General features: G+C 40.3%; 221 protein-coding genes, 4 pseudogenes, 1 riboswitch and 1 other annotated feature (1 of these 227 cut by a window edge). Of the genes and pseudogenes, 212 read left to right on the top strand and 13 right to left on the bottom strand.

Annotated elements, in window-relative coordinates:
- The 23 genes from ftsZ to pyrE all read left to right on the top strand — a co-directional run.
- Positions 1-115 carry the 3' end of a cell division protein FtsZ gene (gene ftsZ, locus CEF22_RS12425; protein ID WP_095480783.1) on the top strand. 1040 nt of this gene lie to the left of the window's left edge, so only the last 115 of its 1155 coding nucleotides appear in the window; the start codon falls outside the window, past its left edge; the stop codon is at positions 113-115.
- Positions 116-375: 260 nt separating this feature from the next.
- The gene (spoIIGA, locus tag CEF22_RS12420) at positions 376-1302 is read left to right on the top strand and encodes a sigma-E processing peptidase SpoIIGA (protein WP_100403111.1); all 927 of its coding nucleotides are present in this window, start codon (positions 376-378) and stop codon (positions 1300-1302) included.
- Positions 1303-1350: 48 nt separating this feature from the next.
- Complete coding sequence (gene sigE / locus CEF22_RS12415; RefSeq protein ID WP_100403110.1) at positions 1351-2070, top strand: RNA polymerase sporulation sigma factor SigE; 720 nt, start codon at positions 1351-1353, stop codon at positions 2068-2070.
- Positions 2071-2388: 318 nt separating this feature from the next.
- A complete protein-coding gene (sigG, locus tag CEF22_RS12410) occupies positions 2389-3165 on the top strand; it encodes an RNA polymerase sporulation sigma factor SigG (RefSeq protein WP_100403109.1) in 777 nt (258 codons plus the stop codon).
- 102 nt (positions 3166-3267) lie between these two features.
- Complete coding sequence (locus CEF22_RS12405; RefSeq protein WP_100403108.1) at positions 3268-3540, top strand: YlmC/YmxH family sporulation protein; 273 nt, start codon at positions 3268-3270, stop codon at positions 3538-3540.
- A 71-nt stretch (positions 3541-3611) separates the two neighbouring features.
- A complete protein-coding gene (gene pgeF / locus CEF22_RS12400; RefSeq protein ID WP_100403107.1) occupies positions 3612-4436 on the top strand; it encodes a peptidoglycan editing factor PgeF in 825 nt (274 codons plus the stop codon).
- Positions 4437-4441: 5 nt separating this feature from the next.
- Positions 4442-5113: a YggS family pyridoxal phosphate-dependent enzyme gene (locus CEF22_RS12395; protein ID WP_100403106.1), complete on the top strand. Its 672-nt coding sequence runs from the start codon at positions 4442-4444 to the stop codon at positions 5111-5113.
- A gap of 18 nt (positions 5114-5131) precedes the next feature.
- On the top strand, positions 5132-5563 hold the full coding sequence (locus CEF22_RS12390; protein WP_095480789.1) for a cell division protein SepF: 432 nt from the start codon (positions 5132-5134) through the stop codon (positions 5561-5563).
- Between the two features lie 8 nt (positions 5564-5571).
- Complete coding sequence (locus tag CEF22_RS12385) at positions 5572-5835, top strand: YggT family protein (protein ID WP_100403105.1); 264 nt, start codon at positions 5572-5574, stop codon at positions 5833-5835.
- Between the two features lie 66 nt (positions 5836-5901).
- Positions 5902-6675 (top strand): YlmH family RNA-binding protein, encoded by a 774-nt coding sequence (locus CEF22_RS12380; protein ID WP_100403104.1) that lies wholly within the window; start codon positions 5902-5904, stop codon positions 6673-6675.
- Between the two features lie 104 nt (positions 6676-6779).
- Positions 6780-7289 (top strand): DivIVA domain-containing protein, encoded by a 510-nt coding sequence (locus CEF22_RS12375; protein WP_095480792.1) that lies wholly within the window; start codon positions 6780-6782, stop codon positions 7287-7289.
- A 51-nt stretch (positions 7290-7340) separates the two neighbouring features.
- Positions 7341-7567: a binding site (T-box leader), on the top strand.
- A gap of 61 nt (positions 7568-7628) precedes the next feature.
- Complete coding sequence (gene ileS / locus CEF22_RS12370) at positions 7629-10397, top strand: isoleucine--tRNA ligase (RefSeq protein ID WP_100403103.1); 2769 nt, start codon at positions 7629-7631, stop codon at positions 10395-10397.
- Positions 10398-10548: 151 nt separating this feature from the next.
- Positions 10549-11058 (top strand): signal peptidase II, encoded by a 510-nt coding sequence (gene lspA, locus CEF22_RS12365; protein ID WP_232726113.1) that lies wholly within the window; start codon positions 10549-10551, stop codon positions 11056-11058.
- Positions 11030-11941: an RluA family pseudouridine synthase gene (locus CEF22_RS12360; protein WP_100403101.1), complete on the top strand. Its 912-nt coding sequence runs from the start codon at positions 11030-11032 to the stop codon at positions 11939-11941. The genes lspA and CEF22_RS12360 overlap by 29 nt, the downstream gene beginning before the upstream one ends.
- Before the next feature lie 194 nt (positions 11942-12135).
- Positions 12136-12672, top strand: coding sequence for a bifunctional pyr operon transcriptional regulator/uracil phosphoribosyltransferase PyrR (gene pyrR, locus CEF22_RS12355; RefSeq protein ID WP_095480796.1), 537 nt, complete (start codon positions 12136-12138; stop codon positions 12670-12672).
- Between the two features lie 233 nt (positions 12673-12905).
- On the top strand, positions 12906-13835 hold the full coding sequence (locus CEF22_RS12350; RefSeq protein WP_095480819.1) for an aspartate carbamoyltransferase catalytic subunit: 930 nt from the start codon (positions 12906-12908) through the stop codon (positions 13833-13835).
- Positions 13798-15084 carry a dihydroorotase gene (locus CEF22_RS12345; RefSeq protein ID WP_100403100.1) on the top strand — a complete coding sequence of 429 codons (1287 nt, stop codon included), beginning with the start codon at positions 13798-13800 and terminating at the stop codon, positions 15082-15084. Before CEF22_RS12350 ends, CEF22_RS12345 begins: the two co-directional genes overlap by 38 nt.
- A complete protein-coding gene (locus CEF22_RS12340) occupies positions 15081-16172 on the top strand; it encodes a carbamoyl phosphate synthase small subunit (RefSeq protein ID WP_100403099.1) in 1092 nt (363 codons plus the stop codon). Before CEF22_RS12345 ends, CEF22_RS12340 begins: the two co-directional genes overlap by 4 nt.
- Positions 16165-19383 carry a carbamoyl-phosphate synthase large subunit gene (gene carB, locus CEF22_RS12335; protein ID WP_100403098.1) on the top strand — a complete coding sequence of 1073 codons (3219 nt, stop codon included), beginning with the start codon at positions 16165-16167 and terminating at the stop codon, positions 19381-19383. Before CEF22_RS12340 ends, carB begins: the two co-directional genes overlap by 8 nt.
- Positions 19380-20159, top strand: coding sequence for a dihydroorotate dehydrogenase electron transfer subunit (locus CEF22_RS12330; RefSeq protein ID WP_100403097.1), 780 nt, complete (start codon positions 19380-19382; stop codon positions 20157-20159). The genes carB and CEF22_RS12330 overlap by 4 nt, the downstream gene beginning before the upstream one ends.
- The gene (locus CEF22_RS12325; protein ID WP_100403096.1) at positions 20156-21097 is read left to right on the top strand and encodes a dihydroorotate dehydrogenase; all 942 of its coding nucleotides are present in this window, start codon (positions 20156-20158) and stop codon (positions 21095-21097) included. The genes CEF22_RS12330 and CEF22_RS12325 overlap by 4 nt, the downstream gene beginning before the upstream one ends.
- Positions 21069-21773 (top strand): orotidine-5'-phosphate decarboxylase, encoded by a 705-nt coding sequence (pyrF, locus tag CEF22_RS12320; protein ID WP_095480801.1) that lies wholly within the window; start codon positions 21069-21071, stop codon positions 21771-21773. Before CEF22_RS12325 ends, pyrF begins: the two co-directional genes overlap by 29 nt.
- 1 nt (position 21774) lies before the next feature.
- Complete coding sequence (pyrE, locus tag CEF22_RS12315; RefSeq protein ID WP_100403095.1) at positions 21775-22398, top strand: orotate phosphoribosyltransferase; 624 nt, start codon at positions 21775-21777, stop codon at positions 22396-22398.
- A gap of 141 nt (positions 22399-22539) precedes the next feature.
- On the opposite strand, the gene CEF22_RS12310 is transcribed toward pyrE, so the two are convergent.
- Positions 22540-24252: an Rqc2 family fibronectin-binding protein gene (locus tag CEF22_RS12310; protein WP_100403094.1), complete on the bottom strand. Its 1713-nt coding sequence runs from the start codon at positions 24250-24252 to the stop codon at positions 22540-22542.
- Between the two features lie 131 nt (positions 24253-24383).
- Between CEF22_RS12310 and CEF22_RS12305 the strand changes: the two genes are divergently transcribed.
- The 17 genes from CEF22_RS12305 (at position 24384) to spoVM (ending at position 41972) form a co-directional block, all read left to right on the top strand.
- A complete protein-coding gene (locus CEF22_RS12305) occupies positions 24384-27056 on the top strand; it encodes a cation-translocating P-type ATPase (protein ID WP_100403093.1) in 2673 nt (890 codons plus the stop codon).
- Positions 27057-27131: 75 nt separating this feature from the next.
- Entirely contained in the window at positions 27132-28007 is an 876-nt protein-coding gene (locus CEF22_RS12300; RefSeq protein ID WP_100403092.1) for a YicC/YloC family endoribonuclease, read from the top strand.
- Positions 28008-28047: 40 nt separating this feature from the next.
- On the top strand, positions 28048-28311 hold the full coding sequence (gene remA / locus CEF22_RS12295; RefSeq protein ID WP_094833866.1) for an extracellular matrix/biofilm regulator RemA: 264 nt from the start codon (positions 28048-28050) through the stop codon (positions 28309-28311).
- Positions 28312-28319: 8 nt separating this feature from the next.
- A complete protein-coding gene (gmk, locus tag CEF22_RS12290) occupies positions 28320-28934 on the top strand; it encodes a guanylate kinase (protein ID WP_095480806.1) in 615 nt (204 codons plus the stop codon).
- A gap of 1 nt (position 28935) precedes the next feature.
- Entirely contained in the window at positions 28936-29163 is a 228-nt protein-coding gene (gene rpoZ, locus CEF22_RS12285) for a DNA-directed RNA polymerase subunit omega (RefSeq protein ID WP_094833864.1), read from the top strand.
- Positions 29164-29340: 177 nt separating this feature from the next.
- Complete coding sequence (coaBC, locus tag CEF22_RS12280) at positions 29341-30561, top strand: bifunctional phosphopantothenoylcysteine decarboxylase/phosphopantothenate--cysteine ligase CoaBC (RefSeq protein ID WP_100403091.1); 1221 nt, start codon at positions 29341-29343, stop codon at positions 30559-30561.
- Positions 30552-32963, top strand: coding sequence for a primosomal protein N' (priA, locus tag CEF22_RS12275; RefSeq protein WP_100403090.1), 2412 nt, complete (start codon positions 30552-30554; stop codon positions 32961-32963). The genes coaBC and priA overlap by 10 nt, the downstream gene beginning before the upstream one ends.
- A gap of 36 nt (positions 32964-32999) precedes the next feature.
- Positions 33000-33485 (top strand): peptide deformylase, encoded by a 486-nt coding sequence (gene def / locus CEF22_RS12270; protein WP_100403089.1) that lies wholly within the window; start codon positions 33000-33002, stop codon positions 33483-33485.
- Positions 33482-34426: a methionyl-tRNA formyltransferase gene (gene fmt, locus CEF22_RS12265; RefSeq protein WP_100403088.1), complete on the top strand. Its 945-nt coding sequence runs from the start codon at positions 33482-33484 to the stop codon at positions 34424-34426. The genes def and fmt overlap by 4 nt, the downstream gene beginning before the upstream one ends.
- Before the next feature lies 1 nt (position 34427).
- Positions 34428-35765, top strand: a complete 1338-nt coding sequence (gene rsmB, locus CEF22_RS12260) for a 16S rRNA (cytosine(967)-C(5))-methyltransferase RsmB (protein WP_100403087.1) — start codon at positions 34428-34430, stop codon at positions 35763-35765.
- 2 nt (positions 35766-35767) lie between these two features.
- Positions 35768-36859 carry a dual-specificity RNA methyltransferase RlmN gene (gene rlmN / locus CEF22_RS12255; protein WP_100403086.1) on the top strand — a complete coding sequence of 364 codons (1092 nt, stop codon included), beginning with the start codon at positions 35768-35770 and terminating at the stop codon, positions 36857-36859.
- A 6-nt stretch (positions 36860-36865) separates the two neighbouring features.
- Entirely contained in the window at positions 36866-37615 is a 750-nt protein-coding gene (locus tag CEF22_RS12250; protein WP_100403085.1) for a Stp1/IreP family PP2C-type Ser/Thr phosphatase, read from the top strand.
- 8 nt (positions 37616-37623) lie between these two features.
- On the top strand, positions 37624-39603 hold the full coding sequence (gene pknB, locus CEF22_RS12245; protein ID WP_100403084.1) for a Stk1 family PASTA domain-containing Ser/Thr kinase: 1980 nt from the start codon (positions 37624-37626) through the stop codon (positions 39601-39603).
- The gene (gene rsgA, locus CEF22_RS12240) at positions 39603-40484 is read left to right on the top strand and encodes a ribosome small subunit-dependent GTPase A (RefSeq protein WP_100403083.1); all 882 of its coding nucleotides are present in this window, start codon (positions 39603-39605) and stop codon (positions 40482-40484) included. The genes pknB and rsgA overlap by 1 nt, the downstream gene beginning before the upstream one ends.
- A gap of 2 nt (positions 40485-40486) precedes the next feature.
- Entirely contained in the window at positions 40487-41140 is a 654-nt protein-coding gene (gene rpe / locus CEF22_RS12235) for a ribulose-phosphate 3-epimerase (protein WP_100403082.1), read from the top strand.
- Between the two features lie 71 nt (positions 41141-41211).
- On the top strand, positions 41212-41868 hold the full coding sequence (locus CEF22_RS12230; protein ID WP_100403081.1) for a thiamine diphosphokinase: 657 nt from the start codon (positions 41212-41214) through the stop codon (positions 41866-41868).
- Between the two features lie 26 nt (positions 41869-41894).
- Positions 41895-41972, top strand: coding sequence for a stage V sporulation protein SpoVM (gene spoVM, locus CEF22_RS12225; protein WP_094833887.1), 78 nt, complete (start codon positions 41895-41897; stop codon positions 41970-41972).
- Positions 41973-42056: 84 nt separating this feature from the next.
- On the opposite strand, the gene rpmB is transcribed toward spoVM, so the two are convergent.
- A complete protein-coding gene (rpmB, locus tag CEF22_RS12220; RefSeq protein WP_094833853.1) occupies positions 42057-42245 on the bottom strand; it encodes a 50S ribosomal protein L28 in 189 nt (62 codons plus the stop codon).
- Between the two features lie 252 nt (positions 42246-42497).
- Here rpmB and CEF22_RS12215 point away from each other — a divergent pair, with 252 nt between their 5' ends.
- The 130 genes and pseudogenes from CEF22_RS12215 to CEF22_RS11575 all read left to right on the top strand — a co-directional run bounded on the left by CEF22_RS12215 (position 42498) and on the right by CEF22_RS11575 (position 177636).
- Positions 42498-42860, top strand: coding sequence for an Asp23/Gls24 family envelope stress response protein (locus CEF22_RS12215; RefSeq protein WP_094835676.1), 363 nt, complete (start codon positions 42498-42500; stop codon positions 42858-42860).
- A gap of 18 nt (positions 42861-42878) precedes the next feature.
- Positions 42879-44555, top strand: a complete 1677-nt coding sequence (locus CEF22_RS12210) for a DAK2 domain-containing protein (RefSeq protein ID WP_100403080.1) — start codon at positions 42879-42881, stop codon at positions 44553-44555.
- A 111-nt stretch (positions 44556-44666) separates the two neighbouring features.
- On the top strand, positions 44667-45329 hold the full coding sequence (gene sdaAB, locus CEF22_RS12205; protein WP_100403079.1) for an L-serine ammonia-lyase, iron-sulfur-dependent subunit beta: 663 nt from the start codon (positions 44667-44669) through the stop codon (positions 45327-45329).
- A gap of 66 nt (positions 45330-45395) precedes the next feature.
- Positions 45396-46286 carry an L-serine ammonia-lyase, iron-sulfur-dependent, subunit alpha gene (gene sdaAA, locus CEF22_RS12200; protein ID WP_100403078.1) on the top strand — a complete coding sequence of 297 codons (891 nt, stop codon included), beginning with the start codon at positions 45396-45398 and terminating at the stop codon, positions 46284-46286.
- Positions 46255-48330: an ATP-dependent DNA helicase RecG gene (gene recG, locus CEF22_RS12195; protein ID WP_100403077.1), complete on the top strand. Its 2076-nt coding sequence runs from the start codon at positions 46255-46257 to the stop codon at positions 48328-48330. The genes sdaAA and recG overlap by 32 nt, the downstream gene beginning before the upstream one ends.
- A gap of 90 nt (positions 48331-48420) precedes the next feature.
- Positions 48421-48984, top strand: coding sequence for a transcription factor FapR (gene fapR / locus CEF22_RS12190; RefSeq protein ID WP_094835671.1), 564 nt, complete (start codon positions 48421-48423; stop codon positions 48982-48984).
- A 17-nt stretch (positions 48985-49001) separates the two neighbouring features.
- Positions 49002-50003 (top strand): phosphate acyltransferase PlsX, encoded by a 1002-nt coding sequence (plsX, locus tag CEF22_RS12185; protein WP_100403076.1) that lies wholly within the window; start codon positions 49002-49004, stop codon positions 50001-50003.
- Positions 50004-50015: 12 nt separating this feature from the next.
- Complete coding sequence (gene fabD, locus CEF22_RS12180) at positions 50016-50963, top strand: ACP S-malonyltransferase (protein ID WP_100403075.1); 948 nt, start codon at positions 50016-50018, stop codon at positions 50961-50963.
- Positions 50960-51703, top strand: a complete 744-nt coding sequence (gene fabG / locus CEF22_RS12175) for a 3-oxoacyl-[acyl-carrier-protein] reductase (protein ID WP_095478577.1) — start codon at positions 50960-50962, stop codon at positions 51701-51703. The genes fabD and fabG overlap by 4 nt, the downstream gene beginning before the upstream one ends.
- A 63-nt stretch (positions 51704-51766) precedes the next feature.
- Positions 51767-52000, top strand: a complete 234-nt coding sequence (gene acpP / locus CEF22_RS12170; protein WP_094835667.1) for an acyl carrier protein — start codon at positions 51767-51769, stop codon at positions 51998-52000.
- 117 nt (positions 52001-52117) lie between these two features.
- Positions 52118-52855, top strand: a complete 738-nt coding sequence (rnc, locus tag CEF22_RS12165) for a ribonuclease III (RefSeq protein ID WP_100403074.1) — start codon at positions 52118-52120, stop codon at positions 52853-52855.
- A 16-nt stretch (positions 52856-52871) separates the two neighbouring features.
- On the top strand, positions 52872-56447 hold the full coding sequence (smc, locus tag CEF22_RS12160; RefSeq protein WP_100403073.1) for a chromosome segregation protein SMC: 3576 nt from the start codon (positions 52872-52874) through the stop codon (positions 56445-56447).
- Positions 56444-57436, top strand: coding sequence for a signal recognition particle-docking protein FtsY (gene ftsY / locus CEF22_RS12155; RefSeq protein WP_095478580.1), 993 nt, complete (start codon positions 56444-56446; stop codon positions 57434-57436). The genes smc and ftsY overlap by 4 nt, the downstream gene beginning before the upstream one ends.
- Before the next feature lie 231 nt (positions 57437-57667).
- Positions 57668-57982, top strand: a complete 315-nt coding sequence (locus CEF22_RS12150) for a putative DNA-binding protein (RefSeq protein WP_095478581.1) — start codon at positions 57668-57670, stop codon at positions 57980-57982.
- 12 nt (positions 57983-57994) lie between these two features.
- Positions 57995-59344 (top strand): signal recognition particle protein, encoded by a 1350-nt coding sequence (gene ffh / locus CEF22_RS12145; protein ID WP_100403072.1) that lies wholly within the window; start codon positions 57995-57997, stop codon positions 59342-59344.
- A gap of 78 nt (positions 59345-59422) precedes the next feature.
- Positions 59423-59695, top strand: a complete 273-nt coding sequence (rpsP, locus tag CEF22_RS12140; RefSeq protein WP_094835661.1) for a 30S ribosomal protein S16 — start codon at positions 59423-59425, stop codon at positions 59693-59695.
- A gap of 102 nt (positions 59696-59797) precedes the next feature.
- Positions 59798-60184: a YlqD family protein gene (locus CEF22_RS12135; protein ID WP_100403071.1), complete on the top strand. Its 387-nt coding sequence runs from the start codon at positions 59798-59800 to the stop codon at positions 60182-60184.
- A gap of 14 nt (positions 60185-60198) precedes the next feature.
- The gene (gene rimM, locus CEF22_RS12130; protein WP_100403070.1) at positions 60199-60717 is read left to right on the top strand and encodes a ribosome maturation factor RimM; all 519 of its coding nucleotides are present in this window, start codon (positions 60199-60201) and stop codon (positions 60715-60717) included.
- The gene (gene trmD / locus CEF22_RS12125; RefSeq protein ID WP_141236815.1) at positions 60717-61460 is read left to right on the top strand and encodes a tRNA (guanosine(37)-N1)-methyltransferase TrmD; all 744 of its coding nucleotides are present in this window, start codon (positions 60717-60719) and stop codon (positions 61458-61460) included. Before rimM ends, trmD begins: the two co-directional genes overlap by 1 nt.
- 124 nt (positions 61461-61584) lie before the next feature.
- Positions 61585-61929 carry a 50S ribosomal protein L19 gene (rplS, locus tag CEF22_RS12120; protein WP_094835657.1) on the top strand — a complete coding sequence of 115 codons (345 nt, stop codon included), beginning with the start codon at positions 61585-61587 and terminating at the stop codon, positions 61927-61929.
- 110 nt (positions 61930-62039) lie between these two features.
- Complete coding sequence (lepB, locus tag CEF22_RS12115) at positions 62040-62576, top strand: signal peptidase I (protein WP_095478586.1); 537 nt, start codon at positions 62040-62042, stop codon at positions 62574-62576.
- Positions 62577-62610: 34 nt separating this feature from the next.
- Positions 62611-63480: a ribosome biogenesis GTPase YlqF gene (gene ylqF / locus CEF22_RS12110; protein ID WP_100403069.1), complete on the top strand. Its 870-nt coding sequence runs from the start codon at positions 62611-62613 to the stop codon at positions 63478-63480.
- A gap of 94 nt (positions 63481-63574) precedes the next feature.
- Complete coding sequence (locus tag CEF22_RS12105; RefSeq protein WP_100403068.1) at positions 63575-64351, top strand: ribonuclease HII; 777 nt, start codon at positions 63575-63577, stop codon at positions 64349-64351.
- A 12-nt stretch (positions 64352-64363) separates the two neighbouring features.
- Complete coding sequence (locus tag CEF22_RS12100; RefSeq protein ID WP_100403067.1) at positions 64364-66253, top strand: hypothetical protein; 1890 nt, start codon at positions 64364-64366, stop codon at positions 66251-66253.
- A complete protein-coding gene (locus tag CEF22_RS12095; RefSeq protein WP_100403066.1) occupies positions 66250-66519 on the top strand; it encodes an EscU/YscU/HrcU family type III secretion system export apparatus switch protein in 270 nt (89 codons plus the stop codon). The genes CEF22_RS12100 and CEF22_RS12095 overlap by 4 nt, the downstream gene beginning before the upstream one ends.
- A 220-nt stretch (positions 66520-66739) precedes the next feature.
- A complete protein-coding gene (sucC, locus tag CEF22_RS12090) occupies positions 66740-67903 on the top strand; it encodes an ADP-forming succinate--CoA ligase subunit beta (protein ID WP_095478591.1) in 1164 nt (387 codons plus the stop codon).
- A gap of 36 nt (positions 67904-67939) precedes the next feature.
- Positions 67940-68842: a succinate--CoA ligase subunit alpha gene (sucD, locus tag CEF22_RS12085; RefSeq protein WP_094835651.1), complete on the top strand. Its 903-nt coding sequence runs from the start codon at positions 67940-67942 to the stop codon at positions 68840-68842.
- A 153-nt stretch (positions 68843-68995) separates the two neighbouring features.
- Positions 68996-69874: a DNA-processing protein DprA gene (gene dprA, locus CEF22_RS12080; RefSeq protein ID WP_100403065.1), complete on the top strand. Its 879-nt coding sequence runs from the start codon at positions 68996-68998 to the stop codon at positions 69872-69874.
- A gap of 259 nt (positions 69875-70133) precedes the next feature.
- Complete coding sequence (gene topA, locus CEF22_RS12075; protein WP_100403064.1) at positions 70134-72212, top strand: type I DNA topoisomerase; 2079 nt, start codon at positions 70134-70136, stop codon at positions 72210-72212.
- Positions 72213-72343: 131 nt separating this feature from the next.
- Complete coding sequence (gene trmFO, locus CEF22_RS12070; RefSeq protein WP_100403063.1) at positions 72344-73648, top strand: FADH(2)-oxidizing methylenetetrahydrofolate--tRNA-(uracil(54)-C(5))-methyltransferase TrmFO; 1305 nt, start codon at positions 72344-72346, stop codon at positions 73646-73648.
- 60 nt (positions 73649-73708) lie between these two features.
- On the top strand, positions 73709-74611 hold the full coding sequence (xerC, locus tag CEF22_RS12065; RefSeq protein WP_100403062.1) for a tyrosine recombinase XerC: 903 nt from the start codon (positions 73709-73711) through the stop codon (positions 74609-74611).
- Between the two features lie 17 nt (positions 74612-74628).
- On the top strand, positions 74629-75174 hold the full coding sequence (hslV, locus tag CEF22_RS12060) for an ATP-dependent protease subunit HslV (RefSeq protein WP_100403061.1): 546 nt from the start codon (positions 74629-74631) through the stop codon (positions 75172-75174).
- A 13-nt stretch (positions 75175-75187) separates the two neighbouring features.
- Positions 75188-76600 (top strand): HslU--HslV peptidase ATPase subunit, encoded by a 1413-nt coding sequence (gene hslU, locus CEF22_RS12055; protein ID WP_095478597.1) that lies wholly within the window; start codon positions 75188-75190, stop codon positions 76598-76600.
- A gap of 102 nt (positions 76601-76702) precedes the next feature.
- Positions 76703-77482: a GTP-sensing pleiotropic transcriptional regulator CodY gene (gene codY, locus CEF22_RS12050; protein WP_095478598.1), complete on the top strand. Its 780-nt coding sequence runs from the start codon at positions 76703-76705 to the stop codon at positions 77480-77482.
- Between the two features lie 326 nt (positions 77483-77808).
- Positions 77809-78201, top strand: a complete 393-nt coding sequence (flgB, locus tag CEF22_RS12045) for a flagellar basal body rod protein FlgB (protein ID WP_095478599.1) — start codon at positions 77809-77811, stop codon at positions 78199-78201.
- Between the two features lies 1 nt (position 78202).
- On the top strand, positions 78203-78661 hold the full coding sequence (gene flgC, locus CEF22_RS12040) for a flagellar basal body rod protein FlgC (protein WP_198508065.1): 459 nt from the start codon (positions 78203-78205) through the stop codon (positions 78659-78661).
- A 14-nt stretch (positions 78662-78675) separates the two neighbouring features.
- Positions 78676-78984 (top strand): flagellar hook-basal body complex protein FliE, encoded by a 309-nt coding sequence (gene fliE, locus CEF22_RS12035; RefSeq protein ID WP_100403060.1) that lies wholly within the window; start codon positions 78676-78678, stop codon positions 78982-78984.
- 50 nt (positions 78985-79034) lie between these two features.
- Positions 79035-80624 (top strand): flagellar basal-body MS-ring/collar protein FliF, encoded by a 1590-nt coding sequence (fliF, locus tag CEF22_RS12030; protein WP_100403059.1) that lies wholly within the window; start codon positions 79035-79037, stop codon positions 80622-80624.
- Between the two features lie 12 nt (positions 80625-80636).
- Entirely contained in the window at positions 80637-81650 is a 1014-nt protein-coding gene (gene fliG, locus CEF22_RS12025; RefSeq protein ID WP_095478603.1) for a flagellar motor switch protein FliG, read from the top strand.
- Positions 81643-82428 carry a flagellar assembly protein FliH gene (gene fliH, locus CEF22_RS12020; RefSeq protein WP_157843230.1) on the top strand — a complete coding sequence of 262 codons (786 nt, stop codon included), beginning with the start codon at positions 81643-81645 and terminating at the stop codon, positions 82426-82428. The genes fliG and fliH overlap by 8 nt, the downstream gene beginning before the upstream one ends.
- Complete coding sequence (gene fliI, locus CEF22_RS12015; RefSeq protein ID WP_100403057.1) at positions 82425-83750, top strand: flagellar protein export ATPase FliI; 1326 nt, start codon at positions 82425-82427, stop codon at positions 83748-83750. The genes fliH and fliI overlap by 4 nt, the downstream gene beginning before the upstream one ends.
- On the top strand, positions 83750-84196 hold the full coding sequence (fliJ, locus tag CEF22_RS12010; protein WP_095478606.1) for a flagellar export protein FliJ: 447 nt from the start codon (positions 83750-83752) through the stop codon (positions 84194-84196). Before fliI ends, fliJ begins: the two co-directional genes overlap by 1 nt.
- Positions 84197-84208: 12 nt before the next feature.
- Positions 84209-84844 carry a MotE family protein gene (locus tag CEF22_RS12005; protein ID WP_100403056.1) on the top strand — a complete coding sequence of 212 codons (636 nt, stop codon included), beginning with the start codon at positions 84209-84211 and terminating at the stop codon, positions 84842-84844.
- A gap of 27 nt (positions 84845-84871) precedes the next feature.
- The gene (locus CEF22_RS12000; RefSeq protein WP_100403055.1) at positions 84872-86071 is read left to right on the top strand and encodes a flagellar hook-length control protein FliK; all 1200 of its coding nucleotides are present in this window, start codon (positions 84872-84874) and stop codon (positions 86069-86071) included.
- Positions 86072-86079: 8 nt separating this feature from the next.
- The gene (flgD, locus tag CEF22_RS11995) at positions 86080-86730 is read left to right on the top strand and encodes a flagellar hook assembly protein FlgD (protein WP_095478609.1); all 651 of its coding nucleotides are present in this window, start codon (positions 86080-86082) and stop codon (positions 86728-86730) included.
- A gap of 48 nt (positions 86731-86778) precedes the next feature.
- The gene (flgG, locus tag CEF22_RS11990) at positions 86779-87561 is read left to right on the top strand and encodes a flagellar basal body rod protein FlgG (RefSeq protein ID WP_100403054.1); all 783 of its coding nucleotides are present in this window, start codon (positions 86779-86781) and stop codon (positions 87559-87561) included.
- A 63-nt stretch (positions 87562-87624) separates the two neighbouring features.
- Positions 87625-87846: a flagellar FlbD family protein gene (locus CEF22_RS11985; RefSeq protein ID WP_095478611.1), complete on the top strand. Its 222-nt coding sequence runs from the start codon at positions 87625-87627 to the stop codon at positions 87844-87846.
- Entirely contained in the window at positions 87836-88288 is a 453-nt protein-coding gene (fliL, locus tag CEF22_RS11980; protein WP_095478612.1) for a flagellar basal body-associated protein FliL, read from the top strand. The genes CEF22_RS11985 and fliL overlap by 11 nt, the downstream gene beginning before the upstream one ends.
- Before the next feature lie 26 nt (positions 88289-88314).
- On the top strand, positions 88315-89316 hold the full coding sequence (gene fliM, locus CEF22_RS11975; RefSeq protein WP_100403053.1) for a flagellar motor switch protein FliM: 1002 nt from the start codon (positions 88315-88317) through the stop codon (positions 89314-89316).
- Positions 89309-90493 carry a flagellar motor switch phosphatase FliY gene (fliY, locus tag CEF22_RS11970; RefSeq protein ID WP_100404000.1) on the top strand — a complete coding sequence of 395 codons (1185 nt, stop codon included), beginning with the start codon at positions 89309-89311 and terminating at the stop codon, positions 90491-90493. Before fliM ends, fliY begins: the two co-directional genes overlap by 8 nt.
- Positions 90494-90506: 13 nt before the next feature.
- Positions 90507-90869, top strand: coding sequence for a response regulator (locus CEF22_RS11965; RefSeq protein ID WP_095478615.1), 363 nt, complete (start codon positions 90507-90509; stop codon positions 90867-90869).
- Between the two features lie 19 nt (positions 90870-90888).
- Entirely contained in the window at positions 90889-91566 is a 678-nt protein-coding gene (locus tag CEF22_RS11960; RefSeq protein ID WP_100403052.1) for a flagellar biosynthetic protein FliO, read from the top strand.
- Positions 91559-92224 carry a flagellar type III secretion system pore protein FliP gene (fliP, locus tag CEF22_RS11955; RefSeq protein WP_100403051.1) on the top strand — a complete coding sequence of 222 codons (666 nt, stop codon included), beginning with the start codon at positions 91559-91561 and terminating at the stop codon, positions 92222-92224. The genes CEF22_RS11960 and fliP overlap by 8 nt, the downstream gene beginning before the upstream one ends.
- A gap of 13 nt (positions 92225-92237) precedes the next feature.
- The gene (gene fliQ / locus CEF22_RS11950; protein WP_094835626.1) at positions 92238-92507 is read left to right on the top strand and encodes a flagellar biosynthesis protein FliQ; all 270 of its coding nucleotides are present in this window, start codon (positions 92238-92240) and stop codon (positions 92505-92507) included.
- A 4-nt stretch (positions 92508-92511) separates the two neighbouring features.
- The gene (gene fliR, locus CEF22_RS11945; RefSeq protein ID WP_100403050.1) at positions 92512-93288 is read left to right on the top strand and encodes a flagellar biosynthetic protein FliR; all 777 of its coding nucleotides are present in this window, start codon (positions 92512-92514) and stop codon (positions 93286-93288) included.
- 1 nt (position 93289) lies between these two features.
- Positions 93290-94372: a flagellar biosynthesis protein FlhB gene (gene flhB, locus CEF22_RS11940; RefSeq protein WP_100403049.1), complete on the top strand. Its 1083-nt coding sequence runs from the start codon at positions 93290-93292 to the stop codon at positions 94370-94372.
- A 24-nt stretch (positions 94373-94396) separates the two neighbouring features.
- Positions 94397-96433 (top strand): flagellar biosynthesis protein FlhA, encoded by a 2037-nt coding sequence (gene flhA, locus CEF22_RS11935; protein ID WP_100403048.1) that lies wholly within the window; start codon positions 94397-94399, stop codon positions 96431-96433.
- A complete protein-coding gene (gene flhF, locus CEF22_RS11930) occupies positions 96430-97554 on the top strand; it encodes a flagellar biosynthesis protein FlhF (RefSeq protein ID WP_100403047.1) in 1125 nt (374 codons plus the stop codon). The genes flhA and flhF overlap by 4 nt, the downstream gene beginning before the upstream one ends.
- Positions 97551-98435 carry a MinD/ParA family protein gene (locus CEF22_RS11925; protein ID WP_100403046.1) on the top strand — a complete coding sequence of 295 codons (885 nt, stop codon included), beginning with the start codon at positions 97551-97553 and terminating at the stop codon, positions 98433-98435. The genes flhF and CEF22_RS11925 overlap by 4 nt, the downstream gene beginning before the upstream one ends.
- Positions 98425-99510 (top strand): protein-glutamate methylesterase/protein-glutamine glutaminase, encoded by a 1086-nt coding sequence (locus CEF22_RS11920; protein WP_100403045.1) that lies wholly within the window; start codon positions 98425-98427, stop codon positions 99508-99510. The genes CEF22_RS11925 and CEF22_RS11920 overlap by 11 nt, the downstream gene beginning before the upstream one ends.
- Positions 99511-99527: 17 nt before the next feature.
- Entirely contained in the window at positions 99528-101549 is a 2022-nt protein-coding gene (locus tag CEF22_RS11915; RefSeq protein WP_100403044.1) for a chemotaxis protein CheA, read from the top strand.
- A 21-nt stretch (positions 101550-101570) separates the two neighbouring features.
- Positions 101571-102008, top strand: coding sequence for a chemotaxis protein CheW (locus CEF22_RS11910; protein ID WP_095478625.1), 438 nt, complete (start codon positions 101571-101573; stop codon positions 102006-102008).
- A gap of 12 nt (positions 102009-102020) precedes the next feature.
- Positions 102021-102662, top strand: coding sequence for a chemotaxis protein CheC (locus tag CEF22_RS11905; protein WP_095478626.1), 642 nt, complete (start codon positions 102021-102023; stop codon positions 102660-102662).
- Positions 102655-103152, top strand: coding sequence for a chemotaxis protein CheD (locus tag CEF22_RS11900; protein ID WP_100403043.1), 498 nt, complete (start codon positions 102655-102657; stop codon positions 103150-103152). Before CEF22_RS11905 ends, CEF22_RS11900 begins: the two co-directional genes overlap by 8 nt.
- Positions 103152-103511, top strand: a complete 360-nt coding sequence (locus CEF22_RS11895) for a hypothetical protein (protein ID WP_100403042.1) — start codon at positions 103152-103154, stop codon at positions 103509-103511. Before CEF22_RS11900 ends, CEF22_RS11895 begins: the two co-directional genes overlap by 1 nt.
- A gap of 154 nt (positions 103512-103665) precedes the next feature.
- Entirely contained in the window at positions 103666-104460 is a 795-nt protein-coding gene (locus CEF22_RS11890; RefSeq protein ID WP_095478629.1) for a FliA/WhiG family RNA polymerase sigma factor, read from the top strand.
- A 22-nt stretch (positions 104461-104482) separates the two neighbouring features.
- Positions 104483-104959, top strand: coding sequence for a DUF6115 domain-containing protein (locus CEF22_RS11885; RefSeq protein ID WP_100403041.1), 477 nt, complete (start codon positions 104483-104485; stop codon positions 104957-104959).
- A 141-nt stretch (positions 104960-105100) separates the two neighbouring features.
- The gene (rpsB, locus tag CEF22_RS11880; RefSeq protein ID WP_095478631.1) at positions 105101-105832 is read left to right on the top strand and encodes a 30S ribosomal protein S2; all 732 of its coding nucleotides are present in this window, start codon (positions 105101-105103) and stop codon (positions 105830-105832) included.
- A 142-nt stretch (positions 105833-105974) separates the two neighbouring features.
- On the top strand, positions 105975-106856 hold the full coding sequence (gene tsf / locus CEF22_RS11875; protein ID WP_095478632.1) for a translation elongation factor Ts: 882 nt from the start codon (positions 105975-105977) through the stop codon (positions 106854-106856).
- Between the two features lie 128 nt (positions 106857-106984).
- Positions 106985-107710 carry a UMP kinase gene (pyrH, locus tag CEF22_RS11870; RefSeq protein ID WP_094835611.1) on the top strand — a complete coding sequence of 242 codons (726 nt, stop codon included), beginning with the start codon at positions 106985-106987 and terminating at the stop codon, positions 107708-107710.
- Positions 107710-108267 (top strand): ribosome recycling factor, encoded by a 558-nt coding sequence (frr, locus tag CEF22_RS11865; RefSeq protein ID WP_100403040.1) that lies wholly within the window; start codon positions 107710-107712, stop codon positions 108265-108267. Before pyrH ends, frr begins: the two co-directional genes overlap by 1 nt.
- Before the next feature lie 157 nt (positions 108268-108424).
- A complete protein-coding gene (locus CEF22_RS11860; RefSeq protein WP_100403039.1) occupies positions 108425-109204 on the top strand; it encodes an isoprenyl transferase in 780 nt (259 codons plus the stop codon).
- A 34-nt stretch (positions 109205-109238) separates the two neighbouring features.
- Positions 109239-110030, top strand: a complete 792-nt coding sequence (locus CEF22_RS11855; protein ID WP_095478635.1) for a phosphatidate cytidylyltransferase — start codon at positions 109239-109241, stop codon at positions 110028-110030.
- Positions 110031-110055: 25 nt separating this feature from the next.
- Positions 110056-111198 carry a 1-deoxy-D-xylulose-5-phosphate reductoisomerase gene (dxr, locus tag CEF22_RS11850; RefSeq protein WP_100403999.1) on the top strand — a complete coding sequence of 381 codons (1143 nt, stop codon included), beginning with the start codon at positions 110056-110058 and terminating at the stop codon, positions 111196-111198.
- A gap of 18 nt (positions 111199-111216) precedes the next feature.
- Positions 111217-112476: an RIP metalloprotease RseP gene (rseP, locus tag CEF22_RS11845; RefSeq protein ID WP_100403038.1), complete on the top strand. Its 1260-nt coding sequence runs from the start codon at positions 111217-111219 to the stop codon at positions 112474-112476.
- Between the two features lie 20 nt (positions 112477-112496).
- On the top strand, positions 112497-114206 hold the full coding sequence (locus tag CEF22_RS11840; protein ID WP_100403037.1) for a proline--tRNA ligase: 1710 nt from the start codon (positions 112497-112499) through the stop codon (positions 114204-114206).
- A gap of 130 nt (positions 114207-114336) precedes the next feature.
- Positions 114337-118143, top strand: a pseudogene (locus CEF22_RS11835) (PolC-type DNA polymerase III); the annotation flags it as partial.
- A 748-nt stretch (positions 118144-118891) separates the two neighbouring features.
- Positions 118892-120832, top strand: a complete 1941-nt coding sequence (ltrA, locus tag CEF22_RS11830) for a group II intron reverse transcriptase/maturase (protein ID WP_100403036.1) — start codon at positions 118892-118894, stop codon at positions 120830-120832.
- A gap of 115 nt (positions 120833-120947) precedes the next feature.
- A pseudogene (locus CEF22_RS11825) lies at positions 120948-121463 on the top strand (helix-hairpin-helix domain-containing protein); the annotation flags it as partial.
- Positions 121464-121625: 162 nt separating this feature from the next.
- Complete coding sequence (rimP, locus tag CEF22_RS11820; protein ID WP_094835604.1) at positions 121626-122096, top strand: ribosome maturation factor RimP; 471 nt, start codon at positions 121626-121628, stop codon at positions 122094-122096.
- A 148-nt stretch (positions 122097-122244) separates the two neighbouring features.
- Complete coding sequence (gene nusA / locus CEF22_RS11815; RefSeq protein WP_095478639.1) at positions 122245-123363, top strand: transcription termination factor NusA; 1119 nt, start codon at positions 122245-122247, stop codon at positions 123361-123363.
- Between the two features lie 13 nt (positions 123364-123376).
- The gene (gene rnpM / locus CEF22_RS11810; protein ID WP_100403035.1) at positions 123377-123652 is read left to right on the top strand and encodes an RNase P modulator RnpM; all 276 of its coding nucleotides are present in this window, start codon (positions 123377-123379) and stop codon (positions 123650-123652) included.
- A 3-nt stretch (positions 123653-123655) separates the two neighbouring features.
- Complete coding sequence (locus CEF22_RS11805; protein WP_100403998.1) at positions 123656-123973, top strand: YlxQ family RNA-binding protein; 318 nt, start codon at positions 123656-123658, stop codon at positions 123971-123973.
- A gap of 142 nt (positions 123974-124115) precedes the next feature.
- On the top strand, positions 124116-126068 hold the full coding sequence (infB, locus tag CEF22_RS11800; protein ID WP_332849171.1) for a translation initiation factor IF-2: 1953 nt from the start codon (positions 124116-124118) through the stop codon (positions 126066-126068).
- Positions 126065-126343, top strand: coding sequence for a DUF503 domain-containing protein (locus CEF22_RS11795; protein ID WP_095478640.1), 279 nt, complete (start codon positions 126065-126067; stop codon positions 126341-126343). Before infB ends, CEF22_RS11795 begins: the two co-directional genes overlap by 4 nt.
- 14 nt (positions 126344-126357) lie before the next feature.
- Positions 126358-126702 (top strand): 30S ribosome-binding factor RbfA, encoded by a 345-nt coding sequence (gene rbfA, locus CEF22_RS11790; protein ID WP_095478641.1) that lies wholly within the window; start codon positions 126358-126360, stop codon positions 126700-126702.
- A gap of 116 nt (positions 126703-126818) precedes the next feature.
- Entirely contained in the window at positions 126819-127727 is a 909-nt protein-coding gene (truB, locus tag CEF22_RS11785) for a tRNA pseudouridine(55) synthase TruB (protein WP_100403034.1), read from the top strand.
- 21 nt (positions 127728-127748) lie between these two features.
- Entirely contained in the window at positions 127749-128696 is a 948-nt protein-coding gene (gene ribF / locus CEF22_RS11780) for a bifunctional riboflavin kinase/FAD synthetase (protein WP_100403997.1), read from the top strand.
- A gap of 175 nt (positions 128697-128871) precedes the next feature.
- Positions 128872-129141, top strand: coding sequence for a 30S ribosomal protein S15 (gene rpsO, locus CEF22_RS11775; RefSeq protein WP_041100058.1), 270 nt, complete (start codon positions 128872-128874; stop codon positions 129139-129141).
- A gap of 230 nt (positions 129142-129371) precedes the next feature.
- Positions 129372-131495 carry a polyribonucleotide nucleotidyltransferase gene (gene pnp, locus CEF22_RS11770; protein WP_100403033.1) on the top strand — a complete coding sequence of 708 codons (2124 nt, stop codon included), beginning with the start codon at positions 129372-129374 and terminating at the stop codon, positions 131493-131495.
- Positions 131496-131708: 213 nt separating this feature from the next.
- Positions 131709-132671 (top strand): polysaccharide deacetylase family protein, encoded by a 963-nt coding sequence (locus CEF22_RS11765; protein ID WP_100403032.1) that lies wholly within the window; start codon positions 131709-131711, stop codon positions 132669-132671.
- A 50-nt stretch (positions 132672-132721) separates the two neighbouring features.
- Positions 132722-133963, top strand: coding sequence for a M16 family metallopeptidase (locus tag CEF22_RS11760; protein WP_100403031.1), 1242 nt, complete (start codon positions 132722-132724; stop codon positions 133961-133963).
- A gap of 188 nt (positions 133964-134151) precedes the next feature.
- Positions 134152-135036 carry a dipicolinic acid synthetase subunit A gene (dpaA, locus tag CEF22_RS11755; RefSeq protein WP_100403030.1) on the top strand — a complete coding sequence of 295 codons (885 nt, stop codon included), beginning with the start codon at positions 134152-134154 and terminating at the stop codon, positions 135034-135036.
- A 15-nt stretch (positions 135037-135051) separates the two neighbouring features.
- Complete coding sequence (locus CEF22_RS11750; RefSeq protein WP_100403029.1) at positions 135052-135651, top strand: dipicolinate synthase subunit B; 600 nt, start codon at positions 135052-135054, stop codon at positions 135649-135651.
- A gap of 174 nt (positions 135652-135825) precedes the next feature.
- Positions 135826-136878 (top strand): aspartate-semialdehyde dehydrogenase, encoded by a 1053-nt coding sequence (gene asd, locus CEF22_RS11745; RefSeq protein WP_100403028.1) that lies wholly within the window; start codon positions 135826-135828, stop codon positions 136876-136878.
- Positions 136879-136922: 44 nt separating this feature from the next.
- Positions 136923-138164, top strand: coding sequence for an aspartate kinase (gene dapG, locus CEF22_RS11740; protein ID WP_100403027.1), 1242 nt, complete (start codon positions 136923-136925; stop codon positions 138162-138164).
- A gap of 22 nt (positions 138165-138186) precedes the next feature.
- On the top strand, positions 138187-139050 hold the full coding sequence (gene dapA, locus CEF22_RS11735; protein ID WP_100403026.1) for a 4-hydroxy-tetrahydrodipicolinate synthase: 864 nt from the start codon (positions 138187-138189) through the stop codon (positions 139048-139050).
- 207 nt (positions 139051-139257) lie between these two features.
- Complete coding sequence (locus CEF22_RS11730; protein WP_100403025.1) at positions 139258-140925, top strand: ribonuclease J; 1668 nt, start codon at positions 139258-139260, stop codon at positions 140923-140925.
- A gap of 191 nt (positions 140926-141116) precedes the next feature.
- Complete coding sequence (locus CEF22_RS11725; RefSeq protein ID WP_100403024.1) at positions 141117-141863, top strand: ClpP family protease; 747 nt, start codon at positions 141117-141119, stop codon at positions 141861-141863.
- Complete coding sequence (locus CEF22_RS11720; RefSeq protein WP_100403023.1) at positions 141860-142066, top strand: YlzJ-like family protein; 207 nt, start codon at positions 141860-141862, stop codon at positions 142064-142066. The genes CEF22_RS11725 and CEF22_RS11720 overlap by 4 nt, the downstream gene beginning before the upstream one ends.
- Before the next feature lie 86 nt (positions 142067-142152).
- On the top strand, positions 142153-144453 hold the full coding sequence (locus tag CEF22_RS11715; RefSeq protein ID WP_100403022.1) for a DNA translocase FtsK: 2301 nt from the start codon (positions 142153-142155) through the stop codon (positions 144451-144453).
- 260 nt (positions 144454-144713) lie between these two features.
- Entirely contained in the window at positions 144714-145439 is a 726-nt protein-coding gene (locus CEF22_RS11710; RefSeq protein ID WP_100403021.1) for a GntR family transcriptional regulator, read from the top strand.
- Positions 145440-145491: 52 nt separating this feature from the next.
- Positions 145492-146574 carry a BMP family lipoprotein gene (locus CEF22_RS11705; protein WP_100403020.1) on the top strand — a complete coding sequence of 361 codons (1083 nt, stop codon included), beginning with the start codon at positions 145492-145494 and terminating at the stop codon, positions 146572-146574.
- A gap of 219 nt (positions 146575-146793) precedes the next feature.
- Positions 146794-148326, top strand: coding sequence for an ABC transporter ATP-binding protein (locus CEF22_RS11700; protein WP_100403019.1), 1533 nt, complete (start codon positions 146794-146796; stop codon positions 148324-148326).
- Positions 148319-149362: an ABC transporter permease gene (locus tag CEF22_RS11695; RefSeq protein WP_100403018.1), complete on the top strand. Its 1044-nt coding sequence runs from the start codon at positions 148319-148321 to the stop codon at positions 149360-149362. Before CEF22_RS11700 ends, CEF22_RS11695 begins: the two co-directional genes overlap by 8 nt.
- Positions 149363-150322: an ABC transporter permease gene (locus CEF22_RS11690; RefSeq protein WP_095478659.1), complete on the top strand. Its 960-nt coding sequence runs from the start codon at positions 149363-149365 to the stop codon at positions 150320-150322. It begins immediately after the preceding gene.
- Positions 150323-150503: 181 nt separating this feature from the next.
- Positions 150504-151784 (top strand): EF-P 5-aminopentanol modification-associated protein YfmF, encoded by a 1281-nt coding sequence (yfmF, locus tag CEF22_RS11685; RefSeq protein ID WP_100403017.1) that lies wholly within the window; start codon positions 150504-150506, stop codon positions 151782-151784.
- Positions 151781-153070, top strand: coding sequence for an EF-P 5-aminopentanol modification-associated protein YfmH (gene yfmH, locus CEF22_RS11680; protein ID WP_100403016.1), 1290 nt, complete (start codon positions 151781-151783; stop codon positions 153068-153070). The genes yfmF and yfmH overlap by 4 nt, the downstream gene beginning before the upstream one ends.
- A gap of 73 nt (positions 153071-153143) precedes the next feature.
- Positions 153144-153866: an elongation factor P 5-aminopentanone reductase gene (ymfI, locus tag CEF22_RS11675; RefSeq protein WP_100403015.1), complete on the top strand. Its 723-nt coding sequence runs from the start codon at positions 153144-153146 to the stop codon at positions 153864-153866.
- Positions 153867-153935: 69 nt separating this feature from the next.
- Positions 153936-154193, top strand: a complete 258-nt coding sequence (locus CEF22_RS11670) for a DUF3243 domain-containing protein (RefSeq protein WP_095478663.1) — start codon at positions 153936-153938, stop codon at positions 154191-154193.
- A gap of 119 nt (positions 154194-154312) precedes the next feature.
- Entirely contained in the window at positions 154313-155104 is a 792-nt protein-coding gene (locus tag CEF22_RS11665; RefSeq protein WP_095478664.1) for a YmfK family protein, read from the top strand.
- Between the two features lie 9 nt (positions 155105-155113).
- Complete coding sequence (locus CEF22_RS11660; protein WP_232726112.1) at positions 155114-155977, top strand: helix-turn-helix domain-containing protein; 864 nt, start codon at positions 155114-155116, stop codon at positions 155975-155977.
- Between the two features lie 77 nt (positions 155978-156054).
- Complete coding sequence (pgsA, locus tag CEF22_RS11655) at positions 156055-156633, top strand: CDP-diacylglycerol--glycerol-3-phosphate 3-phosphatidyltransferase (protein ID WP_094835573.1); 579 nt, start codon at positions 156055-156057, stop codon at positions 156631-156633.
- Positions 156634-156767: 134 nt separating this feature from the next.
- Positions 156768-158012: a competence/damage-inducible protein A gene (locus CEF22_RS11650; RefSeq protein ID WP_100403013.1), complete on the top strand. Its 1245-nt coding sequence runs from the start codon at positions 156768-156770 to the stop codon at positions 158010-158012.
- Positions 158013-158100: 88 nt separating this feature from the next.
- Positions 158101-158212: riboswitch (SAM riboswitch) on the top strand.
- Between the two features lie 96 nt (positions 158213-158308).
- A complete protein-coding gene (locus tag CEF22_RS11645; RefSeq protein ID WP_100403012.1) occupies positions 158309-159607 on the top strand; it encodes an O-acetylhomoserine aminocarboxypropyltransferase/cysteine synthase family protein in 1299 nt (432 codons plus the stop codon).
- Between the two features lie 388 nt (positions 159608-159995).
- Positions 159996-161042: a recombinase RecA gene (gene recA, locus CEF22_RS11640; RefSeq protein WP_100403011.1), complete on the top strand. Its 1047-nt coding sequence runs from the start codon at positions 159996-159998 to the stop codon at positions 161040-161042.
- A gap of 239 nt (positions 161043-161281) precedes the next feature.
- Positions 161282-162841 carry a ribonuclease Y gene (gene rny / locus CEF22_RS11635; protein ID WP_100403010.1) on the top strand — a complete coding sequence of 520 codons (1560 nt, stop codon included), beginning with the start codon at positions 161282-161284 and terminating at the stop codon, positions 162839-162841.
- A gap of 65 nt (positions 162842-162906) precedes the next feature.
- Positions 162907-163707, top strand: coding sequence for a TIGR00282 family metallophosphoesterase (locus CEF22_RS11630; RefSeq protein WP_100403009.1), 801 nt, complete (start codon positions 162907-162909; stop codon positions 163705-163707).
- Between the two features lie 133 nt (positions 163708-163840).
- On the top strand, positions 163841-164101 hold the full coding sequence (spoVS, locus tag CEF22_RS11625; RefSeq protein ID WP_100403008.1) for a stage V sporulation protein SpoVS: 261 nt from the start codon (positions 163841-163843) through the stop codon (positions 164099-164101).
- A 171-nt stretch (positions 164102-164272) separates the two neighbouring features.
- On the top strand, positions 164273-165193 hold the full coding sequence (locus tag CEF22_RS11620; RefSeq protein ID WP_100403007.1) for a dipeptidase: 921 nt from the start codon (positions 164273-164275) through the stop codon (positions 165191-165193).
- 89 nt (positions 165194-165282) lie between these two features.
- Positions 165283-167019 carry a 2-oxoacid:acceptor oxidoreductase subunit alpha gene (locus tag CEF22_RS11615; RefSeq protein ID WP_100403006.1) on the top strand — a complete coding sequence of 579 codons (1737 nt, stop codon included), beginning with the start codon at positions 165283-165285 and terminating at the stop codon, positions 167017-167019.
- On the top strand, positions 167020-167886 hold the full coding sequence (locus CEF22_RS11610; protein ID WP_100403005.1) for a 2-oxoacid:ferredoxin oxidoreductase subunit beta: 867 nt from the start codon (positions 167020-167022) through the stop codon (positions 167884-167886). It begins immediately after the preceding gene.
- A 219-nt stretch (positions 167887-168105) separates the two neighbouring features.
- Positions 168106-169650 carry a tRNA (N6-isopentenyl adenosine(37)-C2)-methylthiotransferase MiaB gene (gene miaB, locus CEF22_RS11605; RefSeq protein ID WP_100403004.1) on the top strand — a complete coding sequence of 515 codons (1545 nt, stop codon included), beginning with the start codon at positions 168106-168108 and terminating at the stop codon, positions 169648-169650.
- Position 169651: 1 nt separating this feature from the next.
- Complete coding sequence (locus tag CEF22_RS11600; protein WP_100403003.1) at positions 169652-170083, top strand: YlbF/YmcA family competence regulator; 432 nt, start codon at positions 169652-169654, stop codon at positions 170081-170083.
- Positions 170084-170223: 140 nt separating this feature from the next.
- Complete coding sequence (locus tag CEF22_RS11595; RefSeq protein WP_094835561.1) at positions 170224-170763, top strand: outer spore coat protein CotE; 540 nt, start codon at positions 170224-170226, stop codon at positions 170761-170763.
- 114 nt (positions 170764-170877) lie between these two features.
- A complete protein-coding gene (gene mutS, locus CEF22_RS11590) occupies positions 170878-173481 on the top strand; it encodes a DNA mismatch repair protein MutS (RefSeq protein WP_100403002.1) in 2604 nt (867 codons plus the stop codon).
- 22 nt (positions 173482-173503) lie between these two features.
- The gene (mutL, locus tag CEF22_RS11585; RefSeq protein WP_100403001.1) at positions 173504-175366 is read left to right on the top strand and encodes a DNA mismatch repair endonuclease MutL; all 1863 of its coding nucleotides are present in this window, start codon (positions 173504-173506) and stop codon (positions 175364-175366) included.
- Positions 175367-175714: 348 nt separating this feature from the next.
- Entirely contained in the window at positions 175715-175966 is a 252-nt protein-coding gene (locus CEF22_RS19135) for a hemoblobin-interacting domain-containing protein (RefSeq protein ID WP_100403000.1), read from the top strand.
- 770 nt (positions 175967-176736) lie between these two features.
- Positions 176737-176901: a hypothetical protein gene (locus tag CEF22_RS18535; protein WP_157843229.1), complete on the top strand. Its 165-nt coding sequence runs from the start codon at positions 176737-176739 to the stop codon at positions 176899-176901.
- Positions 176902-177063: 162 nt separating this feature from the next.
- Entirely contained in the window at positions 177064-177636 is a 573-nt protein-coding gene (locus CEF22_RS11575; RefSeq protein ID WP_232726111.1) for a YdcF family protein, read from the top strand.
- 37 nt (positions 177637-177673) lie between these two features.
- On the opposite strand, the gene CEF22_RS11570 is transcribed toward CEF22_RS11575, so the two are convergent.
- The gene (locus tag CEF22_RS11570) at positions 177674-179410 is read right to left on the bottom strand and encodes an ABC transporter ATP-binding protein (RefSeq protein WP_100402999.1); all 1737 of its coding nucleotides are present in this window, start codon (positions 179408-179410) and stop codon (positions 177674-177676) included.
- Positions 179397-180152 carry a MerR family transcriptional regulator gene (locus CEF22_RS11565; protein ID WP_157843228.1) on the bottom strand — a complete coding sequence of 252 codons (756 nt, stop codon included), beginning with the start codon at positions 180150-180152 and terminating at the stop codon, positions 179397-179399. Before CEF22_RS11565 ends, CEF22_RS11570 begins: the two co-directional genes overlap by 14 nt.
- 160 nt (positions 180153-180312) lie before the next feature.
- Here CEF22_RS11565 and CEF22_RS11560 point away from each other — a divergent pair, with 160 nt between their 5' ends.
- Positions 180313-181500 carry an MFS transporter gene (locus tag CEF22_RS11560; protein ID WP_100402997.1) on the top strand — a complete coding sequence of 396 codons (1188 nt, stop codon included), beginning with the start codon at positions 180313-180315 and terminating at the stop codon, positions 181498-181500.
- A 13-nt stretch (positions 181501-181513) separates the two neighbouring features.
- The gene (locus CEF22_RS11555) at positions 181514-182068 is read left to right on the top strand and encodes a glycerol-3-phosphate responsive antiterminator (protein WP_095478682.1); all 555 of its coding nucleotides are present in this window, start codon (positions 181514-181516) and stop codon (positions 182066-182068) included.
- 46 nt (positions 182069-182114) lie between these two features.
- Here CEF22_RS11555 and CEF22_RS11550 read toward each other — a convergent pair whose 3' ends face one another.
- On the bottom strand, positions 182115-182873 hold the full coding sequence (locus tag CEF22_RS11550; RefSeq protein WP_100402996.1) for a polyphosphate kinase 2 family protein: 759 nt from the start codon (positions 182871-182873) through the stop codon (positions 182115-182117).
- A 235-nt stretch (positions 182874-183108) separates the two neighbouring features.
- Between CEF22_RS11550 and CEF22_RS11545 the strand changes: the two genes are divergently transcribed.
- The 17 genes from CEF22_RS11545 to CEF22_RS11465 all read left to right on the top strand — a co-directional run bounded on the left by CEF22_RS11545 (position 183109) and on the right by CEF22_RS11465 (position 201078).
- Complete coding sequence (locus tag CEF22_RS11545; protein WP_100402995.1) at positions 183109-183933, top strand: MIP/aquaporin family protein; 825 nt, start codon at positions 183109-183111, stop codon at positions 183931-183933.
- A 20-nt stretch (positions 183934-183953) separates the two neighbouring features.
- Entirely contained in the window at positions 183954-185447 is a 1494-nt protein-coding gene (gene glpK, locus CEF22_RS11540; protein ID WP_100402994.1) for a glycerol kinase GlpK, read from the top strand.
- Between the two features lie 137 nt (positions 185448-185584).
- Positions 185585-187237, top strand: a complete 1653-nt coding sequence (locus CEF22_RS11535) for a glycerol-3-phosphate dehydrogenase/oxidase (RefSeq protein ID WP_100402993.1) — start codon at positions 185585-185587, stop codon at positions 187235-187237.
- 165 nt (positions 187238-187402) lie between these two features.
- Positions 187403-188347 (top strand): tRNA (adenosine(37)-N6)-dimethylallyltransferase MiaA, encoded by a 945-nt coding sequence (gene miaA, locus CEF22_RS11530; protein ID WP_100402992.1) that lies wholly within the window; start codon positions 187403-187405, stop codon positions 188345-188347.
- 39 nt (positions 188348-188386) lie between these two features.
- Positions 188387-188620, top strand: a complete 234-nt coding sequence (hfq, locus tag CEF22_RS11525; RefSeq protein ID WP_094835547.1) for an RNA chaperone Hfq — start codon at positions 188387-188389, stop codon at positions 188618-188620.
- Between the two features lie 95 nt (positions 188621-188715).
- A complete protein-coding gene (locus CEF22_RS11520) occupies positions 188716-190041 on the top strand; it encodes an alanine/glycine:cation symporter family protein (RefSeq protein ID WP_100402991.1) in 1326 nt (441 codons plus the stop codon).
- 140 nt (positions 190042-190181) lie between these two features.
- Positions 190182-191117 carry a stage V sporulation protein K gene (gene spoVK / locus CEF22_RS11515; protein WP_100402990.1) on the top strand — a complete coding sequence of 312 codons (936 nt, stop codon included), beginning with the start codon at positions 190182-190184 and terminating at the stop codon, positions 191115-191117.
- A 210-nt stretch (positions 191118-191327) separates the two neighbouring features.
- Positions 191328-191963, top strand: a complete 636-nt coding sequence (locus CEF22_RS11510; protein ID WP_100402989.1) for a TetR/AcrR family transcriptional regulator — start codon at positions 191328-191330, stop codon at positions 191961-191963.
- 78 nt (positions 191964-192041) lie between these two features.
- On the top strand, positions 192042-193184 hold the full coding sequence (locus CEF22_RS11505; RefSeq protein WP_100402988.1) for an acyl-CoA dehydrogenase: 1143 nt from the start codon (positions 192042-192044) through the stop codon (positions 193182-193184).
- Between the two features lie 23 nt (positions 193185-193207).
- Positions 193208-194842 (top strand): AMP-binding protein, encoded by a 1635-nt coding sequence (locus CEF22_RS11500; protein WP_442857369.1) that lies wholly within the window; start codon positions 193208-193210, stop codon positions 194840-194842.
- Positions 194843-194859: 17 nt separating this feature from the next.
- The gene (locus tag CEF22_RS11495; RefSeq protein WP_100402987.1) at positions 194860-196218 is read left to right on the top strand and encodes an acetyl-CoA carboxylase biotin carboxylase subunit; all 1359 of its coding nucleotides are present in this window, start codon (positions 194860-194862) and stop codon (positions 196216-196218) included.
- Positions 196219-196231: 13 nt separating this feature from the next.
- The gene (locus CEF22_RS11490) at positions 196232-196444 is read left to right on the top strand and encodes an acetyl-CoA carboxylase biotin carboxyl carrier protein subunit (RefSeq protein ID WP_095478693.1); all 213 of its coding nucleotides are present in this window, start codon (positions 196232-196234) and stop codon (positions 196442-196444) included.
- Positions 196445-196456: 12 nt separating this feature from the next.
- Positions 196457-197356, top strand: coding sequence for a hydroxymethylglutaryl-CoA lyase (locus CEF22_RS11485; protein WP_100402986.1), 900 nt, complete (start codon positions 196457-196459; stop codon positions 197354-197356).
- 14 nt (positions 197357-197370) lie between these two features.
- On the top strand, positions 197371-198153 hold the full coding sequence (locus CEF22_RS11480; protein WP_100402985.1) for an enoyl-CoA hydratase: 783 nt from the start codon (positions 197371-197373) through the stop codon (positions 198151-198153).
- Between the two features lie 27 nt (positions 198154-198180).
- A complete protein-coding gene (locus CEF22_RS11475) occupies positions 198181-199704 on the top strand; it encodes an acyl-CoA carboxylase subunit beta (protein WP_198508106.1) in 1524 nt (507 codons plus the stop codon).
- 18 nt (positions 199705-199722) lie between these two features.
- The gene (locus CEF22_RS11470; RefSeq protein WP_100402983.1) at positions 199723-200412 is read left to right on the top strand and encodes a CoA transferase subunit A; all 690 of its coding nucleotides are present in this window, start codon (positions 199723-199725) and stop codon (positions 200410-200412) included.
- A gap of 12 nt (positions 200413-200424) precedes the next feature.
- Entirely contained in the window at positions 200425-201078 is a 654-nt protein-coding gene (locus tag CEF22_RS11465; protein ID WP_100402982.1) for a CoA transferase subunit B, read from the top strand.
- A 36-nt stretch (positions 201079-201114) separates the two neighbouring features.
- On the opposite strand, the gene CEF22_RS11460 is transcribed toward CEF22_RS11465, so the two are convergent.
- Complete coding sequence (locus CEF22_RS11460; protein WP_100403994.1) at positions 201115-201717, bottom strand: trimeric intracellular cation channel family protein; 603 nt, start codon at positions 201715-201717, stop codon at positions 201115-201117.
- A 173-nt stretch (positions 201718-201890) separates the two neighbouring features.
- Here CEF22_RS11460 and hflX point away from each other — a divergent pair, with 173 nt between their 5' ends.
- The 4 genes from hflX to glnA all read left to right on the top strand — a co-directional run bounded on the left by hflX (position 201891) and on the right by glnA (position 206355).
- Positions 201891-203153, top strand: coding sequence for a GTPase HflX (gene hflX / locus CEF22_RS11455; protein WP_232726110.1), 1263 nt, complete (start codon positions 201891-201893; stop codon positions 203151-203153).
- 11 nt (positions 203154-203164) lie between these two features.
- Positions 203165-204427 (top strand): methionine gamma-lyase family protein, encoded by a 1263-nt coding sequence (locus CEF22_RS11450; RefSeq protein WP_100402980.1) that lies wholly within the window; start codon positions 203165-203167, stop codon positions 204425-204427.
- Positions 204428-204568: 141 nt separating this feature from the next.
- Positions 204569-204973 (top strand): MerR family transcriptional regulator, encoded by a 405-nt coding sequence (locus CEF22_RS11445; protein WP_095478700.1) that lies wholly within the window; start codon positions 204569-204571, stop codon positions 204971-204973.
- A 47-nt stretch (positions 204974-205020) separates the two neighbouring features.
- Positions 205021-206355, top strand: a complete 1335-nt coding sequence (gene glnA, locus CEF22_RS11440) for a type I glutamate--ammonia ligase (RefSeq protein ID WP_095478701.1) — start codon at positions 205021-205023, stop codon at positions 206353-206355.
- Between the two features lie 72 nt (positions 206356-206427).
- Here the strand turns inward: glnA and asnB are convergent, their stop codons facing one another.
- On the bottom strand, positions 206428-208302 hold the full coding sequence (gene asnB, locus CEF22_RS11435) for an asparagine synthase (glutamine-hydrolyzing) (protein ID WP_100402979.1): 1875 nt from the start codon (positions 208300-208302) through the stop codon (positions 206428-206430).
- A gap of 195 nt (positions 208303-208497) precedes the next feature.
- Complete coding sequence (lexA, locus tag CEF22_RS11430) at positions 208498-209115, bottom strand: transcriptional repressor LexA (protein WP_100402978.1); 618 nt, start codon at positions 209113-209115, stop codon at positions 208498-208500.
- Between the two features lie 155 nt (positions 209116-209270).
- Here lexA and yneA point away from each other — a divergent pair, with 155 nt between their 5' ends.
- The 6 genes from yneA to CEF22_RS11400 all read left to right on the top strand — a co-directional run bounded on the left by yneA (position 209271) and on the right by CEF22_RS11400 (position 213605).
- Positions 209271-209594, top strand: a complete 324-nt coding sequence (gene yneA, locus CEF22_RS11425) for a cell division suppressor protein YneA (RefSeq protein ID WP_100402977.1) — start codon at positions 209271-209273, stop codon at positions 209592-209594.
- 6 nt (positions 209595-209600) lie between these two features.
- Positions 209601-210257, top strand: coding sequence for a YneB family resolvase-like protein (locus CEF22_RS11420; protein ID WP_100402976.1), 657 nt, complete (start codon positions 209601-209603; stop codon positions 210255-210257).
- Positions 210258-210328: 71 nt separating this feature from the next.
- Entirely contained in the window at positions 210329-210562 is a 234-nt protein-coding gene (locus CEF22_RS11415; RefSeq protein ID WP_094835530.1) for a DUF896 domain-containing protein, read from the top strand.
- 130 nt (positions 210563-210692) lie between these two features.
- Positions 210693-212702, top strand: a complete 2010-nt coding sequence (gene tkt, locus CEF22_RS11410) for a transketolase (RefSeq protein WP_100403993.1) — start codon at positions 210693-210695, stop codon at positions 212700-212702.
- 160 nt (positions 212703-212862) lie between these two features.
- Positions 212863-213309: a sporulation inhibitor of replication protein SirA gene (gene sirA, locus CEF22_RS11405; RefSeq protein WP_095479306.1), complete on the top strand. Its 447-nt coding sequence runs from the start codon at positions 212863-212865 to the stop codon at positions 213307-213309.
- Between the two features lie 80 nt (positions 213310-213389).
- Entirely contained in the window at positions 213390-213605 is a 216-nt protein-coding gene (locus CEF22_RS11400; protein ID WP_095479307.1) for a YneF family protein, read from the top strand.
- Between the two features lie 250 nt (positions 213606-213855).
- Here CEF22_RS11400 and CEF22_RS11395 read toward each other — a convergent pair whose 3' ends face one another.
- A complete protein-coding gene (locus CEF22_RS11395) occupies positions 213856-214041 on the bottom strand; it encodes an aspartyl-phosphate phosphatase Spo0E family protein (protein WP_095479326.1) in 186 nt (61 codons plus the stop codon).
- A gap of 437 nt (positions 214042-214478) precedes the next feature.
- Here CEF22_RS11395 and CEF22_RS11385 point away from each other — a divergent pair, with 437 nt between their 5' ends.
- From CEF22_RS11385 to CEF22_RS11375, 3 genes are all read left to right on the top strand, one after another.
- Entirely contained in the window at positions 214479-215186 is a 708-nt protein-coding gene (locus CEF22_RS11385; protein WP_100402975.1) for a cytochrome c biogenesis CcdA family protein, read from the top strand.
- A gap of 44 nt (positions 215187-215230) precedes the next feature.
- Positions 215231-215590 (top strand): response regulator, encoded by a 360-nt coding sequence (locus tag CEF22_RS11380; RefSeq protein WP_100402974.1) that lies wholly within the window; start codon positions 215231-215233, stop codon positions 215588-215590.
- A 70-nt stretch (positions 215591-215660) separates the two neighbouring features.
- On the top strand, positions 215661-216125 hold the full coding sequence (locus tag CEF22_RS11375) for a CcdC family protein (RefSeq protein WP_442857407.1): 465 nt from the start codon (positions 215661-215663) through the stop codon (positions 216123-216125).
- Between the two features lie 64 nt (positions 216126-216189).
- Here the strand turns inward: CEF22_RS11375 and CEF22_RS11370 are convergent, their stop codons facing one another.
- A complete protein-coding gene (locus CEF22_RS11370) occupies positions 216190-216615 on the bottom strand; it encodes a DUF2621 domain-containing protein (RefSeq protein WP_100402973.1) in 426 nt (141 codons plus the stop codon).
- A gap of 110 nt (positions 216616-216725) precedes the next feature.
- A complete protein-coding gene (locus tag CEF22_RS11365; RefSeq protein ID WP_198508064.1) occupies positions 216726-217784 on the bottom strand; it encodes a potassium channel family protein in 1059 nt (352 codons plus the stop codon).
- A 119-nt stretch (positions 217785-217903) separates the two neighbouring features.
- Here CEF22_RS11365 and CEF22_RS11360 point away from each other — a divergent pair, with 119 nt between their 5' ends.
- The 9 genes from CEF22_RS11360 (at position 217904) to CEF22_RS11320 (ending at position 229321) form a co-directional block, all read left to right on the top strand.
- Entirely contained in the window at positions 217904-219049 is a 1146-nt protein-coding gene (locus CEF22_RS11360; protein WP_100402971.1) for an exonuclease SbcCD subunit D, read from the top strand.
- Positions 219046-222162 carry an AAA family ATPase gene (locus CEF22_RS11355; protein ID WP_100402970.1) on the top strand — a complete coding sequence of 1039 codons (3117 nt, stop codon included), beginning with the start codon at positions 219046-219048 and terminating at the stop codon, positions 222160-222162. Before CEF22_RS11360 ends, CEF22_RS11355 begins: the two co-directional genes overlap by 4 nt.
- A gap of 145 nt (positions 222163-222307) precedes the next feature.
- The gene (locus tag CEF22_RS11350; protein ID WP_100402969.1) at positions 222308-224419 is read left to right on the top strand and encodes a heavy metal translocating P-type ATPase; all 2112 of its coding nucleotides are present in this window, start codon (positions 222308-222310) and stop codon (positions 224417-224419) included.
- A gap of 141 nt (positions 224420-224560) precedes the next feature.
- Positions 224561-225148, top strand: a complete 588-nt coding sequence (locus CEF22_RS11345; RefSeq protein WP_100402968.1) for an SCO family protein — start codon at positions 224561-224563, stop codon at positions 225146-225148.
- A gap of 182 nt (positions 225149-225330) precedes the next feature.
- Positions 225331-225510 (top strand): hypothetical protein, encoded by a 180-nt coding sequence (locus tag CEF22_RS11340; protein WP_095479334.1) that lies wholly within the window; start codon positions 225331-225333, stop codon positions 225508-225510.
- Positions 225511-225700: 190 nt separating this feature from the next.
- Positions 225701-226123 carry a DUF1284 domain-containing protein gene (locus CEF22_RS11335; RefSeq protein ID WP_442857368.1) on the top strand — a complete coding sequence of 141 codons (423 nt, stop codon included), beginning with the start codon at positions 225701-225703 and terminating at the stop codon, positions 226121-226123.
- Between the two features lie 60 nt (positions 226124-226183).
- A complete protein-coding gene (locus tag CEF22_RS11330; protein ID WP_100402966.1) occupies positions 226184-227422 on the top strand; it encodes a PucR family transcriptional regulator in 1239 nt (412 codons plus the stop codon).
- A 103-nt stretch (positions 227423-227525) separates the two neighbouring features.
- Positions 227526-228638, top strand: coding sequence for an alanine dehydrogenase (gene ald, locus CEF22_RS11325; RefSeq protein ID WP_100402965.1), 1113 nt, complete (start codon positions 227526-227528; stop codon positions 228636-228638).
- Between the two features lie 185 nt (positions 228639-228823).
- Complete coding sequence (locus tag CEF22_RS11320) at positions 228824-229321, top strand: hypothetical protein (protein WP_100402964.1); 498 nt, start codon at positions 228824-228826, stop codon at positions 229319-229321.
- A gap of 80 nt (positions 229322-229401) precedes the next feature.
- On the opposite strand, the pseudogene CEF22_RS11315 reads toward CEF22_RS11320, so the two are convergent.
- Both CEF22_RS11315 and CEF22_RS11310 read right to left on the bottom strand, forming a co-directional pair.
- Positions 229402-230148: pseudogene (locus CEF22_RS11315) on the bottom strand (solute symporter family protein); the annotation flags it as partial.
- Positions 230142-230276: a DUF485 domain-containing protein gene (locus CEF22_RS11310; protein ID WP_442857367.1), complete on the bottom strand. Its 135-nt coding sequence runs from the start codon at positions 230274-230276 to the stop codon at positions 230142-230144. The gene CEF22_RS11310 and the pseudogene CEF22_RS11315, both read right to left, overlap by 7 nt.
- Positions 230277-230482: 206 nt before the next feature.
- On the opposite strand from CEF22_RS11310, the pseudogene CEF22_RS18530 reads away from it, so the two are divergent.
- A pseudogene (locus CEF22_RS18530) lies at positions 230483-230686 on the top strand (RNA-guided endonuclease InsQ/TnpB family protein); the annotation flags it as partial.

Genomic DNA, 230686 nt, shown 5'->3' with positions numbered 1-230686 from the left:
AGTGAAGCGTGAAGAGCCTGTTCAACAAGATATGCCGCCAAGACAGCACTCTCAGCCGGTAGAAGATACACTCGATATACCAACTTTCCTTCGCAACCGTAATCGACGTCGATGATTCAAGGGGAGTGCTCTTAATAACTAAAATTGAAATTAATGGAAAAGAGTAGACTGAAAGGTGCTACTCTTTTCTTTTTAATTATAGGATAATAGTTCTACTTATGCAATTTATAACTAAAAACGTTTGACAAACTTCGAAAGCTTCCATGAAAAACTCTTCTTTTTTTCTTCCTAATTGTGACAGACTTCTATTGCAGTGTCCTCTATACTTAAATCAATTCAGCTGCTAACAATTTATTTTCCAGGAGGAGGGACGGCGTGATCCTTTATTTAGATGCCTTGTGGTTACTGAATTTCTTAGCGGATTGTTTATTACTTTGGATGAGTGCTATATTTTTGAAACGTTCAGTTAAAGGGTATCGTCTAGTGCTAGGTGGGCTAGTTGGATCTATGAGTGTGTTTTTTATTATCAGTCCCTGGATGGAATTGACTGGACATCCGATATCTAAGTTGGCTTTATCTATTAGTATGGTGCTTGTTGCGTATGGTTTTAAGCGCTGGAAATTTTTCTTTGCTAATTTAATGGCTCTGTATTTTTCTACTTTTTTAACGGGCGGGATGCTTTTAGGGGCCCATTATTTTATTCAATTTGATATGAATATTGAGTCTAACGTGTTTCTAGCAAGTTTACGTGGTGTTGGTGATCCGATTAGCTGGATCTTCGTGATGTTTGGTTTCCCATTAGCTTGGTACTTTGCTAAAAACAGAATGGACGACTTTCAAACGGCGCAAATACAGTATGATCAGTTGATGGACGTGACCATTGAAATGAACGGCTTAGTTTTACTCGTTAGAGGGTTAGTGGATACGGGTAACCAATTGCAAGATCCGATCTCGAAAACGCCGGTGATGTTAGTATCAACAAAAGGATTAGAAGAAAAACTCCCAAGCGAGATTATCGCCAACTCTGATCAACCAGAACGATTATTATTGGATGAAGGGTGTCTTCCGACTGATTGGCTGGAAAAAATGAGAATCATTCCCGCGAAATCTGTAGGGAAGGCCCAACAGTTGCTACTTGCTTTTAAACCGGACAAGGTACAGATCTGTAATGGGCACAAGCAAATTGATGTAAATAAGATATTAGTGAGTTTTACAGCTGTACAGTTGTCTTCAGATGATCAGTTTTCCTGTATTCTGCATCCTAAAATGGTTCTTCCTTTTTCTTATGAAGAAGTTTCTTAAAGCGGTTTCATTCTGTCTATATCAGTTTATTAAGAGGGAGGTTTCTTTATGAAAGGTCTACGAATAAAAATGGTGTATTACTGGTATAAACTTCTCATTAAACTAGGTTTGAAAACGGATGAAATATACTATATCGGCGGTAGTGAAGCTCTCCCGCCACCTCTTTCAAGAGATGAAGAAGAAAAGTTGTTATCCAAATTGCCAACCGGAGATCAAGCCGCTAGAGCGTTGTTGATTGAAAGGAATTTGCGATTAGTCGTTTATATCGCCAGAAAGTTTGAAAATACAGGTATCAATATTGAAGACTTAATTAGTATTGGGACGATTGGGTTAATTAAAGCAGTCAATACGTTTAATCCCGAAAAGAAAATTAAACTAGCTACTTACGCTTCTCGGTGTATTGAGAATGAAATATTAATGTATTTAAGAAGGAATAATAAAATTAGGTCAGAAGTTTCCTTTGATGAGCCATTAAATGTTGATTGGGATGGCAATGAGTTATTACTTTCAGATGTTTTAGGTACGGAGAACGACATCATTACGAAAGATATTGAAGCAGGGGTAGACCGAAGCTTGCTATTTAAAGCGATGGAGCAGCTATCAGATAGGGAAAAGCAAATCATGGAACTAAGATTTGGTTTAAGGGGGGGTGAGGAAAAAACTCAGAAAGATGTAGCGGACCTTCTGGGGATTTCGCAATCATATATTTCTAGACTAGAAAAACGAATCATTCATCGACTTCAAAAAGAATTCAATAAGATGGTGTAAGAGCGGGACTAGCTCCTTGCGATAAGTCAACATCGATTCACTATCGTTCATCGTGTTTCCTTTATCTCGATCGGCTCGTTCCAGTCCATACGTCGCTGAACAGCGCCTTCCGCTTTTCTAGGTGTCCAGCTCCGCCTCCTAGACACTCGAGTCAAATGCCAGCCTGACTGCATGGCTGAAGAACGCCATTCCGTCATTCTGTCATTTGCTTGTCGTGTCTGGACAGTCGGCTCTGCTTTTCTTTTTATGCATAGTTTTCTTTTTGCAGGGAGATACTGTGGTTGTACAGCAGTTCCTGCAAGGAGGGGATTTTTCATAATGGCGCGTAATAAGGTTGAGATTTGCGGTGTGGATACTTCGAAGCTCCCTGTGTTGAAAAATGAAGAGATGAAGGTGTTGTTTAAGTGTCTTCAGGCGGGTGAGTGGTCAGCGCGTGAGACACTTGTGAATGGGAATTTGCGACTTGTGCTAAGTGTGATCCAGCGCTTTAATAATCGCGGCGAGTATGTGGATGATTTGTTTCAAGTAGGCTGTATTGGTTTGATGAAATCTATAGATAATTTTGATTTAAGTCATAATGTACGATTTTCTACTTATGCGGTACCAATGATTATCGGTGAAATTAGAAGGTATTTACGGGATAACAACCCTATAAGGGTCTCTCGTTCTTTAAGGGACATTGCTTATAAGGCGTTACAGGTGCGAGAAAAGATTATGACAGAGACCTCTAAGGAGCCGACAGCAGAAGAAATTAGTAAGGAGCTTGGCTTGACAAAAGAAGAAGTTGTTTTTGCACTTGACGCGATTCAAGATCCGGTCTCATTATTTGAACCTATTTATAATGATGGTGGAGATCCGATATTTGTGATGGATCAATTAAGCGATGAAAGTCACAAGGATACGAATTGGGTAGAAGAAATAGCCTTGAAAGAAGGATTGAAAAGGTTAAATGAGCGCGAAAAAATGATTATTCGCAAACGGTTTTATCAAGGAAAAACGCAAATGGAAGTAGCCGATGAAATTGGCATTTCGCAAGCTCAAGTTTCTAGGCTTGAAAAAGCAGCTATTAAACAAATGAATAAAAATATTAACTAATATTCTCCGTTTGACTCTGAAGCGACCTACGCAAGAAGAGTCTTATTTTTTTATGTCCGCATATAATGAAAACAGTAAATATATGAGCGGGGGGACAAACAAGTGAGTAGAATATCAGAATTCCAACTAAAAGACATTGTGAACGTCGCCAACGGAAAGAAGCTTGGAAATATTACAGATATTCATTTGAATTTGACAGCCGGTACGATCGATTCTATTGTCATCAGTAGAGGAGGAAAGATGTTTGGTTTTTTTGGGAAAGAAGAAGAGATTGTGATTCCTTGGCCGCAAATTGTTAAAATTGGAGAGGACGTCATTCTAGTTCGCCACTCTGCTACTATTAATTCTATTGAAGCGACATCAAAAGAGGAATAATTTCTTTTTTCCTTGACATGTCGAACGTAATTTTATGTTAAACTAGAGGAAAATCATCGGGAGTATGAAAAATGAAGGAACCGTTTGTTTCTGTTCATAATAGTATATATGTCATTAAAGAATGGCAAGATCTAGCTCCAAACCTTGTCGCAGGCTTTACTACAAAAGAAGGTGGACTAAGTCAAGGAGCTTTTAAAAGCTTGAATGTCGGGTTTCATGTTCATGACTGTTTAGAAGACGTGTGTGGAAATCGCCAACTATTAGGTGAGGTTTTGGAATTTCCAGCATCCAATTGGGTAGGGGCTGTTCAGACGCACAATCATCGAATTGTTGAAGTCGGGAAAAAAGATAAAGGAAAAGGTGCACTCGATTACGACACAAGCTTCGAAGCAACAGATGGCTTTTTTACAGATGAAAAAGGAATACTGTTGACGTTATGCTATGCCGATTGTGTACCTCTTTACTTTTTTTCAAACAAGTCGAAGAGAATAGGAACGGCACACGCTGGTTGGAAAGGGACAGTGTTAGGAATTGGGTTTGAAATGGTGAAAAAATGGCAGGAAGACGGCATTCAACCAGAAGACATTGAGGTTGTCATCGGGCCATCGATATGTAAAGAGTGTTATGTCGTTGATGACCATGTAATAGAGAGAGTTCGTCAATGGGTGGATTCAGAAAAGGAAATACCTTATGCGTCAGTTGATGGACGAAAGGGTCAGTATCATTTATCGTTACAGTTACTCAATAAATTGATTGTTATGAAAGCTGGCATTCCGCAAGAAAATATTAAAATAACTCATTATTGTACAAGTTGTCATAATGAATTCTTTTCCCATCGCCGTGACCTTGGGAAGACAGGGAGAATGATGGGGTTCATTGGTTGGAAGGAGAAATAAGTACCATGAAAGTAATAGATAATTTAAAAGATATTCAAAAGAATATCGAAAAAGCTTGTCAAAAAGTAGACAGAGATCCCGCTGACATCAAATTGATCGCTGTTACAAAATATGTATCAACAGAGCGAGCACAAGAAGCTCTTGAAGCAGGCATTGTTCATCTTGGTGAAAATCGAGATGAAGGACTGTTGAAAAAATGGGAAGTGTTAAAGGATGAACCTGTTTGGCACTTCATAGGTAGTTTGCAAACGAGAAAAGTGAAAAATATTATTGACCATGCATCATACATACATTCTCTTGACCGTTTGTCGCTTGCTGAGGAAATTAATAAGCGGGCGACTCAATCGATGAATTGTTTGATTCAAGTCAATGTATCCGGAGAAGAGTCCAAACATGGCCTGCATCCGGAAGAGGTTATTCCTTTTGTTCAGCAATTAGCGCAATTGGAAAAAGTGAACGTGTGCGGCTTAATGACGATGGCACCTTTAACAGAGGATGAAGACTTGTTGCGCAACTGTTTTAAACAATTAAAGCAGCTACAAGAACAGGTGCAGAAACTGGGGTTAACGTATGCGCCGTGTCAAGAGTTATCAATGGGAATGAGTAATGACTATACAATTGCCGTTGAAGAAGGAGCAACAATGATTCGGATTGGTACGGCTCTTGTTGGGGAATAGAGTCCGGGAGGTGGAATGATGGGAATCAAGTCTAAATTTAAAGAATTGTTTTTTTTGGATGATGAGGACTATCAGCTAGAAGCAGCGACAGATGAAGTGGAGCAGGAAGAGGTTAAGCAGCCTAAGTCTGCTAAGAAAAATGTAGTGAGTTTGCAAAGTGTACAAAAGGCTTCAAAAGTGATTCTTTTTGAGCCGAGAGTATTTGCAGAAGCACAGGAAATTGCTGATCATTTAAAGAGTAGAAAAGCAGTGATTGTGAATTTGCAACGTATTCAGCATGATCAAGCGAAGCGAATAGTTGATTTTTTAAGCGGTACCGTCTACGCTATTGGTGGGGAAATTCAACAGTTAGGCCCGAAGATTGTTCTTTGTACACCTGATAATGTGGAAGTGTCAGGGAATATATCGCAATTTTTACCTGAAGAAGATACTGATAATTCGAGGTGGTAGTAAACAATATGCAAATTGTCTTTGAGCTTTTAATTAGAGCGATTGAACTTTATTCTTGGGCATTAATTATTTATATTTTAATGTCTTGGTTTCCGAATGCACGGGAAACGAGCATTGGGCGATTTTTAACGAAAATATGCGAGCCTTATTTAGAGCCGTTTAGAAAGATCGTTCCGCCACTGGGCATGCTTGATTTATCCCCACTTGTTGCTTTTTTAGTTCTGAACTTAGCGACAAAAGGGGTTTATCAATTAGGGATGTGGATCATTTAATCGTTATAACTGAGAAAGGGGGAGAAACTATCCCCCTTTTTTGCATCGATCAAAGGAGCAAAGATCATGTCTATTTACCAGCATTTTCGATCAGAAGAAAAAGAGTTTATTGACCAGGCGCTACAATGGAAAAGTGAAGTGGAACAAATGTATGCCCCTAAACTGACGGATTTTCTAGATCCTAGAGAGCAGGAGATCGTGCAGACGGTCATCGGTCGCCATAGCGAAGTCAAGGCTGTTTGTTTCGGTGGAGCAATGAATACAGAAAGAAAACGAGTGTTAATTACACCAGAATATTTTCAGCCTGAAGCGGAAGATTTTGATATTACACTATACGAAATTTCTTATCCAGAGAAATTTTCCTCGATCGAGCATTCACAAATTTTGGGGAGTTTAATGGGAATGGGATTACGTCGTGGGAAGTTTGGCGATATTTTAACAGATGGTCAGCGTTTTCAATTTCTAGCAGCGAAGGAAGTCGATAGCTATATTCAGTTAAACGTGAGCCATATCGGAAAGGTAGCTGTTCGTTTGCAGGAGAAAGTATTTGAAGAAGCGTTAACGAAAGTGGAAGAATGGAAAGAAATTAATACAACCGTTTCCTCCTTACGACTGGATGCGGTGATCGCCGCTCTGTCTCGTTTATCGCGACAAAAAGTGCAAACTTTAATTAAATCAGGTATGGTGAAGGTTAATTGGAAAAAGATTGAAGATCCTACTTTTGAATGTTCAGTAGGTGATGTGTTTTCTATTAGAGGAATAGGTAGAAGTAAATTTTTAGCAAATGAAGGGAAAACAAAGAAGGACAAATGGCGGATTATACTAGGTCTTTTGAAATGAATTATGAAAATTTCACGATTTTTACCACAAGCAATTAAAAAAGCATTATAATATGTAGCATGATGAAAAAAAGTCGGTTTTAGATCCGTAGTGGAGGTGGGCTAATGCCTTTAACGCCGTTAGATATACATAACAAAGAATTCAGTCGAGGCTTCCGTGGGTACGATGAAGATGAAGTCAATAGTTTTCTCAATCAAGTGATTAAAGATTACGAACTGATTATTCGTGAGAAGAAAGATTTAGAAGAGCAACTTGCCGCACAAACTGAAAGGCTTGATTATTTTTCCAATATTGAAGAGACATTGAATAAATCGATTGTCATTGCTCAGGAAACTGCGGAAGAAGTGAAAAGAAACGCTCATAAAGAAGCGAAGTTATTAATTCGTGAAGCTGAAAAAAATGCTGATCGCATTGTAGATGAATCTTTAGCTAAAGCGAGAAAGATTGCGATTGAAATTGAAGAGTTGAAAAAGCAGTCTAAAGTGTTTCGAATGCGCTTTAAAATGTTAATGGAAGCTCAGCTTGATTTATTAAGCAATGATGACTGGGATGCCTTGATGGAGTTTGAAGTGGATGCCGAAGAATTAGAAAAGTTAAGTGAAGAAGGCGTCTAAGCTTGACGAGAGAGCGTTCAATTTCTATAATTGAAGCATTATCAACTATATATTTATGCGATGACAGGGAAAGTACATGTCTATAGCTTTTGCAAGCGAACTAGGGATGGTGGAAGCCTAGTAAAAGCGGGAAATGGAAGATCACCCTGGAGCTCTCAACTCGAACGGTCGTATCTTAGTAGAGAAGAGCGAGTCATTCACGATACGAATGTTCAAGTGAACAAGTCTAACAGCTTGTTAAGCAGGGTGGTAACGCGGGAAACCTTCTCGTCCCTTTTTAGGGGACGAGAAGGTTTTTTTGTATATTTAATAGTAATGTGTACACGAAGGAGGATAAAAATGGAATATAAAAATACGTTATTAATGCCAAAAACGGAATTTCCGATGAGAGGGAATTTACCAAAGCGTGAGCCTGATATGCAGCAAAAATGGGATGAGATGGACATTTATAAAAAAGTACAAGAGCGGACACAAGGACGCCCGATGTTCATTCTTCATGATGGCCCTCCATATGCCAATGGAGATATCCATATGGGGCATGCGCTCAACAAAATTTTAAAGGACTTTATCGTTCGTTATAAATCGATGAGCGGGTTCCATTCTCCGTATGTTCCAGGGTGGGATACGCACGGCTTACCGATTGAACAGGCGCTAACAAACAAAGGTGTAAAACGTAAAGAAATGACGGTTGCCGAATTCCGTAAACTTTGTGAAGAATATGCGTATGAGCAAGTTGAGCGTCAAAGACAGCAATTCAAGCAGTTAGGTGTGCGTGGAGATTGGGAAAACCCATATATTACATTAAAGCCAGAATACGAAGCGCAACAAATTAAAGTATTCGGTGACATGGCGAAAAAAGGCTATATTTATAAAGGAATGAAGCCGGTTTATTGGTCTCCGTCCAGTGAATCAGCGTTAGCGGAAGCTGAAATTGAGTACAAAGATAAGCGTTCCCCTTCGATTTATGTTGCCTTTGCGGTTCGTGATGGAAAAGGCGTTCTTGAGGAAGGAACAAACATCATCATCTGGACAACGACACCATGGACAATTCCAGCAAACCTTGGTATTTCTGTTCACCCTGATTTAACGTATGTTGTGGCGGAAGAAGCAGGCAAAAAATATGTCGTCGTTGAAGAGCTGTTAGAAGAAGTAACGACAAAGCTTGGATGGGAAAATCCAACTGTAACGAAAAAGGTAAAAGGGGCAGAGCTTGAGCATATTTTAACGAAGCATCCTCTTTACGATCGTGATTCATTAGTAATGTTAGGTGAACACGTGACAACTGATTCAGGTACAGGCTGTGTTCATACGGCACCTGGTCATGGGGAAGACGATTTCCTTGTTGGAAAGAAATACGGTTTAGACGTCCTTTGTCCAGTGAATGATCGCGGTGTAATGACAGCTGAAGCTCCTGGATTTGAAGGATTGTTCTACGATGAAGCAAACAAGCCAATTGCAGAAAAGCTAGAAGAAGTTGGAGCACTATTAAAGTTAGAATTCTTCACTCACTCATACCCGCATGATTGGCGTACGAAGAAGCCAGTTATTTTCAGAGCAACGGCTCAATGGTTTGCGTCGATCGATAAATTCCGTGAAGAGTTACTTGAAGCGGTAAAAGAAACAAAATGGGTGCCAACATGGGGCGAAACTCGCTTATTTAATATGGTTCGTGACCGTGGCGATTGGTGTATTTCGCGTCAACGTGCATGGGGTGTGCCAATCCCAGTCTTTTATGCGGAAAATAATGAGCCGATTATTACAGATGAAACAATTGCACATGTATCAGATTTATTCCGTGAGCATGGATCAAATATTTGGTTTGAAAAAGAAGCAAAAGAATTACTTCCTGAAGGCTTTACGCATCCAGGAAGTCCGAACGGTGAATTTACAAAAGAAAACGATATTATGGATGTGTGGTTCGATTCTGGCTCCTCCCATCAAGCCGTACTAGAAGAGCGCGATGACCTTGTTCGCCAAGCAGATCTTTATTTAGAAGGATCTGACCAGTATCGTGGTTGGTTTAACTCTTCTTTAACAACAGGTGTCGCTGTAACAGGCAAAGCACCGTATAAAGGCGTATTAAGCCACGGGTTTGCTCTTGACGGTGAAGGGCGTAAAATGAGTAAATCACTAGGTAATGTCGTTGTTCCTGCGAAAGTGATGCAGCAGTTAGGAGCCGATATTTTACGTTTATGGGTCGCATCTGTTGACTTCCAAGCGGACGTTCGCGTATCGGATGCCATTTTAAAACAAGTAGCTGAAGTATACCGCAAAATCCGTAATACATTCCGCTTCTTACTAGGTAACTTAGCTGACTTTAACCCGGCGGAGCATAAAGTTTCTTATAATGACTTGCGTGAAGTCGATCAATTTATGCTTGTGAAGCTAAATGATTTAATTAAAGAAGTACATCATCATTATGAGAATTATGAGTTCGCAGCGATTTATCATGCGATCAATAATTTCTGTACGGTTGATTTAAGCTCATTCTATCTAGACTTCGCGAAAGATATTCTTTATATTGAAGCGGAGAATCACGAGGATCGTCGCGCGATTCAATCGGTGTTATATGATACGCTGTTAGCTTTAACGAAAATGCTTTCGCCAATCTTGTCACATACAGCGGATGAAGTATGGGCATATATTCCGAATGTGGAAGAGGAAAGCGTGCAGCTAACAGATATGCCGACATATGAAGAGCTAGAGCGAGCGGAAGAGTTAAAAGCAAAATGGACGACATTTATGTCTGTTCGCGATGATATTTTAAAAGCGCTAGAAGAAGCTCGAAATGCAAAGGTGATCGGAAAATCGTTAACAGCGAAAGTCACTTTATTTGCGAATGAGGAAACGAAAACGTTGCTTGATTCTATTCAAGAAGACTTAAAGCAGTTATTTATCGTTTCTGCCTTTGAAATGGCTAGCTCTCTCGAAGATGCTCCAGAAGCGGCGATGAAGCTTGAACATGGAGCGGTTGTCGTAGAAAAAGCGGAAGGTGAAACGTGTGAACGTTGTTGGATTGTGACACCGACAGTTGGTCAAAGCAACGCTCATTCGACGTTATGCCCACGCTGTGCAAATGTAGTAGAAGAGAATTATTCTCAGGCTTAATCTGATAAGCATACCTAGAATGGATGGTTAAAAAGGTTGTCCTGCTCGTGTTTGTTTTCTGATATATTAGACCAGTTTGGAATAATCATCGGAAGCAGACCTCACTGCAGGACAGCTTTTTTGTTGAAAAGGTAAGGGAGCGTGACTCATCTTGAAGAATAGAGGAAATCTCTTGTATTATTTACTAGCACTATTTGTCATACTGTTAGATCAATGGACGAAGTGGCTAATTGTAAAAGGAATGAGCATTGGAGAAAGTGTGGAAGTGATCAAAGATTTTCTTTATATTACTTCTCATCGAAACCGTGGAGCTGCATGGGGAATGCTTGAAGGTCAAATGTGGTTGTTTTACATTATCACGGTTGTTGTTGTTATTGGAATCGTTTATTACATGCAAACTGAAGCGAAAAATAAACCTCTCATGCAAGGAGCACTCGCTTTTTTATTAGGAGGAGCAATCGGCAATTTTATCGACCGTATTTTTCGTCAAGAAGTGGTCGATTTTATTAATACGTATATTTTTAGTTATGATTTTCCGATTTTCAATATTGCCGATGCATCGTTAACAATGGGGGTTATCCTGTTGATGATTGCGATGTTGATTGAAGACCGGAAAGAAAAGGAGAGGTCAAATGGAAAAGATGGAGCACATCGTTCTTGAAGAGGAAAAAAATGCAAGAATAGATAAAGTAGTAGCTGGGTTGAATGAAGAATGGTCGCGTACACAGGTGCAAGATTGGATTAAAGCAGGACATGTTCAAGTGAATCAACAAGCGGTGAAAGCCAATTATAAATGTGTGCCTGGCGATCAGCTAACGATTGAGATTCCTGCACCAGAGCCGCTCGATATTGAAGCGGAGGAAATGGATTTAGATGTTTATTATGAAGATGCGGACGTCCTTGTTGTTAACAAACCTCGAGGCATGGTCGTTCACCCGGCACCTGGACATGTAACGGGAACGTTAGTGAATGGCTTGATGGCCCATTGTAAAGATTTATCGGGTATTAACGGTGTGATGCGCCCTGGGATTGTTCATCGAATTGATAAAGACACATCTGGGTTATTAATGGTCGCTAAAAATGATTTAGCCCATGAAAAGCTTGTTCAACAACTCGTTGATAAGTCTGTGACAAGAAAATATAAAGCGATTGTGCATGGAATCATTCCTCATGATCATGGAACGATTGATGCACCAATTGGACGTGATCAAAAGGATCGACAAAGCATGGCGGTCGTTGATGGAGGAAAGCACGCTGTTACTCACTTTCAAGTGCTTGAGCGATTTAAAGATTTTACGTTAGTGGAATGTGAGCTAGAAACAGGTCGAACGCATCAAATTCGTGTGCATATGAAATACATCGGCTATCCGCTAGCAGGTGATCCAAAATATGGGCCGAAAAAAACGTTAGATATTGAAGGGCAAGCTCTTCATGCAGGTATTCTTGGCTTCGTTCATCCTCGAACGGAGGAATATTTGCAGTTCGAAGCGCCGTTACCTCAGGAATTTGTAAATCTTCTCGAGTTTTTAGCGAAAAATAATTGACAAACTCGAAAAGAAACGGTAAGCTGTTAACAGTTGAATATGACCTTTAAAAACAGTCCCGTGAGGCTGAGAAGGTATCGGATTGTAAGAATAGACATAAGGGCAATGCTGTGTCTTTCTTATGCAAAATTTGACCTCTCACCTGCGCGGCGAGAGGTTTTTTGTTTGATGAAATGCTCGAGAGGTGAGATCAAATGGAAAAAGCAGTAGTTATGGACCAACAGGCCATTCGTCGTGCTTTAACTAGAGTAGCTCATGAAATATTGGAAAAAAATAAAGGAATCGAAAATTGCATTCTCGTCGGTATTCGAACGAGAGGGATCTTTTTAGCGAAGCGTTTAGCTGATCGGATTAAGCAAATCGAAGGAGAAGAAATTCCTGTCGGTGATTTAGACATCACCCTTTACAGAGATGACTTGTCCGTTAAAACAGAGAGTAAAGACCCTGAGGTAAGAGGTTCTGACATTCCGATAGATATTACAAATAAAACGGTCATCTTAGTAGATGATGTTCTTTATACAGGTAGAACGGTGAGAGCGGCTTTAGATGCTTTAATGGACATCGGTCGTCCATCACACATTCAAATGGCGGTATTAGTCGATCGAGGGCATCGTGAACTGCCAATTCGGGCAGACTTTATAGGAAAGAATATTCCTTCTGCTAGTAGCGAAAGAATTGTTGTGACATTAGAAGAAGTAGATAATATAGATAAAGTAGCGATCCACGAATAAGTGACCTCTTTAATAGCTGTCCAGAGAGACTGACAAAGAGAAACGAATGATCGAAACATTTGATGGGAAATATACAAAAAAATGAATAAAGACCTTTTAATAATGTCCAGAGAGGCATTCAAGGGTAGAGAGACAAGAGGTGGTATAGAACTGCGCACTTTTTGTCTCTATGCAAAACACCCTTGGGAAAAAAGGGTGTTTTTTTTCATAAAAATGGAGGCGAATCGACAATGATGCAAAATTTAGTTTCAATTAAAGATATGCATAAAGATGAGATTCTGTTAATATTAATGCAAGCGAAACAATTTGCTCAAGGAGAAAATTGGCATCCTGGAGAACAAACTTTTATCGCTAACTTGTTTTTTGAAGCAAGCACGCGGACAAAAACAAGCTTTGAAGTAGCAGAAAGAAAGCTTGGTCTTGATGTGGTTCCATTTGAAGCAGGAAGCTCAAGTGTGCTGAAAGGGGAAACGTTATATGATACCGTTCGCACGCTTGAATCAATTGGTGTCAATGCGGTGGTAATCCGCCACGAAGAAGAGGCATACTATGAGCAATTAATAAATAAAGTGAACATCCCAGTCGTGAATGCTGGTGATGGCTGCGGACAACATCCGACTCAATGTCTACTCGATTTATTCACGATCCAACAAGAATTTGGCCGCTTTGAAGGCTTGAAAGTAGGGATTGTTGGAGACGTTCGTCATAGTCGAGTGGCGAGATCGAATGCAGAGGCATTAAGAAAGCTAGGAGCTGAAGTCCGCTTCTCTGGCCCATTAGAATGGTTTGAACAGGAGTATTTAGAGGCAGGACAATTTACAGAATTAGATCAACTTGTCGAAGAAGTAGATGTACTTATGTTGCTTAGAATTCAACATGAGCGTCATGGAAGTGAATCGGTGATGACAAAAGAGCAATATCATCAAATGTACGGATTAACGGTTGAGCGTGAGCAAAGAATGAAGCCAGGAAGTATTATTATGCATCCAGCTCCGGTTAATCGTGATGTAGAAATTGCAGATTGTCTCGTCGAGTGTGAACGCTCCAGGATTTTCAAACAAATGGAAAATGGCGTGTACGTCAGAATGGCTGTGTTAAAACAAGTATTGGAAGGGAGAATGTCAAATGAACTGGCTAATCAAAAATGGAAATATTCTTGCTGATAATGGAGAAATGATCCAACAAGATATTCGTATTCAAGAGGGAAAAATCGTGGAGATGGGTGATCAACTCTCAGCAAATGATGAGGCTGTATTTGAAGCAGATGGTCAATTAGTTGTTCCAGGATTAATCGACTTACATGTTCATTTGCGTGAACCAGGCGGCGAGCATAAAGAGACGATTGAAACCGGCACACTAGCCGCAGCAAAAGGTGGATTTACAACGATTGCACCGATGCCCAATACTCGTCCAGTACCCGATACAGTGGAGCATTTAACCGCTTTAAATAAGCGAATTGAAGAAACAGCCCATGTTCGAGTTCTTCCGTACGCATCGATTACGATTCGAGAAGCAGGTAAAGAACTAACTGATTTTAGCGGTTTAAAACAAGCAGGTGCCTTCGCTTTTACCGACGATGGTGTTGGTGTACAAGAAGCAGGTATGATGTATGAAGCGATGAAACAAGCAGCCGCACTTGATGCAGCGGTTGTAGCCCATTGTGAAGACAATTCACTGATCTATGGTGGGGCCGTTCATGAAGGAACATTTGCTGAGAAGCATAACATTCCTGGTATCCCATCTATATGTGAATCAGTACATATTGCAAGGGATGTCTTACTAGCAGAAGCAGCTGACTGTCATTATCACGTTTGTCATATTAGTACAAAGGAATCGGTAAGAACGGTGAGAGATGCGAAAAAAGCAGGCATTAAAGTCACAGCAGAAGTAACACCGCATCACTTATTGCTGTGCGATGAAGATATTCCTGAAATTGATACAAACTATAAAATGAATCCACCGCTAAGAGGAAAAGCGGATCAACAAGCTTTACTAGAAGGGTTATTCGACGGCACGATCGATTTTATCGCGACGGATCATGCGCCTCACACAGCGGAAGAAAAAGCAGCGAAAATTCAATCTGCTCCATTCGGGATTGTTGGTCTAGAAACAGCGTTCCCGCTATTATATACAAATTTAGTAAAAAAAGAGGTCATCACTTTAAAGCAGTTAGTCGATTGGATGACGATCAAGCCAGCAGAAGCATTCGATCTGTCATATGGCAAGTTAGAAGTTGGAGCTGTAGCTGACTTAGCGGTTATTGATTTAACAACTGAAAAAGAAATTAACCCAGATGAATTTGCATCAAAGGGAAAAAACACACCATTTGCTGGCTGGGCATGTAAAGGTTGGCCGACAGCGACATTTTTAGAAGGAAAAATGGTTTGGCAGGAAGGAAAGGTGCAAGCATGAAAAAACAATTAATCTTAGAAGATGGAACCATTTTTATAGGGAAAGGTTTCGGAAGCGATCAAGATACGACTGGAGAAATTGTCTTTACAACAGGAATGACTGGCTATCAAGAAGTGCTTTCTGATCCTTCTTACTGTGGACAAATTGTCACATTCACTTACCCTTTAGTTGGAAATTATGGAATTAATCGCGATGATTTTGAAACGATTCATCCAGCTGTGAAAGGGTTAATTGTGAAAGAAGCAGCGGATTCTCCATCTAATTTCCGCAGTGAAATCACGCTAGATGCATACTTGAAAATGAAAGATATCCCGGCTATTGCTGGTATCGATACAAGAAAACTGACAAGAATTATTCGTCAATACGGTACATTAAAAGGTGCGATCGTTTCAATAGAAGAAAATGCACAAGACGTCATTCACCAATTACAGGCAACTGTGTTCCCGACGAATCAAGTCGCTCAAGTGTCAACGAAATCAGCTTATCCTAGCCCAGGACGTGGCTACCGCGTAGTGTTGATGGATTTTGGTATGAAGCACGGCATTTTACGCGAGCTCAATAAGCGCGATTGCGATGTGATCGTTGTGCCACATGATACAACAGCAGAAGAGATCCTTCAATTTAACCCAGATGGAATTATGCTTTCTAACGGACCTGGGGACCCAAAAGACGTTCCACATGCAATTGAAACAATTAAAGTGTTAATCGGAAAAGTACCAATCTTCGGAATCTGCTTAGGTCATCAGCTGTTCGCTCTAGCGTCAGGTGCAGATACATTCAAACTAAAGTTCGGTCACCGCGGATCGAACCATCCAGTGAAGGACTTAGAAACAGGAAAAACAGCGTTAACTTCTCAAAATCATGGCTATGCCGTAAGCGAAGAGTCGATTGCTCAAACCGCATTAAAAGTCACTCATATTGCGTTAAATGATGGAACAATTGAAGGGGTAGCTCATAAAGAATTCCCAGCCTTCTCTGTTCAGTATCATCCAGAAGCGTCTCCGGGACCAGAAGATGATAACCAACTATTTGACCGATTTATCAACATGATGAAAGCAAACGCAGGAAAGGAGCTTCAAAATGCCTAAACGTACAGATATTAAAAGCATTTTAGTTATCGGATCTGGCCCGATTGTTATCGGCCAAGCAGCAGAATTTGATTATGCCGGCACACAAGCGTGTCTTGCTCTTAAAGAGGAAGGATATCGAGTCATTTTAGTTAACTCCAATCCAGCGACGATCATGACGGATACGGAAATTGCAGATGCCGTTTATATTGAACCAATCACACTTGAATTTGTAAGCCGCATCATTCAAAAAGAGCGTCCAGATGCTGTTTTACCAACATTAGGTGGGCAAACAGGCTTAAATATGGCGGTTGAACTGGCGAAAGCTGGCGTGCTTGAAGAGTATGGAGTGGAAGTGTTAGGAACGAAATTATCAGCGATTGAGCAAGCGGAGGATCGTGACTTGTTCCGCCAGCTGATGAACGAGCTGAGTGAACCAGTTCCTGAAAGTGAGATCATTCATACACTTGAAGAAGCGTATGCGTTTGTTGAAGAAATTGGCTATCCGGTTATTGTTCGTCCGGCTTATACGCTTGGAGGAACGGGCGGAGGTATTTGTACGAACGAAGAAGAGCTGATCGAAATCGTAACGAGCGGATTGAAATACAGCCCAGTAACGCAGTGCTTACTAGAAAAAAGTATCGCTGGTTATAAAGAAATCGAATATGAAGTAATGCGTGACTCGAACGATAACGCAATCGTCGTTTGTAACATGGAAAATATCGATCCAGTTGGTATCCATACGGGAGACTCGATCGTTGTGGCACCTAGCCAAACGTTAAGTGATCGTGAATATCAAATGCTTCGAAATTGCTCATTGAAAATTATCCGTGCCCTTGGGATCGAAGGTGGATGTAACGTTCAGTTAGCGCTTGATCCACATAGCTTCCAATACTATATTATCGAGGTTAACCCACGTGTAAGCCGTTCATCTGCTTTAGCATCGAAAGCAACAGGCTATCCAATCGCGAAGCTTGCAGCTAAGATTGCAGTTGGTTTAACACTAGATGAAATGAAAAACCCGGTTACTGGAAAAACTTACGCTTGCTTTGAACCAGCACTTGACTATATCGTCTCTAAAATTCCAAGATGGCCATTTGACAAGTTTGAATCAGCTAACCGTACACTCGGTACGCAAATGAAAGCGACTGGAGAAGTTATGGCGATTGGCCGTACGCTTGAAGAATCTTTACTAAAAGCGGTTCGTTCACTTGAAAGTGGCGTCTATCATCTTGAGCTTGATGAAATTAAAGAGATGGATGTTGCGATCATCGAAAAACGCATTAGAAAAGCAGGGGATGAGCGTCTTTTCTATATCGGTGAAGCGCTACGTCGCGGAATAACAATCGAAACGATTCATGAATGGAGCGAAATCGACCTCTTCTTCTTACAGAAGTTCGCTAATATTGTCGCGTTTGAAAAAGACGTGCAAGCACAGCCATTTAACGCAGAAGTAGCAAAAACAGCGAAAGAAATGGGCTTTGCAGATTGTACAATTGCGAAACTGTGGGCGACTAGCGAGAAGGAAGTGTATGACTGGCGCAAAGAAAATGGCATCGTACCAGTCTTCAAAATGGTTGACACTTGTGCAGCAGAATTTGAATCTGCTACACCATATTATTACGGGACGTATGAAGAAGAAAATGAATCGATTGTCACTGATCGTAAAAGTATCATCGTTCTAGGGTCTGGACCAATTCGTATCGGTCAAGGGGTAGAGTTCGATTATGCAACGGTACACTCGGTTTGGGCGATTAAAGAAGCAGGCTATGAAGCGATCATCGTCAATAATAACCCAGAAACTGTTTCAACTGATTTCAGTATCTCTGACAAATTATACTTTGAGCCGCTGACAGTGGAAGACGTGATGCACATCATCGATTTAGAGAAACCAGAAGGTGTAGTCGTACAATTCGGTGGTCAAACGGCGATTAACTTGGCAGAAAAATTAGTAGAGCACGGCGTGAAAATTTTAGGCACAAGCCTTGAAGACTTAGATCGTGCGGAAAACCGTGATAAATTTGAGCAAACGTTGCAAACGCTTGGCATTCCACAACCGCTTGGAAAAACAGCCTTTTCAGTAGAAGCAGCAGTGAAAATTGCTGACAAAATTGGTTATCCGGTGCTTGTTCGTCCATCTTACGTACTAGGTGGACGCGCGATGGAAATCGTCTATAAAGAAGCGGAACTATTGCAATACATGGAGAACGCAGTAAAAATAAATCCAGATCATCCAGTGCTCATTGACCGCTACTTAACAGGAAAAGAAATCGAAGTAGATGCGATTTCTGATGGAACAGATGTTGTCATCCCGGGAATTATGGAGCATATCGAACGTGCGGGAGTTCACTCAGGTGACTCAATCGCTGTCTATCCTCCACAGCAATTGACGCAAGATCAAAAGGATAAAATCATTGATTATACGATCAAGTTAGCAAAAGGCTTGAACATTATCGGGTTATTAAATATCCAGTATGTTGTATCAAAAGGCGATGTGTTCGTTCTTGAGGTGAATCCACGTTCAAGCCGTACCGTTCCATTCTTAAGTAAAATTACGAATGTGCCAATGGCGAACTTAGCAACGAAAGCGATCCTTGGCCATTCATTGAAAGAAATGGGTTACTCGACTGGACTCGTGAAAGAAGAAAAAGGCGTATTCGTAAAAGTACCTGTCTTCTCATTCGCGAAGCTACGTCGTGTTGACACAACACTCGGCCCTGAAATGAAATCAACGGGTGAAGTTATGGGGAAAGATGCTACTTTAGCGAAGGCTCTTTATAAAGGGTTAGTTGCTTCAGGTATTAAAATCCCGACAAAAGGAGCTGTCTTAATGACAGTAGCCGATAAGGATAAAGAAGAAGCGTTAGCACTAGCGAAAAGATTCCATAATATTGGCTACCGACTATTAGCAACACAAGGAACAGCCCAATCGTTAAGCGAAGCAAACATTCCTGTTGAAGTGGTATCGAAAATTGGAGCTAAAGGACCAGATATGCTCGACATTATCCGCTCTGGTCAAGCGCAATTCGTCATCAATACATTAACAAAAGGAAAGCAGCCAGCTCGTGATGGCTTCCGTATTCGCCGAGAAACAGTAGAGAACGGAATTCCTTGCTTAACTTCATTAGATACAGCTGAAGCGATCTTGCTTGTGCTTGAATCGATGATCTTCTCTGCTGAGGCAATGCCAAAACCTGAAACTTCACCTGAAACTGAGGCGGTGCTTTCATGATCAAGAAAGAACTAATGACGGTTTTGTCCCAAGAAAAGATTGCTAAAAATATTTACGAGCTCACTCTTCAAGGTGAGCTTGTGAAGGAGATGAACGAACCAGGTCGGTTCGTTCATCTTAAAGTAAATAGCCAAATGATGCCGCTATTAAGACGTCCAATCTCGATTGCTAACATCGATCAAGAGAAACAACAGTTTACGATGATTTATCGTGCAGAAGGAGACGGGACGAAATTATTAGCGGAGAAAACAGCAGGAGATGCGGTTGATGTGCTCGGTCCGCTTGGACATGGATTTCCGTTAGAAGAAGCGACAGCCGGTGAAACAGCTATTTTAGTCGGAGGCGGTATCGGAGTACCACCTTTGTACGAACTATCTAAACGATTAAACGCTCGCGGAGTCAAAACGATTCATGTACTTGGCTTCCAAGATAAAGATACAGCTTTTTACATGGATAAGTTTTCTCAACTAGGCGACACGTATGCAGCGACAGTTGATGGCTCGCTCGGTACGAAAGGCTTTGTTACAGATGTGATTAAGCAACACGATTTGAAGGCAGATATTTTATATTCTTGCGGTCCGATTCCGATGTTAAAAGCATTAGAAGCCTTGCAGCTAACGAGAAAAGGGTTCATCTCATTGGAAGAACGGATGGGTTGCGGAATTGGTGCTTGTTTTGCCTGCGTTTGCCATACACAAAATGATCCAACAGGTGCCGAATATCGCAAAGTATGTAGCGATGGTCCAGTATTTCCTATCGGGGAGGTGGCTTTATGAGTCGATTGAATATAGAACTTCCAGGATTAACATTAAAAAATCCAGTCATGCCAGCTTCAGGTTGCTTCGGTTTCGGTCGTGAATATAGCCAGCTTTATGATTTAAGTGAGCTAGGAGCGATCATGATTAAAGCGACGACAGAGGAGCCGCGTTTTGGAAACCCGACACCGAGAGTGGCTGAAACACCAGCGGGTATGCTGAATGCCATTGGTTTACAAAATCCAGGGTTAGAAAAGGTTATTGAGAATGAACTTGCTTGGTTATCTCAATACGATGTGCCAATTATTGCGAACGTAGCGGGCTCCCAAGTAAATGACTATGTCGAGGTAGCGAAAAATATTTCGAAAGTGGACAATGTCCATGCATTAGAGTTAAACATCTCTTGCCCGAACGTAAAAACAGGCGGCATCGCTTTCGGAACAGTTCCTGAAACAGCGAAAGAACTAACGAAAAAAGTGAAAGAAGTGTCAGAGGTTCCTGTTTATGTGAAGTTATCTCCAAATGTAACAAACATTGTCGAAATGGCGAAAGCGGTAGAAGACGGTGGAGCCGATGGATTAACAATGATTAACACATTAATCGGTATGCGAATTGATATTAAAACAGGCAAGCCAATTATCGCGAACCGAACAGGTGGATTATCAGGTCCAGCGATTAAACCAGTAGCGATTCGCATGGTCTATGAAGTAAGCCAGCAGACGAATCTCCCAATCATTGGAATGGGTGGCATTTCAACGGTAGAAGATATCATCGAATTTTTCTATGCAGGTGCGGATGCAGTAGCGATCGGAACAGCCAACTTTGTGGATCCATTTATCTGTCCAAATTTAATTGCAGAGCTAGATCAATTTTTACAAGCAAACAACATCGATCATATTAGTGAATTAACGGGAAGGAGCTGGAGTGAAGATGGAAAAAGAACCTATTATTGCTCTTGATTTCCCAACTTGGGGAGAAACTGAAGCCTTTTTACAGCCGTTTGAAGGAGAATCGTTATTTGTCAAAGTAGGAATGGAGCTTTACTTACAAAATGGACCTTCAATCGTTGAGCAGTTAAAAAAGATGAATCATCGTATCTTTTTAGACTTGAAGCTTCATGACATTCCTAACACGGTTCAGCACGCGATGAAAGGGTTAGCTAGTCTTGGAGTGGACATGATTAATGTTCATGCAGCAGGCGGTCAAAAAATGATGGCAGCGGCTCGTGAAGGCTTAGAACAAGGAACGAACGGCAAACGCCCAATCTTACTCGCAGTGACTCAGTTGACGTCAACGTCAGAAGAACAAATGCAAACAGAACAACTGATACCGGTTTCTTTAGAAGAATCGGTGCTTCATTATGCCAAATTAACGAAAGCTGCTGGTTGTGACGGAGTGGTTTGCTCTGTTCATGAAGCGGCCAAAATTAGTGAAGTGTGCGGTGCGGAGTTTTTAAAAGTGACACCAGGTATTCGCATGAAAGATGATGACGCGAATGATCAAAAGCGAGTGGCCGATCCGCAAATGGCGAGAACACTCGGTTCATCAATGATCGTCGTTGGTCGCTCGATTACGAAGGCAGACCAACCGCTTGAAGCCTATCAAAAAGTAAAGCAGCTATGGGGAGGAATGTAACATGTTAAATAAACAAATTGCAGAACAATTATTAGAAATTAAGGCGGTCTTTTTACAGCCTAATGAGCCTTTTACATGGTCTTCAGGCATTCAATCTCCCATTTACTGCGATAACCGTTTAACGCTATCTTACCCAGAAGTGAGAAAGACGATCGCTAAGGGACTTGTGTCATTGATTCAAGAGCATTATCCAGAAGCCCAATTGATTGCAGGAACGGCGACAGCTGGTATTCCTCATGCGGCTTGGGTGAGTGACGTAATGGATCTACCAATGTGCTATGTGCGCTCTAAAGCAAAAGGACACGGAAAAGGAAACCAAATCGAAGGAAAAGCAGAGCCAGGAACGAAAGTCGTCGTAGTTGAAGACTTAATCTCTACTGGTGGAAGTGCGGTAACGGCTGTTGAGGCTTTGCGTGAAGCAGGTTGTGAAGTACTTGGAATCGTGTCAATCTTTACATATGAATTAGAAGCTGGCAAAGAAAAGTTAGTAGCTACTAATGTTTCTTCTCACAGTTTAAGTGAATACTCTACTTTAATCAAAGTAGCGGCAGAGAAACAATATGTACAAGAAAGCGATCTTGAAACATTGCGCAAATGGCAGGAAAACCCTGGCGAATGGCGTTAATAGTGAATAAAAAAGTGTCTTCTTTTTAGCTAGACAAGAGGCTGCCCAGAAAGTCAGTTTTCATGACTTTTTAGGCAGCCTCATTTCTTTAGCATTAAGTTATATAATATTCTTTTCTTTCATGTAGCCCCAATTATTAACCTATTTCGCACCTTTCATTTTCAACACTAAGTCTTCATTCGGTGTGACGTAGACAGTTTGTTGATTATCGTAAATAACAAAACCTGGTTTGGCGCCGTTCGGTTTTTTGACATGTCTCACTTTTGTGAAGTCAACTGGGACGGAGCTTGAAGCTTTTGCTTTACTAAAATAGGCAGCGAGGTTTGCCGCTTCTAAAATCGTTTGCTCAGATGGCTCTTCACTACGGATGACGACATGGGAACCCGGGATGTCTTTCGTGTGCAACCAAATTTCATCGCGGCGAGCGAATTTATTCGTTAAATAATCATTTTGTTTATTATTTTTGCCGACAAATAGCAGAGTACCGTCACTGGCAGTAAACGTTTCAATGTCAGGTTTTTTATTGGCGTTTTTTTTCTTTTTTGTCGCTTTTAATTTAATATATCCTTCTTCAGCTAGTTCTTCTCGTATTTCTTCAATGTCTTTTGGTGAAGCGGATTCAAGTTGTTGGAGCAAGTTATCAAAATAAAGGATTTCCTCGTTCGTTTTGTCGATTTGTTCCTTTACAACTAAGATGGCATTTTTCGCTTTTTGATATTTAGAGAAATATTTCTGCGCATTTTCCGAAGGTGTTTTTCTCGGATCGAGTGCAATCGTTATTTTTCCGCCTTCTTCATCGTAGTAGTTAACGACTTCAATTTCTGTCATTCCTTTTTCCACCGCATATAAATGAGCAGTTAGCAGCTCTCCCATCAGCTGAAACTGATCGGCATTTTCGGCTTCTTGAAGCGTACGTTGTAGCTTCCCTAATTTTGTTTCGTTTTTCTCTTTTTCATTTTTGATGAATCGTTCGAGATCATTCGCTTGCTGTTTCACTCGATCGCGTGCCGCTTTGCCGACATAATAACGGTCAAGTAGTTCACTTAAGGTGGCAAATGTTTTTCTTTCGCCTTCTAAATGACTCAAATCCTTCATATAAAAAAATGACTTTTGCTCCTGCTCAATGAACGTTGGCGTATATTGATGTTGCTTGATCGTGCTCATTTCATTCACAAATGCACTCGGAAGCGTGTCACGATTCGCCATTCCACATGTCGAAATAATTTCTTTCGCTATCAGAGGAGAGAGTCCAGCAAAGCTAGACACAAGCTGTCGATCGAGACGGCCACTATTAAAGTCCATTTTCCGCAACACTTCTTCTGTATCTGCTTCTAATGGATCAGCTTTATGTTGTTCAGGAGGAGCGATGTACTCATATCCAGGCAAAATCGAACGATAGCTATTCACAGCTGCTGATATATGTTTAATGCTATCGATAATCGTTCCTTTTTGCTTGTCGACAAGGACAATGTTGCTGTGTCGTCCCATAATTTCGACAAATAGCTGTTTGTAAGATACGTCTCCAATCTCATTTTTACCTTTGAATTCAAAAATGAGCAATCGATCTAGCCCTACTTGTTGAATATTCTCTAGTACCGCTCCTTCTAAATGTTTCCTCATCATCATACAAAAAAGTGGAGGCTCTTGTGGGTTCTCATAGGCTTCGCTTGTAAGTTGAACGCGCGCATAGCTAGGATGGGCAGATAATAATAGCTTATGGTTGCCTCCTTTAGCACGAATCACTAATACCGTTTCATTTTTGTATGGCTGATGAATTTTATTCACACGGCCGCCTTGTAGCTGTTCTAGTAATTCTTTTGTAATTGCTCTTGTAAATAAACCGTCAAATGACATAGGCTGTCTTCCTTTTCTTCATATAAATTTCCTGCTTTCAAAAACTTATTCAAATCATATCATGTTTTTGCGTTTCACTGAATAATCTTGCTATGAGAAGGACAAGTTTGTTCGCTAAGGGGAGTGAGTAGATGAATTTTCATCAGTTGAAACAAGAGGAGGTTGAAAGCCAGCTTCAAACGAGCGTTCAGCGTGGATTAACAAAGGAAGAGGTGTCAAAAAGGAGGAAGCATTCTGGGTTTAATGAATTACAAGAGGCCAAGCTCCCTTCTGCTTGGCTTGTTTTCTTCCAGCAATTTAATGACTTTATGGTGTTTGTATTAGTGGCGGCAACGGTGATATCAGCGATAATGGGCGAATATATTGATTCGATCGCGATTCTTGCGATTATTTTTATTAATGGGGTATTAGGTTTTTTACAAGAAAGAAAAGCAGAAAAGTCACTCCAAGCGCTAAAGGAATTATCTGCTCCACAAGCGCTTGTATTGAGAGATGACGAGTGGACGAAAATCCTTTCTAAAGAAATTGTTCCAGGTGATATTTTGAAATTTTCTGCTGGCGATCGGATTGGAGCCGATGTGAGGCTTTTAGAAGCGGTCAATTTAGAAATTGAAGAATCGTCGATGACAGGAGAGTCTGTACCTGTGGAAAAGCATGCATCACCAATGAAAGGGGAAGCGCTCGCCCTTGCTGATTTGAAAAACATGGCGTTTATGGGGACGTTGATCACACGTGGAAATGGAGTCGGTGTGGTCACAGCCATTGGGATGAAAACAGCGATGGGTAATATTGCAGCGATGCTACAGCAAACCGGAAAAACAGAAACGCCATTGCAGCGCCGATTAGAACAGCTTGGGAAGTATTTAATTGTCGCCGCCCTCTTATTAACGATGCTAGTTGTTATTCTCGGAGTTTGGCAAGGACATGAATTATATACGATGCTACTCGCAGGTGTGTCTTTAGCAGTCGCAGCGATTCCTGAAGGGTTACCGGCCATTGTGACGGTTGCGTTGTCATTAGGTGTTCAACGGATGATTAAACAAAAAGCGATCGTCAGAAAGTTATCTGCTGTTGAAACGTTAGGGTGTACAACGATTATTTGTTCCGATAAAACAGGGACGATGACGCAAAATCAAATGACGGTTACCGATGTATGGAGTGGGGGAAGACACTGGCTCATCAGTGGCAAGGGCTATGAACCTAAAGGGAAGTTTTTTGAGGATCAGCGGGAGGTACCACCTTCCTCTGAAAAGAGCTTATATCAGCTGCTGACATTTGGGCTGTTATGTAATCACGCGGAAATCAAGGAGAAGGAGAAAGAGTATATTGTTCAAGGAGATCCAACGGAAGGAGCGTTAGTGACGGCCGCCTTAAAAGCGGGGTTAAGCCGAGAGCATCTTTTTTCTCAGTTCGTCATTGAAGAGGAGATGCCCTTCGATTCCACGAGAAAAATGATGACAGTCATTGTGAGAGATACAAAAGGACAACGGTTTGCGGTAACGAAGGGAGCACCAGATGTATTAATGCGCCGTAGTCATTATATTTTATGGGAGGATCAAAAGCAGTTGTTGACAAAGGATTATCGCGAGCAAACGGAAGCTGCGATGGATTCATTGGCATCTCGAGCCCTTCGAATGATTGCGATTGCCTATAAACCACTTTCTTCTATAAACGGCAAAGGGAAAGGGGTAGAAGATGGTCTAACATTTATCGGGCTGCAAGGGATGATCGATCCTCCGCGTAAAGAAGTAAAGCAAGCGATTGCCGAATGTAAGCAAGCTGGAATTAAAACAGTGATGATTACAGGCGATCATGCTCAAACGGCTGCTGCGATTGCGTCTGATTTAGGAATCACAAAAGATGCATCGAAAATATTGGATGGACAGGCGTTAAGTCAAATGACAGATGTCGAGCTAGCCAATGCAGCGGAAACGACGACCGTCTATGCAAGGGTTTCCCCAGAAGATAAACTGAAAATCGTAAAGGCGCTACAGAAAAATGGTCATATCGTGGCGATGACTGGTGACGGTGTCAATGATGCGCCAGCCATTAAAACGGCTGATATTGGAATATCCATGGGGATCACTGGCACAGATGTGGCAAAAGAGGCATCTTCTTTAGTATTAGCAGATGACCACTTTGCTACGATTAAAGCAGCGGTCGAGGAAGGAAGAAGTATATATGAAAACATTCGTAAGTTTATTCGTTATCTTTTAGCTTCGAATGTCGGGGAAATATTAGTGATGCTATTTGCGATGCTCTTAGCCCTTCCACTCCCATTAGTCCCGATTCAAATACTATGGGTTAATTTAGTGACCGATGGCTTACCTGCGTTAGCGCTAGGGATGGATCGATCAGAAGAAGATGTGATGAAACGACCACCAAGGCATCCGAAAGAAGGCGTGTTTGCTAGAGGATTAGGATGGAAAATCATTTCTCGAGGATTTTTGATCGGTGCTGTGACATTAGCGGCGTTTATGATCACGTTAAACGAGCACCCTAACCATCTCGCTTATGCTCAAACAGTCGCTTTTGCTACGTTAGTGACGGCTCAGCTCATACATGTATTTGATTGCAGAAGCGAGCATTCCGTGTTAGCTAGAAATCCGTTTGGGAATGTACATTTAATCGTCGCTGTTCTTTCGTCTTTTTTATTAATGGTTGCTGTGATCTATATGCCAAGCTTACAGCCTATTTTCCATACGGTGCCGTTACAAATGAGAGAATGGCTACTGATCGTAGGAATGTCAGCAATCCCAACATTTTTGTTAGCTGGTTCATTTTTTGCAAGAAAAAGCCGATGAAATATGATACAATGAAAAAGGTAGTAGAGCAACCTCTATTGCCTTTTATTTTTTTGAATGGGAAGTGAGTGGCTGATGGTTAAAAGTATGACGGGGTTTGGCAGAAGTAAACTTAAATCAGCCGATCACGTAATAACGGTCGAAATGAAGTCAGTGAACCACCGTTTCAGTGAATTTCAAATACGAATGCCCAGACAATTAATGAAAATAGAAGATAAAATAAAGAAGAAATTGGCACAATATATACATAGAGGTCGAGTGGAGCTGTTTATTAGTATCGACGGTGAGGGATTCATTCATCGAACGCTCCAAGCCGATTGGACGCTTATTGAAGAATACATCCAATTGATGGAAGTGATTTCGGATAAATATCAACTCGCAGGTCAACCAGAATTAAAAGATTTGCTACAGCGTCCGGATTTCATTACAATCGAGGAGAATGAAGAAGAGAACATTGTGGTGGAACAGCTTGTTCTTGAAGCGGTTGAGCAGGCGGTTGAACATCTTCATGAAATGAGGCTAGTTGAGGGTGCTGAGCTAAAGAAAGATCTAGTACGTTTACTGAACAGTCTTGAACAAAGGCTCAGCGAAGTGAAGCAATTCGCACCGTTGGTCATACAATCATATCGTCATCGACTTGAACGAAGATTAACAGAACTGACAGCCACTCCGTTTGATCAAGATCGAATTTTAACAGAGATAGCGATCTTTGCTGAGAAATCAGATATTCATGAGGAGTGTATTCGGCTTGATAGTCATATGCAACAATTTCAGCAGACGCTGGAATTGCCGGAGCCCATTGGTCGTAAGCTCGACTTTATGATTCAGGAGATGAATCGAGAAGTGAACACAATAGGTTCGAAAGCGAATGATTCAAAGATTAGTTCCGCTGTTGTTGAACTGAAAACCACTCTTGAAAAAATGAGGGAGCAAATTCAAAATATCGAATAACGTCAGAGCAAGCTGTTAAGCTATAGTTTGGGGGGAATTTATGTCCATTCGATTGATCAATATAGGTTTTGGAAACATTGTTTCTGCCAATCGAATTATTTCTATTGTTAGCCCGGAATCCGCGCCAATTAAACGGCTCGTACAAGATGCAAGGGATCGCGGAACATTAATAGATGCTACGTATGGAAGAAGAACGCGAGCGGTAATCATGACGGATAGTGATCATGTGATTTTATCCGCTGTTCAGCCAGAAACGGTCGCTCAGCGAATCGTTTCGAAAGAGGAAGAGACAGAAGAAGGGTAGGGAACGTTATGAAAGAAAAAGGGTTACTGATTGTCTTATCAGGACCTTCAGGTGTGGGGAAAGGCACCGTCAGAAAAGAGATTTTTTCACAGTCTAATTTAAACTTTGAATATTCTATCTCGATGACCACTCGTGCTCCCCGCGAAGGAGAAGTAGACGGAGTGGATTATTTCTTTAAGTCGAGAGAAGAGTTTGAACAGCTAATCTCTGAAGGCAAGCTGCTTGAATATGCTGAGTTTGTTGGCAATTATTATGGAACGCCAGTTGATTATGTGCGTGAAACATTAGATGCTGGGAAAGATATTTTCTTAGAAATTGAAGTGCAAGGAGCTAAACAAGTTCGTGAAAAGTTTCCGGAAGGCTTGTTTATTTTCTTAGCGCCTCCAAGCCTTTCAGTACTTCATAGCCGAATCACAAATCGCGGAACAGAAAGCGATGAAGTCATTCAAGGGCGAATGGAAAAAGCTCGCAAGGAAATTGAAATGATGGAGCTTTATGATTACGTCGTTGAAAATGATGAAGTGGAAAAGGCTTGTAGCCGTATTCAATCAATCATTGTGGCGGAACATTGTCGCCTAGAGCGAGTGCAGCACCGTTATCAAAAAATGTTGGAGAGTGAATAATATGTTATACCCATCAATCGATAATCTTTTAACTAAAATTGATTCAAAATACTCATTAGTTAGTGTGGCAGCTAAGCGTGCTCGCAGCTTACAAGAAAACAGCACGACTCAAATGCTTGATTCTTATGTTTCTCACAAATTTGTGGGGAGAGCGCTAGAAGAAATTTATGCCGATAAATTGTCTATGAAAGAAAAGGATGTAAACGAAACATACTCTGACGAAGTGTAATGTAAACCGAACGAAGAGGGTGTCCCTTAAGTGCCTGGCTTCTCCACTTTAAAGCTAAACATATAGTGATTTCATCAACTATATATGGCGGTGGAGGTGCCTGGCTCTTTGCTTTAGGGACACCTTATTTTTTCATTCAAATGAGACCGATTCTTTCGATAATTGGAGGTTTTTTCTATGTTAAATGGAAAGAAAATACTATTGTGTGTAACTGGTGGAATTGCTGTTTACAAAGCAGCTGCTTTAACGAGCAAATTGACTCAAGGTGGAGCTTTAGTGAAGGTGATTATGTCTTCTTCTGCTCAAAAATTTGTGACACCTCTTACATTTCAAGCATTGTCTCGATACGACGTTTATACAGACACATTTGATGAAAAGCATCCGGAAGTAATTGCTCACATTGATTTAGCTGACTGGGCAGATTTGATTTTAGTGGCACCGGCTACAGCGAATATGATTGGGAAGCTAGCCAATGGATTAGCAGATGAGATGATTTCGACCACGGTTCTCGCCTCAACTGCTCCTGTCTGGATTGCACCAGCGATGAATGTTCATATGTATGACCATCCTGCTGTTAAACGGAATATTGACACGTTAGCGAGTTTTGGTTACCAATTCGTGGAGCCGAGTGAAGGGTATCTTGCCTGCGGCTATGTAGGAAAAGGTCGTCTGGAAGAACCCGAGAAAATCGTTACGTTAATCGATCAATTTTTTCAGAAGAAACAGCATCAGCCTTTGAAAGGAAAGATGGTGATGATTACAGCGGGTCCTACGAGAGAAGCGATTGATCCTGTTCGTTTTTTAACGAATCATTCATCAGGAAAGATGGGCTATGCTTTGGCAGAAGCAGCTAGAGAGCTAGGAGCGAATGTTGAGTTGATTTCTGGACCGGTATCACTGTCGAAACCAACGGGTGTTCAATTTACTCAAGTTCAAGATGCAGAAGAGATGTATCAAGCGGTGATGGGGAAGTTTCAAGAGGCAGATATCGTCATTAAAACAGCCGCCGTTGCGGATTACCGCCCGAAAATTGTTCATGTTGACAAAATGAAGAAAAAAGAAGGCGATCTCGTTCTTGAGATGGAACGGACAAAAGACATCTTAAAAACATTGGGACAAGAGAAAACACATCAATTGTTGATCGGGTTTGCCGCGGAAACAGACCGCGTCGAAGAATATGCCAAGCGAAAGCTTGAAGCGAAAAATGCCGATATGATTGTAGCTAATAATGTGAAAGAGGCAGGGGCTGGCTTTGGTGGCGACACAAACATTATTACGATTTACAAAAAAGATGGCTCGAAAAAAGAGTTAGACTTAATGACGAAAAAAGAGGTAGCCTATGTGATTTTGATAGAGGCCGTTGCTGAATTAACAAAGGGTGAGATCGAATGCAAGTAGCGAGCGTCATCGTCGACGTAGCAGCTATGCAAACGGATCGTTCATTTGACTATTTAATTCCAGATAAATGGTCTGGAATGATTGCACCTGGTATGAGAGTCATTGTTCCTTTTGGACCGAGACATATTCAAGGCTTTGTGACAGAGGTAAAGAATCGCTCGGAAGTGGACAAGTTAAAGCCGCTAATTGAGCCGATGGATTTATTGCCAGTGTTAAATACAGAACTATTAGAGCTTGCCGACTGGTTAACAGAAACGACGTTATGTTTTAAAATATCTGCCTATCAAGCGATGCTGCCGGCGGCGATGAAGGCAAAATATGAAAAAGTGTTTCGTTTAATCGATGGGAAAGAGCCAGCGACGGAAGAAGTAGTCGAGTCATTTCAACAGCGAACAGAGATTGGGTGGGAAGAAGTCGCAAAAGCAGGCTTACTGACGGTTTTTCGTCAAGAGGTTAAAGCCGATCAGATCGAGTTAGTGTATAAAGTGAAAAGTAAAGGCAACAAAAAAATGATTCGCATGATTGGCTGTGCACTTTCAGCGGATCAAAGCAAAGAATATATCGCTAAGCTTCCAACGAATGCGCTGAAACAAAAGCTCGTTCTAGACTATTTAATCCAGCAAGCACCTACATTGGTGTCGGCGAAAGAAGTGATGGAGGCAAGTGGTGCTTCAAGTGCGACATTAAAGAGTTTAATTGAAAAGGGCCTCATAGTAGAAACAAAGCAGGAAATGTATCGAGATCCTTATGAAAATCGTGAGTTTCAAAAAACAGAACCACTGCCGTTAACAGAATTACAAGAGAAAGCGATCATTCCTGTTCTGCAATCGATTGAACAAGAGCAGCATGACACCTTTTTACTGTACGGAGTGACTGGCAGTGGCAAGACAGAAATCTACTTGCAATCGATTCAAAAGGTGCTTGAAAAAGGGAAGGAAGCGATTGTGCTAGTTCCGGAAATATCGCTTACTCCGCAAATGGTTCATCGGTTTAAAGGGCGTTTTGGGGATGATGTCGCTGTCTTGCATAGCGGCTTATCAACGGGAGAGAAGTATGATGAGTGGCGAAAAATCCAGCGCAAGGAAGTGAAGGTGGTCGTCGGTGCGCGTTCGGCCATTTTTGCTCCGTTTGAAAACCTCGGTATTATTATTATCGATGAAGAGCATGAAACGAGTTATAAGCAAGAGGAGAATCCTCGTTATCATGCAAGAGAAACCGCCATTAAGCGAGCACAACACTATCATTGCCCGGTGATTTTAGGTAGTGCTACTCCGGCGTTAGAAAGCTTTGCTCGTGCGCAAAAAGGAGTATACAAACTCCTTACTTTATCGAAACGGATGAATGATCAAGCATTGCCGGAAGTTGAAATTGTTGATATGCGCGAGGAACTAAGAGATGGGAATCGATCGATGTTTTCTAGGGCTTTATTTGAAAAGCTAGAGGATCGGCTGCAAAAAGGCGAACAAACAGTGTTGTTTTTAAATCGACGCGGTCATTCTTCCTTTATTATGTGCCGAGATTGTGGGTATGTATCTGGTTGTCCTCATTGTGATATTTCCTTAACGTACCATCGCTATCGTCATCAAATGAAATGCCATTATTGTGGCTACGAGGAGCCGGTTCCAAACACATGTCCAGAATGTAATAGTGAGCATATACGCTATTTTGGAACGGGAACGCAAAAAGTAGAAGAAGAGCTTGGGAAGCTACTGCCTCATGCAAGAGTGATCCGAATGGATGTGGATACAACGAGCAAAAAGGGTGCTCACGAAAAACTTCTGCGGCAATTTGAAGAGGGAAAAGCCGATATTTTATTAGGGACACAAATGATTGCGAAAGGATTAGATTTCCCTAATATTACGCTCGTCGGTGTCCTTACGGCTGATACGATGCTTCATATTCCAGATTTTCGCGCATCGGAAAAGACGTTTCAATTGTTGACACAAGTAAGTGGACGCGCCGGTCGTCACGAGCTTCAAGGAGAAGTGATCATTCAAACGTATACACCTGAACATTACAGCATTCAGCTTGCTGGAGCGCAAGATTACGATCAATTTTATCAGCAGGAAATGATGATTCGAAAGATGGGGCATTACCCACCTTTTTATTTTTTAGCGTTAGTGACGGTGAGTCATTATGATGTGCTCACGGCTTCATCGATTACCGAAAAGATAGCGGATTATTTGCGATCTCATTTGTCTCCATCAGCGATCATTCTTGGTCCGGTCGCCTCTCCTATTCCGCGGATCAATGATAGATATCGCTATCAATGTTTGATAAAATACAAACGGGAACCGAAACTAAATGAAGGATTAAAAACGATATTGGAGCATTACACAAAACAACATAAAGATAAGTATTTACAAGTAGCTATAGATGTCAATCCATTTATCATGATGTAAAGTGAAATGTTGCAAGAAGATTAAGGAGGATGTTGTTTGGCCTATTTACCGATTGTAGAAGCTCCAGCTGATATTCTTGAAAAAGAATGCGCACGTGTAACGGAGTTTAATAAAAAGTTAAAAAAGCTAGTAAGTGATATGCATGAAACGATGATTGAAGCAGATGGAGTCGGACTAGCTGCTCCGCAAGTGGGTGTCGATCTGCAAGTAGCGGTTGTCGATATAGAAGACGAGAATGGATTAATCACGTTAATTAACCCCGTTGTTTTAGAGGAAAAAGGAAAACAGACAGACGTAGAAGGTTGTCTTAGCTTTCCTGGGTTATATGGGTATGTGACTCGACCTTCTTATGTCAAGGTGAAGGCGCAAGATATAAAAGGGCGCTACTTTTTAATCGAAGCCCGCGACTTTTTAGCAAGAGCGCTCTTGCATGAAATTGACCATTTACATGGCGTATTATTTACGTCAAAAGTAGAGGAATATATTTCAGAAGAACAATTAGAAAAGGAGGGAGCAGAATGACGAATATTGTCTTTATGGGCACACCTGATTTCTCTGTCCCTGTATTACAAACGTTAATTCAAGATGGTTATCATATTCAAGCGGTGGTGACACAACCAGATCGTCCAGTTGGAAGAAAGCGGGTGCTGACTCCGCCTCCGGTGAAAGTAGAAGCGTTAAAGCATGACATTCCCGTCTTGCAACCGGAGAAACTACGCTCATCAGAAGAGCTTCAACAAATCATTGATTTACAACCCGATGTCATTGTGACGGCTGCTTATGGACAATTGTTACCGAAGGAACTACTAGAAGCTCCGAAACATGGATGCATCAATGTTCATGCTTCCTTACTACCTGAGTTACGTGGTGGAGCCCCGATTCATTATTCGATTTTACAAGGAAAAGAAAAGACGGGTATCACGATTATGTACATGGCAGAAAAGTTAGATGCTGGGGATATCATTAGTCAAGCGGAGGTCATAATAGAAGAGACGGATCATGTCGGCAGTTTGCATGATAAGTTGAGTGCGATTGGATCTAAGCTACTATCGGACACACTTCCAAAATTATTGGCAGGTGAAATTCAGCCGGTTCAACAAGATGAGCAGAAAGCTACATTTGCTTCTAATATTAAAAGAGAGCAAGAAAAGATTGATTGGTCAAGAAATGGGGAAGAAATCTATAACCATATTCGTGGACTTCATCCGTGGCCAGTCGCTTATACACAGCTAGATGGAAAAGTAATGAAAATTTGGTGGGGAGAAAAAGTCCCTACTAATAAAGAGGTGCCAGCTGGTACGATCCTTTCCATTGAAGATGATGGTTTTATCGTAGCGACAGGAAATGAAACAGCGATCAAAGTGACAAACTTACAACCTTCAGGGAAAAAGAGAATGTCTGCCCAGCAGTACTTACGAGGAGCCGGTTCAGATTTACCGATCGGCAAGCAGTTAGGAGAATAGGATGAAACAAAAGAAAAAACAAGTGCGTGAAATTGCACTCGATTTGTTAGAATCAGTAGAGAAAAACCATTCCTACAGCAATCTGTTACTGCATTCAGCAATAGAAAAAAATGCCCTTTCAGGAAGAGATGCTGCTCTACTAACAGAGATCGCTTACGGCACGATCCAAAGAAAAATGACACTTGATTTTTATTTAGCTCCGTTTTTGAAGAAGAAAATTGATTCATGGGTGAGACAGCTTTTACGCATGTCGGTTTATCAAATGGTCTATCTCGATAAAGTACCGGAGCGAGCTGTTATTCATGAAGCGGTTGAAATTGCGAAGACGAAGGGGCATAAAGGGATTAGTGGTTTAGTCAACGGAGTGCTTCGTTCGGTTCAGCGAGAAGGGTTGCAGGATCTTGATCAAATTAAAGATGAGGCAGAACGCATATCGATTGCGACTAGTCATCCTCTTTGGCTAGTTCAAAGATGGATGGCTCAATTTGGAGCTGAAAAAACGAAAGCGATGTGTGAACTGAACTTAATCGCACCGGTGCAAACGATTCGAGTAAATGCGACGAAAGCCAGTCGCGATGAAGTGATTCAAAAGTTACAAGAAGAGGGTTTTCAAGTGGAACCGAGTCTGTTTATTCCAGAAGCGATTCGAATTTTGAAAGGAAATATCGCTCGCTCGGAAGTGTTTGCAAAAGGACTTGCTACGATTCAAGATGAAAGCTCGATGCTCGTCGCTTATGCACTTGATATTCACCAAGATCAAGCGATACTTGATTCCTGTGCAGCTCCTGGAGGGAAAACGACCCATATAGCCGAAAAACTGCAACAGACAGGAAAGGTAATCGCTCTTGATTTACACGAACATAAAATCAAATTAATTAAAGAAAATACTGAAAGACTAGGGTTAGAAAATGTGGAAGCAAAAGCGCTTGATAGTCGAAAAGCAGGAGAGATGTTTCCAAAAGAAAGCTTTGATCGGATCTTAGTCGATGCTCCTTGCTCTGGCCTTGGCGTTCTTCGCAGAAAGCCAGATATTAAATATGCTAAGAAGGAAGAAGACCTTCTTGCTTTACAAAATGTACAATTAGCTATTTTAAAGGCAGTCACACCTTTGTTAAAAGAAGGTGGAGTCCTTGTGTATAGTACATGTACGGTCGATCGTGAAGAAAATGAAGGCACAGTAGCGAAATTTCTAGCCTCTAACTCTGAGTTTGAACCAGCAGCATTGGATCATTTACCTCCTGAGATTCAAGCATTAACAACAGGTCACATGCTACAAGTGTTTCCGCAAGACTTTGGCGGAGATGGGTTCTTTATCAGTAAATTTAGAAAGAAGGTATAATAATGGAGCAAACAAAATTACAAAAAGATTCATCAGCAAACGAGCCGCAGCTCCCATCCATTTACTCTTTGCAGCTGGCAGATTTGAAAGATTGGTTAAAGGAACAAAAAGAACAGGCATTTCGGGCAGAACAAATTTTTGATTGGTTATATAAGAAAAGAGTAGCTACTTTTGAAGATATGTCGAATTTATCTTTAGCATTAAGGGAGAAACTAGCCGCTCATTTCACGATCACTACATTAAAAACACTTGTCCAGCAAGAATCAGCAGATGGAACGATCAAATTTTTATTTGAGCTTCATGACGGTTATTCCATTGAAACGGTTTTAATGCGCCATGAATATGGCAATTCTGTATGTGTCACGACTCAAGTAGGATGCCGAATTGGCTGTACATTTTGTGCCTCTACACTTGGAGGGCTAAAGCGCCACCTAGAAGCGGGAGAAATTGTTGCTCAAGTGGTGAAGGTTCAGCAAGCACTTGATGAAAGCGAAGAACGCGTAAGCTCCGTCGTCATTATGGGAATCGGTGAGCCATTTGATAACTACGATCAAATGCTTGCTTTCTTAAAAATTATTAACCATGATAAAGGACTCAATATTGGTGCCCGCCATATTACGGTATCCACTAGTGGAATCATTCCGAAAATCTACAAATTTGCTGATGAGAATATGCAAATTAATTTTGCTATCTCTTTACATGCGGCCAACAATGAATTGCGAACAAAATTAATGCCAATCAATAAAGCGTACAAGCTTGCTGATTTAATGGAAGCCGTTCGTTATTACGTCAATAAAACAGGACGAAGAGTCAGTTTTGAATATGGTTTGTTTGGTGGAGAGAATGATTCTGTCGAGCATGCAGAAGAGCTTGCTCGATTAATTAAGGGTATCAAATGTCATGTCAACTTGATTCCAGTCAACTATGTCCCTGAACGTGATTACGTTCGAACACCGAAAAATCAAATTTTCGAGTTTGAAAAGACGTTGAAAAAGCACGGAGTTAACGTCACGATCCGCCGTGAACATGGTCATGATATTGATGCCGCATGTGGCCAGCTTCGTGCCAAAGAGCGAAAAGAAGAAACGAGGTGAGTAAAGATGGATTCCGTCTTTCGGACAGATAAAGGCCGAATTCGAGCTCATAATGAAGATAATGGTGGAGTATTTATCAATGCCGCCAATGACTACCTGGCCATCGTAGCAGATGGCATGGGTGGTCATAATGCTGGTGATATTGCTAGCCAACTCACAATTGAGTCAATGAAGTCGATGTGGAAAAATGTAGACAAAATTGAAAGTGCTACTCAAGCCGAACAATGGTTAGAATCGGCTATCCGGCAGATCAATAAGCAAATTTTGGCCCATGCAAACAGTCACCAAGAATGCAATGGGATGGGGACGACGCTTGTTGCTGCTTTATGCACCACTAATTTTTGTACGATTGCCAATATTGGAGACAGCCGTTGCTATCTACTCAATGATGATGGCTTTAAACAAGTGACGGACGATCATTCGCTTGTGAATGAGTTAGTCAAATCAGGAGAGATTACGAAAGAAGAAGCAGAACATCATCCTCGAAAAAATGTGCTGACTCGTGCTCTCGGAACGAATGATCATGTCACAGCTGATTATCACACCATTACCTTTGAACAAGGAGATTATATGCTTCTTTGTTCAGATGGCTTATCTAACAAACTGGCACAGCAAGAAATGCAAGCAATTTTGAAAAATGACCTTTCCTTATTAGAAAAAGCTGATTCATTTGTTCAATTGGCAAACGAAAAAGGTGGGGAAGACAATATTACACTTGTGATTCTCAAACATTCTGCTGGCCTTGAAAGTGGGTGAGTAAGAGAATGCTAATAGGAAAGCGATTAAATGGCCGCTATAAAATCATTAAAATGGTTGGCGGCGGTGGCATGGCGAATGTCTATTTAGCCAAGGACGTGATCCTAGAGAGGGAAGTAGCTATTAAAGTGTTGCGCTTAGATTTTGCCAATGAAGAAGAGTTTCTTCGCCGCTTTCAAAGGGAGGCGCAGTCAGCTACGAGCCTTGTTCATCCAAACATCGTCAATATTTTTGACGTCGGTGAAGAAGAGGGAATTAATTATATCGTCATGGAATATGTCGAGGGCATGACGTTAAAGCAATACATTCAGCAATTTTCACCGATCCCAGTAGAAAAAGCGATCGATATTATGAAGCAGCTTTCGGCGGCGATGGCTTTTGCTCATCATAATTCTATTATTCATCGCGATATTAAACCGCAAAATATTTTAGTAGATGCTAACGGGGATGTGAAAATTACTGACTTTGGTATTGCGATGGCGTTAAGTGCTACCTCCATTACACAAACAAATGCGGTGTTAGGCTCTGTTCACTACATATCTCCAGAGCAAGCACGTGGTGGTATGGCGACGAAAAAATCAGATATTTATGCTCTTGGGATTGTTATGTTTGAATTATTAACTGGGCAATTACCTTTTTCAGGTGAGTCGGCTGTTTCGATTGCACTGAAGCATTTGCAGACGGAAACGCCTTCGATGAAAAGGTGGAATCCATCTATTCCGCAAAGCGTTGAGAATATCGTGTTAAAAGCAACGACGAAAGATCCATTCCATCGCTACCATTCGTTAGAAGATATGGAGCAGGACTTATCAACGGCGCTCGATCCTGAACGAGCCAATGAGCCAAAGTTTACAGTGCCTCTAGATGAAGATGAAACGAAAGCACTACCGGTTATTAAACAGATAGAGCAAACAGAAAACACGCAAACGACGATGATGAGACCGACGCCTGAATCGAAACAAGAAGTGGTGACTGGTGAATCTGCAGACAAGAAACCGACAAGAAAATGGCCGATTATTTTGTTAATCATGTCTTTTCTTATTGTTTTAGGCGGGTTAGCAGCAGTGTTAGTTCCTAGTATGTTAGGACCACAAGAGATAGAAATTCCAGAGGTTAAGGGGAAAAAATTAGATGAAGCGGTTTCAGAGTTAGTAACAAGTGGATTCGTTGTCAATGAGACATATGAACAATTTAGTGATGAAATCCCTGAAGGAAAGGTCATTAAAACAAAACCTAGTGCAGGACGGGTCGCTCAAGAAGGGTCAAACGTCAATATTTATATAAGCAGTGGAAAAGAAACTTTTACGCTTGATGATTACGAAGGTAAACTATACGAAGAGGTAGCTAAATCACTCGATAAATATGAGTTTAAGGAGATTCGTAAAGAAAGCGTCTATGATGAAAGCGAAGCTGGAACGATTATTGATCAAAATCCTGAAGCATCGGACGAAGTCATTCCAGACGAGACGGTATTATCTTTTACCGTTAGTCTAGGTCCGGAGAAAATTTCATTAATTGACTTGACGGAATATAATGAAAAAAGCTTAAAGGATTATGCTGAGTCTACAGGGTTAAATATCGTCATTGCTGGTGAAGAGTATTCAGATAAGGTCGGGCAAGGGCTCGTTTTATCTCAAACACCAGAGCAAGGGACGAAGTTAGAAAAAGGAGACAAAGTGGAAGTGATGCTGTCAAAAGGAGCAAGAGAAATTCCACCAGTCACTGTGACGAAAGAAATTACGATTCCATATGAGCCGGATGAATTCGGAACTCCTCAAGAAGTACAAATATATATTGAAGATATGAATCACAGCATGACCGAGCCTTATGAAGTATTTTCGATCCAAGAGGAAACGAAGAAAACATTGGAATTTATTGTTTCTAAAGGGAGTAAAGCAGGCTATAAAGTGATTCGTGATCAACGAGTGATTTTTGATGAAACCATTCCATACCCAGAAAATGAGGGAGAGAACCAAGGAGGAATGTAATGCCAGCAGGAAAGATTATTAAAGCTTTAAGCGGTTTTTATTATGTTTTAGATGGTGAACGTCTTGTTCAATGCCGAGGACGGGGAAATTTTCGTAAAAAGAAAGTCTCACCACTTGTTGGCGATTATGTAGAATACCAAGCAGATAATGACCAAGAAGGCTATATTCTGGCCGTTCAAGAAAGAAAAAATGAACTCGTTAGACCACCTATTGCCAATGTCGATCAAGCGATTCTTGTTTTTTCCGCTGTTCGACCGGATTTCAGTACAGCCTTACTCGATCGTTTTTTAGTATTAATTGAATCGAAGCAGATTGAACCAATCATTTGTATCACGAAAATGGACTTGCTAACGAAGCAACAAGCAGAAGGGATTCAGCAATTTGCTGAACAATATCAAGCTTTTGGTTATCACGTTGTCTTAACTTCTTCAGAAGATGAAATGAATTTAGAAGAGGTCCGTTCTTTTTTACAAGGAAAAACGTCGGTGTTTGCCGGTCAGTCAGGAGTGGGGAAATCATCCTTGCTCAACGCTCTTCGTCCAGAGCTTGGATTGAAAACGGATGAAATATCCGATTCTCTTGGGCGTGGGAAGCATACGACAAGACATGTGGAGTTAATTCATGTAGACAACGGTCTGGTTGCTGATACTCCCGGCTTTAGTTCGTTAGAATTTACAGATATAGAGGTAGAGGATTTGCCGTTTTGTTTTCCTGAAATGGTCAAGCTGAGCCATGAATGTAAATTTAGAGGCTGTTTGCATGTGAATGAACCAAAATGTGCCATTAAAGATGCGGTTGAACATAGTGATCTTCCTGCTTACCGCTATGAGCATTATTTGCAATTCATGGAAGAAATAAAAGAGAGAAAGCCGAGGTATTAATTATGGTCAAAATAGCGCCGTCGATTTTATCCGCTGATTTTTCCCGGTTGGGAGAGGAAATAAAAGATGTAGAAATGGGAGGAGCTGACATTATTCATGTCGATGTCATGGATGGTCATTTCGTTCCGAATATTACGATTGGACCACTCATTGTTGATGCCATTCGTCCAATTACGAAGCTACCACTTGATGTTCACTTAATGATTGAGAATCCTGATCAATATATTGAAGCGTTTGCCAAAGCAGGAGCCGATTATATTACCGTTCATGTGGAGGCGTGTCCTCATCTTCATCGCACGATTCAATTGATTCGTTCTCATGGGGTGAAAGCAGGGGTCGTTCTTAATCCAGCAACGCCTGCTCAGATGATTGAACATATTTTAGAAGATATCGATATGGTGCTACTTATGACCGTGAATCCTGGATTTGGGGGACAATCGTTTATTCACTCCGTCGTTCCGAAAATCCGTCAAGTGAAACAAATGATTGACGAAAAAGGATTGGACGTTGAAATTGAAATTGATGGCGGTGTCAACATCGAAACAGCGAAGCTTTGCACAGAAGCAGGAGCGAGCATTTTAGTGGCTGGTTCTGCTGTTTACAATAAGGAAGATCGCAAGCAAGCAATTGATGAAATTAGAGCAGCTGCTGAATAATGTGGGCAGTCATTTAAAAAGAGAGGAGCCGTTTCATTCGGTTCCTTTTTTCGTATCGAGGGGGTTTTAATATGAGAATTGCTGTAGTTGCCGGTGGCCCGGAAACGGAATTGGCTGATTTACAAAGCTATCATACAGAAGATACCGTCTTTGTAGGAGTGGATCGCGGGACGATCTACTTATTAGAAAGAGGCATTACGCCGAAAATAGCGATTGGTGATTTTGATTCCGTTACGGAATCGGAATGGAAAGTGATTGAGTCCGGCGTGGAACAAGAGCATATTCAGCGCTTTCCTGCTGAAAAGGATGAAACAGACCTAGAGCTAGCTATTGTATGGGCAATGAAGCAGGAGCCAGAGTCGATCGTTATTTTTGGTGCAACAGGTGGAAGACTCGATCATTTCTTCGGTACGATTAGCTTGCTCATGAATAAGGACATCATGGCATCTGCACTAAAAATAGAGCTAGTGGATAAACAAAATCGTGTGTCTCTTTATGGGCCAGGTACATATACTGTGTTTATGGATGTCCGAAAAAAATATTTTTCTTTTTTTGCTATCACGAATACGGTGACTAATTTTACATTAAAGGGATTTAAGTATCCGCTAAGCAATCATACCGTTCAGCCAGGTTCAACTTTGTACGTTAGCAATGAGCTAGACCAAGAAAGTGGTACTTTTTCTTTTGCTTCTGGCATACTTATGGTGATAAGAAGCTCTGATGGTTGAAGTTCTATATTGGAGGGGTGGCAATCATGAAATTTTATACCATTAAATTACCTAAATTTTTAGGTGGGATTGTTCGTGCGATGCTTGGAACATTCAAAAAGTGAAGTTGTCCAACGCTGAGAATAGATGAATGGGGTAGAATAGAAAAAAACCAGCTGAATTCAGCTGGTTTTTTTCATTGAAAAGTATTATACACGCTCAACTTTTCCGGATTTTAATGCTCTTGCAGAAACCCAAACACGTTTAGGTTTTCCATCTACTAGAATGCGAACTTTTTGAAGGTTAGCACCCCAAGTACGCTTGTTAGCGTTCATAGCGTGGGAACGAGCGTTGCCGGAACGAGCTTTACGACCAGAAACAACACATTTTTTTGGCATATTATTCACTCCTCACCATTGAAGCTGAAAAAATTTGTTTCAACACTTCGTTATATTCTAAAAGATACTTTAATAATTTACCACACAACTTTTTTGAATGCAATAGTTCTTCGCAAGTCTTTCAAGAAAAAAACCTTGACATCATATCCTATCCTTTGGAATGATAGAATATGGTGATTGCATTGCTTTTAAAAAAGCAGCAAGTATAGTAAAATGGCATTAGTTTAGCAACATTTATAAGGGGGGTTTACATTGGCTATTGAACTCAAAACAAAGTACGGGCAAATTGATATCTCAAATGATGTGATTGCCATGATTGCTGGCGGAGCAGCGGTAGATTGTTATGGCATCGTTGGAATGGCATCTAAAAATCAAATTAAAGATGGAATTACTGACATATTGCGTCGAGAAAATTTCACTCGTGGTGTGATTGTGCGCCAAGAAGAAGATCAAGTAAACATCGATATGTATATTATTGTTAGCTATGGAACGAAAATTTCTGAAGTGGCGAACAATGTTCAATCAAAAGTAAAGTATACGCTCGATCAAACAGTTGGACTAGCTGTCGACTCGGTTAATATTTTTGTTCAAGGAGTTCGAGTGACGAACTCGTAGTGTGAGGAGGAAAGATTTGTGTCAATTACTTCGTTAGATGGGAAAAAGTTTGCCGAAATGGTAAAAATGGGAGCTAATCATCTTTCAGTGAATGCTGATATGGTAGATGCACTTAACGTTTTCCCTGTTCCTGATGGTGATACAGGAACAAATATGAATTTATCAATGACTTCTGGAGCCAAGGAAGTTCAACAACAGTCAAGTGAGCATTTTGGACAAACAGCTGCTGCATTATCTAAAGGTTTACTAATGGGAGCTCGCGGTAACTCAGGTGTTATTTTATCGCAATTGTTCCGAGGGTTTACCAAAGCAATTGAACAACTATCAGTAGTTGATAGTAAGCAATTAGCTGCTGCGTTTGAAGCGGGTGTGCAAACAGCTTACAAAGCCGTGATGAAGCCGGTAGAAGGAACGATTTTAACTGTTGCGAAAGATGCTGCCAAAAAAGCGGTAGCAGTTGCTAAAAAACAAAAAGATATTATTGTAGTGATGGAAGCTTTAGTGGAAGAAGGCAAAGCTTCATTGGCACGTACCCCTGAATTTCTCCCTGTATTGAAAGAAGTAGGTGTTGTCGACAGTGGAGGTCAGGGACTTTTGCTTGTTTACGAAGGATTTCTTGCCGCTTTAAAAGGAGAATCCTTACCTGATAGTCCAGCTATCGCGCCTAATATGGAAGAGTTAGTTAGCGCTCAGCATCATCAAAGTGTGCAAGGATTTATGAATACAGTGGACATTGAGTTTGGCTATTGTACGGAGTTTATGGTCCGTTTTGAAGACGAGAAAGTAGCTAAGCATCCATTTTCAGAAGAACAGTTTAGAGCGGATTTAAGCGTGTATGGTGACTCGCTTCTCGTCATTTCAGATGATGAAATTGCGAAGGTTCACATTCACTCGGAACAACCTGGGGAAGTGTTATCCTATGGGCAACGATATGGTAGCTTAATTAGCATGAAAATCGAAAATATGCGAGAGCAACATAGCAATATTGTTGGTGGGGACACGCCGAAACAGCCAGAGGTTAAGAAGCCGGAAGTACAGCAAGAATATGCAGTTGTTACAGTGGCTATGGGTGAAGGGATTTCGCAATTACTTCAAAGTATCGGTGCTTCAGCGGTGATTGAAGGCGGACAAACAATGAATCCTAGTACGGAAGATATTGTGAAAGCGATCGAAGAAGCAAATGCTAAAAAAGTGATTATTTTACCTAACAACAAAAACATCGTGATGGCAGCTGAACAAGCGGCTGAAGTCGTTGGCGTTGAAGCAACGGTTGTCCCATCTAAAACGGTTCCTCAAGGAATGGTAGCGTTGCTTGCTTTCAACCCTGAAGCCACATTGGAAGAAAATAAAGTAGCAATGACAGAAGCCCTTGCTCATGTGAAAACGGGGCAAATTACTTTTGCTGTTCGTGATACGAATATTGATGGTGTTGAAATTGCCAAAGATGACTTCATGGGGTTAGCTGATGGGAAAATTGTGTTAACGAACCCAAATAAAATCGAAGCGGCGAAAGAATTACTCCATCATTTAATTGATGAGGAATCTGAAATTGTAACGATTATTTATGGGGAAGACATCGGCTCGGATGAAGTAGAGAAAGTATCTTCATTTATAGAAGAGAATTTTGAAGAAGTGGAAGTAGAAGTTCATAATGGAAAACAACCACTGTATTCTTTCATTTTCTCAGTTGAATAAAAAAGAAGGGGGATTCCTCTTCTTTTTTATTTGTGCATTTTTTTCTTACGTATAATAAAATATAGTTATTAACGTATATAAAGCAATCTAATGACCAGAGGGGGCGACATCATGAAATACAAAAGTGTATTTGATATTATTGGACCAATTATGATTGGACCTTCTAGCTCGCACACAGCTGGTGCAGCGAAAATCGGTCGCTTAGCTAGAACTTTATTTGGGAGAGAACCGAAATGGGCGATCATCTCTTTTTATGGTTCCTTCGCACAAACATATAAAGGTCATGCAACAGATGTCGCTATTATTGGTGGGCTGCTCGATTTTGATACATTTGATGAACGAATTATCGATGCGATAAAGATTGCGGAGAGTAGAGGGATAAGCATTCAATTTATTGAAGAAATGGCTGTTCCCGCTCATCCAAATACAGCAAAAGTGCGCATTGGCGATGAAACAGGTGAAATAGAGCTTGTCGGTATTTCTATCGGCGGTGGCAAAATTGAAGTGACGGAACTAAACGGATTTGAGTTAAAGCTTTCTGGCCAGCACCCGGCGATTTTAGTTGTTCATAATGACCGTTTCGGTGCGATTGCGACAGTTTCCAATGAACTAGCTAAACATGAAATTAATATTGGACATATGGAGGTTTCTCGTAAAGCAAAGGGTGAAATGGCATTAATGATCATAGAAGTCGATCAGACAATCGATGATCATGTCATTCAAGCGATCGAGCATTTGCCTAACGTTATTCAAGTTGCACGAATTGCTGATTAGTTGAATGAAATAGGAAAACCGACAGGACATACTTAAATGATCACTATAAGAACAGGAGGGAGCAAAATGTTTAAATCAGCAGCAGAACTCGTCAACAGGGCCAATGAGCAGCAGAAAAAAATTTCAGATATCATGATCGAACAAGAAATGACCATTACCGGCAAAACATTTGATGAAGTCATGTCTTTGATGGAAAGAAATTTAGATGTGATGGAGCAAGCGGTAAAAAGAGGACTAAGCGGTGTGCAGTCTCTTTCTGGGTTAACAGGTGGAGATGCTGTTTTACTGCAAGACTATATTGCTAAAGGTCAAACATTATCAGGACCACTATTATTAGACGCTGTCAGTAAAGCTGTTGCGACAAACGAAGTGAACGCCGCCATGGGAACGATATGCGCGACTCCGACAGCCGGCAGTGCAGGTGTCGTTCCGGGTACTTTGTTTGCAGTTCAAGACAAGCTAAATCCTTCAAAGGAAGAGAAGGTTCGTTTTTTGTTTACAGCTGGCGCCTTTGGATTTATTGTCGCCAATAATGCTTCCATTTCTGGAGCGGCGGGCGGCTGTCAAGCGGAGGTGGGGTCTGCATCCGGAATGGCCGCGGCCGCTATTGTAGAGATGGCTGGTGGGGCTCCTGCTCAAAGTGCAGAGGCAATGGCGATTACGTTGAAAAATATGCTCGGACTTGTTTGCGATCCTGTGGCTGGATTAGTGGAAGTTCCTTGTGTGAAAAGAAATGCTATGGGAGCCGCTAATGCTCTTGTTGCCGCTGACATGGCTCTTGCTGGTGTAACGAGTCGAATTCCATGCGATGAAGTTATTGATGCTATGTACAAAATTGGGCAAACAATGCCTACTGCTTTAAGAGAAACAGCAGGTGGAGGATTAGCTGCAACACCGACCGGGCGTAAGTTGGAGGAACAAATTTATGGATCAACAACCCGAAACGCAAGTCAATGATTCCCCTTTGCTACAACAAACGAATGGTTTAAAAGGGGTAGGTAAGGAAACCGCTACCTCTTTAAAAGAGCTTGGTATAGACACCATTCATGATTTATTGTATTACTTTCCTTACCGCTATGAAGATTATCGTTTAAAGGATTTAGCAGAAGTGGCTCATGATGAACGCGTGACAGTAGAAGGGAAAGTTCATAGCATCCCGTCACTGATGTTTTATTCGAAGAAAAAATCACGTTTAACATTTAAATTATTAGTGGGCCGCTATTTAGTCAGTGTCGTCTTTTTTAATCAGCCGTATTTAAAAAATAAAATAAACATTAATGAGACGGTAACTATTACAGGGAAGTGGGATAAAAATCGGCAAACGATCACTGCTCAACAGCTAGACCTCGGCCCTCATCAAAGGCAGGGTGATTTTGAAGCGGTGTATTCATTGAAAGGGGTTGTATCTCCTAAATTATTTCGTAAATATATCGGACTGGCGTTGTCGCAATATGGAGATTTGATTGAAGAAACATTGCCGGTTCGTTTTTTACATCAATATAAACTATTACCTGCCCACGAGGCTCTACGTGCACTTCATTTTCCGGCAAATGGAGAAGAGATGAAGCAAGCTAGACGGAGATTTGTCTATGAAGAGTTTTTAGCGTTTCAATTGAAAATGCAAGCTCTTCGCAAGTTTGAAAGGGAGCACTCGAACGGCATGAAGCAAAATTATGATATCCATCAGTTAAAGCAATTTATTGATTCGTTGCCGTTTACAATGACAAATGCTCAAAAACGAGTGATCAATGATATTTGTGCAGATTTGAAATCCCCTTATCGGATGAATCGTCTTCTTCAAGGGGATGTAGGTAGCGGAAAGACCGCGGTTGCGGCTGTTGCTTTATATGCAAGTGTAACGGCGGGATATCAAGGAGCGTTAATGGTGCCGACGGAAATATTGGCGGAGCAGCATGCGGACTCTTTAAGTGAAATGTTCGAGCCGATGGGTCTTTCTCTCGCTCTTTTAACGAGCTCAGTGAAAGGGAAACGTAGAAAAGAGCTATTAGCGAGACTAGAAGCAGGAGAAATTGATATTGTTGTTGGTACGCATGCATTAATTCAAGATGATGTTCATTTTCGTCGCCTTGGACTTGTGATTACCGATGAACAGCATCGCTTCGGTGTGAATCAGAGAAGAGTGTTAAGAGAAAAAGGAGAGAGCCCGGATGTATTATTTATGACGGCTACTCCGATTCCTAGAACGCTTGCCATCACTGTTTTTGGTGAGATGGATGTGTCGATTATTGATGAAATGCCTGCAGGGCGAAAAGCGATTGAAACGTATTGGGCGAAAGAAGAAATGCTCGAGCGTGTACTCGGCTTTATGGAAAAAGAATTAGTGAAAGGTCGACAAGCGTATGTAATCTGTCCGTTAATCGAAGAGTCAGAGAAAATGGATCTTCAAAATGCTTTAGATGTTCACTCGCAGCTCGTTCATTATTTTCATGACCGTTTTCAAGTCGGTTTAATGCATGGTCGATTGCCTGCTGAAGAAAAAGATCAGGTGATGAAAGCTTTTTCAGATAATCACATTCAAGTACTTGTTTCGACAACAGTAGTAGAGGTAGGGGTCAATGTACCTAATGCTACGATGATGGTCATTTATGATGCAGAGAGATTTGGGCTATCGCAGCTACATCAGCTCCGAGGTCGTGTCGGGCGGGGGAGTGAGCAATCCTACTGTATTTTACTAGCTAACCCGAAAACAGAAGTCGGTCAAGAGCGCATGAAGATTATGACGGAAACGAATGATGGGTTTGTATTAAGTGAAAAAGATCTAGAGCTCCGCGGACCAGGAGATTTCTTCGGGAAAAAACAAAGCGGTTTGCCAGAATTTAAAGTCGCTGATATGGTGCATGATTATCGTACGCTTGAGGTCGCTAGAGAAGACGCAAAAACGTTAATCGAATCGGAAGAATTTTGGCAGAAGGAAGAGTTTGCTAAGCTTCGGGAGTCGCTTCATCACTCCGGTGTTCTGTCGGGAGAAAAGCTAGATTAATTGTGAATGCAAGATTTTCCTTGCATTCTGTTTTTTTTGCTTTTATACTACTGTTAGTACCTAGTCCTAATATCGGATGGTGTAATATTAATGAGACGTTCAAAAAAAGAGAGACAAGCACAATTACAAGAAACAATTACCGATAATCCATTTATCACAGATGAGGAGCTGGCAGATCGCTTCAGAGTGAGTGTACAAACGATTCGTCTAGATCGAATGGAATTATCGATACCAGAATTGCGTGAAAGAATTAAACATGTAGCAGAAAAACAATTAGCTGATGAAGTTCGCTCATTGCCAATCGAGGAAGTAATCGGTGATGTGATTGATATTGAATTAGATAAAAGCGCCATCTCCATTTTTGATGTGCAGAAGGAGCATGTTTTTACGAGAAATGGCATTGCACGGGGACATCATTTGTTTGCGCAAGCTAACTCGCTCGCTGTAGCGGTCATTAACGATGAACTCGCCTTGACAGCAAAAGCGAATATTCATTTTAAACGTTCCGTTCGTGAAGGTGAACGAGTGGTAGCAAAAGCGAAAGTGATCGATGTGAATGTAGAAAAGGAAAGAACGATCGTTGAAGTACATAGTTATGTTGGTCATGAATTAGTGTTTCAAGGCGATTTCATGATGTATCGTTCCAATATATGAGCAAAGGATGAAACAAAATGAAAATAGCGGTAGATGCGATGGGCGGAGATCATGCGCCAAAGGAGATTATTTTAGGAACGAATCGAGCATTAGAAGAACTCCAGGATCTCGAAGTATTGATTTTTGGTGATGAAGAGAAAATAAAGCCGCTCTTAACTCCAACGAGTCGCGCCACCATTATTCATTCCGAGGAAGTCATTGCGGGAACGGATGAACCCGTTCGCGCTGTACGTCGCAAAAAGAAAGCATCCATGGTGATGATGGCTCAATCCGTTGCGGATGGCGAGGCGGCTGCTTGCGTATCAGCAGGGAACACAGGAGCATTGATGGCGGCTGGTTTATTTATCGTCGGGCGAATTGACGGCATTCAGCGTCCTGCCTTAGCGCCGACGTTACCAACGATCGATGGCCGTGGCTTTGTGATGCTAGACCTTGGAGCCAACTCAGATGCGAAACCGGAACATTTAGTGCAATATGCGCTTATGGGTTCAATTTATGCTGAAAAAGTAAGAGGAATCGAAAAGCCTAGAGTAGGCCTATTAAATATCGGTACCGAAGAGAAAAAAGGGAACGAATTAACGAAGGAAGCATTCGGGTTGCTAAAGCAGCAAACGAATATTCATTTTATCGGCAATGTAGAATCTAGAGATTTATTGAATGGTGTAGCTGATGTCGTCGTTACAGATGGTTTTACCGGTAATATGGTTCTTAAAACGTTAGAAGGTACAGCGATTTCGATTTTCTCAATGTTAAAGTCTTCTTTAACCTCTTCATTAAAGGCAAAGATCGGTGCAGGCTTACTGAAGTCTGAGCTATATGGATTGAAAAATAAAATGGACTACACGGAGTATGGCGGTGCTGGATTATTTGGTTTAAAAGCGCCGGTCATTAAAGCTCACGGTTCATCGAATGCGAATGCGTTTTATAACGCGTTGAAGCAAGCATATACGATGGCGCAAGCAAATGTGCCAGCAAAGATTCAAGAGGCGGCGAACCTTTTAATAGATGATGAAAAATAAGGGGGTAACAAGATGGGGAAAATAGCATTTGTATTTCCAGGTCAAGGATCACAAGTGGTCGGTATGGGGCAATCACTAGCGGATCAACATGAAGGTATTCGACAACTATTTGTGAAGGCAGACGAAAGATTAGGCTTCTCCTTAAGCGACATTATCTTTCATGGTCCTCAAGAAAAATTAACGTTAACGATGAATGCCCAGCCTGCTTTATTAGCTACTAGTATGGCAGTATTGCAGCGCTTTGCTAAAGAAGAAATTGTTCCTGATTATGTGGCAGGCCATAGCTTAGGTGAGTATACGGCTTTAACAGCAGCTGGTGCTTTATCGTTTGAAGATGCTGTGTATGCCGTTCATAAGCGCGGTCAATTTATGGAACAGGCTGTACCAGCGGGAGAAGGCACGATGGCGGCTGTATTAGGGATGGAGAGAAGTTTGTTACAGCAAGTAGTAGATGAAGTAACAGCTAATGGCCATGCGGTTGGCCTTGCTAATTTAAATTGCCCTGGTCAGGTTGTCATCTCCGGAACAAAAACGGGAGTGGAACAAGCTTCTGAGCGAGCGAAAGAAAAAGGAGCGAAGCGTGTTTTACCGTTAAATGTGAGCGGACCGTTCCATTCCTCTTTAATGAAGCCAGCAACGAAGCAGCTTGAGGAAGTTTTGAATGAAATTGAGCTATCCGATAGCCAAGTACCTGTGATGGCGAATGTCGATGCGAAAGTCGTTCAACAGGCAGATGAAATTAAGCAGAAGCTACTGCAACAGCTGTATTCTCCTGTTTTGTGGGAAGATAGTGTCGAAGCGTTAATTGAAGAAGGTGTAGATACATTTATCGAAATTGGTCCAGGGAAAGTACTTTCTGGTCTGATTAAAAAAATTAATCGTCAAGTGCGCACGTTTGCGGTTCAAGATGAAGAGTCGATTCAGACAGTAGCAGCACAATTAAAGGAGGCCTCTCAATGAAGTTAGTAGGAAAATCAGCTTTAGTAACAGGCGCTTCTCGCGGCATTGGTCGAGAAATTGCTCTTGAACTTGCTCGTCAAGGAGCGGACGTAGTTGTGAATTATTCCGGTAGTGAAGCAAAAGCGAATGAAGTGGTAGAAGAAATTAAAGCGCTTGGTCGTCAGGCGGTGGCGGTTCAGTGCAACGTGTCAAATGCTGAATCTGTGCAAGAAATGGTCAATGAAACCCTCGAAACATTTGGGAAAATAGATATCCTCATCAATAATGCTGGTATCACGAGAGATAACTTGCTTATGCGCATGAAAGAGCAAGAGTGGGATGACGTTATTGATATCAATCTCAAAGGCGTATTCCTTTGCACAAAGGCTGTCACTCGCCCGATGATGAAGCAAAGAAGTGGTCGCATCGTGAACATCGCTTCGATCGTAGGGGTAAGTGGAAATGCGGGACAAGCAAATTATGTAGCGGCTAAAGCAGGTGTCATTGGTTTAACGAAAACGACAGCCAAAGAATTAGCGTCAAGAGGGATCACGGTCAATGCGATCGCTCCAGGCTTTATCACGACAGATATGACCGATGCTTTGCCTGAAGAGGCGAAGCAAGCGATGCTAAGTCAAATCCCACTTGCTCGCTTTGGTGAACCAGCAGATATTGCAAAAACAGTTGTCTTTCTAGCATCGGAAGATTCAAAATATATGACGGGCCAAACATTACAAATTGATGGCGGTATGGTCATGTAAGAGAAATTTTATTTAATCTTGACGTGAATTCGTCTATAATGACTTGAGGGGAGGTGAACGAGTATGGCAGACGTATTAGAGCGTGTAACGAAAATTATCGTAGATCGTCTTGGAGTAGAAGAATCTCAAGTAAAATTAGAAGCTTCTTTCAAGGAAGATCTTGGTGCAGATTCTTTAGATGTAGTTGAACTTGTAATGGAATTAGAAGATGAGTTCGATATGGAAATTTCTGATGATGATGCAGAGAAAATTGCGACAGTGGGTGACGCTGTGAATTACATAAACAGCAAAAACTAAGTCGTTCAAAAGATGTAGGCTCCGTTATCTAAACGGAGCTTTCTTCTTTTGCGATTTTTTTCATTTTCGACTAAACTGTCTTTGAGTGTAAATTTGTTATATAGCGAGGGAAGTCCCATGAGGAAAGCAAATAAAGAATATCGAAAACCATCACATAGAAAAGACGAAGCCTTTAAACGATTGCAGCAAAAACTAGGCATTCAATTTCATGATGAAAGCTTATTAAAACAAGCATTTACCCATTCATCCTATGTGAATGAGCATCGGAAAAAACCATACGAAGATAATGAGCGATTAGAGTTTTTAGGAGACGCGGTGTTAGAGTTAACCGTTTCCCAATTTTTATTTAAAAAATATTCGTTATTGTCAGAAGGCGATTTAACGAAATTAAGAGCGGCCATCGTTTGTGAACCTTCTCTTGTGACATTTGCTAATGAGTTACAATTTGGCGAAGTAGTGTTGCTTGGAAAGGGAGAGGAAATGACGGGTGGTCGTATGAGACCTGCTCTTTTAGCAGATGTGTTTGAAGCGTTCGTTGGTGCGCTGTATTTAGATCAAGGGATGGAGCAGGTCATTTCATTCTTAGAAGCTGTCGTTTTCCCGAAAATTAATTCCGGTGCTTTTTCTCATATGATGGATTACAAAAGTCAGCTGCAAGAGTACGTGCAGCGGCATGCGAAAGGTCAGCTTGAATATCGAATTCTTGAAGAAAAAGGACCTGCACATAGCAAGGAGTTTGTTGCTCAAGTCGCGTTTAATGATGAAGTGCTTGGAAATGGACAGGGAAAATCAAAGAAGGAAGCGGAACAATATGCTGCTCAAATGGCTTTAGCAGCGTTGCAACATAAAGAATAGAAGGTAGGAAAGACATATGTTCCTGAAAAGATTAGAGATCTTAGGCTTTAAGTCTTTTGCCGAACGAATCTCTGTCGATTTTGTCGATGGGGTCACAGCAGTAGTGGGCCCAAATGGATCTGGAAAAAGTAACATTACAGACGGCATTCGTTGGGTGTTAGGAGAGCAGTCGGCCAAAAGTTTACGCGGCGGAAAAATGGAGGATGTTATTTTCGCAGGTAGTGATACTCGAAAGGCGCTCAATTTTGCCGAGGTGACGTTAACTTTAAATAATGAAAAGCAAATACTCCCAATTGAATACAATGAAGTCAATGTGACAAGGAGAGTGTATCGGTCAGGAGATAGTGAATATTTCATTAATAAGCAGTCCTGCCGTTTAAAAGACATTGTCGAATTATTTATGGATTCAGGTCTTGGAAAAGAAGCCTTCTCGATCATCGGACAGGGGAAAGTAGAAGAGATATTAAATAGCAAGCCGGAAGATCGACGGGCGATTTTTGAAGAGGCAGCTGGGGTACTGAAATATAAAGTGCGCAAGCGAAAAGCGGAGCAAAAGCTGACTGAAACGCAGGAGAATTTAAATCGAGTCCAAGATATTTTACACGAGCTTGAAAGTCAAGTAGAACCGTTACGAATTCAAGCTTCCATGGCGAAAGATTACCTCGAAAAGAAAGAGGAGCTTACATCCTACGATATTGCCTCCATCGTTTATGAAATTGATCAACTCCATGCAGAATGGCAAAAGCTAAAGGAAAGCTTTTCGTTGCATCAACAGCAAGAAATGCAACTAACTGCTAATTTGCAAAAGAAAGAAGCTGCAACAGCTGCGTTACGTGATCAAATTACAGCGATCGATGAATCGGTCAATGATTTGCAAAATGTTTTATTGGCGGCTAGTGAGGAACTTGAAAAGCTAGAAGGCCGCAAGCAAGTATTAAAAGAACGAAAGAAAAATGCGGCTCAAAATGAGGGGCAGCTAGCGGATTATATGAAAGAAACGAAAGCGAAGATAGTTGAGCTTTCACAGCTTGCTGAAGAACTGACACAAAAAGTCGAAGCAGATCAGCTAGAAGAGGAACAATTACGCTGTCAACTCAGCGGAAAACAACAAGAAATGCAAACCTTGTCGAAAGATTTAGAAGCAGAGATTGAGTCATTAAAAGCAGACTACATCGAAGGGTTAAATGAGCAGGCATCCGCTAAAAATGAGTTGAACAATTTAACGCAACAAATAGAACAGCTGACTCGTCGTCGATCAAGAATCGATGCGGAAAATGAAAAGCAAGTACTTGAAAGACAACAAATTGAAACGAACAAACAACAAATTGAAGAAAAGTTAGTTAGTGCTCAAAGAGAGCTTACTTTACATGTAGAGGCATTTCGCAGCGGGCAACAAACGTTAGAAGCACTGAAGTTAAAATATACAAAACAAGAATCGAACTTATATCAAGCTTATAAAATTTTGCAAGATGCCAAGTCAAGAAAAGAGATGCTTGAATCGTTAGAAGAGGATTACTCCGGCTTTTTTCAAGGAGTCAAAGAAATACTAAAAGCTAGAAGTCATACACTTTCAGGGATTGAAGGGGCAATAGCTGAAGTGATTGATGTGCCAAAACAGTACGAAACAGCCATTGAAATCGCCCTTGGTAGTAGTATGCAGCATATTATTACTAAAGATGAAGCGTCTGCTCGGGCAGCGATTACTTATTTAAAAAAGAATCGTTATGGCCGTGCGACTTTCTTACCTTTAACGGCAATGAAAGAAAAGGTATTTCCGGCAGCAACTCTCGCTCAGTTGCAAACGGACCCTCGTTTTATCGGGCTTGCTTCCGACTTAATCCAATATGACGAACAATACAAACGAGCTATTACAAGTGTGCTAGGTCTTGTCATTATTTCGAAGGACTTAACAGCTGCAAATGAACTTGCTAAGATGCTCGGTTATCGTTATCGGATTGTTACTTTAGAGGGGGATGTCGTCAATCCAGGTGGCTCAATGACCGGTGGAGCTATTCAACAAAAAACAAGCTCGTTACTCACTCGTAAAAACGAATTAGAAGATTTGAAGACGAAGCTTGCTTCTATGGAAGAAAAAACAGCCAAGGTTGAGCGGGAAGTAAAGAAACTAAAAGAGACGATCGCCAAAAACGAAATTCTATTAGAGGAAATGCGTGCAAAAGGCGAACAATTGCGAGTGGCAGAACAGCAATGGAAAAATGAGCTACTTGAATGGCAATTCTCTTATCAAACGATTAACGACCGTTTATCGCTATATGATATGGAGAAAAAAGAATTTCAAGAAGAAAAAGAACAGCTAGCCAATCGCTATCAATCAGTGGAAGAACAATTGGTGATTAAACAAAAAGAAATAGAGGCACTAAATATTGAAATTACAAGCTTGACAGAGAAGAAGCAAAAAGAAAGCTCATTAAAAGAGTCTTTAATGCAGTCGATTAGTGACATGAAATCCATGTTTGCCGTCAAGAAAGAACAGTTAAGGACAGGTCAAACTCGGTTAGCACAAGTGCAAAGAGAATTAGACGAGGCGACAAAGAAATATCAACAATGGCAAGAAGAGCTCCATTGGCTGAAAAACGAAATGTCTTCTAGTCATCAAGGGGAAGAAGAGCTTGAACAAGCGGCACACATCAAGCAAAAAGATAAAGAACAAACTGTTAAGTTAATTTCCTTGCGTAGAGAAGAACGTTTAGAGAAACAGCAAAAATTAGAAGATGAAGAATTAGAATTAAAAGAGCTTAGAAGACTTCATAAAGCGATGAGCGAAGCGATTCAAGATGAAGAAGTAAAAATCAATCGTCTCGATGTCGAAATGGAAAACCGCTTAGAGCAATTGCGTAAAGATTATTCGATGTCTTACGATTATGCTAAAGAAACGTATCCGTTGCCGTTTTCTATAGAGGAAGTCCGCAAAAAAGTGAAATTGATTAAGCTGTCGATTGAGGAGCTTGGCAATGTCAATATCGGCGCTATTGATGAATACGAGCGTGTATATGAGCGATATACGTTTCTTGAGGAACAGCGGGTGGATTTACAAGAAGCAAAAGATACACTCGTTCAAGTGATTGAAGAAATGGACGTAGAAATGACGAAAAGATTTAAAGAAACATTTCAAGCGATCAGCTCGCACTTTTTACCGGTATTTCAGGCGCTATTTGGCGGAGGGAGAGCTGAATTAAAGCTGACAGAGCCGAACGATCTATTGAATACAGGAGTTGATATTGTTGCGCAGCCTCCAGGTAAAAAACTGCAAAACTTAAGCTTGTTATCTGGTGGGGAACGAGCACTTACAGCAATCGCTTTATTATTCTCTATTTTAAAAGTGCGCCCTGTTCCGTTTTGTGTGCTTGATGAGGTTGAAGCGGCATTAGACGAGGCAAACGTTCATCGTTTTAGTAAGTATTTAAAGCAGTTTAGTGAAGAAACACAATTCATTGTCATTACTCACCGCAAGGGTACGATGGAAGAAGCGGACGTGTTATATGGAGTGACAATGGAGGAGTCAGGTGTATCTCGGTTAGTATCTGTTCGAATGGAAGACACACCACAAATAAAGGAGGAAATCGTGAAATGAGTTTCTTTAAAAAGTTAAAAGAGAAATTTACAGCTACAACCGATCAAGCAACTGAAAAATTTAAGACAGGATTGACGAAAACGCGAGATAATTTTTCCAATAAAGTGAATGATTTAGTGGCTCGCTATCGTAAAATTGATGAGGATTTCTTTGAAGAGTTAGAAGAGATTTTAATTGGGGCAGATGTCGGCTTTGAAATCGTGATGGAGCTAGTAGAACAGCTTAAATTTGAAGTGAAACGTCGCAATACGCAAGACCCGGCGGAAGTTCAAGATATTATTACAGAGAAATTGGTAGAGATTTATCAAGCGGGTGAAGATACACCAAATGAAGTGAACATTCAAGAGAATGATTTAACCGTTATTTTATTCGTCGGTGTCAATGGTGTAGGGAAAACAACAACGATTGGGAAGCTTGCTCATAAGTACAAATCGGAAGGCAAAAAAGTCCTTCTTGCCGCTGGCGATACATTCCGTGCCGGAGCGATTGATCAACTAGAGGTATGGGGCGAAAGAACGGGTGTTGATGTCATTAAACAAGGAGAGGGGTCAGACCCGGCAGCTGTGATGTATGATGCTGTTCGTGCGGCTAAATCCAGAAATGTAGATATTTTACTTTGTGATACCGCGGGACGCCTACAAAATAAAGTCAACTTAATGAATGAGTTAGAAAAAGTGAAGCGAGTCATTGAACGTGAAATTCCAGGAGCTCCGCATGAGGTGTTGATTGTTCTTGATGCAACGACAGGACAAAACGCGATGGTTCAAGCGAAAACATTTAAAGAAGCAACGGACGTATCGGGTATCGTGTTAACGAAGCTAGATGGAACAGCAAAGGGTGGAATTGTTCTTGCGATTCGAAAAGAATTAGACATTCCAGTGAAGTTCGTTGGCTTAGGAGAGAAAATGGACGACCTTCAACCGTTCGATGCTGAAAAATATGTTTATGGATTATTCTCAGGCTTGAAGATGGAGAAAGAAGAGGAATAAGCGCTTTCGCTTTTCGATGTTGTCTAGCTTCGCCTCCTTGGGTCTCGAGTCAGATGCCAGCCTGACTGCATGGCTGAAGAACGCCATTCCGTCATTCTGTCATCTGCTTGTCGCCCCAGGGCAGTCGGCTTCGCTTTTCGGTGTTGTAAAGTTTTTTTCTTGACATTGTTTTTGTTTGTGGGTAAAATAGTCGAGTGTAAAGGTTTTTGACTTAACAAAGGAGGGCTCTGTGTGCTTGAGAAGACGACGAGAATGAATTATTTGTATGATTTTTATCAATCGTTGTTAACTGAAAAGCAACGTAGCTATATGTCCCTCTATTATTTGGATGATTTCTCTCTCGGTGAAATTGCGGAAGAGTATGGAGTGAGCCGCCAAGCGGTTTATGATAATATTAAACGCACGGAAGCGATGCTAGAGGAATATGAAAGTAAATTGTTTTTATTTAAAAAATTTCAAGAGCGCACGAAGCTGTTGCAGAAGTTGAAAAAAATTGCTTCTGATGAACAATGGTCGATCGTTGAAGCGCTGGAGAAGTTAGATTAGGAGGCGGCATAGATGGCATTTGAAGGATTAGCCGACCGACTGCAAAATACGATGCAAAAAATCCGAGGCAAAGGAAAAGTAACAGAAGCGGATGTAAAGGAAATGATGCGTGAAGTGCGTCTTGCCCTTTTAGAAGCGGATGTTAACTTCAAAGTTGTCAAGGATTTTGTGAAAAAAGTTAGTGAGCGCTCCGTCGGTCAAGAAGTCATGAAAAGCTTAACTCCCGGACAGCAAGTCATTAAAGTAGTTAAGGAAGAATTGACAGAGTTGATGGGGGGAGAGCAAAGTCAAATTGCGGTAGCTAAGCGCCCTCCAACAGTCATTATGATGGTTGGTTTGCAAGGTGCTGGTAAAACAACGACGACAGGAAAACTGGCGAATTTGCTTCGTAAACGCTATAATCGCAAACCGCTATTAGTTGCTGCCGATATTTATCGACCAGCTGCCATTAAACAGTTGGAAACTCTCGGGAAGCAATTAAATATGCCTGTGTTCTCATTGGGCGATCAAGTGAATCCTGTTGAAATTGCCAAACAAGCAATTGAAAAAGCGAAAGCTGATCATCATGACTATGTCTTGATTGATACAGCAGGACGTCTTCATGTTGATGAGAACTTAATGGATGAACTAAAGCAAATTAAAGAGCTAACGAATCCTGATGAAATCTTCCTTGTTGTTGACGCAATGACGGGTCAAGATGCCGTCACTGTAGCTCAAAGCTTTAACGATCAACTGGGAGTAACAGGTGTTGTTTTAACAAAGCTTGACGGTGATACACGCGGAGGGGCTGCTTTGTCCATTCGTGCCGTCACTGATAAACCGATCAAGTTTGCCGGAATGGGAGAAAAGCTAGATGCATTAGAACCTTTCCACCCGGAACGGATGGCTTCTCGAATTCTAGGTATGGGGGACGTGCTTACCTTAATTGAAAAAGCACAATCCAATGTGGATGAAGAGAAAGCGAAAGAGCTAGAGCAGAAAATGAGAACGATGTCGTTCACATTTGATGACTTCCTTGATCAATTAGGTCAAGTTCGTTCGATGGGACCTTTAGATGAAATTCTAAAAATGCTTCCAGGAGCGAATAAAATTAAAGGCTTGAATAATATTCAAGTCGACGAGAAACAAATTGGTCATATTGAAGCAATTATCCGCTCGATGACAAAGGAAGAAAAGCAACATCCAGAAATCATCAGCGCAGGTCGCAAAAAACGAATTGCTAAAGGTAGCGGTACATCCATTCAGGAAGTCAATCGCCTCTTGAAGCAATTTGAAGAAATGAAAAAAATGATGAAACAAATGTCTGGTATGCAACAAAAAGGCAAGAAAAAAGGCATGCCATTCAAATTTCCATTCATGTAAAGAAAAAACCCTTTACAAACAATAGTGTTATTTGCTATTATACTATCTTGTGTAAAACTATTCGGAGGTGCTTTAAAAATGGCAGTAAAAATTCGTTTAAAACGCATGGGTGCAAAAAAATCCCCATTCTATCGTATCGTAGTAGCAGATTCTCGTTCTCCTCGTGATGGACGTCAAATCGAAACAATTGGAACATACAACCCAGTTGTTCAACCAGCTGAAGTAAAAATCAACGAAGAGCTTGCTCTTAAATGGCTTCAAGACGGTGCGAAACCATCTGATACGGTTCGTAACCTTTTCTCTAACGAAGGCATCATGGAAAAATTCCATAACGCTAAATTAGGCAAATAATTTCAAACTGTATGTAGTAAACATCAATTAGGGAGGAGAAAACCTCCCTTTTTGTGTATATAATTATAAATTCTTCCCTAAAATGAATGGGAGGCTCCAATCATGTACATTTTACAAACGGTAGTCGTAAAACAGGTATTAACTGAAAAAATGAAGCGCCAGCTACTCCTTTCATATGAGGAGCAAAAGAATCAGCTCCAAAGAGAATATGAACAGCTTCGCTTTGAGCAAAAGAAAGCGGAGAAAAAGTATAAGCATATCAGAAAAGAAAGTGCTGAACTATATGAAAAGGAAATGCAAAAACGTTTAGAGAAGATACAAAATATCGAATTTCAGATAAGCCAGCTAAAGCTATTACCGCTTGGAAGTGAACTAAAGGAACGAGAACTGCAAACGATGACGGAGATCCAAGTGGGCGACCGCTGGAGCGACATCGAAAATGAGAAAACAATCGTAATTAAAGATGGCATAATCATTGACATTCGATAGAGGTGAAACACAAGGTGGAAAAATGGTTTAATGTTGGAAAAATCGTGAATACTCATGGGGTCCAAGGAGAAATAAGAGTGATTTCACGAACAGATTTTCCAGATGAAAGATATAAGGTAGGCAATGTTCTTTACTTGTTTATGTCGGAGGAAACAGAAGGGAAGCCTGTCATCATTACTTCTCATCGTAAACATAAAAATTTTGACTTGCTGACGTTAGAAGGGTTTCACAATATTAATCAAGTAGAGCCGTTAAAAGGCGCCTTATTAAAAATTAAAGAAAGTCAGCTCGGTGAGTTACCAGAAGGAGAATATTACTTTCATGAAATCATCGGTTGTACTGTGCAAACGATCGATGGTGAAGAAGTGGGTAAAGTAAAAGAGGTTCTAACACCGGGTGCCAATGATGTGTGGGTTGTTAAAGGAGAAAAAGGAAAAGATCAATATATCCCTTATATCGAACAGATTGTCAAAAAGGTAGATACAAAGGAGAAAGTGATCATTATTGAGCCGATGGAAGGGCTTTTATCATGATGAATATTGATGTGTTATCGCTTTTTCCGGAGATGTTTGAAGGTGTTTTTCATTCTTCGATGTTAAAAAAAGCATCTGAGAAGGGGAAAGTTCAATACAACGTCGTGAATTTCCGTGAGTTTGCTGAAGGGAAGCATCATACAGTAGATGATTATCCGTACGGTGGGGGAGCTGGGATGGTATTAAAGCCACAGCCAGTTTTTGATGCGGTTGCTCATTTAAAAGAGCAAGCTTCATCCTCTCAACCTCGAATTATATTAATGTGCCCGCAAGGAGAGCGATATACGCAACAAAAAGCGGAGGAGCTCGCTAAAGAAGAGCATTTAATTTTTATTTGTGGTCACTATGAAGGCTATGATGAGAGAATTAGAGAGCAGCTTGTTACTGATGAAATTTCGATCGGTGATTACGTTTTAACGGGAGGAGAGCTCGGTGCGATGGTCGTTGTTGATAGCGTCGTTCGCTTGCTACCTGATGTGTTAGGCAATGAAGACTCACCAGTATTAGACTCTTTTTCATCTGGCTTGCTTGAGCACCCTCAGTACACAAGACCAGCCGATTTTCGAGGATTCAAGGTGCCAGACGTTCTACTGTCAGGCAACCATCGGCTCATTGATGAATGGCGCGACCAGCAATCTTTAAGACGTACATGGGAGCGGCGACCAGATCTATTGGAAAAATACCCGTTAACAGACCAACAGTTAACTTGGATAAAAGAATGGAATCAGCAAAAAAAATCTTGATTTATTCGTTCGATTTTGATAGAATTTACAAGTGGTTTGTAGCGAACGCTACAGCCCATCAAAACGGTGTTCCGCTGGGGCAAATAAAGCCGATAAGAGCATCTGTTAGAAGGAGAGGAATATAATGCAAAAATTAATTCAAGAACTTACTCAAGAACAACTTCGTTCAGATTTACCATCTTTCCGTCCTGGAGATACAGTTCGCGTACATGTAAAAGTTATCGAGGGTACTCGCGAGCGTATTCAGGTATTCGAAGGTGTAGTAATCAAACGTCGTGGTGGCGGAATTAGCGAAACATTCACTGTTCGCAAAATTTCTTACGGTGTTGGTGTGGAACGTACATTCCCACTTCACACGCCAAAAATCGCTCAAATCGAAGTAATTCGTCGCGGTAAAGTTCGTCGTGCGAAACTTTACTACTTACGTAACCTTCGTGGTAAAGCTGCTCGTATTAAAGAAATTCGATAATAAGGTTTGCGAAAGGAGCTTGGAAACAAGCTCCTTTTTCAATCCCATTACTTTTCTTTCTCTGTTTTCACATGATATGATTATAGTATAAAAAATAGGTGGTGGTTATTTTGGCGAAGGAAAAAAACGAATTTTGGGAATGGACGAAAGCTTTTTTAATTGCAATCGGACTTGCAGCTATCATTCGATATTTTATTATTGCACCGATCGTTGTAGATGGAGAGTCGATGATGCCAACCTTGCATAATGGAGATTGGATGATTGTCAATAAAATTGGTGGTCCAGAACGATTCGATATTGTGGTTTTTCATGCTCCCGAAAACAAGGACTATATTAAACGAGTCATCGGGCTTCCGGGGGATACGGTCGAGTATAAAGACGATAAACTATATATTAACGGTAAATACTATGAAGAACCTTATTTAGATGAATACAAGCAGCAAGAGCCAGGCCCGCTTACCCCTGATTTTACTTTAGAAGAAATCACAGGGCGTAAAACGGTGCCAGAAGGCGAAATCTTTGTTCTTGGTGACAACCGTCTCTATAGTAAAGATGGACGACACATTGGAACAGTAAGTATGGATGAAATCGTCGGAGATACAAACGTTGTTTTCTGGCCTTTAGGGAGCATGCGCTTAGTCGATTAAATGAAACCTACATCTTAGAGCGGAGGTGGAGCTTTTGACAATCCAATGGTTTCCCGGCCACATGGCAAAAGCAAGAAGAGAAGTAACTGAAAAATTAAAACTTGTAGATATTATTTTTGAATTAGTAGATGCTAGGCTTCCGCTTTCATCTAGAAATCCAATGGTTGATGAGATTATCCAGCAAAAGCCGCGGTTAGTTTTACTCAATAAAGCGGATTTAGCGGATCCAGCAATGACAACTAAATGGCTAGCTTATTTTGAGAACGCAGGAATTAAAGCCTTGCCGATCAATTCACAAGCTGGTAGCGGATTGCAAATGATCAGCAAAGCGGCGAAAGAAGTGTTAAAAGAGAAGTTGGAGCGCATGAAAGCTCGCGGCATTAGACCGAGAGCGATTCGGGCGATGATCGTCGGCATTCCGAATGTTGGAAAGTCTACATTGATTAATCGATTAGCGAAAAAAAATATCGCTAAAACAGGAAATATGCCTGGTGTAACAAAAGCCCAGCAATGGATTAAAGCAGGGAAAGAGATGGAACTGTTAGACACACCAGGTATCCTGTGGCCAAAGTTTGAAGATCAAGAAATCGGGTATAAACTAGCATTAACTGGTGCTATTAAAGATGCGATTTTAAATTTGCAAGATGTAGCGATGTTCGCTCTTCGTTTTTTAGAAACGCATTACCCTGATCGATTAAAAGAACGATATGAGATGGACGAACTCTATGATGAAGTAGTGGATGTTTTTAACCATATCGGAAAATTAAGAGGTTGTTTAGCGAATAAATTTGAAGTCGACTATGACAAAACGGCTGAAGTCATTATCCGTGATATTCGTGGAGAAAAACTAGGTCGATTAACTTTCGACGATCCTGACTATACATTCCCTAATAACGAAAATTAAAGGTCCTTAAAAAAGGGCCTTTATTTCATTCCTAAACATCCGATATAAATAGAAAATGTAGTCGGGCAATCAATCAATAAGCGAGGAAAATGATATGGCACTATCTGTCTCTGAAGTCAAAATATTATTGAAAGACATTCAATCAAAAGAAGATCCACAGTTGCAATCGTTCGTAAGCGATTCGCGTAAAGGTGTCCAACAAGCTCTCAAGCAATGGTATAAAGCGCAGGAGAAGCTTGAGAAAGAGCGCCTAATTTATAACGAAATGCTGAAATACGAGCAATCACTCATTGACCAAGGCATGACATACATAGCAGGAATTGATGAAGTTGGACGAGGGCCACTAGCGGGTCCAGTCGTAGCCGCGGCCGTCATCCTGCCTTTGAATTTTTATTTACCGGGGTTAAATGATTCAAAGAAGCTAAGTGAAGCAAAAAGAGAGCAGTTTTATGACGTGATTATAGAACAAGCAGACGTAGGCGTTGGGATTATATCCTCAGAAGACATCGATCAGTTAAACATTTATGAAGCGACAAAGCAGGCGATGAAAGCGGCCGCTTCTGCGCTAAAAACGCCACCGGAGCATTTGCTGATCGATGCGATGAAGCTGGATGTACCGATCGGTCAAACATCTATTATTAAAGGTGATGCGCATAGTGTTTCGATTGCCGCTGCTTCCGTCGTGGCGAAAGTAACGAGAGATCGATTGATGAAAGAATATGCACTAATTTACCCGCATTATGGATTTGAAAAAAATATGGGCTACGGTACGAAAGAACATTTAGAAGGACTGAAAGCATTTGGACCAAGTCAGATTCACCGCAAAAGCTTTGCACCTGTGAAAGAAATGGTCGAAACAGCGAAACAATAGGAGGGGCGTACCTTGAATATTGAGCTAATGGCAGCAAATAAAAGTCTAATGGGCAAGGAAAAGCCTTTGCAATTAAGTGAGGGGCAAATTTTTTCTGGAAAAGTGGTAAAAATTCTTTCTAATGATATGGCGGAGGTGATGGTGGGCTCTAACAAGCTAATTGCTAAGCTAGAAACACCATTACAAGCCGGAGAACGTTACTGGTTTAATGTGACCTCTGTAGAGAATGGTCTTGAGTTAAAGGTAATGGCCGCTCCGAACTCACCGAGAGATGGCATACAGCAATTGGCGGAGTCGATTTTAAAACAGTTGATGCTACCGCTGACGAAAGAAAATAAGGCTTTTGTACAAATGATGATTAAAGAAGGTCTACCGCTGACGAAAGACATGGTTGTGAAAGCAGGAGAATGGTTAGCGAAATCAGGAATTAACGAAGGGATGCAAGCACTAAAAGTGATGATTGATCGTTCGTTGCCGCTGACGAAAGATATCTTTCAAGCATTAATCACCGCGCAGTCGCCAGTTAGTTTTGGCAAGCTGACGGAACAGTTAGCAGCGAACTTACAAAATTTCTCTAATCCATCTGAGACCGCTGTTCAATTATTGAAGGCTATTAAGGAATGGCAACAACCAGTAATGGCACGCACTATGCAACAGGCATTGACGACTTTAATCGACATGGCTACTCAATCAACTCATTCGAGCGCTGAAAAAAATCAGGCTTTTCTTTTATTAAAATCATTAGGGCTTGTGCCTAGCTCAGCAACGACAATACAAGGAGCTTTAGAAGCCGTTGTTCAGCAATGGAAGGCCAATGATACAAAGGCGGCTGAGATGAGCGGAAATGCTCAGAAGCTACCGATTCCAGCAACAGTCAATCAATTACAAGCGGCTATCACTCAAATGATGGCTGAGCCTAGCGATAAAGCGGTTGACAGGCTACGACAGGCATTGTTAAATGTCTCACAGCAACTAGCTATACCACAGGAAGTCGTTGACGAGATCGACTTACTCGTATCGGCTTTAAAAGAAAATAAACGGCCGCAAGAGCAACTTCCAGCCATTTTTAAATTAGCAACGAAACTGATGGCATTCAATGACAATCATCCAGAAGCGTTGAAGGGGCTAGCGTTACTTTTCAATCAAGAACAGGAGTCGATGATCCAGAATTTTCGACAAGAAGCGGCGACTATTGTCGCGAAACCACAAGTAGCGCTTACTCCAGAAGAAGCATTGTTTCAACAAGTACAGTCATCAGTCGACAATCAAGCGAGAATGCAAATGATAGGAAAAGAAGCCTATGTTTTAATGAAAGAGGCTTTTATTTCTCTAGGGATCGATTTAGAAGCCATTCTTGGTGCGAAACGAACAGGAGATGTCAATGTAGAACAAATGATGAAGACGCAACTATTAAAGTTGCTAGGAGAGGAGATACCATTATCGACAAGAGACCTCGCTGAGAAAATGATTGGCCGAATAAACGCCCAACATATTTTGTCCGCTGAAAATGGTCCGCTGCAGCAGCTGATTATGCAAGCTCCTTTAAACTTATTTGGATTTCAAACAGATTTAACGTTGCAATGGTCAGGAAGAAAAAAAGAAAACGGTCAGTTAGATGCGGACTATTGCCGTGTGTTATTTTACTTAAATCTTGAACATTTACAGGAAACGGTGATTGATATGCAAGTGCAAAACCGAATCATTAGTTTGCAAATCTTCAACGATACTCCTGGGATTCAAACGATGGCGGTTCCAATGTTACCGATGTTAAAAGCAGGAGTGGAAGCGAAAGGATATCAATTGTCAACGGTGCAATTTAAACAATCTGAGGAGAAGAAGGTGCTACCTTTCGTTCAAGTTATGAACGAACAGGTCTATGCAGGAGTGGACATTCGAATATGAAAAAAGAAGAAAAAAGAATGCAAGCGGCCGCTTTATCTTATCAGCCAGGACAACAAGCTCCAACACTGTTAGCAAAAGGAAAAGGGAAAATCGCTGAAAACATTATTCTAAAAGCTGAAGAACATAATATCCCAATCCAGGAAGACCCGAGCTTGGTTGAAATTTTAGGTAAGCTCGAGATTAACGAGTCGATTCCAGAGGAGCTATATCAAGCAGTGGCTGAAGTGTTTGCCTTTATTTATCGATTAGATCAGCAGAAGAAATAACAAAAAATAGGTGTAAACTTTGCGATCTGGGACAATATAAAAAAGGGCTGCGTGACTTACATTCCATTGTTATAGAAAAGTTCGAAAACAACGGAATAATATGAAAAGATAAAAAATTGAAACTATGAACAAAAATATGTACAAATTGTAGACATGAATACCGACTTTATATACAATGAAAGCGCAGTCTACTTTTTTTGAGATTGATAGGAGGATCAGTATGAATATCCATGAGTATCAAGGTAAGGAAATCCTCAGAAGTTACGGGGTAGCCGTTCCAAACGGTAAAGTTGCTTTCTCTGTTGAAGAAGCAGTTGAAGTAGCGAAAGAATTAGGCACAGAGATCTGTGTTGTTAAAGCGCAAATTCATGCAGGTGGCCGCGGTAAAGCGGGTGGAGTAAAAGTAGCAAAAAATCTTGAAGAAGTGCGTACATATGCAGAAGAAATTTTAGGCAAAACGCTTATCACGCATCAAAACGGTCCAGACGGAACAGAAGTAAAGCGCTTACTGATTGAAGAAGGTTGTGATATCCAGAAGGAATATTACATCGGTCTTGTTCTTGATCGTGCGACTTCAAAAGTTGTATTAATGGCTTCTGAAGAAGGTGGAACGGAAATTGAAGAAGTGGCAGAAGCTACTCCTGAGAAAATTTTCAAAGAAGTAATTGATCCAGTAACAGGATTAATGCCATATCAAGCGCGTCGTATCGCGTTTAACATTAACATCCCTGCGAAGCTTGTGAACAAAGCAGTAAAATTCATGATGGGTCTTTACGCAGCATTTGTTGAAAAAGACGCTTCAATCGCTGAGATTAACCCACTAGTGGTTACAGGTGACGGCAATGTAATGGCTTTAGATGCGAAATGGAACTTTGATTCTAACGCATTATACCGCCATAAAGATATTCAAGATTTCCGTGATTTAGCAGAAGAAGATCCGAAAGAAATCGAAGCATCTAAATACGACTTAAGCTATATCTCTCTTGATGGTAACATCGGTTGTATGGTTAATGGTGCAGGTCTTGCGATGGCAACGATGGACATCATTAAGCACTACGGTGGAGACCCAGCTAACTTCCTTGATGTTGGGGGCGGTGCAACAGCTGAAAAGGTAACAGAAGCATTCAAAATCATTCTTTCTGACCAAAACGTTAAAGGAATTTTCGTTAACATTTTCGGTGGAATTATGAAATGTGATATTATCGCAACTGGTGTCGTGGAAGCGGCAAAACAAGTCGGTCTTTCAGTACCATTAGTGGTGCGTTTAGAAGGAACGAACGTTGACTTAGGAAAGCAAATTTTGAGTGAATCTGATATCGATATTGTGGCTGCTGAGTCTATGGCTGATGGCGCACAAAAAATCGTTGAGCTTGTTGGCAAATAATTTCGGAGAGTTGACAATAGAAAGGCAGGTATAGGCATGAGTGTATTTATTAATAAAGATACGAAAGTAATCGTTCAAGGTATTACTGGTTCTACTGCTCTTTTCCATACAAAGCAAATGCTTGAGTACGGCACGCAAATCGTTGGTGGAGTAACGCCTGGTAAAGGTGGAACAGAAGTAGAAGGAGTTCCTGTATTCAATACAGTAGCAGATGCTGTGAAAGCAACTGGAGCAAATGCTTCTGTCATTTACGTTCCAGCTCCATTTGCTGCAGATGCGATTGTTGAAGCAGTAGACGCTGAACTTGATTTAGTTATTTGTATTACAGAGCATATTCCGGTTCTTGATATGGTGAAAGTAAAACGCTATATGCAAGATAAGAAAACTCGCTTAGTTGGACCAAACTGCCCTGGTGTCATCACGCCTGGCGAATGTAAAATTGGTATCATGCCTGGTTACATTCATACAAAAGGTCATGTTGGCGTTGTTTCCCGCTCTGGTACATTAACTTATGAAGCAGTTCATCAATTATCACAAGCTGGCATCGGTCAAACAACAGCTGTTGGAATCGGTGGAGACCCTGTAAATGGAACAGATTTCATTGATGTATTAAAAGCATTCAATGAAGATCCAGAAACAAAAGCTGTGATCATGATTGGTGAAATCGGCGGAACGGCTGAAGAAGAAGCAGCATTATGGGTAAAAGAAAACATGACGAAGCCAGTTGTTGGCTTTATCGGTGGACGTACAGCACCTCCAGGAAAACGCATGGGCCACGCTGGTGCGATTATCTCAGGCGGAAAAGGTACAGCTGACGAAAAAATCCGCGTAATGAACGAATGCGGCATTAAAGTAGCTGAAACACCATCTGTTATGGGTGAAACGTTAATCGAAGTAATTAAAGAAAAAGGTATTTATGACGAGTGTAAAACTCATTAATTCATACTTAATATAATGACAGTAGACAGCAGCCTCATATCATAAGACGTGAGGCTGTTTCTGCTATTAAGGTGTATAGCGTTGCTTTTTAGCTCATTGAAATAAGTCGAAAATAATCGAAAACAATATCATTTAAAAAAGGAGGAGTTCATCTTGGACCTGTTCACAAAAAAACTTATCCACTTACAGCATTGTCCATGGATCGGTTGGAAATCGATTTATTTATTACTAAAAAAAGACCCGAATTTAGACGAACTGTATAATTATTCATCTTCTTATTATTCTTCGTTATTAAACATCTCAAGCCCTCAATCCTCTCAGATTATTAAACATCTACAACAACCTATTGAACCCACTCTCCAAGTGTATGAATCTAAAAAAATATCCTTTATTCCCTTATATAGTGAGAAATACCCCAAACTTTTATCGTATCTTCCGCAACCTCCTTGGGGCTTATATGCATTAGGAGATCTCTCTTTACTATCATTTGAACGGAAATTAGCAATCGTTGGCGCTAGGAAAGCTGATGAATACGGATTACAGTCGATTCAATTGCTTATGCCGAAACTTGTCGAACATCAGTGTGTGATCGTGAGTGGTTTAGCAAAAGGAATAGATATATTTGCCCATAAAGAGGCGATGAAGCTATCTGGTCGGACGATCGCCGTAATTGCTGGGGGATTTCAGCATCTTTATCCAGCAGAGAATGTTTCATTTGCTCGTGAAATGGCGAAAACTCAACTTATCTTATCCGAATATCCTCCAAATACCCGCCCGGAAAAATGGCAATTCCCGGCGAGAAATCGAATCATTAGCGGGCTTTCTCTTGGTACATTAGTCATACAAGCTGGGAAAAGAAGTGGATCTTTAATTACAGCGTATTGTGCTTTAGAACAAGGAAGAGATGTTTTTTGTATCCCTGGAAAAATTAATGATCCCTTGTCAGAAGGAACAAATGACTTAATAAATGATGGTGCGAAACTAGTGAGAACGAGTGAAGATATTTTAAATGAACTCATTAAAAATGGATGAAATATAATGAAGAAACTCGGTAAAACCTCTCCTCACTTCGATTCTTTTTGGAAAGTTTTTTAAAAAAAGGTTGCAATTCTTCGTAATCTGTATTAAATTTTGCAAAAGAATCATCATTTTTAACTATAAGGTAAATCAAATATTTATACAGGGAAAACGAAATAGAGAAAATAAACACGAATTCATTGACAATCCTTATGAAGACAGATAATAATGTTTGTTACATCTATTTATTTTCACCTCTAGGGGAGGTTTAGGCATGTCAGATTATTTAGTAATAGTAGAATCCCCTGCAAAAGCAAAAACGATTGAACGTTATTTGGGGAAGAGATATAAAGTGAAAGCATCCATGGGCCATGTGCGTGATTTGCCAAAAAGTCAGATGGGTGTAGATATAAACCATCAATATGAACCGAAATATATAACGATTCGCGGTAAAGGTCCTGTTTTGAAAGAGTTAAAGACCGCAGCGAAAAAAGCGAAGAAAATTTATCTTGCAGCTGACCCCGACAGAGAAGGAGAAGCGATTGCTTGGCACTTAGCGCATAGTTTAAATCTTGATATTACATCGGATTGTCGAGTAGTGTTTAATGAAATTACCAAAGATGCAATTAAAGAATCGTTCAAACATCCGAGACCGATTAACATGGATCTTGTCGATGCTCAGCAAGCGCGAAGAATATTAGATCGACTTGTTGGATATAACATTAGCCCCCTTCTTTGGAAGAAGGTAAAGAAAGGGCTGAGTGCTGGAAGGGTACAATCGGTCGCATTAAGGTTAATCATTGATCGTGAAAAAGAAATTCAACACTTTCAACCTGAAGAATATTGGACGATCGATGCGAAGTTTTTGAAAGATCAAGACACTTTCCAAGCGACATTTTATGGGAAGGCCGGGAAGAAGGTCGCGTTGAAATCGGAAGAAGAAGTGAAAGCAGTACTTTCAGCAATTCAAGGCAATGAATTTCAACTGGCAAGTGTAACGAAGAAAGAGCGCAAAAGAAACCCAGCTCCGCCATTTACTACGTCATCTTTACAGCAAGAAGCGGCACGTAAATTGAATTTTAGAGCGAAAAAAACAATGATGCTTGCTCAGCAATTGTATGAAGGAATCGATCTTGGAAAAGAAGGAACAGTTGGTTTAATTACGTATATGAGAACCGACTCAACGAGAATATCTGAAGTGGCTCAAAAGGAAGCGTACGACTATGTGAAGACAACTCATGGTGAAGAATTCACAACAAATGCAGTAGCGAAGAAAGAGAAAAAACAATCTAATGCTCAAGACGCACATGAAGCTATTCGTCCTACTAGTATCTTAAAAGAACCGAGTAGCTTAAAAAACTCTCTATCAAGAGATCAACTTCGCTTATACAAATTGATTTGGGAGCGATTCCTTGCTAGTCAAATGGCTCCTGCTATTATGGATACGGTCAGTGCGGATGTCGTCAATGGGGAAGTAACATTTCGTGCAACCGGTTCCAAAATTAAATTTCCTGGGTTTATGAAGGTATATGTAGAAGGATCAGACGATGGACAAGAAGAGAAAGAAAAACAATTGCCAAACTTAGAAGTGGGAGATAAAGTGAAGGCTGAAGAAATTGATCCGAAGCAGCATTTTACGCAACCGCCACCTAGATATACAGAGGCTCGCCTTGTGAAAACACTTGAAGAGCTTGGAATTGGTCGTCCGTCTACTTTCGCGCCGACGTTGGATACGATTCAAAAGCGCGGCTATGTATCGTTAGATAATAAACGTTTCATTCCGACAGAACTAGGTGAAATCGTCCATGAATTAATGGTTGAATTTTTCTATGATATCATCGATGTGGAATTTACGGCAAAAATGGAAAGAGACCTTGATGGCGTAGAGGACGGACAAGTAGAATGGGTTCAAGTGATCGATGAATTTTACAAAGGCTTTGAACAGCATTTAGTCAAGGCGGAAGCGGAGATGGAACAAGTAGAGATTAAAGATGAACCAGCAGGTGAAGATTGTGAAAGCTGTGGTCACCCGATGGTCTTTAAAATGGGACGTTACGGTAAGTTTATGGCTTGTTCCAATTTCCCGGATTGCCGAAACACAAAAGCGATTGTGAAAGAAATCGGTGTGAAATGTCCGAAGTGCAGTGAAGGTAATATAATAGAAAGGAAAAGTAAAAAACGCCGAATTTTTTACGGGTGTGATCATTTTCCAGAATGTGATTTTCTATCGTGGGATAAGCCGATTGAAAGGAAATGTCCGAAATGTGAACAACTGTTAGTCGAAAAGAAATTGAAAAAAGGTGTACAGATTCAATGTACAGGTTGTGATTATAAAGAGGAGCCACAGACATAAAAGCGGGGGAAACCCGCTTTTTTCTGTTTTTTTAATATATAATGCTTTTTTTATAAGAACGTCTGTTGTACAATGCTTTAGGGATATACTTGTACGTACCACCACTAATTGTTCAGGAGGTTGTAATAGATATGGAGCAAACAGTTAATGTCATAGGTGCTGGTTTAGCAGGAAGTGAAGCAGCATATCAAATAGCAGAAAGAGGCATCAAGGTACATTTATATGAAATGCGTCCAGTGAAGCAAACACCTGCTCATCATACCGATCAATTTGCCGAGCTAGTATGTAGTAATTCATTGCGTGCAAATGGATTAACAAATGCAGTTGGTGTATTAAAAGAAGAAATGAGAAAGTTAAACTCAGTTATTATCTCTGCTGCAGATGATTGTGCAGTGCCGGCAGGAGGAGCGTTAGCTGTCGATCGCCATGAATTTGCTGCGAAAGTGACAGAACGAGTAAAGAACCATCCGAATGTCACTGTGTTTCATGAGGAGGTAACAGAAATTCCTGAGGGGATTACAGTGATTGCGACAGGACCATTGACAAGTCCATCGCTGTCTGAAAAATTAAAGGAATTAACCGGTCAAGATTATTTATATTTTTATGATGCAGCAGCTCCTATTATTGAAAAAGACAGCATAGATATGAATAAGGTGTATTTGAAATCTCGTTATGATAAAGGGGAAGCGGCTTATTTAAACTGTCCGATGACAGAAGAAGAATTTGATCGTTTTTACGAGGCGTTAATTTCAGCTGAAACCGTTCCTTTAAAAGAGTTTGAAAAGGAAATATTTTTTGAAGGTTGTATGCCGATTGAAGTGCTAGCTAAGCGCGGTAAGAAAACAATGTTATTTGGACCGATGAAGCCGGTTGGTTTGGAAGATCCAAAAACAGGGAAAAGACCATACGCCGTCGTGCAGTTAAGACAAGACGATGCAGCGGGAACTTTGTATAATATCGTTGGGTTTCAAACTCATTTGAAATGGGGTCCACAAAAAGAAGTCATGCGATTGATCCCAGGTCTTGAACAAGCGGAAATTATCCGCTACGGAGTAATGCACAGAAATACATTTATTAATTCACCAAAAGTGCTAAAACCAACTTATCAATTAAAAGACCAGGAACGTTTACTATTTGCTGGTCAGATGACCGGAGTTGAGGGGTATGTTGAATCGGCAGCCAGTGGGTTAATGGCCGGAATCAACGCCGCTAAACTAGCAAAGGGAGAAGAGCCATTAGTTGCCCCTGCAGAAACAAGTATTGGCAGTATGGCTTGCTATATCACAACCGCTAATGAAAAGAATTTTCAACCGATGAATGCCAACTTTGGTTTATTCCCTGAGCTTCCTGTCAAGATTAGGAACAAAAAGGAGCGCTATGAAGCGCACGCTACTCGAGCATTGGATAAAATTCAAACTTTTGTGAAAAGTTTGTAAACTTTATTGCATGGGCTACAGTAGTGTGATACTATTTAGTAGCCTTTATGGGGTGTACTGATGTCGAAACTTTTCAATAACTATTTACGAAGCTTTATTGAATATTTGCGAATCGAGAAAAATTACTCTGCTTATACAATAGATGGTTACGAACGAGATATTGATGAATTCTTTACGTTCACTAGTGAACAAGGTATTATGGCGTTAGGTCATATTGAATATTTTGACGTTCGTTTATATTTAACAGAACTTCATGAAAGACAGCTGGCTAGATCGTCCATTGCGAGAAAAGTTTCGAGCTTGAGAAGTTTTTTTCGCTATTTAGTTCGAGAGAAAGTTTTAAAGGAAAATCCCTTCGTTCTCGTTCAACATCGAAAAGAAATAAAGAAGTTACCTTCCTTTTTTTATGAAGAAGAAATGGAGGAGCTTTTTGCTGTGTGTGAAGGAGAAAGCGCATTGCAAATACGTAATAAAGCGTTGCTAGAGCTTCTCTATGCAACGGGGATGCGAGTAAGTGAATGTGCAGCAATCGAACTAAAGGATATTGATTTTGAGATGTCGGTCATGCTTGTTCATGGAAAAGGTCAAAAACAACGTTATGTACCTTTTGGAAGCTTTGCTCATCAAGCGCTAGAAAGATACATAGGTGAACCAAGAGAAACGTTAATGCAATCGGTCAGGAAACATGATTATTTATTTGTTAATCATAGAGGATCCCCATTGACACCTCGGGGAATCCGCTATATATTAACGAAGCTTATTAGTGAGGCTTCGTTAACAGGGAAGATCTATCCCCATATGTTGCGGCACACATTTGCTACTCATTTGCTGAACAACGGAGCGGATATGAGGACGGTGCAGGAGTTACTCGGCCATGTTCACCTGTCTTCCACTCAAATTTATACGCATATTACAAAAGAACATTTGCGAAAAACATACTTATCACACCATCCGCGTGCCTAAAGGAGGAGTCTATAGCAATGGAACAATTTCATGCAACGACCATATTTGCGGTACAGCATAAAGGAAAGTGCGCCATGTCAGGAGATGGGCAGGTGACCTTTGGGAATGCTGTGGTCATGAAGCATACCGCTCGCAAAGTGCGTAAATTATTTAATGGAAAAGTACTTGCCGGATTTGCTGGATCAGTAGCAGATGCCTTTACCCTTTTTGAGCTATTCGAAAATCGACTTCAAGAATATAATGGTAATTTGCAACGAGCAGCTGTTGAACTTGCGAAAGAGTGGAGATCAGATAAAGTATTGCGCAGACTAGAAGCGATGCTGATCGTGATGGATGAACGAAATCTACTGTTAATTTCTGGAACAGGAGAAGTGATTGAACCTGATGATGGTATATTAGCGATTGGTTCTGGTGGTAATTATGCTTTGTCGGCTGGCAGAGCGCTAAAGAAATTTTCCGGTGAGCATTTAACAGCAAAGGAGATTGCAAAAGCAGCTCTTGAAATTGCTGGTGAAATATGCGTGTATACGAATGATCAGATCATTGTGGAAGAACTCGACTGAGGAGTGAAGAGACGTGGAGAACAAATCATTACAGTTAACACCTAGACAAATAGTTGAACGCTTAGATCAGTATATTGTAGGACAAAAAGATGCGAAAAAGGCGGTAGCTATTGCGTTAAGAAATCGTTATCGCCGTAGTTTCCTGCATGAACAAATACGTGATGAAGTCATCCCGAAAAATATATTAATGATCGGTCCAACAGGAGTAGGTAAAACAGAAATTGCTCGTCGAATTGCCAAGCTAGCTGGAGCCCCTTTCGTAAAGGTTGAAGCGACGAAATTTACAGAGGTCGGCTATGTTGGGCGTGATGTGGAATCCATGGTACGTGATTTAGTTGAAACAGCTGTTAGAATTGTAAAAGAAGAGCGAATTCAAGCTGTACAGGAGCCTGCAAAAGAAGCTGCCAATAAACGATTAGTTGAATTGCTGGTGCCTTCAAAAAAGAAAACTGCTACGATGAAAAATCCATTTGAAATGTTATTTGGTGGAAATGGCAATCAGGTAGATACGAGTGCGGACGATTCAATGGAAGAAACGACGATTCGTGAACAGCGAAAAATGGTCGCTGATCGCTTGGCGCGTGGTGAGATGGAAGAGGAAATGGTAACGATTGAGGTGGAAGAACAGCCACCATCGATGTTCGATATGTTCCAAGGTTCAGGTATGGAACAAATGGGTATGAATATGCAGGATGCACTAGGTAGCCTAATGCCTAAAAAGAAAAAGAAAAGAAAACTAGCGGTAAAAGAAGCTAGAAAAGCTTTAACGATGGAAGAAGCACAAAAGCTCATTGACATGGATGATGTGACGCAAGAGGCTGTGAACCGAGCGGAACAAACAGGGATCATTTTCATTGATGAAATTGATAAAGTAGCTGCTAAAGGTGCGACTGCTTCTTCAGGAAGTGTTTCGCGAGAAGGAGTACAAAGAGATATTTTACCAATTGTTGAAGGGTCAACAGTTGTCACAAAGTATGGATCAATCAAAACGGACTTTATTCTTTTTATTGCGGCTGGGGCTTTTCATATGTCAAAGCCATCAGATTTAATACCAGAGTTACAAGGGCGTTTTCCGATTCGAGTCGAACTACAAAAGTTAGCGGTTGAAGATTTTGTTCGAATCCTTGTTGAACCAGATAATGCATTGTTAAAGCAATATGAGGCATTATTGGAAACGGAAGGTATAGAAATTGAATTTTCTGACGATGCTATTCGTAGAATTGCTGAAATGGCTTTTGAAGTGAATCAAAATACTGATAATATTGGTGCGCGTAGACTTCATACAATTATGGAAAAGCTACTTGAAGATTTATCTTTCGAAGCTCCTGATATCACAATGGAAAAAATCACAATTACCTCTCAGTATGTCAATGAGAAGCTAGAGGCTATTTCGCGAAACAAAGATTTAAGTCAGTTTATATTATAATGTTTCAAAATACCTATAATATGGGTAAGAAAAAATATACTAAAAAAATGAAATACTAGGATCGGCTGTAGAATATTCAGTCATTTGTAGGAGGATTTAATGATGAATTTATTAGATAAAACGAGAAAGATTAATAAAATGCTGCAAAACGCAGCTGGTAAATCAGTCAATTTCAAGGAAATGGCAGAATCTCTCTCGGAAGTGATTGAAGCGAATATTTTCGTTGTTAGTCGCCGTGGGAAATTGTTAGGGTTTGGGGTTAATCAACAAATTGAGAACGAGCGCATGAAAAAAATGTTAGCTGAGCGTCAGTTTCCTGAAGAGTATACAAACAATCTTTTTAACATCCAAGAGACTTCTTCTAATCTAGATGTAGACAGTGAATATACGGCATTCCCTGTCGAAAATAAGGAGCTATTCAAAAACGGCTTTACGACAATCGTACCGATTAGCGGTGCTGGAGAACGGTTAGGGACATTAGTTCTTGCTCGTCTTGAAGAGCAATTCCATGACGATGATCTTATTTTAGCGGAATACGGTGCTACGGTCGTTGGGATGGAAATCCTACGTGAGAAAACAGAAGAAATTGAGGAAGAAGCAAGAAGTAAAGCAGTTGTTCAGATGGCGATTAGCTCTCTATCTTATAGTGAGTTAGAAGCGATTGAACATATTTTTGAAGAATTAGATGGAAAAGAAGGACTATTGGTTGCATCTAAAATTGCCGATCGAGTGGGTATCACGCGTTCTGTTATCGTTAATGCGCTTCGTAAATTAGAAAGTGCAGGCGTTATTGAATCTCGTTCATTAGGGATGAAAGGAACGTATATAAAAGTCCTAAATGATAAGTTTTTAATGGAACTAGAAAAGTTGAAATCAAACTAATCTATAATAAAAAAACAAAAACCGCCTGTTTACGACAGGCGGTTTTTGTTGATTTTTACGAAATTTGTGCTTTTTATCATTTGTTGTTCGTATGTATTTGTGATTAAATAAGGATATATAATTGTGAAAATCTCTGTTTTTATGTCATATATCCTATTCCTAATTTCTTTCATATTTGGTTCATGAAAAAAATATTTAGTTTTTGTAAATTATAGTGTGGAATGAGCGTATTTGTAGTATATTTAGGTGCAGATTTTAAAGGTATATGTCGATTAGTAATGATTGTTATCAAATTAATAATAAAGTTAAAGCTGGAGTGATCGTAAGTGAATTTATTTAGTGGGTCTTTTGTAACTTTGGAGAAGGGATTGAATTATTCAGCGTTAAAGCAAAAGACATTAGCGAACAATATTGCTAATGCAGACACGCCGAACTATAAAGCGAAGGATGTTAGTTTTAAGAAAGTTTTTACAAATGCGCTCAATGATGCAATAACTGCCAACCGTACTGATTTTCGCCATTTTGAATTCCAATCAAATAATCAACATCCAGCGATTGTGACGAAACGAAATGTCTCTTATAACCAAAATGGTAATAGTGTGGATGTTGATAAAGAAATGTCAGATTTAGCGACCAATCAAATTTACTTTAATGCACTTACCGATCGGATGGCTGGGAAATTTAATTCTCTTACAAATGTAATTAAAGGAGGAAAGTAATATGTCCATGTTCCAAAGCATGAACATCACTTCATCCGCCTTAACAGCCCAAAGGTTGAGAATGGATGTTGTTTCTTCAAACATGGCGAATATGGAATCAACTCGTGCTAAGGTAGTCGATGGAGAATGGCAACCATATCAACGTAAATCTGTCGTATTACAACCGAAACAAGACCAATTCGCTAACTTTTTAAATAAAGCGATGAGTAGGCAAACAAATGGAGTAGGTGACGGGGTTAAAGTGACAAAGATCATTGATGACAATGTAACCCCATATAAAATGGTGTATGACCCAAGTCATCCGGATGCGAATGAAGAAGGATACGTACAAATGCCTAATGTTGACCCTTTAAGGGAAATGGTGGATTTAATGTCAGCAACTCGGTCTTATGAAGCAAATGTAACAGTATTCAATGCATCTAAGTCAATGATGATGAAAGCATTAGAAATTGGTAAATAACGGAGGTGGATAAGGTGGCTATCGAATCAATTCAGGGAGTATCCCCGTTTATAAAAACAAATGCGATAGAAAATAGCAAAAAAGCGTCTCCTAGTGAAGCGCAAGAGAATTTTGCTAGCATGCTGAAGAATTCAATCAATGAATTGAATAAAGTAGAGACAAAATCGACACAAATGACAGATAAATTGATTCATGGAGAAAATGTCGATCTTCATCAAGTGCTTATTGCAAGTCAAAAAGCGAGTGTTTCAATGCAGTTGACGATGGAAGTCAGAAACAAAGTGGTTGAAGCATATCAAGAGATCATGAGAATGCCAATGTAATAGTATACGAGAAAATTTGCAATTAGTAGTGAAATAACCGGGGGATTGTGATGAATGATAAATTTAGTCAGCAAATAAATAGCTTGAAGGAGTACTGGAACAGTCGAACAAAAAAGCAAAAGATGATCGGAATAGGTGCTTTTTTGCTATTTGTAGCGGCTATCACAATAACAGTTCTTCTTGCAACAAAAAAGGATATGGTTCCATTATATAGTGATCTTTCCCCTACTGAGATTGGAGCAATCAAAGAAAATCTAGATGGGCGAGGAGTTACATACGAGATTACGGAAGGCGGAACAGGAATTCTTGTCCCGAAAGAAGCAGTAGATACGTTAAAAGTAGATTTAGCAGCTGAGGGGCTGCCGAAATCAGGTAATATCGATTATAGCTTTTTTAGTGAAAATGCTGGTTTTGGTATGACAGATAACGAGTTTAATATTATGAAGCTCGATGCAATGCAGACGGAGCTAGCTCAGCTCATGACAGGAATTGAAGGGGTCAAAGACGCAAAGGTAATGATTACCCTTCCTGAAAAAGATGTATTCATCAAGGAAAACGGAGAGAAAGCATCTGCTTCTGTCGTCTTAAGTACAGAACCAGGATACCAATTTGATGAAAAGCAAATTAAATCTTTATATCATTTAGTGTCTAAAAGTGTACCAAATTTACCGACAGAAAACATCGTTATTATGAATCAGAACTTTGAGTACTTTGATCTTCAAAATGGTAGCTCACTGTCTGGAAATAGCCTCGTTCAGCAAATGGACGTGAAACGACAAATTGAACGTGATATTCAACGTCAAGTTCAAAGTATGCTTGGCACATTAATGGGTCAAGGAAAAGTGGTCGCATCCGTTACGGCAGATATCGATTTTACACAAGAAAAGCGAGAGGAAAACCTTGTCACTCCTGTGGATGAAGACAACATGGAAGGAATTCAAATTAGCGCCCAAAGGATTACAGAAACATTTACTGGTAATGGGGCTGCTGCTGGCGGTATTCCTCAAGGAGAGGACCCTGCTGATGCTCTCGGTTCTACTTACATGCAAGGAACGGGCGAATCTGGTGATTATGAACGAACAGAAGAAACGATTAACAATGAAGTGAATCGAATTCGAAAAGTAATTACGGAAAGTCCTTATAAAATAAGAGATTTGGGTATCCAAGTTATGGTGGAACCACCTAAGCCTAACGATCCAGAATCACTTCCGCAAGAGCGAGTAGATGATATTCAGCAAATGCTCGGAACAATCGTGCGCACATCTATTGACAAGGGGTACGGTGCAGAACTGACCGATCAAGATTTAGAGAATAAGATTGCTGTTTCTGTTCAACCATTCAATGGAAAGGTTGATTTTGAAGAGAAGGCACAGCCGCTATTACCGTGGTGGGCTTATGTTATTGGTGGGATTTTACTAGTTGTCATTGGTTTATTAGTCTTCTTAATGATTCGTTCTCGTAGAAATAAAGACGAGGATGAGGAAGAATTCGAAGAAGAATTAGAGATTCTTGAAACGATTGCCGACATTGAAGAAGCAACAGACGAAGGATCTATAAAAAGAAAGCAACTGGAGAAAATGGCAAAAGAAAAGCCTGAAGAATTTGCCAAGCTATTGCGGTCATGGTTATCAGAGGAGTAGGAGGTATTGGAAGTGGGCGTTAGAGATAAAAAATTGACAGGTAAACAAAAAGCAGCCATTCTTCTCATTTCTCTTGGCCCTGACGTATCGGCGTCAGTTTACAAACATTTGTCTGAGGAAGAAATCGAACGTTTAACTCTAGAAATTTCGGGTGTTAAGAAGGTCGAATCTGAAATAAAAGAAGAAGTATTTGACGAGTTTCATAATATTGCCCTTGCTCAAGACTATATTAGTCAAGGGGGAATTGGCTATGCGAAAACAGTTTTAGAGAAAGCTCTTGGTAAAGACCAAGCACAAACGATTATTAATCGACTGACCTCGTCTTTGCAAGTAAGGCCGTTTGATTTTGCAAGGAAAGCGGATGCGAATCAAATATTGAACTTTATTCAAAATGAACATCCACAAACGATTGCATTGATTTTATCTTATTTAGACCCGCAACAAGCGGGTCAAATTCTATCGGAGTTGCCTCAAGAGGTACAGGCGGATATTGCTAAACGGATAGCGATTATGGATAGCACATCTCCTGAAATTATTAATGAAGTTGAAGCGATTCTTGAGCGAAAGCTAAGCGCAACTGTCACGCAAGATTATACACAAACAGGTGGAGTAGAGGCAGTTGTGGAAGTATTGAATGGAGTCGATCGAGCAACGGAGAAAACGATTTTGGATGCACTTGAAATTCAAGATCCAGAACTCGCAGAAGAAATCAAGAAACGGATGTTCGTCTTTGAAGATATCGTTACATTGGATAACAGATCGATTCAGCGCGTTATCCGTGACTGTGAGAATGAAGATCTATTGCTTTCATTGAAAGTGTCTAGTGAAGAAGTGAAGGATGTTGTATTCCGTAATATGTCTAAACGGATGGTGGATACTTTCAAAGAAGAGATGGAATATATGGGACCTGTGCGTCTCCGCGATGTAGAAGAATCTCAATCCCGCATTGTAGCTACGATTCGTAGGTTAGAGGAAGCAGGGGAAATTATCATCGCGCGTGGCGGAGGAGATGACATCATTGTCTAGGCTGATTAAATCTCAAAGAACAGAAATGCCAAGTGAACCTCAAAAAATGATCGAAATAAAAATCATTCAATCGGAGAAAGAACTGATAGAGGAACAAAAAAAAGAAGAAAGTAGTCAAAAGGCTTTATTGGAAGCAGAAAGGCAGAAGCAATTAGATAAGGCTTATATAGAAGCTGATTCAATGATCCAAAAAGCTAAAGAAGAAAGCGAAGAAATTAGAGCGCAAGTGAACGAAGAAAGACAAGCGTGGAATGAGGAAAGAAAGCTGTTAATAGAGAAAGCTCATGAAGAAGGTGTAGCAAGCGGTCATGAAGAAGGTCGACAATTAGGCTACAGCGAATACGAACAGTTAATCGAAGCAGCTAAACAAGCGGTAGTTAGTTCGCAACAAGAGTATCAAAATAATGTTCAACAAGCAGAAAAGACGATCTTGCATTTGGCTATGCAAACAGCTGAAAAAATTTTAGGACAGGTGTTACAGGAGCATCCAGACATGTTCCTTCCTGTTTTACAACAAGCATTGAAAGAAGTATATGATCAAAAAGAAATCCAAATTCATGTCCACCCTGTTCACTATCCGCTTGTCGTTGATCAAAAAGTAGAGTTTGAAGCGATGTTCCCTGTTGATACTCTTATATACATTTATCCAAATGAAGAGCTTGAAGAAAATGGTTGCTACATCGACACGAAACAGGGAAGAATTGATGTAGGCATTGATAGTCAATTATGGCAGTTAAGAACACAACTATTTGAACTTCTTGAAGGTGAAGAACAGTGAATATAACGACATTGTCATCAAAACTGGAACAATTAGATACATACAAGAGATACGGTCGAATCAAGCGGGTAGTAGGGCTTATGATTGAATCCCAAGGACCAAAAGCTTCAATTGGCGATGTTTGTTATATTTATCCGAATAAAGAGGATCAACCTAAGACGTTTATTCCAGCAGAAGTGATCGGCTTTAAAGAAGAAATGGTCGTTTTAATGCCTTATGGAGATATTAATGACATTTCTCCTGGAAGCTTAGTTGAGAATTCAGGTCGATCGCTTGAAGTGAAGGTAGGTCCAGCTTTAATAGGAAAAGTTATTGACTCTATGGGGGAACCTTTAGATGGGACACCCTTACCGAAAACATTGACAACAGTCGGGACGGAAAAAAAACCACCTAATCCTCTAAGTAGGCCACCTATTAGTGAGAAATTAGAAGTAGGAGTAAGGGCGATTGATAGCTTATTGACGGTAGGGAAAGGGCAAAGAATCGGGATATTTGCAGGAAGCGGTGTCGGAAAGAGTACTTTACTCGGGATGATTGCTAGAAACACAAATGCAGACATTAACGTGATTGCCTTAATCGGAGAGCGCGGAAGAGAGGTCCGCGAATTTGTGGAAAGAGATCTTGGTCCCGAGGGCCGAGCTCGCTCCATCATCGTCGCTGCTACTTCCGATCAGCCTGCGTTAATGAGAATTAAAGGAGCGTTTACGGCAACGGCCATTGCTGAGTATTTTCGAGATAAAGGCTTAAATGTTATGCTAATGATGGATTCTGTTACTCGTGTGGCCATGGCACAACGGGAAGTAGGCCTAGCGGTTGGAGAACCTCCAGCTACGAAAGGATATACTCCTTCTGTGTTTGCGATTATGCCGAAGCTACTTGAGCGAACGGGCACCAATCATCATGGCACAATTACTGCTTTTTATACGGTACTAGTCGATGGGGATGATATGAATGAACCGATTGCCGATGCTGTTCGTGGAATTTTGGATGGTCATATTGTCCTGGATCGAGAACTAGCCAATAAAGGACAGTACCCGGCGATTAATGTTTTAAAAAGTATCAGTCGATTGATGAGCCATTTAGCATCAAAAGAACATAAACAGGCAGCCGGCACGATAAGAGAATTGATGAGCACGTACTTGAATTCAGAAGACTTAATTAATATCGGTGCATACAAAAAGGGATCATCTGCTGAAATTGACCGGGCCATTGAGTATTATCCGAAGATCCTCTCGTTTTTAAAGCAGCAAACAGAAGAAAAGGTGACATTAGACAATAGCATTCAATCCCTCATTCAGTTAGCTGAAAAAGGAGCGTTATAATGGGAGCTTATCACTATAAATTTACAAAAATATTGCAGCTGAGAGAACAAGAAAAAGAAGAAATGCAAAATAGTTATATGGAAGCGATGAAAAAATTCGAGGAAGCTGCTGAAAAGCTCTATACACTCTTAAAGAAAAAAGAAGAGTTAATCGATTATCAAGAAACGCGAATGGTGAGCGGCTTTTCGATATACGAAGTTCAGCATTATCAACAATTTGTTTCCAACCTTGAACAAACGATTTCTTTCCAACAGCAAGTCGTTATTCATGCCCGCAATAAAATGCAGTGGTGCGAACAGCAATTGCAGGAAAGAAATATTGAAGTAAAAAAGTATGAGAAAATGAAAGAAAAAGATTTCAAGAAATTTAATGCAAGTTTGCTCGTGATGGAACAACATCAAATGGATGAAATTTCAACGATTCAATTTATGAACCAAAGAAATTAGGTGGGAGCAATTATGGCACGAAAAAAGAAAAAAGAAAACGTGGAACAAGAAAAAGGAAATAAAGCGGGCAAACTACAATGGTTTCTTTTTGCTATTGTGATTCCTATTTTGTTTGCAATAACAGTCGCGCTTATTGTGATGACAGTCGCTGGTGTGAATATTTTTGATAAGGCGAAGGAGCTTGGTACGAGCATTCCAGGTGTGTCTTCAATGATTGATAGTGAAGCATCGAAAGACGAGAAAGTAGCAAAGAATCGGCTAGTTTCCTTACAGGCAGAAGTGGAAGATCAAAAAGCAGAAATCGAGAAGTTACAAAAGAAACTTGAAGCTTCTAAACAGGAAGTCGAGAAGTTGTTAACTGAAAAAGATCGATTAAAGGTTGAACTGGAACAACAGCAGAAACAACAACAAGACAGTAAAGATGGCCAGCCAGACGGGGGAAATAAGCCAGATGATAAAGTCGATAACCCGTTGGTTGATACGTATGAATCAATGGCACCGAAGAACATCGCCAATATCATTGTAAATTTATCTGATAAGGAAGCGGTCGATATTATTTCAGCGATGAGCACGGATAAGCAAGCTAAGATTTTAGAGAAGCTCCCGCCAGAAACAGCTGCAAAGTATACAAAATTGCTCACTCAATGAGAAAGAAAACATAGAGGTGACAAATAGATGATAGGTGTAGGGAATATATTTTTAGGTGGTTCGCAGATAAATCAAGCTGCCGCACCTAAGCAAGCGGGGTTAGGATCTTCATTCCAATTAATGTTGAAATTAGAAACAAGTGGATTAAGTGCAACTGTACAAAATGAAGCATCACAGCTGTTAGAAGCAATTAAACAAATTATCAATACGAAAAACATCGATGAGTTAACGGGCATAGCTCCAGGCGTGAAACCATTAGCAAAGGAATGGATGTCTGATGGGAAAATGCCGTCCTTTGAAGAAATAGCCCTGTTTCTAGGGATGAATCCAACTGAGTTACAAAGCATGATTGAGAAGCTGATGAAGCAGTTCACCAATATAACGAATGGAAACGATGTTGCTGGACAAGTGGCGATTAACGAAGATCCCCCTACAGATATAGAGAATCCAACGGACATAAGTGACATGCTGAGTGTGATTCAACTATTAACAACAATTTCTCCCCAAGATTGGCCCAAAGCCGAAGGGAAATTAGTTAATACGTTATTACAAGCCGCAAAAGTCTGGGAGTTGTTCAGCGAAAAGGCAGATAGCAATACAAGTATTCAAGAACAACAACAAGCTCTAAAGAGCATATTAAAAGAACTTTCAAGTAAATTAGATGGGGTTTTGCAACAGGCATTTAAAAACTATCAACATGTAAATCAGGAACAAGCATTATCTAAAGAAGAAATCGTCATTCAACCTATTTTTCAACCATTATCAAAAGTAGGGAATTTTACGATGATGGTGCCAACGAATCCGAAGCCGATGAATATGGAACAGTTTATTGAAAAATTTTCACAAATTCTCAATAATTCCAACTTAATGAAAACGCCAAATGGTAATCGGTTGCTGATTAAGCTTTATCCGGAGCAACTCGGCAGCTTAAGAATTGAGTTGTTACAACAGAATGGTGTGATGACGGCGAAGATTCTTTCTTCGACTTCTATGGTGAAGGATTTGTTTGAACAGCATGTTCATAGCTTAAAGCATGCGTTTACTCAACAAAACATTACCGTGGACAAAATTGAGTTAGCTCATAGTCAAGCGGACCCTCAAAAGTTTGATCGTCCATCTCAACAGGAACAACAAACGAAGCAACAGCAGCAACAGTCGCAGCAGAAAGAAACTGAAGACCAGCCAGTAGAACAATTTAAAGATGTACTAGAAAATATGGAAGTTTAGGTGATCGCATGTCTAAAATCGACCCGAGTCTATATTTACCTGATAAGTCAAAAGAAAGAAAGACAGGGAATAGCAGTCTTGGAAAAGATGAATTTCTGAAAATATTAATGGTACAGTTGCAAAACCAAGATCCATTAAGTCCTATGGAGGATAAAGATTTTATCGCCCAAATGGCTACTTTTTCTTCTCTCGAGCAGCAAGTTAACATGACAGCAGCTATCAACCAAATGGCACAAGTTCAATATTCCTCGCAAATGATTAGTTATAATTCATTTGTTGGTAAAGAAGTCGTCTGGCATAAAATCGAAGAGAGTACAGAGGAAGTTGATGAAGGTGGTAAAAAGCCTGAGCCTATTATCACGGAAGGAACAGGTAAAATTGTATCTGTTCAGTTCAAAGATGGTGGTGTCGAGTTCACGCTCGAAGATGGCACGAAGCTAGAGCCGGGTAATATTTCTGAAATTAAAGGTGGAACAGCCTCAGGTGGTCATTCACTGGTCGAGGCAAGCCAATTAATCGGTCGTAAAGTAACGTGGCAAAAAGAAGAAGTTGAACAAACTGCCACCGTCCAATCCGTATCGATTAAAGATGGAACCATCTGGCTCCATTTAGACAATGGTGAAAAAATCGCCACGTCTGAGTTAACAAAAATTGAATAATAACAAACGTTAAAAAACATTTCGAAAATCGAAAGGGGAAATTCAATTATGCTACGCTCCATGTACTCAGGAATTAGTGGAATGAAAGGCTTTCAAACGAAATTAGATGTCATCGGAAATAATATTGCGAATGTCAATACGTTTGGATTTAAAAAAGGTCGTGTCGTATTTAAAGATATGATCAGTCAGCAAGTGTCTGGGGCGAGTGCTCCGACAGCTAATCGTGGAGGGACGAATCCACGACAAGTAGGACTTGGTTCTCAATTAGCAGCGATTGATACGATCCATACCCAAGGAAGTACACAAACAACGTTTCGTCCATTGGATTTAGCGATTTCTGGTGATGGTTTTTTCCAAGTGACAGATGGCAATAACACACTGTATACAAGAGCTGGAAATCTTTATTTAGATGTCGACGGTAATTTAGTCAATGCAGATGGTCTTAAAATTGAACCTGCTATTGCCCAAATTCCACAAGATGCTAAAGATCTAAGTGTTGGAGCTAATGGTGAAGTGACTTATACAGATACTGCCGGGACTTTACAAACAGCAGGAATCATCGAGCTTGCAAAATTCCCTAATCCAGATGGTTTGATGAAAGTAGGAAACAATTTATTTGAAGAAACACCAAACTCAGGTGCTCCTGTTTCTGCGAATCCTGGAGAAGACGGAACCGGTGTAATTGTTGCAGGTACACTAGAAATGTCGAACGTTGACCTTTCTGAAGAGTTCACAGAAATGATTGTTGCGCAGCGTGGGTTCCAGGCGAATACGCGGATTATTACGACGTCTGATGAGATTTTGCAAGAGCTAGTGAATTTGAAACGATAATGAATAATTTTTACATATAGGGGAGGGGCCAGGGTTGGAGTGTCGCTTCAACCCTGAAACGTATTGATTAATGTGACGAGATTGAATGGCAAATCGTTTTTGTTAAATGCCCTGTATATTGAAACGGTGGAAAGCTTTCCAGATACGACAATTACGCTTTCGAATGGGAGGAAGTTTCTTGTTCGTGAGTCGGAGGATGAAGTGAGAAAGCGGATGGAGGAATTTTATCGTCGCGTTCATCTTTTAGGGAAAATGGATATAGGAGAGGGTCGGGATGGAGACTGAAACACAAGAAGTAAAAAGCAAAAATAAGCTTTTAACGATCATGCTTGTTCTTTTAACGGTTATATTATTAGTGGGTACTGTCGCCATCATTATTATTTTGAAATCTTCAGGTGAAGGCAGTGCGAAAGAACCGACGATCGATGAAGTGATTGAATCATCGGTCGATATACCTGAATTGACAACGAACTTGGCATCTGATGATTACATTCGAATTTCGTTTAAAATCCAAACGGATAGCAAAGAAGCGATGGAAGAAATGACAAAACGTGATTTTCAAGCGAAAAATATTATTATTAAGCAGTTGTCTGAAATGAAGGCAGAAGAACTAAAAGGTAGTAGAGGGAAAGAACAATTAACAGAACAATTAAAAATGGAATTAAACGAAATTATGCAGGATGGAAAGGTTCTTGAAGTGTATATCACCTCTTATATCATCCAATAATTAATTCATTTGACGGAGGTGAGAGCATGTCGGGAGAAATATTATCTCAAAATGAGATTGATGCCTTATTGTCAGCTTTATCTACTGGAGAAATGGACGCTGATGAGTTGAAAAAAGAAGAAGCAGAGAAAAAGGTCAAAGTGTATGACTTTAAAAGGGCGTTGCGTTTTTCGAAAGATCAAATTAGAAGTTTAACGAGAATGCATGATAATTTCGCTCGCATTTTGACGACATTTTTCTCAGCTCAGCTTCGAACGTACGTGCAAATTGCCGTTGTATCAGCTGATCAAATCCCTTATGAAGAGTTTATTCGCTCTATTCCTAATCAAACAATTCTTAATGTATTTGAGGTTCCTCCACTTGAGGGAAGAATTCTAATGGAGGTTAACCCGAATATAGCGTACGCGATGTTAGACCGATTGTTAGGTGGAAAAGGGGTAAGCGTCAATAAAGTCGACAATTTAACAGAAATCGAAACGAAAATTATGTCGAATATGTTTGAGAGAGCTTTCGAAAACTATCGAGAAGCATGGGTGAATCTTGTCGATATTGATCCTTTAATGGCTGAATTTGAAGTAAACTCTCAATTTTTGCAGATGGTATCACCTAATGAAACAGTAGTTGTGATATCATTAAATACGACGATCGGTGAAGCGACTGGGATGATCAATATTTGTATTCCGCACGTCGTATTAGAACCGATTATTCCTAAACTTTCTGTTCATTATTGGATGCAAAATCCAGATAAAAAGGAAAGAGCACCCGGTGAACTTGAAAAACTTGAAAAACGTATTAAAAAAGCAGATGTATCTGTTGTCGCAGAGCTCGGACATTCGGCTATTTCAATAGAAGAATTCTTGACGCTTGCAGTAGGAGATGTCATTGAATTGAAACAGCACATTAATGAGCCCCTGTCTGTCAAGGTTGGTCAAAAACCAAAATTCACCGCACAGCCGGGCAAAGTAAATAAAAAATTGGCTGTACAAATTCTTGATCATATAAAGGGGGGAGAAGACGATGATGAGTGATGATATGCTATCTCAGGAAGAAATTGATGCTTTGTTAAAAGGAACTGGGGGAGACAGTATAGAAGACGAAGTTTCAAGTGAAATGTTAACCAACGTAGAAGATTACTTGGATTCGTTTGAACAAGATACGCTAGGTGAAATAGGAAATATCTCATTTGGCAGTTCAGCTACAGCTCTCTCTAGTTTATTGAATCAAAAGGTGGATATCACGACACCGACTGTTTCAATCATTGAAAGAAAAAAATTAAAAGACGAATTTCCACATCCATATGTAGCGATTGAAGTGGAGTATACAGAAGGGTTTTCTGGTGCAAACTTGCTCGTCATTAAGCAAGCAGATGCGGCGATTATTGCCGATTTAATGCTTGGTGGTGATGGTACCTCTCCTAACCCAGATTTAGGAGAAATTCAACTCAGCGCTGTACAAGAGGCAATGAATCAGATGATGGGGTCGGCAGCGACTTCGATGTCCACGATTTTTAGCAAGAAGGTAGATATTTCACCTCCATCAATTGCTTTAATGGATTTACAGCAGGGGGAGGGTGCCAATACAATACCTGAACTTGATTTACTTGTTAAAATCTCTTTCCGCCTCACGATTGGAACGTTAATAGACTCTAATATTATGCAACTTGTGCCATTAACTTTTGCTAAAAGCTTAGTACATGAGCTGATTAACCCTTCTGAGGAAGCGGTAGCTACTGTCCAACCAGCAGAAGCACCTCCAGTGATGCCAGCACCGGAGCCACAACAACCAAACCCAGTTGAGCAATATCAAGAGCAGCCGAGCGCTCCTGTTCAGCAGGCGCAAGAATCGGCCCCAATTCATATACAAGAGCGGCCAAAACAGCCGAATGTGAATGTGCAATCTGCTTCCTTTGCCACGTTTGAACAGCCAGCATTGCAGCAACATGAAGCTCGGAACTTAAATCTGCTTCTTGATATTCCGCTTCAAGTGACGGTTGAGTTGGGGAGAACGACTCGATCTGTAAAGGATGTCCTTGATTTAACAGCAGGCTCGATTATTGAATTGGATAAATTAGCTGGTGAACCAGTAGATATTCTTGTAAACAGTCGATTAATTGCTAAAGGTGAAGTAGTTGTCATAGAAGAAAATTTTGGCGTTCGGATTACGGATATTTTGAGTCAGAGCGAACGTTTGAATAATTTGAAATAAGGGAGATATGATAATGGGAAAGCGTATTTTAATTGTAGATGATGCAGCATTTATGAGAATGATGGTTAAGGACATTTTAACAAAAAACGGCTTCGAGGTAGTCGGCGAAGCAGCAGATGGTGCTCAAGCGGTTGAAAAGTTTAAAGAATTACAGCCGGACTTAGTCACAATGGATATTACGATGCCTGAAAAAGATGGCATTACGGCATTGAAAGAAATTAAGGCAATCGATCCAAATGCAAAAATTATTATGTGCTCAGCGATGGGTCAACAAGCGATGGTTATTGATGCGATTCAAGCAGGAGCGAAAGACTTTATTGTGAAACCGTTCCAAGCTGATCGAGTGATTGAGGCCATTTCAAAAACTTTAGCGTAAAGTTAAGAAGGTGCATCCTTTGATTAAACAAATCATGAAGTCTATAGCTTTTATACTATTTAGTATGGCTCTGTTTACAGGCAATTATTCCATTGCCTGGGCAGAGCCATTTAACAATAATGTTAAAGATTGTATTAATAATCCTGAGAAATGTCAGCAAGATGTTAATACAAAAGAGAAGCAACAATCCAATAAAGGAAATGAAAATGTCCAAGCTGTTGGACTATCGATTTGGGATTTTGTCAAAATGATCGGAGCGTTAATTTTTGTTGTGGCGCTTATTTATTTTTTGTTGCGATTTGTCAATCAAAAGAGTCGTTCTTATCAAAAGACCAAGTTGATCCAACATATTGGTGGCACGCCTCTTGGAGGGAATCGTTCTGTACAGATCGTTAAAGTAGGAGATCGCCTGCTTGTGCTTGGTGTAGGTGAGGACATTCAATTATTGAAAGAGATTAGTGATCGAGAAGAATATGAACGTTTTTTACAACAGTACAATGATCAAGTGGATCAAATGCTACAGCCACAAGACATGATGTCGAATGTCTTGAAAAAGTGGAAATCTGATCGAACAAACGCTGATGAAGATCAGAAGGAATTTAAACAGGTGTTTGAAGACAAGCTTAGTCATATGAAACTTTCAAGAGAGAAAGCGATCAGGAAAATGAACAGCAAGGAGAATGGGCAAGATGAATGAGTTTATCCAGTTATTTAACGATAGTTCACCTGATCAAGTGACAACTTCTGTTAAGTTATTGTTATTGTTAACGGTCTTGTCTCTAGCACCTAGTATTTTAATATTGATGACGTGTTTTACGCGCATTGTTATCGTTTTGTCGTTTGTGAGGTCGGCGCTTGCTACTCAGCAAATGCCGCCGACTCAAGTGTTAATTGGTCTTGCTTTGTTCTTAACGTTTTTCATTATGGCGCCTGTATTTCAGGAAATTAATGACGAGGCATTGACACCGTTATTTAATGATGAAATTAAACTTGAGGAAGCGTATGATAAGGCGAGCTTGCCGTTGAAGGAATTTATGAGCGAACATACGAGACAGAAAGACTTACAGTTGTTTTTAGACTATGCCCAGGCGGAACAACCGAAAACGGTCGAGGATATTCCATTAACTGCGTTAGTTCCAGCCTTTGCACTTAGTGAAATTAAAACAGCCTTTCAAATTGGATTTATGGTTTTTATTCCATTTCTTGTCATTGATATGGTCGTTGCTAGTGTTTTAATGTCGATGGGGATGATGATGTTACCGCCAGTAATGATTTCGTTGCCATTTAAGATTTTGTTATTTGTTCTAGTAGATGGTTGGTACTTAGTCATTCAATCTTTGCTGCAAAGCTTTTAAGTAGGTGGAAACAATGAATTCACAAATGGTTATTTCCTTAGCAGAAAAAGGGGTTTATACGACGATCATCGTATGTGCTCCTCTGCTTATCTTAGCCCTTGTTGTGGGGCTTGCTGTCAGTATTTTTCAAGCAACGACGCAAATACAGGAGCAGACGCTCGCGTTTATTCCGAAAATTGTAGCCGTATTAGTTGGCTTAATTTTTTTCGGTCCTTGGATGCTTAGCCGTATGTTGTCTTATACATTAGATATATTTACAAATTTAACGAGATTTGTAGGGTAGAGGGATGGATGAATTACTACCGAAACTGTCGGTGTTTTTATTAATAGTTGTACGCGTATCAGCTTTTTTTGTCACGATGCCACTGTTTTCTTATCGAACGATCCCGGCGATGCATCGAATAGGGTTTTCGGTTGTACTATCGTGGATGATGTATTATACGCTTGATGTGCCATCACTAGAAATAAACGGTGAATATTTTATTTTAATTATAAAAGAAGCATTAGTTGGTTTATTAATAGGGTTAGTTGCTTATATGATTTTATCAGCGATTCAAATTGCGGGGGGCTTTATCGATTTTCAAATGGGCTTTGCAATTGCGAATGTAATTGACCCACAGACAGGTGTCCAAAGTCCGCTTGTCGGTCAATATTTGTATATGTTTTCCTTGCTTTTATTGCTAGCGATCAATGGGCATCATTTGATCTTAGATGGAATTTTCTATAGCTATCAGTTTATTCCGATTGATCAAACGGGTCTTTCTTTCGGGAATGGTCAGCTAGCTGAATATGTTAGTCGAGCGTTTAACTCGATGTTTATGATTGCTTTTCAAATGGCGATGCCAGTTGTCGCTTGCTTATTCTTAGTAGATGTGGCACTCGGAATCGTAGCAAGAACGGTTCCGCAGCTCAACATCTTTGTTGTCGGTTTTCCGATCAAAATTGCTGTGGCATTTATCGTGTTAATGATTGTGTTCGGAGTCATCTTTACGGTCGTACAGGAATTGTTTGAAATGATGCTTCATACGATGCGCGATGTGATGACATTGTTAGGGGGGAGTTAACTTGAAAAGGTTACAGTTAGACCTTCAGTTTTTTGCCGGAGAAAAGACTGAAAAAGCCACTCCTAAAAAGCGTCAAGATTCTCGAAAAAAAGGGCAGGTTGCGAAGAGTCAGGATGTTAATACGGCAATAAGCTTGCTTGCTGTTTTTGGCTTTTTGTTTATCGGTGCTTCTTTTATGGGAAAGCATATTTTTGAGTTTTTTCGGCAATCACTGCAAAGTTATATGTTAATGCCTGTGACGGAGGCTAATTTAAAGGTGATTGTACTTGAAATTATGCAACGGCTTGTATACATTCTCGGTCCGGTAATGTTAGTGGCACTCCTCGCAGGTTTAGCGGCCAATTACATGCAAGTTGGTTTTTTATTAACGGGTGAACCGATCAAGCCAAAGTTAGAAAAGATCGATCCAATTAAAGGGTTTAAACGAATTTTTTCGTTAAGAGCGATTGTAGAATTGTTGAAGTCGATGTTGAAAATTTCGTTTGTTGGAGCTGCTACTTTCATCGTGCTTTGGTCGAATATTGAAGATGTATTAAAGCTGTCTTTTAAATCAGTCGCAGATGCGTTACAAACAGTAGGTGTATTGACCTTGAAAATGGGCCTCGTTGCCTCTTTAGCGCTGCTGTTTCTCGCTCTTCTCGATTATCTTTATCAAAAGTATGATTTTGAGAAAAACATCCGCATGTCTAAACAAGACATTAAGGATGAACATAAGAACATCGAAGGGGATCCACTGATTAAATCACAGATTAAACAAAGGCAACGTGAAATGGCGATGAGGAGGATGATGCAAGAGGTCCCTCAGGCCGATGTTGTTATTACGAACCCTACTCATTACGCCATTGCCTTAAAGTATGATGAGGGCAAGCTAGATGCTCCCTATGTGGTTGCCAAGGGAGTCGATTATTTAGCTCAAAAGATCAAGTATATCGCAGGTGAAAATGAAGTCACAATGGTGGAAAACAGGCCGCTTGCTAGAGCTTTATATGACCAAGCTGAAATTGGTGATCCGATACCTGAAGAATTTTTTAAAGCAGTTGCTGAAATTTTAGCTTATGTGTACCGAATGAAAAATAAATTGTAAGTTTTGTTGTTAGGAGAGAGAGAAATGCGAGCAAGAGATATCTCCGTATTATTGAGTGTTATTTTAATTGTTGCCATGTTAATTATTCCATTGCCGTCATGGTTATTGAGTGTATTGATCATTATGAATATTTCTCTTGCACTTTTAGTTTTACTCATTTCGATGAATATGCGAGAGGCATTGGAATTTTCCATTTTTCCATCACTGTTACTATTATTGACCTTATTTCGTTTAGGACTAAATGTATCTACCACTCGTTCAATCTTAAGCAAAGGTGAGGCAGGTGGTGTGGTTGAGACATTTGGAACATTTGTTGTCGGCGGAAATGTAGTCGTTGGGATGGTCGTCTTTTTAATCTTAATCATTATTCAGTTTATTGTTATTACAAAAGGATCTGAGCGTGTGTCTGAGGTAGCAGCCCGCTTCACTCTTGATGCGATGCCAGGGAAACAAATGAGTATTGATGCCGATTTAAATGCTGGAATGATTTCTGAGCAGGAAGCAAGAGAGCGCCGGGAAAAGGTGAGCCGTGAAGCTGATTTTTACGGAGCCATGGACGGTGCGACCAAGTTTGTCAAAGGTGATGCGATCGCTGGTATTATTATCGTGATCATTAACCTGATTTTTGGAATTATCATTGGTAGTGTTCAGCAAGGCTTGCCGTTAGCAGAGGCTGCCACTCGGTATTCTCTATTAACAGTAGGAGATGGAATCGTTTCACAAATTCCGGCACTATTAATTTCAACAGCGACAGGGATTGTGGTCACAAGGGCCGCTTCTAAAGGGAATTTAGGCGAGGATATTATGTCGCAGTTACTCGCTTATCCGATTATGCTATATGTCGCAGCAGGAACAATTCTTTTGTTAGGGATTGCGACACCGATCAATGATTTATTAACGATTCCGATTGCGGGCATGCTAGCGATAGGAGCGTTCATGCTACAAAGAACGCCTGAGAAGGATGAGGTAGACTTGATTGAAGCGGAAGAAGAAATTGAAACCGCCGAGTTAAAGAGTCCTGAAAGCGTCGTTAATTTATTAAATATTGATCCAATTGAATTTGAATTCGGCTATGGGCTGATTCCGCTAGCAGATGCTACACAAGGCGGAGATTTATTAGATCGAGTGGTAATGATTCGTCGACAGCTTGCGATTGAGCTAGGTTTAGTTATCCCAGTCGTTCGTATTCGTGATAATATTCAGCTTCAACCAAATGAATATCAGATTAAAATTAAAGGCAGTGTTATGGCACAAGGAGATTTGCTATTAGACCATTATTTAGCGATGAGTCCAGGTGAAGACGATGCCTCCATTGAAGGAATTGATACGATTGAACCTTCATTCGGTTTGCCAGCTAAATGGATTACAGAAGAAATGAAAGAGCAGGCAGAAATATTAGGTTATACAGTTGTCGATCCTCCAAGTGTCGTATCGACGCATTTAACAGAAGTGATTAAAGCAAATGCCCATGAATTGCTTGGTCGTCAAGAAACACAGCAATTGATTGAACATTTGAAAGAAGCGTATCCAATTTTAGTAGAGGAAGTCACGCCCAATCCACTGTCTGTTGGAGAAGTGCAAAAGGTATTGGCTAAGTTACTTAAAGAAAATATTTCTATCAGAAATTTACCGATCATCTTTGAAACCCTTGCTGATTTTGGAAAAATGTCGTCGGATACGGATCTATTAACGGAATATGTCCGTCAAGCACTCTCTAGGCAAATTACGAGACAGTATTTAGAGGGGGATGACTCTTTAAAAGTAATTACCCTGTCTGGAGGAATTGAAAAATTAATTGCTGATAGTGTCCAACAAACAGAACATGGCAATTTCTTATCGTTAGACCCGATGGATTCTCAAAGAATTCTAGAAGCGGTGGCTACACAAGTGGAGCAAATTACGTTTATGCAGCAAACACCCATCATCCTTTGCTCGCCAGCCATTCGCATGTATATGAAACAATTGTCTGAGAGGTATTTTCCGCAGCTACCGATTCTTTCTTATAATGAGCTTGAGCCGAATGTTGAAGTTCAAAGTGTTGGGGTGGTGAACATTGATTGAAAGTAAAAAAATACCAAGCGTCTTCTATGCAAGAAGCGATGAAGAAAATTCGAGCGGATTTAGGGAAGCAAGCTGTCATTCTTCAATCGAAAACGGTGTATACAGGTGGCTTTTTTGGCCTATTTAAAAAGAAAGCGATTGAAGTCGTAGCTGGAGTTGATCCGAATCCTCGTCCGGAAGTGAAAGAAAAGTCTCGAATTGTTCCAATGATTGAAAAAACTCAACCCGCAGTTACACCGATAAACAATGCAGAGGTGCTTGCGAAAGAAGTAAAAGAATTGAAAAAAATATTGGAGCAATATTCTCGTAACAATAAAATTTCTCTCGAAGGTGTACCGGAAGAATTGAAGTCACCGTTAGTCACCTTAAAAGAGCAGGAAGTGTCAAATGATTTAATCATGGAATTAAAGCAAGCCCTTTTATCAAAATGGAAGGATTCAAAGGGGCATGTAGATCAACGAGAGGCGCTTATATGGGCGAAAGAATGGTTATTAAACAAAATTAAGCCACTACAAGAAAAAACGTCGCAAAAGAAAAAATATATCAATATTGTTGGACCAACAGGTGTGGGGAAAACAACCACTTTAGCAAAGATGGCGGCTGATAGTGTGTTAGAAAAAGGAAAGGAAATCGCCTTTATCTCTACTGATACATACAGGATTGCCGCTATTAACCAATTAAAAACGTATGCTGACTTGTTGAAAGTACCGATGCATGTCGTTTATAAGGCAGAAGACTTTACAGAAGCAATCAAACAATTAGAAGACCACGACATGATCTATATCGATACTGCAGGACGAAATTACCGTGATGAAAGATATGTAAAAGAATTAAAAAGCATGATTTCCTTTGAAGAGGAAGTTGAAAGCTACTTAGTGATGGCTCTTACATCTAAAGAAAATGATTTGAAGGAGATTATTGATAAATTTTCTCTTATTCCGATCGAAAAGTTCATTTTCACAAAAATGGATGAGACGAAAACGCACGGTACGCTTCTTAATTTGATGTGTCATTTTCAAAAAGGAGTGGCCTTTATCACGAATGGGCAAAATGTCCCAGATGATTTGATGGAAGTCGACGCGGAAACAATTGTTGATATTATGTTTGGTGAAAATGTATGACACATGACCAAGCTTCAGGGTTGCGGCATAAGATTAATCGGTTAACCGGAAAGTTAGCGAAAACGGTTGCTGTCGTTAGTGGAAAAGGCGGCGTAGGAAAATCTAATATTTCTATGAATTTTGGCTTGAATTTAACACAACGTGGTAAAAAAGTGCTAATATTTGATATGGATATAAGTATGGGAAATATTCATGTGTTATCAGGTCTAACAGGCAAACGTTCCATTGTTGAATTTTTTGAAAAAGGATGTAGCCTTGAAGAGTTGGTTATGACTGGAACTGAAGGAGTGTCTTATATATTAGGAGGCTCTAGTTTAAGTAAGTTAATCGAATGGGATAACTATCATTTAGAGCGATGGATTTCTGCAATTGAGGCACTACAATATCAGTATGATTATTTGATTTTTGATATGGGAGCAGGAGTGACAAAAGAATCTTTAGATATACTGATGTCAGTAGAAGACATTTTAGTGGTGACCACACCTGAGCCCACGTCCCTTACTGATGCTTACTCGATGATTAAGTTTATCCACCTTCAAGGAGGGACGAATACGTTTTACCTCATATGCAATCGAGCCGAAAGTCTTGCGGAAGGTAGGGAAGCTAATGGGCGTTTGCAAAATGTCGTTGACAACTTTTTGCAACGAGAGGTCATTGAGCTTGGAGTATTGCCAGAGGATCGGCATGTGAAGCAAGCAGTCACGAAGCAAACACCTTTTCTACTTGCCTTTCCACAGGCTCCAATTTCTATAGCATGTAAGACGCTTACGGATAATTATTTAACGGGTGCAAAAACCCCTTCATTTAATGGAAATTCATCTAAATTTATAGAAAAGCTTCGTCATTTTTTCATGAAAGGCAGGAGCGAAAATGAAAAGTAAAAAAGTACTTGTAGTGGATGATTCAGCTTTTATGAGAAAACTAATCACTGATATTTTAAACTATCATCCCGAGCTTGATGTGGTAGCGACGGCACGTAATGGCAAGGATGCGATTGCGAAGTTTGAGAAATATAATCCGGATGTTATGACGATGGATGTTGAAATGCCTGAAATGGACGGTTTAGATGCATTGAGCTACATTATGGAGCACAAACCGACACCTGTCGTTATGCTTTCGAGTTTAACGAAAAAAGGCACGGAAACGACGATGCTAGCTATGGAGAGAGGAGCGGTTGATTTTATCGCTAAGCCTTCTGGAACAATTTCCGTTGATTTATACAAAATTAAAGATGAATTGATTGAAAAAGTGCTAGCGGCTAGTCGCGCTAATGTCCGTCCACTCTCTTTATTTAATAAACCAAGAATTCATAGGAATATGAGTGCTAAAACGGAACAGTTTTCCTCAACCAATAGGTTAGAACGCTCAAAAATAAGCGGAAAGACATTAATTGTGATCGGGACGTCAACAGGTGGTCCGCGTGCACTTCAAAGTGTACTAACTAGGCTTCCAGCCAATCTTAACGCACCTATATTAATTGTACAGCATATGCCAGCAGGCTTTACTCATTCACTTGCTCAAAGGCTAGATTCACTTTCAGCTATCTCTGTTAAAGAAGCTGAAGACGGTGAAATTTTAAGGAATAACACGGCGTATATTGCGCCAGGGAATTATCATTTGAAAGTGAAAAAAGTTGGCGTCTCTTTAGCTGTCCATTTAGATCAAACACCTGCAGTAAGCGGACATCGGCCTTCTGTTGATGTGCTTTTTGAGTCAACAAGTGAGATATCAGATTACAACAAGGTGGCTGTCGTCATGACAGGTATGGGGACGGATGGTGCCAATGGTTTGTTTAAAATGAAAGAAGTGGGAAATGGGAGTGTAACGGCTATTGCTGAGTCGAAAGATACTTGTGTAGTGTTTGGGATGCCAAGAGCGGCGATTGCTACGCATGTAGTAGATGATGTAGTGCCAGTGGATCAAATTGCAGAAACAATTGTTAAGTATATACCTTAGAGAGGGATGAGCGGCTAATGGAAGTGAATCAATATTTAGAAATTTTCATTGAAGAAAGCAAGGAGCATTTGCAAGCAGTAAATGAAAATCTTTTAGTTTTGGAGAAAAATCCAGAAGACATCTCAATTGTTAATGAAATCTTTCGTTCAGCCCATACGTTAAAAGGGATGTCCGCAACGATGGGATATGAGGATTTAGCCAACTTAACACACAAAATGGAGAATGTGTTAGATGCGATTCGAAACCATAAAATCCAGGTTACTGCGGAAATATTAGATGTTGTTTTTGCTTCAATTGATGATCTAGAGGCTATGGTCAATGATATTGCCTCTGGTGGAGATGGAAAAAGAGATGTCATAGCCATTGTTGAGAAGCTATTAAAAATTGAAAATGGCGAAGAATTATCAGCTGCTTCTGAAGAGGTTGCCGTAACGGTGTCTGAGTCATTACCTCAAACAGCATATGCCGCTGAATACGATGAATTTGAACGTACGGTGATTGGTCAATCTAAAGAGCAGGGATTCTCTTGCTTAGAAATTGAAGTTCAACTAAGAAGCGATTGTGTTTTAAAGGCAGCAAGGGTATTTATGGTTTTTGAAGTGCTGGAGAAATGCGGAGAAGTAATCAAATCAACTCCTTCAACGGAACAGTTAGAAGAGGAAAAATTTGATGAAAAGTTCGTTGTCACTATCATTACGAAGAGCCCTGCTGAAGAAATTGAAAGCAAAGTTAAAAAAGTATCAGAAGTCGTCAACGTCACGATTACTAATGTAGAGTTAGAACCTTTAAACGTAAATGTAGCACTGCAAGAAGAGGTTCAAGTAGAAGTTAGCAAGCCAGTTGAAAATAAAGAAGTGAAAGAAACAAAGCAAAGTAAGCAGCAAGCTGTTGCAAACAAAACCATTCGTGTGAACATCGAGCGTTTGGATATTTTAATGAACTTGTTCGAAGAGCTAGTGATCGATCGTGGAAGGCTAGAACAAATTTCTGGGGACCTTAATCATCCAGAGCTTAATGAAACTGTAGAGCGGATGTCAAGAATTTCCGGAGATTTACAAAATATCATTTTGAACATGCGAATGGTTCCAGTAGAAACTGTGTTCAATCGCTTTCCACGAATGGTTCGCCAGCTTGCGCGAGAGTTAAACAAGCAAATTAATTTAGAAATTATCGGGGCGGATACGGAGCTTGATCGTACGGTAATTGATGAAATCGGCGATCCTCTCGTTCACTTAATCCGTAACGCGATTGACCATGGCATAGAAAGCCCAGAAGATCGTAAAGCGAAAGGTAAACCTGCTGAAGGAACGGTTAAGCTAAAAGCCTACCATAGCGGAAACCACGTATTTATTGAAATAGAAGATGATGGTGCGGGAATTAATAAAGACAAAGTGTTAAGGAAAGCTCTATCAAAGGGTGTTGTAACAGAAGAGCAAGCGTTGACGCTTTCAGATAAGCAAATTTATGAGCTTATTTTGGCCTCGGGTTTCTCAACTGCCGAGCAAGTCTCAGATATTTCAGGTCGTGGTGTTGGTTTAGATGTAGTTAAAACAACGATAGAATCTCTTGGTGGTTCAATTAGTATCGATGCTAATGAAGGAAAAGGCTCCATCTTTTCTATTCAGCTTCCATTAACGCTATCAATTATTTCTGTCATGCTAGTGGAAGTGGAAAAAGAGAAGTATGCCATTCCATTATCTTCTATTATTGAAACAGCGATTGTCAAGAAAACGGATATTTTAAAAGCGCATAATCAACAAGTCATTGATTTTCGCGGCAAGGTCGTTCCACTCGTTTTCTTAGAACAAATTTTTGAAGTCCCAGCTGTTGAAGAAAAAGATGAATATTATTCGATCGTCATCGTTCGAAAAGGAGATAAAATGGCCGGACTTGTTGTCGATTCCTTCATTGGTCAACAAGAAGTTGTCTTGAAATCACTAGGAAACTATTTAACAAATGTTTTTGCTATTTCAGGTGCTACGATTTTAGGAGATGGCCAGGTTGCTTTAATCGTAGATTGTAATGCCTTGATTAAATAATTGATGGAAGGAAGGAAAATGATGAGTAATATGAGCGCTCAGTCTACAATAAAAGTGATTGCCTTTCAATTAATGGATAAAGAGTATGCTTTCCCAGTCCATCAAGTCCATTCTATAGAGAAATTAATGCATATTACTCGGGTTCCGGGTACAGTCCCTTTTATTAAAGGCGTTATCAACTTACGTGGTGTTGTCACGCCAATTATTGATTTACGTAATCGATTTAATCTTCCTGATGAAGAGTATAACGAGAATACTAGAATTATCATCGCCTCTTTAGATGAGATGGAAGTGGGATTAGTCGTTGATGGAGCTAACGATGTGCTAGATATTCCAAATGACATCATTGAACCTCAGCCAGACGTGGTAGGTTCTATTGAAGCGGAATATATTGTTGGAGTAGCCAAATTAGAAAAGAGACTGTTAATTTTATTAAGCTTAGAAAAAGTGTTTAAGTAAAGGGGTAAATACATGAGCTATATCGATCAAATTCAAACTCTCCACTTAGACATATTAAAAGAAATTGGAAATATAGGAGCTGGGCATGCAGCAACGGCTCTTTCTACGCTTTTAAATAAAAAGGTAGATATGAAGGTACCTAGTGTGAGGGTTGCTAGCTTTACTGAAATGATGGAAATGGCTGGTGGACCGGACCAAGAAGTGGTTAGTGTCAGCTTAAGGATAGAAGGAGAAGCGAGTGGAAATATGTTTTTCATCCTGTCTTTAGAACAAGCAGAAAATTATATTTGCAATATGACGGGCGATAAACAGTTTTCTTTTCAAGAGGTGAATAGAGAAGCCATTGGTTATTCTGCTATGCAAGAGCTAGGGAATATTTTGTCTGGATCTTACTTATCAGCCTTGAGCGACTTTACACGATTACAGCTTTATCCATCTGTCCCTGAATTAACGATTGATATGTTTGGTGCCATTATTAGTTTTGGTTTAGTAGAAGCCTCTCAATACGGGGATTATGCAATTGTCATTGACACGGTACTTAAAGAAGAGGAGACAGGTGAAAAGGAGGAAGTGAAAGGGCATTTCTTTTTGCTTCCTTCTCCATTCTCTTTCCCTACAATATTTCGTGCCTTGGGAGTCGAGATGAATGAATAGAATCAAACAAATCGTGAAAGTAGGGATTGCTGAGTTAAATATCGTTCGTTCCCCAGACACTATTCGGACATCGGGGCTAGGTTCTTGTGTTGGAGTTGTCATTTATGATGAACAGCAAGCTCTTGGCGGAATGGTTCACGTGATGTTACCAGACTCAGCTCTCGCTAAAACCGATAATATAAACAAAGCAAAATTTGCAGATACAGGGATTATCGAGCTACTTAACATTTTAAAAAGGGAAGGTGCTCACATCCATAGATTAAAAGCTAAGCTTGCCGGTGGTGCCCAAATGTTTCAATTTAGCCCTCAAAGTGATTCTATGAGAATAGGCCCGAGAAATGTTGAAGCGGTCAAGCGTAAACTGAGAGAAGAAAACATTCAAATTGCTGCTGAAGACGTTGGTGGTAATAACGGTCGAACCATTGAATTTGATCCACAAACATGCCGATTAATGATTCGAACTGTGAATAAAGGAGTTCGAGATATATAATGAGAGGCTCGATTTTATGGAATATATGGATCATGATTGCAGGATTTACTCTTTATTTTCTACTTTCATTTCCTAATGGAGAACCTTTACCTGTTATTTTAGGCTCATTTGCTACCGCTACCATTTTTTTTATGTTGATGTTTGTTATTCGTTTCATGTTGTTCATCGCTTTTCCCCCCGATAGTTTTGCTGCGGAGCCTGTAGTAGAGGAAGAGTTGTCTACTAAAGAAGAGACACAAGAAGAAATTCATGAAGAAGAGATGCCTATTAAAGTTGAGAAAGATGGTCAGGCGAAACGGCTAGAAATGACGGATAGCGAGAAAACAGCAGCAATTATTCGTGAAATGATCAACGAGTAAAAAGAATGGTGATAGCCTCTCAATTTTTGCAGAAAACACCATTAGGCATTTGTGGTTAGTTTCTTATAATATAATTAGCAACTTTATGAAGTTAGAATAAATCATTTAGAAATAAACTTCTCGACGAGGTTAACCCGAGGAGGAGAGATAGAAAATGCCTAGGATGAACGTTAATGAAGAAGAAAAGTTATGGGATGCTTGGTTAAAGAGTCGTGATAGTCAGGCAGGAAACTTGCTTGTGGAAAAGTATATGCCTCTTGTTTCTTTTCATTCGCAGCGGATTTCGGCGAACTTGCCACGGAGCGTTAATAAGGAAGATATAAAAAGCTTAGCCTTAATGGGGTTATTAGATGCGTTAACTAAATTTGATCCATCTAGGGATTTAAAGTTTGACACATATGCCTCCTTCCGAATCCGTGGAGCCATATTAGATGGTCTGAGGAAAGAAGATTGGCTACCGCGTGGTACGAGAGAAAAAGCGAAAAAAATCGAAGCGAAGATAGAGGAGATGGAACAAACTTATTTGCGTCGCGTCACGGCTGTTGAAGTAGCGGAGCAGCTCAATTTAAGTGAAGATGAAATCCATCAAACGATGACTGAACACTTATTTGCTAATGTGCTTTCTATGGATGAACATGTACAAGATTCGGATCACTCCGATGCCAAAGGGTTTATCCTAAAGGATGAGAAAACGATCTCACCTGAAGAGGAAGTAGTAAAGGGTGAGCTCATTCAAGAGCTAGTGCAAGAAATTTCTAAACTAACGGCCAAAGAGCAAATGGTACTGAGTTTGTTTTATCATGAAGAACTGACCCTTACTGAAATAGGTGAAGTGATGAGTTTATCGACATCAAGAATTTCCCAAATTCATTCTAAAGCTATTTTCAAACTAAAAAACCAGCTGATCAAGGTGAATGGAACAGCGCCTTCATTAAGGAAAACAAATTGACTCTAGAGGATAATAAGGAAATATGACAACACTTTTCATAATGGCTTCGCTTATACTAAATGCGGTCGCTCTATTTGCCATTATCCTTCTATTCTTGAGACAAAACCGTTTGTTTGATTTAAAAAATCAACAACAAAAAATGGCTCAAGAAATGGAGGAAATGATGGATGCCTATTTGTTAGAAATGAAAGAGGAAAACGAGAAATTTATTGAACAACTTTCACAGAAAGCATCAGTAAACGAAGTTAAGCCTTCACCTGCTCCAGAGCAGGTGCTATTGATCCCGAATTTACAGCGAGCGAGAGCTGTTAAAGGATATAAAACAGCTAGTTCAACAAATGAGCATACGACTCCACTGAAAAAAAAGCAGGTTGAAGATGAAATCGATCTTCTTCATAAACAAGGTTTCACCGTTGAAGAAATTGCCAAGAAATTAAATAAAGGCAAGACTGAAGTGGAACTAGCTTTGAAATTTTCAAACATCGGGAAAAATAGTTGATTGCTTTAGAAGGATATGTTATATTTACTAACGGTGTTAATACACACGCTTGCGGATTTGGACAGATGGTGCTGTTTAGACAGTTTCTGGACGAAAATGAGGCGAGCGGAGGAAAATCAAAACCATTAGGAGGAACAAAATATGTCAGTCATTTCAATGAAACAATTGCTTGAAGCTGGTGTACACTTCGGACACCAAACACGCCGTTGGAACCCAAAAATGAAAAAATACATTTTCCAAGAGCGTAACGGGATCTACATTATCGATCTTCAAAAAACAGTTCGTAAAGTCGAAGAAGCTTATAAATTCGTAAAAGAATTAGCTGAAGACGGCGGGAAAGTTCTTTTCGTTGGTACGAAAAAACAAGCTCAAGAGTCTGTGAAAGAAGAAGCAGAACGTTCTGGTATGTACTTTGTTAACCAACGTTGGTTAGGTGGTACATTAACAAACTTCTCTACAATTCAAAAACGTGTACAACGTTTGAAAAACATTGAGAAAATGGAAGAAGACGGAACTTTCGAAGTTCTTCCTAAAAAAGAAGTAGTTCAACTGAAAAAAGAACATGAGCGCTTAGTGAAATTCTTAGGCGGAATTAGAGATATGAAAGATCTTCCAGATGCGTTATTCATCATCGACCCACGTAAAGAGCGTATTGCGGTTGCTGAAGCTCGTAAATTACACATCCCAATCGTAGGTATTGTTGATACAAACTGTGATCCGGATGAAATCGATTATGTAATTCCAGCGAACGATGATGCGATTCGCGCAGTTAAACTTTTAACTGGAAAAATGGCAGATGCGATTTTAGAAGCGAAACAAGGCGAAGAAACAGTTGAAGTTGCTGCGACTGAAGAAGTAGCTACTGCTGAGTAATAGTCTTGATGAAAAGGTGATAAGACGAAAGTCCCTTATCACCTTTTTTTAAAGAGAAAAAGCCAGAAAAGTTGTATAGTCAGCTTTTCTGTGCTAATCATATATTTGATAGTTACATACAATTAAAGGAGGAAGAATACTTATGGCAGTTACTGCACAAATGGTAAAAGAACTTCGTGAAAAAACAGGCGCAGGCATGATGGACTGTAAAAAAGCTTTAACAGAAACAAACGGTGATATGGAGAAAGCGATTGACTTCCTTCGTGAAAAAGGAATCGCTAAAGCAGCTAAAAAAGCGGATCGTATCGCTGCTGAAGGTACGACTTTCATCAAGGCTGAAGGTAACGAAGCTGTGATTTTAGAAGTAAACTCTGAAACAGATTTCGTTGCGAAAAACGAAGGCTTCCAACAGCTTGTAAAAGAATTAGCAGACCATTTATTAGCAAACAAACCAGCTTCTATTGAAGAGGCGCATGAGCAAACAATGAGCAATGGTCAAACAGTTGCTGAGCACATCAATGAAGCAGTAGCTAAAATTGGTGAGAAATTAACATTACGTCGTTTTGAAGTAGTAGCAAAAGGCGACAATGATGCATTTGGTGCTTACCTTCACATGGGTGGACGTATCGGCGTATTAACACTTGTAGAAGGTACAACAGATGAAGAAGCAGCAAAAGACGTAGCAATGCATGCAGCTGCTTTAAATCCAAAATACATTTCACGTGATTCTGTATCTCAAGAAGAAGTAGAGCGTGAGCGTGAAGTATTAACTCAACAAGCATTAAACGAAGGCAAGCCAGAAAACATCGTTGCGAAAATGGTTGAAGGACGCATCAGCAAATTCTTCGAAGATATTTGCTTAGTCGATCAAGCATTCGTTAAAAATCCTGATCAAAAAGTTGGTCAATTTGTAGCATCTAAAGGTGGAACAGTAAAAGCGCTTGTTCGTTATGCTGTTGGTGAAGGAATCGAAAAGCGTCAAGATAACTTTGCTGAAGAAGTAATGAGCCAAGTAAAAAAATAATTCCTTACTATTGCTTCATCGGAAAGAATGTATGGAAAATTGGAAATCCCTTACCGCTTGTTGGTGAGGGATTTCATATAGAAGTTTCGGCAAAATCGTAATTAAAACCATTACATATGGAGGTCTACATGAGTGTTCCAAAATATAAACGTGTTGTATTAAAGCTTAGTGGAGAGGCATTGGCGGGAGATGCTGGATTTGGTATTAACCCTAAAGTCATTAAATCCATTGCAGAACAAGTAAAAGAAATTGCAGAATTAGATGTGGAAGTAGCGGTTGTCGTTGGTGGCGGAAACATTTGGAGAGGCAAAATTGGCAGTGAAATGGGCATGGATCGTGCCACAGCTGATTACATGGGCATGCTAGCAACAGTAATGAATTCAATGGCTTTACAAGATAGTTTAGAACAACTAGGTATTGAAACTCGTGTTCAAACATCCATTGAAATGCGTCAAGTTGCCGAACCTTATATTCGTCGTCGTGCGATTCGTCATTTAGAAAAGAAACGCGTCGTTATTTTTGCAGCAGGTACAGGAAACCCTTACTTCTCTACAGATACAACGGCTGCACTAAGAGCAGCTGAAATTGAAGCAGAAGTCATTTTAATGGCGAAAAATAATGTAGACGGTGTCTATTCTGCGGACCCGCGCGTTGATAAAGATGCAGTCAAATATAACGAGCTTTCCTATTTAGATGTGTTAAAAGAAGGTTTAGCTGTCATGGATTCAACAGCTTCTTCTTTATGTATGGATAACGACATCCCATTAATTGTATTCTCTGTAATGGAAAGTGGAAATATTAAACGTGTTGTCATGGGAGATAATATTGGAACAATTGTTAGGGGGAAAGAATAATGCCAACTAAAGTAATGGAACAATTAAATGATAAAATGACAAAAGCGATTCAAGCTTTCACAAGAGAGTTAGCTTCAATTCGTGCGGGGCGTGCAAGTGCTTCATTATTGGATCGTGTGACAGTAGAATACTACGGAGCACCAACACCAGTTAATCAACTTGCCTCTGTTTCTGTACCAGAAGCAAGACTTTTAGTTATTCAACCTTACGATAAAACGGCTTTAGGTGATATTGAAAAAGCCATTTTAAAATCTGATTTAGGACTAAATCCATCGAATGATGGTTCTGTGATCCGTCTTGCTTTCCCAGCTCTAACAGAAGAACGCCGTAAAGAACTTGCGAAGTTAGTGAAGAAAGAAGCGGAAGATGCGAAAGTCGCGATTCGAAATGTTCGTCGTGATGCAAATGAAGATCTTAAAAAACTTGAAAAAGCAGGCGACATTACAGAAGATGCTCTTCGTGGACATACAGAAGATGTTCAAAAGCAAACCGATCAATTTATTACGAAAATTGATGAAATTGCCAAAGACAAAGAAAAAGAAATCATGGAAGTTTAACGATTATAAACCCTCTTCTTTGTAAGGGGGTTTTCTTATTTTTACGAAGAAAAATCAAATACATAAAATTCTACAAAGTAATCATCGAGAGATTTTGGTATTATAATAGGTAGTGTTTTTAATTATATTGATGAGGTTACATTTTGGAGGATATTTTATGATCAACAAAAAGAAGTTGTGGGGAAGCAATCGAGTCCATCATACTGAAGATAAGATTGAACAAATCAAAAAAGAGTCGGTTCCAGAACATATCGCCATTATTATGGATGGAAATGGAAGGTGGGCGAAGAAAAGGGCTCTTCCTAGAGTGGCTGGTCATCATGAAGGGATGAAAACCGTTAGAAAAATCACGAAATTAGCTAATCGTCTAGGAGTGAAAACGTTAACTTTATATGCTTTTTCTACGGAAAATTGGAAGCGTCCTAAGCTAGAAGTGGATTTTTTGATGAAGCTGCCAGAAGAGTTTCTGGGCACATTTTTACCTGAATTAATTGAGGAAAACGTTCGGGTAGAAATGATGGGGGATCGAGAACAAGTTCCCGCGCATACATTACGTGCAGTCGACAAGGCGAGAAAAGAGACTGAACATAATGATGGACTCATTTTAAACTTTGCTTTGAACTATGGGAGTAGAGCGGAGATATTAGATGCCGTGAAAGCTATTATGCATGATGCAAAAAATGGTATACTAAAAGAAGATGACTTAAAAGAAGAAGTCTTTTCCCGCTATTTAATGACGAAGCATTTAAACGACCCAGACTTACTGATTCGAACAAGTGGAGAAATACGCTTGAGTAATTTTATGCTTTGGCAGCTCGCTTACACCGAGTTTTGGTTTTCTGATGTGCTATGGCCAGATTTTAATGAAAACCACTTGTTAGAAGCCGTTGAGGCCTATCAGCGACGGTCTCGTCGATTTGGCGGCTTGCAATCATAAATTTGAATTTCGATGAAAGTTAGGAGTTTATAAAATGAAACAACGTATTATAACAGCTGTCATTGCTGCAGCCGTTTTTTTACCAATTGTCCTTTATGGCGGCTGGCCATTTTTACTACTGGCCTTTTTGATGGCCGTAATAGGGCTTGGAGAAGCATTAAGAATGAAAAAGATCTCGTTAGCTTCTATACCAGGAATTTTGTCAATAATTATGTTGACCATTTTATTAATTCCTAATAAGATGAGCGGTGTCATCGAGCAGGCAGGCTATGACAAATTGCAGTTGATGTTGCTAATGGTTCTGTTGTTGTTAGTCTACATGGTCATGTCTAAAAATCGTTTTACGTTTGAAGATGCCAGCTTTTGTGTCCTTTCCGTATTATATATCGGCTTTGGTTTTTATTATTTTATGGAAACCAGAGAGGCGGGCATCGTGTTTGTCTTCTTCGCTTTATTTATTACATGGGCAACCGATTCGGGAGCCTATTTCATTGGGCGTTCCTTTGGAAAGAACAAATTGTGGCCAGACATTAGCCCGAAAAAAACGATCGAAGGTTCTTTAGGAGGCATTTTTTCAGCTATTGTCGTTGCCTTATTATTTTATTTCTTTGCCGATATGAATACGGCATTAGTACAGCTATTGATCGGTACGGTCGTGCTGTCGGCGTTTGGCCAGATGGGTGATCTTGTTGAATCGGCTTTAAAACGTCATTTTGGTGTGAAGGATTCAGGGACGATTTTACCTGGACATGGAGGAATTTTAGATCGTGTCGATAGTTGGTTGTTTGTGTTCCCGCTTATCCATATTTTACAAATTGTTAGTTAGAGTTTGGTTGAGGAGTTGAATGGGTTTGAAGAAGATTAGTCTATTGGGAGCGACGGGCTCGATTGGACAACAAACACTTGATGTGATTAAGCATCATAGCGACGATTTTATGCTTGTTGCTTTTTCTGCTGGGAGAAATATCGAGGAAACAAGAAAAATCATCCACACGTTTCAACCAGAGTTAGTGTCTGTTCAGGAAAAGGACGATGCTTTGCGTTTACAAGCGGAATTTCCCTTCTTAAACATCAAGTATGGAAAAGAAGGCTTGGTGGAAGTAGCTGTCTATCCTAAAGCAGAGATATTGGTCAATGCTGTGCTTGGCAGTGTCGGTTTGTTCCCCACGGTGCAAGCGATTGAAGCAGGTAAGACGATTGCAATCGCGAACAAAGAAACATTAGTGACGGCTGGGCATTTAGTGATGGAAGCTGCACAAAAGCATCATGTCAGTTTATTGCCTGTCGATAGTGAGCACTCGGCTATTTTCCAATGCTTACAAGGCGAGCAATCAAAAAATATTGAGCGTTTAATCTTGACGGCATCTGGAGGGAGCTTTCGCGATCGCTCTCGAGAAGAATTGAAAGATGTGACTGTGAAAGAGGCACTCAATCATCCGAACTGGTCAATGGGGGCAAAAATCACCATCGATTCGGCGACGATGATGAATAAAGGTCTAGAAGTGATTGAAGCTCATTGGTTGTTTCATTTGCCATACGAGCAAATAGATGTTATTTTACATCGTGAAAGTATGATTCATTCGATGGTCGAATTCCATGATAGCTCAGTGATCGCTCAATTAGGAACACCGGATATGCGAGTACCTATTCAATATGCCTTAACGTATCCCGATCGATTCGTGCAACCAGGGTCTAAACGCTTAGACTTAGTAGAGATAGGGAAACTCCATTTTGAGAAAATGGATCTGGAACGCTTTCGAATGCTAGCGTTAGCTTATGAGGCTGGTAAGGCTGGCGGCACGATGCCAACTGTATTAAATGCAGCCAATGAAGCAGCAGTCGCCGCTTTTCTTGCTGGAAAGATTTCATTTTTACAAATTGATGAATTAGTGGAGCGTTCGTTAGAGCAGCATAAGCAAATTTTACATCCGGATTTAGAAACGATTCAGCACACTGATCAAGAAGCAAGGGATTTCGTCCATTCACTTTTATAAAAAAAGGTGGTTATATATTTGAACACAGTGATAGCGTTTATTGTTATATTTGGCGCGCTCGTTTTTTTTCACGAACTAGGGCATTTTATTTTTGCCAAACGAGCGGGTATCCTTTGCCGAGAGTTTGCGATCGGTTTTGGGCCAAAAGTATTTGCTCATAAAAAAGGAGAAACGATTTATACGCTCCGTCTCTTGCCATTAGGTGGTTATGTTCGTATGGCTGGTGAGGACCCTGAAATGGTCGATTTAAAAGCCGGTCATCGAATCGGTATTGTCTGTAATGAGCAAGAAGAAATTGTTAAAATTATCATCAATGGAAAAGATCGTTATCCGAGAGCTCGTGTCATTGAAGTTGAGCAAGCGGATCTTGAACATCAGCTACTTATACGCGGCTATGAGGATGGAGAAGAAGAGTTGAAATCTTTCTCTATTCATCAGGAAGCTGTTATTGTCGAGGATGGAATTGAGACACAAATTTCTCCATGGGATCGTCAGTTTGCGTCGAAAACACTCGGACAACGAGCATTGACCATTTTTGCTGGTCCGCTGTTTAACTTTATTTTAGCTTTCTTCGTGTTTGTTATTATCGCTTGGATTCAAGGAATTCCAACGAACGAGGCCAAATTAGGCGAATTAACAGCAGACGGCGCTGCACAAGAAGCAGGGTTAGCCGAGGGAGATCAAATCATCAGCATCAATGGTGAAGGGGTTTCGAGCTGGGAAGAAATTGTAGTGTTGATTCAGAAAAGTCCGGAATCAGAACTAGACTTCACCGTGGATCGGAATGGAACTACGCTACAAATTCCTGTTACACCAGATGTCCGTGAAATTGAAGGAAAAGAAATGGGCGTAATAGGTGTTTACAGTCCAGTCGAAAAGGATTTCTTCGGTTCCATTGTGTATGGAGCAAAAGAAACATACCAATGGACGATAAAAATCTTTCAACTGGTTGGTGAACTAGTAACGGGTCAATTTTCCATTGATAAGCTCTCAGGACCAGTTGGGATTTATGTTTCTACAGAGACCGTTGCCGAGTCTGGTATAATGAATTTAATGAGATGGGCCGGGCTATTAAGCATCAACCTTGGGATCATGAATTTATTACCACTTCCAGCTCTTGATGGTGGGAGATTGTTATTCTTCTTAGTTGAAGCTGTCCGAGGTAAACCGATTGATCGCCATAAAGAAGGAATGGTTCATTTCGTCGGGTTTGCATTATTAATGCTGTTAATGATCGTTGTTACTTGGAATGATATTCAACGATTCTTTTTACAATAATATAGTCTGAGGTGTATGTCATGAAACAAAGCCAAACGTTAATTCCTACATTAAGAGAAACTCCTGCTGATGCAGAAGTGAAAAATCACCAGTTATTATTAAAGGCTGGATTCATTAGACAAAATGCGAGTGGGGTATATAGCTACTTACCGCTTGGCAAAAAAGTATTGCGCAAAGTGGAAGAGATTGTCCGCGAAGAAATGGACGCTGCTGGAGCGGTTGAATTATTGATGCCTGCTTTACAGCAAGCGGAGCTGTGGCAAGAATCAGGCCGTTGGTATACGTATGGCCCAGAGTTGATGCGCTTAAAAGATCGTCATGATCGTGAATTCGCTTTAGGGGCGACTCATGAGGAGGTCATCACCAGCTTAGTTCGTGATGAAGTCAAATCGTACAAGCGTCTGCCGTTAACGCTATATCAAATTCAAACAAAATTCCGTGATGAAAAGCGCCCGCGTTTTGGCTTGCTTCGTGGAAGAGAGTTTGTGATGAAAGATGCCTACTCTTTCCATGCTTCTCAGGAAAGTTTAGATGAAGTGTATGACCGTTTATTTACGGCGTATTCCAATGTTTTCCGTCGATGTGGTTTGAATTTCCGAGCGGTAATTGCCGACTCTGGAGCGATGGGTGGAAAAGATACGCATGAATTTATGGTGTTATCCGACATTGGAGAGGACACAATTGCTTATTCGGATCAGTCTGATTATGCAGCGAACATCGAAATGGCTCCAGTTGTGACAACGTATGAAAAGAGCGACGAAGCGGAAAAAGAGAGAGAAAAAATCGCTACTCCTAATGCGAAAACAATTGAAGAGGTCTCTGCTTTATTGAATGTATCAGCAGAACAATGTATTAAATCTCTTTTATTTAAAGTAGATGAAGAATACGTACTTATCCTTGCAAGAGGGGACCATGAAGTAAATGATATTAAGCTGAAAAACTTACTGAATGCTGAGCAAGTAGAACTAGCTCTTCCAGAAGAAGTGAGTGAAGTTTTAGGCTGCTCCATTGGATCTCTTGGCCCTGTCGATGTGAAGGGGGATGTGAAAGTCATCGCGGATCATGCCGTACAAGCCATTACAAATATGGTGTGTGGTGCGAATGACGAAGGTTTCCACTATATTAATGTGAACACAGAAAGAGATTTCGCAGTCGATCAATATGCGGACCTTCGCTTTATTCAAGAAGGAGATGTCTCTCCGGATGGACAAGGTACGATTAAATTTGCAAAAGGAATTGAAGTCGGTCATGTCTTTAAATTAGGCACTCGCTATAGTGAAGCGATGAATGCGACGTACTTAGATGAAAATGGACGCACTCAACCGATGATTATGGGATGTTACGGCATTGGTGTATCACGTACATTAGCAGCCGTTGCTGAACAATTTAACGATGAGCAAGGCTTTGTTTGGCCGAAAGCGTTGACTCCATATGATGTGCATCTCGTACCAATTAATATGAAAGATGATCATCAACGCGAATTAGCGGAAGAATTGTATGGCTCACTACGTGAAAAACGTTTTGACGTGTTGATGGATGATCGCGCTGAGCGACCAGGTGTTAAATTTGCTGATAGCGATTTAATTGGTTTACCAGTTCGAATTACAGTCGGTAAAAAGGCATCTGAAGGAATTGTAGAAGTGAAGGTGCGAGCGACAGGAGAAATGATGGAAGTAGCTAAAGAACAATTAGTTGCTACATTAGATGAGTTGTTCGGTACATTGGCTTAGTGTATATATGAGATGAAATTTGCTATCAAACTTCCAGATATAAACGAGAAGTTTTTGGTGAAGGAGAGAAAAAGGTGCCTGCTTTAGGTACCTTTTTCTTCCGATTATAAAAAATTTGGGAGGCGTAAAAATGAGTGAAGAATCCCAAGGGAAGCGACAAAGATTTCAATTACTATTACAACAGTTACATTTAACAGACGATGCCATTGTCAAGCACTTTGAAGGAGCGGAAATTGCTAAGCTAACCGTCGAGCGCCAACAGAGAAGATGGCATTTTTCGTTTTTAGTGGAGCAAATTGTTCCTAGCCAAGTGTTGGAGCTTTTCGCGAATCAGCTATTGCAAGCTTTTAAAGAAATCGCCACGGTTACATTTTCAGTGAAAGCAAAAAATCCGGAAGTGTCAGATGTATTGATCGGACAATACTGGAACTTATGCATCAAGCAATTAGAAGGCATCTCGCCGCCAATGCTTGCTTTACTAACGAAACAGTTACCTGCTATCAAAGGCAATAAGCTTGTCGTTGCAGTCAATAATGAAGCAGAAGGAATGGCATTAAAAAATAAGTATGGAGACTGGGTTATTCAGGCTTATCAAAATTATGGCTTCCCTTCTTTTGCTTTTGATGTTGAAGTGAGTCAAGCGGAAAAAGATGAAGCTTTTCAGCAATTTTTAGAAGCGAAGCAAAAAGAAGACGCTGAGCGAGCGATGCAAGCGGTTGTTGATATGCAAAAACGAGAAGCAAGCGCGAGAGAGGAAGGGCAGGAATTTGATGGCCCATTGATGATTGGGTTGAAAATCAAAGACGATGCTGAATTTAAAAAGCTCGAAGAAATTCAAGATGAAGAACGCCGGATTGCGATTGAAGGTTACGTATTTGATGCGGAAACAAAAGAGCTTCGCAGCGGTCGAACATTGCTTACTTTTAAAATCACTGATTACACTGATTCCTTGTTAGTAAAGATGTTTTCTCGAGATAAGGAAGACGCTGCGCTTTTCAGTAGAGTGAAAAAAGGGATGTGGGTAAGAGCACGGGGAACTGTTCAGAACGATACATTTGTTCGAGATCTCGTGATGATTGCCAATGACGTTAATGAAATTCCTCCAGTTACTCGTCAAGATATGGCGCCAGAAGATGAAAAGCGAGTTGAGCTTCATTTGCATACGCCAATGAGTCAAATGGATGCGGTGACGTCAGTCAGTGAACTAGTTGCCCAAGCAAGTAAATGGGGCCATAAAGCGATCGCAATTACCGATCATGCCGTCGCTCAATCTTTTCCAGAAGCGTACAGTGCCGGAAAGAAAAATGGGATTAAAATATTGTACGGTCTTGAGGCGAATTTAGTCGATGATGGTGTACCGATTGCTTATCATGATGCTCATCGTTTTTTACCAGATGAAACGTATGTCGTCTTTGACGTAGAGACCACAGGACTATCCGCTGTGTATGATACGATTATCGAATTAGCGGGTGTTAAGATTAAGGACGGAGAGATTATTGATCGATTTGAATCGTTTGCCAATCCACATCATCCATTATCTGCGACAACCATTAATTTAACAGGAATTACCGATGATTTAGTGGAGAATGCGCCAGAAGTAGAAGAGGTATTACAAAAGTTTAAAGAGTGGACAGCGGATGCGATTTTAGTCGCTCATAACGCTTCCTTTGATATGGGCTTTTTGCAAGCTGGTTATGAGCGATACAATATTGAAAAAGCAACGAACCCGGTCATTGATACGTTAGAATTAGCCCGATTTTTATACCCTACGATGAAAAATCATCGCTTAAATACGTTAGCCAAGAAATTTGATGTCGAATTAACTCAGCATCACCGAGCGATTTATGATGCTGAAGCAACCGGTTATTTAATGTTGAAAATGCTTCAGGATGCTGCTGAAAAAGAGATTACGTATCATGATCAATTTAACGATCATATGGGTGAAGGAGATGCTTACAAGCGAGCGCGCCCTTATCATTGTACGATTCTTGCTCAAAATGAAGTCGGCTTAAAAAATTTGTTTAAGTTGGTATCGATTTCTCATATTAATTATTTTTATCGTGTGCCGCGAATTCCACGGTCGGTGTTACAAAAATATCGGGAAGGTTTGATCATTGGCTCAGCTTGTGATAAAGGTGAAGTATTTGAAAGCATGATGCAAAAAGGTAGCGAAGAAGCGGAGAAAAAAGCGGCTTTTTACGATTACTTAGAAATTCACCCGAAAGAAGTATATGCGCATTTATTGGAGCTTGAACTCGTTCGTGATGATCATGCACTCGAAGACATTCTTTCTAACATTGTTGAGATCGGTGAAAAGATGAATCTACCTGTTTGTGCTACAGGAAATGTTCATTATTTAAACCCTACAGATAAGATTCATCGCAAAATTTTAGTTAATTCTCAAGGGGGAGCGAATCCGCTCAACCGTCATCAATTGCCAGATGTGCATTTTCGAACAACGAATGAAATGCTCGATGCTTTCAGTTTTTTAGGCAAGGATAAAGCGAAAGAAGTCGTCGTGCTTAATCCAAATAAAGTTGCGGATCGTTTAGATGAAATTAAGCCGATTAAGGATGATCTATATACGCCTAAAATTGAAGGGGCAGATGATGAGACGCGTGAAATGAGTTACGACATGGCGCGTAGCATATATGGAGAGGAACTTCCAGAAATCGTAGAAGCTCGTTTGGAAAAAGAGTTAAAAAGTATTATCGGGCACGGTTTTGCCGTTATTTATTTGATTTCACATAAACTTGTAAAAAAATCACTGATAGATGGCTATCTTGTTGGTTCACGTGGTTCAGTAGGATCATCATTCGTTGCCACGATGATGGAAATTACTGAAGTTAATCCATTGCCACCGCATTATGTGTGTGCGAAATGTAAGCAGTCGGAGTTCTTTAATGATGGTTCTGTCGGTTCTGGCTTTGACTTGCCTGATAAAGAGTGTCCAACTTGCGCCATTCCATATAAAAAAGACGGTCATGATATCCCGTTTGAAACGTTTCTTGGGTTTAAAGGGGATAAAGTCCCGGATATCGATTTAAACTTCTCTGGTGAGTATCAACCGAGAGCGCATAACTATACAAAAGTGCTATTTGGTGAAGACAATGTGTATCGAGCGGGAACAATCGGTACAGTTGCTGATAAAACAGCCTTTGGGTATGTGAAGGGATATGCTGCTGATAATAATTTGCAAATTCGTGGAGCGGAAGTTGATCGTTTAGCGAAAGGCTGTACCGGAGTAAAGCGGACGACAGGACAGCATCCTGGGGGAATAATCGTTGTTCCTGATTACATGGACATTTATGATTTTTCGCCGATTCAATACCCAGCCGATAGTGATAAATCGGAATGGAAAACGACCCATTTTGACTTCCATTCTATTCATGACAACTTATTGAAGCTCGATATTCTCGGACACGATGATCCGACCGTGATCCGGATGCTTCAGGATTTATCAGGAATTGATCCAAAAACGATTCCTACCGATGATCCTGAAGTGATGAAAATCTTTAGTGGAACGGAATCACTCGGTGTGACAGAAGAACAGATTATGTGTAAAACAGGAACGCTTGGAATACCGGAATTCGGAACGAGGTTTGTTCGTCAAATGCTTGAAGATACGAAACCGACGACGTTTTCCGAGCTCGTACAAATTTCGGGATTATCTCACGGGACAGATGTTTGGCTCGGCAATGCGCAAGAATTGATTCACAACGGTATTTGTGAACTGAGCGATGTGATCGGCTGTCGTGATGATATTATGGTTTATTTAATCTACCAGGATCTTGATCCGGCCTTTGCCTTTAAAATTATGGAGTCCGTTCGTAAAGGAAAAGGGCTAACAGAGGAAATGGAAGAAGAAATGCGCAATAAAAAAGTTCCAGAGTGGTATATTGATTCGTGCAAAAAGATCAAATACATGTTTCCAAAAGGTGCGACACGTTGTTGGTTGAACCTCAACAGAAATGTTGGATAAAGACCAGCCTGTGTAGATACTAAAACAGTAATCTACATGAGAACTACATGAAATGAGTCGGAGGTGTGAAATTCCCTCCTACTGTAACAGGATACGGTGAAACCCCCTGAGCACCGCGACTTGCAGGAAAGGTCCTCCTGGCTTGAACTGTAAGAGAGCTCGCTAAGGTTCGTCTTAAAAGCGTGACACGTAGACGTGAGTAAAGGCGGGGGTCCCAAAAAGTAACTATGGTGAGGCAACGAATCCTCGTATGGAAAGGCTCGTAAGGACAACCCAGTTGAGAAGCTGGGGCTATCGCTTGCGATGGAACATTTGCGGATTACCTATCTTTTGGGGGAATATCTGCGTTCAACCATAAAGGTTGTTCGGCTTAATCAATAAACTCCTGTTAGATTAAGCTAAATGTCGGGTCAGAGAGGACACCTAAGGTTACTACTAAAGAAGGGATAATTTCATGTGGAACGTGTGAAGGGTACAGGATGGATGGCAGGGGCCAACTGAAGTCCCTGAGAGTAGGAAATGACTCTCTTAATGTACCTGGCGGCAGCCCGTAGTAGTGTGGAAGCTTCTGTAATGGAAGTGGAGCGAAGGGGCATAGTCGGACACCGAGAAAGTTGACAACCAATATTCACTAACAGCTAAGAAATTCCGTTGAGAGTAAATAACCGAGATGCGAGTATCCTTGTGAAAGGGGAGAGCATCCATCAAACTTAGCATACCGAAATCGGAAGAGGAATTTCATAACCTTAGAAATACTTTATATGCGGTAACAAAAGCCGCTATTTCTGAGGAAAAACAACCTAAGTTTCAAAGCATTATTGAAGTAGCCAGAAGTGAAGCCGTAATTTTAACAGCAATTCACAAGCTCAAAGGTAATAAAGGCAGTGAGACACCTGGCGTTGATGGACAAACGATAAGAATGAATGTTCTTCAGAAGGATTTCAAGGAAGTCCTTGAGCAAGTCCAAAAGAGTTTTGATAACTATCAACCCAAAATGGTAAGGCGTGTGCATATTCCAAAAGACAACGGTGAAACAAGACCACTTGGTATTCCTGCAATTGCAGATAGAATAGTTCAGGAATGTGTCCGTTCGGTCATCGAACCTATATGCGAAGCTCATTTCTTTGAGCATTCATACGGGTTCAGACCTTGGAGAAGCACTGAAAATGCCCTGGCCAGACTTGGTTTCCTTGCTCATAAAACAGGTCATCATTGGGTGGTTGAAGGTGATATATCAAAATTCTTCGACAACGTAAATCACAATAAACTGTTGAAAATACTTTGGGGTTTCGGTGTTGCCGATAAACGGGTTCTAATGATGATACGAGCGATGTTAAAAGCGGGAGTAATGGAAGAGATTACGAAGAACGAATTGGGTACTCCCCAAGGAGGAATTATTTCGCCTCTTTTAGCAAACGTATATCTCACCCCTTTTGACAACTTTGTTACTAGAGAATACGAGAAGAAAGTTCTCAGGAAAAATTACAGCTCTAGTCAAAGAAGCCTTGTATTGCGCGGATTATCAGGTAAGCCTCGTCTTAAGTTAAAAACAGCCTATCTCGTGAGGTATGCTGATGACTGGGTCGTACTGACCAATACGAAGGAAAATGCAGAAAAACTCGTATACAGGTATGAAAAATACTTGAGAGAAGAGTTAAAATTGCAATTATCCTTAGAAAAGACAAAGATAACCGACATTAGGACGACACCAATCAGTTTTCTTGGTTACAAATATAAACTTGTGAGAGGAAATGCAGAAAAAGGGTACATTACTAGGTCGAAGCCGAATGAGGAAAAGCTGGCTAAGAAGGTTGCGCAGCTTCTTAAGGACATAAAGCTCCTCAAAAAGTGCAAAGACATTGAAACCCTAATAAGTGACATCAATATCATCAATTCAAAGGTAAGAGGACTGGTTAACTATTATCAAGTCACCACTTGGGGCTCAGAAATATTTAAACAGTATAATTATCGAGTCAGATGGGCGGCATATAGAGCAATACGGCGGAGGCTGGGTGCTAAAAGTGCAAGAGGCAAGAATAAAGTCGTCGACTGGGTTCCTGCCCATAAGTGCACTAACCTAACAGAGCTTCATGCTAAGTACAACACTGCTTTACCTGCCGTTAAATATAAAGACCATATTATTGGTGTTACAGACCTTGCATTCATCAAACGAGTTGACCCTGCATTGTTTAATCAAGAGGAAACGCCTTTTACCCCGAGAGGAAGAGAGCTACACCTCAAGAGAACAAGGAAAAAGCCAAGATTATATAGACTTGATTGGATATTCGGAGCGGACGCAATGGCTACGAAAAGATTGCTTGGAAATAGAAACAAAAGTAAGTGTAGAAGGAAGCTCTATAATTTTGAATTCTTTCTTAACAGAGCTTACGCGTTTAATCGTGATAAGGGTAAGTGCAGAATATGTGGGGAAGATATAGCCCCCTATGAGATTGAGACACATCACGAAAATCCTGAATTGCCTGCTGAACAGGTAAACAGGGTAACTAATCTTGTGTCACTACATCATAAATGCCATAACCACTTGCACAATGTCACATTAGATGAATCACAACTTCTTAACTTAGGTTATAAACAAAAACAAATCAAAAAGATACTTTCATTTCGGGAAAAATTAGTGAATTAATTTCTGGTTGTTGTTCGATGGAACGCCGTATGAATCGAAAGGTTCACGTACGGTGTGAAGCGGGGGAAAATTGAACCCAAACAGGTAAGGCTGAGGGGAATATTACCTATCGCTACCTCACGCCGCTGCCTATGTATTAATGGCGGTGCGGATTGCCTATTTTAAAGTACATTTGCCGCTGCTTTATTATGCTGCCTATTTTACTGTGCGCGCAGAGGATTTTGATATTGAAGCGATGGTAAGAGGCTCGGCGGCTATTAAATCGAAGCTAGAGGAGATCAATGCGAAAGGACTTGATGCTTCACCGAAAGAAAAGAACTTACTTACCGTTTTAGAGTTAGCTCTTGAAATGAGCGAGCGCGGATTTTCTTTTCAAAAAGTGGATTTATACCGCTCAAGTGCCGATCAATTCGTGATAGATGGTCAATCTCTTATTCCACCGTTTAATTCGATTCCAGGTTTAGGAACGAACGCTGCTTATAATATTGTTAAAGCACGTGAAGAAGGCGAATTCCTCTCGAAGGAAGATTTACAACAACGAGGCAAGGTATCGAAAACCATTATTGAGTATTTAGATAACCACGGCTGTCTTGCTTCACTACCTGACCAAAATCAATTGTCATTATTTTAGCCTTGACCTACCTTAGTTGCATATATGCGATGGATGTGGTATATTTTTAATGGAAATACTAATTGATAACTCTCTGTGAAAGAGTGGGGCATCCCCACTCTTTCGTGTTTGTATAGAGTTTCATTTCTTGGTCCGGAAAGCTAGTCAACCAGGAGGTATTATATGAGTAAAGTAATTGAAATTGTAGAAGAGCTAGTGACACCAATTACAGAAGATTTAAATTTAGAATTAGTCGATATTGAATACGTCAAAGAGGGTAAAAACTGGTTTTTGCGTATTTATATCGACAAGGAAACAGGTGTGGATATTGAGGAATGCGGCATCGTCAGTGAACGCTTAAGCGAGCAGCTAGATGAGAAAGATCCTATCCCATACAATTATTTCCTTGAGGTATCTTCGCCAGGAGCGGAGAGACCGCTGAAAAAAACAAAAGACTTCGAAAGAGCCATCGGCAAAAGAGTGCACGTGAAAACGTATGAAGCGATTGATGGTGAAAAAGCTTTTGAAGGCACATTATTATCTTATGACCAAGCGTCATTGACCGTTGAATATATGGTCAAAACAAGGAAGAAACAAGTGGAAATCCCGATGGAGAAAGTAGCAAAAGCACGCCTTGCTGTTTCCTTTTCTTAAGATAGAGAGGAAAGTGGAGGTTTTTATCGTTCCTAGCCTCATTTTTGCCGAATGAGTCGGCTTTTTCAATGATGGTGAAAGGGAACTTGTTTCTGAGGAACTTTCCATGAAGGGTAGTTTGAATTAATTTAAGGGGGCGGAACGTTCGATGAGCACTGAATTATATGATGCTCTTTTGTACTTAGAGAAAGAAAAAGGAATTGAAAGAGATGTGATCATTGAGGCAATTGAAGCAGCACTTGTTTCTGCCTATAAGCGCAACTTTAATCAAGCGCAAAATGTTCGCGTGGATTTAAATTTAGCAACAGGTACGATGCGTGTATTTGCACGTAAAGAAGTGGTAGACGAAGTGTTTGATAGTCGCTTAGAAATTTCAGAAGCAGATGCGAGAGAAGTAAATCCAGCGTATGAAATTGGCGATATTGTAGAATTAGAAGTAACACCAAAGGATTTTGGTCGCATTGCCGCTCAAACGGCGAAGCAAGTAGTCACTCAGCGTGTGCGTGAAGCAGAAAGAGGAATTATTTATTCCGAATTTATCGATCGCGAAGAAGACATTATGACTGGGATCGTTCAACGTCAAGATTCTCGTTTTATCTATGTGAGCCTTGGCAAAATTGAAGCCTTATTACCGTTATCTGAACAAATGCCGAATGAAAGCTATAAGCCACATGACCGCATTAAAGTCTTTATTACAAAAGTAGAGAGAACGACAAAAGGACCGCAAATCTTTGTTTCAAGAACGCATCCAGGTCTATTAAAGCGCCTGTTTGAGATTGAAGTGCCAGAAATCTTTGATGGTACGGTTGAGATTCGTTCGGTTTCACGTGAAGCAGGAGATCGTTCAAAAATCTCCGTTTATGCAGAAAATCCAGAAATTGATCCTGTTGGCGCATGCGTTGGTCCAAAAGGAAATCGCGTACAGGCGATTGTCAACGAATTAAAAGGCGAAAAAATTGATATCGTGAAATGGTCAGAAGACCCAGTAGTTTTTGTTGCTAACGCTTTAAGCCCGTCGAAAGTAGTCGATGTGCAAGTGGACGAAGAAAATAAAGCGACAACAGTGGTTGTGCCGGATTATCAGCTTTCCCTTGCGATTGGTAAAAGAGGTCAAAATGCCCGTTTAGCTGCAAAATTAACGAACTGGAAGATCGATATTAAGAGCGAATCAGATGCTCGTGAAGCAGGAATTTATCCGCGAGAAGACATCGCGATCCAAGCTGTAGATGAAGAAGCTTATGACTTTTCCTCCGAAGAAATTGAATAAGAGGTGAAGAACTATGGCTAATCCTAAAAAAGTTCCATTAAGAAAATGCGTAGCTACAGGCGAAATGAAATCAAAAAAAGAAATGGTAAGAATCGTCCGTTCGAAAGAAGGAGACGTATCTGTTGACTTAACGGGTAAAAAATCGGGGCGCGGAGCTTATTTATCTAAAGATAAAGAAGCTATTGAATTAGCGAAAAAAAGAGGAATCTTATCCCGACATTTAAGTGCAGAAGTTCCGGATGCTATTTTCGAGGAATTGTTGTCTCTTGTGGAAAAGGAGAATCATTAATTGATGAAGCAACCTCAGTGGGTAGGATTACTCGGATTAGCTAACCGTGCAAGGAAAATTATTTCTGGTGAAGAATTGACAGTAAAGGAAATTCAAAGAGGTCAGGCGAAGCTGATTTTGCTTTCAATGGATGCTTCACCCAATACAAAGAAGAAAATTCAAGATAAAGCAAGTTTTTATCGAGTGCCCGTGAGATGGGTAGACGATCGATATGTTCTAGGTCAGGCAATTGGCAAAGAGGCTAGAGTGGTTTTAGCAGTGCTTGATTCAGGTTTTGCCAAAAAGCTTTCTTCCCTCCTTGATGATTATGCGCAAGGATGAACATATAATAGCTTAAAAAAAGAGTGCATGAATACGCGAAAGAAAAAAACGTGTCAAATAAAGTGGTCATTGATGAATTCAAAGAATTGAATGCAGAAGTCTCTAATCAATGACTGTTATTGACAAGGGGGCTACACAAAAATTGGATAAATCATTAAATCAATCAAAAACAAATAATACACAAAGTGCTGGTAAAGGTTCTACATCAAAACCGAAACCGGGAGCAAAATCTCAAGGTAATAAGAGAAATTCCCATCAAAAAGGGAACAATAAGAATCAAGGGCGTAATAAACAGAAAAACGTCAAACCTGCTGTACCGACTCCACCTAAAGTGAAGGAATTACCAGAAAAAATCACATTTACTGGGTCATTAACAGTAACGGAATTGGCAAAGAAATTAAATCGTGAGCCGTCTGAAATTATTAAAAAGCTGTTCATGTTAGGTGTTATGGCTACGATTAACCAAGAGTTAGACAGCGATGCGATTGAATTAATTGCTGGTGAATATGGTGTGGAAGTAGAAGAAGAAGTTTTAATTGATAAAGCAGATCTAGAAGTGTATTTTGAAGTCGATGAAGAAGGGAAAGCAATTGAAAGACCAGCAGTAGTGACGATCATGGGGCACGTTGACCATGGGAAAACAACGCTTCTTGATTCTATTCGAAACACGAAGGTCACTGAAGGAGAAGCTGGCGGAATTACTCAGCATATCGGTGCGTATCAAATTGAGGAGCAAGATAAAAAGATCACGTTCCTTGATACACCTGGACATGCGGCATTTACAACGATGCGTGCTCGTGGAGCGAAAATTACAGATATCACGATCCTTGTTGTGGCAGCGGATGATGGAGTTATGCCGCAAACAATTGAAGCGATCAATCATGCGAAAGCGGCAGAAGTACCGATTATTGTTGCTGTCAACAAAATCGATAAGCCAACAGCAAATCCAGATCGCGTAATGCAAGAATTGACTGAGCATGGTCTTGTACCGGAAGCTTGGGGCGGCGAAACGATTTTCGTTCCTCTATCAGCGAAACACGGTGAAGGGATTGACACATTGCTTGAAATGATTCTACTTGTTGCTGAAGTAGAAGAGCTGAAGGCGAATCCAGATCGTCGTGCCATTGGAACAGTGATCGAGGCTGAGCTTGATAAAGGCCGCGGTTCTGTTGCGACGTTGCTCGTTCAAAACGGTACGTTAAATGTAGGAGACCCAATCGTTGTCGGTAATACATTCGGTCGTGTACGTGCGATGGTGAATGATCTAGGACGCCGAGTAAAAGTAGCTGGTCCTTCTACACCTGTAGAAATTACTGGATTAAATGATGTACCATTAGCTGGAGATCGTTTCGTCGTGTTTGAAGATGAGAAAACAGCTCGCCAAATTGGTGAAGCACGTGCTCAAGAGGCATTACAAGCACAACGTAGCGAGAAATCTCGTGTCAGCTTAGATAACTTGTTTGAACATATGAAGCAAGGTGAAATGAAAGATTTAAATATCGTATTAAAAGCCGACGTTCAAGGGTCGCTTGAAGCGGTTGCTGCTGCCCTACAAAAGCTTGAAGTAGAAGGCGTAAATGTGAAAATCATTCATACAGGTGTTGGAGCGATTACTGAGTCAGATGTTATTTTGGCCTCAGCTTCTAACGCGATTGTTATTGGTTTCAATGTACGTCCAGATGTGAATGCAAAACGTACAGCGGAAGCGGAAGAAGTAGATGTACGTCTTCACCGCATCATTTATAAAGTGATCGAAGAAATTGAAGCGGCGATGAAAGGAATGCTTGACCCAGAATTCCAAGAAAAAATCATCGGTCAAGCCGAAGTTCGTCAAACATTTAAAGTATCGAAAGTCGGTACCATTGCTGGATCTTATGTAACAGAAGGAAAAATCACTCGCGATAGCGGTGTTCGTTTAATTCGTGATGGCATTGTTATTTTTGAAGGGGAAGTGGATGCACTAAGACGCTTCAAAGATGATGCGAAAGAAGTTGCTCAAGGTTATGAGTGCGGAATCACGATTAAAAACTTTAATGATGTGAAGGAAGGCGACATTATTGAAGCCTTCATTGAAGAGGAAATTGAGCGTAAATGATTGGTTGCGTTGAAGTAGAATATGTCATTCATGAGTCCCATTCTTTAAAAGAAAAGCGGGCCGTGCTTCAACGTACAATCACTCGCCTAAAGCAAAAATTAAATGTGTCTGTTGCTGAAACGAACCATCAAGACGTTTGGCAACGGACGCAGCTTACCATTGTTACCGTCGCTTCCTCCAAACAGGCAGCTGAGAGGGAACTAGAAAATGCACTAAAATTTCTAGACTCTTTTCCTGAATGGGAGCGGTTGGTGACATCTTATGAATGGTTATAAAGAGGTGAACAAAGATGACGCTTCGTTCGAATCGTGTCGGAGAACAAATGAAAAAAGAGCTAACGGATATTTTAAATCGTAAAGTGAAGGACCCTCGCATTGGTTTTATTACAGTGACAGATGTAGAAGTCACTGGCGACCTTCAACAAGCGACGGTTTATATTACGGTCCTTGGCGATGAGCAAAAACGGGAAGAAACGTTAAAAGCTCTTGCAAAAGCGAAAGGATTCATCCGTTCTGAAGTTGGACAGAGAATCCGTCTTCGTAAAACACCAGAGTTACTATTCGAATTCGATGAATCGATTGCTTATGGAAATCGAATTGATGCTCTGCTAAGAGAAATTGACAGCGAGCAATAAAGTGAGGGGTCTTTCGTTTCTTCATTTGAATGCATATAGACTTTTTCTATATGGCATTCATTAAGAGACTTAAGACCTCTTTTTTTACGAAGAAAATGAACAAGGAGAGAACGAGGATGAACGGTATATTACCACTTTGGAAAGAAAAAGGGATGACCTCTCATGACTGCGTCTTCCGCATTAGAAAAATTTTGCGCACAAAAAAAGTCGGGCATACAGGCACGCTTGATCCAGATGTTGAGGGAGTACTGCCTATTTGCATCGGTCGAGCAACAAAGTTATCTGAATATATTATGAATTCCGGGAAAGAGTATGTGGCTGAAGTAACGATCGGTTATTCTACAACGACAGAAGATGCTTCTGGCGAGACGGTGGAACAAAAAGCAGTCACTGAATCATTTTCGAGAAAAGAGATTTTACATGTATTGCAATCTTTAACAGGAGAGATCGTTCAAACTCCACCGATGTACTCAGCTGTAAAGGTCAATGGAAAGCGACTGTATGAATATGCTCGGCAAGGAATAGAAGTAGAACGTCCTTCTAGAAAAGTCGTCATTGAAGATATTGAACTTCTTGATGATCGAGAAATGTTTACTGGCGAGTCAATTCGTTTTTCGATTAGAGTAGTTTGCGGGAAAGGAACGTATATCCGTACCCTTGCTGTTATGATCGGAGAAAGATTAGGTTACCCTGCTCACATGTCACATTTGGTGAGAACTTCATCCGGTGGATTTACTCAAGCGGATTGTTTAACTCTCAAGGAGCTAGAGGAGAAGCAAGAAAATAACGAGGTCGAAAGTTGGTTACACCCGCTTGAAAAAGGGGTTTCACATTTGCCGAAATGGGAGATAAGTGATACATTAGCAGAGAAAGTGAAAAATGGCGCTGTGCTTGATTGGCCAAATGATTGGCCGGCAGGAGAAACAGAAGCTGTTGTTATTGTTCGTGGGCATTTATTAGCTATATATGGTCTGCATCCGACAAAACCGGGAAAGATAAAGCCCGTTAAAGTACTAGGTGATTGACCAGGAAGAAGGGTGAAAAAAGTGGAAATGATCATGTTGCATCATCCTCATCAATTACAAAGAGAAGACTTACCACCGCTCGTTATGGCTCTTGGTTTTTTTGACGGTGTGCATAAAGGTCATCAACAAGTGATTCAAACAGCCGTAAACAAAGCGCGAAAGTTAGGCATCAAAAGTGCAGTCATGACCTTCGACCCGCATCCCTCTGTTGTGTTAGGTCGAAAGCATAAGCAAATTAAATATATTACGCCATTACAAGAAAAGAAGAAAGTCATGGAATCGCTTGATGTGGATTATTTATTTGTCGTGCGATTTACTTCTGATTTTGCTGCTCTAGAACCGCAGCAATTCATTGACAACTATATTATTGGTTTACACGTCGTACATGTAGTAGCTGGTTTTGACTACACGTATGGTAGATTAGGCAAGGGAACGATGGAGACGATTCATTTTCATTCTCGCGGCCAATTTGATTTTACGACGGTTGACAAATTGGAGTATGAAGCAGAAAAGGTGAGTTCCACGAGAATAAGGACACTTCTTGAAGATGGACAAATGGAGATGGTGCATCAATTAATTGGTCGGCCATATGAAGTGAGAGGGACCGTTATTCATGGAGATAAGCGAGGAAGAAAAATAGGTTTTCCGACCGCTAATATTGAAGTAAGTGGGGATTTTATCATTCCCAAAACGGGCGTTTATGCGGTGAAGATCAAGGTGAAAGATCGATGGTATAATGGGGTTTGTAATGTTGGATACAGACCAACCTTTAAAAATCCAGATGAACCTTCATTATCCATTGAAGTACATATTTTTGATTTTCAATATTCGATCTATGGAGAGGAAGCGACCATTCAATGGTTTATCCATATTCGAGGAGAGCAGAAATTTAACGGCATTGAAGCGCTTGTCCAGCAAATTGAACAGGATAAACAAATGGCTATCGACTACTTAGCTAAGCAATTATAAAGTGAAACTTCAATCAGTGGGCGTTTTACACCCATTAACGTGGAATAAAAAACTTGCATTTTGATTGAATGTCCGATATAATTGAAATCGTATGAATTGAACCTTTGCTTGGCATCGCGCCACTCCGACGCATGCTCAGTAACAGGGGATTTAACAATTTAAGGAGGAATTACAAATGGCATTAACACAAGAACGTAAGAACGAAATCATTAACCAATTTAAAACACACGAGAGTGACACTGGATCTCCAGAAGTACAAATCGCTGTACTTACTGAGCAAATCAACACGCTAAACGATCATTTACGTACTCACAAAAAAGATCATCATTCACGTCGTGGTCTTTTAAAAATGGTAGGACGTCGTCGTAACTTGTTAACATACCTTCGTAACAAAGACGTTCAACGTTACCGTGAACTAATTCAAAAACTTGGCTTACGTCGATAAGCAATGCGAGAAGCGGGATTTTTCCCGCTTTTTTATTACGTTCAAAACATTTGGTATTTAATTACATTTGGTGTTGAAAATAAATGCTTAACGAATGTGTTTTCAGTAAATAATACATAAGATAAGTAATTTAAAGGTTATGCCTTTGCAGAGCATTCAACGAATGTTATGCTATTATGTAGAATTGCAAATTATTCATCATTTTTATTGATATAGAGAGGGGTTCATTTATGGAGCAAGGGAAACAAACATTTTCCATAGAATGGGCAGGCCGAACGCTGACTGTAGAAATCGGCGAGGTCGCTAAACAAGCAAATGGAGCGGCACTAATCCGTTATGGAGATACGGTTGTGCTAAGCACAGCAACAGCATCAAAAGAAGCAAAAGCAGTAGACTTTTTCCCGTTGACAGTCAATTATGAAGAACGTTTATATGCGGTAGGAAAAATTCCGGGTGGATTCATTAAGCGTGAAGGTCGTCCGAGTGAAAAAGCGACGTTAGCTAGTCGTTTAATCGATCGTCCAATTCGTCCATTGTTTGCAGACGGATTCCGTAATGAAGTGCAAGTTATTAGTATCGTCATGAGTGTGGATCAAGATTGTTCCTCTGAAATGGCAGCGATGTTTGGATCTTCTTTAGCACTAAGCGTTTCTGATATCCCATTTGAAGGGCCGATTGCTGGTGTTGTAGTAGGTCGCATTGATGGGGAATTCATCGTTAATCCATCCGTTGAGCAAATGGAGCACAGCGACATGAACTTAACGGTTGCTGGTACGAAAGATGCGATCAACATGGTTGAAGCTGGCGCGGATGAAGTGCCTGAAGAAGTGATGCTTGAAGCGATTATGTTCGGGCATGAAGAAATTAAACGAATGATTGCTTTCCAAGAGGAAATTGTTCAAGCAATTGGCAAAGCAAAAATCGAAATAGAGCTATACGAAATTGATACAGACATTGAGCAAAAAGTTCGCGCTCTTTGTGAGCAAGAGATGGTTCAAGCGATTCAAGTACAAGAAAAGCATGCTCGTGAAGAAGCGATCACAGCAGTGAAAAACGCAGTAAAAGAGAAGTTCATTGAAGAAGAAGCCGATGATGAAACGATGAAACAAGTTGGTCAAATGCTAGATAAACTTGTGAAGGAAGAAGTTCGTCGCTTAATTACGGTTGAAAAAGTGCGACCAGATGGACGCCAAATCGATGAAATTCGTCCACTTGCTTCAACGATCGGTATTTTACCGCGTACGCATGGTTCTGGTATGTTCACGCGTGGACAAACACAAGTATTAAGCATTTGTACACTTGGTGCTCTAGGCGATGTACAAATTTTAGATGGTCTAGGTGTAGAAGAATCGAAACGCTTTATGCATCACTACAATTTCCCTTCCTTCAGTGTCGGTGAAACTCGTCCTCTTCGTGCGCCTGGTCGTCGTGAAATTGGACATGGTGCTTTAGGAGAGAGAGCGCTTGAACCAATTGTTCCTAGCGAAAAGGATTTCCCATACACGATTCGTCTTGTGTCAGAAGTATTAGAATCAAACGGTTCTTCTTCTCAAGCAAGTATTTGTGCAAGTACGATGGCAATGATGGATGCGGGTGTCCCAATTAAAGCTCCAGTAGCTGGAATCGCGATGGGGCTAGTGAAATCTGGTGAACATTATACGGTTTTAACAGATATTCAAGGGCTAGAAGACCACTTAGGCGATATGGACTTCAAAGTTGCAGGTACATCTAAAGGAGTAACGGCGCTTCAAATGGACATTAAGATTGAAGGACTTAGCCGAGAAATTCTTGAAGAAGCATTGCAACAAGCAAAAACAGGTCGGATGCAGATTTTAGACCATATGATGGCGACGATTTCCGAGCCGCGTGAGGAACTATCTGCCTATGCACCGAAGATTTTAACAATGAAAATTAATCCAGATAAGATCCGTGATGTTATTGGACCAAGCGGAAAACAAATCAACAAAATCATCGATGAAACAGGCGTTAAAATTGATATCGAGCAAGATGGAATGATCTTCATTTCTTCTGCAGACGCAGCGAAAAATAATGAAGCAAAGAAAATTATTGAAGATATCGTTCGCGAGGCGGTAGTTGGCCAAATGTATTTAGGAACGGTGAAGCGCATTGAGAAGTTCGGTGCCTTTGTTGAATTATTCCCAGGTAAAGATGGGCTCGTTCATATTTCTGAATTAGCAGAAGAGCGTGTTCGCAAAGTAGAAGATGTTCTTTCTCTTGGAGATCAAATACTGGTGAAAGTCATTAGTATTGATGACCAAGGACGAGTAAATATTTCTCGTAAAGCGGTATTAAAAGAGCAAAAAGAAGCAGCTGAAAAGCAGCAAGAATCTTAATAGTAAAGTTTGTCATAATGGGGTCTGTCTCTCATGAACTTTACAATACCTAAAAAAGCTATCCATGATAGACTGTAGGTATTGCATCGTGAGGGATCGACCCTTTTTTAATGAGAGCCACCGTTTGATCGTTTGTACAATGGACCGAGTTCTACTTCTTTTCGTTCACTCATAGTTTTAAATGAATGAAAAACGAAAGGAGGAAGAGCTCCCATGTCAAAAAAAGTTACTAGTATAGTCGCCATGGCCATTATCACCTTTGCGATTATGAATTATACATCTATTAATACCTATATAAATCATCTAAAATATGATACGATCACTGTACAAAAGCCTGTTCGATCGTTAGAGAATCAAGTGAAGGATGAAGCAAAAAAACGTCACAAAGACCCTCAAGATGCTGTTATCGATCGTGTATGGAAAAAGACTCCCGGGTACAATGGACTTGAAGTCGACATTGAGAAATCTTTAAAAAATATGAAAAAAGATGGAATGTTTGTTGAAAAACATTTAATATACAGGCAGGTACCTCCGAAAATACATTTAAAAGACTTACCACCAGCTCCCATTTATCGAGGACACCCGGAAAAACAAATGGTGAGCTTTGCCATAAATGTAGCTTGGGGAGAAGAATATTTACCTGAGATGCTGTCAATATTGAAGAAACATCATGTTCATGCCACCTTTTTTTTTGAAGGCCGATGGGTGAAAAAACATCCTGATCTTGCGAAGATGATTAGTAAAGCTGGACATGAGGCGGGAAACCACTCTTATTCACATCCCAATATGGCCATTTTGAGCACGAGTAAAACAAATGAAGAAATAGTCAAGACAAATGAAGTGATTGAAGCGGTCATAGGTCACACCCCTAAATTGTTTGCTCCGCCTAGCGGAAGCTTTAATGACCATACCGTACAGGAAGCTCATAAATTGGGGATGTTGACTACGTTATGGACCGTGGATACGATTGATTGGAAGAAGCCGATGCCTGGAGAGCTGATTGATCGAGTGATGAAGAAAATTCATCCAGGGGCCATTATTTTAATGCACCCAACAAAGTCTTCATCCGCTTCTTTAGACACCCTCATTAAAGAAATCCAAGCAAGGAAGCTTAAAATAGGTACAGTATCCAGCCTGTTAAGTGAGACACGGGTGTTATCGAGTGATACGAAATAGATCTAGTATAGAATTTGCTTTTTGGCTGCAGCTAGAATAGGAGGATTACATTGATAAAGAAATTCACTTGTAACAATGGAGTTAGAATCGTATTGGAAGAAATTCCAACTGTTAGATCCGCGGCGATTGGAATTTGGATCGCCACAGGTTCAAGAGATGAAACGCCTGAAAATAACGGGATTTCTCATTTTCTTGAACATATGTTTTTTAAAGGAACAGAAACAAAGTCAGCGAAAGAAATTGCAGAAAGCTTTGATAGCATCGGTGGGCAAGTTAATGCATTCACATCAAAAGAATACACTTGTTACTATGCGAAAGTATTAGATAATCATGCTTCTTATGCGTTATCGACACTTGCGGATATGTTCTTTCATTCGGCATTTGACCAAGAAGAGATGGACAAAGAGAAGAATGTTGTAGCAGAGGAAATTAAAATGTATGAGGATACACCAGATGACATTGTGCACGACTTGTTAAGCCGTGCCGTGTATGAGAACCATTCACTCGGTTATCCGATTCTTGGAACGGAAGAAACGTTGTCAACGTTTACGAGAGATACATTAAAGCAATATATGCATGATATGTACACGCCGGATCGGGTAGTCATCTCTATTGCGGGAAATGTGAGCGAAGAGCTGGTAAAACAAGCGGAGGAATTGTTTGGAAGCTACGAAGGTGGCAGCCGACCAACGAACGAAACGATACCTGAATTTTATTGCAATAAGCTTTCTAGAAAAAAAGAAACGGAACAAGCTCATTTATGTTTAGGGTTTCAAGGGCTTCCTTTAGGGAATGAAGACATTTATAGTCTTATTATATTAAATAATATCGTTGGAGGTAGCATGTCGTCTCGTTTGTTCCAAGAAGTTCGTGAGCAAAGAGGACTAGCTTATTCAGTCTTTTCTTATCATTCGTCTTTTCAAGATAGTGGACTGGTAACGATTTATGGAGGGACGGGAGCGAAACAGCTCGACCAGTTATTTGAGACGATTCAAAGTACACTGAGCTCATTGAAACAAGAGGGCATTACAGCGAAGGAGCTACACAACAGTAAAGAACAGTTAAAAGGCAGCTTAATGCTTAGTTTAGAGAGCACAAACAGCCGAATGAGCCGAAACGGCAAAAATGAACTCGTATTAAGAAAGCATCGTTCTTTAGATGAAATTGTTAGTTTAATTGATCGGGTGACACTTGATTCGGTTAACAACATGTCTGAGCGCATTTTTACTAAAGATTATTCTGCAGCGCTTATTAGCCCGGATGGAAAACTGCCGACTTCTATAATTAAGTAATTCAAATGATCTGCTCCTATCAAGGATATCTAGTATAAAGAGGGATTTACACTCTTTATCCATTAGGTATTTCTTTGGTAGGGCAGTTTTTTTGTTGTTGAAAATCATATTTTATTTCACCCATAAAAAACTTTTTCATACAATATAAAAGTGAATCGGTGCCACACACAAAAAGGATGGTGAAGGTTATGCTGACAGGGCTTCAAGTCGCAGTATTAGGTGGAGATGCTCGTCAACTTGAAATCATTAGAAAGTTAACAGAACTAGATGCGAAAATTTATTTAGCTGGATTTGATCAATTAGAGCAAAGCTTCACTGGAGCGGTCAAAGAAAATATGGAAGACATTCCTTTTGAACAAATCGATGCGATTGTCCTTCCTGTGGCAGGGGTGCAAGCGACTGGTGAAGTGGAAACGATCTTTTCAAATGGTAACTTACGATTATCAAAAGAGATCTTTGATAGAACACCTAATCATTGCATCATTTTTACTGGTATTAGTCCGCCTTTATTAACAAATATGGCTGAAAAAGCAGGGAGAAAGCTGGTCCGATTATTTGATCGAGATGATGTAGCAATCTATAATTCGATCCCGACAGCTGAAGGAACGGTTTTAATGGCAATTCAGCATACCGACTTCACGATTCATGGATCAACTGTTGCTGTGATTGGAATGGGGCGTGTAGGGATGACGGTAGCTAGAACATTTAAACATCTCGGTGCGGATGTTTGGCTTGGGGCTAGACGAAGTGAACATTTAGCGCGAGCGATTGAACTAGGATTAACGCCGTTTAAAATGAATGAATTAGCAGCAGTAGCGGAGCAGGCGGATATTATTATTAACACCGTTCCTTCTTTAGTTGTGACAGCGTCTGCCATCGCTAAAATGCGACCGCATACACTCATTATTGATCTCGCTTCAAAGCCAGGAGGAACAGATTTTCGATACGCAGAGAAAAGAGGTATAAAGGCGATTTTAGCACTTGGGCTTCCGGGTCTTGTTGCTCCGAAAACAGCAGGGCAAATATTGGCAAACGTGCTCGCGGAATTGTTAAAGAATGATGCGACAAAATGAAAGGGGAGTAAGATCATGACTTTAAAAGGACGACGAATTGGTTTTGGTATTACCGGCTCGCATTGTACGTACAGCGAAATTTTCCCTCAGATTGAAAAATTAGTTCAACTCGGAGCGGAAGTCGTTCCAGTAGTCACAGGAACAGTCAAAGGAACGGGAACCCGGTTTGGAGAAGCGGGAGAATGGGTCGAGAAAATTGAAAAAGTAACAAACACTACAGTCATTGATTCCATCGTAGAAGCAGAACCCCTTGGACCAAAAATTCCCCTAGATTGCATGGTCATTGCCCCGATTACCGGTAATTCTCTTAGCAAATTAGCCAATGCCATGACGGATTCCCCTGTATTAATGGCAGCGAAAGCAACACTTCGTAATCATAAACCAGTTATTCTTGGGATATCGACAAATGATGCTCTTGGATTAAATGGAATGAATATTATGAGGTTAATGCCTGTGAAACATATTTATTTTGTTCCATTTGGTCAAGATGATCCAGTGAAGAAGCCGAACTCCATGGTGGCGCGGATGGATAGTTTAATCGAAACGATTGATGCCGCTTTACTAGGCAAACAGCTTCAACCTGTTATTATTGAACGATTTAGGGATGGGAATTAACCTTCCCTTTTTCTCTTTTTTAAATAACTGAATATTTTCTTCTGCTTTTCAAACTTTAATGTGTTAAAATAATAGCTATTAAAAAGTGTTGTTACATTTTTTTTACTATTTTTTATTATTAGAAAACGTGTTACATATACACGAGTACTTTGGTCTAGGGAAAGGGGAAGAAAAATGAGTAATCAAGGATTTCATGTAGCAGTAGTAGGTGCAACAGGTGCAGTAGGACAACAAATGTTAGAAACGTTAGCGGACAGAGATTTTCCAATTCGTGAGCTTACATTGCTATCTTCAGCGCGTTCAGCTGGAAAAGCAATTTCATTTAAAGGCGAAGAAGTGATCGTACAGGAAGCGAAGCCTGAAAGCTTTGAAGGTGTGGATATCGCTCTTTTCAGCGCAGGTGGAAGTATTTCTAAAGAATTAGCTCCAGAGGCGGCAAAGCGCGGTGCTATTGTTATTGACAATACGAGTGCATTTAGAATGGACCCTGAAGTGCCACTTGTTGTTCCTGAAGTGAATAAAGAAGATTTAAGACAGCATAAAGGCATCATTGCTAATCCGAACTGCTCGACGATTCAAATGGTGGCGGCACTTGAACCGCTACGTCAAGCATACGGCTTGAAAAAAGTATTAGTATCTACTTACCAAGCTGTATCAGGAGCAGGTGCAAAAGCCGTTCAAGAATTAAATGATCAAACAAAAGCAATCATTGAAGGGCAAGATTTCCAACCCGAAATTCTTCCTGTAGGTGGCGATAAAAAGCATTATCAAATTGCGTTTAATGCGATTCCTCAAATTGATAAATTCGAGGATAATGGATTTACATTTGAAGAAATGAAAATGATTAATGAAACGAAGAAAATTATGCATATGCCGGAATTAAAAGTAGCAGCTACTTGTGTGCGTCTTCCAATTGCCACAGGGCACTCTGAGTCTTTATACTTTGAAGTGGAAGCAGCGGGTGTTACAACGGCAGATGTTCAAGCGAAATTAAAGGATGCACCTGGAATCGTATTAGAAGACAATCCTGCGGAGCAAGTGTATCCAATGCCAGCTGATTGCGTTGGCAAAATCGACGTATTCGTTGGACGGATTAGAAAAGACCTAGATGAAGATACAGGCTTCCATATGTGGGTTGTATCTGATAACTTATTAAAAGGTGCAGCTTGGAATTCTGTTCAAATTGCTGAAACTTTAGTCGAAATGGGTCTAGTTGAAGCGAAATAATTAATAGATGAATTCTCACCGAGGAAATGCAGAGGTGTAAAACAGTGAAAATTATCATTCAAAAATTTGGCGGTACATCTGTGCGCGATGAAAAAACGCGTCAAAATGCTAAACGTCACATTGAAAAAGCGATGAAAGAAGGATATAAAGTCGTCGTGGTCGTTTCCGCTATGGGACGAAAAGGGGAACCTTATGCGACGGATACTCTTTTATCTTTAGCTAACGGGCAAGATATGAAGCTATCAGCAAGAGAGCAAGATTTGCTTCTTTCTTGCGGTGAAGTCATTTCAAGTCTTGTGTTTACGAATATGTTGCTTGATAGTGGTATTTCTGCTTGCGCATTAACTGGAGCACAGGCTGGTTTTGTCACAAATAGTGAGCACACAAGCGCGAAGATCCTAGAGATGAAATGCTCGCGAGTTCGTAAAGAGCTAGAAGCGCATGACGTCGTTGTTGTTGCTGGCTTCCAAGGAGCGAATGCGCAAGGCGATGTTACAACGCTTGGTCGAGGAGGTAGTGATACGTCTGCGGCTGCTTTAGGATCTGCTCTTAGCGCTGACTGGATTGATATTTTTACTGATGTAGAAGGGATTATGACAGCTGACCCTCGGGTGGCTGATAAAGCGAGACCTCTATCTGTCGTCACATATAATGAGGTTTGCAATATGGCTTACCAAGGAGCGAAAGTGATTCATCCTCGAGCGGTCGAAATAGCGATGCAAGCGAAGGTTCCTGTGCGTATCCGTTCGACTAACTCTGACGGTTTAGGGACGCTTGTTACGTCGATATCCAAGCAAAGTCAAGGTTCTGACATTAGAGAACGACTAGTGACGGGAATTGCTCATGTAGCTGACGTTGCCCAAATTAAAGTACAGGCAAAAAAAGATCAATACAATTTACAGGCTGAAGTATTTAAAGCGATGGCTCAAGAGAAAATTAGTGTAGACTTTATCAATATTTCTCCAACAGGTGTTGTTTATACCGTAACAGGCAATACAGCTGACCGAGCAGAGCAAGTATTAAAAGAGATGGGGTATGCCCCTGACGTTGAGAGAGACTGTGCCAAAGTATCGGTTGTAGGCGCTGGAATGACAGGTGTGCCAGGAGTGACATCGAAAATTGTTCAGGCTCTTGCTGAAAAAAATGTGAGAATCTTGCAATCAGCTGATAGTCACACAACGATATGGGTGCTCGTGAAAAATGAAGAACTCGTCACAGCGGTCAATGCTTTACACGATGCGTTTGAATTACATGAAGACCACAGTGAATATGAAATGAAGAAATAAGTTTGACAGGGGAGGAATCAGTATGGTTTCATTCGGACGGGTGTCCACTGCCATGGTGACACCTTTTGATTCAAAAGGAAATATCGATTTTGAGAAAATAACCCAGCTTGTGAACCATTTAATTAACAATGGGACGGATTCTCTTGTTGTTGCTGGAACGACAGGAGAATCTCCAACCTTGACTGCGGAAGAAAAAGTTGCTTTGTTTCGCCATACGGTTGAAGCGGTAGCCGGACGAGTTCCGGTCATTGCAGGAACAGGGAGCAATAATACGAAGCAGTCGATTGAATTAACGAAAAAGGCCGAGGAGGCAGGAGTAGATGCGATTATGCTCGTCGCTCCTTACTATAACAAGCCAAATCAAGAAGGTCTTTATCAGCACTTTAAAACAATTGCTGAATCGACTTCATTACCAGTGATGATCTATAATATCCCTGGTCGTGCTAGCGTCAATATCACTCCAGACACAACGATTAGACTATCAAAAATAGCGAATATCGTAGCGGCGAAAGAAGCGAGTGGAAACATCGATGCAATGACTGAGATTATTGCAGGAACAGCAGATGATTTTCTCGTTTATAGTGGAGATGATGGTTTGACACTTCCTGTTCTTTCTGTTGGGGGAGATGGTGTCGTTTCCGTTGCTTCTCATATTGTTGGTAATGAAATGCAACAAATGGTTTCCTACTTTTTAGAAGGCAAACACCAAGAAGCGGCTAAAATTCATCAGCAGTTGTTGCCTGTTATTAGAGGATTGTTTGCTGCTCCAAGTCCAGTCCCAGTTAAAACCGCTTTGCAATTAAAGGGAATGGATATGGGAAGTGTACGATTACCACTTGTTCCTCTTTCAGAAGCTGAAAGAGCGGATTTAATGAAATTGTTATAAGTTACGTTAGTACTCTGTCCGGTTGAGCTTAGCTTAGCTGGACAGTTTTTTTATGCGTTAAACCATTGATTATATCGATGCTCTTTTTTAACAGAGTGAGCAATCTGAAAATGATGAAAAGATTGTATTGGCTTTACTTTCCTTCATCTATTATAATAAGAACAATGGTATGGGACGGGCTGGTCTTTATATAGGAGGAAAAATACATTGGGTAAGAGAAAAAATGAAATAATTAAAGTTATTCCACTTGGTGGAGTCGGAGAAATTGGAAAGAATATGACGGTCATTGAAGTGGACCAAGAAATTTTCGTAGTAGATACTGGTTTAATGTTCCCTGAAAATGAAATGCTTGGAATTGATATTGTTATTCCAGACATTACATATTTAGTGGAAAATAAAGAGCGGGTAAAGGGAATTTTCCTAACGCACGGGCATGAAGATGCGATCGGGGCTTTAGGATATATTTTAAAGAAAATTAAAGCGCCCGTATATGGAAGTAAGCTAACACTTGCTTTAGCAAAAATGAGACTTCGTGAAGAGAATGTCAAAGAAGAGGTTAAATATTATACTGTTCATTCTGACTCTCGCTTGCGTTTTAATGGGGTCGATGTCACATTTTTTAGAACGACGCATAGCATTCCAGATTCATTAGGGGTGGCGATTCATACGTCAGAAGGAGCGATCGTTCACACTGGTGAATTTAAGTTTGATCAAGCAGCTAAAGGGCTGTATGAACCTGATATTGGCAAGATGGCCCAGCTCGGTCACAATGGCGTGTTTATGTTGCTATCTGATTCAACAGAAGCGGAAAGACCAGGGCACACCACTTCTGAAGCGGTCATTGCGAATCAATTGTCAGATGCCTTTCATTCAGCTAAAGGTCGAATTATTGTCGCTTCCTTTGCGTCAAACATTGCTCGTATTCAGCAAGTATTTGATGCAGCTTATCAGAACGGCAGAAAAGTGGCTGTTAGCGGCAAAAGCATGCAGCGCGTGAACGATATAGCGATTAAACTCGGCTATTTAAACGTCCAGGAAGATATTCTCATTAGCCTACAAGAAATTTCTGAATACCCAGACCAGAAAATTGTCATTTTAACGACGGGTGTGCAAGGAGAACCGATTGAAGCATTGCAAAAAATGGCAAAAGGGACGAATAAATTAGTCAAAATTAAACAAGGTGATTCCGTATTAATTACAGCTACTCCTTCACCAGGGTTAGAATTATTGCTTGCTAAAACGGTAGACCTTTTGTATCGCTCAGGTGCCAACGTTCTTACTGGTAAGCGAAAAGTGCATGTGTCTGGTCATGGCTTCCAAGAAGATTTGAAATTTATGTTGAACTTAATGAAGCCAAGATACTTCGTGCCGGTTCAAGGAGAATATCGCATGTTGAAAGCTCATGCGAAGCTCGCTGTTCAGGTTGGTATGTCTTTAGATCACATTGTCATCCCGGAGAAAGGCGATGTCATTGAATACAAAAGTGACAAGCTGCGCGTAACCTCAAAAGTACCTGCAGGAAATGTACTAATTGATGGAATTGGCGTAGGAGATGTCGGTAACATCGTGTTACGCGATCGAAAGCTACTGTCTCAAGATGGGATATTTATTGTTGTTATTACATTAAGCAAAAAAGAAAAGCGAATTGTTTCTGGCCCTGAAATTATTTCACGTGGATTCGTTTATGTGAGAGAATCGGAAAAGCTAATGGAACAATCGACACAATTAATTACTGATATCGTTGAAAAAAATATGGCCGGAGAATCATTTGAATGGTCAAGCATTAAACAAGACGTTAGAGATCAACTTAACGCCTTTCTATTTGAAAAAACAAAACGCCGCCCAATGATCCTACCAATTATCATGGAAGTATAAAAAAATCAGCGTACGCGCTAGCGCCTGCAGCTAGACAAGAAAAGCGAAAGGCGCTTGTCCAGCGCGTTAATCTTAAAAAAATGAACCTAAATGGTTCGTTTTTTTTTGCCTTGATGCCATTTTTTCTTTTGTATAATTTCGGGGAAAAAGAAGAAAATATTCATATTCGTTCTTGAAAGGAGCAAAGGAGTATGAGCATTGAGAAGAAGCTGACGGGGGAAGAAGTCGGACCGGCGGAAGAAGAACAAACAAAGACAGAGTCCTCTTTAATGGAAAATATTCAACAACTTGGACAGACGAATGTACCCCAGCTTCCTAAGGATACATCGATTCATTGTTTAACGATTGTTGGTCAAATTGAAGGCCATATACAGCTTCCTCCACAAAATAAAACAACGAAGTATGAACATGTTATTCCACAAATTGTAGCAATTGAACAAAACCCAGATATTAAAGGGCTTTTAATCGTATTAAATACAGTCGGAGGAGATGTAGAAGCGGGGCTGGCGATCTCTGAAATGCTTGCTTCTTTGTCGAAGCCGACGGTATCGATTGTGCTCGGAGGTGGGCATTCGATCGGTGTGCCAATCGCTGTTTCTTGTGATTATAGCTTTATTGCCGAGACAGCAACGATGACCATTCACCCGATTCGACTAACAGGTCTTGTTATCGGTGTTCCACAAAGCTTTGAATACTTAGATAAAATGCAGGATCGAGTCGTGAAGTTCGTAACAAGACATTCGGCCATTAAAGAGGACACGTTTAAAGATTTGATGCTTGCGAAAGGCAATTTAACGAGAGATATTGGGACAAATGTTGTTGGCGAAGATGCCGTTGGTTGCGGATTGATTAACGAGGTTGGAGGAATCGGTGAAGCAATGAAAAAATTAACTGAACTGATCAAAGAGAACGAGCAGAATGGAAAGATGATTCAATGATTTTATATACGATGATGCCGAGAGAATATATTTTTCCTAATCCGATGATAGAAGAAGAGACAGAGTTAATTGATTGGCAAGGGGTCTCTTTATATGCTCAAAGACAAGACCATCAATATCGTGTTATTCGAGTTGCAAGTACGAACCCTAACGACTTTTTAAATGAAAAAATTGCTCCTGGTAGCCTCATTTCTCTTAGATGAATACGAACAAATATGCTATAATATAAAAAGCAGCCAAAGCGGCTGCTTTCTTATTTTTTGTGAAATCTATAGAGTAGGTGGTTGCTATGACTAGAAAAAGAAAGAAGACGTCCCGTAAGACGAAAAAAGCGCCACAAATAAAAGAAACGATCAAACTTGAATTGATAGGAATTGTGATCATTGCTTTAAGCTTGATAGGGATTATTCAGCTAGGAGCAGTTGGAAAAGCGTTTGCGTACTTTTTTCGCTTTTTCTTCGGACAGTGGTATATGGGTGGATTCATTAGCTTAATGGCTTATGCTAGTTACATTATGTTTAAGCGAGAGAAGCCATTTTTCTTTCAAAGAAGGTTAGTAGGAGTATACATTATCTTCATTAGTATGTTACTACTAAGCCATGTGAAATTGTTTGAGTTGCTTGGAAATGGTCGCTCCTTTGATCAGCCGAGTGTATTAATTAATACATGGAACTTATTTTGGATGGAAGTAAAAGAAGGTGCAGGGGCATCAAGTGACCTCGGTGGAGGAATGGTTGGGGCTTTGTTGTTTTCTGTCACTTATTTTTTATTTGATACGCTAGGAACGAGAATCTGTAGCTTCGTTCTTATTTTAATCGGTATGATCTTAATTACTGGAAAATCATTCAGTGAATTATTTGGCAAGTTATTTGTCATGGTGAAAGGATTTTTCCGTCAACAATGGACTGCTTTTCTACAAGATATGAAAGATTGGACAAGCGAAAGAAAAGCGAAGAAGCAAGTGGAAGCGGCTGACCAGCCAGTGAAAATTACTGATCATCAACAGGTGGAAATAGAAGCAGATGAAGCTCAGCCTCTTTCAGATGAACCACTGATTTCGAGCTTTACAGAACGTGCTTACGTAGAAGACCCGCCAGAAGATCCATCTCCAGTAGAGCAGAAAGAGCTAGTAGAGGAAAGCACTCCAGCAATCACCTTTACAGAAGTGGAAAATAAAGATTATAAGCTTCCGCCTCTTAAGCTATTAAAACGGCCGAAGCAAACAGACCAAAGTCGAGAATATCAATTGATTCATGCGAATGCGGCGAAACTTGAAAGGACGTTTCAAAGTTTCGGCGTAAAAGCGAAGGTGACGCAAGTGCATTTAGGTCCAGCAGTCACTAAATATGAAGTGCATCCAGACGTTGGGGTGAAGGTAAGTAAAATTGTTAGTTTAAGTGATGACTTAGCGTTAGCGTTAGCGGCGAAAGATATTCGAATGGAAGCGCCAATTCCAGGAAAGTCCGCTATTGGAATTGAAGTGCCGAATTCAGAAGTGGCGATGGTGTCACTACGTGAAGTCGTAGAAGCAAACGTGAATGAAAAGCCAAACTCTAAATTGATGATTGCTTTCGGGCGGGATATTACTGGTGAAGCCGTGTCGGCAGAACTAAACAAGATGCCGCATTTACTCGTTGCTGGAGCGACGGGGAGCGGGAAAAGTGTTTGTATTAACGGCATCATTACGAGTATCTTAATGAGAGCCAAGCCGCATGAAGTGAAGATGATGATGATTGACCCGAAAATGGTTGAATTAAATGTATACAATGGCATTCCACACCTGCTTGCTCCAGTTGTGACAGATGCGAAAAAAGCTTCTCAAGCATTAAAAAAAGTAGTTGGTGAAATGGAACGTCGCTACGATTTATTTTCGCATAGTGGCACGAGGAATATTGAAGGCTACAATGAACATATTAGACGCGAAAATGAAGAGACAGGAGAAAAACAGCCGTTTCTTCCCTATATTGTGGTGATTGTCGATGAATTAGCGGACTTAATGATGGTGGCATCGAATGATGTGGAAGACTCGATCACTCGATTAGCTCAAATGGCAAGGGCCGCTGGTATCCACTTGATTATTGCGACTCAGAGGCCATCAGTCGATGTCATTACTGGGGTCATTAAAGCTAACATTCCATCTAGAATTGCTTTTGCTGTATCCTCTATGACGGATTCGAGAACGATTTTAGATATGGGTGGAGCAGAGAAGCTGTTAGGACGAGGGGATATGTTGTTCTTCCCAGTTGGTGCTTCGAAGCCGGTTCGTGTACAAGGCGCCTTTTTATCTGATGAAGAAGTAGAGGAAATTGTCGATTATGTGATTTCCCAGCAAAAAGCACAATATCAAGACGATATGATCCCAGAAGACGTGCCGGAAAATACATCACAAGTAGAAGATGAATTATACGAAGAAGCGGTTCAGCTCATCGCTGAAATGCAGACGGCTTCCGTATCGATGCTGCAGCGCCGCTTTCGTATCGGTTATAGTCGAGCGGCGAGATTAATTGATGAAATGGAGCAAAGAGGGGTAGTCGGACCGTATGAAGGTAGCAAACCACGACATGTATTGGTTCCAAAGCCGGAGGAATAAGGAGAAAAACGCCTAAAAGAAAACTTTTGGGCGTTTTTCTTGTGAACAAAAGGGTAAAAGATAAAGAAATGTACATGTTTGTGAAAGCCTTTTCTATTTTGTCAAGATATTAGGTGTAAATAGACAAATAATTTTAAACAATTTTTAATAATAAGCGAATACATCTTTTCAAGCAGGATAAAAAGTGCTATGTTAAAAGAAATTAGTAGAGATGTTACACTTCAGAGGTCTGATGTCTTCAGGAAGAGGGTGGTTGTTGAATGTCGATTAAATCCGATAGCAGACATCTATACCTGCAAGTCATTGATCATTTAAAACGTGATATTGAAGTAGGTATTTACAAAGAGAAGGAAAAGCTTCCTTCTGAGTTCGAATTGGCAAAGCAATTAGGTGTAAGCCGAGCAACATTAAGAGAAGCGTTACGAATTTTGGAAGAAGAAAATGTGATTGTCCGCAGGCATGGAGTAGGAACGTTTGTGAATGCGAAACCGTTGTTTACATCAGGAATTGAACAGCTGACGAGTGTGACAGATATGATCGTTCAAGCGGGAATGGAACCAGGAACCATCTTTTTAAGTTCTGGTACGCAAAGTCCGACTGAAGAAGATCAGCGGCGATTTAATTGTAACTTAGAAGAAGAAATCGTTGTGATTGAACGCGTCAGAACAGCTAATGGTGAGCCAGTCGTCTACTGTTTGGACAAAATCCCCGCTCGGTTTTTTCCAGAGAATTATGATTATCAAGATGAATCGTTGTTTGTCTTACTAGATCGGGTTGGGAATCGAAGAATCTCTCATGCGGTGGCTCAAATTGAACCATTTGGGTATCATGAAAAGGTATCTCCTATTCTTGAGTGCGATCCTGAAACCGCTTTACTTTTGTTGAAACAGCTTCATTATGATGAATTGGACGAGCCCATTTTATACTCCATGAACTATTTTAAAGCGGATAAGTTCAGCTTTCATGTGTTAAGAAAGAGAGTTTAACACTATGTAACATTTCTACTACATTTTACTAATTATTGAGGGGGTCATTTGAATGAAAAAGCGTAAGTTTGGTCTTGCGATGTCACTTGTTCTTGCTGCGGGCACGATGCTAGGAGCATGTGGCGGTGGAGAAAAGGAAGAAGTGAAAGAAGAAGGCGGTACTAAAGAAGATAAATTTACCGTTGCGATGGTTACAGATGTCGGTGGGGTAGATGATAAATCATTTAACCAATCTGCTTGGGAAGGCCTTCAAGCATTTGGTGAAGAGAATGGCTTAGAAAAAGGAACAGACGGCTTCGATTACATTCAATCGAAAACGGATGCAGATTACAAAACGAACTTAAACACAGCGGTTCGTAATCAATTTGATTTAACTTACGGAATTGGTTATAAGTTACAACCAGCGATTGAAGAAGTAGCTAAACAACGTAAAGATAATCAGTTTGCGATTGTTGACAGTGAAATTAAAGGTGTTGACAACGTAGCAAGCGTAACTTTTAAAGAGCATGAAGGCTCTTTCCTAGTTGGGGTAGCTGCTGGTTTAACAACGAAATCGAATAAAGTAGGTTTCATCGGCGGAACAGACAGCTATTTAATTAATAAATTTGCTGCTGGTTTTGAAGCAGGTGTGAAAGCGGTTAATCCGAAAGCGGACGTAAAAATCGAATTTGCTGGTGCTTTTGATAAAGCGGATAAAGGTCAGCAAATGGCAGCTGCTATGTACTCTTCTGGTATCGATGTGATTTACCACGCAGCGGGCGGAACAGGTAACGGCGTATTTACAGAAGCAAAAGGCTTGAAACAAAAAGATCCAAGCAAAGATTACTGGGTAATCGGAGTAGACCGTGACCAAGCAGAAGAAGGAAAAGTCAATGTAGATGGCAAAGAAATGAATGTAACGTTAACTTCTATGGTAAAACGTGTAGATGTTGCGGTGAAAGACTTAGCTACAAAAGCGAAAGACGGCAAATTCCCTGGCGGAGAAGTGATTGAGTACGGATTAGAAGATGAAGCGATTGGCATCGCTCCAACTCAAGATAATTTATCTGATGAAGTGAAAAAAGCTGTAGAAGAATGGACAGCAAAAATTAAAAATGGCGAAGTAAAAGTGCCATTAAAGCCAGAAGGAAAATAAAAAGTCATGCATGAAGAGGAGCGGCTTCGTGAACCGCTCCTCGCTTTTAAAAATTGTAATAGGGGTGCAAACGACGATTGTATCTCTATTAGGATTTTTAAAAGCTCGTTCATATAGAGTGATGAGGGAAATCCTAGTTTATGAAGGTCAGACATCCTACTTGAATAATATAATGTCTTTGAAATAAAGGAGAAGATCCTACATAGGGAGTGAAATATCATGGAATATGTTATTGAAATGCTCGGCATCCGTAAAGAGTTCAATGGATTTGTAGCCAATGACGATATCACGCTCCAGCTTCGAAAAGGAGAAATTCATGCCTTACTAGGGGAGAATGGAGCAGGGAAATCGACATTAATGAATGTCTTATTTGGATTGTATCAGCCGGAGAAGGGTGAGATTCGTGTTCATGGGAAATCGGTTAAAGTGACCGATCCTAACGTGGCCAACGATCTTGGAATTGGCATGGTGCATCAGCACTTTATGCTAGTGGATACATTTACTGTAACAGAGAATATCATTTTAGGTAGAGAGCCAAAAGCAGGTGGAAAAATTGATATTAAACAGGCGGAGAAAGAGGTTCGTGAGCTCTCAGAAAAATATGGCTTAGCTGTTGACCCAAAGGCGAAAATTGCCGATATTTCTGTTGGAATGCAGCAACGGGTTGAAATTTTAAAGACGCTTTATCGTGGAGCTGAAATATTAATCTTTGACGAACCGACAGCGGTGTTGACACCTCAGGAAATTAAAGAGCTGATGCAAATTATGAAAACGCTCATTCAAGAAGGCAAATCTATTATTCTCATTACGCATAAGTTGAAGGAAATTATGGAAGTGTGTGATCGTGTCACTGTCATCCGTAAAGGAAAAGGGATTGGTACGGTTAATATTTCAGAGACGGACCCGAATCATTTGGCAAGTTTAATGGTCGGGAGAGAAGTCACTTTTAAAATCGACAAAACAGAAGCGAAACCAGAGGGTGGCGTGCTTGAAATCAATGATTTATCTGTGAAGGATTCGCGAGGGATTGAAGCGGTGCGCGGGTTAAACTTAACTGTCCATGCAGGAGAAATCGTTGGTATTTGTGGTGTCGATGGAAATGGACAGAGCGAACTAATCGAAGCGATTACCGGGTTAAGAAAAGTGGACCATGGCTCAGTGAAGTTGAACGGTAAAGACGTGACCAATTTTAAACCCCGAAAAATTACTGAATCAGGCATTGCCCATATTCCGCAAGATCGTCATAAACATGGCCTCGTATTAGACTTTCCGATTGGGGAAAACATGGTGTTGCAAACGTATTATCAAAAGCCATTTTCAAAAAGTGGCGTGCTAAATTACAAAGAAATTTATAAAAAAGCAAATCATTTAATTAAAGAGTTTGACGTAAGAACGCCAAATGAATATACGCTAGCTCGCGCGTTATCAGGTGGAAATCAACAGAAGGCGATTATTGGTCGTGAAGTCGATCGTAACCCAGATTTACTCATTGCCGCTCAGCCGACTCGGGGACTTGATGTGGGAGCGATTGAATTTATTCATAAACGATTAATTGAACAGCGTGATCATGGCAAAGCGGTTCTTCTCATTTCATTTGAATTAGATGAGATCATGAATGTCAGTGACCGGATCGCTGTTATTTATGAAGGGGAAATCGTGGCGATCGTTAATCCAAAGGAAACAACCGAACAAGAATTAGGATTATTGATGGCCGGTTCAAAACGCAAGGAAGCAGGTGAGATCCATGTCTAAACGTTTGTCTAGTTTAGCCGTCCCGGTTATATCTGTTCTTTTAGGTTTATTAGTTGGAGCTATTATTATGCTTATTACAGGTTATAATCCGCTGGCTGGTTACACGGCTCTTTGGAACGGAGCCTTTGGAGATTCCTTTTATTTAGGAGAAACATTGCGGCAAATGACACCGTATATTTTTGCTGGTTTAGCAGTAGCCTTCGCTTTTCGAACAGGGTTGTTTAATATCGGTGTCGAAGGGCAGCTTTTAGTCGGTTGGGTCGCATCAGTTTGGGTAGGTCTTGCATTTGATTTACCGAAAGTCATTCATTTGCCATTGGCTGTGCTAGCCGCAGCTGTTGCCGGAGCACTTTGGGGATTTATACCTGGAATTTTAAAAGCTAAGCTTCGTGTTCATGAAGTAATTGTGACGATTATGATGAACTATATCGCTCTTCATGTAACGAATCATTTCATTCGTAATGTCATTAGTGATCAAGCAGATTCGACGGCTGCTGTTCCAGAGTCTGCTAGTTTAAAATCACCATTGTTTGAATCGTTAACTGATTTTTCTACTTTGCATAATGGAATCTTTTTAGCTTTTGCGGCGGCAGTTATTATGTGGTTTATGTTAGAAAAGACAACGCTTGGATATGAATTGCGTTCCGTTGGGTTTAATCAACATGCTTCTCAGTATGCAGGAATGAACGTCAACCGTAATATCGTGTTATCTATGGTTATTTCAGGTGCTTTTGCAGGTCTTGGTGGCGCAATGGAAGGGCTTGGAACATTCGGTAATGCCTTTTTACATGCTGGGTTCTCAGGCGTTGGATTTGATGGAATTGCTGTCGCATTACTTGGAGGAAACACAGCGATTGGTGTAGTGTTAGCTGCCTTATTATTTGGTTCATTAAAAGTAGGGGCACTAAATATGCCAATTGAATCAGGTGTCCCTAACGAATTGGTTGAAATTGTGATCGCCTTAATTATCTTTTTTGTTGCCTCAAGCTATATGATTAAATGGCTCATTAGCCGATTCAAGAAGGAGGTGAAATAAGTGGATATTGTAACGATTTTATCCATCATTATTTCGTCGTCTTTATTTGCCGCAGCTCCGCTTATTTTCACAGCATTAGGCGGTGTGTTTTCAGAGCGTTCTGGAGTTGTCAATATTGGGCTAGAAGGGTTAATGATCGTCGGCGCTTTTACGTCGATCGTCTTCAACTTAACATTCGCGTCTTCATTAGGAGCAGCTACTCCGTGGGTGGCTCTTGTAGCCGCTATGGTCGTCGGCGGACTGTTTGCGCTATTACACGCTCTTGCTTCCATTACATTTAGAGCAGACCAAGTTGTCAGCGGGGTAGCGATTAACTTTTTAGCTTTAGGTACTTCTTTATTCCTTGTGAAACTCATTTACGATAAAGGGCAAACAGATATCATAAAAGAAAGCTTTAAAAAAGTCGATTTACCTTTGTTAAGTGATATTCCTGTGATCGGAAAGATCTTTTTCTCTAACGTTTCGTATCCGGCGATGATCGCTATCGCTTTAGCTTTTGTCATTTGGTATGTCATATACAAAACACCTTTTGGCCTGCGTTTACGTGCAGTAGGTGAACATCCAATGGCTGCAGATACAATGGGAATTAACGTGACGAGAATGCGTTATATGGCCGTTTGCTTATCTGGTGTGCTTGGAGGTTTAGGGGGCGCCGTTTACGCCCAGTCTATTTCACTAGATTTCAGTCATGCGACCATTACAGGTCAAGGATTTATGGCATTAGCGGCGATGATCTTTGGGAAGTGGCATCCATTAGGTGCGATGGGAGCGGCGATTTTCTTCGGATTTGCCCAAAGCTTAAGTGTTGTAGGGTCAAGTATTCCGTTTTTAGAAAATGTTCCAGCTGTTTATTTACTAGCGGCCCCTTACGTATTGACGATTTTAGCGTTGGCTGGTTTCATCGGTCGAGCAGATGCTCCGAAGGCACTAGGTACGCCATATGTAAAAGGAACAAGGTAAACAGAGGGAAACTGTCCATTTTGGTGGGCAGTTTTTTTCTATTTAAAAAAATAGCATTTTGTTTTTCAACGACTAGTTGCTCGTGTATAGTTAAAGTAAGTTTTTGTGAAATAAAAGCATGAAGCATGCTATATTCGGATAAAAATATAGACATAGCAGCACCGTAAAGGAGGATGTTTCAGTGACATTAGTAAATGAGATAGTCAAAGCGAAAAAAGGGTATAATCTTCATATTATCAAAACGGATAAATACAAAACGAATACGATTGTATGGAAAATGAAAGCGCCGCTTGAACAAGAAACGGTAACGATGAGAGCATTGCTTCCCTATGTCCTTCAAAATGGATCAGCTAGATTCCCTACTTCTACCGCTTTACGCTCACATTTAGATGACTTATATGGGGCTAGTTTCTTTGTAGACTTAGCGAAAAAAGGTGATTATCATACGATGAGCTTTTCGCTTGAAATAGCCAATGAGAACTATTTGAAGAAGGAAGATTCGTTATTAGAAAAAGCATTTCAATTTTTCAATGATGTGCTAACAAACCCACTTGTGAAAAATGAGGCATTCGATCAGGAAATTGTCGAAAGCGAAAAGCGGAATTTAAAGCAACGTATCCAATCTGTGTACGATGATAAAATGCGTTATGCTAGCATGCGACTGCTTGAAGAAATGTATGAAGAGGATCGTTATGCCCTGCAACCTAACGGACAATTAGATGCGGTCGATCCGATTGGGGCAGCGGACTTATATACCTATTATAAGAAAGCGTTCTCAGAAGACGAGATCGATTTATACATCGTCGGAGATGTTAATGAGCAACAAGTAGAAGAGATCGTTGACCGTCTGTTTACGATGAATGATCGACAACCGATGATTGTCAATTCCAATGACGTTCCTATTCGTCAAGGTGCACCGAAACATGTGAAGGAAGAGCAAGAAATCAATCAAGGAAAGCTCCATATCGGTTATCAAACAAAGATCAAATTTGGTGATCCCGATTATTTTGCTCTCCAAGTGTTTAACGGCATATTCGGCGGATTCTCCCACTCCAAGCTATTTACAAATGTCCGAGAGAAAGCGAGCCTTGCGTATTATGCGGCAAGTCGTGTAGAGAGCCATAAAGGGTTCTTAATGGTGCTTTCAGGGATCGATAGCAAAAATTATGACCAAGCGGTACAGATTATTAATGAGCAGTTACAAGCGATGAAGCAAGGGGATATTTCAGAAAATGAAATTTTGCAAACGCGAGCGGTCATTCGTAACCAATTGCTTGAAACGATTGATACTGCACGAGGATCGATCGAGATTTTATACCATAACGTCGTCGCAAAACAAAATGTAACCATCGATGACTGGCTCGAAGCAGTCGAGCGGATAACGATCGAAGAAGTGACAGCGGTCGCTGCTAAAATTGAGCTAGACACGATCTACTTTTTGTCAGGGGAGGGAGTTTCATGAAGAAAATCACGTTTGATCAGCTACAAGAAGAACTATATTATGAAAAAATGGACAATGGTCTAGATGTGTATGTGTTACCGAAAAAAGGATTTAATAAAACATTTGCTACGTTTACGACCAAGTATGGTTCTATTGACAATCATTTTGTTCCGAAAGATCAGGAAGAATTTGTTATGGTTCCGGATGGTATCGCCCATTTTTTAGAGCATAAAATGTTTGAGAAAGAAGATGGCGATGTGTTTCAACATTTTAGTCGCCAAGGCGCATCAGCCAATGCTTTTACATCTTTTACTAGAACGGCCTATTTATTTTCAAGCACAGCGAATGTCAAGCAAAACTTGGAGACGTTAATTGACTTTGTGCAAGCTCCCTACTTTACGGAGCAAACAGTTGAAAAAGAAAAAGGCATTATCGGACAAGAGATTCGGATGTATGACGATAATCCAGATTGGCAAGTATATTTCGGTGTGATTCACAATATGTATCACCAGCACCCGGTCAAAATTGATATTGCCGGAACGGTTGAGTCGATTGCCGATATTACAAAGGATCATTTGTATGAATGCTATCATACGTTTTATCATCCGAGTAATATGTTATTATTCGTGGTTGGCTCGATCAATCCAGAAGAAACGATGTCGTTCATTCGCGACAATCAAGCGAAAAAGCCGTTTACTGATCAACCAGAGATCAAGCGCCACTTTGAACAAGAGCCTGAAACGGTGCAGGAGAAGAAGCGAGTACTTGCGATGAATGTCCAATCCTCGAAATGTGAAGTAGGGTTGAAAGCGGTTGACACCGACTTACAAGGTAAAGAATTATTGAAAAGAGAATTAACGATGAATATTTTGCTTGACATGCTCTTTGGAAAAAGCTCTGAGCTATACTATCAAATGTATCGTGAAGGGTTAATTGATGACACATTTGGTTATGACTTCACTCAAGAAAAGGGCTTTGGTTTTGCGATGGTAGGAGGAGACACGACTCGTCCAGATGAGTTGGAGGAAAGAGTGCAAAAGATTCTCTTAGAGGCGAAAGAAGGCAAGCACTTAACTGAAGAAGCACTGAAACGATCCGTTAAGAAAAAAATTGGTGCTTTTTTGCGAGCAGTCAATTCGCCTGAATATATTGCGAACCAGTTTACGCGCTATACTTTTAATGAGATGGATTTATTTGAAGTCGTTCCGATGCTTGAAGCGATTACGTTTGCAGATGTGCAATCGGTTTCTGCTCACATGATCGCGGAGGAACGTTTAACCGCCTTTCATATTGTGCCAAAGCACTAAATATAGAAAAAAAGCCGGTTCTTTCTTCGTTGATGAGTCCGGCTTTTCAGATTTAAGAGGAGAATGGAGAATTATGAAACGATTTGCTTTAGTCGTTGGAGCGAGCGGCGGAATTGGTCAAGAAATCGCCAAAAAGCTAGCGCTTGACGGTTGGAATTTATATTTGCAATACACCAATGGGGAAGACAAAATAAGAGCATTACAAAAGCAGTTAGAAGAGATTGGAGTCGAGAGCTTTTCTATCCAAGCAGATCTATCCTCATCTAGCGGAGTTGAGACGCTTCTTCAGCAGCTGTTTTCTGTTGAAGCGGTTATTTTTGCTCATGGAACGTCTCACTACGGCTTATTTCAAGACGTAAAAGAAGAAGAAATGGACCTGCTTTGGACACTTCATGTAAAAAGCCCGATGATGATCAGTCAAAAACTCATTTCGAAGCTACAAAAAGGTGAAACGCCGTCGATTGTCTTTATTTCTTCGATATGGGGTCAAACAGGTGCGGCTTGTGAAGTCGTTTATTCTACAGTGAAGGGTGCGCAAATTGCGTTCGTCAAGTCATTGGCGAAGGAGTTGGCTCCTGCTCGTATTAAAGTGAATGCAGTAGCGCCTGGAGCAGTCAACACAAGAATGATGGCGCAATTTTCTAGCGAAGAGCTAGACGAGATAGCAGAAGAGATTCCAATGGGGAGACTGGCGGAGCCGACAGAAATTGCAGCGGTCGTCAGCTTCCTTTGTTCGTCAGCTTCTTCCTATCTCACTGGACAAGTTGTGTCAGTGAACGGCGGATGGTATACGTAAAGTTGTTGAATAATTTTTTTAAACCGACACAAACTACTATTGTAACTCAATAAAGGGAGGGACAATAAGATGTCAGTACTTGAAAATTGGCACGAGTGGAAAAACTTTTTAGGAACAAAGCTCAATCAAGCCCAAGACCAAGGCATGAACAATGAAACAATCGGAAATGTGGCTTATCAAGTGGGAGACTATTTAGCCAAAAAGGTTGATCCGAAAAATGAACAAGAGCGTGTGTTATCTGATTTATGGTCTGTCGCTTCTGAAGAAGAACAGCACGCAATTGCCAATGTTATGGTAAAATTAGTTCAGAATAATGGGGGGCGCTAAAAGAGAGGGAGGAAATTCCTCTCTTTTTTCTTTTAAAAAGCGCATAAATCATTTATGATAGAAGATAGATGTTATTTATTTATGGGCATGATCAAGGTCAAGTCACAAGGGGTGTTTATATGTCCAAAAAAGTATGGTACTTAGAGTATAAAATTATGAAAAACCGCCCCGGATTATTAGGGGATGTTTCTTCATTGTTGGGTATGCTTTCCATTAACATTATTACCATTAACGGTGTGGATGATGGCAGTCGGGGATTGTTAATACGAGCTCAAAGTGAAGATCAGATTCGAAGGCTTGAATCGATTCTTGAAACGATCGATACGATTCGAGTTGTTAAATTAAGGGAACCGAAATTGCGTGATCGAATGGCTGTGAGGCACGGTCGATATATCGAACGAGATGCCGATGATAAGAAAACTTTTCGATTCGTGCGAGATGAGCTTGGACTTCTTGTTGATTTTATGGCAGAATTGTACAAAATGGAAGGGCATAAATTAATCGGTATACGTGGTATGCCTCGCGTAGGGAAGACGGAGTCAATTGTTGCCGCTAGCGTCTGTGCGAATAAAAGATGGTTATTTATGTCTTCTACTATGATTAAACAAACGGTTCGTGATCAATTGATTCGCGACGAATATAATGCCAATAACATTTTTATTATGGATGGTGTTGTATCAACACAAAGAGCGAGTGAAAAGCATTGGCAGCTCGTTCGAGAAATTATGAGGTTGCCTGCTGTTAAAGTAGTAGAGCACCCGGATATTTTTGTGCGAAACAGTGAGTATAAAATAGAAGATTTTGATTATATCATTGAACTTCGAAATCATCCAGAAGAAGAAATTACATATGAACCTGTTGAAAGGAACAGCTTTTTTCAGGATTCAAACTTCGGTGGTTTTGATTTTTAATTATGGAAGGTGTTATTGTTGACTGAACTAGGAAATCGCTTAAAAGAAGCGCGAAAAGCAAAAGGGTTGTCATTAGCTGATGTACAGGAAATGACGAAAATTCAAAAAAGATACTTAACCGGCATCGAAGAAGGAAATTATGACATGATGCCCGGGAAATTTTATGTTCGAGCATTTATTAAACAATACGCTGAAGCTGTAGGGCTGAATCCAGATGAATTGTTTGAGGAATTTAAAAGCGAGGTACCGTCTTCCCATGAAGATGAAGTTCCTCAAAGAGCGACAAAAGTAGAACCAGTGAAATCAAATGTTCCTGCTGAACCATCTAAAATTCTTGAGCATTTACCGAAAATATTAGTGACGGCTTTTGTCATTGGGGCTCTGTTTTTAGTTTGGGTGCTAATGCCAAAAAATGATGCGGATGAGAAGCAAGTGGTAGAAAAGCCGGTTGTTAATGAATCTACTGAGCAAAATAATGAAGATGAAGGCAAAGTGGAAGCTCCTAAGAAAGAAGAAAAAGAAGTAAAAGAGGAGCCGAAAGTAGAAGAACCTGCTAAGCCAGTATTAACAGCTGTTGGGACGAGCGGAAGTGACTCCACTTATGAACTAAAAGAAGCTGAAAAATTTGAACTATCCATTTCATCGAAAGGAAGTACTTGGGTCGGTGTCAAAGATGGAAGTGGGAAAAGTTATTTCGGTGATATGATTCCAAATGGTCAAACGCAAACATTTGATTTAACGGGTCAAACAGAAGCGAAGATTAGAGTTGGAAACGCGGTGGATACGGAAATTAAAGTAAACGGTGAAGTAGTCACGTATCAAATTCCGGCAGCTAGTCAAGTAACACAAAACATTATTATTCAAAAAAAGTAAGCTTCTGAGTAAGGAACGGTTTGGATGGTGAGGTGCCTGTTAACAGGCATCCCACTTTGATAAGTGGAGGGACAATTGTGAATTTACCTAATAAGATTACTGTATCGCGAATTTTGATGATCCCCATTTTTTTAATTGTCATGGTGGTCGATTTTAATTGGGGAGAGATCGAATTTTTAGGCTCAACTATGCCGATGACCCACTTTGTAGGGGCGCTAATCTTTATTATTGCGGCAACAACAGATTGGATCGATGGTTATTTGGCAAGAAAGTACAATCTAGTGACGAACTTAGGGAAGTTTTTGGACCCGTTGGCAGATAAATTACTCGTATCTGCGGCACTCATCGTTTTAGTTGAGCTTGGGTTTGCTGCTTCTTGGATTGTGATCATTATTATTAGCCGCGAATTTGCTGTGACGGGGCTGCGTCTTATTCTTGCTGGTGAAGGCGAAGTAGTCGCTGCGAATATGCTTGGCAAAATCAAAACATGGATGCAAATTATTGCGATTTCCGCTCTATTGCTCCATAATGCGCCATTTGAAAGTTTGTCAATCCCGTTTGCTGATATTTCGCTATGGGTAGCTACATTTTTTACGATATGGTCTGGTTGGGATTATTTTTATCTCAATCGTCACGTATTTAAACATTCAAAATAATAGATAGGAGGCTGACGAAAATAAAGAATCAGGCACTCTTACTGTCATATAGTTTTTGTATTGAGTACTATATGAGTGTTAAGAGCAGTCGTTCAATGTTTTCGTCAGCTTTTTTTAGGAGCAGGGGTGTTAGTATGAATGCTGAAATTATTGCCGTAGGATCCGAATTATTGTTAGGACAAATTACCAATACGAATGCGCAGTTTCTTTCTCATCATTTAGCCGAAATTGGCATTAATGTGTACTATCATACAGTTGTGGGAGATAACCCGACACGACTGATTGACGTGGTGAAAGAAGCAGAGAAGCGTGCCGATCTGTTAATTTTCACAGGTGGGCTTGGGCCGACAAAGGATGATTTGACGAAGGAAGCGATTGCTAAACATATTGGGCAGGAGCTTGAAGACAATGAAGTTGCTTTGAAAAGTATAGAAGCGTATTTTGCTAAAGTTCATCGAGTGATGACTGAAAATAATAAAAAACAAGCTTTAGTGATGAGTGGAAGCAAAGTATTGCCAAATGATTATGGAATGGCTCCAGGAATGCTGCTTAAAGCAAACGGCAAACAGTATATGTTATTACCTGGTCCACCAAAAGAAATGCAGCCGATGTTTTTAAACTATGGAAAAAATGAGTTGATTCAGCTTTTAGAAAAAGTAGAGCGGATCGAGTCTCGGGTGTTGAGGTTTTTCGGGATTGGTGAATCAGCTCTTGAAATCGAAGTGGAGGACTTGTTACTCAATCAAAACAATCCAACCATCGCTCCGTTAGCAGGAGATGGAGAGGTCACGCTTCGTATTACAGCTAAGCATGAATCAGAAGAAGAGGCTTTTCGTATGATTCAGGAAGTAGAAGATGAAATTCTCCGTCGCGTCGGTCAATATTTTTATGGGTATGACCAAACAACGATTGTGGAAGAGTTGGCGGAATTAATGAAGGAAAGAAACTTATCGATTGCAGCTGCTGAGAGTTTAACGGGAGGCCTCTTCCAAAGTGAATTGACAGCTGTCGAAGGTGTGAGTGCGATCTTTAAAGGCGGGATCGTTTGTTACTCTAACGATGCGAAGAAGCAGCTTGTTAATGTGAAAAAAGAGACCATTGATACATATGGAGCTGTCAGTGAACAATGTGCACTCGAACTAGCGAAAAACACAAGAGCGATTTTCGATAGTGATTTTGCTATAAGTTTTACGGGAGTGGCTGGCCCTGATGAAATGGATGGACAAGCACCGGGTACCGTTTGGATTGGACTGGCCGAGCGCTCTCAAGAGACAAAGACTTATCAGCTTAATCTTGCGGGAAGTCGAGCGGGGATTCGTAAGCGTTCAGTAAAATATGGCTGTCATTATTTACTTCATGCCCTAAATCAAAACAAATAAAAATATTCAAAATATTGTTGACCATTCCGATTTGATTATTATATAATCATTTTAAGAGTTTACTGGATTGTTTAATTTAATATTTACACTCTTATTACGAGCGGCGGAGGGATTAGGCCCTATGAAGCCCGGCAACCTTCAGGCGATATTGTCTGAAACGGTGCTAATTCCTACAGACTTTTTTGTCTGGAAGATAAGAGGAGGACCTAATCATTTAACCCTCTTCTTTTTGATAAGAAGAGGGTTTTTATCTTCCTCTAGAAAAAATAATAAAATTCATTTAGGAGGGTTTACACATGACAAAAGAAAATTGGGATCAAGAGACATTATTATTACACGGAGGCCAGGTGCCGGATCCGGTGACAGGAGCTCGTGCTGTACCAATTTATGAAACAACCTCTTACGTATTTGAGGATACAGATCATGCGAACGCTTTATTCGCTCTGCAAAAACCTGGGAATATTTATACCCGTATTACGAATCCAACGGTCGACGTATTTGAAAAACGAGTAGCATTGCTTGAAGAAGGAGCAGCTGCAGTAGCACTATCTTCCGGAATGGCGGCGATTGCTTTTTCGATATTAAATTTAGCTCATGCGGGCGATGAAATCGTGGCAGCGAGTAATTTATATGGTGGTACATATAATTTATTTGCCAACACGCTTCCGAAGTACGGTATTACCGTTAAATTTATTGATTCGACGGACCCTGAAAATTACCGAAAAGCGATTACGCCGAAAACGAAGGCTCTTTTCGGAGAAATCATTGGAAATCCGTCTCTAAATGTGTTGGATGTGGAGAAGGTAGCAGATATTGCTCATGAGAGTGGTATTCCGCTAATTATCGATAGCACATTCGCTTCGCCATATGTTTGCAAGCCGATTACTTGGGGAGCAGATATTGTCGTCCATTCCGCGACGAAATGGATTAGCGGTCACGGTACAGTGATTGGTGGTGTTGTAGTAGATGGAGGAAAGTTCAATTGGAACAGCGAGAAATTCCCTGGCTTTACAGAGCCTGACGAATCTTATCATGGGTTGAAATATGCTGATATTGAAGGGCCAGCATTCGCTGTGAAGCTACGAGTGCAACTGTTAAGAGATTTTGGCCCGGCTTTAAGTGCCAATAGCGCTTTCTTATTGTTGCAAGGACTAGAGACGCTCCATTTGCGGATTCAACGTCATCACCAAAATACATTAGAAATCGTGAACTATTTGAACAACCACCCTGGTGTAGAATGGGTTTCCCATCCGAGCTTACCAGAACATCCATCACATGATTTAGCAAAAAAATATTTGAGCAACAGCAATGGATCGATCGTCGTTTTCGGTATTAAAGGTGGTCGAGAAGCAGGCAAAACAGTCATTGACAATGTTCAATTATGGTCACATGTCGCCAATGTAGGGGATGGAAAATCATTGATTATTCACCCGGCTACGACGACGCACCAACAGTTAAATAAAGAGGAATTAGAAAAGTCTGGCGTGAAAGAAGAGTTAATTCGTTTATCGATCGGACTAGAATCTACCAAGGATTTAATTGCTGATTTAAATCAAGCGATTGAAAAAGCAACAGGAGTTACTGTAGAAGCATAAAAAAATAAAAGACTGGCGCTTAGATGGAATATCTATACGGTATAGGTTAGTTACTGTATATTCCATTTTAGCGTCGGTCTTTTTATGATGAAAATAGCGTATAAGTTGATTGAAATCATTCACTAAAGATACCCTTCTTGATAAAGACTGTGGTAATATGGGTATGCGGATATTTATCAGTCTCTTCCTCAATTTTTCTCCAAAAGATGTCACTCTTCAGATTGTGTGGTCTTTTTTCTCAAAACATGTAAATGTTAAAAAAGCGAATAAATGTTCGCTTTTTACTTGAAATTATCTCATGAAAAAGGTATAGTAATGATAGATTTTGAAACAGGAAATTCAATAGTTAATTTTTTTAATAGATTTGTTATTTTAAGGAGGAATTTGAATGAACGATCGTCAAGCAGCATTAGATATGGCTTTAAAACAAATTGAAAAGCAATTCGGTAAAGGGTCGATTATGAAGCTAGGTGAGCAAACCGACCGCAAAATTTCAACAATACCAAGTGGTTCCCTTGCTCTTGATGCAGCACTTGGAGTGGGTGGCTATCCGCGCGGACGTATTATTGAAATATACGGTCCAGAGAGTTCTGGTAAGACGACGGTGGCTCTTCACGCGATTGCTGAAGTGCAGGCAAATGGCGGTCAGGCAGCGTTTATTGATGCGGAGCACGCGCTTGATCCAGTATACGCTCAAAAGTTAGGGGTCAATATTGACGAACTTTTACTATCTCAACCAGATACAGGGGAACAAGCATTAGAAATTGCGGAAGCACTTGTGCGAAGCGGTGCGATCGATATTCTTGTCATCGACTCAGTCGCAGCTTTAGTACCGAAAGCGGAGATCGAAGGGGAAATGGGTGACTCGCATGTCGGTTTGCAAGCTCGTCTTATGTCGCAGGCGTTGCGCAAGCTTTCAGGAGCGATTAATAAATCGAAAACGATCGCCATCTTCATTAACCAAATTCGTGAAAAAGTAGGTGTTATGTTCGGGAATCCTGAAACAACACCAGGTGGGCGTGCGCTTAAGTTCTACAGCTCTGTTCGTTTAGAAGTTCGTCGTGCAGAAACATTGAAGCAAGGTAACGAAATGGTCGGTAATAAAACGAAAATAAAAGTTGTGAAAAACAAAGTAGCTCCTCCTTTCCGTGTGGCAGAGGTGGACATCATGTACGGAGAAGGTATCTCTAAAGAAGGAGAAATCATTGATTTAGGCTCAGATGAAGATATTATTCAAAAGAGCGGTGCTTGGTACTCTTACAATGAAGAGCGCTTAGGTCAGGGGCGTGAAAATGCTAAGCAATTTTTAAAAGAGAATCCTGATATTTCTCAAGAGATCATGCTGAAGATTCGAAAGCAGTATGGGTTAGATGAGGATGCAACTGAACCTGTAGAAGGGGATGCGTCAGACGAATTTAACCTTCTAGATGAATAAAATCTGTTGAAGCAGTGTTTAGTTACACTGCTTCTTTTGTATATATGAAAGAATTAATACGGTGTCTAAGATGAAACGCTTGACAACGAATTTCCGCACCTATAAAATTAGTATGTATATTTTACATTTTTTTCTCTTAAAAGTGGAAGAATTGATGCTGTATATTGAAATGTTGAAACAATGTATCAGCCGACATGTTAAAAACATGACAAAAGATCATAGCAAGGGGAGGTGAAATCATGGATGCTATTACAATCATCTCCATTTTGCTTGGCCTAATCGTCGGTGTAGTTGTTGGCTATTTTGTTAGGAAATCCATTGCAGAGTCTAAGATTGCAGGGGCAAAGGGTGCGGCAGAACAAATTATTGAGGATGCCAACCGAGAAGCGGAAGCGTTGAAAAAAGAAGCCCTGCTTGAAGCAAAGGATGAAATTCATAAACTTCGTACAGATACTGAATTAGAGCTTCGTGAACGAAGAAACGAATTGCAAAAACAAGAGAATCGTTTATTACAGAAAGAAGAGAACCTTGATCGTAAAGATGAGCAATTAGATAAACGTGAGGCTCAGCTTGAGAAGAAAGAGGAAGCTCTGATTAAGAGACAACAACATATTGAAGAGATGGACAGCAAAGTGGAAGAGATGGTGAAAGTACAGAAAGCTGAACTGGAACGAATCTCAAGTCTCACTCGTGATGAAGCTCGTGCGATCATTTTAGACCGTGTCGAACAAGAACTTGCACATGATATCGCTGTGATGACAAAAGAGCAAGAGAATCGCGCGAAAGAAGAGGCCGATAAAAAGGCGAAAGGTATTCTTTCTCTAGCTATTCAGCGCTGTGCAGCAGACCATGTGGCAGAAACAACAGTTTCAGTTGTAAACTTGCCAAATGATGAAATGAAAGGTCGTATCATTGGTCGTGAAGGACGAAATATCCGAACGCTTGAAACGCTTACAGGTATCGATTTAATTATCGATGATACGCCAGAAGCGGTTATTCTTTCAGGTTTTGATCCAATCCGTCGTGAAACGGCTCGAATTGCACTCGAGAAGCTTGTTCAAGATGGACGAATCCATCCAGCTCGTATTGAGGAAATGGTTGATAAAGCTAGAAGAGAAGTGGATGAATACATCCGCGAAGTAGGTGAACAAACTACATTTGAAGTAGGTATTCATGGACTTCACCCTGATTTAATTAAGATATTAGGACGTTTGAAATTCCGTACGAGCTACGGTCAGAATGTGTTAAAGCATTCGATGGAAGTGGCCTTTCTTACAGGGCTTATGGCTGCTGAGCTTGGTGAAGATGAAATCCTTGCTCGCCGTGCTGGACTACTTCATGATATCGGAAAAGCGGTAGATCACGAAGTAGAAGGAAGCCATGTAGAGATCGGTGTAGAGCTTGCGACGAAGTATAAAGAACACCCAGTTGTTATTAATAGTATTGCGTCGCATCATGGAGATACAGAACCGACGTCCATTATTGCTGTACTTGTGGCCGCTGCAGATGCTCTGTCTGCTGCTAGACCAGGTGCTCGTAGTGAAACGCTCGAAAACTATATTCGCCGTCTTGAAAAGCTAGAAGAAATTTCGGAATCCTATGATGGAGTAGAGAAATCATTTGCGATTCAAGCAGGACGTGAAGTGCGTATTATGGTGAAACCTGATCAAATCGATGACCTTCACGCTCATCGACTGGCACGCGACATTCGAAAACGGATTGAAGGGGAACTGGATTATCCAGGCCATATTAAAGTGACAGTGATAAGAGAAACACGAGCTGTGGAATATGCGAAATAAAGCGGTGTGAGTCCTTCACACCGCTTTCCCTTTGTAAAGAAACAAGTGATAGAAAGGAAAAAAAGATGAAAATATTATTTGTAGGCGATGTAGTTGGCTCGTTAGGTCGAGAAATGGTCAGTGAGTATTTACCGATGCTTAAAAAGAAATACCGACCTGAATGCACAATTGTCAACGGTGAAAATGCGGCTGCTGGGCGAGGAATTACTGAGAAAATCTATCGTCAGTTTTTAAATGATGGAGCGGACGCTGTCACATTAGGGAATCATGCTTGGGATAATAAAGAAATATTTGAATTTATCGATGAAGCCAAGCGACTTGTGCGACCAGCCAATTTTCCAGAAGGTACACCTGGAAAGGGCTTGATCTTCGTGAAGCAAGCAGGAGTAGAAGTTGCGGTGATTAACATTCAAGGGCGTACATTTATGCCTCCATTAGATTGTCCGTTTACTGAGGTCGAAAAACTGGTGGAAGAGGCGAGAAAACGAACGCCGTTTATCTTTGTCGATGTCCATGCAGAAGCGACTAGTGAAAAACAGGCGATCGGTTGGTTTTTAGACGGGAAAGTATCGGCCGTTGTCGGTACACATACTCATGTTCAGACGGCAGATCATCGCGTGTTACCGAAAGGAACTGCCTATTTGTCAGACGTTGGAATGACAGGGCCTTATGATGGCATTTTAGGGATGGAAAAAGAAGCAGTGCTAAAAAAATTCCTCATGAGTCTACCGGTTAGATTTGAAGTACCGAAAAGCGGTCGCACCCAGCTGAGTGCCTGTTTGATTGAACTAGACCGAAAAACAGGTTTAGCAAAAACAATTGATCCGGTTTTAATTAACGAAGATCATCCATTTATTGCAGAATAACATCTTGCCCCTTTTGTTAAATAGACAAGTAATACGCGAGCCATTCCACGAATATAGTAACAATGGAAGACTAGCGACAAACTGTGTTTGATGGAATGAGCATTCGGTATAGTTTAATAAAGGGGGCCATGAAATGGAAGTATTAAAAGTTTCGGCAAAATCCAATCCTAATTCTGTAGCTGGTGCACTTGCCGGTGTTCTACGTGAAAGAGGTGCCGCTGAAATTCAAGCTATTGGAGCTGGAGCGCTTAATCAGGCAGTAAAAGCAGTCGCCATTGCGAGAGGATTTGTTGCTCCTAGCGGGGTTGATTTAATTTGTATTCCTGCTTTTACCGACATCTTGATCGATGGGGAAGAACGAACCGCGATCAAATTGATTATCGAACCAAGATAGAAATCATCATGAAAGTCAGGCTCAAACACTGAAAATGGAGTGGCGTTTTCCTCTGCTCGGTGTTGGAGGCTGACTTTTTATTTGAATAAAAAATATTTGCAATTTTATGTTAAATCACATATAGTAAATGTATTAATCCGACTAAAATAATCAGTTTTAAGGAGGGGTAAGATGATTTTTGATGCTCATTGTGATGTTTTGTATCGACTTCAAAATGAAACGGGTGTAAGCTTTCAACAAAATCAAGGTTTGCATATTACGTATGAACAGTTAAAGAAAGCAAGAGGCAAAGTGCAATGCTTTGCTATTTTTATCTCTCCTACACTAAAACCATTTGAACGATTTCGAGCAGCATTAGAGCAAATTGATTTATTCTATGAGAAGATCATCAAGCCTCATCCTGATATAAAAGTAGTCCAATCAAGGAAAGATATATTTAATTTAGCTAAGGGAGAAATTGGGGTCGTATTAACGCTTGAAGGCTGTGAAGCAATTGAAGAAGATGTTCTCAAGCTAAAGATCCTTTACCACCTTGGCGTTCGCTCTGTTGGATTAACTTGGAATAATGCCAATGCAGTAGCCGATGGAGCTTTAGAAAAGAGAGGAGCTGGCTTATCCACTTTTGGTAGGCAAGTGGTTGAGCAACTTAATTGTTTTGGTGTATGGACAGACGTTTCCCATCTATGTGAGCAAGCGTTTTGGGATGTCATAGATGTGGCTCACCTCCCGATAGCGAGCCACTCTAATTGTTATCAGCTTTGCCCTCATCCGAGAAATTTAAAGGATGATCAGCTCAAGGCAATCATTGAAAAAGATGGGGTGATTGGTTTGACGTTTGTTCCTTTTTTTGTGAAGAAGGAAGGAGAAGCCACCGTCGATGATGTATTAAAACATGTAGAGTATCTATGTGAGCTCGGGGGAGAAGATCACCTTGGGTTCGGCTCAGACTTTGATGGGATTGATGAAACGATTTTAGGATTAGATCGTTATGAAGCGTATGAACAATGGGGTGAATTGCTGAATAAATATTATTCATCTCTTCAAACAGAGAAGTTTCTTTATTACAATTTCGCGCGTCGGTTTCCAAACTAAATCAGCAAGTATAAAGTTAGTGATTTAGCCTCAAAAGTGATAAACTAGTTGAGTGGAGAAAGAAGCGTATTAAAGGAGTGTAATGGTCAATGATAGAGCAGCTTTCTTGGAAAGTTGGAGGACAGCAAGGAGAAGGGATTGAAAGTACTGGAGAGATTTTCTCTATGGCTTTGAATCGCTTAGGCTATTTTTTATATGGATATCGTCATTTTTCATCAAGAATTAAAGGCGGACATACGAACAATAAAATTCGCGTAAGCACGACACCTGTTCGCGCGGTAGCGGATGATCTTGATATATTGGTGGCATTTGATCAGGAGACCATTGATGTGAACTACAAGGAACTACACGATAAAGGTATGATTTTGGCGGATTCGAAATTTAATCCAGTCAAACCGGACGATACAAAGGCGGAGCTGTATATCGTGCCATTTACGGAAATGGCAACGGAACTTGGAACATCACTGATGAAAAATATGGTGGCTGTAGGAGCGACTTGCGCGGTCATTAATCTCGATGTTCAAGTATTTACAGGAGTCGTTCAAGAGATCTTTGGGCGTAAAGGTGAAGCGGTCGTTCAAAAAAATATGGAAGCTATTCAAGCAGGCTATCGTTATATGCTTGACCAATTAGAAGGCAAAGCCGGCGCACTGGAACTTCAAGCAGCGGATGGCAAACAGCGGATGTTTATGATCGGTAACGATGCGATCGCTCTAGGAGCACTCGCAGGCGGCGTCCGTTTAATGGCGGCTTATCCGATTACACCGGCCTCTGAAATTATGGAATATTTAATTGAAAAATTACCAGACGTCGGCGGAACGGTTATTCAAACGGAGGATGAAATCGCAGCAGCAACGATGGCCATCGGTGCGAACTATGGAGGCATTCGTTCATTCACAGCCTCTGCAGGACCGGGCCTTTCCTTAATGATGGAAGCGATCGGTTTAGCTGGTATGACAGAAACGCCACTTGTTGTCGTTGATACACAGCGTGGAGGTCCATCAACGGGATTACCGACGAAACAGGAACAATCTGATTTAATGGCGATGATTTATGGAACGCATGGGGAAATTCCAAAGATTGTCCTTGCACCAAGCACAGTGGAAGAAGCTTTTTTTGATACGGTCGAGGCTTTTAACTTGGCAGAGGAATACCAATGCCCAGTCATTATTTTGTCTGACTTGCAATTGTCATTAGGAAAACAAACGGTTGAGCCGCTTGATTATAGTAAAGTGGAAATTCGCCGTGGGAAATTGATTCAAGATGAACTGCCTGAAATGGAAGAGAAGACGTATTTTAAACGCTATGAAGTGACGGAAGATGGTGTTTCTCCTCGTGTGATCCCTGGCATGAAGCACGGCATTCACCATGTCACAGGTGTTGAGCATGATGAAACAGGTAAACCATCAGAGTCTCCATCTAATCGTCAAGCGCAAATGGATAAGCGTATGCGGAAATTGAATGATCTGAAGTTTAACACGCCAGTTTATAAAAATGCGAAACATGAGCAATCGGATTTACTACTCGTCGGCTTTAATTCGACTCGCGGTGCGATTGAGGAAGCGATAGACCGATTAGAGCAAGAAGGAATGAAAGTGAATCATGCGCAAATTCGACTGATTCACCCGTTCCCGACAGAAGAAATTTTGCCATTGATTGAATCAACAAAGAATGTGTTAGTGGTGGAAAACAATGCAACAGGTCAATTAGCTAATATTATTAAAATGAACGTAGGCCACCCGCAAAAAATTAAAAGTCTGTGTAAATACGACGGAAATCCATTCCAGCCACATCATATTTATACAAGCAGCAAGGAGTTGTTTTAAATGGCGACGTTTAAAGATTTTCGAAATAATGTGAAACCAAACTGGTGCCCAGGTTGCGGTGACTTTTCCGTACAGGCGGCGATTCAGCGTGCGGCAGCGAATGTAGGCTTAACACCTGAGAAGCTCGCAGTCATTTCGGGGATTGGATGTTCTGGTCGTATTTCTGGATATATCAATTCTTATGGCCTTCACGGCATCCATGGTCGAGCTCTTCCAATTGCTCAAGGGGTGAAAATGGCCAATAAAGATTTAACAGTCATCGCTTCGGGTGGAGATGGCGACGGTTTTGCCATTGGTATGGGTCACACGATTCATGCGATGCGCCGTAATATTGATTTAACTTATATCGTTATGGATAATCAAATTTATGGTTTAACGAAAGGGCAAACATCGCCGCGTTCTGCGGAAGGCTTTAAAACGAAATCGACGCCAAAAGGGGCGATTGAAAGCGCGCTTTCACCGATGGAGTTAGCGATCACAAGCGGAGCGACGTTTGTTGCCCAAAGCTTTTCAACTGATTTAAAAGAGTTAACAGCGATCATTGAAGCGGGGATCGCGCACAAAGGCTTCTCTATTATTAATGTATTCAGCCCATGCGTCACTTATAATAAAATTAATACGTATGACTGGTTTAAAGAACATTTAACAAAATTATCAACGGTTGAAGAGTATGACGCTTCCAATCGTGAATTAGCGATGAGTACGTTAATGAAGCATGACAGTCTTGTCACGGGGATCATTTATCAAAATAAAGAGAAGCCGTCTTATCAACAGCTTGTATATGGTTATTCTGATGAACCGTTAACTGTTCAAGATCTGAAACTAGAAGATGCTTATTTTGACAAGCTTGTGAAAGAATTTATGTAATGGAATGAAAAAGAGGGTGAACGAAAAGGTCGATGAATACGGACCTTTTGAGTGTCACCCTCTTTTTATTGAAAAAACAACCGATTTTTAACACTTTCATGCAGATTGAACTCGTCTAGTTGTTCTTTTTTTTGTTGTATTATATACTAAAATAATGTGTACGCATTACAAATGTATTTTCTTTTTGCTTAATTAATAGCAAAGGAAAGGAGAACTAAAATGAACGAAGAACAACGAAAGCATGGACAACAAGTGAATGAAAATAATCCAACGGACAAAAAATCCGAAAAGGATTATAGTAAATATTTTGAATCAGTATATCAGCAACCATCCTTAAAAGATGCTAAAAAGCGTGGGAAAGAAGAAATCCAATATCATAACGATTTCAAAATTGATGAGAGGTTTCGTGGACTGGGTGAAGGCCGCAAATTCTATATCCGCACATATGGATGCCAAATGAATGAGCATGACACAGAAGTAATGGCTGGGATCTTTTTAGCGCTAGGCTATGAAGCTACGGATTCTGTCGATGATGCGCATGTCGTTTTATTAAACACATGTGCGATTCGCGAAAATGCTGAAAATAAAGTGTTTGGCGAATTAGGTCATTTTAAAGCCTTAAAGCAACAGCGACCAGATTTATTATTAGGTGTTTGTGGATGTATGTCCCAAGAGGAGTCGGTTGTTAATAAAATTTTAAAAACGTATCAGCATGTCGATATGATCTTTGGTACGCATAATATTCATCGTTTGCCACAAATTTTAGACGAAGCTTATAAATCGAAAGAAATGGTCGTTGAAGTATGGTCTAAAGAGGGCGATGTCATTGAAAATCTTCCGAAAGTGCGCCGAGGCAATATTAAAGCTTGGGTGAATATTATGTACGGCTGTGATAAGTTTTGTACGTATTGTATCGTCCCTTATACACGAGGCAAAGAAAGAAGCCGTCGTCCAGAGGAAATTATTCAAGAAGTGCGTCATTTAGCGGCTCAAGGTTATCAAGAAATTACATTGCTTGGTCAAAATGTCAATGCGTATGGTAAAGATTTTGACGATATTCAATACGGCTTAGGCGATTTAATGGATGAGATCCGCAAAATTGATATCCCGCGTATTCGTTTTACAACAAGCCATCCACGTGACTTTGATGATCATTTAATTGAAGTATTAGCGAAGAAAGGCAATTTAATGGATCACATTCATTTGCCAGTGCAATCAGGTTCTTCGGAAGTATTGAAGATCATGGCGCGTAAATATAACCGTGAGCAATTTTTAGAGCTTGTTCGTAAAATTAAAGCGGCGATTCCAGATGTTGCATTAACAACTGATATTATTGTTGGTTATCCAAATGAAACAGAAGAACAATTTGAAGAAACGTTATCGCTTTATCGAGAAGTAGGCTTTGAAGCGGCTTATACGTTCATTTACTCTCCACGTGAAGGAACACCAGCGGCAAAAATGAAAGACAATGTTCCGATGGAAGTGAAAAAAGAGCGTCTACAACGATTAAATGCGTTAGTGAATGCGTCATCAGCTGAAGCGATGAAACCGTATAAAGGTCAAATTGTTGACGTATTAGTAGAAGGTGAGAGTAAGAACAACCCTGATATTCTCGCTGGTTATACGAATAAAAGTAAACTTGTGAACTTTAAAGGACCAAAAACAGCGATCGGAAAAATTGTTAAAGTGAAGATTACCGAAGCAAAAACATGGTCCTTAAATGGTGAGATGGTAGAAGAACATACAATGGCAGAGGTGAACTAATATGGCATTATATACGAAAGATGATATTTTAGCACGTGCGAAAGAGTTAGCCCACATGATTTCTGAAACAGAGGAAGTAGCCTTTTTTAAGGAAGCTGAAGCTAAAATTCATGAAAATCAAAAGGTGCGCGAAAAAATCGCTGGTCTAAAAAGCTTACAAAAACAAGCAGTGAACTTTCAACATTATGGAAAAACTGAAGCCTTAAAAATGGTAGAAGAAAAAATTCAAAAAATTGAACAGGAATTAGATGAAATTCCTGTTGTTCAACAATTTAAAGAGTCGCAAGTGGAAGTAAATGAAATTTTACAAATTGTCGCATCTGCTATTTCTAATACAGTGACAGATCAGATTATTGAATCAACGGGTGGAGATTTACTTCGCGGAGAGACGGGTTCTCAAGTGAAAAATAGTCAGCCAGGAAGCTGCAGCTAAATAGAAGAAACAATGGAAAAGAGACTTGTTGCTAAAAAGCACAGTCTCTTTTTCGTTTAAATAATTTTTATTTTCACTAGGCACATGTCTTGCTTTTAGTGCATAGGATAAATGGAGAACAAGCGAGGAGGTACGCTCGAATGGCAGAATATAGGGAGATTATAACCAAGTCGGTCGTTGCCAAAGGCCGTAAGTTTACACAGTCTCATCACACGATTTGTCCGCCGCATCATCCATCGAGCATTTTAGGCTGTTGGATCATTAATCATGAGTATAAAGCCAAAAAGGTCGGGAAAACAGTAGAAGTGCACGGCACGTATGACATTAACGTCTGGTATTCTCATCACGATAATACAAAAACATCAGTTGTCACAGAGAAGGTCGACTATAAAGATGTGATTAAACTGAAATATCGTGATGAAGATTGCTTCGATGATGATGAAGTCATAGCAAGAGTATTACAGCAACCAAATTGCTGTGAAGCTGTCATTTCGAAGCACGGAAACAAAATCGTAGTGCATGTAGAAAGAGAATTTTTAGTTGAAGTGGTTGGTGAGACGAAAATTTGTGTAGCCGTTCATCCGCATGGCTGTGATGATGACTGGGATTGTGATTTTGATGATGAGGATGACTATGAAAAATTGGATACATCATTTCTCGATGATGGACATCACCATTAATCATCCGTGCGGGCCGAAAAAATGGCCGGCACTTTTTTTCTGTTTCCATATAAGAGCTATGATATAATTATAATTTGAAAATAGATAGGCAATGTGGAAAGGGATTGGAATGTAATGAAGCAATATACCCCAATGATCCAACAATATTTAAAAGTCAAGGCAGAGTATCAAGATGCCTTTTTATTTTTCCGTTTAGGCGATTTTTATGAAATGTTTTTTGAGGATGCGACGAACGCGAGTCAATTGCTTGAAATTACGTTAACGAGCAGGGATGGAGGAGGAGTAGAAAAGATCCCGATGTGCGGCGTTCCTTACCATTCAGCTGCAGGCTACATCGAAAGACTAATCGAGCTAGGTCATAAAGTCGCTATTTGTGAGCAAACAGAAGATCCGAAACAAGCGAAAGGTGTCGTTAGACGTGAAGTCGTACAGCTGATTACCCCTGGAACAGTCATGGAAGGCAAAGGGCTTCAAGATAAAGAGAATAACTACTTAGCAGCGTTATGCTCATTCACTAACGAAACGTATGCGTTAGCGGCTAGTGATTTATCAACAGGAGAAAATAAAGTTACTTCTTTATCTTCATTAGATGAAGTAATGAATGAATTAGCTACTTTACAAGTGAAGGAAATTGTCATTGAAGCGAATCTTGACGGGGCGATTCAACGCCAACTGAAAGAGAGGTTATCCGTGACACTTTCTACGGAAGAGGGTAGCTCTGAACAAGAGGTCTTTCTTCCGTTAATGCAAAAGGTGAATCAATCAGAGCTTAGACAAGTTGTTTCTTTACTATTCTCGTATTTACATCGTACACAAAAGAGAAGCTTAGATCATTTACAGTCGGTTGAATCCTATCATGTCCATCAGTTTATGAGAATTGATCAATATTCGAAGCGCAATTTGGAATTAACAGAAACGATTCGCTCGAAAGGTAAGAAAGGTTCACTGCTTTGGCTTCTTGATGAGACGATGACGGCGATGGGCGGACGACTATTAAAGCAATGGATCGACCGACCGCTTATCCAAAAAGGTCAAATTGAAAGGCGCCTAACGATGGTGCAAACGCTCATTTTCTCCTTTTTTGAACGTCAAGAACTTCGCGAGCAATTAAAGGAAGTATATGATTTAGAACGTTTAGCTGGAAGAGTGGCTTTTGGCAACGTGAATGGGCGCGATCTCGTTCAGTTAAAAAAATCGTTACAGCAAATTCCGTTATTACAGCAAATTCTTTCGCAAATAAACAACGAAGAAATCGGTAAGTTAATGGACGATATCGACCCTTGTGAGGAGTTGACCGATCTTTTAGAAAGAGCGCTAGTCGATCATCCACCATTGACGATTAAAGAAGGCGGCATGATTCAGGAAGGCTTTCATGCAGAGCTAGATACGTATCGTGATGCCAGTCGCAACGGAAAAACGTGGATTGCCAACTTAGAACGTGAAGAAAAAGAGCGGACAGGCATTAAGTCTTTAAAGATCGGCTACAACCGCATTTTTGGCTATTACATTGAGATTACAAAAGCGAATTTGAACGCATTAGATGACAGTCGTTACGAAAGAAAACAGACGTTAGCGAACTGTGAACGGTTCATCACGCCAGAGTTAAAAGAAAAAGAAGCGATGATTTTACAGGCGAATGAAAAAATGGTGGAACTTGAATACGCACTATTTTTAGAGCTAAGAGAAAGCGTCAAGGAGTATATTCCGCGTTTGCAAAAGCTTTCGCATTTAGTTAGTGAGCTAGACGTTTTGCAATGCTTTGCGACTGTGAGTGAAATGCGCCATTATATCCGTCCAACGTTAACGAACGGACGAGAATTAGTTCTTGAAGATGGCCGCCATCCAGTTGTTGAGAAAGTGATGGATTCTCAACAATATGTGCCGAATGATTGTCAGATGAACGAAGCAAGAGAAGTGCTACTGATTACGGGGCCGAATATGTCCGGAAAAAGCACGTATATGAGACAGGTGGCGTTAACAGCGATTTTAGCTCAAATTGGCTGTTTCGTACCAGCCGCGAAAGCCGAGCTTCCTATTTTCGATCAAGTCTTTACGAGAATCGGAGCGGCTGATGATTTGATTTCCGGCCAAAGTACGTTTATGGTCGAAATGCTAGAAGCAAAAAATGCCATTACTCATGCCACGAATCAATCGTTAATTTTATTTGATGAAATCGGGCGTGGAACGTCTACGTACGATGGGATGGCACTTGCTCAAGCGATCATTGAGTACATTCACGATAAAATTGGAGCAAAAACACTGTTTTCAACGCACTATCACGAATTGACCGTGCTAGAAGAAGAATTAGCTCAATTAACAAATGTCCATGTCCAAGCGGTTGAACAAAACGGAAGAGTGGTCTTTTTGCATAAGATCAAAGAAGGAGCAGCCGATAAAAGCTACGGAATTCATGTAGCGGAGTTAGCTGAGCTTCCGAAAGAGTTAATCAAACGAGCGAATGAAATTTTAACGGGATTAGAAGAAAAGGGGCAGCAAGAAAGTAAACCGACTAATCATCAAGTAAAAGAAGAACAGGCAACGGTTAAAGTGGAAAAAGGAGCGGCTCAACTGTCACTTTTCCAAGAAGAAGTTGTACCTAAGCCTTCAGCAAAAGAAAGCAAGATCATTGATGAATTGAAGAAATTTGACTTGCTAGAAATGACGCCGTTAGATGCGATGAATGCTCTTTATGCATTGCAGAAAAAAGTCAAAAAATAACCGATGAAAGAGGGTGACGAAGATGGCGAAAATCATTTTATTAGATGACTTATTATCCAATAAAATCGCGGCTGGAGAAGTGGTCGAGCGCCCGGCTTCTGTTGTAAAAGAACTAGTAGAAAACTCAATTGATGCCAATAGCACAGTGATTGAAATCGATGTCGAGGAAGCAGGACTTGAAAGTATTCGAATCGTTGATAACGGTAGTGGTGTTGAGCCGGAAGATGTACTCACCGCTTTTGCCCGGCACGCCACGAGTAAAATTAAAGACGAAAATGATCTGTTCCGTATTCGCACCCTCGGCTTTCGGGGAGAGGCTTTACCGAGTATTGCTTCGGTTTCAGAGCTCGAAATGACGACGAGCACCGGAGAGGGAGCAGGTTCAAAAATCATCCTTTCAGGTGGCGTAGTGCAGGAACATATTCAAGCGAACAGTCGTCAAGGAACAGATATTAAAGTATCGGGCTTATTTTTTAACACGCCCGCTCGGCTAAAGTATATGAAAACAATTCATACTGAGCTTGGAAATATTACTGATGTTGTCAATCGACTAGCGCTAGCCCATCCGGAGGTATCTATTCGTTTGCGCCATAATGGCCGCGAGCTATTGCACACAACGGGAAGTGGCGATGTTAGACAAGTGTTAGCCGCCATTTATGGAGTCAATATCGCGAAGAAAATGGTTCCGTTAAAAGCTTCTTCACTAGATTTTGAAATCCACGGCTGGCTAGCTCTTCCGGAAGTGACAAGAGCTTCGAGAAACTATATGTCACTGATGGTGAATGGTCGTTTCATTAAAAACTATGGATTAGTGCGAGCGGTGTTAGAGGGGTATCATACCCTTCTTCCGATTGGCCGTTATCCGATTGCCCTCGTTAATATTAACATGGACCCGCTGTTAGTTGACGTCAATGTACATCCGTCTAAATTAGAGGTTCGCTTCAGTAAGGAGCAGCAGTTAATCGAGTTAATTACTTCGGCTGTCCAACAAGCCTTTAAAAAGGAAACATTAATTCCTAGTGCCGCTCCGATCCAAAAAAAGGTGCGAGTTGAATCCGAACAGCAAACGTTGACACTCGATCATCTGGACCCATCTCCAACACCGCAAATAGAAAAAACGAAACCTAGCTTTTCGTTTGTGGAAGAGAGAAAGCAACTAGAAAATGAGCCGGTGGATTCGTTCAATCAAGAACAAACAGAGAGTGTAGCCGCGCTTGTGATAGAGGAAGAACCTAGCTTTTTGATTCCTGATCATGGGCATGAAATAGAAGAAGCGGTAGTAGAAAGTAAGCACATTGACAGTCGTATTCCGCCGCTTTATCCGATCGGTCAAATGCATGGCACGTACATTTTCGCTCAAAACGAAAAGGGACTATATATGATCGACCAGCACGCCGCTCAAGAAAGGCTTAAATACGAGTATTTCAAAGAAAAAGTGGGACAAGTCGAAAAAGAGCTGCAAGACATGCTGGTGCCACTGACATTAGAATATTCAGCGGATGATTGTATCAAAATTTCACAGTATACAGAGCAGTTAGAAGAAGTCGGTATTTTCCTAGAGCCGTTCGGGGATCGAGCGTTCATTGTCCGCTCTCATCCGCAATGGTTTCCAAAAGGAGAAGAGCAAACGATCATCGAAGAAATGATCGAGCAGCTATTAGCGATGAAACAAGTCGATATTAAAAAGTTGCGGGAAGAAGCGGCGATTATGATGAGTTGCAAAGCATCGATCAAAGCGAATCATCACTTAAGACAAGATGAAATTCAACAGCTGCTTGATGACTTAAGGAAAAGCTCCGATCCGTTTACATGTCCACATGGTCGCCCAATTCTTGTTCATTACTCTACTTATGAGTTGGAAAAAATGTTTAAGCGGATTATGTGATTTCAATGTATAAAGAACCCTTGATATATAAGGGTTCTTAGTGCTTTGTTGGAGGATTTGACCACAATAATATCACTTTTTCACTTTCTCCGATCTGTAGCATAATTGTCGCGTCAGTATGTCTAAGATCATGAAATTTTATTTTTATATTTCTTTCACTACTTTAACCAGTTTTAAACTTTGTGTGCTACATTGACTTTAGGGGAAATAAGAAAATAGAACTATTGCAGATGGCACGCCGTATGCGGTGAAAGCCGCCCGTATGGTGTAGGCTCGTTATAAAACTGAGAGATAGAGAAGGTATAAGGCGAGAATAGCGGTAAAGTTGCACCAATTTTAAGTAGTTCATTGGATGGTTCTACCCTTTATATTGATTTTGACGAAAATGAGGAATGGAGAACGTCTATAGAAAGTATTGAATTCGCTATTGGGGTTGATTCAGGTATAATACCTCCGGAGTTCTATAACCTAGATGTTCCAGGTCGCATCATTATTAATGGTGCACCTCCATTTGAGATAAAATTCATTATTAAAGCAACTGACTATCAAGACAGAATAGTTATGGTAAATGAGGGGATTGAACCACCACCACTACCGTAACTTGACGAATTATAAGACCTCACCTATGGGTGGGGTTTTTCTTTCGTATTCGGAGCATACTGTGATATAAGCAAACACTGCTGGAGAGTAGGCGTTATTTTTTATGTTTAAGAAAGTTTGAGAGTTTTTTGAGAGTTTTTCATGTTAAATTGACTTCAGGGGAAATAAGAAAATAGAACTATTGCAGATGGCACGCTGTATGCGGTGAAAGCCGCCTGTATGGTGTAGGCTCGTTATAAACCGAGATAGAGAGAAGGATAAGACGAGAATAGCGTACCTAGAATTACTCTAAGTCCATCATTAAGAGAATCTAATGCTAATGATGGAAGTTTAGAATCTGGAATTTTATATGTTGATGTAGTAAACGGAACATTTGTACAAAATATTGGGAAGTATAATGGTACAGTTATAGATGGTTTGCCAAATGGATTTACTTATAATGTTGTACGTGAAAGTGATACACGTCTAAGATATGAGATAACTGGAAAAGCGAATGCCCATACATCTATTAATACTGTAACTAATATTGGAGTGAGAGTTGATAGGGATAGAATTAGCGGATCCAATCAATACAACTTTGGTACCAATCATATTACTATTATATTCAACGACTAAGACAATGCCAATTTTTTAAACTTATGTGGTACTTTGAACCTCACTATTTAAGTGGGGTTTTTTCTTACACATCAAGACAGTCATCCATCACAGTAAGAATCAAAGGGTTCTCCTCCCAGGCGTCGAATGATAAATGAGGGGGAGGAGATTCTACGATGAACAGAAACGTGATGAAAATCATTTTAACAGCTGTTGCGTTAGGAATGGGTGTAAGCACATTTGTTTTAAGTGTGTTAGGGGAAATAACTGTGAATAGTGCAATAAGTTTACTATCAATTGGTGTTATATGTTTAGCAATATTAAAGTTTCAAGAAAAGTAAATGATTTTTACATAGGCGTCCTTTAGGGCGTTCTTTTTATCTAGTTTTCTCATAATTAACACCACACTTTACTCCATTAATAGTAAATACATATGTTAAAATATAGAATGACAGGTTATTAATGAAGGATGTTACATATACAACAAGCAAAAAGGAGAAATCATGATCATTCGAAAACTATGGTTCATTGGCAGTATGCTCGTACTAGTAGTCCCAATCGGCTTATGCATCTATTACTATCAGCAAATAAAAGCAACCGCTGCTGAAAAACCTCCAGCCAATGTGGGGCATGTTATCGTACTAGGGGCGAAAGTCAATGGAACGGAAATGTCATTAAGTCTGCAATATCGGGTGAGTAAGGCATTAGATTATTTAAAAGAAAATCCAGAAGCGAAAGTGATTGTATCTGGCGGGCAAGGCTCTGGAGAAGATATAACAGAAGCGGAAGCGATGAAACGGTTTTTTATCGAAAATGGAATATCGAAGGACCACATATTAGTGGAAGACGAATCAACATCGACCTATGAAAATATCATTTTTTCCAAACAGAAATTTAACATAAAAGAAGCTGTCATCGTCACAAGTGATTTCCATCTATATCGAGCTAAAAAACTAGCAGAAAAACAAGGGATAAAAACATATCCGCTGGCCGCTCCAACACCGGAAATCACGAAAGTGCAAGCATACATAAGGGAATTTGCCGCGATCACTAAAATGTTTTTGACAGGAAAATAACAGCTAAAACGCAGTGGGAGACTAGCCCCACTGCGTTTTAGCTGTTAAATTGTTGATTCGCTAGTTTGCGATAAAGTGGGTGTTGCTCATGTAGTGTATCGTGTGTGCCTGTTCCGGTGATTTGCCCGCTTTCGATAACGACAATTTGATCGGCATTGACGATTGTCGATAGGCGGTGAGCGATGACGAGTGTTGTTCGTCCGCTCATTAATTGATCCAACGCTTTTTGCACAAGTCGTTCAGAGGCGCTATCTAGGTTGGAGGTTGCTTCATCAAGAAGCAAAATTTTCGGATTTCTCATAAAGGCGCGAGCGATGGCAATTCTTTGTCGTTGACCACCTGACAGCTTCATCCCGCGCTCGCCTACTTCCGTATCGTATTTGTCGGGTAAGCGTTCAATGAATTCATCGGCGTTAGCAAGCTGCGCCGCTCGTTTGACATCTTCCAACGACACTTTATTTTCCATCCCATAGCAAATATTTTCAAAAATCGTTCCTGACATAATCGGGCTTTCTTGTGATACATAGCCGATTTGAGTTCGCCAATCTGCTAGTTGAAACTCATCAATTGGGACATCTCCTAGTAGAATCTGTCCGTCATTTGGATGATAAAACTGTTCTAGCAAAGCAAATAACGTCGTTTTCCCACTGCCGCTCGGTCCAACGAAAGCCGTTGTTTTCCCAGCAGGTATATGAAGATTAAACCGCTTTAATACTGGCTTATCTCCACTATAACTAAATGACAAATCTTTCAGCACGAGATCCGTTGAAGCCTCTTTTACCGGACGGCCTGCATCTTCTGTTTCCATCGGTAAAGATAAAATTTCTTGGATTCGCTCTGTTGCACCCATCGCTTTTTGAAACGAGGTAAAGAAAGAAGCCATTTGACTAAATGGGATGACGATTTGAAACATGTAAATGATGATGGCGACAAGTGACCCAGCCGATAACTCACCAGATGCCACACGAACGCCACCGTAGCCAATTAAGACAACGAGAACAAGCATCATAATGACCGTCATGAAAGGGGAAATGATCGCTTGAATTCGCGCTTCTTTTAAGCCGAATTGAAATAAACCTTGGATGCGATTCGAGCCTTTTCTTTTTTCAATCGGCTCAGCGTTATAAGCTTTCACTAGACGAATGTCGGAAAGCACTCGCCCAAGATCTCCTGAAAATCCAGCCATTTCTTCTTGTGTGTTTTTGGAAATGCGATACATTTTTTGCCCTAATGGGACAATCATTAAGATGGCAAGTGGAACGGCAAGCAACATGATCACCGTCATTTTCCAATCGATGAATAATAGGATGACAACGGCTCCAATCACTGAGATAATCCCTGTAACAAAAGAGACGAGATGTTGTGTAATTAACGTTTTGACAATGTTTGTATCTTGTGTAATCCGGCTCATTGTCTCGCCCGATTCATGCTGATCAAAGTAATCGACAGGAAGAGTGAGCACTTGATTCCATAAGCGCTCTCGAATTGAGGAAACGACGTATTCACCGATATAACTCATCAAATAAAAAGAAAATCCACCTGAAACAGTTTGCAATAAGAAGCTACCAGCTAAAAAAACGATCACAGATGGCGGCAGTTGGTTTTGGGCGAGCCCATCTACTAAATTGCGGGTAAACAACGGAACAACTAATCCAGCAGCGGTTTCGAGGATGCTTAAAGTAAGCGCGACAACAATCAGCCATTTCGGAATGTTGCTCTGTGTGAATAATTGAAAAAAGGTTTTCCATTGTTTCGCACCATTATTCTTCTGCATGATTTTCTGTCTCCTTTTCCATGTAGTAAGTCATCACTTGTTCTAACCATTTCTCTTCTTCAGGTGAAAACGGGTTAGGAAACAGCCAAGGATCTAACGGGATATCTTCCACTGGTAATGTTTCTAGTGATGAAAGGCTTTCCCCTGTTAACTCTGTTGCCATTGCAAGTAATTCATGAACGAGCTTCTCTACTTGAGGGCTCATAAAATCAGAAAACATGACTCCTTTAAATCGAGAAAAAAGATCCATCATTTTTTTCTCATATTCCTCTTGATCCTCTTTCACTCTGTCATAAAGCTGTTCAACAAATTCTTCGGGCCAATAAGACTTCATCCATTCTTTATGCTCTTCTTCCATTTGCACGCTGTTAATAATGGAAGTGAAGACTTGTGGATCTAGTTTGTGGTTATGATCAATTTGTTCGATTGCTAAATTCAACAATCGAATGGAGTCATCTAGCTGCTCTCGTTTTTTCTTCATCATATTTCGTTGAAAGACAAGGGAATCTTTCATATCCCAATTTTCATTGCGAAGATATTTGGCTGTTTCATCAAGGGAAAATCCTAAAAACTTTAAAGAAATAATTTTTTGGAGCGTAGCAAAGTCTTCCTCTTTATACGAGCGATGACCAGCTGCGGTTCGCTCCGCTTTTAGTAGACCGATTTCATCATAGTATTGTAATGTTCGAGCGGATGTACCTGTCAGTTTACCAAATTCTCCGATTGTATATTTTTTCATCATTTCTCTCCTCTTAAAAGTAATTATTCTTATCATAAGACATCACGTAACGTGAAGGGCAAGAAGAAAGTAAAAAAATAGGCTATCAAAAAGTATTCTGTACGAATGTGTCTCGTTCGCTTACAATGGTGAGTAAACAATTGGAAAAGTAGTGAGGGTACATATGATACAAGTAAAGGAACAACATCGCTTTTGGATATTAGTTAGCATCGTGGCGATTTCTGGATTTAGTCAAGGAATGTTACTTCCGGTTATTTCTATTATTTTCGAGCAAGAAGGAGTGTCTTCTTCTTTAAACGGCTTGCATGCGTCGGCTCTTTATATTGGAATTTTATTCGTTTCACCTTTTATGGAAAAGCCGTTAAGGCAATATGGATATAAGCCTGTCATTATTAGTGGCGGGTTGCTCGTGATCATTTCTTTATTATGCTTTCCATTATGGAAGTCTTATTGGTTTTGGTTTTTGCTAAGATTGTTGATTGGGATAGGTGATCACACGCTTCATTTCGGTACACAAACGTGGATTACCTCGTTTTCGCCAGAGCATCGCCGTGGCCGTAATATTTCATTGTACGGTTTATTTTTCGGGGGTGGCTTTGCGCTAGGTCCGCTAATGACGAGCTTTATCAAGTTTAATGAAGCTTTGCCTTTTATCGTGTCGAGTGTACTTTGCTTATGTTGTTGGGGCTTTTTATTTTTGTTGAAAAATGATTTCCCGGAACAATCCATTCAAACGAATTCATTTATGGAGACGTTGAAACGTTTTCGAGAAGCTTCTCGTTACGGCTGGATCGCCTTTTTGCCGACTTTCGGGTATGGATTTCTTGAATCTTCATTAAATGGTATATTTCCGATATATGGTGTTCGTAATGATTTATCGATTCAGCAAATATCTGTTTTGCTAATGACCTTTGCTCTTGGAGGAATTATCTTTCAATTTCCGCTTGGGATGATGAGTGATAAATATGGGAGAAAGCGAGTGTTAGGAGCGATCTTAACAGTGGGATGTGGTTTGTTTTTCGTATCTAGTTTGATTATGGACCATTATTATGTTCTTCTTTTCATGTTGTTCGTTACAGGTATGGTCGTTGGCTCTACCTTTAGTACTGGGATTAGCTTTATGACGGATTTAATGCCGAAGCACTTGCTGCCAACGGGGAACTTATTATGCGGCATGAGTTTTAGTATCGGCAGTTTAACAGGTCCGTATGCAGGAGGACTAATGCTGCAAATGTTTGAGGAAATCAACTTTTTTATGATGATTAGCGTCATGTTTTTCTTTTTAGCAGCCTTATTTATGGTGTACAATTTTCAGCATACAGAAAAGAAAGTAACGAGTACTATAAAATGAAGGAGAATGTAAATTGAATTTTCATGGTCAAAAAATCTTGCCTGCTGTGCGAACGATGAAGGATTTTGATAAGATGCTAGATACTCCATTCGAGTATGGGGTGTTCCTTGACCTTCATGTCGGTATGGTCAAAAGTGTATTTGAATATGCCCAAAAACAAGGGAAAAAGATGTTTCTTCACTTAGATTTAATTCATGGATTAACGACAGATGAGCATGCTGTTGAATTTATTGCGCAATATGTGAAACCATATGGAATTATTTCGACGAAAGGAAATGCACTGATTAAAGCGAAGCAAAAAGGCTTGTATGCGACACAGAGAGCTTTTATTATTGACTCTAGCGCGTTGAATCGTAGCATTAAATTGATAGAAAAAGCAGATCCAGACTATATTGAAGTCTTGCCGGGGGTTGTACCGAAAGTTATTAAAACGTTGCATGAGCAAACAGGAAAACCGATCTTTGCCGGTGGGTTAATTGAGAAGCAAGAAGAAGTAGAAATGGCGCTCGAAGCAGGAGCGTGTGCGATCACGACCTCTAATCGAGAGCTGTGGAAGCTTTATTATTAAGCATATACTAAGCCTGTCCCTTTACTTGCGGGACAGGCTTAGTTAGTTATTCAAATAATGAGTAGTCTGGTAGTTTAATACCTCTAGCGGTTAAATTTTTCTCGATATCTTCAACGATTTGCTTTGCGACAGCTACTCTTGCATATTTTTTATCGTTACCAGGGATGATATGCCATGGTGCTGATTCGACATTTGTTTTTTCAAACATATCTTCAGCCGCTTTTTCATACTCCTCCCACTTTTCACGATTGCGCCAATCTTCATCGGTGATCTTCCAGCGCTTCAGCGGGTTTTGTTGTCTTTCAGCAAAGCGGTTCGCTTGTTCTTCCTTACTAATATGGATCCAAAATTTTGATACAATGTAACGGTCGTTTGTCAGTTCTTGTTCAAAATGATTGATCTCTTCGTAAGCACGTTTCCATTCTGTTTTTGTCGCAAAGCCTTCAATTCTTTCTACTAGTACTCTTCCATACCACGAGCGGTCGAAAATCGCAATTTGCCCATATTGAGGAAGTTTTCTCCAAAAGCGTTGTAAATAGTGGTAGCGCAGTTCATGTGGAGCAGGTGCAGCAATAGGGTGTACTTGAAGACCACGAGGGTCTAGCTTTTCAGTAGCACGTTTAATCGCTCCTCCTTTACCAGCCGCGTCCCATCCTTCCATTACAAGGATTAAGCCAATCTTTTCTTTAAAAAGTAGCTGTTGTAAGCTTAATAAACGCTGTTGATACAGTTTCAACTGCTCTTTGTACTCTTTCTTATTTTCTATCTTTTTTGTTAAATCTACTGAAGTGAAATATGTACTCATCTATCTTCGCTCCTTCTTTAATCATAGGAATATTATAACATTATACAGAGAGAAGTTCAAAAAAGCTCTTTTTTGTTAGAAAAACGTTGACAACGCTTTCAGTACGATTTAATATATAGCCAAGTTAATAATTTGTGAAAGAGAACATTGAGAATCACAACTGGATCCCGCGATAGGGGCGAGTTGTGTTTTTTTGTTCTCTTTTTTCATTTCATTTAGAAGGGAATGTATTGCCATGACTCCGTTTATGGGAGAATTACTCGGAACGGCTCTATTAATTATTTTAGGAGCTGGAGTGAATGCAAGTGTTAGTTTAAAAAAATCATATGCCCATGGATCGGGTTGGATTGTAATCGCTTGGGGATGGGGACTTGCTGTAGCGATGGCTGTTTATGCCGTCGGCCAGTTCAGCGGAGCTCATTTGAATCCAGCTGTTACGATCGGTCTCGCGTTTACAGGCGATTTTGCTTGGAGTGATGTCCCTTCGTATATTTTAGCGCAAATGATTGGAGCGATCATTGGATCAACGGTCGTTTATTTACATTTCTTGCCTCACTGGAAAGCGACAGATGACCCGGGAGTGAAGCTTGGTGTTTTTGCGACTGGTCCAGCGATCAAGCATTCATTTTCAAATTTAATGAGCGAAATCATCGGAACGTTTATTTTAGTCGTTGGTATTTTATCGATTGGAGCAAATGAGTTTACGGATGGCTTGAATCCATTTATTGTAGGGTTATTAATTGTAGCAATTGGTTTGTCTCTCGGTGGAACAACAGGTTATGCAATTAACCCAGCACGAGATCTTGGTCCGCGAATTGCTCATTTTTTATTACCGATTCCAGGGAAAGGTCAGTCAAACTGGGGATATTCATGGATTCCTGTGTTAGGACCTGTTTTAGGAGGTTCGTTAGGAGGGCTTTTCTATAAAGGTGCTTTTCAAGGGGATTTTGGTCTCGCTTTTTGGGGTGTATGCGCGCTGATCACCATTATTTTATTAGCGGCTTTGCTGTTAGATAAGGAAAAACAGGTAGGAACAAGCCGACTCGATGTGAGTAAATAAACATAAATGGAGGTTTCATAATGGAAAAATATATTTTGTCTTTAGATCAAGGAACAACGAGTTCAAGAGCAATTCTTTTTAATAAACAAGGAGAAATTGTTCATGCCGCTCAAAAAGAGTTCACACAGCATTTTCCGCATCCAGGCTGGGTGGAACATAATGCCAACGAAATTTGGGGAACGATTCTTGCTTGTATGGCGACAGTGCTTTCTGAAAATGGGGTTAGCCCTGAACAAATCGCTGGAATCGGCATTACGAATCAGCGCGAAACAACACTTGTTTGGGAGAAAGAGACGGGTCGCCCAATTTACAATGCGATCGTGTGGCAATCTCGCCAAACGGCAGAAATTTGCGAAGAATTAAAAGCTCAAGGACATGACTCTTTATTCCGTGAGAAAACGGGGTTGTTGATCGACGCTTACTTCTCCGGTACGAAAGTCAAATGGATTTTAGACAATGTAGAAGGGGCACGAGAGCAAGCTGAAAGAGGAGAACTCCTTTTTGGTACGATCGATACGTGGCTGATTTGGAAATTGTCTGGAGGGAAGGCACACGTCACGGATTATTCCAATGCGTCTCGAACATTAATGTACAATATTCATAGTTTACAATGGGATGATGAAATTCTCGACATTTTAAACATTCCAAAAGCGATGCTCCCAGAAGTGAAGCCTTCTTCTGAAGTATATAGCTTAACGGCTCCACATCATTTCTTTGGTCATGAAGTTCCGATTGCAGGAGCCGCTGGAGACCAGCAAGCGGCATTGTTTGGGCAAGCTTGTTATGAAGAAGGAATGGCGAAAAATACGTATGGAACAGGCTGCTTCATGTTAATGAATACAGGTGAAAAAGCAGTGGCTTCGCAAAATGGCTTGTTAACGACTATTGCGTGGGGCATTGATGGTAAAGTAGAGTATGCACTAGAAGGAAGTATTTTCGTCGCAGGCTCGGCGATTCAATGGCTTCGAGATGGGATGAGAATGATTAAGCAATCTCCTGATAGTGAAGAGTATGCGAAAAGGGTCGAGTCAACGGAAGGAGTCTATGTCGTCCCTGCCTTTGTTGGACTCGGAACGCCTTATTGGGATAGTGAAGTACGTGGTTCCGTGTTCGGGTTGACGAGAGGAACGACGAAAGAACATTTTATTCGTGCCACGCTTGAGTCATTAGCGTACCAAACGAAAGATGTGCTTGATGCGATGGAAATGGATTCGGGCATTTCCTTAAAAGCGCTTCGTGTCGATGGTGGCGCGGTGAAAAATGATTTCTTAATGAAATTCCAAAGCGATATTTTGCAAGTACCGGTGGATCGTCCAATTATTAATGAAACGACAGCGCTTGGTGCAGCCTATTTAGCCGGACTAGCTGTCGGCTTCTGGAAGGATCGCAGTGAAATTTCTGCCCAATGGAAGATCGAGAAAAAATTCCAACCGGATATGGAGTTAAGCCAACGAGATCGACTTTATCATGGCTGGCAAAAAGCGATTGAAGCAACTTTAGCTTTTAAAATATAAATAAGTATAGTATAATAGAGACAAGTTAATAAACTGTCTAGAGAATGAGAGAGACCTGTCTTCATAGCACCTGTTTTGCTATGTTTCGATAGGTCTCTTTTTGTGTTTTTATCGTCAAATAATGGAGGGAAATCATCATGAATTTTTCAAATTTACAAAGAAAAGAAATATTAAATCATTTACAATCAACAACCTATGATTTAGTGGTGATCGGTGGAGGGATTACAGGTTCCGGGATCGCTTTAGATGCAGCGACACGCGGCATGAAAGTAGCGGTAGTGGAAATGCAAGATTTTGCAGCTGGGACATCTAGTCGCTCAACGAAGCTCGTGCATGGTGGTCTTCGTTATTTAAAACAGTTTGAAGTGAAAATGGTGGCTGAAGTTGGAAAAGAGAGAGCCGTTGTGTACGAAAATGGACCTCATGTGACGACGCCAGAATGGATGCTTCTCCCGCTACATAAAGGTGGAACGTTCGGCAAATTTTCAACGGGTATTGGCTTAAGAGTGTATGACTTTTTAGCAGGAGTGAAGAAATCAGAAAGAAGAACGATGTTATCAGCTAATGAAACATTAAATAAAGAGCCGTTAGTGAAGAAGGATGGGCTAGTTGGTGGCGGCTATTATGTAGAATATCGAACAGATGATGCTCGACTGACAATTGAAGTGATGAAAAAAGCGGTAGCGGAAGGCGCGCTTGCCATCAACTATATGAAAGCAGAAGACTTCCTTTATGATCAGAAGAAAATCATTGGGGCTCAAGCGAAAGATTTATTGACAGGCGAAATGATCGATATTCATGCGAAGAAAGTTGTCAATGCCGCAGGGCCATGGGTAGATGCAGTACGGAAGAAAGACTACTCGGTTAATAATAAAAATTTACGATTAACAAAAGGTGTGCATATTGTCATTGATCAGTCGAAGTTTCCACTTCGTCAAGCGGTCTACTTCGATACGCCAGATGGTCGAATGATTTTTGCGATCCCTCGTGACGGTAAAGCGTATGTAGGGACAACGGACACGTTCTTTGATAAAGATACAGCCAATCCTAAAATGTTAGCTGAGGATAGAGACTATATTTTAAAGGCGATCCGTTACATGTTCCCTGAAGTGAAAGTAGAAGCAAGCGATGTGGAATCAAGCTGGGCAGGTGTTCGTCCGCTTATTTATGAAGAAGGAAAGGACCCTTCTGAAATCTCCCGTAAAGATGAAATTTGGGAAGGAGATAGCGGACTGATTACGATTGCTGGTGGGAAGCTGACAGGATATCGTAAAATGGCAGAAATGGTCGTGGATCTAGTTTCTCAACGATTATCAGCGGAAGAAGGCAAATCTTTTAAAGCTGTTCAAACGCTCCATATGCCGATTTCAGGAGGAGACGTGGGCGGTTCTAGCAATTTTGAATTTTTCATTCATAAAAAAGAAAATGAAGCGGTTTCTTTTGGTTTAACGAAAGAACAAGGAAGAAAGCTGACTCAAATGTATGGCTCCAACGTAGATGAATTGTTTAAGGTTGCCGCTACTAACGAGCAGCAAGCTTTACCGACAGATATTTATGCTCAAATTGTTTATGCGATCCAGCATGAGATGGTCGCGAAACCAGTGGACTTTTTCATTCGTCGTACGGGTGCCGTGTTTTTCAATATTGAATGGGCGAAAACATACAAAAAGGACATTATTCAACTAATGGCTGAACGGCTTGGTTGGGATGAACAAACAGCGACTCGTTATGAAGCGGAGTTAGATCAAGAAATTAAAGATGCCGAGACACCTGTAGAAGTACAACCATAATGACGTAAATAAAAAGAACGGTCTAATGAGTGAGTGACACTTTATTTTTGGATCGTTCTTTTTTATGTTTAGAAGTGAAAAAAGTGGTGAGAATGGATTATTATCCTCAACAAGTACTCAAACATATGATACGATAAGAAAAAAGCATAAAAGGCAGTGAAGAGATTGCAACATCGAGAAAAATTGATCGTGCTGATCGGTCCGACGGCCGTTGGTAAGACCGCTCTCAGCATTGAGTTAGCCCACCGCTTTAATGGAGAGATTATTAGTGGGGACTCCATGCAAATCTATCGTGGAATGGATATTGGCACGGCTAAGATTAAAGAAGCTGAAATGGAAGGGATTCCTCACCATTTGTTAAATATTAAAGATCCAGACGAATCTTTTTCAACGGCTGAGTTCCAAACGATTGTGCGAGAGAAAATCACAGATATTTCATCAACAGGAAAGTTGTCAATGATCGTTGGAGGAACGGGCCTTTATATACAATCGGTTATTTATGACTACCATTTTTCTGATAGAGGAAAGGACGATCAGTTTCGCTTAGAGTTGGAAAAGGAAGTGGACAGTCGCGGTAAACAAGCGCTGTATGAGGAGTTAGTGTCAGTCGATCCGGAGGCTGCTAATCATATTCATCCTAATAATGTTCGACGGGTGATTCGCGCGCTTGAAATTTATCGCACAACCGGAAAGAAGATGTCGGAGTATCAGGCAGAACAGCAGCCAGATCTTTTATATGATACCGTTATTATTGGCTTAACGATGGATCGCGCGCTTTTATACGAGCGCATTAACGATAGAATTGATCAAATGATGGATGAAGGATTGCTTGAAGAAGTCAAAGGCTTGTGGGATAAAGGGGTTAGAGAAGGACAAGCGGTTCAAGCGATCGGTTATAAAGAGCTATTTAGCTATTTTCGCAACGAAGTAACGTTAGAAGAAGCAGTAGAGCAGTTGAAACAAAATTCAAGACGATATGCTAAACGTCAATTAACTTGGTTTCGCAATAAAATGAACGTTCATTGGTTCGATCTGTCGGAAGAGGAAAGTAGATCGAAAAAAATTAACGAAATTTCGGATTTCATAGCAGGAAAGCTGCATTTGAAATAGAATTATACTAAAGTATAGATAGAAAGAGGAGGATTAAACATGAAACAAGGCATCAATATCCAAGATCAAATATTAAACCAATTAAGAAAAGACGCTACAATGGTTACTGTATTTTTGTTAAATGGATTTCAATTGCGTGGTTATATAAAGGGCTTTGACAATTTTACGGTATTATTTGAATCAGATGGTAAGCAACAATTAGTGTATAAGCATGCGATTTCTACTTTTGCTCCTCAAAGAAACGTACAAATTTCTTTAGATGATCAAGAATAAACAAATAGAGGCGTGTACATTTACTATGTACACGTTTTTTATTTGGTCAAAATCATGTAAAATAGATAGACAACTATGGTAAGGAGCAGATTACATTGGATTTGTTTAAAGTAGTATCAGTTATTAATGAATTTTTATGGGGATGGGTATTAATCATCTCTCTACTCGGAACGGGCGTCTATTATACGTTCAAATTGAAGTTTGTTCAGTTGACGCAAATTTCCCGTGCATTCAAAGTCGTGTTTAAAAAAAATGGGAAGAAGGAAAAAGGGCTTTCCTCTTTTCAAGCTTTATCAACTGCAGTAGCCGGACAAGTAGGAACAGGGAATCTTGCCGGTGTAGCAACTGCGATTGCAGCCGGTGGACCGGGAGCGATCTTTTGGATGTGGGTGAGTTCCTTTTTAGGAATGGCGACGATTTTTGCTGAAGCCGTGCTTGCCCAAAAATATCGTGAAGAACGAAATGGAGAATACCTCGGTGGTCCGGCCTATTATTTAGATAAGGGAGTCGGCAGTAAAAAGCTTGCGATCTTATTTGCTATTTTTATCATATTGGCATTAGGTTTTATTGGGAATATGGTGCAATCAAATTCTATCGCGGCGGGTTTTAAAGACTTGTTACCGATTCCGTCTATTTATATTGGGATTATTGTAGCTTTGTTTGTCGGTTTCGTCTTGTTTGGTGGAATTAAAAGAATAGCTTCTTTTGCAGAGAAAACAGTGCCTATTATGGCTATCCTATACATCATCGGAAGTATCATTCTACTCTTTCAATTTAAACATGAAATCATCCCAGTGTTTGAAATGATCTTTAAATCAGCCTTTCAATTAGAAGCAGCAGGCGGCGGAGTGCTTGGAGCGACAATTAAGGAAGCGATCCGTTACGGTGTAGCACGAGGTCTGTTTTCTAATGAGGCTGGGATGGGCTCCACTCCTCATGCTCATGCGACAGCGAATGTTCGTCATCCAGCGGAGCAAGGTTTAGTAGCCATTTTAGGGGTACTGATTGACACAATTATTATTTGTACAGTCACTGCATTAGTGATTTTGGTTTCTGGTGCCTATCAAACAGGTGAAACAGGGGTTGCTTTAACGCAACAAAGCTTTATCGCTAGCTTTGGTACGGCTGGACAAATATTTATTGCGATTTGTTTATTATTTTTCGCCTTTACAACGATTCTTGGCTGGGCTTATTTCGGAGAGCTAAATATCAAATACTTGTGGAAAGATAAAGGTGTAGTACCTTATCGGGTCATCGTGTTATTATTTATCGTGATTGGATCAGCCATTCATCAAGTGGACTTAGTTTGGGAACTGGCCGACTTTTTCAATGGTCTGATGATTATTCCGAACTTAATTGCCTTATGGTATTTACGCAAAACCGTTCACCAGTCCTTATTAGAATATAGAAAGTTATATTAATGAAAAGGCAGCTTCGGCTGTCTTTTATGTATGGTTTGCATTTTCCATGAATAGAATGGGGAGAGGGAAATTATTTCTCGGGAAAGCGCAAATTAAGACGTATTTCGACGAATTACGTCAAAGTGTATGGGGTGGTCAAGATGAAGCAGCCAATACGAATGAAAGAGAGTGGGCAAATTAAGGTTGTGCTGCATACAAAAAACGATCGTATCGAACAACAACCAACTCGCCAAGAGAAACCGTTTGAATGGTCGAATTCTAATGAACATGCCGTCTTAAAAAGTATTGAAAATGAATTAGATGCCTTAATAGGGCTTGATGAGTTGAAGAAGATGATTAGAGAAATATATGCCTGGATTTATATTAATAGAAAAAGGGAAGCTAGTGGCTTAAAATCTGGAAGTCAAGTGCTTCATATGATGTTTAAAGGCAACCCAGGAACAGGAAAAACAACGGTTGCTCGCATTATTGGCCGCTTGTTTTTCGAAATGAAAGTGCTATCTAAAGGTCATTTGATTGAAGCGGAACGAGCGGATTTAGTAGGAGAATATATCGGACATACCGCACAAAAAACAAGAGATTTAATTAAAAAAGCAATGGGAGGCATTTTGTTTATCGATGAGGCTTATTCGTTAGGAAGAGGTGGAGAGAAGGATTTTGGGAAAGAAGCGATTGATACGCTTGTCAAGCATATGGAGGATAAGCAAAATGATTTTATTCTAATTTTAGCTGGTTATCCAAAAGAAATGGATCATTTTTTCACCTTAAATCCAGGATTAGAATCTCGTTTCCCATTTGTTTTTCAATTTCCTGATTATGAGCCGGATCAATTGATGGAAATTGCCGAAAAAATTACAGCGGAAAAACAATATCAACTAAGTCCTGAAGCCAAAATCAAAATGCGGGAGCACTTTATGTTTATTAAAGAAAAAAATCCATCTTCTTTTTCAAACGGAAGGTACGTCCGAAATTTAATAGAAAAAGCGATGCGTTCACATGCCGTACGATTACTTAAAGAAAGCAATTATCATTACCAGGACCTAATGTTAATTCGTTCTTGTGATATTAGTTATTGATTGGTTGAATGAGCTAAAAAGGTCTGGCTTCATCAGTTCTATCGGTACAGTCAGACCTTTTATAGCCCATTATGACCTATTCCAAAAGAAAAAATAAATAAATAGTAGCATAAAAAGATAGTTTTAATTACTTATTATTTTTTATTTTCTGATAAATCATTTGTCAGTAATATGACGATTATGGTAATATACAGTTAAAGGATGGTCTTTATGACAAAAAAAACTTTGAAACAAAGAATTGTTGATACTTCTCTCGTCATGTTTGAGAAACATGGGTATCACGGAGTAACAGTGGATCAAATTGTGGAAGAATGTGGAACATCGAAAGGGGGATTTTATCACAATTTCAAGTCTAAAGACGAATTGTTGTACCACATCCATGATGTTTTTATTTCTTATGTGTTAGATCGAGCGAAAGAAGCATATGATAATTACAATACGCCTGTTTCTAGGTTATGTGCAATCATTATGTCTTTCACGAAAGTATTTGATCTTTATAAGCCACATATCACTGTTTTCTATCAAGAAAGTACGTATTTAAAAGGGGATTTTGAGCAACAGATTAACGAAAAACGAGATGCGTACCGAAAAGTGATTTTGCAAGTCATCCGAGAAGGGCAAGAAAGCGGCGATTTTCGTACAGAAGTGTCTGCAGAAATATCGACGATGGCGATCATTGGTATGGTAAATTGGACATACAAATGGTTTAAGAAAGACGGAAAATTAACAATGGAACAAATTGGGGAGATTTTTAACGATTTACTGATTCATGCTTTAATGACAGAACAAGGGATGAATGATCCAAATATTACAAAATACTTACTTAAAAGTCAGCCGGTGAATTGAAGCTGGCTATTAATTCGACAAAAAGAGACCGACTAGTCTGTACAATTTTTCATTATTTAAAACAAAGGGGGAGCAATAATGAACTTTGAATTAACGAAAGAACAACAAATGTTAAAAGAAATGGTGAAGGATTTTGCTGAAAAGGAAATTAAGCCTCATGCTCAACATTTGGATGAAACATCAGAATTTCGCTATGAAACATTTCAAAAAATGGCTGAGCTTGGATTGCTAGGTATTCCATTTCCTGAAGAATACGGCGGAGCAGGTGGAGATACCGTATCATACGCGATTGCTGTCGAAGAAATTGGTAAAGCTTGTGGCGGAACGGGCTTAAGTTACGCAGCAGCCATTAGCCTTGGAGCAAGCCCGATCTATTACTTTGGAACGGAAGAACAAAAGCAGGAATGGCTCGTACCGATGGCGAAAGGAGAAACATTAGGTTCTTTCGGGTTAACGGAGCCTAACGCTGGTTCAGATGCTGGTGGAACTAGAACGAAAGCGGTTCTAGACGGTGGTGAATACGTCATTAATGGCGAAAAGTGTTGGATTACGAACGCTGGTTACGCTCGTCAAATTATTGTAACAGCTGTTACAGGTAAGAGAGAAGATGGGAAAAACATCGTATCTGCTGTCATTGTCCCAACAGACACACCAGGGGTTACGATCTCTTGTAATTATGACAAAATGGGTGTTCGTGGATCCAATACTTGTGAAATTGTTTTGGAAAATGTCCGTGTGCCAAAGGAAAACTTGTTAGGTGATAGCAAAAAGGGATTCAGTCAATTTTTGTTTACGCTAGATGGCGGTCGTATTTCCATTGCAGCTCTTGCGGTAGGTATTGCTCAAGCAGCTTTTGAGAAAGCACTGCAATATTCAAAAGAAAGAGTGCAGTTTGGCCAATCAATCTCTAAATTTCAAGCAATTCAATTTAAGCTTGCTGATATGGCTACTGAAATTGAGTTGGCTCGTACGCTTGTACATAAGGCGGCTTGGTTGAAAGACCAAGGGAAACCGTTCGGTAAGGAAGCAGCGATGGCTAAGCTATTTGCCTCAGAAACTAGCTTCCGTGCAAGTAACCAAGCGATTCAAATTCATGGCGGATATGGCTACATGCGTGAATATGACGTTGAGAGGTATTTACGTGACGCTAAGTTGCTTGAAATCGGAGAAGGCACTTCGGAAATTCAACGATTAGTCATCGCTCGGCACCTAGGTTGCTAATTGAAAAGAGGGGGAAGGATGTTATGACGGAATTGATTCACCAAACTGTAGGGGAATTACTTACTGAAAAAGCTAAACAACTTCCACACCATGAAGCGCTTGTGTACTCTGATCGTAATCTGCGCTATACGTACAGTGAATTTGATGAGTTGTGTCGAAAAGCAGCAAAAGGATTAATGGCTCTTGGTATTGAAAAAGGGGAACATGCGGCTATTTGGGCGACAAATGTACCTGAATGGGTGACGCTTCAGTTTGCTACAGGCAAAATGGGGGCTGTTCTTGTCACAGTGAATACGAACTATCGAACAGCAGAGCTTGAGTATTTACTCAATCAATCTGAGAGTACGACATTAATTTTAATTGAAGAATATCGTGGGAATTCCTATGTGGATACCATCTATGAACTTTGCCCAGAGCTTCATACTTGTGAACCTGGAAAGCTACAATCGAAGCGACTACCACTGTTGAAAAACGTCGTCATTTTAAGTGAGAAAGAGTACAACGGTGCTTTTAATTGGACAGATATTTTAAACATGGCTGATCAAGTAAGTGAGGGCGAGTTGGACGAACGAACAAAATCCCTTGATCCTCATGAGGTCATTAACATGCAGTATACTTCAGGAACGACAGGTTTTCCTAAGGGAGTCATGCTGACACATAGCAATTTAATTAATAACGCCTTTAATATTGCCGGCTGTATGGAGTTAACGAAAGAAGATCGTCTTTGTATTCCCGTACCATTTTTCCATTGCTTCGGTTGTGTAATCGGGACACTTGCCTGCGTGACGGTAGGAGCGACGATGGTTCCTGTTCAAGAGTTTGATCCAGAAACGGTCTTGCAAACAGTAGAGAAAGAGAATTGTACTGCACTACACGGGGTACCAACGATGTTTATTGCTGAACTGAATCATCCGAATTTTCAAAACTATAACTTGTCACATCTACGAACAGGGGTCATGGCTGGTTCCAACTGTCCGGTAGAAGTTATGAAATCTGTGATGGATCAAATGAATATGACACAGATTACCATTTGTTATGGGCAAACAGAATCTTCACCAGTGATCACGCAAACTCGTGTGAATGATCCAGTTGAGCTTCGAGTAGAAACGGTCGGTCGTGCGCTTCCAGATGTCGAAGTAAAGATCGTTGACCCAACGACCAATCAAGCGGTTGCTTCGATGGTACAAGGAGAGTTATGCACGAGAGGCTATCATGTAATGAAAGGTTATTATAACAATCCTGATGCTACTCATGAAGCCATTGATGAAGAAGGTTGGCTTCACACAGGAGATTTGGCCGTAATGGATGAAACGGGATACGTTCGGATTACAGGTCGTTTAAAAGATATGATTATTCGTGGGGGAGAAAATATCTATCCGCGTGAAATAGAAGAATTTTTATACACACACCCAAAAATTCTTGATGCACAAGTAATTGGCGTTCCAGATACGAAATATGGTGAAGAAGTGATGGCGTGGGTTATTTTGAAAGAAGGAGAAACAGCGGATGTAGATGAGATTAAAGAATATTTCAAAGGAAAAATCTCGCGCCACAAAATTCCAAAACATATCGTATTTACGAAAGAATACCCAATGACAGCATCAGGGAAAATCCAAAAGTTTAAGCTACGAGAAGAATCACTTAGCTTATTATCATAGGGGAAGGGGCGGTCTAGATGTTCTCAAAAGTTATTATTGCCAATCGGGGCGAAATTGCACTTCGAGTCATTCGCACTTGTCAAAAGCTTGGTATTCAAACGGTGGCTGTGTATTCAGAAGCAGATGCAGACTCCTTATTTGTTCGACAAGCAGATGAAGCGTTTTGCATCGGAAAGCCTCCGGTCAATCAAAGCTATTTAAATGCGGATGAAATCATTCGTGTAGCGAAAGAAAGTGGAGCTGAAGCGGTTCATCCTGGCTACGGATTGCTTTCTGAAAATGCCACATTTGCGACAAAATGCATCGAAGAGGGACTGACTTTTATCGGCCCTTCACCAAAAATTATCGCTTCTATGGGAAGCAAAATCGAAGCTCGTAAAACGATGAAAGAAGCAGGTGTTCCGATCATCGAAGGCGTAGACGTTCCGCTTGAAAACGAAGAAGAAGCAAAAGCGGCAGCAGAAAGAATTGGTTACCCGTTAATGTTAAAGGCTTCTGCAGGTGGAGGCGGGATCGGTATGCAACTGATTCATTCTCCAGATGAACTTGGGAAAGCGTTTGAAGGGAATAAAAAGCGTGCTGAATCCTTCTTCGGTGACGGAGCGATGTTTTTAGAGAAATACATTCAAGAGCCTCATCATATTGAAGTGCAAATTATCGCTGATTCACATGGGCATGTCATTCCTTTATGGGAGAGAGAATGTTCGATTCAACGACGCAATCAAAAAGTAGTTGAAGAAGCACCGTCGCCTTTTATTAGCGAAGAAACGCGTGCGAAAATGCTAGATGCTGCCGTTAAAGCGGCTGAGCATATTGGCTACACAAACGCTGGAACGATTGAATTTTTAGTAGATAAAGAACAGAACTTTTATTTCCTTGAGATGAATACAAGATTGCAAGTAGAGCATCCAGTAACGGAAGAAATCACTGGCTTAGACCTTGTTGAAGAACAATTGAAAGTTGCAGCTGGAGAGAAGCTTTCTTTTACTAGGGAAGAGGTAAAGCGAAAAGGTCATGCGATTGAAGTGCGAATTTATGCGGAGGACCCGAAAACTTTCTTTCCTTCTCCAGGGAAGATCACGACTTTTAAGCTTCCGGAAGGGGAAGGCATTCGTAATGAGTGTGCCATCGAACAAGGTTCGCAAGTCACACCGTTTTATGACCCGATGATCGGCAAATTAATTGCTTGGGGCGAAACAAGACCAGAAGCTTGTGAACGTTTAAAGCAAGCGCTTGAAGACTATGTGATCGAAGGGATCAAAACAAATATCCCGATGCTGATTCAAACGGTCAGTCATGAACAATTTTTAACAGGATATACAACTACTCAATTTGTTAATGAATATTATTTGCCAGAGTTAACATCAGCAAAATAAGGAGGAATTTTATATGACAACAATCCAGGCAAGTATGGCAGGGAATGTATGGAAAGTGTTAGTGAGTGAAGGTGATGAGGTAAAAGCTGGACAGGATGTCGTTATTTTAGAATCGATGAAAATGGAGATTCCGATCGCTGCTGAAGAAGACGGGAAGGTTCAGAAAGTTCATATCCAAGAAGGAGATTTCGTGAACGAGGCAGACGGACTAGTCGATATTGAATAGGAGGCGGATGGTTTGAAACTGCCGAACAAAGTAACGATTAAAGAGGTTGGACCGCGTGATGGGCTTCAAAATGAACCCCATCACGTGAGTACAGAAAATAAAGTCGCGTGGATTAATCAATTGTCAGAAAGTGGTCTTTCTTATATTGAAGTGACTTCTTTCGTTCATCCGAAATGGATTCCGCAGCTAGCAGATGCTTCTGACGTATTATCTGCTATCAAGAGAAAGCCAGGCGTTACATATGCGGCTCTCGTGCCTAATATGAAAGGACTAGAAGCCGCCCTGAAAGTTGAAGTGGATGAAGTCAGTGTCTTTATGTCAGCGAGTGAATCTCATAATAAAAATAATATTAACAAAACCATTGATGAAACGTTTCCTGTGCTAGAAGAAGTCGTTAACGAAGCGAAAGCGGCAGGAAAAACGGTTCGTGGCTATTTATCGACTGTCATTGCTTGTCCTTATGAAGGTTTGGTGAATCCGGATCAAGTAGTCAAGGTAGCTGATCGACTCTTTTCAATGGGCATTGATGAATTATCTTTAGGTGACACTATTGGAGTAGGAGTACCAACTCAAGTTGAAAGATTACTAGAAACGATGCTGCCTGTTTTTAAAGCGGATCAATTAGCGATGCACTTTCATGATACGCGTGGAACGGCCTTAGCTAATGTTCTTAAATCGTTAGAGATGGGGATGACGACATTTGATAGTGCGCTAGGTGGGCTTGGTGGTTGCCCATATGCTAAAGGTGCTTCTGGGAATGTAGCGACAGAAGACCTGCTCTATATGCTTGATGGAATGAACATTGAAACAGGAGTAAATATGGAAGAGCTATTACAAGCTGGACAGCTATTAGAGAACATATTAGCGCGTCCACTTAATAGTAAACAAATGGATATTTGCAGAAAATCGTGAAAGGGGTGAGCCGTTTGAGTGAAACGATTGGATTTGAAAAAAGAGACGACGGAATTGCGATCGTTACGTTGAATCGATCAGATGCAGCCAATGCCTTGTCTAAGCAGCTTTTATACGATTTACATGATACTTTGCATCACATTAAGCATGATCGCGATGTTCGTGCCGTCATCATCACGGGTGCGGGAGAAAAGGCATTTTGTGCTGGTGCTGACTTAAAAGAACGAAAAGGTATGTCCGATTCAGAAGTGAAACAAACGGTTGCTTTAATTGGGTCGACGGTGAATGAAGTCGAAGCATTGCCGCAGCCTGTCATTGCTGCTATGAATGGCGTCGCTTTTGGTGGAGGACTGGAATTAGCATTAGCTTGTGATGTTCGTGTCATTTCAAAGGATGCGAAGCTAGGGTTAACTGAAACGTCGCTCGCGATTATTCCTGGAGCGGGTGGTACCCAAAGATTGCCAAGATTAATTGGTCTTGGGAAAGCGAAAGAACTGATTTTTACGGCGAAGCGTCTCGCAGCTGATCAAGCCGAACAAATTGGGCTGGTGGAATATGCTGTACAATCAGCCGATGTGATGGAATGGTCGTTAAACTTAGCGAAACAAATGGTCAAAAATGCACCACTTGCTTTAATCCAAGCTAAAACAGCGATCAATAACGGTATGCAAGTTGGACTTGCGACTGGACTTGAAATCGAAAAGCTTGCTTATAACTCGTTAATACCTACGGAGGATCGTTTGGAAGGGTTACGAGCTTTTGCTGAAAAACGTCCACCAGTATATCAAGGAAAGTGAGGAGAAGCAGTGATGAACGAAACAGAAATGAAAACACCTTATGAGGAAAGAAAAGAATCCGTCTTAAAAGGTGGATTAGAGAAATATCATGAGAAAAATAAAGAGCAAGGCAAATTATTTGTTCGTGACCGTCTTCGTTTATTGTTCGATGGTGATCTTCAAGTAGAAGATGGCATGTTTGCCAACGTCATGGCTGGCGACTTACCGGCAGATGGAGTAGTGACGGGTATCGGTAAGATCAATGGTCGTACCGTTTGCGTCATGGCCAATGATTCAACAGTGAAAGCTGGATCATGGGGCAAACGTACAGTAGAAAAGATCATTCGTATTCAAGAAACAGCTGAAAAGCTTCGTTGCCCAATGCTGTATCTTGTCGATTCAGCAGGTGCACGTATTACCGATCAAATTGAAATGTTCCCAGGAAGACGAGGAGCAGGCCGAATCTTTTATAATCAAGTGAAAATGTCTGGAAAAGTTCCTCAAATCTGTTTATTGTTCGGTCCATCTGCTGCTGGAGGCGCTTACATCCCGGCCTTTTGTGATATCGTTGTTATGGTAGAAGGAAATGCGTCAATGTACTTAGGTTCTCCACGAATGGCTGAAATGGTCATTGGAGAAAAAGTTACGCTTGAGCAAATGGGCGGTGCAAAAATGCATTGTTCGGTTTCCGGCTGTGGAGACGTATTAGCTAAAACAGAAGAAGAAGCGATTGAGTATGCTCGTAAATATTTAGCTTATTTCCCAGAAAATTATACACAAAAGCCAGCTCCTGCTTCACCAAAAGCTCCAGCAGCTTTTGAAAAGACGATCGAGGAGCTCATTCCAAAAAATCAAAATGCGCCTTTCGATATGTATCAACTGATCGATCGCTTAATTGATGAAGATAGTTTTTGTGAAATTAAGAAACTATTTGCATCAGAACTGATTACAGGGTTAGGCCGAATCAATGGTCAGCCGATCGGAATTATTGCCAATCAACCGCGTGTAAAAGGCGGCGTATTATTCCATGATTCCGCCGATAAAGCAGCTAAATTTATTAGTTTATGCGATGCTTTCCATATTCCGTTATTATTCCTTGCCGATGTCCCAGGGTTTATGATCGGTACGAATGTTGAAAAAGCAGGGATCATCCGCCACGGAGCGAAAATGATTTTTGCGATGAGTGAAGCAACAGTGCCTAAAATGACCGTTATTGTTAGAAAAGCATATGGTGCCGGACTTTACGCGATGGCAGGTCCAGCTTTTGAACCGGATTGCTGTATTGCGTTGCCGACTGCACAAATTGCCGTAATGGGTCCAGAGGCAGCGGTGAATGCGGTATATGCGAATAAGATTGCTGCTCTTCCGGAAGAAGAACGTGCAGCCTTTATTAATGAAAAACGCGAAGAATATAGAAAAGACATTGATATTTATCATTTGGCATCAGAATTGATCATCGATGATATCGTTGAGCCGAATAAGCTTCGTGATGAGCTATCTGTCAGACTAGAAGCTTACATGTCGAAATATTTAAATTTTACTGATCGCAAGCATGGGGTCAACCCAGTATAAGAAAAGGGGGGATAAGGCGTGAAGAAAATCTACACAGATGCGAATGAAGCGGTCTCCGAAATTAAAGACGGAATGACGTTAATGGTTGGTGGTTTTGGTTTATGCGGCATTCCTGAACACTTAATTCAAGCCCTTGCTCGTTCAGGAGCAAAGGATTTAACGGTGATTTCCAATAACTGTGGTGTTGATGATTGGGGACTTGGACTGCTATTAAGAAACAAGCAGATTAAGAAAATCATCGGCTCATACGTTGGGGAAAATAAAGAATTTGAACGGCAAATGCTTGCAGGTGAAATTGAAGTCGTATTAACACCACAAGGAACTTTAGCGGAAAAAATTCGTGCCGGCGGAGCAGGTATTCCAGCGTTTTTCACTCCGGCCGGTGTTGGAACGCCGATCGCCGAAGGGAAAGAAGTGCGCGAGTTCAATGGAAAAGAATATTTGCTAGAAGAAGCTTTAGTGGCTGATGTCAGCTTAGTCAGCGCTTATAAGGCTGATCGCATGGGAAACCTTATTTATAATAAAACAGCTCGTAACTTTAATCCGATGATTGCCGCAGCTGGCAAGGTGACGATTGCGGAAGTGGAGGAAATTGTGGAAACAGGTGATCTAGACCCTGATTCTATTCATACTCCTGGTGTTTATGTGCAAGCGCTTATTCAAGGAGAGCAAGAAAAACGAATTGAAAAAAGAACCGTTCGTACGTAAGGAGGGGAAAACATGAATAGTAGAGAAAAAATTGCAAGGCGTGCAGAAAAAGAAATTGAAGATGGCAACTACGTAAATTTAGGGATCGGGATACCAACTCTTGTCGCTAACTATATTTCTGATCATAAACAAGTCGTTTTGCAATCAGAAAATGGTTTGCTCGGTATCGGCCCTTATCCTGAAGAAGGGCAAGTAGATCCCGATTTAATTAACGCCGGCAAAGAAACAGTAACGGCGATCCCAGGTTCATCATTTTTTGATAGTGCCGAATCCTTTGCGATGATTCGTGGCGGACATATTGATGTAGCCATTCTCGGTGGGATGGAAGTCTCTCAAACTGGCGATCTAGCTAATTGGATGATTCCAGGCAAAATGGTCAAAGGAATGGGCGGTGCGATGGATCTTGTTCATGGTGCAAGGAAGATTATTGTGATTATGGATCACGTCAATAAGCATGGGGAATCTAAAATCCTAAAAAAATGTACCCTTCCGCTTACCGGAAAAGGCGTCGTTCAACGAATCATTACCGACCGTGCCGTCATGGACGTAGAAGGATCGCATTTGAAGTTGGTTGAAGTGGCGGCTGGTTACTCAGTTGAGGATATTTTAAACTGTACAGAAGCAGAAATATCCGTGGCTAGTGATGTTGTATTAGATGCTTACTAAAAATGTAAAAAAAAGAGGGGGGTTCCCCTCTTTTTTTCAGTGATGAAGCGCTCTTTTTGGCAACTTCCATTGAAACTTATAAGACGCTATGCGCAGACAAGTGATGAGAAGAAATAATGTAATTAAACCAGCTAGAGAATTGACTAAGTTTAGGCCGATGAAAGCACCGGCTAAAGCAGCCCATACACCATATATTTCATTATGTAGTAATGCTGGTTTTCGTCTTGCTAATATGTCACGGACGAGCCCGCCTCCACTTCCAGTTAACACCGCTGCTACAATAACAGCACTCAGTGGATGAGACATATTAGCTGCGTATAAAGCCCCTTGAATAGCAAAAGCAGATAAGCCAATCGCGTCAAAAAAATTCCCCCAAATATGCCAATGCTTTAATAGATTGTTAGGAAATAAGATCACGGCTGTAATTGATAGTGAAGCAACTTGAAAAAAGTCTCCTTGCTCCCAGAGAGCGGATACAGGTATACCAATTAACAAGTTGCGAATGGCTCCTCCGCCAAATGCAGTGATCATCCCTAGTATATATACCCCAAATAAATCATACTTCTCTTCCATCGCTACAATTGCTCCCGAAATAGCAAACGCAATCGTGCCGAGAATAGTGAAAATATCCCAAGTCATCCCCATTGTTTACCCCTTTTATATGGAAAATAATTTACTAATAATTCATTATATTATGAATCGATATTAAATACTAGTTCCTATCCAAAGGCTTTTCTTTTTCTCCTCATAGTTTTTTGATGGTATTTTTGTTAAGATGAAGGATAGAACATTTGATGAAAGTAGGAAAATCATTGGAAAAAAATGAACAAGAAAAAGTGATCCTTGTCGGCTGTCAGCTAAATAATAGCGATGACATTCATTTTTTTTACTCGATGGATGAATTAAAGTCGCTGATAGGAACAGCCCAAGGGAAACCGGTTGCTACATTGACGCAAAAAAGAGAACGAATTCACCCGAGTACATATATAGGAAAAGGAAAAGTTGAGGAACTTCATCGACTAGAAGAAGAGCTTGAGCCGGATTTAATTATTTTTAATGATGAATTATCTCCTAGCCAAATTCGGAATCTATCTGCTCAATTAAATGCGCGTGTCATCGATCGAACACAATTAATTCTCGATATTTTTGCGAGACGAGCCCGTTCAAAAGAAGGAAAGTTACAAGTGGAGCTGGCTCAACTTCAATATTTGCTTCCGAGACTTGTCGGTCAAGGGATTGCTCTTTCACGCTTAGGTGGAGGGATTGGGACAAGGGGCCCTGGTGAAACAAAATTAGAAACCGATCGTCGGCATATTCGAAGACGGATTGATGAAATTAAACGCCAGCTAAAGGTTATCGTTGAGCATCGGGAACGGTATCGAGGTCGTCGCAAGAAAAACAAAACGTTTCAAATCGCTCTAGTGGGATACACAAACGCAGGTAAATCGACGTTGTTTAATCGATTAACTGCCGCCGATTCTTTAGAAGAAAATCAATTATTTGCCACGCTTGATCCGATGACGAGGAAGTTTATTTTACCGAGTGGGTATCAAGTGATATTGACGGATACGGTTGGGTTTATTCAAGATTTGCCAACGACTTTAGTGGCAGCATTTCGCTCGACTTTAGAGGAAGTCAGAGAAGCGGATTTGCTTCTTCACGTCGTTGATAGTTCTAACCCCGATTATACGCAGCATCAAACAACAGTAAGAGAGTTGTTAAAACAATTAGAGATGGATCATTTGCCGGAATTAACGGTGTATAACAAAAAGGATATGGTTCATCCGGAGTTTGTCCCTTCTTCGCACGCAAAGCATTTGCTGATCAGTGCTTTAAGTCTGCAAGATCAAGAGAAATTGAAGCAGCAAATAGAAGAAGTAGTCAAACAGCAAATGAGTATATATTATGCTCGTATCCCTGCTTATGAAGGAAAGCTGTTGGCTCAGTTAAAAACGGAGACAGTGCTAGAAGAGACAAGCTTTGAGGAAGAGGATCAAAAATACGTAGTAAAAGGTTATTCGTTTGTTGATCACCCGATTTTTGGAGAGATCAGTCAATATACATTACACGATTAAGGGAGAGTATTATGTTTGATTTATTAAAGCATGGACAGAAAATACAACCAATGGTAGAAGAAGTAGAACGTCAAATTAGTGAGGTTCACCGTGCCATTGAGCAGCAAGCGGAAAGCAATCAGTTTCGCGTATTGCGAAGCTTTCAAAATCACCAAGTTAGCGACTTTCATTTCACGCCTTCTACAGGTTATGGGTATGACGATACTGGCAGAGATACACTTGAAAACATCTATGCGGAAGTATTTGGTGGGGAAAGCGCACTTGTCAGGCCGCAAATTATTTCAGGCACTCATGCGATTTCGATTGCGTTATTCGGCGTATTAAGACCGGGGGATGAACTTCTTTATATTACAGGAAACCCATATGACACACTTGAAGAAATTGTCGGCATTCGCGGGAACGGAAATGGCTCGTTGAAAGAGTTTGGTATCGGTTATCGAAGTGTACCGCTACTAGACAATGGCTATCCGGATTATGAGGCGATTAAAGTAGCCATTCAACCAAATACAAAAATGATTGGCATTCAGCGTTCAAAAGGGTATGCCATTCGTCCTTCCTTTACGATCGATAAAATAGCAGAGATGATTCGTTTTGTGAAAGAAATAAACCCGGAAATCATCGTGTTTGTTGATAACTGTTACGGTGAATTCACGGAGGACCGCGAGCCTTGTCATGTCGGCGCAGACTTAATGGCAGGTTCTTTAATTAAAAATCCAGGGGGCGGCTTAGCGAAAACAGGCGGTTATCTTGCGGGGAAAAAAGAAGTGGTAGAAAGCTGCTCATATCGCATGACCTCTCCAGGAATTGGAGCGGAAGCGGGGGCGAGTTTGTATAGCTTGCAGGAAATGTATCAAGGTTTCTTTTTAGCTCCTCACATCGTGGCACAAAGTTTAAAAGGCGCGGTGTTTACGGCTGCGATGCTTGAAAAGCTCGGAATGAAGACGATGCCGAAATGGGATGCAAAAAGAACAGACTTAATTCAAGCGGTAGAGTTTAATGATCGCGATAAAATGGTTGCGTTTTGCCAAGCGATTCAATTTGCTTCGCCTATCAATTCTCACGTCACGCCTTATCCGAGCTACATGCCAGGGTATGAAGATGATGTTATTATGGCAGCTGGTGCTTTCGTTCAAGGAGCGAGCATTGAATTATCGGCAGATGGGCCATTGCGTCCTCCTTACGCAGCTTATGTACAAGGTGGATTAACATACGCCCATGTGAAAATTGCTATATGCAGTGCGATCGATCATTTAATGGAGAAGAATTTAATATAATCCATCACCAAGCTAATCTCAACAGATATGTTATGAGATTAGCTTTTTTTAAAAAATTTCATGTAAGAAAACCTAACATGCGTTTGACAATTATTCTAACATCGTATATAATTTTCAACAGAAAGAGAAAGGGGGATCAAGATGAGTAGTCATATTAGGCGTTCGATGCCGCTTTTTCCAATAGGGACAGTGATGAAATTGACTGATTTGTCCGCTAGGCAAATTCGCTATTATGAAGAACATCAATTGATTCAACCGGAACGAACAGATGGGAATCGTCGTCTCTTTTCTTTGTACGATATTGATCGCTTATTAGAAATTAAAGATTTAATTGACCAGGGGATCAATATCGCAGGAATAAAGAAAATTCTGCTAGATGAAAAACAGTTTGAACCACATCAGGATTCAAAAGAACAAGGAGAAGAGCAGAAAAAGAATTTCACAGATGAGGAGCTAAGAAAATTGTTGCGTAAAGAGTTAATTAATGCGGGACGTTTTCATCGAAATGGGCATCCTTATAGTGAAAGGAACCGCTTTTTTCATTAATCTTTTGATATAAACTTGTAGTTAAAAATGAGGAGGAATTATTTTTTATGGGAAAGTATACTCGTGAAGACATTATGAACTTGGCAAAAGAAGAAAATGTTAAATTTATTCGTTTGCAGTTCACAGACATTTTAGGGACAATCAAAAACGTGGAAATCCCTGTTAGCCAGCTAGAAAAAGCTCTGGATAATAAAATGATGTTTGATGGATCTTCTATCGAAGGATTTGTACGAATTGAAGAATCTGATATGCAACTTTATCCGGATCTTGACACATGGGTAGTCTTCCCTTGGACGGCAGAAAAAGGAAAAGTGGCTCGCCTCATTTGTGATATTTACAAGCCTGATGGAACTCCATTCGAAGGAGATCCGCGAAATAATTTAAAAAGAATTTTAAATGAGATGAAAGAATTAGGGTTTTCTAATTTCAATCTAGGACCAGAACCAGAATTTTTCTTGTTTAAACTAGATGCGAATGGTGAACCAACTCTTGAATTAAATGATAACGGTGGTTATTTTGACTTAGCTCCGACAGATCTTGGTGAAAACTGCCGTCGTGATATTGTATTAGAATTAGAAGAAATGGGATTTGAAATTGAAGCTTCTCACCACGAAGTAGCTCCAGGTCAGCATGAAATTGACTTCAAATATGCAGATGCTGTAACGGCATGTGATCACATTCAAACGTTCAAGCTAGTTGTTAAGACGATTGCTCGTAAACATGGCTTACACGCGACATTTATGCCGAAACCATTATTCGGAGTAAGTGGTTCGGGTATGCACTGTAATATGTCTTTATTCACAGAAGGAAAAAATGCCTTCTTTGATGAAAATGGCGAGCGTCAATTAAGTGAAACAGCGTACCAATTTATTGCAGGTACAATTAAGCATGCGAAAGGATTTACAGCAGTTACAAACCCAACGGTTAACTCTTATAAGCGTTTAGTTCCAGGATACGAAGCACCTTGTTATGTCGCTTGGTCTGGACAAAATCGTAGTCCGCTTATTCGTATTCCAGCTTCTCGTGGCATGAGTACACGTGTGGAAGTACGTAGTGTAGATCCAGCAGCAAATCCGTATTTAGCAATGGCGGTTCTTTTACAAGCTGGTCTAGACGGTATTAAAAATAAAATGACACCTCCTCCAGCGGTTGATCGTAACATTTATGCGATGAACCAAGAAGAGCGTGCACAAGAAGGTGTAGAAGACTTACCGTCGACACTTGCGGAAGCTCTACAACTCTTGAAGAAAGATGAAGTAATTCAAGCAGCTCTTGGGGCTCATATTTTAGAGCATTTCATCGAAGCGAAAGAAATTGAATGGGACATGTTTAGAACTCAAGTTCATCCATGGGAGCGCGAACAGTATATTCAAATGTATTAATTAAAAAGTCAGGGTTGTCCCAAAAGTCATTTCAATGACTTTTGGTGACAGCCCTGTTTTCGTTACTTTTTATTATGCTCCAACTAGTTGGCGATCATATAGTTTTTCGACAAACACAGCGTGCCAAATCATAAAGATCAGAACCGTCCAGATTTTGCGACTGTAATCTCCTTTGCCTTGGCAATGATCATCTAATAACTGTAGAACATATTGCTTATTGATCAGGTGATCAGTTCCGCTCGTCTTAATGATCTGAACCGCCCAATCATACATTTCATCCTTTAACCAATGTCTGATTGGAACAGGGAATCCTAATTTTTTTCTATTTAACACATGGTCTGGCACAATCCCTTCAGCCGCTTTACGTAAAATATATTTGGTTGTACCGTTAGCGGTTTTCAATTCGGTAGGGATTTGGGAGGCTACTTCAAATACCCGCTTATCTAGAAAAGGTACTCTCAGCTCCAACGAATGTGCCATTGTCATACGGTCAGCCTTTAATAAAATATCGCCGCGCATCCACGTATGAATATCAATATATTGCATGCGATCTACATCATCATAACCGATCGTTTCATTATAGAATGGTTTAGTAATGTTCGTGTAGTCCATACCAGATTGATAGTTTGGTAGTAAAATTTGCTTCTCCTGCTCCTCGAACATTTTGGCGTTTCCGATATAGCGCTCTTCCATCGGAGTGACTCCCCGTTCAATAAAGCTCTTTCCTTTCGTTCCCTCAGGCATCATTTGTGATACTTTCTTAAGAAGCGCTTTAAACATAGAAGGTATGTAGTTAAAGAGCTTTAATGATTGAGGTTCACGATAAATATTATAGCCGCCGAATAATTCATCCGCACCTTCCCCAGATAACACAACCGTGACATGCTTTCTCGCTTCTCTAGCGACGAAATAGAGTGGAACACAAGCTGGATCGGCAAGTGGATCTCCCATATGCCAAATAATTTTAGGGAGTTCTTTCATATATTCTTCAGGAGAGATGATATAGCTAATATTTTCTAGTCCTAATTTTTCAGCTGTTTCCTTGGCTACATCGATCTCGCTAAACCCATTATGTTCAAAACCGACAGAGAACGTCTTAATGTTAGGGTGATACGTTTTGGCAATCGCCGCAATAATGGAAGAATCGATGCCTCCTGATAAAAATGAACCAACTGGTACGTCGCTTCGCATATGAACATTAACAGAATCGAATAGTACATCTTGTACCATTTTTACATAATCAGTTTCGGAGCGTAGGACGGGAGAAAAAGAAGCTTTCCAGTAAGGCTGAATTTGCATTTTTTCTCCGATTTTTTTCGTGAAATAATGACCAGGCTCCAATTTATATATGTCACGATCCATCGTTTCTGGTTCAGGCACATACTGGTAGGTTAAATAATGTTGTAAGGCATCATTATTTAATCCGGTATCAGACATCGCCTGCAAAATACTTTTCTTTTCAGAAGCAAAATATGTTCGATTCTTATCTTGTTTATAGAAAAAGGGCTTGATGCCAAAAGGGTCGCGTGCACCGAAAAGCTCTTTTCGTTTCTTATCCCAAATAACGAAGGCGAACATTCCGCGTAGCTTATCTACGGTTTTTTCTTTGATGCGACTATATAAGGCGATAATTGTTTCTGTATCTGAAGATGTATTAAACGTTACACCCTCTTGTTCTAACTCTTCTCTCAGCTCTACATAATTATAAATTTCACCATTAAAAATAATCCAATACTTTTCATTTTCAAAAGACAACGGTTGAGTACCGCTTTCGATATCGATAATGCTCAGCCGTCTAAAGCCAAACTGAACATAATCGTCTTGATAATAGCCTTCTTCATCCGGACCTCTATGATAAATAATATCATTCATATTTTTAAACTGCTGATCTGATAATCTATTGACAGCATTTATTTCATCGTAGGCACAGCCTATAAAACCACACATATCTTTCACCTTTCTATTTTTAGCATTAAAATTTTTAAACTGGAGCTATTGGAATAAATTAGCTCCTTGTTTAAGGTAACATAATTGCAGACGAACTGGAAATGATATGTGTGAAGTTCTTTAATTTATTATAGAAATAAAAAGAATAGGCTTGCTCATAAGAGGGTTCATCCTTTATGAGCAAGCCTTGAGTTTTTAATGAACTTGGCGGAAGACGCCGATTACTTTTCCGAGAATGGATACTTTTTTTAAGATGATTGGTGCCATTGAAGAGTTTTCCGGTTGTAATCGAATGTAATCTTCTTCTTTAAAGAAACGTTTGACCGTTGCTTCATCTTCCTCAGTCATAGCAACGACGATATCGCCATTTTTCGCTGTTTGTTGTTGACGAACAACTACATAATCGCCATTTAAGATCCCTGCTTCGATCATGCTATCTCCCACGATTTCTAGCATAAAGACATGTTCATCCCCAGAAGCAAGTCTTTCAGGCAACGGAAAGTACTCTTCTACATTTTCAATTGCTGTGATTGGGAGTCCTGCTGTTACTTTTCCTATTAAAGGTACGTTGATTACATTTTGTTTCGGGACAGCTTCGTCGATTTCAAGCACTTCAATTGCCCGTGGTTTTGTAGGGTCTCTGCGAATATAACCTTTGCTTTCAAGTCGTGCAAGATGCCCGTGTACGGTTGAACTTGAGGCAAGACCAACCGCCTCCCCGATTTCTCTAACGGAAGGGGGATATCCTTTAGCTCTTACTTCTTGCCTAATAAAATCTAAAATATCTTGTTGCCTTTTCGAAATTTTCGTCATCGTTTGCACCTCTTCAATTCGACTCTTTTCTTTATTATATCATGTTTGAAAATCAGGTACAAACATAAGTTCGAAAATATACTTGACACAAACAAATGTTCTTAATAAAATAAAAGTAAAGTTACGAACAAATATTCGATCAAGGGGTTGTTCCAATGCAAGCTTTCATAAAAAATTATTCTATTGTGTTATTATTTATTGTTATTACGATAGTTACAGGTATTATATTAATTTTTAGTCTAAGTGAGGAAAGCAATCAGTATTTAGAGGTCGTTGTACAAGAGGGAGATTCATTATGGACGATCGCCGAAAAGTATCATAAGATAAACGGCATGAAGCGAGATGAGTTTATCGTTTGGGTTCAAACTGAAAATCAATTGAATACCGCGATGATTCAAGTTGGTGACGTCTTGGTCCTTCCGGTGAACTCAGCTCATTCAGCCTATTCTGACAGTCAATTAGCTTTTAGAAAGGACTAATTTTGTATGGAAGCAATTATTTATTGTAGAGTGAGCACAAAAAAAGATTCACAAGAAACGTCACTTGAACGACAAGAAGAGGAATTATTACAGCTAGCTGCAACATATGGATATGAAGTGAAAGCGGTGATCAAGGATCAAGCTAGTGGTTATGAACTTGATAGAGAAGGTATTTTGCAACTGTTGGATATTGTAAAAGAAGGACTGGCTCAAGTCGTGCTCATTCAAGATGAGACGAGGATTGGCCGCGGCAATGCTAAGATTGCTCTTTTGCATTCTTTATTTAAAGAGGGGGCAAAAGTATATACGATCGCCGATGAAGGAGAATTGCAGTTATCTGAATCTGATTCAATGGTCATTAATATTGTTAGTATGGTGGAAGAATATCAAAGAAAGATACATAATTTAAAAATAAAACGAGGGATGAAGCGTGCCGTAGAAAATGGGTATCAACCGGAAAAAAACTTAAAAAACCGAGGAAACCTTTCCGGTAGAGATCGCAAAGAAATACCTATAGAAGAGATTGTTCAATTGCGACATAACAAGCTTACGTTCGGTGAGATTGCAGCCACTTTAAGAGGATTTGGATTTGATGTTTCGAAAGCAACTGTTCATCGACGGTATAAGGAATATATGGAGAACCATCAAGAGAGTAATGAGTAACATCTTGCTTGTTTGACTGTTATTTCTTTAGTAGAATAGTGTGCGAAGTTGTCAGGAAAAGAGGGAATAGCATGCTGTCTGCAGAAAAAATCGCTAGAATCAACGAATTGTCTAAAAAGTCCAAATCACAAGGGCTAACCGATGATGAAAAACAAGAGCAAATGAATTTACGCCAAGAATATTTAAAAGCGTTTCGTAGTTCTATGAAAAATACGGTTGAAACGGTTAGAGTGTTTGACCCAGAAGGCAATGAAGTGACACCTAAGAAAATTAAAGATATACAAAACAAAAAAAGAATGCACTAAGGCTGGGGTTTCCCAGCTTTTTGTGGTTATACAAGAAAATTAAAGAGGAATTCACCTACTTCTTGTATATTTGGACAAAGACCTATAATATTAAGAATGACTATTATGCGTGGAAGAAAGGATGTTTGTGATGTTTGATAAAGTAGATCAATTAGCAGTAAATACGATTCGTACACTTTCAATTGATGCGATTGAAAAAGCCAATTCTGGTCACCCTGGTTTACCGATGGGGGCTGCTCCTATGGCATACACTCTTTGGAGCCGTTTTTTAAATCATAATCCTAAAAATTCAAAGTGGTTTAATCGTGATCGCTTTGTGTTATCGGCTGGTCACGGATCGATGTTATTATACAGCTTGCTTCATTTATCCGGTTATGATCTTTCGATGGAAGAAATCAAAAATTTCCGTCAATGGGGAAGCAAAACACCTGGACATCCGGAATACGGTCACACAGACGGAGTAGAAGCAACAACAGGACCTCTTGGACAAGGGATTGCAATGGCGGTAGGAATGGCGATGGCTGAACGTCATTTAGCAGCTGTTTATAATAAAGAGGACATCGAGGTTATTAATCATTATACATACACATTATGTGGAGATGGTGATTTAATGGAAGGTGTTGCAGCGGAGGCGGCATCTCTAGCAGGTCACTTGAAATTAGGGCGTTTAGTAGTACTTTATGATTCCAATGACATTTCTCTTGATGGGGATCTTGATAAATCCTTCTCAGAAAGTGTAAAAGGTCGTTTCGAGTCATATGGCTGGCAATACTTACGTGTAGAAAACGGAAACGATATGGAAGAGATTGCAAGAGCCATTGAAGCGGCACAAAAAGATACAGATCGTCCAACTATGATTGAAATAAAAACAGTTATTGGTTACGGTTCACCAAATAAATCAGGTAAATCTGATGTTCATGGTGCTCCACTAGGTGCGGATGAGCGGAAATTAACGAAAGAAGCTTACGAATGGACATTTGAAGAAGATTTCTATGTGCCTGATGAAGTATATGCTCGTTTTGAAGAAGCGATCATTCAACCAGGACAAACGAAAGAAAACGAGTGGAATCAATTATTTGCACAATATAAACAGCAATATCCTGAGCTTGGAGATCAGCTTGAGCTTGCTATTAAAGGAGAATTAGCTGAAGGATGGGAAAAGGATATTCCTGCTTATGAAGAAGGCAAAAGCATTGCTAGTCGTTCTTCTTCAAGTGAGATTATTAATGCGATTGCTAACAACCTTCCAACATTTATTGGTGGTTCTGCCGATCTTGCTGGCTCCAACAAAACGATGATTAAAAATGCCGAAGATTTTTCAGCGACAGCTTATGAAGGACGTAATATTTGGTTTGGTGTTCGCGAATTTGCGATGGGAGCGGCGATGAATGGAATGGCGCTTCATGGAGGTCTTCAAGTGTTTGGTGGAACATTCTTTGTTTTCTCTGATTACTTACGTCCAGCGATCCGTTTAGCAGCTTTAATGGGGCTCCCTGTTACTTACGTCTTCACTCACGATAGTATTGCAGTAGGAGAAGATGGACCGACGCATGAACCGATTGAACAGCTATCTTCCTTGCGTTCAATTCCTAACTTGAATGTATTGCGTCCAGCAGATGGAAATGAAACAGCGGCTGCTTGGAAATTAGCGGTTACATCTAAATCGACTCCGTCTGTATTGGTGCTTACTCGTCAAAACTTGCCAACGATTCAAGGAACAGCTCAAACGGCGGAAGAAGGAGTGGCAAAAGGAGCGTATATCATCTCTGCTTCTGAGAAAGAAACACCAGATCTTCTTCTCCTTGCAACAGGTTCTGAAGTTGGTTTAGCGGTGGAAGCGCAACAGGCTCTATTACAAGATGGTATTCACGCATCGGTTGTGAGCATGCCTTCATGGAAGTCATTTGAACAGCAAACAGAAGAATACAAGCGTTCCGTCCTTCCGAAATCTGTGAAGAAGCGACTTGCCATTGAAATGGGTGCCTCTTTAGGTTGGGAGCGTTATACGGGTGATGAAGGTGATATTATTGCCATTGATCAATTCGGTGCTTCAGCTCCAGGTGAATTAGTAATGAAAGAATATGGATTTACAGTAGATAATGTAGTGTCACGAGCTAAATCATTATTAGAAAATGCATAATACCGATCAGCCAGCTCCTCTAAGGGGGTGGCTTTTTGGTGATTTTTCACATAAATTAGCCCAATCGACAAAACTAGTGGTGTTTTTTTTCAAGCTTCAACAAGCTTACATTTATCTATTGACTATAATGAAATGAAAAGGCTTACAGGAGGGTCAATAGATGAGAAGTTATCAAATATACTGGATCACGGAAGAGTTTGCTCACTATTTTTATGGACGAGAACAAAACTTTTTTCAGCTATTTTTTGAAAGCTCCTGTGGGGAAAGTGAACAGCAAGGAATTATTGAAAAACAAATTCAATACATTACAAACAAATTTTTTATTTCTCAAGTGAGAGAATTGCTTTGCGAAGCGTTATCAACAAGAAGTTGGTTTAACATACAAAATGACCATTTCTTTCGAATTGAGCTTCCAAATAATAAAGGACATGCCGAATTATTGGCCGATGAACAATGTTTATATTTAAAGGCTTCTGGAAGTTACGAATCGGAAGCGATTTTCTTCCACGCCTTAAAGAAAATGAAGGCTTATTTGTTTGCTGTTGATTTTAAAAGGAAAAATTATGGCTGGCTTGAACCGATAAAAAAAGAAATCTTGTTTAGATAAAGAAAATTTCTCTTTCATGTTGTATAATGACTTGTGGTTTAGTAAACTTTTAGTAGACAACATGAAGGAGGAAGTATTTTATGTGGTATGTGCTAGTCGGAATTCTAGCTCTAGTAGCTGGAGTTGCACTTGGGTTTTTCATTGCTCGTAAGTACATGATGGATTACTTGAAGAAAAATCCACCAATTAATGAACAAATGCTACGCATGATGATGATGCAAATGGGAATGAAACCATCCCAGAAGAAGATAAATCAAATGATGGCGCAAATGAACAAACAAATGGATGGGAAGTAAGAGTCGCTCAAAGGCTTCATCTACATTTGAGCGGAAGCTGTTTTTATCTTCAATGTAGTTCATAAAGCCTTGTAGCGATTGTTTACTTATCTAATGAATAAAACCCACTTATTTCTTTTGAAGATAAGTGGGTTTTATGTTACGTAAGTATTTTCAGTCAACAAACAAGTGATTACTGTTGCAAGGCAACAGGGATTTATTTTCTTGCAAAACAAAAAATAAACAGGATCGGATGAGTTTCCTGTTCATATTAGTTGAGCATTTTATTTTTATAAACTAATGGTTGAATATAATGGCGATCGTAATCATTTAATAAAGCGTCTAGCTCTTGGCTATATTTAATAGCTAAAGGAGAATTTAATCCTTTCATCGTTACTACTTCGAATAACTCTAATCGCTTTTTTTCAATCGTATCTAATAATTTCTCTTTAGACACATCAGTAGTTCCTTTCACGATTTTTATTTAATATAACGTTAGTATACCCAATTTTTTTCTTTTTTTCAAAATACTTTTTCTGATCCGTGCTTTATTTATCCCGCATTAACGGGCTGTAAGACTCCCACCTCAACGGGGCAGAAAAAGCGCAGACATGTAGGTGGGAGATCAACAGCCCGTAAACGCCCGATCCGTTCGGGCCTGCACGATGCAGGTTACAAAGGCGTTGCAACAGGACGTTGCGATGTTAGCCTTTGTTCTTCTTTTCATCAGTGGGGGATGAAGAAAACCCCCACTGATTGAAGTTTCACTTTATATAGGCATGGCCATTCAGATTGAAATTTAAGTTTTGGGCTGTCACAAAGTATTCATATATTATTTTTTCGCCAATCTTTAAAAACTTTGTTACAATAGCAAAAGAAAGGCAGGGGTTCTTTATGGGTGATGTAAATATTTTTCTAGCGTTTGGAGCTGGTTTTTTAAGCTTCATTTCACCTTGCTGTTTACCGCTTTATCCGGCATTTTTATCATACATAACTGGAATGAGTGTCAATGAATTAAAAAGCGACAACGCGATGCTACAAAGACGGAGTATGCTTCACACACTCTTCTTTTTACTAGGTTTCTCTATTATTTTTATTGCGCTTGGGTTTACAAGTTCATTTATAGGGAATATTCTTTTTCAATACCAAGATTTGATTCGCCAAATAGGGGCGATTTTTATTGTCTTTTTCGGTTTAGTCGTTACTGGTATTATTCAGCCTAAATTTCTGATGACAGATCGTCGTATTGAGTTTAAAAATCGTCCGAGTGGATATGTAGGTTCGATGTTGATTGGCTTGGCATTTGCTGCAGGATGGACGCCTTGCACAGGGCCGATATTGCTATCTGTATTTACACTTGCTGCCTCAAATCCTGGGTCTGGACTGATGTATATGATCGCCTATACGCTTGGTTTTGCGATTCCTTTTTTTGTGCTTTCTTTCTTCATTGGTCGTATGAAGTGGATTCGTACGCATAGTGCAAAAATTGTGAAAATTGGCGGTTATGTCATGATCCTCATGGGGATTGTTCTATTTTTCGACTGGATGACGAAAATTATTTCGTTGTTAAGTCCTATTTTTGGAGATTTCACCGGGTTCTAACATGCATAGAGACTAAACAGAAGATAGAATAAGGGGGAACTTAAGTGGCAAGTGTTTTGATTGTGGACGATGCAAAGTTTATGAGAATGACTTTAACAGATATGCTGAAAAAATTAAATCATGAAGTAGTTGGTGAAGCTGAAAACGGCGAACAGGCAATTGAGCTGTATCGAAAGTTTCGACCAGATGTCGTGACGATGGATATTACAATGCCTGTGATGAACGGAATAGAAGCAACAAGTGAAATTAAAGCTGAATTCCCTGAAGCAAACATTATTATCTGTTCCGCTATGGGACAACAAAAAATGGTGATGGAAGCAATTGAGGCAGGAGCGAAGGATTTTGTAACCAAGCCATTTGATGAAGCACGCGTAGATGAAGCGTTAAGACGTTTGCTAGGCTAAAGCGTTTATGGTAGTCTTTACGTGTCTAAATGGTTGATGAAAATTTATTTTAGGATAAGGATTGATGAAGATGCTGTATATAGCTTCATCTGTTTTCGCTATTTTGATGGGAATCGGCGTGATTTTCATCCGAATGAAAGCCTCGAAGCAACCAACGTCAGTGAAAAAGATTATTTTACCTCCTTTTTTTATGAGTACTGGAGCGTTGATGTTTATTATTCCTGAATTCAGGGTTAGTTTAATGGAATTATTAGAAGCGATGACAGTCGGGATGTTATTTTCTATTTTATTAATTAAAACGTCTAATTTTGAGATTCGGGATGAACATATTTATTTAAAACGATCGAAAGCCTTTCCGATCATTTTAATCAGTTTGCTTATTATCCGAATTATCGGTAAAGGGATTTTAAGCGCTTCTATTGACGTTGGAGAACTTAGTGGTATGTTTTTTATTCTCGCGTTTTCAATGATTGTTCCTTGGCGGATTGCGATGTATATAAAATATCGAAAGTTAAGTCAGGAATTGGTCAAATAGTACAAAGTGGATGTTCATAAAAAAGAGGCGCCCAAATTGGGTTAGCCTCTTTTTTAGCCATGTATTAAAATAAATGTTCATATGGAGACATATCAATGTTCATTTCGGTTAGTTTTTTTCGTAAAAACTTATGGTCGCGTTTCGGTGTAGCGACGATGTATCCACGGATAACTAAATCTTGTGTTACTTCTTTGGCGTTTTCCTTTAATGTGATTTCACCAATTTTTCCGGCAATTTTATGGCGAGCCACATCGCGGAATAATTCAGGTACTGGGCTTACAAGTTCTTCGAGTAACTCCTTCTCTCGTTGCTTCCATAGATGTCTAGTTTGTTCCACATAGTATTCTTCCCAGTCCATATCAGAACGACCATCTTCTTTTGGAAAGCGTTTTAAAAATTTTCTAAACATAAAGAAGCCCCCAATAGCAAAGCTTCCCATTAAGATAACGACCCAGAATAAAATGAAATAAGAAAACCAACCTTCTAGCATTATGTAACCCCCAACTATCACTTACTTTCGTTACTATTATAGACAATTGATGGAGGTGAAACAATAGATAAACTATCGGAGTCATTTTCTAGTAGAATCCATGAAAAATATTATGGAAGAAGTGTTTTCATTTTCTTGATTTCTGTCATGATTTTTTCATAATGATCATCATCGCATGCAAATAATAAGCAGGCGGAATCAGGGATTCTATCATTTCGTTTTTGAATAATACTCATATCTCCTCGATCAGAAATAAGGTTAGCTCCTCGTTCTTCCAACCATTCATTGGCTTCTCCATATGTAGTCCAAAGGTTTTCTGATCGAATTTGTCGTAAATCATGCCCTGCTTGATCGTTTAACAATTGGAAAAATAGCTGATTGGACCCTTCTACGACAGCCGCTTTTGCCATCATGCGGGAGATTGATTCGGTAGAGAGAACAATTTCATCAATGTTCGCTTTTTCAAAACTTGCTCGATGGCTTTCTTTTCGCATTTCCGCAATCGTATGTAGTTCGATGCCGTATTTAGCTGAAAATGCCTCGATGTTGGCTGCAATCAATAGTGTATGGCCGTCAGCTAGTGTGGAATCCTGAATGTGAGAAGGAGAGAAAATAGATACGCGATGGCAATGACGAATATTCGCTTTTTCTAGCGTGCTTTCTTCCGTTAAGTCACCTTGAATATAATGCAAACGTTCATGAGTAAATGGGCATTTCCCTAACGTGTCAATAAGCACGATTTCAGCTTCTGGATAGTCAAACAAAACTGTAGAAATGGCTTCTTTTGATTTTTCCTCGCACCAGCCGATAAAAATGTAATGTCCTTTTTTATGATAGGTCAACTTTCCTTCCTCCTTATATTGTTGGTAAAGAGAAAAAAACTGAACAATTTTCCCAATTACCATCCCTAGTATACCGATGCCAAGCAAATATAGAAAAGTAATGGCGAACAAGCGTCCACTCGTTGTTTCTGGAGAATAATCGCCATATCCAACTGTCGTTACAGTGGTCATCACGTACCAGAAGCCATCAAACACAGTCGGAAAAGTATCCGGTTCTAACAATCTCATTATGAAAGCGGAGAGAAAAAGCAATCCACCCGCCCAAAAAAAGAGGTGGCGAAACCTCGTTTTTTGAACCATTCCTAACATTTTTAAAAAGAATTGCATGCAATCACCTTCTTTTAAAGAATTCATTCTTTTCAGTATACTATATTATTCTTTGACGTTTGCATTCATATAAGAATTCGTTACTATTAAATATATAGACTATGACAGAGGTGAGATAAGTGAAATTTATTCATACAGCGGACTGGCATTTAGGCAAGCTCGTTCATGGAGTATATATGACAGCTGAACAGAGGGAAGTACTTCGACAATTTGTCGAAATGGTTGAACAAGAAAAACCGGACGCTGTTGTCATTGCAGGTGATTTATATGACCGTTCGGTTCCGCCTACAGAAGCCGTCGAGCTACTAAATGAGGTTATGTTTCAAATCAATGTCGAGCTTGAGACACCAGTTGTGGCGATTGCTGGAAATCATGACAGTGCCGAGCGGTTATCTTTCGGTGCTTCATGGTTTAAGCAGAGCAATTTTTATTTAAAGGGGAAGCTTGATCAAGACTTCGCACCTGTATCGATTAACGGCGTGAATTTTTACTGTGTTCCTTATGCAGAGCCTGGAGTCGTTCGCGAGTTATTAGGTAATGACTCGATTCATTCTCATCAAGAAGCAATGAAAGCGATCATCGGAAAAATAGAAGAAGAGATGAATAAAGATGAGATCAATGTATTTGTTGGGCATACATTTGTTCTTGGTGGTCAAACGAGTGATTCCGAACGAACGTTATCTGTCGGCGGCTCAGGCTGTGTGAGTATTGATTTGTTTGAGCCTTTTGATTATACAGCTCTTGGGCATTTACATAGTCCCGATGCGATTCGCCATGATACGGTTCGCTATTCAGGATCTCTATTAAAATACTCGTTCTCGGAAGCTAAACAGCGAAAAAGTATTTCAATTGTTGAGGTTACAGATGGTGGAAAAGTGACGATTGAAGAGCGAACGCTCATTCCAACAAGAGATATGCGCGAAATAGAAGGGACGCTGGAAGAATTACTAGATCCAAGTCGCATTCAAACCGAACAAGTAGAAGACTATTTAAAAGTCACCTTGCTCGACAAAGGTGCATTAATTGATCCGATGAATAAATTAAGACAAGTATATCCGAATGTGTTACATCTTGATCGGAAAATCGAACTTACGGATCAAAAAAAGAAACAAAATTATACATCGGTACGTGATGAGAAGAAAACTGAACTAGATCTCTTTTCTGACTTTTACACACAAATGACGACGGAGCCATTTACGTTAGATAAGAGAGAAGTAATGGAGAAAACGATCCAGGAAGTCAAATTGGAGGTCGAGCAAAAATGAAGCCGTTAAAACTAACGATGCAAGCATTTGGTCCATATGCCAAAACAGAAGTCATCGATTTTGGTCAGCTTGAAAATCATACGATGTTTGTGATTTCTGGTCGAACAGGTTCGGGGAAGACGACGATCTTTGACGGGATTAGCTTTGCGATTTATGGGAGAGCGAGCGGTGAGGGGCGAACAGGTGCCGAGCTTCGGAGCCATTTTGCCAGCGATGACATGTTAACAGAAGTGATGCTTCAATTTTCATTAAAGGGTCATACATATGAAATTCATCGTTCCCCTCAACAAGAAAAAAAGAAAGAACGCGGGGATGGTTATCGAACGGTAACGGCAAAAGCGGAGCTATATGAGTGGACAAATGATGGAGAAAAAAAGCTGCTAGCAGCCAATGTGCGAGATGTAGATGAAAAAATTAAAGAAATCGTTCAATTAGACGCTAATCAATTTCGCCAAATATTAATGATTCCTCAAGGAGAGTTTAGAAAGTTACTCGTTTCTGATAGCAAAGATAAAGAACAAATACTGCAACGACTATTCCACACACAATTTTACAAAAAGATTGAAGAAAAATTAAAGATAGAAGCCAATGCTTTAAAACAGAAAGTGCAATCGGGTGCTGAGGAACGAACGCAGCTATTAAAAAGTATTCAATCACCTTCCGAAGAAATGGTTCAATTACTCGAAGCGGCACCTGTAAATGAAGCAGCTGTACTTACTCAGCTTGCAAAAGATATCGAAGACTTGACGGCTCAATCGAAGCATATTCAACAAACTCTTTCAAAGCAGAGCGATTTACGTGATGAATGGAATAAAAAGCTCGATCAAGCAGAGCGAATCACGATTCAGATCGAGAAAAAAGAGCAGCTAGACAAACAGTTACAACAATTGCATGCTAGGCAAGAGGAGATTGTACATAAACAAGAAGAAATCATTTGGGCTGAAAAAGCGACGAAGCTTGAGCAACAAGAGAAAGAGTGTAAGGCGTTAAAGAGTGAACTCGATCGGCTTCATGAAAGAATTGAACAGACGAAAAAAGAATTAGCTTTACAGCAGGAAGCGTATATTCAAGCAGAAAAAGTATGGGAAGCGGAGAAGTCAAAAGAGGACGAACGACATCAGGCGACTGAGGAAGTCAGTAAATTAAATGCGATGAAAGAAGCCGTTTACTCACTGGATGACGAGCAACAGCAGCTAGAGCAATGGAAGATACAAACGAAGCAATTAGAAGATCATCGTTTGCAGTTATCTGATCGTTTAGAAGAAATCGAACGTCAAATGGATCAAGTGGAAGCGGAGCTCTCTTCTGTAGATCAGTGGCAAAATCAGCTGTATCAAGAAGAAATGAAGCTTACAAAAGTAAACAGTCATATTCAGCTGCGTCATGAAATAGCAACGAAACAAACGGATATTGTACTATTGCAACAACAGCATCGTGAGTTCAAGGAGCAAGAGGAAGGAAAAAATGCGCAGCTTCTTCAAGCGCGGGCTACTTTAGGAGCGTTAGAGTCCGGTTGGAATAAGCATCAAGCGGGGATATTAGCTGCGACATTAATACATGGAGAAGCTTGTTCGGTTTGTGGTTCTACTGATCATCCACATCCTGCTTCAGAAGTGTTAGACGGACCTGCGAAAGAGGACATACAATTGGCGAAAGCGGAGCTAGAAAGGTTAGAACATGAGCATCGTCAAATAGAAAAGAACAAAATGGAGAAGCAAACCCGCCTTGAACTTAGTATGGAAGCGTTAGAGAAGCTCGAACAAGAAGCTCAAGCAAGTGGGTTAACTAATGACTTCACAACCCACGAGTTATTAGAGCAAAAGCAAGCGAGTGAAGCGATCATTCAAGAAGCCAAGGAAAGACTGAAATTAAAAACAAAATGGATGGAAACGAAGGACACGTTGAGACAATCGAAACGAAAGCTTCAAGACGAGGTCAACGAGCTGAACACGAAGGCAAGTCACGCTCAAGAACGATTTGTCACAAAGCGTGCAGAAGTGGAGCAGTTATTGAAAAATATCCCTGTTGCTATTCGGCAGAAAACAACTTTTGATCAAGCACTCCAGCAGGCGGAAAAAAGGAAACAACAATTGCTTGACCAATTCGACCAAGCATCGAGGCAAAAACAGTTACAAGAAAAAAGTGTCGCGACAGTGGCCGCTACTCTTCAAGAAGTGAAATATATGCATAAGGGTAAACAGGAGCAGTTAGAAAAAGAGCGCAATGTGTTTTTAGAGTTAATGAATCAGTATCAATTTAAGGATTATAAGCAATATGAAAGTAGTAAGCGGTCGGAAGTAGCCGTTAAGCAAATACAGCAAGAGATTATGACGTACAATGAGGATTTACGATCTGTCTCAGATAGAAGGCAAGAACTCATCCAACTATTAGAAGGTGTTGAGAAGCCGGATTTGGAGCGAATAAAGGAGGAGTTAGCATCGATCACGAAACAAATCACTGCCGAGCAAGAGAGATGGGCTACGACAGCTGCTCTCATTCGTGATTGTCAGCGAATTAAAGAACGAGCAGAGGAACTAAACGTAGATTTAAAGGAATTAGAGGAGAAATATCAATTAATAGGTCACCTGTATGACATGGTGCATGGAAACAATGTTCATAAGTTAACATTTGAAAGATACGTACTCGCCTCATTTTTAGATGATATTTTAGCGGTGGCTAATGAGCGACTCGTCAAAATGACCGCGGGGCGTTATCATTTACTTCGAAAAACGGACCGAGCGAAAGGCAACGCGCAAAGTGGCCTTGAATTATTAGTGTTTGATCAATATACAGGACAAGAACGTCACGTCAAAACATTATCTGGTGGAGAAAGTTTTAAAGCCTCTTTAGCTTTAGCACTCGGTTTGGCAGAAGTGGTTCAACAATATGCAGGTGGTGTATCGTTAGAAACGATGTTTATTGATGAAGGGTTTGGTACGCTCGATCAAGAATCGCTCGATCAAGCAATTGAAGCATTAATGGACATTCAAAGCAGTGGTCGATTAGTAGGGGTTATTTCTCATGTTCCAGAGTTGAAAGAAAGAATCGAAGCGCGTTTAGAAGTCATTTCTACTCAAAGTGGAAGCTACACGGAGTTTCAATTTTTCGGGTAACATCATTTGAAATTGGGAGCGTTGCGGAACTGCACACCTTTTGAAGCTGGTACATATTTTCTAATATGAGCATATAATCATATATATAATTTGGAAAATATGTTATCATCAACTTAAATGACGTTCAAGAAAAGGGGTGCCTTTTATGGCAGAGTATCGATTAAAAGGTCTTTCATGTGCGAATTGTGCTCGCGAAATGGAAGGAGAAATACAAAAACTTCCACATGGGGGAGAGGCGAAAATATATTTTAACTCAGGTAAGCTGTCTGTCCCAGAAGAGGTTGATTTATCGAATGTCGAAAAGATATTAGCTACAGATGGAGCGGCGATTATTAAAGAACAGGATGATTCTGATGAAGAAGGGCATCATCACGCAGAGGGCCATAGTGGTCCGAACTGGAAAGTGTTAATCTCTCTTTCGACGATCTTGTTTATTTCTGCTTTTCTGCTTGAAGATTACTTGCATGTAGCTGTCATTGTGTCGCTGTACGTAGTGGCAACAGCAATTAGTGGTTACCAGACGTTCATCAAAGGAATGAAAAACCTTTTTCGTTTAAAATTCAATATTGATACGTTAATGACGGTGGCTTTAATTGGTGCATTTAGCATTGGAGAGTGGCGAGAAGGCACGTTGGTAGCGATTCTTTTTGGATTAAATGAATATTTAGAAGGGCTAGGGATGGAGAAGGCGAGACGATCGATGGCAGCTTTATTGCAAGTGGCGCCGAAAGAAGCGGTCTTGATCGATGAAGGACAGGAGAAAGTCGTTCCTATTTCTTCCTTGAAAATTGGAGATATCGTTCTAGTGAAGGCGGGAGAAAAAATTCCTTCTGACGGGAAAGTGATCGAAGGAAAAAGTTCAGTTAATGAAGCAGCGATTACGGGTGAATCCATGCCTGTTGATAAACAAATTGGAGACGATGTCTTTGGCGGTAGCGTCAATAATGAAGGCCTATTAAAGATAGAGATTATAAAGGCTTACGAAGATTCTTCGTTGGCGAAAATTTTACATCTTGTTGAAGAAGCGCAAGAAACAAAAACGCCTACTGAACTGTTCATTAATCAATTTGCTAAATATTATACTCCTGCCATTATGCTGATCTCCGTTTTTGTGATGATCATACCCCCACTTCTATTCGGAAATGATTGGGGAGCGTCATTTTATCAAGGATTAGCAGTCTTAATTGTTGGTTGTCCGTGTGCATTAATCTTATCTTCTCCAATCGCGATTGTATCTGGAATCACAAGAAATGCCAGAAATGGTATACTTGTAAAAGGTGGAGTCCACTTAGAGCAGCTAGGAAAAGTAGAGACGATAGCTTTTGATAAAACGGGAACGTTAACAAAGGGTGAGCCTCATGTGGAACAAACAATTGTCTATGAACCGAATTTTTATCAAGTGGCTGGAGCTATTGAGAAAAATTCTTCCCATCCGTTAGCGGTTGCTGTCGTAAAAGAAGTGGCCAAGAATGAGCAGGAAATAGAGCAAGCAACGGACGTTCAAACAATTGTTGGTCAAGGTGTTTCGGCCCGAATGAATGAAAAAAACTACTATTTAGGAAATGAAAACAGTTTGTCGCATCTGACATTGTCGAATAAGGTGAAAGAGGATATCACACAACTAAAAGAAAGTGGATATACGTTAGTAGCAGTGGCTGATGAAGAAAAAGTACTTGGCTTATTTGGTGTTTCAGATCAAATTCGTCCAGAAGCCCACCAATTAATGAAACGACTTCAAGAAAGCGGGATTAAGCAAACGGTTATGCTGACGGGCGATCATCACAAATCGGCTGAAAAGGTTGCAGCAGCCATCGGTCTAACGGATTATTATGCAGGATTACTGCCAGATGAAAAGGTGAAAAAAATCAAAGAGTTAACCGAAACGTCTACGACAGCGATGGTAGGTGACGGCATTAACGATGCACCCGCATTGGCGACAGCAAATCTTGGCATTGCGATGGGAAAAGGAACGGACAGTGCGATTGAAACAGCCGATATAGTGTTAATGCAAGACCATCTAGGCAAACTGCCTTCCGCTATTTCCATTAGCCAAAGAGTGAACCGAATTATTAAGGTGAATATTATGTTAGCTCTTGGCTTAAAATTAATCGCCTTATTGCTAACAATCCCAGGACTACTCACCCTTTGGATTGCGATTTTATCTGACATGGGGGCGACGATTATCGTCACGCTCATTAGCTTAACAATTTTGATCGAAAAGAAACGAGAAAAAGTTGAATATATGAAAATTAATTGAAGAAAAAAGGAATCTTCCTTCCTTTTTTTCATACACGTTCATAAATTGTTCAGATTCATTCACTCTATTCAGTTGAGAAATTGAATGAGATACCATACCATTGAACTATCACACCTTACATGCATGTAGGAGGGAATTTATTTGAAGTTATCTCGTTTAATTGTAATTATGATTATCACATCACTCGTATTTATCACTGGATGTAGCAACAGCGACTTCCAAGGAAATATGGATGTGAAAATGCAAGACTTTACTCATGTCAATCAAGACAATAAAGAAGTGAGCCTTAAAGATTTAAAGGGCACCGTGTGGATTGCTGACCTCATCTTTACAAACTGTACAACAGTTTGCCAGCCAATGACAAAGAATATGTCTGATCTGCAAAAAATGTTGAAAGAAAAAGGTATTGAAGATTATCGTATCGTTTCTTTTAGTGTTGATCCTAAAAATGATACACCTGAAAAAATGAAAGAATATATTTCTTATTTTGATGTTGATGAAAGTAAATGGGATTTGTTAACAGGTTATGATGATGAATACATTAAAGAGTTTGCAGAGAAGAATCTTCAAACTCTAGCGATCCCAGAACCTAATTCCGATCAAATTATGCACGGAACAAGCTTTTATTTAATTAATAAAGAAGGAACCGTTGTGAAAAGCTATAGCGGCAACGAAGATGTGCCATTTGATGAAATTGTGCTAGATATGGAACAACTAATAAAGGAATAAAAAAGCGGCTGTCTAACGATCCTATGTTTAGACAGCCATTTTCTTTTTTTAAAAATAAAAACAAGACTTGACTTTAATAAAATTAACAAAAAATTCACATATTTAAATTGAAATCCATGCTTGTATTGTGTAATATTAGACTACAGAGACTATTCTGAAAAATTATCCGAGGGGTGAATGCTATGAATTATGGCGTATATAAGTTTGGCTCTTTTAACAAAATTAAGTGTGATTGTGGATGGGAAGGTGTTCGTGCTGATTTGCGAAAAGCGTTAGTCGTTCTTGAGGAAACAAAGTGCGGAACGATCTTTGATGCAGAAGATGTATATGTTTGTCCGAATTGTGATTCGAGAAAATATTAATTACCTCCTATAGCCTTCAAAATTTTTTCCTACTTGCCTACAGTCAATTTTGATCGTCTGCAAACTTTAAAACCTTTCAGCTAATTTATAAAACCAAAAAGGAAGTGTCCCAATTAAAGCGGACACTTCCTTTTTTTTTGGCTTTGTTAAACAATGATGTTGTATAATAAATAAACAATGGAGGGGAATGATGATGAAACAAATGAGAGGCCATCATCTTCTATGTGTTCACGGATTTAGAGGAATGGGGTATAGTAAAGAATTTATTGAGACGATGACAGAAATTGTTGATGATATAAGAGATGAGCAAAAAGATTTCATGATTCGAGTGGTGGTCGGATTTGATGAAGCTTGTTTTTCTTGCCCTAATAAAGGAGATACGATATGTGAAGCATCACCAACATCACAACAACATGTAACAACTCTTGATAAAAATGTCATTCGTCATTTGGGGTTGGGGAAAAATGGGGTATATCGCAAATCTGATATAATGAGACGAACAGCGGAAAGAGTGGATCCAGAAGATCTAGACTTTCTTTGTGAGGGGTGTTCTTGGCTCAGTGCTGGTGTATGTAAAGAAGGGGTTCGTCAGTTGAAGGAGAAAAGTGAGTGACTTCGATAAAAATGACTTATAATATTTCTTGTATGAAGTTAATGGAGGAACAACATTTATATGGCAAATGCAACAGGGAATTATTTTGCAAATGATTATGAATCGATTGAAGTGTTAGCTGATCGGATTAGTGAGGAGTTGGAATGTCCGATTACGATAGAAGATGCGAGCCATCGCATTATTGCTTATAGTAAACATGAAGATGAAGTCGATTCGGTGAGGATTGCGACTATCATGGCGCGGCGAGTGCCAGAGCATGTCATCAATAGTTTATGGAAAAGTGGAGCGATTCCGAAGTTGTTTGAAACGGAGGAACCCGTCATTATTCCACGGATTGAACAGGTATCATTAGGAGAACGAGTAGCAATTTCTGTCCGTCAACAAAACCAAGTAGTTGGTTTTATTTGGGCTCACCCTAAAAAAAGCTTTACCGATGAAAAATTAATAATTTTACAAGAAGCTGCCAAGGCAGTGAAAAATCAATTGCTTCAACATCAAAAGAAGAAAAAAGAAACGGAGAAAAGCTATCAAGAATTTTTTTGGAAGCTATTGACGGGTCACTTTTCAAGATTAAAAGAAATAGAAGTGATGAATGAGCACCATCATTTACAGTTAAAAGGTCCGTTTGCGGTGATTATTTTCGATTTTCCTCAACCGATCAATCAGTCCGTTGAGCGCCAAACGGATTATTTAGTAGAAACGATTCAACAGTTCCCGATCGTGGCTAGAACGTTTGATAATACCCAATTAATTTTATTGGCGAAAATATCTGAAAAAGATCATGCGAGTAGTTTAGAGGCTTTTATCGACAGTTTCATTTCAAAAATCAATGAGCGTCAACAAATTGATGGTATCACAGTAGGGGTTGGTGCTGTGGCTGATCAGCCATTACGTATTTGTCGAAGCTATCAAGAAGCATTATTTGTATTAAAAATTAAGAATCAATTCCCGAAGGTTACAAATTCGCTTTGTTGTTATGAAAAGCTAGGGGTGTTTCAGTTTATTGAAGACTTAGCGGCTATTCGAAAACAAACCGGATTTCAAAATCCGATGATTACGAAACTAATGAAATATGATCGCGATCATCATTCGAATATGCAAGAGACGATGTTTGTCTTTTTGCAACATGATGGCAATATGAACGAAGCAGCGAAAGCGTTGCATATACACGCGAATACATTAGCTTATCGGTTAAAAAGAATTTCAGAAATCGCTGACATTAATTTGAAAGATGCGAACCAAAAGATTACTCTCTATTTAGACTTATTGATTGAAAAATTAGAAGAAACAGATTTGTAAGAATTCACAAAAATATCTCCCTGATTTTTTTGTTTATAATGATGAAATGTTTAGAAAATTGTCATACTATAGACATATAATAAAAAACAGGGAGATGGTCATCATGATTATTGGGATTCCTAAAGAAATAAAAAATAATGAAAACCGCGTAGCGATTACTCCTGCAGGCGTTAGCACGTTAGTTCGCGCAGGTCATAAAGTGTTGATAGAGAAAGACGCAGGATTTGGAAGCGGTTTCACGAATGAAGAGTATCAAGCATTTGGAGCAGAACTTATTGATTCAGCTACTGATGTTTGGGGTCAAGCAGAAATGGTTATTAAAGTAAAAGAGCCACTTGAATCAGAGTATCAATATTTCCGTAAAGATTTGCTTCTTTTCACTTATTTGCATTTAGCGGCAGAGCCATCTCTTACAAAAGCTCTTGTTGATCATGGAGTGACAGGAATTGCTTATGAAACGGTGTCAGTGAATCGTACGCTCCCTCTTCTTTCACCGATGAGTGAAGTGGCAGGTCGTATGGCCGCTCAAATTGGTGCACAATTTTTAGAGAAGAATAAAGGTGGTAAAGGGGTTCTTCTTGGTGGAGTACCTGGAGTAAGAAAAAGTAAAGTAACTGTTATCGGTGGTGGAATGGTAGGAACAAACGCTGCCAAGATCGCTTCTGGATTGGGGGCAGATGTCACCATTATTGACTTGAGTGCAGATCGTCTACGTCAATTAGAAGATATTTTTGGATCAAGTGTGCAAACGTTAATGTCTAACCCACTCAATATTGCTGAAGCAGTGAAAGAATCAGACCTTGTGATTGGAGCGGTATTAATTCCAGGAGCAAAAGCACCGAAGCTGGTTACAGAAGAAATGGTGAAAGCAATGTCACCGGGATCTGTCGTTGTTGACGTAGCGATTGACCAAGGTGGTATCTTTGAAACAGTTGATCATATTACAACGCATGATCATCCAACATATGAAAAACACGGCGTTGTTCATTACGCTGTTGCCAATATGCCAGGAGCTGTTCCGCGTACATCAACAGTCGCTTTAACGAATGTGACGATTCCATATGCTCTCCAAATTGCTAATAAAGGATTTGAAAAGGCAATTGCTGATAATCCTGCCTTAAAATTAGGTGTAAATACATTGAAGGGCTTTGTTACTTATGAAGCTGTAGCAACTGATTTAGGTTACGAGTGTAAATCAGTGGATGAGTTAATCTGAATTATAAAGTCCAGGTATTTTCCATATCGGAAAGACCTGGATTTTTTTATGCTTTCAGTTTATATTTTGCGAAAATCACAAAACTTTTCTGCTTATTCAACCGTATATATAGACGAGTGATGAAGTTCGTATGAAAGCTTGAGTACATATGTTTATTAAAATAGTGAGGGAGGGTAAAGAAACTTATGAACAAATCTACCTTACAATTAATACGCTTAGTAATGATTTTAGTCGGTTGTTTATTTTTGTTAGCGGGAAGCTTCTTTTATCAACAGCATAAACAACAAAAAGAAAAAATACTTTATGCAAGAAAAATGCAGAAAATCTATCTGTTGATGAAGGAACACTCAATAGCTACGCAAAAAATGATGGCGAATCAGTCCGAATGGCGAGCTACTTTAAGTGTTCAAAACGAAGAAGTCGTTAAAACTATGGAGGATGAAATGGAAACATGTCAGGTAATGCTGTCTGAATTGCCTGCTCCGCCCGAGTCGATGCTTAAGGAATATTCGGCCTTACTTGATGTTCACATTGCGTATAAGCAGTATATGAACTTAGCTATTGATTTGCAGGAAGTATCTAGTTCTTTCGTTAATACAGAAAAAAAGTTAAAAAGTGAACTGAACAATCGCTTAAGCGATTTTGATGAAATGACTCATGATCAACAAGAGGAGAAGGGCTAAAATGAGATGGGGTCATATCAATTTTCAATTAGGCTTCTCCGCTAACCTCTAGTTAGCAGAGAAGCGAAAGGAGTTGACTCTTAGCCTTTATACCCTGTGTTGGCCTTGACGGTTACTTCAGCAAACTTACGGGTATCGGCTTTCGCAGAAGACAGTACGGTGGCAATATATCCAGCAATGAAACCAGCGGGAACGGACACAATCGCTGGATTGGTTAAGCGAGCAGCTAACATTTGCTGTTTTTCTGTGATATTTCCTTTCTTAATAATTTCTCCGTAAATATCGTGAGCAAACGCTGATGCTCCTGATAACACTAGTCCGGCTACAACAGCGAGGATTGTTGCAAAAGCTACGGCTGATACAAAGGACATCAGCATGTCCCCACCAAGTGCTTGGGCAAGTAGAGGTGCGGCCATATTCCCTGCCGAGTTGGCTGCAATAATATTATCAGAACCAACAAAAGCGGCTGCTCCAAATCCTAAGAAGATCGTTAAAATATAGAAAATCCCGACAATCCAAGTAGCTACCACGACAGAGCTTCTGGCTGTTTTCGCATCTTTTACCGTAAAGAAACGCATCAATATATGTGGCAATCCTGCTGTACCGAGAACGAGAGCAATCGTGATCGACATCGTGTCGATTGGATTCTTATATTTTACTCCAGGATGTAAAAAGCTTTCGCCAAGTGGAGTAGCAGTTTTCATCTGTGAGAACATCTCAAAAATATTAAAGTTGAATTTAGCTAAAACGAGAAAAGAAATAATAACCGTTCCAATTATAAGTAGCACGGCTTTCACAATTTGCACCCAGCTAGTGGCTGTCATTCCCTTGCCATATGATCAAATTGATTTGCTTTTTTGACATATAGCATACATAGCACCCACGTCATAATAAATTGAGCAAAAGCAAATAACCAAACCCAGGAAATGGAGCCGATCGCAGAGACATTTAACATAATCCGAGAGAAGTCCTCTTCCTCAAGGAGCGTGAAGGGCATAGTCCGACGAGTAGGGAGGGGATGAATCTCGGTTAGGGACAGCCGAAAAGCGTTTGGTGGAGGACCTCTCGAAATTTGTCGAAAGAAAAAAGGATGGAATTTTCCATTTGTTATTGATGGGAACGTATATTCTTTTTATAATGATGACAAGGGAGGGTGATCTCATGTATCGAACGTTGAAAACGGGCTTTACGGCGCCACAGTCCACGCTTCAACAGTTGTTTCACTTACGTCGAATTTGCGGAACGATTTGGAATGACTGCGTGCAACTGGCTCAGTATTATTACCGGATCTATGGCAAGTGGATCAACAAAAGTGACCTTCAATCTGAACTCAAAGGCTTGTATCCTCTTCACAGTCAGACGATC

This window comes from Bacillus sp. FJAT-42315 (genome assembly GCF_002797375.1).
GTDB lineage: Bacteria > Bacillota > Bacilli > Bacillales > Domibacillaceae > Bacillus_CE.
The sequence above is the reverse complement of the archived record's forward strand: the minus strand, read 5'-3'. Positions and strand labels throughout refer to the sequence as shown.

What these genes read in the sequence shown, in the direction of transcription:
- recA (WP_100403011.1), top strand. Translation starts at nt 159,996, where the DNA reads ATGAACGATCGTCAAGCAGCATTAGATATGGCTTTAAAACAAATTGAA.
- CEF22_RS11860 (WP_100403039.1), top strand. Translation starts at nt 108,425, where the DNA reads ATGATCAACAAAAAGAAGTTGTGGGGAAGCAATCGAGTCCATCATACT.
- CEF22_RS11645 (WP_100403012.1), top strand. Translation starts at nt 158,309, where the DNA reads ATGACAAAAGAAAATTGGGATCAAGAGACATTATTATTACACGGAGGC.
- CEF22_RS12350 (WP_095480819.1), top strand. Translation starts at nt 12,906, where the DNA reads ATGCAAAATTTAGTTTCAATTAAAGATATGCATAAAGATGAGATTCTG.
- fliQ (WP_094835626.1), top strand. Translation starts at nt 92,238, where the DNA reads ATGAATTCACAAATGGTTATTTCCTTAGCAGAAAAAGGGGTTTATACG.
- CEF22_RS11385 (WP_100402975.1), top strand. Translation starts at nt 214,479, where the DNA reads ATGGGTGATGTAAATATTTTTCTAGCGTTTGGAGCTGGTTTTTTAAGC.
- CEF22_RS12340 (WP_100403099.1), top strand. Translation starts at nt 15,081, where the DNA reads ATGAAAAAACAATTAATCTTAGAAGATGGAACCATTTTTATAGGGAAA.
- sucC (WP_095478591.1), top strand. Translation starts at nt 66,740, where the DNA reads ATGAATATCCATGAGTATCAAGGTAAGGAAATCCTCAGAAGTTACGGG.
- rpsP (WP_094835661.1), top strand. Translation starts at nt 59,423, where the DNA reads ATGGCAGTAAAAATTCGTTTAAAACGCATGGGTGCAAAAAAATCCCCA.
- CEF22_RS11885 (WP_100403041.1), top strand. Translation starts at nt 104,483, where the DNA reads ATGACAACACTTTTCATAATGGCTTCGCTTATACTAAATGCGGTCGCT.
- rny (WP_100403010.1), top strand. Translation starts at nt 161,282, where the DNA reads ATGGATGCTATTACAATCATCTCCATTTTGCTTGGCCTAATCGTCGGT.
- CEF22_RS12000 (WP_100403055.1), top strand. Translation starts at nt 84,872, where the DNA reads ATGATAGGTGTAGGGAATATATTTTTAGGTGGTTCGCAGATAAATCAA.
- fliP (WP_100403051.1), top strand. Translation starts at nt 91,559, where the DNA reads ATGAATGAGTTTATCCAGTTATTTAACGATAGTTCACCTGATCAAGTG.
- rpoZ (WP_094833864.1), top strand. Translation starts at nt 28,936, where the DNA reads ATGTTATACCCATCAATCGATAATCTTTTAACTAAAATTGATTCAAAA.
- tkt (WP_100403993.1), top strand. Translation starts at nt 210,693, where the DNA reads ATGTTTGATAAAGTAGATCAATTAGCAGTAAATACGATTCGTACACTT.
- rlmN (WP_100403086.1), top strand. Translation starts at nt 35,768, where the DNA reads ATGGAGCAAACAAAATTACAAAAAGATTCATCAGCAAACGAGCCGCAG.
- CEF22_RS12375 (WP_095480792.1), top strand. Translation starts at nt 6,780, where the DNA reads ATGCCTTTAACGCCGTTAGATATACATAACAAAGAATTCAGTCGAGGC.
- plsX (WP_100403076.1), top strand. Translation starts at nt 49,002, where the DNA reads ATGAAAATAGCGGTAGATGCGATGGGCGGAGATCATGCGCCAAAGGAG.
- CEF22_RS11720 (WP_100403023.1), top strand. Translation starts at nt 141,860, where the DNA reads ATGATTTTATATACGATGATGCCGAGAGAATATATTTTTCCTAATCCG.
- fliM (WP_100403053.1), top strand. Translation starts at nt 88,315, where the DNA reads ATGTCGGGAGAAATATTATCTCAAAATGAGATTGATGCCTTATTGTCA.
- yneA (WP_100402977.1), top strand. Translation starts at nt 209,271, where the DNA reads ATGCAAGCTTTCATAAAAAATTATTCTATTGTGTTATTATTTATTGTT.
- CEF22_RS11715 (WP_100403022.1), top strand. Translation starts at nt 142,153, where the DNA reads ATGACTAGAAAAAGAAAGAAGACGTCCCGTAAGACGAAAAAAGCGCCA.
- sucD (WP_094835651.1), top strand. Translation starts at nt 67,940, where the DNA reads ATGAGTGTATTTATTAATAAAGATACGAAAGTAATCGTTCAAGGTATT.
- dapA (WP_100403026.1), top strand. Translation starts at nt 138,187, where the DNA reads ATGGTTTCATTCGGACGGGTGTCCACTGCCATGGTGACACCTTTTGAT.
- sigE (WP_100403110.1), top strand. Translation starts at nt 1,351, where the DNA reads ATGAAAGGTCTACGAATAAAAATGGTGTATTACTGGTATAAACTTCTC.
- CEF22_RS11795 (WP_095478640.1), top strand. Translation starts at nt 126,065, where the DNA reads ATGATTGGTTGCGTTGAAGTAGAATATGTCATTCATGAGTCCCATTCT.
- CEF22_RS11905 (WP_095478626.1), top strand. Translation starts at nt 102,021, where the DNA reads ATGAGCTATATCGATCAAATTCAAACTCTCCACTTAGACATATTAAAA.
- flhA (WP_100403048.1), top strand. Translation starts at nt 94,397, where the DNA reads ATGCGAGCAAGAGATATCTCCGTATTATTGAGTGTTATTTTAATTGTT.
- CEF22_RS11615 (WP_100403006.1), top strand. Translation starts at nt 165,283, where the DNA reads ATGATAGAGCAGCTTTCTTGGAAAGTTGGAGGACAGCAAGGAGAAGGG.
- nusA (WP_095478639.1), top strand. Translation starts at nt 122,245, where the DNA reads ATGAGCACTGAATTATATGATGCTCTTTTGTACTTAGAGAAAGAAAAA.
- CEF22_RS11890 (WP_095478629.1), top strand. Translation starts at nt 103,666, where the DNA reads ATGCCTAGGATGAACGTTAATGAAGAAGAAAAGTTATGGGATGCTTGG.
- miaB (WP_100403004.1), top strand. Translation starts at nt 168,106, where the DNA reads ATGAACGAAGAACAACGAAAGCATGGACAACAAGTGAATGAAAATAAT.
- CEF22_RS11465 (WP_100402982.1), top strand. Translation starts at nt 200,425, where the DNA reads ATGAATAGTAGAGAAAAAATTGCAAGGCGTGCAGAAAAAGAAATTGAA.
- CEF22_RS11805 (WP_100403998.1), top strand. Translation starts at nt 123,656, where the DNA reads ATGAAGCAACCTCAGTGGGTAGGATTACTCGGATTAGCTAACCGTGCA.
- CEF22_RS11900 (WP_100403043.1), top strand. Translation starts at nt 102,655, where the DNA reads ATGAATAGAATCAAACAAATCGTGAAAGTAGGGATTGCTGAGTTAAAT.
- CEF22_RS11475 (WP_198508106.1), top strand. Translation starts at nt 198,181, where the DNA reads ATGAAAACACCTTATGAGGAAAGAAAAGAATCCGTCTTAAAAGGTGGA.
- CEF22_RS11535 (WP_100402993.1), top strand. Translation starts at nt 185,585, where the DNA reads ATGAATTTTTCAAATTTACAAAGAAAAGAAATATTAAATCATTTACAA.
- CEF22_RS11665 (WP_095478664.1), top strand. Translation starts at nt 154,313, where the DNA reads ATGTCCAAAAAAGTATGGTACTTAGAGTATAAAATTATGAAAAACCGC.
- CEF22_RS12345 (WP_100403100.1), top strand. Translation starts at nt 13,798, where the DNA reads ATGAACTGGCTAATCAAAAATGGAAATATTCTTGCTGATAATGGAGAA.
- flgD (WP_095478609.1), top strand. Translation starts at nt 86,080, where the DNA reads ATGTCTAAAATCGACCCGAGTCTATATTTACCTGATAAGTCAAAAGAA.
- hfq (WP_094835547.1), top strand. Translation starts at nt 188,387, where the DNA reads ATGAAACAAGGCATCAATATCCAAGATCAAATATTAAACCAATTAAGA.
- fabG (WP_095478577.1), top strand. Translation starts at nt 50,960, where the DNA reads ATGAAGTTAGTAGGAAAATCAGCTTTAGTAACAGGCGCTTCTCGCGGC.
- spoVK (WP_100402990.1), top strand. Translation starts at nt 190,182, where the DNA reads ATGAAGCAGCCAATACGAATGAAAGAGAGTGGGCAAATTAAGGTTGTG.
- CEF22_RS11505 (WP_100402988.1), top strand. Translation starts at nt 192,042, where the DNA reads ATGAACTTTGAATTAACGAAAGAACAACAAATGTTAAAAGAAATGGTG.
- CEF22_RS11495 (WP_100402987.1), top strand. Translation starts at nt 194,860, where the DNA reads ATGTTCTCAAAAGTTATTATTGCCAATCGGGGCGAAATTGCACTTCGA.
- CEF22_RS11855 (WP_095478635.1), top strand. Translation starts at nt 109,239, where the DNA reads ATGAAACAACGTATTATAACAGCTGTCATTGCTGCAGCCGTTTTTTTA.
- CEF22_RS11670 (WP_095478663.1), top strand. Translation starts at nt 153,936, where the DNA reads ATGTCAGTACTTGAAAATTGGCACGAGTGGAAAAACTTTTTAGGAACA.
- glpK (WP_100402994.1), top strand. Translation starts at nt 183,954, where the DNA reads ATGGAAAAATATATTTTGTCTTTAGATCAAGGAACAACGAGTTCAAGA.
- CEF22_RS11335 (WP_442857368.1), top strand. Translation starts at nt 225,701, where the DNA reads ATGATGAAACAAATGAGAGGCCATCATCTTCTATGTGTTCACGGATTT.
- frr (WP_100403040.1), top strand. Translation starts at nt 107,710, where the DNA reads ATGCCAACTAAAGTAATGGAACAATTAAATGATAAAATGACAAAAGCG.
- tsf (WP_095478632.1), top strand. Translation starts at nt 105,975, where the DNA reads ATGGCAGTTACTGCACAAATGGTAAAAGAACTTCGTGAAAAAACAGGC.
- CEF22_RS11510 (WP_100402989.1), top strand. Translation starts at nt 191,328, where the DNA reads ATGACAAAAAAAACTTTGAAACAAAGAATTGTTGATACTTCTCTCGTC.
- CEF22_RS12095 (WP_100403066.1), top strand. Translation starts at nt 66,250, where the DNA reads ATGAAAAAAGAAGAAAAAAGAATGCAAGCGGCCGCTTTATCTTATCAG.
- CEF22_RS12390 (WP_095480789.1), top strand. Translation starts at nt 5,132, where the DNA reads ATGGGAATCAAGTCTAAATTTAAAGAATTGTTTTTTTTGGATGATGAG.
- rpsB (WP_095478631.1), top strand. Translation starts at nt 105,101, where the DNA reads ATGTCAGTCATTTCAATGAAACAATTGCTTGAAGCTGGTGTACACTTC.
- carB (WP_100403098.1), top strand. Translation starts at nt 16,165, where the DNA reads ATGCCTAAACGTACAGATATTAAAAGCATTTTAGTTATCGGATCTGGC.
- CEF22_RS11925 (WP_100403046.1), top strand. Translation starts at nt 97,551, where the DNA reads ATGACACATGACCAAGCTTCAGGGTTGCGGCATAAGATTAATCGGTTA.
- rplS (WP_094835657.1), top strand. Translation starts at nt 61,585, where the DNA reads ATGCAAAAATTAATTCAAGAACTTACTCAAGAACAACTTCGTTCAGAT.
- CEF22_RS11750 (WP_100403029.1), top strand. Translation starts at nt 135,052, where the DNA reads ATGACTTTAAAAGGACGACGAATTGGTTTTGGTATTACCGGCTCGCAT.
- CEF22_RS12250 (WP_100403085.1), top strand. Translation starts at nt 36,866, where the DNA reads ATGGATTCCGTCTTTCGGACAGATAAAGGCCGAATTCGAGCTCATAAT.
- CEF22_RS11340 (WP_095479334.1), top strand. Translation starts at nt 225,331, where the DNA reads ATGAATTATGGCGTATATAAGTTTGGCTCTTTTAACAAAATTAAGTGT.
- sdaAB (WP_100403079.1), top strand. Translation starts at nt 44,667, where the DNA reads ATGAAATACAAAAGTGTATTTGATATTATTGGACCAATTATGATTGGA.
- CEF22_RS11575 (WP_232726111.1), top strand. Translation starts at nt 177,064, where the DNA reads ATGATCATTCGAAAACTATGGTTCATTGGCAGTATGCTCGTACTAGTA.
- rpsO (WP_041100058.1), top strand. Translation starts at nt 128,872, where the DNA reads ATGGCATTAACACAAGAACGTAAGAACGAAATCATTAACCAATTTAAA.
- CEF22_RS11320 (WP_100402964.1), top strand. Translation starts at nt 228,824, where the DNA reads ATGAACAAATCTACCTTACAATTAATACGCTTAGTAATGATTTTAGTC.
- CEF22_RS11400 (WP_095479307.1), top strand. Translation starts at nt 213,390, where the DNA reads ATGTGGTATGTGCTAGTCGGAATTCTAGCTCTAGTAGCTGGAGTTGCA.
- CEF22_RS11365 (WP_198508064.1), bottom strand. Translation starts at nt 217,784, where the DNA reads ATGCAATTCTTTTTAAAAATGTTAGGAATGGTTCAAAAAACGAGGTTT.
- rpe (WP_100403082.1), top strand. Translation starts at nt 40,487, where the DNA reads ATGGTCAAAATAGCGCCGTCGATTTTATCCGCTGATTTTTCCCGGTTG.
- ffh (WP_100403072.1), top strand. Translation starts at nt 57,995, where the DNA reads ATGGCATTTGAAGGATTAGCCGACCGACTGCAAAATACGATGCAAAAA.
- CEF22_RS11415 (WP_094835530.1), top strand. Translation starts at nt 210,329, where the DNA reads ATGCTGTCTGCAGAAAAAATCGCTAGAATCAACGAATTGTCTAAAAAG.
- CEF22_RS11910 (WP_095478625.1), top strand. Translation starts at nt 101,571, where the DNA reads ATGAGTAATATGAGCGCTCAGTCTACAATAAAAGTGATTGCCTTTCAA.
- CEF22_RS11695 (WP_100403018.1), top strand. Translation starts at nt 148,319, where the DNA reads ATGTCTAAACGTTTGTCTAGTTTAGCCGTCCCGGTTATATCTGTTCTT.
- acpP (WP_094835667.1), top strand. Translation starts at nt 51,767, where the DNA reads ATGGCAGACGTATTAGAGCGTGTAACGAAAATTATCGTAGATCGTCTT.
- CEF22_RS11610 (WP_100403005.1), top strand. Translation starts at nt 167,020, where the DNA reads ATGGCGACGTTTAAAGATTTTCGAAATAATGTGAAACCAAACTGGTGC.
- ymfI (WP_100403015.1), top strand. Translation starts at nt 153,144, where the DNA reads ATGAAACGATTTGCTTTAGTCGTTGGAGCGAGCGGCGGAATTGGTCAA.
- dpaA (WP_100403030.1), top strand. Translation starts at nt 134,152, where the DNA reads ATGCTGACAGGGCTTCAAGTCGCAGTATTAGGTGGAGATGCTCGTCAA.
- CEF22_RS11490 (WP_095478693.1), top strand. Translation starts at nt 196,232, where the DNA reads ATGACAACAATCCAGGCAAGTATGGCAGGGAATGTATGGAAAGTGTTA.
- coaBC (WP_100403091.1), top strand. Translation starts at nt 29,341, where the DNA reads ATGTTAAATGGAAAGAAAATACTATTGTGTGTAACTGGTGGAATTGCT.
- CEF22_RS11445 (WP_095478700.1), top strand. Translation starts at nt 204,569, where the DNA reads ATGAGTAGTCATATTAGGCGTTCGATGCCGCTTTTTCCAATAGGGACA.
- rpmB (WP_094833853.1), bottom strand. Translation starts at nt 42,245, where the DNA reads ATGCCAAAAAAATGTGTTGTTTCTGGTCGTAAAGCTCGTTCCGGCAAC.
- mutL (WP_100403001.1), top strand. Translation starts at nt 173,504, where the DNA reads ATGGCGAAAATCATTTTATTAGATGACTTATTATCCAATAAAATCGCG.
- rimP (WP_094835604.1), top strand. Translation starts at nt 121,626, where the DNA reads ATGAGTAAAGTAATTGAAATTGTAGAAGAGCTAGTGACACCAATTACA.
- CEF22_RS12105 (WP_100403068.1), top strand. Translation starts at nt 63,575, where the DNA reads ATGGCACTATCTGTCTCTGAAGTCAAAATATTATTGAAAGACATTCAA.
- flgG (WP_100403054.1), top strand. Translation starts at nt 86,779, where the DNA reads ATGCTACGCTCCATGTACTCAGGAATTAGTGGAATGAAAGGCTTTCAA.
- CEF22_RS12135 (WP_100403071.1), top strand. Translation starts at nt 59,798, where the DNA reads ATGTACATTTTACAAACGGTAGTCGTAAAACAGGTATTAACTGAAAAA.
- CEF22_RS11600 (WP_100403003.1), top strand. Translation starts at nt 169,652, where the DNA reads ATGGCATTATATACGAAAGATGATATTTTAGCACGTGCGAAAGAGTTA.
- gmk (WP_095480806.1), top strand. Translation starts at nt 28,320, where the DNA reads ATGAAAGAAAAAGGGTTACTGATTGTCTTATCAGGACCTTCAGGTGTG.
- CEF22_RS11420 (WP_100402976.1), top strand. Translation starts at nt 209,601, where the DNA reads ATGGAAGCAATTATTTATTGTAGAGTGAGCACAAAAAAAGATTCACAA.
- CEF22_RS11450 (WP_100402980.1), top strand. Translation starts at nt 203,165, where the DNA reads ATGTTTGATTTATTAAAGCATGGACAGAAAATACAACCAATGGTAGAA.
- rsmB (WP_100403087.1), top strand. Translation starts at nt 34,428, where the DNA reads ATGAAACAAAAGAAAAAACAAGTGCGTGAAATTGCACTCGATTTGTTA.
- rnpM (WP_100403035.1), top strand. Translation starts at nt 123,377, where the DNA reads ATGGCTAATCCTAAAAAAGTTCCATTAAGAAAATGCGTAGCTACAGGC.
- CEF22_RS12300 (WP_100403092.1), top strand. Translation starts at nt 27,132, where the DNA reads ATGGTTAAAAGTATGACGGGGTTTGGCAGAAGTAAACTTAAATCAGCC.
- ald (WP_100402965.1), top strand. Translation starts at nt 227,526, where the DNA reads ATGATTATTGGGATTCCTAAAGAAATAAAAAATAATGAAAACCGCGTA.
- CEF22_RS11565 (WP_157843228.1), bottom strand. Translation starts at nt 180,152, where the DNA reads ATGATGAAAAAATATACAATCGGAGAATTTGGTAAACTGACAGGTACA.
- spoVM (WP_094833887.1), top strand. Translation starts at nt 41,895, where the DNA reads ATGAAATTTTATACCATTAAATTACCTAAATTTTTAGGTGGGATTGTT.
- CEF22_RS18535 (WP_157843229.1), top strand. Translation starts at nt 176,737, where the DNA reads ATGAACAGAAACGTGATGAAAATCATTTTAACAGCTGTTGCGTTAGGA.
- trmFO (WP_100403063.1), top strand. Translation starts at nt 72,344, where the DNA reads ATGGAGCAAACAGTTAATGTCATAGGTGCTGGTTTAGCAGGAAGTGAA.
- CEF22_RS11595 (WP_094835561.1), top strand. Translation starts at nt 170,224, where the DNA reads ATGGCAGAATATAGGGAGATTATAACCAAGTCGGTCGTTGCCAAAGGC.
- yfmH (WP_100403016.1), top strand. Translation starts at nt 151,781, where the DNA reads ATGAAGAAAATCACGTTTGATCAGCTACAAGAAGAACTATATTATGAA.
- remA (WP_094833866.1), top strand. Translation starts at nt 28,048, where the DNA reads ATGTCCATTCGATTGATCAATATAGGTTTTGGAAACATTGTTTCTGCC.
- CEF22_RS12395 (WP_100403106.1), top strand. Translation starts at nt 4,442, where the DNA reads ATGAAAGTAATAGATAATTTAAAAGATATTCAAAAGAATATCGAAAAA.
- priA (WP_100403090.1), top strand. Translation starts at nt 30,552, where the DNA reads ATGCAAGTAGCGAGCGTCATCGTCGACGTAGCAGCTATGCAAACGGAT.
- topA (WP_100403064.1), top strand. Translation starts at nt 70,134, where the DNA reads ATGTCAGATTATTTAGTAATAGTAGAATCCCCTGCAAAAGCAAAAACG.
- CEF22_RS11765 (WP_100403032.1), top strand. Translation starts at nt 131,709, where the DNA reads ATGTCAAAAAAAGTTACTAGTATAGTCGCCATGGCCATTATCACCTTT.
- asd (WP_100403028.1), top strand. Translation starts at nt 135,826, where the DNA reads ATGAGTAATCAAGGATTTCATGTAGCAGTAGTAGGTGCAACAGGTGCA.
- CEF22_RS12005 (WP_100403056.1), top strand. Translation starts at nt 84,209, where the DNA reads ATGGCACGAAAAAAGAAAAAAGAAAACGTGGAACAAGAAAAAGGAAAT.
- CEF22_RS11965 (WP_095478615.1), top strand. Translation starts at nt 90,507, where the DNA reads ATGGGAAAGCGTATTTTAATTGTAGATGATGCAGCATTTATGAGAATG.
- CEF22_RS11460 (WP_100403994.1), bottom strand. Translation starts at nt 201,717, where the DNA reads ATGACTTGGGATATTTTCACTATTCTCGGCACGATTGCGTTTGCTATT.
- pyrR (WP_095480796.1), top strand. Translation starts at nt 12,136, where the DNA reads ATGGAAAAAGCAGTAGTTATGGACCAACAGGCCATTCGTCGTGCTTTA.
- CEF22_RS11620 (WP_100403007.1), top strand. Translation starts at nt 164,273, where the DNA reads ATGATTTTTGATGCTCATTGTGATGTTTTGTATCGACTTCAAAATGAA.
- recG (WP_100403077.1), top strand. Translation starts at nt 46,255, where the DNA reads ATGGATCAACAACCCGAAACGCAAGTCAATGATTCCCCTTTGCTACAA.
- codY (WP_095478598.1), top strand. Translation starts at nt 76,703, where the DNA reads ATGAATTTATTAGATAAAACGAGAAAGATTAATAAAATGCTGCAAAAC.
- rnc (WP_100403074.1), top strand. Translation starts at nt 52,118, where the DNA reads ATGAGGAAAGCAAATAAAGAATATCGAAAACCATCACATAGAAAAGAC.
- mutS (WP_100403002.1), top strand. Translation starts at nt 170,878, where the DNA reads ATGAAGCAATATACCCCAATGATCCAACAATATTTAAAAGTCAAGGCA.
- CEF22_RS12230 (WP_100403081.1), top strand. Translation starts at nt 41,212, where the DNA reads ATGAGAATTGCTGTAGTTGCCGGTGGCCCGGAAACGGAATTGGCTGAT.
- sigG (WP_100403109.1), top strand. Translation starts at nt 2,389, where the DNA reads ATGGCGCGTAATAAGGTTGAGATTTGCGGTGTGGATACTTCGAAGCTC.
- CEF22_RS11545 (WP_100402995.1), top strand. Translation starts at nt 183,109, where the DNA reads ATGACTCCGTTTATGGGAGAATTACTCGGAACGGCTCTATTAATTATT.
- pyrH (WP_094835611.1), top strand. Translation starts at nt 106,985, where the DNA reads ATGAGTGTTCCAAAATATAAACGTGTTGTATTAAAGCTTAGTGGAGAG.
- pknB (WP_100403084.1), top strand. Translation starts at nt 37,624, where the DNA reads ATGCTAATAGGAAAGCGATTAAATGGCCGCTATAAAATCATTAAAATG.
- CEF22_RS11350 (WP_100402969.1), top strand. Translation starts at nt 222,308, where the DNA reads ATGGCAGAGTATCGATTAAAAGGTCTTTCATGTGCGAATTGTGCTCGC.
- sdaAA (WP_100403078.1), top strand. Translation starts at nt 45,396, where the DNA reads ATGTTTAAATCAGCAGCAGAACTCGTCAACAGGGCCAATGAGCAGCAG.
- CEF22_RS12330 (WP_100403097.1), top strand. Translation starts at nt 19,380, where the DNA reads ATGATCAAGAAAGAACTAATGACGGTTTTGTCCCAAGAAAAGATTGCT.
- CEF22_RS12360 (WP_100403101.1), top strand. Translation starts at nt 11,030, where the DNA reads ATGGAAAAGATGGAGCACATCGTTCTTGAAGAGGAAAAAAATGCAAGA.
- pyrE (WP_100403095.1), top strand. Translation starts at nt 21,775, where the DNA reads ATGTTAAATAAACAAATTGCAGAACAATTATTAGAAATTAAGGCGGTC.
- CEF22_RS11710 (WP_100403021.1), top strand. Translation starts at nt 144,714, where the DNA reads ATGTCGATTAAATCCGATAGCAGACATCTATACCTGCAAGTCATTGAT.
- CEF22_RS11895 (WP_100403042.1), top strand. Translation starts at nt 103,152, where the DNA reads ATGAGAGGCTCGATTTTATGGAATATATGGATCATGATTGCAGGATTT.
- CEF22_RS12385 (WP_100403105.1), top strand. Translation starts at nt 5,572, where the DNA reads ATGCAAATTGTCTTTGAGCTTTTAATTAGAGCGATTGAACTTTATTCT.
- truB (WP_100403034.1), top strand. Translation starts at nt 126,819, where the DNA reads ATGAACGGTATATTACCACTTTGGAAAGAAAAAGGGATGACCTCTCAT.
- CEF22_RS11700 (WP_100403019.1), top strand. Translation starts at nt 146,794, where the DNA reads ATGGAATATGTTATTGAAATGCTCGGCATCCGTAAAGAGTTCAATGGA.
- CEF22_RS11915 (WP_100403044.1), top strand. Translation starts at nt 99,528, where the DNA reads ATGGAAGTGAATCAATATTTAGAAATTTTCATTGAAGAAAGCAAGGAG.
- fapR (WP_094835671.1), top strand. Translation starts at nt 48,421, where the DNA reads ATGAGACGTTCAAAAAAAGAGAGACAAGCACAATTACAAGAAACAATT.
- CEF22_RS11705 (WP_100403020.1), top strand. Translation starts at nt 145,492, where the DNA reads ATGAAAAAGCGTAAGTTTGGTCTTGCGATGTCACTTGTTCTTGCTGCG.
- ftsY (WP_095478580.1), top strand. Translation starts at nt 56,444, where the DNA reads ATGAGTTTCTTTAAAAAGTTAAAAGAGAAATTTACAGCTACAACCGAT.
- rsgA (WP_100403083.1), top strand. Translation starts at nt 39,603, where the DNA reads ATGCCAGCAGGAAAGATTATTAAAGCTTTAAGCGGTTTTTATTATGTT.
- pyrF (WP_095480801.1), top strand. Translation starts at nt 21,069, where the DNA reads ATGGAAAAAGAACCTATTATTGCTCTTGATTTCCCAACTTGGGGAGAA.
- CEF22_RS11550 (WP_100402996.1), bottom strand. Translation starts at nt 182,873, where the DNA reads ATGAGTACATATTTCACTTCAGTAGATTTAACAAAAAAGATAGAAAAT.
- CEF22_RS12310 (WP_100403094.1), bottom strand. Translation starts at nt 24,252, where the DNA reads ATGTCATTTGACGGTTTATTTACAAGAGCAATTACAAAAGAATTACTA.
- spoVS (WP_100403008.1), top strand. Translation starts at nt 163,841, where the DNA reads ATGGAAGTATTAAAAGTTTCGGCAAAATCCAATCCTAATTCTGTAGCT.
- fliF (WP_100403059.1), top strand. Translation starts at nt 79,035, where the DNA reads ATGAATGATAAATTTAGTCAGCAAATAAATAGCTTGAAGGAGTACTGG.
- lexA (WP_100402978.1), bottom strand. Translation starts at nt 209,115, where the DNA reads ATGACGAAAATTTCGAAAAGGCAACAAGATATTTTAGATTTTATTAGG.
- fliJ (WP_095478606.1), top strand. Translation starts at nt 83,750, where the DNA reads ATGGGAGCTTATCACTATAAATTTACAAAAATATTGCAGCTGAGAGAA.
- ileS (WP_100403103.1), top strand. Translation starts at nt 7,629, where the DNA reads ATGGAATATAAAAATACGTTATTAATGCCAAAAACGGAATTTCCGATG.
- CEF22_RS11500 (WP_442857369.1), top strand. Translation starts at nt 193,208, where the DNA reads ATGACGGAATTGATTCACCAAACTGTAGGGGAATTACTTACTGAAAAA.
- pgeF (WP_100403107.1), top strand. Translation starts at nt 3,612, where the DNA reads ATGAAGGAACCGTTTGTTTCTGTTCATAATAGTATATATGTCATTAAA.
- smc (WP_100403073.1), top strand. Translation starts at nt 52,872, where the DNA reads ATGTTCCTGAAAAGATTAGAGATCTTAGGCTTTAAGTCTTTTGCCGAA.
- trmD (WP_141236815.1), top strand. Translation starts at nt 60,717, where the DNA reads ATGAATATTGATGTGTTATCGCTTTTTCCGGAGATGTTTGAAGGTGTT.
- asnB (WP_100402979.1), bottom strand. Translation starts at nt 208,302, where the DNA reads ATGTGTGGTTTTATAGGCTGTGCCTACGATGAAATAAATGCTGTCAAT.
- CEF22_RS11310 (WP_442857367.1), bottom strand. Translation starts at nt 230,276, where the DNA reads ATGTTAAATGTCTCTGCGATCGGCTCCATTTCCTGGGTTTGGTTATTT.
- CEF22_RS11375 (WP_442857407.1), top strand. Translation starts at nt 215,661, where the DNA reads ATGCTGTATATAGCTTCATCTGTTTTCGCTATTTTGATGGGAATCGGC.
- CEF22_RS11650 (WP_100403013.1), top strand. Translation starts at nt 156,768, where the DNA reads ATGAATGCTGAAATTATTGCCGTAGGATCCGAATTATTGTTAGGACAA.
- CEF22_RS11920 (WP_100403045.1), top strand. Translation starts at nt 98,425, where the DNA reads ATGAAAAGTAAAAAAGTACTTGTAGTGGATGATTCAGCTTTTATGAGA.
- fabD (WP_100403075.1), top strand. Translation starts at nt 50,016, where the DNA reads ATGGGGAAAATAGCATTTGTATTTCCAGGTCAAGGATCACAAGTGGTC.
- CEF22_RS11330 (WP_100402966.1), top strand. Translation starts at nt 226,184, where the DNA reads ATGGCAAATGCAACAGGGAATTATTTTGCAAATGATTATGAATCGATT.
- CEF22_RS11570 (WP_100402999.1), bottom strand. Translation starts at nt 179,410, where the DNA reads ATGCAGAAGAATAATGGTGCGAAACAATGGAAAACCTTTTTTCAATTA.
- CEF22_RS12325 (WP_100403096.1), top strand. Translation starts at nt 20,156, where the DNA reads ATGAGTCGATTGAATATAGAACTTCCAGGATTAACATTAAAAAATCCA.
- fliR (WP_100403050.1), top strand. Translation starts at nt 92,512, where the DNA reads ATGGATGAATTACTACCGAAACTGTCGGTGTTTTTATTAATAGTTGTA.
- fliY (WP_100404000.1), top strand. Translation starts at nt 89,309, where the DNA reads ATGAGTGATGATATGCTATCTCAGGAAGAAATTGATGCTTTGTTAAAA.
- CEF22_RS11725 (WP_100403024.1), top strand. Translation starts at nt 141,117, where the DNA reads ATGAGCATTGAGAAGAAGCTGACGGGGGAAGAAGTCGGACCGGCGGAA.
- CEF22_RS11560 (WP_100402997.1), top strand. Translation starts at nt 180,313, where the DNA reads ATGATACAAGTAAAGGAACAACATCGCTTTTGGATATTAGTTAGCATC.
- rbfA (WP_095478641.1), top strand. Translation starts at nt 126,358, where the DNA reads ATGACGCTTCGTTCGAATCGTGTCGGAGAACAAATGAAAAAAGAGCTA.
- pnp (WP_100403033.1), top strand. Translation starts at nt 129,372, where the DNA reads ATGGAGCAAGGGAAACAAACATTTTCCATAGAATGGGCAGGCCGAACG.
- sirA (WP_095479306.1), top strand. Translation starts at nt 212,863, where the DNA reads ATGAGAAGTTATCAAATATACTGGATCACGGAAGAGTTTGCTCACTAT.
- hslV (WP_100403061.1), top strand. Translation starts at nt 74,629, where the DNA reads ATGGAACAATTTCATGCAACGACCATATTTGCGGTACAGCATAAAGGA.
- CEF22_RS11370 (WP_100402973.1), bottom strand. Translation starts at nt 216,615, where the DNA reads ATGCTAGAAGGTTGGTTTTCTTATTTCATTTTATTCTGGGTCGTTATC.
- flgC (WP_198508065.1), top strand. Translation starts at nt 78,203, where the DNA reads ATGTCCATGTTCCAAAGCATGAACATCACTTCATCCGCCTTAACAGCC.
- CEF22_RS12380 (WP_100403104.1), top strand. Translation starts at nt 5,902, where the DNA reads ATGTCTATTTACCAGCATTTTCGATCAGAAGAAAAAGAGTTTATTGAC.
- fliL (WP_095478612.1), top strand. Translation starts at nt 87,836, where the DNA reads ATGGAGACTGAAACACAAGAAGTAAAAAGCAAAAATAAGCTTTTAACG.
- CEF22_RS11355 (WP_100402970.1), top strand. Translation starts at nt 219,046, where the DNA reads ATGAAGCCGTTAAAACTAACGATGCAAGCATTTGGTCCATATGCCAAA.
- CEF22_RS12305 (WP_100403093.1), top strand. Translation starts at nt 24,384, where the DNA reads ATGAATTTTCATCAGTTGAAACAAGAGGAGGTTGAAAGCCAGCTTCAA.
- fmt (WP_100403088.1), top strand. Translation starts at nt 33,482, where the DNA reads ATGACGAATATTGTCTTTATGGGCACACCTGATTTCTCTGTCCCTGTA.
- CEF22_RS11840 (WP_100403037.1), top strand. Translation starts at nt 112,497, where the DNA reads ATGAAACAAAGCCAAACGTTAATTCCTACATTAAGAGAAACTCCTGCT.
- glnA (WP_095478701.1), top strand. Translation starts at nt 205,021, where the DNA reads ATGGGAAAGTATACTCGTGAAGACATTATGAACTTGGCAAAAGAAGAA.
- xerC (WP_100403062.1), top strand. Translation starts at nt 73,709, where the DNA reads ATGTCGAAACTTTTCAATAACTATTTACGAAGCTTTATTGAATATTTG.
- CEF22_RS11630 (WP_100403009.1), top strand. Translation starts at nt 162,907, where the DNA reads ATGAAAATATTATTTGTAGGCGATGTAGTTGGCTCGTTAGGTCGAGAA.